This window comes from Bacteroidota bacterium (genome assembly GCA_041658205.1).
GTDB lineage: Bacteria > Bacteroidota > Ignavibacteria > UBA10030 > UBA8401 > UBA8401.
Genome location: JBBAAO010000003.1, coordinates 115,343 through 346,028 on the forward strand (window position 1 = coordinate 115,343; position 230,686 = coordinate 346,028).

Sequence of the window (230,686 nt, forward strand, 5' to 3'; positions counted from 1 at the left end):
GTTTGAATGAACGACCAATTGAATGGTTTATATTGGACTTTATTTTTTCCAAAACTCCCATCCTGCGCCAGAAGAAATGATGAACAAAGCGCGAGCACGATCAATAATTTTTTCATAACTACCCCGTTGTGTCTTCTACAAATAGAACAGTCCAACAAAATCTTTAATTCCTTCGTTGTTTCCCTTTTTTCTTTTTTCCCTCTTCTTTAATATCCGTTTCAACAAGGACAAAATCAATCTGTCGACGCTCTGGAGTGACTTTCGCCACCTTTACAGTTATAGAGTCGCCCAAACGAAGTCGTTTCCCTTTTCGTTCACCAATCAGGGCATATTGTTTTTCGTCAAAAACATAATAATCATCATCCAGATCCCGCACATGCAACAATCCTTCCACAAGAATGTTATTGATCTCAACAAAAACTCCATATTGAATTACACCGGAAATTATCCCCTCGAATTCTACGCCGATATGCTGACGCATATATTCTACCTGCATTACTTTTACGGAATCTCTTTCCGCTTCCGCAGCAGCTTTTTCCCGTTCCGAACAATGTTTGCACATTGCGGGAAGTTCCTTTTTCATGGACTGCTTTCGCTTCTCGTTCATTCCGTTTGTATAATCCCACAAGAGCCGGTGCACAAGCAAGTCAGGATAACGGCGAATCGGTGATGTAAAATGGGAATAATGCTCAAACGCCAAACCAAAGTGGCCAATGTTGTCCGTAGAATAAACTGCCTTTGCCATGCTTCTTAATGCAACTTCATTGATAAGATTCTCTTCCTTTGTCCCCTTGATCTCAAGAAGAAGCTGCTGCAAATCTTTCGTTGAAGAAGACTGCGACACGTTTAATTTGTGTCCAAACTTTCTGACAAATTCTTCCAACGTGCGAAGTTTTTCTTTATCCGGCAAATCGTGGATACGGTACACAAACGGAAGTATTTCACCATTTTTCTGTAATGTTTCGATATGTGCTGCTACCGTCTGGTTTGCCAGCAGCATACATTCTTCTACCAGTTGATGACTCTTCAATCTTTTTTTAATGTAGATGTCAACCGGTTTTCCTTTGTCGTCATAGGTAAATCGTGCTTCGGGCGAATCAAAATCAATGCTTCCATTATGCATCCGTTTTTTCCGGAGAATTTTTGCCGCAGACCACAGTTGGTTCAACTCTTCTGAATATTCCCCTTTTTTATTATCAAGAATAGTTTCCGCTTCTTCATAGGTGAATCTTCGTTTGGAATTAATGACACTTCGAGCAAACTCGTATTTTCGCACTCTTCCCTTATCCGTAACATTCATGAACACGGTATACGTTAGACGATCCTTGTGAGGAACAAGACTGCAAATGTTGTTGGAGAGTTTTTCCGGAAGCATTGGAATTACTTGATTGGCAAGATAAACGGATGTTCCTCTCGCAAATGCTTCCTGATCAAGGACGCTTCCTTCAGTCACATACGCACTGACATCGGCAATATGGACACCGATTCGATATGAACCACCTTCGAGCACTTCAATAGAAAGCGCGTCGTCAAAATCTTTCGCATCGTGAGGATCAATAGTGAGTATTGCTGTTTTACGAAGATCCAGCCGTTTATCTATCTCAGTTTGAGGTATCTCCGCAGGAATGCTTGCTGCTGCATGTTCTACCTCTTTAGGAAACGATGTTGGTAATCGATATGCTTGTATTACCGAGCGAAGCTCAACGAATGGATCGCCCGCAGCACCAAGGGTGGAAATAATCCGGCCTTCGGGATTCTTATACGGATCATCCCATTCCACAAGTTCTACGAGCACTTTATCGCCAGATTCCGCTCCATTTAAATCTTCGGGAGGGATATAAAAATCCCGTTTCACCGTCGGGTCATCGGGAAGGACAAAATAGAAGCTTTTGCTTTTCTGCAGTGTCCCGCCAAACTGTGTGTGAGCGCGTGAAACCACATTCAAGACTTCGCCCGTGTTTACCGAAGACTCATTTTTTTTATTTTTTTTCGAAACAAATACCGCAATATCAACAACATCTCCATTGAATGCCGTATGTAACGATTCTTTATCAATAAAAACTTCGCCGTGATTGGTGGTAACGACGCCGTTTCCTCGTTTATCAACTTTCACTGTACCTTGAATTTTGTTCGACGTGGCGGCAATGTGATATCCGCGCTGTTTCGTCCACTTCAATTCTCCTTTATCCACCATAGTATGTAAAATATGGCGAAGCTCTTGAAATTCACTTTCTTCGGAGATGCGAAACAATCTTTTAAGCTGACGCGATTTGAACCCTTCTTTGGTCCGTTTGGAAAGATATGCAATGACCTGGTCACGCAATTGATTGGTTTTCATGAGGTATGTTAAAAAGTGAAGCGATAGAAAAGACGCGCACCAAGAATTGTGCGTGCTTGAATTGAATAGTCATAGTTCTCAGTTTTTTTCTCAACTTCAAACATGAAATTACGGTTCTGCTTTCCCAGCACCGGCATCTGAACGCTGATGTTGGTATTGTTGACATCCTTAAAAACGCGGCCGCCGAAATTGATCACCGCATCCATAAATTCACCGGTGATGTTAATGTCTGTTTCCGACGTCACATTACGCACTTCTACTCGTTTTACAAAGGGAATATTATTTTCTTTGATGAAGTCCATAACCACACCGGAAAGTAAGCTGTTGATGAACGTTCCGCCGATTGCTTCGGTCAATTGATTTCCCAACCGATTACGATCATACAAAGACAACTCTTCGCGGAACCGACCGGATTCGCCGGAAGACGAGGTCAATAAAAATGCAATCGCGTCGTTCTCCACATCACCAAGTCTTGGAATTTCCCGATCATTCTGATCAACAGTTGCCAATCCAATCTTTAATTTAGGATTAAAACGGTTCCCTGTAATTTCCAATGATACAACTACTTTTTCAATATCAATAGCTTCAGCGCAATTTCCGGTTTCCGGATCGGGTTTTTTACAGTGTGTTCCTTCATATTTTGCAAGAATATTTAATTGAGGATTTTGTGCATCCCCGACAAATGTCAGAGTTCCTGTCGCTTTAAACTCCTTGTAAAACTTATAGTTTGAGCCCTCACCGACATTAATTGTTCCTGTCAGCTGTTGTCCGGATTCATCTTTTTTCAACACCATCTTTCCATTCAGTTCGGCAGATAACTCTTCGTAGGCTGTAGCTTCAGCATTAAACACCATTTTTACGCTGACGTTTCCTTGAGTCTGTATCGTCAATTCGTAACCGAACCCGTCTAGAAATGTTCGCTCACCATCTTTAGCTTTTAATGTGGGACTAATCATTTGAAGAATTTTTTTCACCAATGTTGTGTCAACGATACTTCGGGAAGTATCATCCACAAAAACCACGTCGTCAAAACGGGCAGAAGAGAATGAAGCTGATTGCTGTGTAGGAGGAAATGTGATAAACGCTTCTTGCACCAACACTTCTCCTATTACTCTGGAACGTTCAAATGTCCCTTCGAATTTCAATCCGTTCTGCCCTGTTCGCGTGATGAGACTTCCAAAAAATGATTGATTTGCTGCTCGTGAATTTTCCGTCAGCACCAATAATTCACCATTCATTGTTAAATGATACTCGGAGGGTGCAAATCCCTTTAACAAAATATAACCTCCTACAGAAACTACACCGTCGGAATAATCCTTTTTCATATTGCTAATCTTGAATTCAGGAAACTTCATTCGCTGACTGTCCAAAACGATCTTTCCCGCTACAGTATATTCAATCCCCGACATTTCTAAACGGAATGATCCATCACGCACACGCAAGGATCCCGCCATTAAAGGTTCGCTCAATGAACCGGTAATATCGATCATTCCATCCGCTTTCCCTTTCATTCGGTCAATCTCAGGAATAAAGATGTCGAACATTTCAACAGGCAGATTCCCCGCTGTCAATCGAATATCCATTCCTTGAAAACGTGTTCGATTATCAACATCGGTAAAGCTCAGATCGATGGGAACTACTCCTTCAAGATTAAAACTGGTCGCTGTGTCTATTTTTTGCTCATTGCTTAATTCTATCTTAATTCCTGCTTTTTTCTTCGCATAATTGAGAGCCACATCCAAATTGCCAAAATTGCTATTGCGGTAAGAGATATCCTTCCCCTCCATTTGTGAGAGTATGATAGGATTTTCAACCGTTCCGGTAATTTTTACTGCAGCATCTATCGTACCGCCAAGAGCAAACGCCTGCTGTCTGAATTCCGGTGATGTATTCACAAAAAAGATATCCGACAATGCAAAGTTCGTTATGGATGCATCAACCATAATGGCTCCACGGTAATCATACTTTCCTTTTATAAAAAACTCTTCATCCCCGCGAATAAATATTGAAGAGTCGATGATAAAACCGTCCCGTGTTTCGGTCGCAATAAATGGACCGGAATTTTGAATCGCCAAGCCTTGATATTTTGCATTCAATCGCGATATGGTGAACCGATTGAGTAAGTCCGATACTTCAATTTCACCTTCTACCGCAGCGGTAAGCATTGTATCAATATCTGTTGCAACAAAATATTTCCCTTTTTGATTGTTGAAGTCGAAATTCAATTGCATCAGCCGAAACGAGGTTTTATTCACCGTGAGTTCATCACCGTTAAAACGAACGGTCATGTTCAACGGATCGATCGGTGAGATCAATTCGGGCAAGGAAATATTTTTTAGTGCATAATCTAAACTGACATTTGTTGCACCAATATGTGCCGAAGTGTCTGCATAACTACCGTGAGCGAGTTGAATAATTCCGGATGACGATGAATGTACTGTATCGCTCTGAATTGATCCTTTCGCTGTTCCCACAAGATCTAATTCCGGAAACCTGAAAAATGTTGAAATCGGCTTCAAATTCTTCAGATTCAGATCATAGGAAAGAGAACTTTCTCTGAGTGGAATTGACGAATTGTCTGGCAGCGAATCCAACACTAGATGAATCGTTGAATCAATAATCCCCCGTTGATATGTATATATCTTATTTAATCCGGCAAGATGTGTCTGAACATTATTCACAATATCCTTGATAGTAAATTTTCCCTTTATCTGACCATCCACAAGCGGGGATTGGACGGTAAGGATATCGTTATTGGTTGAATCTTTCAGCCACTTTACAATAATCTGGGCGCTGTCAAACGGAATTCCATTGAAATTGGACTCGTGAATATCAATTTTGGTGTCAGAATAATTATCAAACAATGATAAACCTTTTCCGAACCGATCGATATCAAAGGATATATTTGACGTATAAAAATTGTCTTGTAATATTGGAGCCAGATTCAATCCGCGGATTATTCCGGAAAGAGCATATTCCGGCAAATTTTGATCGGTAAAATCTATCGAAGTTTTAAGAGTAATATTACCATCAGGCGAACGAAGCGCAATATCGCTGTTGAATTTCTTCTCATGTGCTTTTATTGAAACGGAGGTGGCGTTCAATGGAATATTTCTAAAGGAAGAAGAATCTATTTCAATAGTTGCTTCTGCATTTAACTTATCCAGTGAAACTCCTTCTCCTTCAATAAAAATTCTGGTATTCAAACGGGAAGTGAGCTCATTCGTTGCAAATATTTTTTCAAAATTTACGTCATTTCCGGCAAGAATCCCTTTGTAATGTATATTTTCTTCCGTTATGACCATTTGTCCGTCAACAGTTACAGTCCCTGCGGCAGATTTTATCTTGGAAATGGCAAGAAAATCAAGAGGCTTTCCGACAAATTGAAAATCCAGCGTTATCAATCCAAGGTTTTTATAATTCGGAATGTTAAAATACGGCATCAATGTCGGGACATCGTCAGGATTAATTGTGCTATTGGATGAGACAATATTTAACCGAAGATCTTCGGGTTTGTAGACGTTCGATACGGTACCAGAAAGCGAAATAGAAGAAGTACCAAACTTTGTATTGAGACGCTTCACTGAAACATTTTCAAAATTTCCTTCCATCTCACCCTCAAAAATTATATTCCCTTCTATAAAATCTAATGAAGGGAGAAAGACTTGAATATCACGTGAAAGAATATTGGATGGGAAAATGGTGAGTGATACCTGACTTCGGCGAAGATCAATTAAATCACTGATTGCAAAAGCATCAATATTATCTATCGATACAGATGTTTTGATTCGCGAATCCGGGGTAATAATAGTAAGATCTTTTACGGAAGTTTGTTGTTTGGTATGCCGAACATTGGCAGAAAGTTTTGCAAGCATGAAATTCTGCTGCAATGATAAAAACGAGAAATCAGTAACAGTAACATCAATCTCTTTTTCCGAATATTTTCCACGCAGGTCAATATTGACCTTTTCAAGAAGAATATTGTGGTAATTAATGCTTGGTTTTCCGTTCCGATCGACGATCGATTTGTCATATTCTCCCGTAGAATCCGTAAGGTGAAACCGTGCGTTGGATATCCGAACACGGCGGGCAGTGATTAACAACGTCGACTCCGTGGAATCTTTTAGTGATGGGTTTTTCGCTAAATGATTAACATTCCAATCGCCGTTCTTCCACCGAGTGAGATTAATTGAAGGATTTTCCAATGTTAACGTATCAATGGATATTTTATTTCTGAGAAGATCAAGCGCATTGTATTGAACGTTAAGTTTTCCCGCCTCTAAGAATGGAGCGCCGTCAATATACATCATGACTGTATCCACAGTAAATCCGCTGAAAAGATTTCCATTGATCTCGCCGATGTAAATATCGGCATTGAGTTCGCTAGCAAGGTACGTATAGAAGGTCGACCGAAGCGTTTTGCGAAACAATGGAGTCTGCGTGAACAGTGCGGTTCCGATCGCCACAAGTATCACGGCAAGAAAAGAATACAAAAATATTTTAGAGAGCTTTTTTATCATGAATTATTTCTTACCAAAGCGGCTCACGATTGTTTCCACAATATTGCTGGTAGATTTATCCGGGACAAATTCAATTGTTTGAACTTTTCCCCCGGCACGCTCAACAATATCTTTCCCAACGATGTCGTTGAGGGAATAATCCGCCCCTTTCACAAGAATGTCCGGTAAAAGCAGCGATATAATATTGTAGGGCGTATCTTCGTCAAAAAGACAGACCGCATCGACACACGCTAATTGAGATAAAACAAATGCTCTATCCTCTTCCTTCACTATTGGCCGAAGATCTCCTTTGATTCGTTTCACTGAAGCATCGGAATTCATTCCAACAATTAAACGATCACCAAGCGATTTCGCTTTGGTTAAATATTCGATATGTCCTCGATGAAGAATATCAAACACGCCATTGGTGAACACAATGGTAAGATGTTGTTTCTTCCATTGGGTTCTTGTTTCAGCCAATGTTGATTGCGTGTAAACGTTTCCCATTAGAATTGTTTTTCAAGAATTGTAGAACGTAAGATCGCCGGATCAATCGGAATAATACCAACTTCACCGCAGACAATACCGCCGGCAATATTGGACAACATGGCTGATTCTGCGATAGATGCTCCGGAGACAAGAGCAGCTGTTAACGTCGCAATGACCGTGTCACCCGCACCGGAGACATCAGCAACCTTGCGTGCATGTGTCGGTATATGGGACACTCTTCCGTTTTTTTCGAATAGGTTCATCCCGTTTTCACTTCTGGTTAGTAAAACATTCTCAGCGTTCAGACGTTCCAAAAGTGTTCTACCTGCAGTTATTACCTCTTCGTCCGTCGTAAGTTTTTTTCCCAGTGCTTCTTCCGTCTCTTTTTTGTTCGGTTTAAAGACCGTAACATTTTTGTATTCAAAAAAATTGTTGAATTTTGGATCGATGGTAATAATTTTTTTGTGTGTGTTTGCCAATTGTATGAGCCGGATAATCAATTCCTTTACAATCACACCTTTGTTGTAATCTTCTATGATAATTCCATCGATTGAATCAATATGTTTCTCAAGAATAGCGAATATTTTATCCTGCATGGATCGATCGATATCTTTCTTCTCTTCACTATCGATCCGAACAACATGTTGGTGATGTGCAATCACGCGGGTCTTGGTAGTTGTCGGTCTCGTCGGATCAGTCACAATCCCGTCGGAAGATGTCCGCTGTTGTTGCAAAACAGTGCGAAATTCTCTTCCGCCGGCATCATCGCCGACCACCCCGACCAAAAATGCTTCGGCGCCGAGCGACGTGATGTTATTGGCAACGTTAGCGGCACCGCCAAGGCGCGACGATTCACTTTCCACTTCAACAATAGGGACAGGTGCTTCCGGGGAGATGCGGTTTACATTACCCCACACATATCGGTCAATCATTACATCACCAATGATGGCGATGCGTTTTGTTTTAATAACGGAAAGGATTTCGTCTATTCGTTGCTGTGTAAAAGATACCATAGGTTTCAACAAACTTGCATTAATACTAAGAATATAGCCAATAAACCACCGACTATCAATTTAGGTAGTGGTGCATTTTGGAAGGGGGGTGTAGTATTATGACTCCTCAAGAATACAATGTTTGGCTTGCAAAAGGCATTTTATACTACTCTATAGCTCAATTTTGCGGTTTTATGTTAACATACTACCTTATGCGTCGTGAAATATGCAATGATGCAATATCGGACTTATGGGATTGGTGCAAAGATAAATTTAAGAAAAACAGAAGGGGGAGTAATTAATCCGGTTTTTTATTTTCCAACTTCTGAATTTCACTTTTGTTTGTCATATAATCCTTAATGGTTTTATTTGTTGCGTCGGCATTTTTTAATATTTCCAGTATTTCCTCCGCCGATTTATCTTTTCCATCTAAAATTTTTGAAATTTTTAACATCCGGACAATGAACAAATCAGAAGGATATATTATTGCACCGGCGTTTGCTTTGTCTGCACGCTTCAGAGTCATATCGCTAGTATATTTCCAACTATCAAGAGCAGATTTTATTATTATTTCTAATTTGTGTCTTTTAGATTCAGCATGAGAATTTATCAAAGCAATGATTACACCGCCAATAATCCCGACAAGCGCACCGAGTGTAGTGAAAAATCCAACTGTGTGTTCGGGTTTTAGAGAATTAAGCCATTCCATAACGAAAGTCCCTTTCCAAGGAGAACAAAAATGAGTAAGAAAAAAGAAGTAAAACCAAGAGAACCATATACGATAGCCACAATTGCACCATTGGCGAGAGTCCTTTATCCGTTGGTGAAAGATTTAACGCTTAAAGAAGTAAGTATGTTGGCGTTTCGGATTCATATTCTTAGCACAAAAGAGGCGGTTGGGTTATAGTAAATTTGGGTATATGTAGCTCTCTTTTTTGCCAAAATCAAGGTTTGACTATAAAAACCTTTATTTCTATACTCTCGCAGTATGGAAAATGAAGAACTACACAAAAAGGCAAAAAAATACATAGAGGAGTTTTTAGACTCAACCTATAGATGGACAGAAGATGCGGATAATACCACATTCTTTGAAGCATTAAAAGACGAGTTAGAAGACACTTTGGTGCGTTTATGGAAAACTAAAGTTGATTATGAGAAGTTTTTTAAGGAAATAATTGCGGACTATGCAAGACTCTACAGAAGGTTTGAGAAACGCAATTATACCATAAAAGAGATAAGAAGAGACAGCAAAAAATATAAAGATCATGCTGAAAAGTTTATGAAGCACAATGTGAAAAAGGAAACAAAAGAGATTTACGATGAAATAGATGCCACTGACGCGGATATGCAAAGCAAAAAAGCTAAAAGCGCACTTTCAGTAGCAATCCGACTTGTAGCTCATAAACACCAGATGGATGAAAAAAAGTTGGATTATCGGTATAGGAAATTCAAAGAACGAGAACGCAAGGAAATCGCAAAAGGCAAATTGAAATCTAAAAATCTTAGACATTCGATTGTCCAAAAATCTTAGCCGTTTCTAAAGAAGTTCTTTTTGTTTTAGACATTCAGCGAGTCCTAATTCTTATGTTTATTTTTGAAATAAACGCAAGGATGTGGGACTATGAAACACAAAGTTTTTTCTGGCACTACTCACAAACCAAGAGATTCGATATAAATAAAAGCGGGGCTTACAGGTGCTTGATACACCTATAAACCCCTTAAATCACTGCCCGCTTGAACGGACAATGACCTCAACGCAAATATACGTTCATGGTCGGGCAAAATCAATAACCTTACATAAAAGGAGATTTTCCCTATGAACGTTTTACCGGAACAAAAGAAAATTCTCGTGCTGAACGCTCTGATTGAGGGTAATTCAATCAATAGCACAGTACGAATGACTGGGGTGAATAAAAGAACCATCTTACGCCTACTCGTCTCTTGTGGGGAGATTGCAAGAGAGATTCAAGATTCTTATTTGGTAAATCTGAAAGCCCGATACATTCAGGTAGATGAGATTTGGACATTCGTAGCAAAGAAACAAAAGCAGGTTAGAACGCTTGATAGCGGAGAACTTGGCGATCAATACGTCTGGGTTGCAATGGATAGCGAGACAAAACTTGTTGCTTCCTACCTCATCGGAAAAAGAAGCTATAACAACGCTCAATCTTTAATGAGTGACCTCAAATACAGAATCCCCGCCAAGTTTCAACTCTCAACCGACTCGTTTACCGCTTATTTCAAAGCCGTTGATAATGTTTTCGGAAACGATGTGAACTACGGACAAGTCCATAAAGTTTATAATGATTCAACTGTTACAGAAAAGAGATATTCGCCCGCCAACATCAAGGAGGTAATAATACGCCCGTTAATCGGTGATCCTAAAAAAAGCCGGATTAGCACCTCTCATATTGAACGGCAGAACCTTACAATGAGGATGCAAATGAGAAGATTTACACGCCTTACCAATGCTTTTAGCAAGAAATTGAAGAACCTAGAATGTGCCGTGTCGTTACATTTCTTCCACTACAACTTCATGCGGATTCATTCAACGCTTAGAGTTACTCCCGCAATGGAGGCGAATATTACAAATAGGCTTTGGAATTGGAACGAACTCTTAAACTATAACTCTTTTGCACAAGCTATATGAAAAAATCAATGGAAAACCATAAAAGGAGGTTGTATGTTAAAAATTAAAATGCACCACTACCTCAATTTAGGTTGACGCCTTAAAAACACAAAATCCTGCATGTTTTGCAGGATTTTGTAACGCTAATATGAATGTTGGTAGAAGTGGTCTCAAAAATGAATTTTATTGTCATTCCGAACGAAGTGAGGAATCTCGTTTTTACAATTGAAGACAAAATCGAGATTTCTCGATGCTTCGCATCTCGAAATGACAATGATTAGGTATTTTTGAGACCACTTCTAATTATTTTTGCAGAATCATTTTCTTTGTCTCCACGAAATTTCGGCTGATAAGTCTATACAAATAGACACCACTCGAAAGATTTTCGCCCGAGAATTGATACTGATGATCCCCAGGCTCAAGTTCACCTTCAATCACAGTGGCAATTTCACGTCCCAAAACATCATAGATTTTTAAAATAGTATAATCAGTTTGTTGAAGGACAAAGTGAATGGTTGTAACCGGGTTAAAAGGATTCGGATAATTTTGGTGAAGGGTGAATGTATATGGTAAGGTGATCTCTTCAGCAACACCGGTAACGGTGATGGTGGTCTTTGCCGATGCATCGCTTTCGTTGTGCAATTTATCGAACGCGGTGACGACATAGGAATAGGACGATCCGTTTGCAACAGCATTATCGGTAAACTTGGTTGTGTCCTTGGTTGTAATTGCAATAATCTGCCGAATATCATTCACATTGATTGTATCGGGTGTTCGTGCGCGATAGACTGCAAAATACCGTGCTGTGTCGTTATCCGATGCGGTTCCCGATTTTTGCCATTGTAATTGTACTAAATTGTTTGATGTCAATGAGATCAGATTAACAGGGGCGAGAGGTGGAACATTGTCCAGCCATGACATCGTCGGGTGCAGTGCTGGATATCGGAATTGATTATTCCGAAGTGAATCCTGAATCCCTTTAAGATTGTTTGTAACAGATCGTGAACTAAAAGCAACAAATCCTTGCGAACGACTATTCACTCTATTTAAGTTTATTTGATTTTGAATCTCACTTGCAGGCCAATTACTTTCCGATACTGATAAACGATATACAGCATTTCCAGTATATAAATGACGCCCATTCGCGACAATTTTAATAGTATCACTCCACCATGGCATTAGTTTGGAATAATCTTGTCCACCTCCTATTGCCCAATAGGTTTGCGGATTAATATAATCTACTTTTTTATTTATTAACCAATTCAATGGATCACAATAAATCTGTGTATACGCATTCAAACCACTAACGCCAGCCGGATACCCCGGTTTCCAAATCCCAAATGGACTGACGCCAAATTTCACCCAAGGCTTTATCGCTTTGATACTGTCGTGAACCATCGCGATAAATTTGTTCACGTTATTCCTGCGCCAATCGCCGATGTTTGTATATGCTCCCTTATAATTTGCAAATGTCGCGCTGTCTTGATTCGTCATTCCTCCATAAGGATAAAAATAGTCATCAAAATGCACTCCATCAATATTATATCGCCGCACGACATCCATAATGACGCTTCCCGAATAATTCTGCACGGCTGGAATTCCCGGATCGAGAAGTTTGTACGGACTTGCACCATACGTAATATTCCATGAAGGATGAGTCTTGGAGATATGCGTACTATGTACGCTGCTGGTGTTTGCAACAACTGAGCGATACGGGTTGAACCACGCATGAAGCTCCATGCCCCGTTTATGCGCTTCATCGATCCAAAATTGAAGAGGATCATAATACAAACTCAAGTTTCCCCCCTGCGCTCCAACAAGATATTCAGAAAGCGGTTCAAGTCCCCCTTGATAAAATGCATCACACGAAGGACGGACTTGAAATAAGATCGCATTGATATTACTCTGTTTGTGATTGTCCAGAATCTTAATCACTTCAGCTTTTTGCTCTGAGCTGGAGAGAGTTTTACTCGAAGGCCAGTCGATATTGGAGACCGTTGCAACCCACGCGGCACGAAATTCTCGCTTCGGAGGAGTGGATGATTGTGCAACACCAAGCGGAGAAATGAAAATGATTGTAAGAAATATTTGTAATATTGGTTTCATTCGGTACCATGAAGTTAATATACGAGGTGTAAATCTTTAATGATAATGTACCGTTATAACAGGGAGGAATCAAGGCGGCATATCTAGGAGGATTTTACAACAATAAAATTTATCAAGATGTCAGATCTCATCGGAACGTCTGATAAAACGTTCCGTTTTTTTTTGTAGTATAAATGGCCAATCCTCCTGCTTGGAACGGACTTGTTCGCCAAAAACTGGCGGATAAACTGACCGTTCCGATATTACTTGATCAAAACCATTTTCTTCGTTTCGGTGAAGACTTTTTCGTTATTTGACACAACACTTACTTTATAAAAATAAACACCGGTTGCAACAGTGGTGCCGACTTCATCTTTTCCATCCCATTCAATATTGTATGTGCCAATTGTTTGAAATTCACTTTTTAAAGTTCTTACACGTTGACCGAGCATGTTATACAACTCAAGAGTAACATGTCCGCTATGGCCGAGCACATATCGAATTAGGGTTGATGGATTAAATGGATTCGGATAATTTTGCAGTAATGCATAATCGAGAGCGATCAAGGGAATACCCTGTGTATTCTTTTCAATAAATTCTGTTTTCCCAGCAACTAATCTAAAATTCCGGCGCGTTTCATTCTTCATCATCGTAAATTGATACTGATACGTATTGCTCAAAAGAACAGCTTTTTCTGTTGCTTTATCGATCAGATACAGTGAAAAACTATTCGGCAAATTCCCAAATTCGGTCAGTGCAAGTTCCACATTCGATTGTACTCTTGATGAGATCACTTCAAAATCCCAATACAGTCCCTCTTCGTTCGTTTCGCGAATATCCATTGCATATGATCCTGGCTGCTGTTTCCAATGTTTATTGGGGAAGCGTACAATTACATAATCGGTCGGCGTCGGTGGCGGTTCAGAAATATCGAAATTGTCAAATTCTTCTTTGGCACCGGAAGCCACACCGGCATAATTATCCAGATCGCTTGATTTCCCAGACTGCGCCGAGATGCCGATTCTCCATTCACCTTCCTTCAAGTATGAAGCAATAGTGGCATTTTTCCCCAGGTTTGGAGTTGGACTTGGAATATCGGTGATATCCTGAGGATTGATGTAGATAGTGAGGCTATCCTTCGTAAGGTTCTTGACAAAATATCCGGTAAATTTATCCAATGCGAGTGATTCCGCCTTAAATGAGGTACCATCAAATCCCCAAATTACATTCTGCACAGAATCATGGGTAGAGTGTTTCCAACTGACTTTAAATGGAAATGGATTACCAATAATTGAATAGCCAGGACCGATTTTGATTGGGAAGAAATTCTGCACCGGAACAATTGTGGCATTGCCGGGAGTCAAATCAAATTGTCCGCGTGTAATAAGCCAATAGGCTTCACCGCGACGGAACGAATTGAATTTATCACTTGGAAATTCCGCGTACTTCGCTGCCGCAGGATCATAACGTCCAAACAATCTCCAGATCAACGGATTTGGTTCTCCCAAACTTTTCAGGACGGATTTAATATCAGAATTTTCCAGATCGAACGGAATGCTAACCAACTGATATCGTTCGTTCGGAGTTTTTGCCGGCATTTTTACTTCGTAATCTTCTGTAATACTCAAAACATTCAGTACAAATGCCAGGTTATCTTTAATGGCAATATTCGGCGGAACTGAATCGCTCTTGGAATCAACTCTCCACGCATCTGCATCTCCCATCAGTACAATTTTTCCTTTTCCGATTTTATTCAATCCAATCACTGTGGGCTGAACAATCGAAGGAGTGCCAATTGTTTTTCCTTTTCCTGAAGTTGTCACAAACGGTATCGCACCATCAGATACGTTTACACTGCTGCTTGAGAAGAAAACTAACGTGTCTACATTCGCAAAGTAGGGATGTTTGGTATCGGCAAATGTCGTCAATAATGGAGCAAGAGGAGAAAGCATATTTGCCGTTGAATCAACAACAACATCGTTATTCAAAGAAAGACTTGTCGACCATAAAGAGTCTTTAAGAAGTGAATTTAATGCATCATTATTTCCTTCCTGCACAGAGTTCCCCAAAGCAATCAACAATCCTCCATTCTTCACAAAAGAACTTATCGAGTCGATTTCCGGTTTGGAGAAATTTTTCTGAGGAGTAACGAGTAGTAGGATATCATTTCCATGCGGCTGAAGAACCGGCGCACTGAACGTAACTTGTATACCGCTTTTTGATAAAAAGGCAAAAAGCAATCCCAATCCTTTAACAGAATCCGTAAGAGGAGCAGCAGAATTATGCTGAACATCCACCAACAGACGTTTTGTGACAACAAGTTTCGCAATAGCAGAACCGTTTGCCGTAAAGACGTACGATGGCTTTCGAAAATCATTTGTTGTAAAAATATATCCCGCAGAATGTCCGCCGACAGTTTTAGGAGAATACGTAATCGAAACAGTATCTTGTTTGCCCGGTAAAATAGTGGAAACACCAACAGTGTCTAAAATAAAATTTAGATCGGAGATCGGATTGGACTGCGGTAAGGCACGGAACGATAATGGAACAACACCGTTATTTTTTATAATGGACCTCATTGTTTTGGTGCCGCCAAACGTGATAGAACCAAAATCAAAAACTGTTTGTGTCACTTCAGCAAATGGAAATCCATTCACAGTAAGAACAGCAGTATCCGGGACAGAGCTTGTTCCATCATTAACGTTCACAACGATTGTGTCTTTTCCAAGATGGGTCGCTTCGGGTTTCCAGGAAAATGTTCCATCACTTTGCAGAGTTGCGTTGCTTGGTGATTTTACAAATGCGAATGTTAGATTTTCATTGTCAGGATCGGTCGCTGAATATTTGAAATTTACTAACGAATCAACAAATGTTTGTAGATCGGGAAGTTTCGCAACAAACTGCGGTAAACGATTTGTATTCAGAACAGTAATTTTTGCCGTATCCAACAAAATGAATTGATGCTCCTGTAACTTAACAACAATGGTATAGATTCCGGATTGTGTAAAATCAGGCGTCCAATTCAATTGTCCGCTTTGTGAAATAGCCAATCCTGCAGGACCTTGTGAGCCGAGCGAATAAAACAACGTATCATTTTGTACATCCGATGCTTTATATGTGAATGAAAGTGCCTGGGCTTCGCTGATAATTGTATCATTTAATGTTGCAGTAAAAACAGGCGACGTGTTTTTTATTTCCACCACAAAATAGGCTGTATCAAACACTCCAATATTTGCATCTCCCATTTTAACAACCAATCGATGTGTTCCAACTTGGGCAGTGGTCGGCGTCCACGAAAACTGACCTGCTGCCGATATTACCGCACCTGTAGGACTTTCGGCATTCGTAAAGGTGAGATTTTCATTATCGGGATCTTGTCCTGTAAACGTGAAATTCGTTGTTAACCCTGGTTCAGTGAATGTTGTTTCGGGTAAGACCTGTGTAAATACCGGCGGTCGATTTACATTGTTTATAGTGATATTTGTTATTTTTGTTGTGGCTCCATTATTAGCATCTCGTACACCGGTTGTGATACTCACATTTCCGGATTGATTGAAAGCTGGTTTCCAATTCATCACACCTGAAATTGAATCAAGAGTCATTCCAAGCGGAGCGTTTACCATGAAGAACTTAAGGAGATCATTGTCCGGGTCGACTGCGTTATAATCAAATGTCAACTGCTGATTCTCATTGATGGAGGTATCCCCCATAACACTGGTAAACAATGGAAGTTGATTATTGTTGGTAACAGTAATAGCAACCGGATCGTCTGCAAAACCTCCTTGTTGATCGAACACTCGAACTGTAAAATTAAACACATTGGCTTGATTAAGTGTAGGAGTCCACGAAAAAAGTCCCGTGATGGAATCAATTTGCATGCCCGCCGTTTGTCCTTGAAGATCAAATCGAACTGAATTTCCATCCGGATCAAAAGCATCAATATCGAATACAAGTGATTGTTGTTCCTGGATTGAGGTATCATTTAAGAATCGTGTAAAAAGGGGAAGTCTATTCGTATTATTTACATTGATGTTCGTTTGTTTTGATGCACTTCCTCCTTTTCCATCCGACACGGAAACAATAAAGCTATGAACACCGGATTGAGAAAATCCCGGTTTCCAATTGAACACGCCGGACACCGTATCGAGCGTCATTCCTATAGAAGGGTTTTGCAGCGCAAATTTCAGTTGATCATTATCTCCATCAACGGCATCATAATCAAACGTCAACTGCTGATCTTCACTGATTGTAGTATCGTTTAATGCTTTGGCAAGCAATGGAAATTGGTTGAGCGGTGGAGCAATGGTAATCTTTCCATTTTTGATGGTCGCTGTTGGTTGTAACGGTCCGGGCTCATTGCATTGAAATTCCAAAAATGTCAACGGCGAGAATTGCCCCTGTCCGGAAGGTGCTTTGTGATAAAACCGTAGAACCGCAAATGTTCCCACTCCTGCGAGTGATGTTGTTCCGGAAAACGCCATACGAATAACGGCAGCAGAATCATTTACGGCAGACTGCATTCCGCTAGAGAGTGTTCCGGCGGTGTTTAATCCTCCAAAACGGATTTTGGTTGTGTCATATCCAATTTTAATTTGTGTTGATAAAATACCAAGACCTGTCACATTACTGACGGAGAGCGTAACATCAACAGAATCACCAACGCGAACAATCGTATCAGGTAATAATGCCATAAAATCATTAACCGTGATGGAGATGCTTCCGTCAAATCCTTGCGCATCATATGCAGAGAGTGTAATAGATCCTCTCGATTTTGCTTTTACTTTTCCCGTGAGCGAATCAACAATTACTCGTGACGTATCTGATGAGTACCATTTAAATGGCGCTGTTCCTCCTACGGCACTGTATGTTATCGTATCCCCACGCGTTAACACCAGAACATTCGGATTAATATTAATGATTGGTCCGCCGATAGGATTAAAGATACCATTGTCAATTGTAGCTCCAATAGTTTCATTGAACAGGACATTTTGTAGAGTAAGGTTTGAACTTACCACGGCAAATCGTTTCACCTGAAAGCGCACATACGCAAGAACTCCTTTTCCTGTGAGCGTATCGGATCCTGCCATCGCAACATCTATGGTGCCGGTCCCAAAATTGACTGTCGGAATCCCCCACGATTGTGCAATTGTTCCCGTTGTTAAGACTCCCTTGGGAACAAGAGTGTTTGCGTTAAAATTAAGTTTCCACTGTGCCGAAATTATTCCCAATGAAGTCACATCAGAAATCCGGATCGGAAGATCGAATGTGAGATTCTGCATGATGGAAGTATCCGGAATGGAGAGCGTGAGACCGTTCAATGAGGCTGAATTGATCTGGAATGTGTTGGATTGATCCCAAAGTCCGAAAGAATCCGTTACTTTAGCGATCGTCTGGCCAACTTTTTTTCCGACAAGTCTGCCCGTTGCGTCAATTGAAGCAACCGATGTATCACCAACGGTCCAAACCAATGGAGGCGTCATATCGCCCGTTGCAGAAAAGAAGATGGTATCTCCCACAATTTTATTTTGTGGAGGATTCTTTGGATTGATAAAAATATCCATCGGACGGAATGAACCATTATCAATAATCACCGATGGTGCTCCTTCATTCAACATTGCCCCAGAAAGAGAGACAACTTCCGTCACATTTGCTGCCGCCGATGCATTTACCAATACTTTTAAATATATCAGAACGCCTTTTCCTGTAATTGGCTGAGCGTTTGCAAAAATAATCTTTTTCGAAACATTGTTATATAAAATACTTTGCGTTCCCCCGAGCATTGTCCCGGCTGTGTCGACGCCAGTTACGGTAAATACGTTATTCACTGCAACAGTAAATTCACCTGAAATAATTGAATCTGTTGTAGTTAATACATCATCACAATAGATGGGATAGGAATATGTAACGCCGCGTTTGCCAAGTGAATCCGGCATTCGAAAATGCACTGTGTCGATTTGTGCATAAATAATGCCGACACTGAAAAGAGTCAAAAGGACAATACCGTATGGATAAGATTTTTTCATCAAGACTATTTTTTGTCCACTATTTTAAAAGCATCATTTTTTTGGTATCGCTAAACACAATTTTACCCTGAGCCTGAGCGATGATTTTATAAAAATAGACTCCGCTGGAGACAGCAGAATTATTTTCATCTGTTCCATCCCATAACAAAGAGTGGTATCCGGCGTTCTGATCTGTCTCGATCAACGTCTTCACTTCTTGACCAATCATATTATAAATGGTGATCGTAACATTGCTTTCCTTCGGCAATTGAAAATTAATTGTCGTGGAAGGATTAAATGGGTTTGGATAATTTTGTTCCAGTGAATAGGATAACGGTAACGATGCCGTCCCCGCTACGCCAAGGGTAATTCCCGGAATTTCATTGGTAAAGTCCGTTTCGTTTAAGATAAACTTTTTCATCGTAAACAAAACGTCGTTTGGCGAAATAGTGTTGTCTTTTAAAGTAAATATAAACCGTGCAATATCACCCGCCGTGTTCAGCGGTTTGGTGCCGGCGAGCGCAAGATTGGCTCTTTCTTTCGGAAAATAGGAAGAAATCATCATGCTGTCTGTCAACGCAGTCTGCTTTATAGATTTGGCAACAACTTTTGACGAATCAAAGCCTAAACTCATAGTTATACCGAACACTTGAGACGGTTTATTCACCGAAACAAAAAGCTCATAATCACCTGCAACTTGAGTTGGCGCTATTCTAAACGTAAATGCCGAAAGTACGGCATTAGATTGTGCACGCTTTCCCATTCCACCCGGGAACGAATTGATAAGACCAACAACATACTGCAGGATCAGCGACGCATCCGCCGAAGAAATTGTTGAATCGCCACTGACATTGCCGACTAGCGTTTGCAGCGCAGTAAGCGTAATCGCCCCTACCTGACCACGTAATACCATTCCCGCATCGAAGGAAGTAATCGTACCGTTTCCGCTGACATCTCCAAACTTATTCACTCGGACAGTTATTGTGTCGTGAGTAAATGCTGTTCCATCACTGATTTGAACAACAAATGTATACGATCCATTAGCATTTGCCGAGGGACTCCAGACGAGGTAACCATCCGAAGTAATTGTCGCACCCACTGGCTGCATGAACAAAGAATAAGTGACCGATTGCGAATCCGGATCTACGCCTGCATATTGGAATCGCAGCGTATCAAATCGAGCAATAGCTGTATCATTAAGCACTTGTGTAAACATCGGAGGATTGTTGACATTAAGTATCGTGATATACGCCGTATCGAATACCGCAGAAAAAGAATCGCTTACCATCACAACAACTGTTTCTATTCCGGCTTGTGTATACGACGGAAGAAATTCCAATACGCCTGTGATGGAAATCGTCATCCCTGCAACAGGTTTCAGCAATGTAAATGACATTGAATCATTATCCCCGTCACTTGCAGAGTAATTGTATTGAAGGAATTGATTTTCTGAAATTGTTGTATCATTCAATACAGATGTAAATACCGGGAATTGATTCATATTCAAAACATTAATTACAACGTACCTGCTGTCGTATGCTCCCGACGTATCCCTTACTTTAAATGTAGGATTATAAAATCCTGCCTGTGTTAAATCGGGAGTCCAATTCACTTTACCGGTCACCGAATCAATCATCATCCCATTAGGAGAATCAATCACAGAATATTTGAGCGGCTCCCCATCATCGTCTGTTGCATCGATATTAAAAGAATACGGTTGATCTTCAATGAATAATAATGTGTCGGGAAAAATTGTCGAGATAACAGGATTTTGATTTACATTGTCAACGGTGATTGTAAATTGATCCAGAGTTGTTAGTCCGCGTCCATCATCTGCTGTCACTTCAAATACATACTGATTCGCACTAAAGAACGACGGCGAAAATGTAAACACACCGGTGATCGAATCAATTGCTGCTTCGCTAGTCAGTGCAGGATTCATCGTTAAAAAATAATGGACGGCATGACCGTTCGAATCTGTCGCAAAAAAGAGTGTCGTGTATATATCTCCCTCTTTTATCGTCGTATCATTAGGAGTATTTACGAAGACCGGAGCATAATTCGGTATTGGATTGACAATGAGAATCCCATCTGCATATGCTCCGTTCATCTCTTCATTCACCAAGAATTGTGTAAAATGAAGTGAGCGTGATTGCGAAACCTCCACCGCTGTCTTCGACACGAATCGAAGTTTTAATAATACGTCCTCCGTTGTAACCATTCCCAGTGGAAACGTTGTTGCAACTCCAATTTTTATCGTATCGAACACTTGATTAAACACTCCAGAAGGCTGTAGTGAATTGATAATTGTTCCTGAAAAATCAAATCCTATAAACTTAAAGACTGTTGTGTCATACGGAAGATGAATATCTGTCGATAGCAACTGCAACAATGCAGATCGGCATGTATAATAGACAGGAACTTCTACCGTATCACCGTCCGTAAACGATGCTGATCCAATCCTCGTCGCATATAAATATGTATTAATCACTTGACTTCCAGACATACCGATTGAATCGGTTGCGGTAATTGTAACATTAGCCACAGCTAAGTAGACAATAATATTTGCTTCAGTAGCACTAAACGGTGTCACCGTAACACCGGCATTGCTTGAACTCCATGAGTATGAACCGATCCCTCCTGAAGCTGTAACAAAGATCGTATCGCCAACAGCCATTGTTGTTGGCAACCCGTTAATACTGATAGTCGGCAAAGCAAATGCGGCGCTTATTCCACATAGTATCAAAGCCACAATTGCAGTAAGCGTATTTTTCAACGACGTAATTTCCCCTGTAGCAACAATTTATTTTAGCAAAATCATTTTTTTCACCTGAGTGAATTTACTTTTTCCCTCGCTTATTGCATCTATTCTATAAATATATATCCCGCTCGCCACAGCGGTGTTATGATCATCTCTTCCATTCCATTGCAATGAATAAAATCCTGGATGCTGTTCTGAATTGGTCAACATTTTTACCATTTGACCCAGCGTATTGTAAATCGCAATCCTTACAGTACTCGCCATCGGAATCTGATACTGTATGGTTGTTACCGGATTAAACGGATTTGGAAAGTTTTGCGACAATCCAAACGTAGTGGGAATTTCGACAAAGTCCTCCACTTTCAATATGATAGAGCCCACATCGGAGGTAACGTCCGTTTCATTTAATACGAACTTCTTCACGGTAAACAATACCTCCTGTTGTGCTTTTGCTGCACTGAGTATTTTAAAGGTCATTCGTGCAACATCACCCTCCGAATTCAATGGTTTTATACCTGACATTGCGATGTTGGCATTTCCTTTCGGGAAATGATGGAACATCACCATACTGTCTGACTCCATTGTTTTAACAATAGAAATAGGTTGAACAAGGGTAGTATCATACGATAAATTGAAATTCAATCCATAAACATTCGTTGGTTTATTCAGATGAATGATAAGCTCGAACTCATCCGGATTTTTCCCTTTGACAATGTTGAATGAAAAAGCGGTAACAATATCACTTTCCAATGATTGTTTTCCGAGACCGGGAAATCCTGAAATCAATCCAACAACATATCGTAAAATATAGGAGGCGTCAAATGCGCTAACGGTGGTATCGCCGCTTACGTTGGCAGCTTGACGTTGAATGGTCGAAAGGTTGAAATTGACAGGATCGACAAGAAATCGAAGAATCATTGAACCATCATAAGCAGAAATTTGTCCATTTCCGCTTACGTCGCCAGGCAGAATTCCCGAGCGACTGGTTAAGTATGGATCCCAATTTACGTCACCGGTTCCAGAAACAACAATTTTGTTCCCTGAACCAGTAAGATTGGAACGGTTCGGTCCAGTGGCAGGTCCAGTAGATTTCAACGGGCCATTTGCAGTTCCCCAAAAATTATTTGTAGCATTTGTTGTTACACCGGTAAAAGATGACTGCAATCCGGTTGATGTATTAAGATAAATGTTATTGTAATTCACTGCAGGAACAGATGAACCGCTTATATTAACACCGTTCCCATTATGATGAATTTCGTTCCCAAGTAATTGGGATGTGCAGTTGTTAAGCTGGATTCCCCAATATTTTGAATACGAAATAAAGCTGGATTCAACCGCTGCCGATGTAGAATTGAAATCGAGTGCACCATAACCCCAATAATCCCCATACCGAATAATGGTGTGAAAGAAGCGTGATCCGTTGGTTGCGCTACCGTTCAGATAAATTCGATCCCAATCGCCGGGGGAGGGGAGTGTAGCAGAAGTATCCTCATTCGTGTTTCCGCCGTATGTGGAATCTTTCCATGAGGTGAAAACAATTTTATCTCTCGTCGTTCCTTCCGAAAGAATTGTACCCGCAATGTCGATATATCCAGTGCCATCTTCTTTCGCAAATTTTATGATGCTGCCTGGTGCTATTTTAAGCGTAGTTCCGGATGGCACGGACAAATCAACGCGAACGGCAATCACCTTTGAAAAGTTTGCCGGCAAGGACATTCCCAGTTTTCCGAACACGATGCCTTGTGTTAGCAAAACGTTATTATGTTTGTTCCCCACAATAACATTATTTTGATAGACATTTCCATTAACTGTTCCGGTACTATCCATTGAAAGTTGTCCTGTTACACCGATAGGAAATTTATTACCGGTGATAGAATCATCCGTAACATATGCACGAGAAGAGAAAATTCCTGCAAGCCCGTTGTTCCGAATTTTATTCCCAGCGATCATGATCAACGTATCAACGGCATCGTTTCTTGCAAGAATATAAAGTCCATGATCTTTATTGTTGTTCACAACATTGCCAATCACTGATAATGGTATGGTATTGTTTTCCAGATAAATTCCCGTTTTTTTGTTTCCCGAAACTGTGCAGTTTGATATTACAGATACTTTCGCAGATCCCTGAGACCAAATTCCATACTCTGCATTGTTGAGAAACTTTGAATGACGAAGCACAACATTATTATTTGTATTGTTATAGAGTTGAATACCATATGTTCCACAACTGTCGACCGTTGTGCTATCAATAGTGAGTGCCGTTCCTTCTACTGTTATCCCTGATGTTAATGATCCAAAAATTTTATTATTAGAGAAAATCAAACCACCAAGATTAGCATCAAAATATGTTGCCCCCCAACCACTGCGACCACCATATCGAAATTGACAATTACGAACAATCGATGCGGCGCTTCCATTCCTAAACTCGATGTACTCCCAGTCCCCGGGGAGCGGAGCGACAAAATCGGTTAGCGAAGTTGTTTTTCCTCCTGCGGTACTGTCTCTCCACGATGTAAAAATAATTGGATTGGTATTAGTCCCTTGTGCAATAAGGGTTCCATAGACATTGAAATTTCTGTAACCCGATGTAAGGAGACTGTGAAATTTTACGACGACACCTGAATCAATAACAAGGGTTGTTCCTGCATCAACCGTTATATTATAAATTGCGGTGTACGTTTTTGATGATATCGCTTGAGGAAAGGCTGCGCGCAACGTATCCGACATTGCACCTTGCCAAATTGCAATAGTATTATTATAGAGATTACCGGTGATCACATTACCATCTACACCACTATTATCCTTATAAATATTCCCTTGTTTTCTCCACACCGATATGGGAAAACGATTCCGTCTGATTTTATTGTCAATAAACCGTGCACGACTGCTTAATATACCGTCGCCGCCGTTATCCTCAACAAAGTTACCAAAATACTGCAGATCGGTTGCGCTGACTATTGAATTATTATAAATACCACCGGCGCCGGTTACGAGTCCATTGAATGTAACTGTATTGCCAGATAACACTTGAGGGAATGTGCCGTTATCCGTTCCGATTCCCCAACCTCCGTTCAAAGTCACCACACAATTGGATATTTCCCGGAAACCAGAATTATTAGTTGCGCGTAAACCTTCACTTCCATTTTTGCTTATAGACGATGTTCGTATGGTAACGTCGGACGGTTTATTTCCTTCGATATATAAACCATAGGAAGCATTACTATCAATAGAACAATTTTCAAATGTTATAATGCAGTCGCCAATGTTAACTCCCATCCCTCTTGATCTTCGTGACGTAATATTTCGTATCGGTGTCACAAGATCGACGCTGCCATCTAGCCACAAATTACTATAGCTACCAGATGGGCCGCCGCCATATTTTAAGACGACATTATTCAATATGGATGCGTTGGCCGTTGCTGTACGAATTCGAATGTATTCCCAATCTCCCGGAGCAGCTTTTGCCGTATCGCTGGTTAAATTTGTTTTGCCTCCATAGGAATGATCACGGAACGATGTAAAGACAACGGGATTTTGAGCAGTTCCAAGAGTGATGATAGTTCCTTCTATACGCAAAAATTCGGTAGCTACAATTTTAATGATAACACCGGAATCAATAACGAACGTTTGGCCTGCCAAAACGCCCCAGCCGGGAGAGTTTTCATACAATACAAAAACCTTTGAGTTCATGCCGGCCGGCATTACCGCTTTGAGCGTATCTGAAAAACTTTCCTCTGTCCTATTAATTCTCAATGCAATGGCATTTTGGTATTGATTGCTATCAATGGTATTTCCGGAATACGAACTATTCAATCGTCCGATCAACGCAATTGGAAAACGATTCTTTCGGATAACATTGCCGGTAATAAATGCATTCGACGTTACGATACCTTCACCGACATTATTTACGATGGTATCGCCAATAATTGTGACCAGACTATCGAGATTATTGATCCAAATACCATTGGAGACGTTGCCATCAATTCGACTGTACGAAATGCGTTGAGATCCTTTGCTTTGAAAACTATAAATTCCATTCCCGCCGTTGTTCGATACTACTGAACTGTCCAGCATCACCAATGTCGTATAGTTCGTACCATAGTCTGCATGGATTCCGGTGTTTGCGTTACCAATAATTTTTGATGAGACCACGGAAAAACGTGATGTACCTTGTGCCCAAATTCCGAAATATCCATTTCCATTTACTGTTGAACCAACAATTGTTGCGTTTGAATTCCAAAGGTACATGCCGGCATTACTGTTTCCGCTCGTCGTAACGCGTGAAAGTGTCACGTTCGCATTGTTAAGATAGAGTCCATAATAAGAACTTTGTGTGCTGAAAGTATTATTCACAATTGTTGAACTATTGTCTATTCTCAGATTACCATTATTCGTTGAACCGCCATAACGGAAGAGACAATTGGAAAGAATGCTTCCTGCTCCAGTAATGTATACCATATCCCAATCTCCACGATTCGCTCCGATACCAGTTGTGTCTCCGTTGGTATTTCCGCCATAAGGATCATCCTTTTCCGACGTAAAGACAATCAAACTATCGGTTGTCCCCTGAGCGTTTATTGTTCCGGATACAGTTAACCGTTTACCAGTACCAAATTTTACAATCACTCCCGGTTTTATGGTTAACGTAATACCTACATTGATGGAAATATTTGCAGTAATCCAATACACACTGTCCGACCATACGGTATTGGATGCGATGCTTGCAGAGACGATACGATATGGACGGGTGAGGGAACTTGAGATCTTCCATGGTTGAAAATCAACATTACCGGAAACGTTGTCACCAAGTCCGGTGGGATTGAGGGAAGGATGAAACGGCCCCATGTCACTACCCCAATAATTTTGTTTTGCAACAACCGAAGCCGTACCGGTATTCCGAAAACCCCAAACAATATTTCCGGTGATCGTATTATTATTGATAATTGGCTGCGTCGTTCCAACGCCGGTAAATTGAATGCCGGTGGAATTTTTCCGAATCATGTTGTTTCGAATCGAAGGCATCGCGCTGTTGTCCACGAAAATTCCGATTCCGTTTGTATCGATCACCGAATTCGTTATAGAATTTGTTGAATTGATCGATGTTCGTATACCACCGATTGTATTATTGACAATAGAGCAGGAATCAACAACAAAATTTGAGAGCAAATCGCTATAGATAGCATAGCCGCCGTTCTTTTCTAAACGGGAACTGGTAATCATCGGTGAGGAAGATCGAGCGTTAATACCTTGAGTTGAACTGTATCGGATTGTGCATCGTTCAATGGGAACGCCATAGGCGCTTGTTTTATAAAATATTGCAGCCGCAGTTACGCCACCGCCTGCGTATTCTACTGTATTATTTTTAAAGAGAGAACCAACGTTGACGGAATTTTCAAATTCAATTCCGCTCCAGTCACCCGAAGCGGGCGTTACCGAATTTGAAGTGAATAGTACATTATCGGCAATAATTTTTCCCGTAACAATAAGTGATGTGGCCGTTGAAAATTTCACCACCACTCCGGATTGAATAGTTAACGTTACTCCGCTGGGTACAGTAACTGTACCTGTTACAATCCATGGACTTAGTGCAAGGGTCCAAATCGTATCCGATGGAATAGATCCAGAAACGTTGGTTTGAGTGAGAGAAGTGTTAGAGAAAAGAATAAATAATATCGATAACCCTAGTATCAAACGATACATACCAATCGCCCTTTCAGATTTCCCCCCCAATGTTAACAATGCAATTACAACTATGTTTAATCGTAAAAAATAAGAGAATACAGCTCGGTACACTGTTAGTGTTATCACATCGTGTGATGTGCATTACACGTTCTCCTCAACTTGTAGAGAATCCTAGGTAGGTACTAAGTAAAACTGGTGATTTTACGGGAATAATGCAATTACGAAATGGTAAAATCTTTTTCGATTCCTTGCAAAAACGGAGCATCAAGATCCTTGGCCGAAACAAGCGGATTTTTTGTCTCCCATTCTATATTAAGGGAAGGATCATCATATCGAATGGCTCGTTCGTGGGCCTTGGAATAGTAATTGGTACATTTATAATGAAACACTGCTTTTTCGGAAAGAACAGAAAAACCATGAGCAAATCCGGGTGGAATCCATAACTGAGCGTTATTTTCCTCCGAAAGTTCAACGGAAAAATATTTTCCAAATGTAGGCGATCCGAAACGGATATCGACTGCAACGTCAATCACTTTTCCGGAAAGAACCTTACATAATTTTCCCTGAGCAAATTCCCCAATTTGATAATGTAATCCGCGAATGGTGTTTTTCACGGATTCGGAGACATTATCCTGGACAAAATCAACATCTCCGCAAATTTCACTGTATCGTTTTTTACTGAACGCTTCGAAAAAATATCCGCGATCATCACGTATGACATTTGGGGAAATAACGACAACACCATCTAATGGACTTTTTTGGAATTTCATAATTATTCTTCGTGTAAAATTCTTTCAAGATATGTGCGATACCCGGAACGGGGAATGCTATTAATAACTGATTCAAACTGTTCTTGGCTAATAAACTTCATTAAATATGCTATCTCTTCAATACACGCAACCTTCAATCCTTGTCGGTCTTCAACAACTCCAAAAAAGTTCGCTGCTTGCAGCAACGCTTCCGGTGTTCCGGTATCCAGCCATGCAACGCCTCGTCCGATTTTTTCTACCTGGAGTTTTCCCGATTTCATATACGTATTATTCACATCGGTAATTTCCAGTTCGCCGCGCGGAGAAGGTTTTATATTTTTCGAAATCTCTACGACAGTATTGTCATAGACATAAAGACCCGGCACTGCAAAATTCGATTTCGGTTGTTTTGGCTTTTCTTCAATAGAAATTACTTTACCGCTTTTGTTGAATTCTACCACTCCATATCGTTCAGGATCATTCACACGGTAACCGAATATTGTTGCTCCTTCTTTTCGTTTCAAGGCATTGTAAAAGAAGTCCAATTGACCGTAAAAAATATTGTCACCGAGAATCAGAGTGACATTATCATTACCAATAAACTGTTCTCCAAGAATGAACGATTCTGCGATTCCATTCGGTGCCTGTTGCAATACATAACTGATGGACAATCCAAGATGAGAACCATCTCCAAACAATTGTTGATACATTGGGATCGTTTCTTTATTGGACACAATGAGAATATCTTTGATTCCTCCAAGCATGAGAATAGAAACAGGGTAATAGATCAACGGTTTATCGTAGATATTCGTGAGCTGCTTGCTGTAGACTCTTGTAATTGGATACAAACGCGTTCCTGAACCTCCGGCGAGGACAATACCTTTCATGAAAATTCCTTTTTATTAAAAACAATGGATAAATATACAGAAAATTTGATAAGAAGAAAAACGAAGCTGTTAGTTTGTGAGGTATGTCGAAATTATATACTGTTTAACAGTGCTAAAATTGTCTTTTAATTCGCTCAACAATAACGCCGCGGCAGAGACGTCGTTGTTTTTTGCAAACTGTTCTATCTGTGCGCAGATGGAATAGATTGTATTAATACCAAGATTAGCGGAACTTCCTTTTAATTTATGAGAACTTTCGCGAAGTATTTTCGAATCGTTCAGTGTAATAGCGGATTCAATCTCGCTCAAAGCAGCTTCAGAATCCTGAAGATAAATCGTCATCAATTCAACGACCAATTCACGTTCACCTAACTCCAGAATTTCCTGAATGCGAGTATTATCAATAAGTGAAGTCTCTGGCGCCGCTGGTTGTTCAACGGCATTCTCCTTTGATTTTCCAACCTGCAACAACCATTTTTCAATCATTGATTGAAGATCGTTTTGTTTAATTGGTTTAGAAAGATAATCATTCATTCCGGCCTGCAGGCATCGCTCTCGATCACCCTGAAGCGCATTTGCCGTCATTGCAATAATACAGGTACGCATATCACTCACTTCTGTTTCTCGAATAGTTTTTGTCGCTTCAAAACCATCCATCTCCGGCATTTGAACATCCATAAAAACAAGATCATATTTTTTTAGTTTCACTGCATTGACTGCTTCCCGTCCATTGATGACTACGTCCGGTTGAATATTCAATCGTTCGAGCATTTTTACTGCGACTTTTTGATTGACCGGATTATCCTCGGCAACTAATACGTTGACTTTCTTCCAATCCTTTTTAACCGTTTGTACATCATCCTTGATTTTTTGAGGTGAAACTTCAAATGATGTAGCAAACAACGAGACTAACATGCTATGAAGTTCATTCTTTCTGACCGGCTTCAGTAAGAACATGGTAATTCCGGCAGACTGCCATTGTTCAACAGTTACTTTCATTGAAGAAACCATTACGATTTTTTGTGATGCCGACGAATGTTCTCTAATTTTTCGGGACAGTTCGAGTCCATCCATACCTGGCATTTGCATATCCACAATGATCAACGGATATTCTTTTGATTGTGATCTTGACCGATCAATCATTTCCAAAGCGTCGGCACCATTATCCGCTTCGTCTGTTTTCATACCCCAAGCGTTGAAATACTGCATCAGAGAAATCCGATTGGTTTTATTGTCATCAACAACAAGAATATTTAACTGTGGAAGACGTGTTTCAACGGTCACCGTTTTTTGTGATTGTTTTTCCAATTTCAAGGAGAACCAAAATGTGCTCCCTTTCCCTTGTATACTTTCTAAACCAACAGTTCCACCCATGATTTCCACAAGCTGTTTGGAGATCGTCAATCCTAATCCGGTGCCGCCGTATTTTCGCGTGGTAGAGCCATCCGCCTGAATAAACGGCTGAAATAATTTTTTCTGTGCTTCTGGAGCAATACCGATTCCTGTATCGGAAATGCTGAATTTTAGCTCGGCGGAGTATTCGTTTTCATGTTCAAGCGTAACCCGCGCAATCACTTCCCCTTTTTCTGTAAACTTTATTGCATTCCCCAGAAAATTGGTCATGATCTGTCGTATCCGTATTGGATCGCCGCGCAGGGCAGTGGGAACATTATTATAGATGTGAGAGAGGAGTTCAATATTTTTTGAGTTAGCGTGATGGGCAAGAAGCGTGACTGTCTCTTCTACTACAGCTTCAAGATCAAATTCAATGATCTCGACGGATAATTTTCCCGCTTCGATTTTAGAAAAATCAAGAATATCGTTGATAATTTTCAAAAGGGATTCGCCGGAGTTTATGATGATGTGAACATACTCGTTTTGTTCGGACGTAAGTTTTGTTTCCAGCAATAGCTCAGCAATACTCAACACACCGTTCATCGGGGTGCGTATTTCATGACTCATGTTGGCGACAAATTCGGATTTTAATTTTGATGCCTGGAGTGCCGTTTCGCGAGCTTTAATCAATTCTCGGGATTGCTCTTCCAACGAGTAGTTTTGTTGTTCGGTTTGTTGATTTGCCCTATATAGATCTTCAGCATATTTGGAAAGGATATCCTGTGCATGCCTGCTTTCCGTAACATCGTGAAATTGCCATAAATGGCCTTTGTAATCCCCTTCAACAAAAATTGGAACATAATCTCTTTCCAGAATTCGATTATCCTTCATCGCAATTTCATAACGAACTACCGGTTCGCGCCAAAGGAGCGTTTCCTTGATCCGTTCATGAAAGCTTTCCGGATCGACGAGACGTTCAGAAAGAATCACATGCAGCTGTTCAGAATCGAGCGAAACCAATTCCGGAAGCGATTCCGTTATCTTAAAGATGGAGCGCAATTGTTCATTTGCAAGCAATACTTTTCCTTCTTCATTGATCACCAGAATTCCTGAATGAAGATTTTGTATCAGCATTGAAAGCCGCGATGTTGTTTCCCGTATGCTGTTTTCCGCTTTTACCCGCTCTGTTAAATTTCGCAGCGATCCTTCAACTCCAATCGGATTTCCTTCCTTATTGTACATAAGGTGCGCATTAATAGATGTTGGAACGATTGCCCCATTCTTTGTTCGCAACGTAATTTGAATATCTATTACCTCTTTTTTATCAATCAACATCCGCATTAACGTTCTTCGATCGCTGGGATTCAAATAGACCGTTTCAACCGGCTTTCCAATCAATTCTTCCCGGGTATATTGTGAATAGCGTTCAATGGAAGGACTGATATCGGTGATGATACCGGATAGATCTGTTTGATAGAATACATCCTGAACATTTTCGAAAATCGTCCGGTATTTTTCTTCGCTCTTGCGTAATTCTTCCCTAAACTTTGCCATTGCCGTAACTTCACGATTAATGCCGACCAGACCGACCGTCCTTCCCTGCGGATCCTTTAAAGGAGTTTTACTGATCAGGATCGATCGAATAATCTCACCGGTTGACGAATCGCGAAGAGTCTGTTCACGATCAATCACCGGTTGACCCGTTTGCAGCATCTTCTGCTCCATGTCAAATTCTGAATGAGCAATTTTATGAGTGAGAATATCGATGTCAGTTTTTCCAATGAGATCTTCTGTAGAGGTGATTCCTGCGCCCTTTAAGGCATTTGCACAAGCAGAATTTGCCAGTAAGAATCTTCCCTGCCGATCCTTTACATAAACTTCATCCGGAATAGATTCAAGTATTGATCGAAGCAAATTTCTTTCACGATGAAGATTGATCTCAGCCGTTCTTCGTTCGGTGATATCCTGCGATACACCAATAAAACCGACCGGCTTTCCGTGATCATCCGTAATGACTGCTGTATTTAAAGAGACGGGAAAGTCAGTTCCATCTTTCCGTTTATTGAACAACTCTCCTTTCCACCCTCCCCGCAATGTTGCTGGCAGAATCTCCTTTACGACATCGGAAGGATTATCCGGTGAACGGACAATGTCAATATTTTTACCAATCAGCTCATCTTTCGATTCATATCCATATGTTTCTACGAATGCATCATTAATAAAAATAATTTTATTTTCAAGATCGGTAATATTAATACAATCTTGCGTACATTTTAAGGCCAACGCAAGCCGGGCAATTTCATCGCTCTTGTTTTTGCGTTCTATAGCAAATGCGATTTGTTCTGCCACCGATTCAAGTGTTGTGAGATCCTGTTCAGAATAGATATTAGGATTGTGGTAACTTTGCAGCGCAATAATTCCAAACGGTTTTCCGTGCAACACCAGCGGTGCACCAAGCCATACTGCCGGTTTCGTCCCTATTTTTTTTGAACCTTGTTTTTTCGCTTCTTCAAGGAAATCCTTTTCTTTCATGAGTAATGATTTTCCGCTGTAGATCACTTGTTCTGCCAATGAGTGGGATCCTTTAACAATCAGCGGACGATATTCATCCCGTTCGTCAACAACGTACGGAAGGGTCAGCATATCAGTTTTTTCATCATACAAACCGATAAAGATATTTGTGACATCAATAATGTGCTTTAATGCATCATGGATTATTTTAAAAAGATCGTGGAGATTATCGCTGGTATTGATCGCTCGCGAAATAACATTCAATGTTTGACTGATCAATAATTCGCGTTCAAGGCGGTTTGAAGAGGAAAAATTATCTATTGTTTCTTTTTTTGGCTTTTCGTTTGCCATATTAATAGAATTCGAAACGAACTCTTTTAATTGTTTTTATTAATGGATTCATAGTACCGACGGATAAGCTCAATGTAATCTTTGCTGTAACCTGCTTCTTGAGCGCGTTGGAGATCTTTTTGTAATTGAGATTCGTTCTCTGTGGTGGAAAGCTGTGCCGGATTTCTACCGGAGGAATTTGCGCCGGTGGTTGCTTTTCGTTTTTGTTCGTAATCACGTTCGCGCATTGAACGCTGCGCTTGAAGTAGCCGGGAGAGAATCCGTTCCTGCTGCTGCATTGTATTTGGGTTAATCTGGCTTTGCTGTAATTGTTCAACTACCTCTTTCATTTCATCGGTAATTTTTTCCAGATCGCCCATTACTTTATTCTTTTCCGGAGTCCCTTGGGATTCCTTCTGTAACTGTTCCAATGATTTTCGCACAGCCTCTTGCTGACGAGCTAACCTTCCCATTTCCTGCATACGCTGCTGCGACATTCCTTCTTGTTCACCGATCTGCTGCGTTTGAGCATTGATCTGTTGTTGCTGCATTGCCATACCGCGCAATTGCTGCATTAATGATCCGCTTCCTTTTCCACCTTGTTGCTGCATCTGCTGCATTGCACCCTGCATTTGTGTTGCGGCTTTGTTCAACGATGCCATTGCTTCATTTTGCACTGCACTTGATGCTTGTCCGTTCCGTTGCTCAATTCCGTTCATCGCTTGCTGCATTTGTCCCATCGCACGTCCAATTTGTTTTCCCATCTCTGGTGTTACCACAAATGATTGTTGCGAAAGTTCGGTCAAAGCATTGGCTACATTGTTCAGATCATTTTGAAGATTTTGTTGTTGCTGTGCAATTTCGCGGAACTGCTGTGAATTCGGATCCAATGCGCGGGATTGGTTTTTCAATTGCTCTTGCTTTTGGGATATCTGCAAAAGATCCTGCATTGCTTTTCGCAACCCGTTCATAGTCTGTTGCATCTGGTTGTTCAGAAGAGACTCCTGCAGTTCGGAAAGTTGCTCCTGCATTTCATTAATTCCGCTGCTCGCTTGTTGCTGTGCCGTCATAGCCTTTTCTGTTTGCAGAGAGCGTAATTGCTGTGAACTTTGTTTCATTGCATTCTGCATTTCGCGATTGTTCGCTGCCTGCTGTGCATCTTCCATTTTATTTGCCGGCATGTCCTTTGGAAATTCCTCCATCTTCTTTTGAAGATCGTTCATTTCTTTTTGAACTTGAGACAATTGCTTTGCAATTTCATCTTGTTTCTGCGCTAACTCCGTTGCCTTTTGAGAATCATTGTGCGTTAGATCTTCGGTTTGTTTCTTTACTTCGTTTTGCGCCTGTTTCATTTGGTCGGCGCGTTTCAACAATTCATCCACCTTTTGTTCAATTTGAATTCGCTTTAATAGATTCATCGTCCGCTCGATACTCTGGCGGAATTGTTCTTCGTTGAACTGAGCCTGCTGCATCGCTTCGCGCATCTGTTCCGGAGAGACATTTTGCATCGCTTCCTGCATTCGTTTCATTGCTTTCTGAAATTCGGGAGAGTTCAACTCGCTTAATGTCTTTTGCAGTTCAAGGTATTTCTCTAATGTCTCTTTGGACAGCGTGTTATTCCGCTGAAGGTTTTGCGTCATATCATCGATCGATTTGTTCACATCATCGATTTTCTTTTGAATTTCTTCGTATTTTTTTACAACCTCTTCCGCTTTTTTCTGTTTCTGCCAATCCATCTGCTGGTTGCGTTTCATATCATCCGAAAGTTCCCGCAGATCTTTTTTTAATTCCTGTGATTCTTTCATTGATTCTTCGAGCGTTTTACCGACTTCATCATGTGTTTTATCAGCGTCGGCAAAGACCTCCTCTAATGAAGGGAGTCGAATTAAATATGTTTGTGTTTTTGTAGATTTGGGACCGTTAATAGCATCATTGTCGAGTACTACACCATAATATTCTACCACATCTTCCGGCACAAGACCAAGTAACGAAAGATCCCAAACATACTCCAATACACCTTCCTTAATCGTCAGAGTATCAAACGGAATGATTGTTCCAACTTCTTTTTCGCTGCTAGCATATTTCGATTCTATTAAGCGAAACTCCAGGTGCAACTGGCTGACACCAAAATCATCCGACACTTTGAATTCCATCGGCAACATCATAGCATCGGTCACATCGATATTTTTTCCCGGGGTAAGAATAGATATCGCGGGAAATTCATCTGTTAACATTTCAATTTTGTATTCTATGATGTTTTGGTTTGTGTTTCCTTTTTCATCTTCCAATTCAATAAAGTAGGAAGTAGGGTTCAACAGAGAAAATTCGCCAGTATAATATTCTCCATTTTTCATCAATGGAATATCGGAACCATCTTTGAAGACTACAGAAGCGGATGCAATATCTTTACTGGACGAAACATTCCAAATGATTTTTGTACCGGGCAATGCAAGAATATCACCGATATTTTCTTCAAGCGTTTCCCGTTTTAACTTTGTATAAGGAGGTGGAATAAGAGAAACCGTCAGCGAACGGACAAACGGTCGATCAACAACGAAAATATTATAGCGATCGCTTTTGATCTCGCCGGATGCAAGGCTGTATTCTGTTGTTTGTTTTAGGGAAAAAAATAGATACCGAAATTGTCCTGATGAATCAGGACGCAAAATGGTATTTTCAATAATATTTGTTCCCTCTTCAGTATATGACAATGTAACTTCACTCGGCAACGGATCGAGACTTTCTCCAGCAACTAATGTGGCTTGAACCATTACAGATTCGCCTTTTACAATATCAACATTCCCAGGGGTAACGGTAATATAAAATGGAGCCACCGGACGAAATTCTTCGCTGTAATTCAACATTCTATTAGTAGCATCGTGAAATGGTGTTCCGGGAATGACAGCAAGCGCGGCAACCGTTGTTCCAATTGCTCCGACTTTTCGGGCCATACTTTTAAGTTGTGTAAATGAAACCGTGCTTGTAAAATTTATACCGGTGGTAGATTTTCCAAAATGTTCCAATGCTACTTCGATCAATTCGGGCGAACCGCTGAAATCACCATTTTTGATCATATCGGAAAGGTCAAGCACATTTTCTAATCGATCGGAAATTTTTTCAAACTTCGCGCCAATCATTCTTGCTACTTCTCTATCCGAATGAGGTTTCAGAATACCAAAAAACCGGAGCAATGGTTTCCACATTAACCATGCACCAATAATGCTTGAGAGTATGATATGTGTATAAAAAAGAATAGTGCGTGTTTCAGAGTCAAATTGTGCGATGGATTCAATGAATACGACGAGGGTTCCCAGCAAACCAATTACAGAAAACGTTTTCAATCCTGCCATAAGCAGTTCCTGTCGATATAATGCCCGACGGGTATTATTGATCCGTTCTTTTATCTGCTTGACGATATTTTGAGTTTGTTGAGTCAAAAAAATTAGCGCATGTATAAATTATAAGACAAACAAGAATGTTTGTGCTACGGTAAAAATATTTATTGGGTAAGACTCCAAATTACAATGTTTGTTCCAAATTTCAACGCTTCTTCCCTTTTTTCGGGAGGATCTTTGTGTACTTCTGGATCAGCCCACGCATCGCTGGGATTTGATTCATATGTATAATAGACGATGAGTCTTCCTTTGTGGATTATGCCAAATCCCTGCGGCGGTTTGTTATCATGCTCGTGCGATTTGGGAACTCCATTCGTAAATCGGTAATAACAGGAATATAATCCGTAATTGTATGGCAATTCGACAAAATCATACTCTGGAAAAACTTTTTTCATTTCACGGCGAATTGCTTTGTCCATCCCATAATCATCATCAATATAGAGAAAACCGCCGCTTTCTAAATAGGCGCGAAGTCGTTTTACCTCATAGTCTGAAAAGGTTACATTACCATGTCCCGTCATAAAGATAAAAGGATATGAGGTGAAATTGTCATTAGAAATCTCTACAAATTCATATTTCGGATCGGTGTCAATTTCTGCATTTTGTTTAGCAAATTTGAGCAAATTCACTTCAGACGAGGGGTCATTATACCAATCCCCACCGCCGGAGTATTTAAGCCGAGCAATACGGAATTGCGATTCAATACGCTTCGTTTGCGCATTGATTTCGCACATGACAACGATTATAGCGCAGATGATAATGCTTATTCTATACGTTGAACTCATACAAAAATAAAATAGAAAATAAGAGGAATAATGACAATTTGTGTAATTATAGCAACACTTTAAACCTGCACAAAAGGATATTTCTCTACCGTGAAAGATATTTCGAATATTTCAGAACGAAAATATCTTTTCCGAAAGGAATGTCTTTCCCTTGATACAACACAAATCCTTTCTCCCCTTTTCGCAGCAGTTGGCGTATAGAGTTCGCCATCTCTGGACGAAATGTCTTCGTGCTTTTGACTTCAACATATTCCAAAGTATTTCTTCTGTCAATAATCAGATCAACTTCAACACCATGATTCGTGCGAAAATAATACAGCTCAGAATGTGATTTGGTATGAAGTTCCTTTTTTGCTATTTCGGAAATGATGTAATTTTCGAAGAGGTTTCCATAGTGATGATTCCGTTGCATTGCTTCCGCATCATCAATTCCAAGAAGGTAGGAAATCAACCCCGTGTCATAAAAATAAACTTTAGGGCTTTTGATAATTCTTTTGCCAAAATTTTTAAAGTATGGCCTTACAAGGAAAATAACATATGAAGCTTCAAGTATGGAAATCCATTGTTTGATTGTCGGAACACTGACACCAATGTCTCGCGAAAGATCCGAATAGTTAACAATCTGTCCGACACGAGCTGCAAGCAAACCAATGCATTGTCTGAATTCACGGATATCGCCAATATTACTGAGTGAGCGCACATCTCTGGAAAGATATGTTTCCAGATACGATGAATACCATCCTTTGCTTTCCCTGTAATTCCTCATCACCAACTCGGGGTAACTGCCGAAGACAATCGATGATGTTCTTCGACGTGCTGGCAACTCACTATATTGGAAGGGTAACAATGTTAATAAACCGATCCGTCCGGCTAAACTTTCCGAAACATACTTCATAAATGCAAACTGGCTTGATCCGGTCAGAACAAACTTTCCATATCGTTGACGATCTCGATCAACCGCCAATTTTATATGACTGAAAATATCAGGTACGATCTGCACTTCATCAAACACAACAGCATCATTAAATTTGTCCATAAACGCTGCTGGGTCTTTGTGATATTCTTCCGCAACGCGATAGTCGTCAAACGTCACATAACGGTATTTCTTCGAAAGAAGATGTTGCAGCATTGTCGATTTACCGGATTGACGGGGTCCGGTAATGCCTACCACGGGAAACGAGGAAAGGTATTGTTTAATGATCGGTTCGGCAATACGATGAATATACGGCATAGGCTTAATTGTGTAAATTTAAGATGACACTTTAAATTTACACAAAGAGATCTTAATGCGCAAGAACGGTGCATGATACGCTGCCAGCGTCATCTTATACCATGATGGTGGAATGCGGCAACTGCGAGAGTTTGATCGTGTCGCTCTTTGTCCGTCTCTGACAAGCCAAACCATTGACCGGAATAGCTGAGAAGATCCATCTGGAGAATACTGCAAGATTGAATATAACCGTCCTTGACAAACCGTCAAATATTTTTATATTTAATACTAATGAAATCGTTCAATTCATATACTTTTTTACGTTTTGCGCATCTCTATCAGCGATTGTCGGATCGACCCATCCGCACACTCAATATCGCCGATATATCGATCACCACTGCTCCGTCCCCGCGTCCGTAAGCGGACACTATAATTACATACACTCGCCTGTTGGAACGACAGTCTAAAACGTTCCGCAAATAGACCTGAGACGGTTTTTTTCATTTATTTATCCTTAGCGCAATGCGGAGAACGTTATGAACACTCAAGATTATATTGTATTAGAAGAACAATTTGGCGCACACAATTATCACCCTTTGGATGTTGTCGTCACGAAGGCAGAGGGAGTTTGGGTGACCGATGTCGACGGAAATCGTTATCTAGATTGCCTTGCTGCATATTCAGCAGTTAATCAAGGACATTGTCATCCGAAAATTTATCAAGCGTTTATTGAACAAGCAAAGAATGTAACGCTGACCAGCCGGGCGTTTCGCAACGATAAGCTTTCACTTCTCTACAAAAAACTGCATGAGGTCACCGGTTATGATCTTTCGTTGCCGATGAATTCCGGAGCCGAAGCGGTAGAAACCGCCGTAAAAGCTGCACGAAAATGGGGATATGCGGTCAAAGGAATTCCTGATGGAAAAGCTGAGATCATCTGCGCATCAAACAATTTTCATGGACGAACAACGACGATTATTTCATTCTCAACGGAAGAAGCATACCGAAATAATTTTGGCCCATTCACTCCCGGATTTCGAATTGTGGAATTTGGAAACATCGACTCACTAAAACAGGCACTCAATAAAAACAGTGCAGCATTTCTTGTGGAACCTATCCAGGGAGAAGCGGGAATCATTATTCCTCCCGAAGGATATTTACGCGAAGCAGCTCGTTTATGCAAGGAACATAATGTTCTCTTGATTGTTGATGAAATTCAATCAGGACTGGGACGAAGCGGTAAGTTATTTGCGTATGAATATGAAGGAATTCAACCTGACGCAGTCATCATCGGCAAAGCATTGAGCGGTGGATTCTATCCTGTCTCTGCTGTTCTCTCTAAGAAAGAAGTGCTGGGAGTATTCAATCCGGGTGAACATGGCTCAACATTCGGTGGAAATCCACTCGCAGCGGCGACGGCCATTGCTGCGATTGATGTACTCATAGATGAACATCTGATTGAACGGTCGTTTGAATTAGGAAAATATTTTCTTGAAAAGTTACGAGAAATTAAATGCACTCATATAAAAACGATCCGAGGCCGAGGATTATGGATCGGCCTTGAACTCGACACCAATGCGCGTCCCTATTGTGAAGCGTTGATGAAGCATGGAATTCTCTGCAAAGAAACGCATGATACCGTGATCCGTTTTGCTCCACCACTCGTTATTACAAAAGAAGAGATTGATTGGGCGTTGGAGAGGATTGCAAAGGTGTTGATTGATTAAAATAAAAATCCCGAAGCAAAAATCGCTTCGGGATTTTGTTGCAAATAATCTGATATTATTTCATCAGCATCATCTTTTTCACCTGAACAAACCGTTTACCAGGATCACCTGTGCTGGTTGCTTCAATACGATAAAAATATATCCCTGACGACACGGAAGCAGTCCATGTTGCATCATGCCATCCAGCCGTTTGTTCTCCGTTTACCAGTTCTGTTACCACCTGTCCAAGCACATTAAAAATCTGAATTTTCACTCTGCTATTTTCCGTTAATCCGTAACGCAGCGTAGTAGCAGGATTGAATGGATTCGGAAAATTTTGTTCGATTACCATATTGTTCGGTATATTCACAGGATTTTCCGTAAGAACAGAGACGGGAATGGAATTGAGTCCATAATAAAAGACTCTTGCCTGATAATTTGTCAGCGTAACAGAAACTGCTTTCCTGTCTGCCGGCACAATGGTATAGACTACACCGGTAAACATGTCTGTAAGGTAGTACGTGCTTTTCCCATCGTACGGCATTGACGTGACATCGAGAGTCACTGTCGGAGAAGTATTTTTAAAATTAGCGACCGTTAAAAGTGTTTTATTACCGCTGACGGATGAATATGAATATACTGCCGCCGTATCCGAGTTTATGATGCGGTTAATAACTGGATTGTAGATATAGTCTTTCCTGATCTTAACCAGCCGTGCAAAATACGGCTGAAGAATATTTGGATCAGTCCAATTGATGATATTTCGCTGGGTTGCTTCGCCTACTTCACCGCCGGAATAAATGAGAGGAATACCGTTCAGGGTAAACACTATCGTGTGCATCAGTAAAGAGCGTTTACTATCAAACATCGATACGGCTCTTGTCTCATCATGATTCTCAACAAAACGGAACGGCCTTCCAAAGTTCGGATACGATCTCATTACTTGTTTATGCACATTGCCCAGCGTATTGGAGCCATTTAAGACACTGATCATTAATGATCGCAGATCCCAATCGTAAGCGGAATCGAATTTTTTCTGATAAAAAGAGGAGTCGGATGAGGAAGCTTCAGCAAGAAGATAGACATTAGGATTAACACTTTTTATCCCTTTTCTCCACTCATTCCAGAACACATTGTTTCGTTGTTCCACTCCCCACGCAACATCGCATCGGTATCCGTCAATACCATACTGTTGAACCCAGTATTTTGACACATCAATAAAATATTTTTTGACGTCGGGATTTTTATAATTCAAGTTTGGCAATGAAGACCAATCAAAGAAATATTGATAACTCGATGCACCCGGTTCGCCCGACCATAAATAAAAATCTGCCCATGGAGAATATCCTTTATGCTTGAAGACATTTTGCATGAACGGATGAGTAACGCCAGTATGATTGATGACAAGATCCAAAATAATTCTGATCCCATTTTGTTTTAAGGCCGAAATCATATTGACAAAATCGATGCTGGTTCCATAGTCGCTTTCGAACGCATAATAATTGCTGGTCTCATATCCGTGCACAGTCGGCCCATCAAACACCGGCATGAACCACACTGTATTAACTCCAAGAGATTTTAACCTGCCGATATTCGCTGTGATGCCTTGAAATCCTCCCTGTTGGGAAAATGAGCGGGGAAATATTTCATAGATGACCGCTGAATCGATCCACGCTGCATGATAATTGTCATCTGCCGAAGCGAGATAGATCGAATCGCCAACAGCCTTTACCGTAATTTTTGCAAATGCTGAATTACTTTTAGTATCGCTTGCGTGTGCTGAAAAGATATATTCTCCATCCGTACTCGGGAGTGTGATATCAGCGCTGTTTGTTGTCGATGGAATCGACACCGCTGCAGGATTGTTTGCGTCGCTTTCCCAAGTATAACTAAGTTGTTCACCAATTGGTGACGTTGCAGTTGCATTCAGCGATATTTTTCTCCCATCCACTGTTCCCGTGAGTTGAATGATCGGTTTCTTGTCCGGTGTGTAAGTCAACACCAGTTCTTTGGATGTTGTGGTAACATTGTTTGTATCAACAATCTTTACAAAAATACTATTTTTGCCTTCCTTCAATACCACAGAAATATCAAATTTACCATTGGTGATATTGTAATCTGTTGCCGTACCATTAAAAACAAAGGAGATTTTTTTGAGCAACGTATCAGTAACTGAACCGCGCACCGTAACATTGGAATACCAATATTCAACACCGGGAGTATAAAATGACACGTATGTTTCTTTACTGGCGAGACTATCCGAAATCTGATCAGCGGTGACAGGGAGCAATCCTCTTCCGGTACCGTCAAGCAAAACCAATCGTGAATTGGAAGGTGAATAGTTTTTTAAAATTCTGTTTTGCCAGAAACTGCTTCGGATAAACGCTGCATCATAGATATCGGGGTCTTCTACAGCGGCGTTTCCTCCTTCTGCAACTGTTACTTCATATCCGTTTCCGCTTTTATCGGTAGAAGCAAGATACGAAAAGAGAGAAAATTGTCTTTCCTGCGTCCACCCTCCCATAAACCTGCCAAGAAAAGCAAGACTCACCGTAAATTCGAATTTCTTTGTTGTGATAGCATCACCATTCACAGCGATGGAATCCGTATGATACGTTACGGGATTATTGGCAGTCATAAATCTGTTCTCAACCAGTGAGTTTTGAACGCTATTTCCCGGAACACCAATCGAGGCAAACACACCTTGACCGTTCCAATCCGGAAGTTTAATATCAAGTTGCCGCGGATCATTCACAAAACCGACAACAGAATTGCTAATCAGCAATCCGATCCTTGTCCGTTCATCAATCGTTTTCATTTGGATGATAAATTTCAGTGAATCATGAAGAGTGGTTTCTTGTACCACAACGGAGAGAATGTCGGCCGAACCTGCTGTCACGCCTGTCGGATAAGAATATTGTTCATCTCCAATACCGTCAACAGTATACACTCCTTTTGATGCAGTCGTTATTCCAAAAGAAAAAATTTGATGTGCAGAAATACCTTCTTTATTCTTAAATGTACATTCAACGGTGTGTCTTCCTGCTCCTGAAAATGCTATTTCCGCATTGACAGTACCATCAGATTGATATGCATGGACCGAAGGACTTCCATCATACAGCATGACGATACTCCCTGAATCGATGCCTTTCGATGTTGCCCCGGGACGAAGGAGAATTTTAAACTTAACTGTCGTATCCTTTCGAAATGTCTGATTCTCCATTGGATAAAGGAGTTTCAGCGACGAAATTGTATCAGCGACGACAACAAAACGATTGTTTCCGCTGACAGAATTAATTGTCGAGTAATCAGGATCGTTCTCCCATGATATTTTATTTAATTTAATTTTGTATTCAATGGTATCCGGCTCCAGCATAACAGTTGTTTCCCACACTCCGTTTCCGGAGATGTTGTTCATCGGATTAAATGAATCATTCCAATTGTTAAAACTCCCCACAACGGCAACATCCGTTAATGTTTGTGCGAAGACAACAGATTTATTATTCTGGTCATAATAAAAATCCACCGGTACTTTATATACTTTCTGATTTGGATCTCTTGAGAACGTTGCTGTTTTTGTATCAGTGCCTGCTGGTGAAGAGATTGACACATTCACTGTATGGTCACCAACAGATAACGGAGGGTTGGGTAAGTAAATAAATTCTTTCGAAGTGCTATTGTAATATTGCGCGGGGTTGTTTAACGCCGTGCCATCAATCTTCACAATCAATGCTGACGGATCAATCGGTTTATCGGTAGAATATGCAATAATCACACGAATTGGATTTCCGTATTTTGACGTATCAACATACACTTTATTTTTTGAGTCTTTATCCCGAGGAAGAAGGTACGAGATCATTGGATCGTTAACGAGCAGCATTGAATTATCATTATCCGAAGTGTTGATTCTTGGATTATCGGGATCTCCATACGCAAGACCCCAATCGGCATTCATACAAAACTTATAGGCATAATCCGTACCGGCCGTGAGGGGAATGGTAATAGTATATTCACCGTCATTGTCCGCGTCTGACATTTTCATTGCATCATCAGCGTTATTCCAACCGTTCATCGTGCCGACTAATCGAAGAGCGGTAAAATTTTTATTCGCGGGTCGAAAGTGAAATGTAACGGGGACGGATTGAGCCAATAGTGTAGAACAGTAGCAGAAAAACAGTAAAAGAAATAATTTTTTCATTATGCACCCAAATGGTTGTTTATTAAAAGTGAGCGGGAAGACTGTATTATTCGGAAAGGAATCTTGAATCAATCAAGATGTACTATCATTTGGCATTACCGTGATCTGCGGGTAAGTATAAACGATTTCCGAAATAATGTCCTTCTTTATTATTATAGAGGAAATATATTTTGTAAAAGTGAAGCGGTGTTCAAGATAGGATATTACATCAACAATTAAGACTGTTTTTCAGCTATCTTAAATAGGTATGTTTTTCACTCCCCTTCGAACGTCTAAAAAATTCTCATTGGGACACCAAAGGCGTGGAAGGGCTTCCGCATAGTAAGCGATAAAGAGAGAATAGTCAAGAAAAATAATCTCATGAAAAAGCCCAAGCGGTGGTTTGCTTGGGCTTTTTTTGAGGTGCCATTTGGCACTATTTAACCAATAACATTTTTTTCAATTGAACATGTCCGCCACTTTGCAGTTTGGCGAAATACATTCCGCTTGCTAGTTGTCCGGCATGAAATGTTCGTTGATGTTGAACACTGGCTTCAAGATATTCATCGGCGAGCGTTGCCACTTCTCTACCGATCGCATCATAGATCTTTAATGATGTGAATCCTGAAACCTGAAGCGTAAATCCAATGGTTGTTGTTGGATTAAACGGATTGGGATAATTCTGATGAAGCATAAAATCATGTGGAACATGATCGTTCAATGCAACACCCAAAGAATTTTTCGTAGGCGCATACGTCACTGAAAATATTCCATCAACATTTGCCGGGAGCGTTACGGTAAGATTCGATGAATCATAATTTGCATACGTGTTTCCGTTTCGTGTTACCGACGCAATCTTCAGATATCCTTCAGGCACTCCGATCGGACGCATGCGTAATTGACGCGACTGTGGCTGTGCACTGAAGCTGTAATAAAGTCTCGCAGGCTCTTTCTTCACCAATAATGCTCCGTACAAGTAGGTATAATAACCAGTCTCGATGGAATGGTATGCCGCCTTCCCGCCGCTCCCTTTGTTCGTACCCCATTGTGCAATCAAGCCGCCGTATTTGTTCGTATTCTCAAAGACGTCGCCATACACATGGTCCACAAAATATTTCATGAAGAAATCCAGCGTCTGGTCCGCCATCTTCAGATATTTTTCTTTCCCCGTCAGTTGATACAGCATCATTCCGGAGGTGATCGCCTGTTCCATCTGCCAATATGCTTTTGCGGTATCCGAAATTCCGTTCATTAACATCGCACCGGTGATGCGGTTATAATCTTTATACGGTCCGCCGTTCTGATGATCGTATCCTTTATCCAGAACATTTTGCACAAGCGCTTCCGCCGTGGAGAGATAGAGCGGTTTTTTTTCCAACTGGTAGATCCGGGCAAGACACCATGCCGTCTTCAGTACGTGCCCCATAATTGTTCTAGTTTCGTTATTATTGCTGCTGCTTCGTATTTGCCACGATGATGTATATAATTCGGCGATCCCGATCTGCTGAGAACTAGAGCTCGCGGCGATATACGTTAACATATTATCCGCCAATTCCAGCAGACGCGTTTTGTATTTTTCTTCACCCGTCATAAGATACAGATGAAGCACATGAGTAGTGATGGCATCAACCGTAGCGTTGAAGCTTTTGTCCATCGGATTGGTTCCGTTTGCCGCAACATAATCATAATAGCCGTAGGTAGACGGCGTGGAATCCCACAGTTTTGATTCGTTATACGCATATCCTTTCAACAACCAATTTCGGTCAATGGTATCATTCGTCGCTTCATAGGATGCTGCAATCCCAAGCACTGCATAATGTTGGTAGAATGCTGTTTTGTTTGCGGAAGGATTGGTGGGCGTTCCCGCACTATTCAGATCATTATACCAGCCGGTATTTGTTTTATCCCATGAATACTTATACATAAAATCGAGAGCATATCGTGCATAGCGGAGATATGATGTATCACCCGTCATCTGAAATGCACGGATAAATCCGTACGCGTTACGCGTCTGGTTCAGCGTATTTTTAATCGTCGAGCCGAATTGTTTCCCCTCACGGTTGATGTTCACATAGAATCCGCCGCCGATCGGATCGTACGCTCCCTTCCATAACTTTGCGCAACTGTCCACATACCCGAATGTCATCTCCGGGTTTTGGAGATATTGCGATTGATAAATAGTTTGCGAAGCAAGTATTTGAATGAAACCGAGCAGAATAACCAGATGTTTCATAATTGTCTTTAGAGGAATGATTCAGTTAGTGGAATGACTCGTAGAATTTACAAAAAGAAAGTGGAAGAAATGAACGGAAAATCGAAAAAATTATTGCACTGCTGAATGGCGAAGACAGTTTCATTACTATTCTGGCGATGCTCACTACATCCTTTGTCCTGTTCAAGCAAAAAAACCGTAACTTATTCATGTTTGCCCAGAAATAGGCTCTTCCGGTTATACTTGCTGCGAAGGCAACTTTCATTGTGAAATTTACTGGAATTGTAAAAGACTGCTTCGCGTTTCATTGATAGCCATTGTACGAAGCTGTGCTTCGGTAGGATATCGTTTCCAAACAGAGTTGGGAACAATAAGAAGAGAAAGTAGTCAAGGAAAATAATTGATCAAAAAAGCCCAAGCGGTGGTTTGCTTGTGCTTTAAGACTATAACCTTGCGAAGGTTAAGAATCAATTCCATGAATCATTACAAAGTTTAGTATTCTCATTTTAAAAGCAGCATCTTTTTCACCTGCACAAAGCGATTATTTGGATTATTGACATCAACAGCTTCAAGCCGATAAAAATACAATCCGGTTGAAACATTTGCATTCCAAGTAATTCTCTGCCAACCTGCGCTTTGTTCGCTATGGACAAGATTTGCTACTTGCTGACCTAGAACATTATATATTTTTAATGAAACAGAACTATTATTTGGTAGACCATAACGTAATATTGTTGTAGGATTAAAAGGGTTTGGGAAATTTTGATTTAGACTATATTGTTTTGGAATAATGTCATCGCTTAAAATAAATGATGTAGTCGAATTGCCAACCCCTCTTAATGATATTGGGATGATTGCGTTTTGTTGATTAGAATATATGAACACCGTGTCGCTGAACATGCGAATCGTATCTGGTTTGAAGATGATTGCAAACATTGATGAATCATTTTTTGAAACAAACACAGGAGCTGTAAAAGATTTAACAGTAAACACCGCACCTGTTTGTTTTCTTAATGTTTTAAGAGAATCTATTCTTAATTTATTAATAGAATTATTTTTAACCAAAATAGTTTTGATGGCTGTTGAATCTTTATAAACATTTCCAAAATCAAGAGTAGAAACTGACGCAGTCATAGATGGGAACGGGGAAAATCCCGTCAGTGGGTATGTCTTCTGAACACTCATTGAAGTAATCATTAGGGTATCATTATATTCAAGAAATGTTAACGGCTTGAATATGATAAAGAAAGAAATACTATCCTGGCTTTTTACGGTGCCACTATTATTACCGCTAATAGTAAACGCGATTGATTTATTTCTGATGTCTTGATAGATCAGATCATTCACCGAAGTATTCTTAATAACAAACTTTTGTACGGTTGAATCACCTACGGCAATAGTATCTTTGCGATAGATCGTTGGTATTAAAGTCAATACTGGCAATGGCGACTCCCCTTTGAGTTGAATTTTTACCAACCTGTTAACAGATGTATTTCGCAAATATAGCGTATCCGTGTAAATATCAAATGTATCTGCTGTAAAAGATATTATCACACGGAGTGTTTCGTTCATTAAGACTGTTCCCTTTGATTTATTTACCATATAATATTTAGTCATTGTATAGATCGAATCTATATCAAGAGTGTTTATCGACCCGTTCATTATGCGAAGTTCTTTAGTCTGGACTTTTCCTTTGTTAACAAGCTGCCAATCAAAGTTGGTTTGATTCAGGGTCAGTATTGGTTGCGGTGAATTTCCGCTCAGACTGATCGTATCGGGTGTTGTTGCATCATTGCTGGCAATTAGTATCTTTGCACTAGATGACGCAACGGTTGTCGGAATGAACTTTATCGTATCAACAAGCGAACCGTTGGGTGGGATATTCCTCAACGTCGGCACAGCACTGTATTGAGTATTGTTCGATGTTATATTACTGATTTTCAATGTATCAATTCCCTTGTTCCATATCGTCACAGTATCCCACTTTAGAGCGTTAAGAGACACATTTCCCAGATCAATACTTGATCGGCTCAATACTAAAACAGGTATTCCCACTCCATTTCCATTCACACTGATCGTATCAGGCCCAAAAGGATCATTACTGCTGAAGATTATCTTCCCACTTCGTATTCCTAACGAATCTGCCGTCATACGAATTGTGTCACTCTTACCTTGTCCCGGTGGTATCGTTAAAATCGTAGGATGAACTGTGAAGCAACTCTTTGTGCTTAATATAGAAGTGATCTTAAGTGTGTCTGTTCCAACATTACTTATTGTTATAATAGTATCCCTTTTGTCTGTCAGTTTTACTGTTCCATAATCCAGCACAGTTGAACTAAATGTTAACACAGGGCCGGTTGTACTCACTCCCGAGCCGATAACAGTTAATGTATCAGGACTCGTCTGGCAGTTACTCGTAATCACCACTTTCCCTGTTATTATACCAATGACACTCGGTGTAAATATTATCGTATCCATCACAGATAGGTTCGGTGGAACTATTAACACATTTTTCGATATTTTCCATATAATACTCGACGCCGTTATACTACTTACCTTTAAGGTGTCTGTTCCAATATTTCGAATCACTATTGTATCTCGTCCAGTTTGACCTACCTTAATTTTTCCTTGGTCAACACTTCTTCGACTCAATATAAGGATTGGTACCCCACCGCAAAATCCACTCACACTGATCGTATCGGGTGTGGTTGAATCATTGCTAGTGATCAGTATCTTCGCGCTCGATGTGCCAATGGCAGTCGGAATGAACTTCAACGTATCGATCAGTGATCCGTTCGGTGGGATATTCCTTACTGTCGGCACTGCTGTGTATTGCATATTGGTTGACGCAATATTGGTAATCTTCAGTGTATCAGTTCCATTGTTATAGATTGTCATTGTATCATTCTTCAATGTGTTAAGAGCTACTATCCCCACATTGATACTTGCTCTGCTCAATGCAAGAATAGGCACTCCGCTACAGAATCCGCTCACACTGATCGTATCAGGAGTGGTCGTATCGTTACTTGCGATAAGTATTCTCGCACTCGATGATCCAATGGCTGTCGGGATGAACTTCAGTGTATCTATCAGCGATCCGTTAGGTGGAATACTCCTTACGGTCGGTACAGCACTGTATTGAGTATTGGTCGATATTATATTACTGATTTTCAATGTATCACTTCCCTTGTTCCAGATCGTGATTGTATCCTTCTTGAAAGTATTGAGAACCACATTTCCCAGGCCAATACTTGATCGGCTCAATACCAAAACAGGTATTCCCACTCCATTTCCACTTACACTGATCGTATCAGGCGTTGTCGCATCATTGCTCGTAATAAAGATTTTCCCACCTCTTACTCCAATAGAATCTGATGTAAATCGAATTGTGTCTATTTTGGTCAACCCAGGAGGGATAGTCAATATTGTCGGACGAATACTAAAACAGCTTTTTGAACTTGTAATCGATGTAATTTTTAATGTATCAGTTCCTATATTACTTAATGTTATAGTACTATCAACAAATTGACCCAATTTAATATTCCCAAACATGAAAGAGACGGATGAAAGTGAGATTACCGCTTTCCTATTCGGCGGAATAATTGTGAGAGTAACTATTGTGCTATCACTATTTATTCCATCGGTAACAATAAATGTAATGTTCTTAAAAATACCAGTATCTAAAATTGTAGTTGACCACTTAAATTGATGCGATTCAGCATTGAATGTTGATCCATATGGTAAATTTTTTGCGATGTAAAATAGAATATCTCCGTCAAGGTCTATTGCATTTATGGTGATTCTAATATTATTACCAGAATATATTGTTGTGTCTTGCATCTGTGTGATTACCGGTGGATTATTAGCACTGCGTAATACGGTTATAGCAAAAATCGTACTGTCACTGGCTGAACCATCGCTGACAATAAACGTGACATCCTTATACCGCCCTGTGTCTGTACTCTGAGGAGTCCACTTTAATTGATGTGTCTCCGGATCGAAGGTAGATCCATACGGTAGGTTCTTTGCGCTAAATACCAGAACGTCACCATCTGTGTCAGTTGCATTGATTGTTAACTGGAATACTGTCCCTGCGCTGATTGTCGTATCCTGTAACTGCGTAATCACTGGTGGATTATTAGCACTTCGTATCACGGTTATGACGATCATCGTACTGTCACTGGCTGAGCCGTCGCTAACAATAAATGTAACATCCTTATACCGCCCTGTGTCTGTACTCTGAGGAGTCCACTTTAATTGATGTGTCTCCGGATCGAAGGTAGATCCATACGGTAGGTTCTTTGCGCTAAAAACGAGCATGTCCCCGTCTGCATCGCTTGCTTTGACCGTTATCTGAAATACTGTTCCTGCGTTTATTGTCGTATCTCGCATCTGGGTGATTACCGGTTGAGCAGCTGTTAAAATAGAGATGCTTATAACAGGTAATAGTAGAATTATATGCAGAATAGCATTATTCTTTTTCATGAAATCTTACCTCCAATAATAGATCCAATCGTAATTGTGATATTACAAACATTAAATAGATATGAACGTAATCATTCAATCTCCCCTCTTCGTATCGCCTCCGCAACCACTGCTGTTGTATTATGAACATCAAACTTATCAAAGACACTTCGCAAATATTTATCGATCGTAAAAACACTTTTATTCATTCGGTGCGCAACTTCCTTCTCCGTAAGTCCATGCGACAATAACTGGAGCAGTTGTTTTTCGTTTGGCGTAAGTTGGTGAGCAATTTCTTTCCCCATGATAAATATGATTTTGTTTTCTAAAACACAGTACGTGATTTCGTACTTAAATGAATACGCATATATATCGTTTCATTGGTAGGCCTATGCTGAAAATAAAATTGCCTCTTGAAATTTAATTTTCAAAAGGCTATGAAAGATCAATTTGTGATGCTATTAAATACAAGGCAATACCTCAATCATGTTTTCATAATCCTGAGAGTAGCACTCGCAGGTAGCTGCAATTTAACCGCTATGATTAGAAAACATCATTATTAATGGGTGTGATGTAACCATTATTATTCCATTAGTCAACTACGTAAGTTCGTAGTTGAAATGATCAAGGACAAAGTTATCTGATATATTTTGAGCGACTTTTTCTCCGTAAAACCTTGCGACAGCAATCGAATGAGTTGTTGTTATATGGCGTGAGCTGGTGAGAGATTTCTTTCATCATAAAACTATGGTTTGTTTTCTTAAATACAGTGCGAAATGTCGTGCTTGTATAAATACATATATCGTTCCATTGGCAGACCTATAAAGAAATAAAAATGCCTTTTGAAAAATATTTTTCAAAAGGCATTGAACGGTGTAACTTTGAAGATTTTTATTTAAGACTCAATTGTCCTCTAATTTTTGTAGGTGTATTGACCCAAGCAACACCATTCCAATACTGCAATGAGTCTTTGAGAGAATTCACATATTGGTCATTAATGGGATATTTCAGTTTCCCTTCCTTAAACAGTTGATTATGCTTCATCAACATTCCGGAATCAAATTTTACATCTTTTACGGTAAAGGTAGAATCAAAAAAATACTCAAACGCTACCGCTAATCCACCATCATATGCTGTATTGAGTACACGAAGAAGTTTGTCACCTTTATTGGAGCTATTTGATGCTCCAAAATTGGTTGTAACATGGTTACTTACTTCAGGGTTTGGGTATCGTACATAATAGAGTTCAGCATTCGATGAAGGAAGATTAAATCCTTTTGTCGAAGAGCACTCATAATTTCCAAGAATTTTATCTGGATCAAGGACGATGGTAACAGCAAAAGATCGATTGGCTTCATCTTCTGTGTCATTAATACCATTGAGAAGTAATTCTTCTTTTCCATCATGATCTATATCAAAAAATGTCATTGCACATTGTCCATAGTGCCAAAATGTTCCAATAATTTTCCCTTGTTCATCAAAACGAACTAAAGCGGACGGTGACCGGCCGTTACCAAACATAGCAAAAAGTGTCTTTTTACTATTCCCCCCAAAAACGATGCTAGAAGGATAAAACTTGGTATTGTACTGTTTTGATTTATACTGAATATGTTGAAATGGAACAGAATATGTACTTGTCTTATTCCCCTTCCCATCAAATATCCTGATGTTGGTAGATATATTTTCATCGGCGGCAAAATTCAAAATAGTGACGACTTCTTTTTTTCCATCACTATTAACATCATCAATCAATGTCCGATAAATGACCGAGGATGTGCTAAATTCTTTTATTGAAGCAACATCTTCCTTGATTCTTTTCTCCCACAATATATGATCCTCCTTATCAAAAATAACAACGGTATTTTTACTGCGGTTATAATCGTAATAATAAGGAGATGAGAGCATTGTAGTCTGACTCTCTACTATTGATCCATCAAGTTTAACAAATTTTTCTTGCCATTGCTTCCCGTTCCAATACTGAATTTTGGTTTTCAATCCTTCCAGATATGTATTGTCCAGATTCTCTTTAATAGTTCCCTCTTTTTTTCTTCGTTCAAATACCCTGCGAGACCAATCTGTAACACGAACGTCATGAATCCGCATCTCTTTTGTGAATGTATATTCAATATACTTATACGGAATACCATTACTGTCTGGAATGGCGTTCGCAACACCAAAGGTAAGACTGTTCTTTGTTTCAATAATCTTTGACGTTACTCTTGGTTTTGGGTTTTCACCAATGTCAAAAAGAGAACGCGGCATTGCAATTTGAAAGACTTCTGCCGTTGTTGTTGGCAATCCAAATTCCGGTTGCGTGGTAGAAGAAGTTTTCCCGATTATTTTTTGTGGATTTAAGCCAACAACCACTGGCTTGTCATACTTGTCATCAATACCACATGCAACAATTGTTTTTTTACCGTCAAGTATAACATTGTAAATTCCCCAAAAATGGCCATAGTGCAGATATTCACCAAGTATGTTTCCCTGTGAATCGAGTCGATAGAGAATATAGGGTGAATGACGGTGAGGAGCTCCCACAATAATCTCTTTTTTTCCATCTCCATCAAAATCATCAACAATAACTCCCCTCTCCGAAAACTGTGGAAAATACTCCTCTTGGTCATAATGAATATTGTCTCCAAGTTCTTTTGTAAAAAGAATTTTTTTATCAGCTGTAATAACTTGAAGAAGAACTTTCCCTTCCGGGGTTTCAATTCCGTTTAATGTTGGAATCAGCGAAATAATTTCGTTCTTGCCATCATTATTAATATCCGAAACAACGCTGCTGGTAATGCTGAATTGTTCCTCCATAAATGAGTCATATACACCTTCTCTCCAAGATTGTGACCACATCAATTTTGATTCATGATTATAAATCTCCACTTGGGAACGAGAAGTGTTTATTCGAAGATATTCGGGGTTCCCTCCTTCGGATGGAATAAACATTTTGACGAAGAATATCATTGAAGTAACCAAACCAAACATTGAAACGGATCCTACGATGGGGCGCTTTCGAACAAATTGCCAGAGACGTGCAGGAATTGAATTTGGCATTTGGATTTTAGTTAACGGTCGCGAACGAACATAGGCCGGTTGTACAATTAGCGCATCTTCCTCTTCCGAATGTGCGGACAATTGTTTCTTGCCGTTTTCTGCCAACAGATAAAATTCGCGAAGATCTTCTGCAACAGCACGGCATCCTGCACATTGTGAAAGGTGCTGTTCAATATCAGTTCGATCATTGGCAATTTGTTCGCTGTTGCGAACGTAAAGATCTAATATATGTTCGGTATAATGGTTCATGAATTACCGTATTACCTTCTTACGTTGTTTAAATATCCTGTCATACGTTGAGCATGGCAGAAAGAGTTTCTAAAGTAATTCTCTTAAGCGTTCACGCACCGCTTTTTTTGAAAGTTTCACCATATATTCAAACTGTTTTCTGTGATACTCTCGATACTCGGTGTATGATATTTCCGGCAAATGATGCTGTAAATACTCACCGTAATTCTTTTCACTTCCGTCGCTATGTAAGAATGTATCACGTATCATATGATCAATAGCATTCATATATCCTGTGAATTCTTCTTCGTTCAGTTTTTTCTTTGCAACATAGCGTTGATAGAGATCCTTCCGTATATGCTTTAGTGCACTCTCAACAAGAGTAACAGCATCCTGATCAAATAAAAGCCCTTCCATGGAAAGCGCATCATTCAACGGAATTTGGTGATTCATAATATGACGTTTGATGCAAACACAAAGATCGATCAGTGAGAACATATTTCGACTATCTAACGATGTTGAAATCAAGTGCTCGAATGCGGCCAGATATTGTGTTATATGTTTCACGCCGCGCAGAGATTTCGCAAAGCATTGCTCAACTGTTTCAATAGAATGTGCCGGTAAGTGCATACGATCTTCATCCGAAGCATATACCACCATGGCCATTCCCAGATATTGTTCAACTCGCAATGTTGTGCTTTGTCGAAGAGCAATCTTCATGTTGCGGAGAATCTTACTTAACACGGGATCATTTTCCCGATATAAAGTAAAAATGCCATCGTGAAGCTTAGTGAAAACAAGCGAGCGGAAAAGTGCCGTAACATCATCATCTGTCAAAAGATCCAGATCATGCTCGACAGAAAAGAAATGTTCCAATTCAATAAACACTCCGTCGCTATCCCGTTCAAATAATTCGGCAATACAATCGATAGCAGTCGACTCAATCGTAAGAGGAAATGATTGTAAGTGAAGCCTGCCGGATGCAATCAACTGTTTCAACCGCATGAGCGCAAAATGGTGAGCATGACGAACAAGCACGTTCGTTTCTGATAACGATGCCGATCCGTCAAGGACTTTTCGTAACAACGGAGGAATATGTGATGAGTGAAATTCCAATTCTTTCCCCAAAGTTCATCGGGAAGATATAAAGTGATTACGGCAGAAGCAACATTGTAATCCCTACCGCGCTAGGTGTCAGACACCTATTGATTATGCATAGAGATGTCTGACATCGTCCTCTGAAACAACAAACCCGCGCTCATCACGCGGGCTTGTTGTCTGATATCCGATGTCTAAAAATCTGATCTCTGTTTTTAATCCATAATGCGTCGGAGAAACGCCGGCTTATCAAGATCCTGCTGATTCTGTTCGATGGAATGCACTTTCGGCTCATCCTGCGATGTTAACGGATTTACCGTTACACCCCGGCGAAGATACGTTGGTGTATCGAACTTTTGCAGATCGCGAACTCCGGTCGGAATATGATCGACCTGAATGCCTCGTGTGCGTGCTGCTGCAAAACGATCCTGCTGCTGTGGTTTTATCAAAGTTTTGTTGAAACCAGTAGCAATCACAGTGACCATGATCTCGTCTGTAAGATTGTTGTCCACCACCACACCCGCAAGCACTTCAGCATCATTGCCCGCCGCTTCAGAGATGATCGCAATTGCTTCGTCGTATTCCTGAATGGAAAGATTCTGACCACCCGTGATGTTGACGAGCAATTTCTGTGCACCTTTAATATCGACCCCTTCAAGCAGCGGACTGGAAATAGCAATGTTGGCTGCTTCTGTTGCACGATTTTCGCCGGTGGCAATTCCTGTTCCCATTAATGCATCACCCATATCACGCATCACCCGTTTCACATCAGCAAAGTCACGATTGACCAAGCCGGGAACGGTGATAATATCCGAGATTCCGCGTGTCGCATTATAGAGCACGCTGTTTGCGACTTCAAATGCTTGCGTGATTGGCGTTGCTTTGTCTACGATGGTCAACAAACGCTGGTTTGGAATAACGATAAGCGTGTCGACATGTTTACGCAATTCTTCGATACCATATTCCGCTTGGGCCATTCTCTTTTTTCCTTCGTGCGTAAATGGCTTTGTAACAATTCCAACCACCAATGCACCCAGACTCTTGGCAACATTTGCAATGACAGGAGCAGCGCCTGTTCCCGTTCCGCCACCCATACCGGCAGTAACAAATACCATATCGCTGTTCGCAAGAACACGTGCGATCTCTTCTTTATCTTCTTCCGCTGCTCGTTGTCCAACGGATGGATCAGCGCCCGCGCCCAAACCGCGTGTGAGGTTTTTTCCAATCCTGATTTTGGATGTTGACGAATTTCGTTCCAATGCCTGCACATCGGTATTGATTGCAACAAAATCTACGCCGCTTAAACCGCGTGTGATCATGCTGTGAACGGCATTTGTTCCGCCTCCGCCGACACCAACGATGCGAATCTTTGCGCCGTTTTCTGCTGGGCTGTCAAATTCAATTGCCATGGTTGCTCCTTTTTGTTATGTGGATGTTAGTTAAAAAAATTATTTGTTTACTTTTTTCATTTAGATTATCAGTCGTCAGATATCAGATGACAGATGAATGTTATTCCTGAATTTTCTTTTGAAGTCCGATGAGCATAGCAATTACTTCATCAGTTTGCGTGAACATGGTAGCATGCTGAGTTGTAGTGATGAATTCATTCTTCATTGAAATATCCAAACAACAGATACACTCATATGCAGAACGAATTGAATAATCCAAAAATCTTGAAAATTCTTTGTTGGAACTGTTGCCAGATCCTTCAGCAATGTTTAGAGCGATTGAGTCCACTGCCCTTCTGAATTGTTGAGATAATGCAAACATTTCGTCTCTTGGATACTTCTTTAACATTTTTCTTACTTCACAGCCGAGATCAATTGCTTTATCATAAACTTTCAATTTCTTGAAATTGTGCATCTTACTTTCCCTAAAAAATCTGATGTCTGATACCTGTCATCTGCTATCTGTTATCTGATTACTGACATCTGCTTCTTTACAACTCGTCAAACCAACTTTTCATTCTGTCCAAAATATTTCGTTTATCACCTTTCACTTTTGTCTCCGAAACGTTAGACGCTGTTCCTTTTGCACGATTTTTAATAGCGTGCAGCACTAAACCAACACCTGTTGCATAAATTGGATTTTCAATCTCCCGGACGAAACCGCCGCGAAATCCTTTAGGAATTCCGATCTTCACCGGCATTCCTAATACTTCCCGCGCAAGATCAGCAGTCCCTTTTACCAATGCGCCACCACCGGTCAATACCACTCCGGCAGATAAATGTTTCTGATATCCTGATCGTTTAATCTCCAATGCTGCAATCTCTAGAATCTCTTCCATACGAGGCTGAATAATCTGACAGAGCATTTGCGTATCAATCGTCATCGGCTCGCGTCCTCCGATTCCGGGAATCGTAAACGGATTGTTCTCTGCTATAGATGTAATATGTGTATGACCGTATTTTAATTTAATCTCTTCCGCCTGCGTGGTGAGGATGCCGAGTCCGCGTCGAATATCATCGGTCACTTTGCTTCCAGCTATTCCGATCACAGCGGTGTGACGGATAGTTCTGTCCGCAAATACTGCCAGATCGGTTGTACCGCCGCCAATATCGATCAAAACAACGCCGACTTCTTTTTCTTCACCTTCCAGTACTGCATCACTCGAAGCAAACGGTTCCAGAACAATATCACTGACACTAACTCCCGCGCGTTGGACGCAACGAATAATATTTTGTGTTGCTGTCACAAGTCCAGTAATGATGTGAACTGTCGCTTCCATTCTCACGCCAGACATACCGACCGGCTCGTACACACCATCTTGTCCATCAACAATAAATTCCTGCGGAATGACATGAAGAATCTTTCGGTCCGAAGGCAACGCAATCTTTTTTGTATCCTCAATCAAACGATTAACATCGGATTGAGTAATCTCTTGTTCCGCTCCACTGATAGCAACCACTCCGCGGCTCTGGAAGCTTTGAATATGATCTCCCGCAATTCCTGCAACAACGGATTGGATTTTCACACCCGATTGAGCTTCAGCATCATGGATTGCTGCTTTGATTGAATCGACTGTCCGCTCGATATGCGTGATGACTCCGCGAGTTAATCCTTCCGATTTACTTCTACCAATGCCTAGAACATTAATTTCATTGTTTGCATTGACTGAGGCGACAATCGCACAGATCTTTGTTGTTCCAATATCTAATCCAACGTAAATATGTTCGTTCATTATGTTCGTTTGTTTATGGCAGGACAGCATTCATGTCGATCTGCCGATGATAGATTATGATTTTCTCGACACCACTACTTGGTCATCAAACCGAATGTCAATGTATTGAATATCATTTGTTTCATTGCTCTGAATAAATTTTTGCCAAAAGGCATCCAACTTCACTATTTTTTTGGCAGCATCACCTTTTCCAAAAATGATCGGAATGCCTGATTCGAATGAATAGAGGACAAGATCATGTCCTTTACGAAGTCGTATCTCCGAGATGGAATGGAAAATATTATCACTCGTCATTTTTGAAGCGTTGATGATCTCCAATGCTTCCACCACATCGGCATTAAATAATCGCTGACCAGTTTTGATTGCGCTGAGCGAATCGACACCGCTGATCACGGGAATATCATATGTCTCGGATGATGCGATGTACGGAAGCACAGTTCCATCCGACGCGATATAATAGAGATCGTTTGCCAGAAGAATCGCCGCTGGGGTTCGTTCTTCCACGATCACCCGCAATGTAGAAGGGGCATCCCGTTGAATCACTACTCGCTTAACAAAACTATTTGCCATGATGTTGTGTTGAAGCGCCGACAAATCAAGTTCATACATCGGAACATTCAGGGGAAGCTTCATCAATCGCACAATCTCATCTTTGGAGATTACGCTAATTCCTTCCACTGTCACTTGTTTTACCGGGACATGTTTTTGCCATTTTGCTTTTATGCCAAAAATTGTCAGTATCACTAGTGTTAATACTGCAAAATAGACATATACACGTTTTCCATGTGTTGGCTCTTCTTCTTCCCGTTCAATATGTATTTGTTCATTTTCCATCGTTCAATGTTACTTACCAGTTCAAACAGAATTTTCTCTGGATGATGAGCTCTATTGTAGATCCTTCAGAAATTGTTCGCCGAATTTCCAGATATCTCCAGCACCCATTGTAATCACGATATCTCCGCTTTTTGTTATATTTTTTAAATATGCTGGGACTGCTTTCTTCTCCTGAACATAATGCGCTTCTTTGTGTCCGTATTGCTTTGCAGCATTGACGATCAATTCACCCGTAACACCTTGTATCGGTTCTTCACGTGCGGGATAAACATCTGTTACAATCAGCACATCAGCTAATAAAAATGCTTTGCCAAACTCTTCGTAAAAATCTCGCGTGCGGGAGTACAAATGCGGCTGAAACACACAGACAACTCGATTTCTCCAGCCAGATTTTACGCCGCTCAGTGTTGCTTTACATTCTGTGGGATGGTGCGCATAATCGTCATAGACAACAATGCCTCGAACTTCACCTTTCTTTTCCCAGCGTCGATATACCCCGGTGAACTTTTCGATTCCTGCTTTTGCTTTTTCGAACGGAACATTTAAATTCAATCCAACGGCAATTGCGGCAAGAGCATTCTGAACATTATGTTTTCCTGGAATCTGCAAAGTTACTTGACCAAGTTCCGTGTATCCCTGCACAACGGTGAATATCGTCTTGTTTTCCTTGTGCTGAATATCTACTCCCTGCACATCAGCTTGAGGTGATTGAAGTCCGTACGTAATAATCTTCTTCTTACTAAGTTGCGGCAGAATATCCTGCAACGCAGGTTCATCAAGGTTCAACACGATAAATCCATAGAATGGAACTTTGTTTGCAAATTGAATAAATGCTCCCTTGATATCCTCTAGATCGCGGTAACAATCAAGATGATCTGTCTCTAATGTTGTCATGACTGCAACGGTCGGTGTCAACGACAAAAATGAACGATCAAATTCATCGGCTTCTACTACAATGAATTCACCTTTACCAAGCCGCGCATTCGTTCCACCAAGACCGCTCAATTTTCCGCCAACAATCACGGTGGGATCAAGGCCTCCTTCCATCAGCACCAAACTAGTCATCGATGTGGTGGTTGTTTTTCCGTGCGTGCCGGCAATGCCGATGCCGTATTTCAATCGCATTACTTCTGCCAGCATTTCCGCTCGTCGAACAATCGGGATTTTTCTTCGGATTGCTTCCTGCACTTCGGGATTATCGTTGATGACTGCCGATGAATAAACGAGTGTATCAACATCAGAAGCAATATTTTCTGCTTTATGTCCTTCGTAAATCGATGCACCGAGAGACTGCAAACGCTCAGTCACATCGCTCATTGCGCGGTCCGATCCGCTGATGTTGAATCCTTGATCAAGCAGAATTTCGGCAATCCCGCTCATTCCTATTCCGCCGATGCCGACGAAGTGTAATTTCTTTATGGAAGAAAACATATCAGTATTTAAGTAGTTGAGTCATTGAGTAGTTAAGATTTTGCATCAAAATTTTATTTAAACCGTTTAATGTTTCGATTATTTTTTAGTGATAAGAATTCATACTTTTGTAGTGAAAGTTTGGATCTCAACTACTCAATGACTCATCTGCTCACCTACTTCTTTCTAAACTGAAACCCTTTTTGCTTTTTGGGAGTCCGTTCTGAAATCTGTTCTATCAGTTTCAATAATTCCCTCTCCCGCTCATATCGTCCCAGCCGGATCCTAAATGCACGGCGACGATGTTTTGTTTTAATAACGATGATCTGAAATCGCCCCGCAGTTTGTACCAACCGTTCTTTCCCAATATGCGTCCATTCGATATCGTGAATGGCAATGGAATGACGATTAAATCGATGTTGAAAAATAATTTCATCGTCAGTAATGATTACTTTTCGGTCACGAATTCGGTTGAGCAGTAACGTGATAATTGCAACGCCCACAAAAAATGCGATGATATATATGATTGGATCATCAAACACGACGGTGAAATTGTTCTGGATGATTGTTCCTCTCACACCCGCATAGAGAATCAGCGTTACTAAATAGATGAGCGCCTGCTGATAATAAAAGTCCAATTTATATTTGAATTCGTGTCGCATTACCGAGTCTTCATACCATGAAAAAAATTGTTTTCTTCCTTTTGGAGATAACAGTGAGTACCGTCAACCATATCATTTTTTTAACGCTACGATCTTTTCTGCAATTTCTTTTCCAGCGTCAGGTTTTCCTAGCTGAAGACTCAATTTCCCCATTGTCACCCGCTGTTGATCGTCAAACAATAAACCACGCACTGTTGAGAAAAGTGATTCTTTCAGTTTGGAATCTTTTATCATTATTGCTGCACCCGCTTCCACCATGGTTTGAGCATTCATTTCTTGATGATTTGCAGCAGCAAAGGGATACGGAACAAGTACTGCTGGTTTTCCAAGCCGTGTTAATTCCGCTAAGGTTGTTGCTCCGGAACGGCTAACAACAACATCCGACGCCGCATATCCGCAATCCATTCGATCCACATATTTCATAATCTTAATGCTCGGATGCTGTTGAATATTGCGCGCTGATTCCCAGTCGGTTTCTCCTGTCTGCCAGATGACCTGATAATCATTAGCGATTGCATCGTTCACCAATTCAGGCATCGTTTTGTTGATTGATGCCGCACCCAGACTTCCACCGAAAGCAAAGACTGTCTTTTTTTTCGAGTCGAGATTAAAATATTTACATCCCTCGATTCGTGAAACCTGAGATAATTCTTCGCGCGTTGGATTACCAACACGTTCAATGTTTGCTGACGGCGATAACCAATTTTTTGTTACCTCGAATGTGATAAATACTTTTGTGACTCTCGAAGCAAGCAATCGTGTCGTGACGCCCGGAAAACTGTTGCTTTCATGAACCACTGTCGGTATTCCAATCAACGAAGCTACAAAAAGGATCGGTCCGCAGACATATCCGCCGGTGCCGACAACAATATCCGGCCTGATTTTTTTTATAACAAAGAACGATTGAACCAGCGACACGATTACCTTCAACGGAAAAAGAATATTTGTCAATCTCACTCTTCTGCTGAATCCGCTGATCCATATTGTATAGAACGCAAATCCTTTTTCTGGAACGACTCGTGCTTCTATTTTCTCTTTTGTTCCTACGAATGCAATCTTCGCATCCGGTTGTATCTTCAAAATCTCTTCTGCCATTGCAATGGCTGGATATAAATGGCCACCTGTTCCGCCTCCGGCAAAAAGAATTGTCGTCATTAATAGATTTTCCCGACAGCCGGTTCTATACTCATAGGAACCGATTCTATAAATTGTCGTTCCCGAGGATGAAGATCCGTCTGGGAAGAGATATTGAGCAACACGCCCACCGCAAATGATGAAAAGATGATCGCCGTTCCGCCATAACTGACGAACGGCATCGGCACGCCTGTTGTCGGCGCCAATCCAAGTGTGACAAGGGCATTGGCAATTGCATACAAAACAATTGTCGACGTAATACCAATTGCCAAATATTTCCCAAAATCATCCGGTGCATATTTTGCTATTTTCAATCCGCGAAGCAAAATTGTTAAAAATAACCCGATAAAGATGATCGTGCCGATCAATCCATATTCTTCGCCAACAATTGAAAAAATGAAATCGCCGTATGATTCGGGAAGAAACAAATCGCGTTGCTTACTTTGTCCCATTCCAACGCCAAAAATTCCTCCGTTACCAAAACCGATAATCCCTTGATGCAATTGATAATTCGCGGTTGATGTTATGGACTCATCACTTCCAAATCCAACGTAAGAAAGGATACGTTTCATTCTATACGGCGCACTGACCATGTAAATGAGCAATGCGGGAATCAGTCCGCACAACGACAACAATACATGTTTGATTCTTGCGCCGCCAACAAAGACCAAAATCATTCCGAGCGCAAAGATCATAGAACCGGTACTAAAGTTCGGCTGAACCATCACCAATAAAACGACAAGCCCGATCCAGATCATCAACGGCATAAATCCCGTTTTGAAATCTGCAAGCTTTTCTCGTTTATTAGAGAGCAGATATGCCAGATGAAACAACAGAGCAAACTTTGCAATCTCCGATGGTTGCAATGAAAATCCGCCGACAGAAAGCCAGCGTGCTGCTCCTTTCACTTCTCCACCAAGTACTCGTGTTGCAAACAACAATCCGATGGAAGCGATCAGTACCCATTTGGTCAATGGTTTATATTTTTTGTAATCCAAATTGATGGCGAAGAACATAACAACCAAACCAACAAGAATTTTGGCGATATGTTTGTTTACCAAACCACTCGCCGATTGCATCTTTTGCATCGCCCATGTCGATGATGCGCTGTAGACCACAACGGTACTCGCGACCATCAACATCAACACGACAAATAATGTAATTCGATCAATATGATTTTTTTCTGATGCCATGAATTATTATAATTGATTTACTAACTGTTTGAATACTCTTCCGCGTTCTTCGTAATCCTTAAACCAATCGAACGACGTGCAGGCAGGTGAAAGAAGAATGACATCTCCTTTTATTGATAACGATGTTGCGGTTTCAATTACCTTTTTCATTGATTCAATATTTGGTTTTGTATCACCAATTGTTGCAACTTTGGTGACGGGAACTATCTCGCTGAAATTTTTCACAATCGTATCGGCAGAATAACCTGTCGCCACAATTGCTTTCACTTTTTTCTTCACAAGATCAAAGATCGTGGAATAGTCATTTCCTTTATCTTTTCCACCTAAGATCAATACAATCGGATCCTTATAACTTTTCAACGCCATTTCCACTGCTTCAACCGTTGTTGCTTTGGAATTGTTGATATACTTAATTCCATTCACTTCACGCACAAATTCTTGTCGGTGCTCAACTCCCTTAAAATTTCGCAGAGTTGATTTGATATGCGCCGGTTTTATTCCCATCAATTGCGCCGCAAGTGCCGCCGCCATTGCATTCTGCAGATTGTGCTCACCCTTAATCGAAATATCGTCGATGGCGATAATTGGATGTTCCTCACGATCAATCACCGTCATTAACATTCTATTTTCTTCAAATGCACCTTCATCAATTGTTCGTTTCGTACTAAACTGGATAACTTTTGATTTTTGACTTTTAACTTGTTTCTTAGTCCACTCATCATCCGCATTGCTGATCAAAAAATCTTCTGCTGTTTGGTTCATCACCATTCGTGCTTTTGACGCAGCATATTGTTCCATTGAATTGTTATACCGGTCAAGATGATTCTGTGTGATATTCAAAATGACCGCTATCTTCGGACGAAATGTATTGATAAAGTCCAACTGAAAACTGCTCACTTCCAAAATGACAACAGTCTCCGGATCAACGTCCAAAACGAGTGATGAGAATGCCGTTCCAATGTTACCCGCAACAACGTGTTTTTTCTTTGCATCGCTGAATATCCTCCCGAGTAATGTTGTGGTGGTTGTTTTTCCGTTACTGCCTGTAATCGCAATAATTGGACCTTGACAAAACCAGCTTGCAACTTCAATCTCTGCAACGACGTTTATTCCACGTTTTTGTGCTTCCAAAACTACCGGTGCATTTGTTGGGACACCGGGACTTATCACCATGACCGAACAATCATAAACCGCATCGCTGTGTCCGCCGAATTCACCGGCAATGTTTCCCAACCGAAGTTCTGCGATATGCTGCTGCGTGCTTTCGCTGCTTCCAAAATCACTGACGAACACTTTTACATTGTGCGAATGAAGCAATTGTGCAACAGCTACACCGCTCCGCTCTGCTCCAATGACACTTACTTTTTTTCCGGATACCGCTTGAATACTCACGTTATTACTACCGTACCTTAAATGTTGTCAAACTCAGGATCATCATCAGTATTGCCAGAATATAGAATCGTGTAACAATTTTCGGCTCAGCCCAACCTAACAATTCAAAATGATGATGAATTGGCGCCATTTTGAAGACGCGGCGTCCTTCGCCATATTTTTTCTTTGTGTATTTGAAATACAATCTCTGCACAATTACTGAGACGGTCTCCATAAAAAATATTCCGCCAAGAATCGGAAGAATTAGTTCTTTTTTAGCCATGACTGTCAACGCTCCGATTGCTCCCCCGAGCGCAAGCGAACCGGTATCACCCATAAAAATTTGAGCAGGATATGAGTTGTACCATAAGAATCCGAGCGAGGCGCCGACAAGAGCGATACAAAACACAACGAGCTCGCCATTTCCACGCAGATAAATTATGTTTAAGTAACTGCTGAATTCAATATTTCCGGAGATGTAAACGATGATTCCAAGCGTCATCGCAACAATTCCGGATGTGCCAATAGCAAGACCGTCAAGTCCATCGGTCAGGTTCACTGCATTTGATGTTGCAGTAATGATGAAAATGACAAGCGGTATATATAAAATTCCAAAATCAAATTCTAAATTCTTAAAAAACGGTACTGTGGTTACAGTGTTCGCGTTGATCGCTTTCAATTCCGGCATCGAATAAAGAACATATCCAAGGATCAATCCAATCGACACCTGACCGATAATCTTATACCAGCCGATGAGTCCTTCTTTTTTCTTTTTGACGATCTTCAGATAATCATCCATAAACCCGACGATACCAAGTCCGCCCGTAACAAGAATGATCATCTGCACATATGTGTTGGTCAGATCTCCCCAAAGAATTGTTGGAATCAGAATTGCGGCAATGACGATGATGCCTCCCATCATCGGTGTTCCCGCTTTCAATTTATGTTTCTCAGGAGAACCTTCGCGGTACGTTGTGACGATTCCTTTTGCTTTCAACATCTTTATTACTTTTCCGCCAATGATGAAGCTGATGAACAATGCGGTGATGGCAGCCATAGCGGCGCGGAACGTAAGATATTTCACCACACCAAATCCCGGCGGGTGATATACTTGTTCGATCCAATATAACAGATGATACAGCATCAGTGAATGTCCTTTGCTTCAAGTTGTCCGTTTGTATTCGTCAAACGATGTACAACATCTTCCATTTTCATTCCGCGTGAACCTTTTATCAGCACAACATCACCATTGCTCAATTGTTTTTTCAAATCATTCGAGAGTTCTTCCTTCAGTTCATAATGCTTTGCCGCAGCGCCAAATGCTTCGCTGGTATATTTTGAGAACGGCCCAATGGTGAACAATTGATCGAATCCCATTTCTGAAACAATCACTCCGATATTCGTATGCTCCCGCTTTGAGGCATCCCCAAGTTCCCGCATATCGCCAAGAACAATCACTTTTTTTCCTGTCGCACTGAACGATTGCAGAGTTTTTAATGCAACAATCACAGAATCCGGATTGGAATTATAGGTATCATTCAGGATTGTGATGCCGCTATAGTTCATCACTTCCATTCGCTTGGACGCTGGCGAAAATTGTTCAAGCGCACCGACAATTTTTTTTGCTTTCACTTTCAATTTCAAACCGATAGCGCTTGCGGCCAGTGCGTTAGTAACATTATGTGGTCCCGGAACCGAAAGCTGTACAACAAACGAGATATTCTTTTTTGTCCATTCAATACTAAACTCTGGTTGTCCCAATTCATCTATATGGATTTTTTTTGCACGCACATCTGCTTTTGTTGCTGATCCATAGCCGATTGTATGTTTCAATGATTTACAATCACTGGCAAGATATGTATCGTCACAATTGACAAATGCAATTCCCGAATGCTGGCTGAGATACCTGAACAATGCTTTCTCTTCTTTTGCGACACCCTCTTCGTCCCCAAAAAATTCCAGGTGCTCTTTGCCGATATTCGTAATCAATCCGTGGGTCGGTTCTGCAATCTCGCAGAGATAGTTCAATTCACCAAAATGATTTGTGCCGATTTCTATCACAGCTGCATCATGTTTATTTCTCAATCGAAAAAGTGTTTGCGGAACGCCGATATGATTGTTTAAATTTCCTTCCGTACTCAGCACATCATATTTCGTACGAAGCACTGCCGATACCATCTCTTTCGTTGTTGTTTTACCATTACTTCCCGCGATGGCAATCACCGGTATGTCAAATTTTCTGCGATAAATCCGTGCCAATTCTCCATAGGCAATTGTTGTATCGTCAACAATCACAAACACGCAGGGAAACGTCCGAAAATATGATTCATGTTTTTTTGCCCACTCACGATGGATAACAATGACGGATGCTTCTGATTTCACAGCGGTATCAATAAAATCATGACCGTCAAATTTTTCCCCCTTCAGAGCAAAGAACAGATCATCCTTCTTCACGGAACGGGAATCTGTAGAAACATTGAAGATGACTCTTCGCTTCAATAGTTCAGCATTGATGAGTTCCGCACCGGTGATATTCTTCAAGTCTTTTGTTGAAATCTTTTTCATGAAATCAATGAATACTTTTTAAAATCTCTTCTTTATCGCTGAAGTGAATCTTTTCTTTGCCGATTACCTGGTAATCCTCGTGCCCTTTTCCCGCAACCAGAATCACATCACCGGACTGTGCTATCGATATTCCCTTCGCAATTGCTTTTCCTCTGTCTGATTCCACTATTGGCTTTGCCTTTGCCGATATTCCTTCAAGGATATCGCTAATAATCTCCATTGGATCCTCCGTACGAGGATTGTCAGATGTAACAATCATGACATCACTCAACCGTTCTGCAATTGCTCCCATTTTCGGACGTTTGGTGATGTCACGGTTTCCGCCTGCGCCAAAAATGGTGATGATCTTGTTTTTTCGTCGTTGCGGCAACACATCATGGATTGTTTGAAGACAATTCTCCAACGCATCCGGAGTATGTGCATAATCAACAATCGCAGTCCAACCTTTTGGAGATTGGATTTGATCGAATCTTCCCGGAGCCGGAATCAGCGTTGAGTACACGTGAACTTCCGGCGTTATTCCTAATCCTTTCATTATGCCAAACGCACCGAGAAAATTATAGACATTGAATCTTCCCACAAGCGTTGTTGCAATAGGTTTATTATCAATTATTGCAGTAAAACCATTCACGCTGACGGAAACATTTTCTGCTTTTATATCTGCAGCATTCGTTACGCCATATGTGATTACCTTCGCTTTGCAACCTTCTACAATTCGTGTTCCGTATTCAGAATCGACATTTGTTATTGCAACAGCTTTAGAACTTAATCCGTCGAACAAAATTTTCTTTGCCTGAAAATACTGATCCATCGTTCCATGATAATCAAGATGGTCCTGTGTCAGATTTGTAAAAACGGCAGCTTTGAAATCGATTCCATGTACGCGATACTGCTGCAGTGCATGCGATGATACTTCCATCACACAATGCGTACATCCTTTTTGCACCATTTGTTCGAACAATTGCTGCATCTCCAGCGATTCCGGTGTGGTATGCGTTGCCGGAAGTTTTTCATTGCCAATCGCATATTCTACCGTTCCGATCAAACCGACTTTATTCTTCGGATCCGATTCTAGCATTTGTTTGATCAAAAATGTTGTGGTCGTTTTACCGTTTGTTCCTGTCACTCCAATCATCGACATCTTTGCCGAAGGATTGCCATAATAATTAGCCGCAATTTGTGCTAATGCTTTTCTTGTATTGCTGACGACAATTTTTACTGTTCCTGTGTGCATGCACATTGCATCTGGAATGGCATGATCATCTTCCATCACGATCACTTTTGCTCCGTTTGCAATCGCTGCCGATAAGAATGTATGTCCGTCAACACCTGCACCTTTTAACGCCACAAAAAGATTCTCTCGTTGTACTTTACGGGAATCATATTGTATTCCGCTTACTTTCACATCGTGCGTTGTCACCATTTTTCCATACGTTGTCTGGAACATCTTGGAGACAGGTACACCTTGTAATAATACAGAGAGGGTCATTTTTAAATATTAATTTTCAAGATTACAAAATTTCATGACGGCAAAAATAACGAACTGCCAATAATCCGTTCCGGATCTAACATCCCGTTGATATTCTGAAACAATCTGAGATCTTTTTTCTGCAATCTGGTTACTGATTTAATAAAGCTGAGCTGTCGCAATCGTTTTTGGCTCACACATGATCGTCACTTTTGTTCCTTGCTTCATCGAAGTACCTGGGCTTGGAAATTGATTGATCACAATTCCTGAGCCAACGATGGAAACTTCATACTGTTCTGCTGCCAGCTTATTTACTGCACGGCGAACACTTAGTCCTCGCACATCCGGCACACGTAAAGCACTGGCCGCAATGGTCTGTTCCGTTTCATTCATCATCAATTGAACAATGGAACCACGTTCAACTTTTTTTCCTGCTTGAGGATATTGCCGCACCACTTCTTCTCCTGTCCCGATTACTTTTGCTGCAAGACCAGATTGTTTTAAAGATGCAACCGCATCATCCATCTCCTTATTTGCTACATCAGGAATCGAGACGGTTGCATCAACTTTTGGATTCACCGTCTGCACACTTTGTTCTGCAATCATTGTCTTTGCGATTAATCCATTATTGTTGATGATCCGATCTGAAATTGCTTTGAAGATCGGTGCGCTGGCAGTCGCCCCATAATATCCCCCTGCTTTCGGTTTTTCGATCATTACCAAACAGACAACTTCCGGTTTTTCCACTGGAAAAAACCCTATAAAAGATGCGTTATAACTTCCCTCTTCATATTTTCCATCGACATGTTTTCGTGAAGTTCCTGTTTTTCCGGCGATCCGCACACCGGGTGTTTTAACAGAAACACCGGTTCCATATTCTACAACCGCTTCCAGCATCTGCTTTACTTGGTCGTTTACCTGTTTTGAAATGACACGACGGATCATCTGTGGTTGTCCCACATATACTTCCTGATCATTCTCATCCTTCTCCCTCTGCACGATGTACGGTTTCATTAACATTCCATCATTGGCAATCACTGAATACGCTGAAACAATCTGAAGCGGTGTCACTCCGACTTCATATCCGTACGCAATTGAGTTCAACGATGCCTTCGACCATTCGGAAGTCTTTTTTAATTGACCGTTAATTTCTGCGGGAAGTTCGATTCCCGTTGCCATTCCAAATCCAAAATCACGCGCTTTTTTATACAATTTTTCCTGGCCGATCAGATCGCTCGCTTTTGCCATGACGATGTTGGACGAGTATGCCATCGATTCCAAAAACGTTACATCGCGCAATGGATGAGAATCGTTAATCAAACGGATCTTCTTACCGGGATATTCAATTCTATATTTTCCATTTTCAGCATAAAAGTGTTTCTCTAGCGTGAATCCTTCTTGTTCCAACGCTGCAGAAGCTGTGACAATTTTAAATACTGATCCCGGCTCGTACATGTCCGCCACAACGCGATTTTTCAGTGCGTCGGCATTCTGCACTTTGTTTAGATTCACTTGCGGATAATTCGCCATCGCAAGAATTTCTCCCGTTTGGGGGCGCATCATTACCACTAAACCTGCATCGGCCTGCGTCCGTGCAATCCCTTTTTTTAATTCTTCATCGGCAATGGATTGATACTGTAGATCGATTGTCAGTTCGATGGAATGTCCGTTTACCGCTTCTTCACGCGGATAATCAACAGAGGGACGTTTTCTTCCCAAACCATCCTTTTGCATGATCACATATCCGTCTCGTCCGCGAAGCACATCGTTGAATTGCTGCTCGATCCCGCTCACCCCGACATTGTCAATGTTTGTTGCTCCCAACACCTGACCGGCAATTTCATCGTAATGATACAGACGCATTGCTTCATTCATTTTTACGATTCCGCCTAATTTCTTCATCGGTATCATTTCTGCAACGTCGGGACGAAGATGCCGTTCCATCCAGACAAACCGTTTGCTGCTCTGGAGTTTCGCATTGTATTCCCGTTCCGATTTTCCCGTCATAGCAGAAAATTCTTTTGCGATAAGTTTTGCATCGTCTCCTGCAATCTTCGGATCGGCAGCAAACGAAACAAATTCGGAATTTGCTACGAGAACATTTCCGTTCCGGTCATAGATATTCCCCCGTTGTGCCACGAGCGGCACTCTCGCTTCATACTGTTTCTTTGCGATATCCTGATATTTTCCAGAATCAAGCAATTGAATCTGCACCAAACGCATTGCCGCAGCACAAAATGCCAGCAGAAAACAAATCTTCACAGTCAACAGACGATAGTGATAATCTTTCTGTTGAGGTGTCTCTGTTTGTTCGTTATTATTTTTCTTAAAGGGATTCCACATAGTATGATTATGTTTACTGGTGCAGATTTTTCTGTATTTCAATTACTTTTTCACCATCTACTTCAAACCACGTTGGTGCTTCTTTTGGGTTTGTCATTCCCAGTTTTTCCTGCGCCATCAAACTGATTCGTTCTAAACTCGCTTTGCGATTAATTTCTGCTTTGATCACTTCATTGGTACTGATAATTTGATTATGCTTTACATTCAGATCATTGACTTCTTTTGCCAGATTATTAACCGCGATAACATTTCCTACATATAATAGAGCGGCGGTCGCAACGAGAAACAGAATTCCAACGATATTTGATGTTTTTGCTCTTTTTTTTGTATTAACCCTTCGAACATTCTGTTTAGGAAGTGCGTAACCAGGCACGTTTTCCTGCGGATCAAGCGGTAAAGAGATGGCGTTATTATAGAACTGCCTGTCATTAAACTTCGGCATATCTACAACATCTATTGGGTTACGAGAATAATTTTTTGCCATACATCCTTATGTACCTACGATCATTCAATTCAGATTCTTTCTGCCACTCTCATTTTTGCACTTCGCGAACGTGGATTGGTCTTTTGTTCCTCATCGGATGCTTCCAACGGTTTTTTGGTAATCACTCTCAATTCCGGAATGCGCGGTGTGTCGGGTTGAAACTTGTTGCCCGATGGAATTGTTGTCGCAGCACATTCATGAAAAAAAGTTTTTACGATTCGGTCTTCTAGAGAATGGTACGAAATAACAACGATCCTGCCGCCAACAGCCATATAATCGAGAGAATCATGTAATATGGATTGCAGCCGGTGTAATTCATTGTTCACTTCAATTCTGATCGCTTGGAATACTCTTGCCAGAGATTTTACGGCAAATTTTCCACCGACAACACTCTCAATCACGGAAGCAAGCTGCCCGGTCGTTTCAATTGGTATTTCTTCCCTTCGCTGTACAATTCTTCGAGCAATACGCCGAGACAACCGCTCTTCCCCGTAATGATAAATTACATCAGCAAGCTCTTCTTCTTCGTAGGAATTCACCACCGCATACGCATCAAGCGATTGACGGCGATCCATTCGCATATCTAACCGTTGATCGCCTCGAAAGGAAAATCCTTTGCTTGCTTCATCAAGTTGATAAGAAGAGACACCGAGGTCTAACAACAATCCGTGAACCGTTGAAATATTACAAGAGTGTAGTATGGCTGCGATGTGTGCGGTGTTATCGTTCACTAGTTGAATATTATGTTGAAAACGCTGCAGACGTTTTTCCGCTTCGTGAATCGCGTCTGCATCGGCATCAATACCGATAAGCGTACCTTGATCATTGAGGTGTTCACAAATTTTCTCTGCATGTCCCCCTCCCCCCAAGGTTCCATCCACATAAACTCCATTATTCACGGTAAAAAGATGCTCCATGACTTCATTGAGCATTACCGGAATATGATACGACGATGATGTTACCATTCTGTGTACCGTTGCATTTGCAGAGATTGTTTATATGCCGACATAATTATTTTCTCCGCATGCCCTGCGAACGTAACAGTGAATCATCACACTTTCTTTTCAAAAACCTTTGAGGCTACTGTCAGGTAATCTTCCTGCTGGCCTTCCAAATATTTTTTAAACTCTGCCGGATTCCACACTTCAATACGATCGTATGCGCCAAGAATAAAAACTTCGTTTTCTATTTTTGCGTACTCTATCAATTCTTTTGAGAGAACAATTCTATATTGTCCATCCAATTCAACATCCGTAGCATATTGTAAAAGCATTCGTGTAAAGTGACGATGCTTCGGATCAGTCTGCTGCAATGTTCCTATTTCCGATTCTCGTTTTGCCCACTCATCATTTGGGTAGACAAAAATACAAGGCTCAAATCCGCGCGTGATCACGAACGAATTATTCGCTTCGGGTGCAAGATTTTTCCTCATCTTTGCAGGAATATTAATGCGACCTTTATTGTCAACCGTATAATGAAATGAACCTTTAAATGATGACACGACTACTAAATGCCCTATTTTGTTGATGATTTTTTACCCACTTTAACCCACCACTGGACACAAAGTTACAGAATTTCAATCTAAAGTCAAGTGATTTCTCCAATAAACAATGAGTTTTTTGAACTTTTTTGGAATTTTTGTCCGAAAGGGCTGACAAGAAGTCGGTATTGCAGAATGTTATGGCAAAGAGTTAAGAAATTACTTTAAGTCTATTTTTCTAGTTAAACTTTTCAAAATCAGACTCAAGTTGTCTTGTATTCGTAAAAATAATTCCCTTCATCCCAGCGACAATTGCTCCGTCGACATTTTCTTTCAGATCATCGATGAAGAGCACTTCCTGTGGCTGCACATTAAGCGAAGCGCAAACTTTTTCATACACAATGCTATCCGGTTTCATGGCACCAAGGTGAAATGAAGTGAACGTATCGGGAAATGTTTTTATTAATGCTGAAACGTGCATTACTTTTTCCCAATGACTCGCGCAGGTATTACTCAGTACCGCAATTCGGTACTTCTGTTTTACTTTTTCTACAAATAGAATGATCTCTTGATTATCTTCAACAATGATTCCATTGAACGCTTCGAGAATTTTTTTTCGGGAAAATTTGCGTTGAAAAATCTCAAAGAGAGCTTCGACAAATTCATCCGTTGTCATCTTTCCCGTTTCATACGCACGAACGTTTTCTTGAATTAATCGTTGATCGAATTTCAAACGGGTTTCCGTCGTGGTCAATCCAAGTGCGTTGGGAAATGCATCGAAATCGATATCCATTAATACACGACCGAGATCAAAAAGAATTACTTTAATAGCATTATTCATAGTGCCTATAGGATACGATTACTGTTTTAATTTTTCAATAATAATCATTGCATCGTTTACTCGCTCTACCCCTTCAGCATGTTTTAAATATGTTTGTAGAAATAAATTTTTCCCTTCCTGTTTCAGTTGTATTTGCGGTTCCTTTATGCTTGAAACAGAGGCCATCATATTGGTAAAGATGCCGTTCTCATAAAAATGTTTATCCTCTTCTAACGGAAGAAACAAACGAAGCGTTCGTTTATTTAATTCAACTTTTCGGATATTAGATTGTGATCCGAGCACGCGAACGGCAGCAAGAGAAAATAAACTATCGACTTCCTCCATTGGTGCACCAAACCTATCTGTCAGTTCAGCTTTCAATTCATCAACTTCTTTTTGATTTGCCGTTTTGTAGAGCCTGCGATAAATATCCAGCCGTTCTGTATCGCTTTCAACGTAAAATTCAGGAATGTATGCTTCAATATCTGCATCCACCTGTGTTTCTATCAGTCGTTGCTTTACCTCAAGTGATGTCGTGGCAAAGACCTCCGCAAATTCCTGCTCTTTCAATTCTGCAACCGCATCTTCAAGAATCTTCGTATACATCTCAAATCCCATCTCCATAATAAATCCACTCTGTTCTCCTCCGAGCATATTACCTGCTCCGCGAATCTCCAAATCACGCATTGCCAAATTCAATCCCGATCCGAGCTCCGTAAATTCCTCAATTGCCTGCAAACGGCGAAGCGTTTGTTTTGGCAGCAAGCTGATAGGCGGAACAAGCAGATAGGCATACGCTTGAAGGTTAGCACGTCCTACACGGCCGCGCAGTTGATATAATTCCGCCAATCCAAATTTATCAGCGCGGTTAATGATGATTGTGTTAACGCTAGGAATATCGACTCCTGATTCAACAATCTTGGTCGTTACAAGAACATCGAATTTACGCTCAAGAAAATCGATCATCACTTTCTCAAGTTCATGCCCTTCCATCTGCCCATGCGCAAAACGGAACCGAGCCTCCGGGATTGTTTCAGTGAGTGTTGCTGTAAGGATGTCAATATTACTCACTTTATCTGTTACAATAAAAACCTGACCGCCCCTATGAATTTCATGAACAACCGCTTCACGAATAATCTTTTTATCAAATGTTGCAATCTCAGTGTGGATTGGCAAGCGGTTGCGCGGAGGCGTATTGATCACCGAAAGATCGCGGGCACCCATCAGCGAAAAATGGAGCGTACGAGGAATGGGAGTTGCTGTTAATGTCAGAGTATCAACGGAGACTTTCATTGCGCGAAGTTTCTCTTTTGCAGATACTCCAAAACGTTGTTCTTCATCAATCACAAGTAAACCGAGTTCTTTGAATTTCACATCTTTTGATAATAGTCGATGTGTTCCGATAACAATATCAATCTCTCCATCAGAAAGTTTTTGTAACGACTCTTTAATCTCTTTCGGCGATTTGAATCGGGACAGCAACGCAATCCTCACCGGGTAGCGACCCAAACGATCCGAAAATGTATTAAAATGCTGCTGCGCAAGGATCGTCGTTGGCACAAGTACACCTACTTGTTTTCCGTTCATCACCGTTTTAAATGCTGCCCGAACAGCAATTTCTGTCTTCCCAAAACCCACATCACCACAAACCAAACGGTCCATAGGATGCGGGGACTCCATATCTGCTTTTACTTCAATGGTTGTCCGTGCTTGATCCGGTGTATCTTCGTACATGAAGGAAGCTTCCATCTCCTTTTGCCAATGCGTATCAGACTGAAAGGCAAATCCCGGTTCCATTTTTCGTTTCGCATAGAGTTTAATCAGATCGCGGGCAATGTCCTTAATCTTTTTCTTTGTCCGCGCCTTTAGTTTTTCCCAATCCAGACTGCCGAGCTTATTCAGTTTCGGTTCGTGTCCTTCAGCGGAGGAATATTTTTGAATTCGGGTAATGTAATTGAGATTGACGAAGAGCGTTCCTTTTTCGGCATATTCCAATTTTGCAACTTCTTGTTCATTACCACCGACACTGATTTTTTCTAAACCGAGAAATTTTCCGATACCATGATCGATATGTGTTACATAATCACCCTTTCGCAGTGCATGAAGTTCTTTTGCAGAGAGCCCTTTAAATCGTCTACGTTTTCGCTCCGCGCGTGCTTTTACACGGTTGAAAATTTCATGTTCAGTAAAGATGGCGATCTTTGCGGATTCAAAAACGAAGCCGGAATGGAACGATTCCGTAGAATAGATAACTTGGTGAAATGCAGAATCCTTAAAATCTTCAGTTCCTATCTCTGTCTCAATTGGAATAGGTAATTCACGATCTTCCGACATCTGTTCACTAAAATCTACTTTCTGATCTCTGACATCTGATATCTGATCTCTCTCTTCTTCAATCAGGTCTTGAATTCGTTCCAGCTCTTCTTTCCTATCCGATGTGATGATAACACTAAATCCTTTTTCAGAGAATTCACTGATCTTTTCCCGAAGGATTTTGATACTGCCATTCACGCTCGGCTGGGATTGGGATTGAAAATCAATCTGTGCTTGCGAAACCTGAAAGGCAGCGTGCGTAAACCGTGAAAAACTTTCACTGCTTTTTAACACATCTTCAAAAGAAAAATCAACCGGTACTCCTTCCAGTTCCAGTTCATCGAATTCCTTCTGGAGCAGAGATGGATCTTCGGAGAGAATGGTCGCATCCGGAGAGAAATATGAAAACAGAGAGACGTTATTTTTATTTTTTTCGTTGCTTTCTTCGCTGCGGTTTTTTTTCAATACGTCGGGAATGATACTGACTGATTGTAATTCACGGATTGATCTTTGCGATAACACTTCAAATTCACGGATTGATTCAATCGTATCTCCCCAAAACTCAATCCGCACCGGATGTTCACCAATAAACGGGAAGATGTCAAGAATACCGCCGCGTAATGCAAAATCTCCGTACGATTCAACAAATTGTTTTCGTTCAAACCCGAAATCGGAAAGTGCCGCAAGCAGTTGTTCAAAATTATGATCTGTTTTTGCAGAAAGTTCAATGACCGCTTTGGAAAACGCTTGACGATCCGGAACGCCGAATCCCAATGCGGTTGCGTGGGTAATATAAATAGCGGGGATATTCGCCTGTAACGCTTTCATCGTCTCAATCTGTGAAAGCGTTGCGGACATATCCATTGCTTGCGATGCGTGCTGCGATTCAACGATGCATAATTTTACATTCGCATCGCCGATGATTGTTGCGCAATCGTCCCGAAGTTTTTCTGCCCGTTCCGGTTCATCCAACACCACCAGCACTTGTCCGTTCGCTTGGCGATATAATGCGACAGCAACGAATGCCCATAAGGATCCAAATATCCCATGCAGAACGGCAGGATTCTTCGCGGAGACATTGAGAGCATTCAATCTCTGAAAATGCTCCGAATCAAAAATGTTACTGTAGATATCGTTAGTCACAGACTCGGTATTGGTTCTTTTAAAACGCACTATCCCCTGCCGACAAATCGATAATAATTTATCAGCACGGGTGTATTAAGGTAAAAAGGAATTAGTGAAAGGTAAAGGAATTTTAGTTCCGTTTGCCTGATTCCGATGTTAACTGCTGAACCATTCCTTCTATCCTTTGCGCGTCGTCATTCCGAAGCGGTAATGTCTGCCGCAGCTCCATCGAAGGAGAAAATGTATAGATACAGCCAATAAAATCCAAAAATGGAAGAAGTGAATATTGTTGAATGATCTTTCGGTGGTTTGGATTAATATCAAAAAGAATGGTAGGAATAAATCGATCCTTGATAATTTGTTTCACAACCGGTGTTTGGAATGACCTCTGTAATTCAAAGACTTTTAACGAATCGTGGAGCACCAATACAAATAACGATTTATTTACTCTTTTTGCATTCGCTAACGCAGTGGCAAAATCATCCCATACCATAAATTCTGAAACTGTTGTATCGACAATCCAATCGATAAATTTTTCAACGTCCATATATCCAACTTTGCGTCTTACTTCCAATTGCTCTGAAGTCAACAGCAACGATGTCGGCATCGCGACGATATTAAATTTCTTTTTCACTTCAGCTCCAGCACGCTCATCATCGATATTCACTCGTGTTGCAATAAAATTGTTTTGCAATGATGAAGTCACTACATGGTTGGTATACGTTGTTTTATCCATCATCTTGCACGGTCCGCACCATTCGGCATACACATCTAAATACACTAATTTATTTTCCGTCTTTGCTCGTTGAAATGCCGATTCGTACGGTACCCATTGCATTGATGTTGTTGTGGGATAGTATTCAATAATAGCAGCAGCAATTGCACAGACTATACCGATGACTGCAAAGATTTTTATTTCCTGATTGCGGCGTTGGTTCATGCCTTACTCCGATCCTACATCAACAACAACTCTATTCATAGCAAACAGCGTTGCTGCAAAAAAAATTGTCAGCGCAGCACAACCCCATAACAGTTCGGCGTACGGAAATGCCATATCGGACAATAATGATTGTTGTGCATCTTCAAATCCATTAGGGAATAAATAATCTTTCAAAACAACAGCCCACTTTAAGTCCCAATATTTCCGCATGACGAGAAAATTTATTAACTGTCCAACCACCATCCAGCCATAGACAAAAAACGAATTGAACGAACCTTGAACAAGGCACGAAACCAATGTAGAAAGAATGATCAGTAATAACGCCTGGCAGCACTTCAATAACATTATCATCGCTGACAACGAAAGATCGATTGTAAATGTCAATTTCGGATCAGACATTAATACTATTGCAGCAATCAAAATCCCTACCGCGTACACAATAAGTGTTGATGCAAAGACGACAAGGATCTTCGTTATCACATACTGCTCTCTTGTGATCGAACGAATAAGAAGCGTGCGCAGCCATCCACTAGTGACATCGGCGCCGACAATGCCGGCGGAAAAAATAAGAAATGTAAAAAAAGAAAGAAACGAATCAGCAGAGACGATCAGTTTTGAGAGTGTTGTTACCATGCCGCTTTGCACCATAACGACTGAAGGAATTAATCCTACTGCGATAATAGCGATGCTAAAAACGATCATTCCTATCGTCCAAAATCGTTTAAACTCTGCTGTAAAGAGAATGGGAAAAGTTCTCATGACATGGTTCCCTTCATGCCAAGATTCTTTCGGAAGAGCTGTTCGAGATGCCCCGGACCAATATTCTTCATTGGAGAATCGTCAACAACAGTTCCGTCGCTGATAAAGATAATACGATCGCAGATCGATTCGACTTCGGTTAAATGATGTGAGCTGAACAAAACGGTAATTCCGGTTTTCTTTTTCTCTGCAAGGAAGTCTCTTAAAACAAAAACGGAAGGAGGATCAAGCGCCGCAGTTGGTTCATCAAGAAACACTAGTTTCGGGGAACCAAGAAATGCCAACACTAATTCCAATTTTTGTCTCATTCCTTTGGAGAGTGATGCAAGCGGACGTTTGTATGCATCAAAAAGTTCAAATGTTTTCAACAATTGTTCGATGTGTTCTTCGGGACGTTCAATGCCAATTAACCGGGCGTGAAGCAGCAGGAATGATTTGACCGTGACATTCTTTGCGCGGAATTGCGTATCTGCCTGATATCCAATCTGCGACCGAGCATGAAGAGATTCCGGATGTTCATTAAACAACGTCACTTCACCGGAATCAGACGGAAGGAATCCAAGTAGCAATCTCATCAGCGTTGATTTCCCGGCACCATTTGGTCCGATCAACCCGACCATCTCTCCTTCGTTGATCGAAAACGAGACATTATGTAACGCTTCAACCGGCGGTTTAAATAATTGTTTATACGTTTTCGAAAGATTGATCGCTGCAATAGCAGACATTATTGTTCTTCCTCAAAATAATACTTCTGCCAAAGTATAAAAGAAAAGTTGAAATGACAATGGTTTTCATTTACATTACTTCAATAAAAAGCATATCTGATTTCATCTCTTATTGCCCTTTCTGAAAATGAAGTCCTACGATATTACTCTTCTCACTGCCGAACGATACCTTCGTCCAACGAATCCCGATTGGTATGTGCAGCAAATTCTACAGGAAGATCAATTGGTAAGCGATGCTTTGGAGCGAAAAGGATTACGCGTTCATAGACTTGATTGGTCAAACAAAGAGTTTGATTGGTCTTCAACGCAATTCGCTCTTATGCGTGCGGCATGGGATTACACGGAACGGTATAGCGAGTTTCTGAATTTTATTCGGAATGTTTCGGAAAAGAGTGTGTTGATCAACCCGCCGAAGACAATTCTTTGGAATATTGATAAGCATTACTTGCGCGACCTGGAAAAATTTGGGATCGCAATTCCTGAAACCATTTATATAGAGAAAAATGAATCGACATCCCTCCGTCATCTTCACCATCAATATGGATTAAAAGATTCTATTCTCAAACCTGTCATGTCCGGCGGAGCGCGGCACACCTATCGTTTGAACAATCATAATCTTGATCAGCATGAAACGATCTTTCAACAACTGATTTCGCAGGAAGCGATGATGCTTCAACCGTTTCTCGATTCCGTCATAACCTACGGAGAAATCACGCTTATCGTTATTGGAGGCACATACACACACGCGGTGCTTAAAAAAGCAAAGCCCGGAGATTTTCGTGTGCAGGATGACTTTGGCGGAACTGTTCACCACTACACTCCAACAAAGGAGGAAATTAGTTTTGCGGAAAGAACAGTCTCTGTATGCGAACCTGTTCCCGTTTATGCAAGAGTTGATCTATTGAGAGATAACAATGGTAATTTGGCTGTTTCTGAATTGGAATTGATTGAACCAGAGCTCTGGTTCCGGTTTCATCCTCCGGCTGCTGAAATGCTCGCTATTGAGATAGCAAAAATGCAGTAACTCTTTTACAGCTTTCTTCAATTCTTCCACCTATATTCTGCAAGAATTTTAGGAGGAGACGAAATGAGTGAAATACGAAATTCATCTGTCCTCATTACCGGAGGCGCTTCGGGCATTGGTAAATTAATGGGAAAACATCTGCTGGATAAAGGATGCGGAACATTAGTGATTTGGGATATTAATCGACAACTGCTTGATGAAACGGTAAAAGAATTTTCTTCCCATCATCAAAATGTCAAAGGATATATCGTTGATGTTTCCATTATTGAGCAGATCTGTTCAACGGCAAAACAAGTGTTGAATGATTCAGGACCCATTGACATTCTCATCAACAATGCGGGAATTATCGTCGGAAAATATTTTCACGAACACACACATGAAGATATTGATAGAACAATGTCCATTAATGCCGATGCAATGATGCATGTAACACGTGAATTTCTTCCGGAGATGATCAAACAACATAAAGGACACATCGTCAGCATCGCCTCGGCTGGCGGAATGGTTGGTAATCCCAGAATGTCCATCTATGCAGCAAGCAAATGGGCCGTGATCGGATGGTCCGATTCATTACGATTGGAAATGGAAAGGCTCAGAACAAACGTCCATGTCACTTGTGTTACTCCCTATTATATCAGCACCGGAATGTTTGACGGTGTAAAAACTTCCATCGTTGTTCCGATCAATAGACCGGAACCGACGGTTCGAAAAATCATCCGCAGTATAGAAAAGAATAGTTTGCATGTTCGTATGCCGTTGATTGTTTACACGTTGCAATTCTTCAAGGGTATTCTACCGACACGAGTGTTCGATCTGATTGTCGGTGAATTTTTAAAAATCTATCACACGATGGATGAATTCACTGGAAGAAAATAAACCTGAAATGTAGAACGAGCGTTCCTGCTTGTCCGCTCGGATAAATTATTGGATTGGCATTGTTATGAATGTAGCTAATATCGTTACCGCGCAACGTACACTTTTTCGATCCGGCATTACACGCAATGTCGATTTCCGAATAATGCAGCTGCAGAAATTTGAACAGGCGTTGAAGGAGAACGAACAACAACTCTTCGATGCAATTTACGCCGACTTAAAAAAATCGCGGTACGATACATTCACATCGGAACTCTCTCTTGTCTACCGCGAGATATCATTCATGCGGAAGAATATGAGAAAATGGAGCAGAAAAAAACGTGTGCGAACCAATCTTGTTAATTTTCCTGCCCGCAGTTACCTTCTTCCGGAGCCATTTGGAGTGACATATATTGCCGGTGCGTGGAATTATCCCTATCAATTAACACTCATCCCGCTTGTTGATTCTCTTGCAGCGGGAAATACAGCTGTTGTGAAACCGAGTGAAGTAGCACCGCAAACATCGGCAATCATGGCATCGATCATCAACAAGACGTTTACCCCAGAATATTGTTATGCCGCTGAAGGAGGAGCCGAAACAGCAAAAGAAATTCTTGAGCAAAAGTTTGATTACATCTTCTTCACCGGAGGGACGAAGATTGGAAAGATCGTTTATGAAGCAGCAGCAAAACACCTCACTCCGGTCACACTGGAGATGGGAGGAAAAAATCCTGCGTTCGTCCTGCCGGATTGCGACATTGTCACTTCAGCAAAACGAATTGTCTGGGGAAAATTATTGAATGCCGGCCAAACGTGCGTTGCCATTGATTACCTTTTGGTCCACTCCTCCATTGAACAACAATTGCTAGCGGAGATGAAAAAAGTGTTGGAACGTCATTATCCGCAACATGCCGTTTCGGAAAATTATATGGCCATCGTTAATGAACGGCATGTCGATCGAATTCAGCAATTGATTGATCCAAAAAAAGTATACTATGGCGGAACCGTTGACAAAAAAAATTTATTCATTGCACCTACCATCATGAATAACGTAACGTTCGACGATGAGATTATGAAGGAGGAGATTTTCGGGCCGGTGCTGCCTGTTGTTCGATACGACGATCTTAACGAAGCAATCAGCAGAGTAAAAGATTACCCAAAACCGTTATCCTTATATGTTTTCGGGTCAAACAATGGTGAGAAAGAAAAGTTATTCAACGAACTTTCGTTTGGCGGAGGATCCGGGAACGATGCCGTTATGTATTTTGCGAACGATCATCTGCCATTGGGAGGAGTCGGTTCCAGCGGCATCGGTGCGTATCATGGATTTGAAGGATTTAAGACGTTTTCCCATTACAAAGCAATTATGGAAAAACCGACCTGGCTTGAATTTTGGTTTTTGAAAGTACCGCCGTATAGCGAATGGAAATTAAAGATATTGCGGTTCTTGATAGAGAAATTGTAACTAACACAAATTGTTCTTCTGAACAGTGTACGGTGTCAATACATTTTGCGTTGTAAAAATATTTTTTGCACTATTTTTGAAACATTCTTTTCAACCATCGTTTCACCCACCCCTCCTATTTGAAGAAGCGGAATGTTGAATATTCCCTTCGTCACATCAATTTTATCGTTGAGATATAACGCACCCGCTATAGCCGAATATCCTTTGCCGGAAAATGTCCCCTGTATGTTTGTGGAAGTGACTGATTCTACCGAAGCAGTTGCTGAAGAGGCAAGAATAAATCCTGAATGTAAATAAGTAGAATCGTTAGGGTTATTATTCGGGAAGTAAGAAATATACGCCAGTTTACCCATACCGGGATAGACAAATGTTCCGGAATAGTTGGACGTATTGCTTTCAAATTCTATCATCGTCACATCAATATTGGTGGAAGAGTTCACTTTGTATGCAAATAGTGTAATGGATTGAAAATCCTGAATGGCAATGGCACCGGAACCTGATGCCGGTGGGTTGATGCCATATTGTGCAATTCCGTTGACAGAAAAATTTCCGCGATTCGATTCGAACGAAAGAATTCCTGCTGTATTGGTTGTATACGTAGACTTGACAGAAACCGTAACAGTGACCGTTTTAGACGGCGAGGAAGAATCTTTTACTTTTATAGAAGATATTCCTTCGACAAGTGCATTCACTTGTAGCTGGCGGCCGGATATTTGAGCCGATACTGACGAGCCATTGATTATCTCCATAATAGAATATGGTTCAATCCCGCCGGTAATAACAGAGGAACCTCCGTTCCCTTTCAAGATGACAAGATTGGTTGAACTCGCAAATAAAAGATTATCGGAATTAATTCCAAACTCAACACTATTGTTTTCTTTGATACAGCCGTTCAATACAGCTGCTAATCCGAACAAACAGGTAAAAATTAGTATGTTTTTCATAGATTATAATAAACTACATTCATGAAGGGTTCTGTCTAAAGTATAAAATTGCGGAAATACTATCAATGATGTTCTTATCGTACGACAAAAACCTTTTGCGAATGAAATACATTCCTCTTAGATTATTACCGAAGTAGGCGTCGGCAATAATCAATAAACATTATGATTACATTTTCATTCGATATCGAAACCAATATTCGGACCGCCACCTATAGCGGTTCCATTTCGGACGGTGAACTTATTGCTTCATATCAGGCATTGCTTACCAGACCTGATTACAATCCTACCGCGAAGGATCTTGTCGATCTTCGATTAGTCGATCGGTTCAATGTATCATCTGAAGCTCTCCGTAATTTGATATCAATGTATAATCCAAAAGATCGTCTTGGACATCGCCCACGGCTGGCAATTATTTCGGCATCCGATTTTACGTATGGGATGTCCCGCATCTATGAAATGCTTCGAGGAGATGAAGTTTCTGAAGAAATCCATATTTTTCGAAACTATGATGATGCCGTTCTCTGGCTGCAATCGTAACAACCACTTCTGATAGTGTCTCACTTTAAATTGTGCTCATGGTGAGCGAGTCCCGAAGGGACGAGTCGAACCAGGAATCCTTTGGCGCAAAAAAAAACACGTCGCTTGCTCAGGATGGGTATACTCGTTAATGTTTAGTAACCAAACTAAGACACTACCCCACCTCTTTTTCCCATCGATATTTTTTCGCATATTGCATTCACCCCGCTTATTTTGACAGAAGAAAGTTAGGAGCGGTTTTTCATTCACTAATTACTATCATGCTTCGACTCGTCCGCCAACGACGGACTCGCTCAGCAGGACTGGTTTTTTCTCGCTGCATAACAATTTCCAATAAAATTTGCATCCCATGACAACTGATATACCGTTTTTCACCGGCATTACTACAACAGAAGATTTTTCAAACAAACTTGAATCGCATCTTGCTCATGCTCGATCTTCAATGGAAAAACTTTTATCCATTACCGGTACACGCACTGTTGAAAATTCGTTGACACTCTATGACGCGATTCTTACCAATCTTGACGCTGCGGGTTCACAGGCAAATTTGATGGAGAATGTTCACCCTGAAGAAATAATGCGAACAACTTCAGAACAGTTCAGTCAAAAAATTTCTGCTTTCGGATCCGAACTCTCCCTTCATCGGGCGGTGTATGACGCGCTTGTGGCAATCGATATTTCCAGCGCGGACGATTCCACAAAATTTTTTCTCGAAAAAACTCTTCGCGATTTCCGTTTAGCCGGTGTAGACAAAGATGAAGCAACACGAAACAAGATCAAAGCTATTCGTGAAGAATTGGTTCTGATCAGCCAAGAATTTTCCCGTAATATCCGCGAAGACAAACGCAGTGTAAAAGTGACCGAAGTAAAAGAACTTGAAGGGCTTCCGCAAGATTACATCGACCGTCACAAACCGAATGAAAACGCCGAGATCATTCTCACGACAGATTATCCCGATGCTGTTCCGGTGTTGACATATGCTAAGAACGAAAGTTTGCGAAAACGAATGTACATGGAATTTAACAATCGCGCATACCCGAAGAATATGGAAGTACTCGATCGATTGATTACGAAACGTCACGAACTTGCACAAGTATTAGGATTTGAAAATTTCGCTGCTTGCGTTACGGCAGATAAGATGGTGAAAAACGAGAAAAACGCATCTGAATTTATAGAACATATCGCCTCTGTTTCGCTGCAAAAATCAATAGGAGACTACAAACAGCTTCTTGCGCGGAAACAACAAGATGTTCCGAATACCACTGAGATCAATCCGTGGGAAGCAGGCTATTATTCTGAGCTGTTGAAACGAACCGAATATAGTTTTGACGCACAAAAAGTCCGCCCTTACCTGCAATACAAAAAAGTGAAGCAAGGGATTTTAAATACAATGAGCAAATTGTTCGATGTCGAGTTTAAGGTAAACGGAACAATTCCCGTGTGGCATCATTCAGTAGAATGCTACGAAATGTTTGAAAACGATCTGCTTGTTGGTCGTTTGTATCTTGATATGCATCCTCGAGAGAATAAATACAACCACGCAGCACAATTCGGAATCTGCAACGGTGTTGCGGGAAAACAGATTCCTGAAGCAGCACTCATCTGCAATTTTCCCGGTGGTATAGAGGGTGATCCGGGTTTGATGGAGCATAACGACGTGGAAACATTTTTCCACGAATTTGGCCATCTGCTTCATCATCTTTTTGCCGGACGTCAACCATGGATGGGGCTTTCAGGAATTTCATGTGAGTGGGATTTTGTTGAAGTTCCTTCCCAGTTACTTGAAGAGTGGGCGTGGGACACTTCAATATTGCAGACGTTTGCTCTGCATTATCAAACGGACGAACCGATCCCGGCATCGCTGGTTGAGCAAATGAAACGCGCTGATGAATTTGGAAAAGGATTGTTCATCCGCCAGCAGATGTTCTATGCAAAACTTTCGCTTTCATGTTACGACAGAGTTCCAAGTGCTGTTAATACGGATCAATTGTCGAAAGAACTTCGCGAGCGATATACACCGTACAAATATGTGGAAGGAACGCATTTTCAAACATCCTTTGGCCATCTTGATGGATATTCCGCCATCTATTATACCTACATGTGGTCACTGGTGATCGCAAAAGATTTTTTCAGTCTGTTTGACAAATCAAACATGATGAAATCTGATATTGCTAAAAAATACCGCGATCTTGTTCTCGCACGAGGCGGATCAAAACCGGCAGATTCAATGGTAAAAGAATTTCTTGGAAGAGATTTTAACTACGATGGATGGAAGAAGTGGTTGGAGAATTAAAGAGCAATTGATAGTGGAGAATGGGTAATTGATATTTTAATTTAAAAACCTGAAAAGTGTTACCCATATTTCCTTTCAATATCAGTTTCAATTTTTCACTACTTCTCTGTATTTTATTTTATTCTTTAACTCTCGAAGTATTGAACATCTGACTAACTTTTTGACTTCTATAAACTATATCCTAACACCTAAGACCTAATTACTGCCTTTATGAACGAACTTATTCTCGCCAGTATCTCCGGAATCGATAAACCTGGACTGACAAGTAAAATTACCAATCTTCTTTCCCGTTATGATATTCGAATTCTTGATATCGGACAGGCGGTTATTCATAATCAACTTTCGCTTGGATTACTGCTCGACGTACCGTCAAAATCCGCATCCTATGAAATGATCAAAGAGGTGTTTTTAAAAGCACAGCATCTTGGTCTTACGATCCGCTTTACGCCGATTACCGAAGAGGAATACGGCACCTGGGTGAATGAACAGGCAAAAAGCCGATATATCGTTACGCTTCTCGGCCGGACAATCACGGCCCAGCATATTGCAAAAGTTTCCGGCGTGATTGAACATCACCGTTTGAATATCGACATCATCGAACGGCTCTCAGGCCGCGCATCATTAAATCAAAAAAGTGAAGAACAGCGAGCATGCGTGGAATTTCTTGTCAGCGGCGAATTGGAAGATTCGCTTGGACTGAGGGCTGCATTTATGAATATCACTCATGAATTTGATATCGACATCGCGTTTCAGGCCGATTCGATGTACCGAAGGAATAGACGACTGGTGGTGTTCGACATGGATTCCACGCTCATTCAAATTGAAGTGATCGATGAACTTGCAAAAGCGCACGGCGTCGGCGAAGCTGTCGTCAACATCACCGAATCCGCAATGCGAGGCGAATTAGATTTCACTCAAAGTTTCACGAAACGATTATCGTTGTTGCAAGGATTGACGGAAGCAAAAGTAAAAACAATTGGCGACGCTCTCCCGTTAACCGACGGCGCTGAACGGTTAATTTCCACACTAAAAAAATTAGGATATAAAACAGCAATCGTTTCGGGCGGATTTACCTATTTCGGAAATATTCTTAAACAACAACTCGGCATCGATTATGTCTTCGCGAATGAATTGGAGATGATCAACGGCTCAGTAACAGGAAACGTAAAAGGAACAATCGTCGACGGAAAGCGGAAAGCGGAAATCATCAAAGAGATTACTGTGAAAGAACAGATATCGCTCGAACAAGTTATTGCTGTTGGCGACGGCGCAAACGATCTTCCCATGCTCAATCTGGCCGGCCTTGGAATTGCATTTAACGCTAAACCGATCGTACGGCAAACTGCAAAACAAGCAATTTCTACTCTGGGATTGGACGGGATTTTGTACCTGATTGGAGTACGGGATAGAGATATAGATTAAAAGATCAATTCAATTGATTGTTGGTAACGTTTTACCTATTCGATAGGGTGTTTTTGATGAAACGTATTTTCCTTACGACTCTATTTTTTTACACAATTTCTCTTACCGCATTTTCACAAAATATTTCCATTGAAGATTTTCGAATCCCCCAATCCGAATTTCTTCGAGTGACGGGAAATTTATCAGGATTTTATTGGAACCGTAACAGATCCAATGTATCGCCAAAAGAATATACTGAGCAACGATATGAATTTCGCACGGATGGACGTTATGGATATTTTAATGAAGAATATGCGCTATCCATTTCAACATTACTAAAAGGGAACCATCAGTCAACGAATGATGAATATCGCATTCCCAACCTTTCGAATCGCATCACCGAAAAAAAAGATCGTTTCATCACCTCCTTATCCGCACAGTATTCCCGCTATATAATTCCCGATCAGTGGTATCTCTTTATTCTTGAAGACATTTTTGCTAATTATTCATATACATACTCCTATTCTTCGGACAGACAATCAAATAACTATTCTCAAAAATATAATTTCGCTGCAAACGACATCAACGCAGGTATTGGTTATGGAAAAATGCGGGACGCAAGTGCTGTATTCACCGTTGTGAATATCATCGAAAAATTGAACAACGACGGGTACTTCATCCGCACTCTGACAAGAGACGAAATTATTGACATTGTAAATATTATTGCAAAAAAAGAACAATACAATGTGTTACATGAGCGGTTTTCAAAATATTTGCTGGATGACGTTTTTAGTGTATTCCTTGAAAAAGGATTGGTAAAGAACGTCACGGCGTATGAAGTGTTGCGGGTTCATGAAGTTGTTGAACAATCGATATTTCCCCGTTTGTACGGATTTTCGATACAGGCAGGATATGGCGTTTACGGTTCATTGCATTATCCCAATCCCAATACGATCGGTGCCTCAACCTATTTCTTTGTAGAAGAAAACACCATTGCAAAAAAAGATGATGGAGTAATTGTTCAAGCAGAATTTGGTTACCCCTTTTCTCTTTATCTTCATGCATATTTAAAGACCGAAGTAAACATTGAACGTGTCTATCCTAAAAAAAGGGACGCAGCAAATGTTGTTATGAGAATGTTTTATCAATTTAGCGACAAAATAGGAAGTGATCTTCAAATCGGTATTAAAAAAGATAAAGCAGACTGGGAAAATACCGTTATTGAACACCATTTTTCTTCGGCCAGTCTCGACACATATTATTATATCGAGAATGCTGTTTCATTATTTGCAAGAATTGAACATACTGACGAAATTGAAAAGATTAATCCTTCGTTGCCATATGTAGAATCCAATACGAAGATGAGTTTTGGAATTACCTATAGATTTTATTAGCATGGGTTTATTATGAATATTGTTGTCCTCGATGGTTTTACTCTCAATCCGGGTGATTTACAATGGAACGATCTTCTATCACTCGGAAACTGCACAATCTATGATCGAACCTCGATTGACGATATAGTTTCCCACGCAAAAAATGCAGAGATCATTCTTACAAACAAAGTTTCCCTTTCCCGCAACATTCTTGCACAGCTTCCAAAACTTCAATACATCGGTGTTCTGGCAACTGGATACAATATTGTTGATATCGCAGCAGCAAAAGAAAAAAATATCGTCGTCACGAATGTTCCAGCATATAGCACGCCATCCGTTGCTCAAACAGTTTTTGCACTGCTGTTGGAACTTACGCATCACACAGGTCATCATTCGAATGAAGTGCGCAAGGGACGCTGGAGTCAATCCCCCGATTTTTCATTTTGGGATTTTCCGCTGGTTGAACTTCAGGGAAAAACATTCGGCGTTATTGGTTTTGGAAATATCGGTCAAGCAGTAGCGCGGATTGCTTCTGCCTTCGGTATGACTGTCATTATTTCTTCACGATCTGCTCCAACTTCCCAAGTCTCAAAGGCTCGGGAGATTTTTCCGAATTACGTATTTACCGACATGGAAACTCTTCTGAAATCTTCCGATGTTGTTTCACTTCACTGTTCATTACATGAACAGACGCACTTATTGATGAATGCGAACCGTCTTCGTTTAATGAAATCTTCTGCATATCTCATCAATACTGGGCGCGGCTTACTTGTTGATGAGCAAGCTCTTGCTGATGCACTTAATACTGATCGACTTGCCGGTGCAGCACTTGATGTCTTGTCGATCGAACCGCCGACAAAAGAAAATCCATTGCTCACAGCAAAAAATTGCATTATCACACCGCATATCGCATGGGCTTCCATATCGGCTCGGCAACGGTTAATGAATACGGCTGTCGATAATATCCGGCAGTATCTCAACGGCTCGCCAATCAATACTGTTTCATAAATTGGAGAATTGTATGAAAATGATTTCGTTGTTCCTTGTGGCATCGTCCATCCTCTTTGCACAAAACCCGGATGGAAAAAATGCATCATTGCATCTGACCCCTTCCTGGCAATGGGGAAATACTGCAATCGATCGCAACACAACGGTATGGCTTCCCGCTTCCATGTCGTACGAATCCCAATATACAACGAATCAATATTCCGGTACAATTCACTATCCGTATGCCTTTGGTATTCATGCGTTGTTGAAAATGCCGACAACATCGTTTCTGACAATGAGTCTCTCCTATTCATTGAATCAGCGATTTGAAGAAGATACAGATTACCGTCATTATTGGAGATTGAATGGGAATATTCACAAAATTGATTTTACTGTAAGCATGTATAATATATTTTCCGTTTATCAAGGCGATTGAACAATGCATCGAAATAATCTTCTTCAAAAACTCCGAACATATCATCCTGCAGACACTCATGAAATGTCGATGCATCAACGTATCATTGAATTTGTAGAAACCCAGCCCGAATGTTTTGAACGGACATTGTTGATTGGACATATCACTGCATCAGCATTGATCGTCAACAGACAACGGACCCACACGTTAATGACCCATCATCACAAATTGGAAAAATGGCTGCAGCTCGGCGGCCATTCGGACGGAGATCCGGATCCGTTGAATGTTGCACTGCGTGAAGCAGAAGAAGAATCCGGGATAAAAGGTATCATTCCGGTATCAAAAGATATTTTTGATGTGGATGTACACCCTATCCCCGCCCGTAAAAATGAACCTGAACATTTTCATTATGATATTCGATTTCTCTTTGAAGCAAACGATTCACACGAATTAACAATAACAGCCGAATCAAAAGATCTTGCCTGGATTCCACTATACACAATAGAAAATTACACAACCGAAGAATCTATTTTGCGAATGGTGCGTAAACTTCAAGCATCAAAATGAATAACAGCACAAAAATATTTCTGATTCTTTTCTGCATTGTTCTTCTGCCGGCAATCTTTTATTCCGTGTATGAAATCTCATCTCTGGATGATACTGAAGAGATGGTGTCACAAATGTATCAGCGCCAATTGGATGCCGTTCTCTTTTCCGTCAATCAATATACGCTGGACGTTGCCTCCGGCTGGGCAACGCAGATAGAGAATGGGTTGACGAAAAATCGCTTCGATCAACTTCTTCAATCTAATCCATCGATTGAATCGATTATTATTTCTGACACACAATTTGTTTCCTGGTCATCATTCCCCGTTCGGCGGCCAGAATATTTCAACCGATTTCATTTATTCACAGAAAAAATTGATCGGTTACTCCGTTATCGTTCTGCATCGTACCGTAAACTTGAACCGGTGATCGATTCAGATTCAACCTTCATGATTCTCTTTGCATCCTCAACATCATCGCAGATTATCGGAATCATGATTAATAACGAACGGTTCATTAATGACATTATCGGAAAAAAATTGAGCGATATTGCCGAAAATGATTTTATCTTCACAGTGAACAGAGTATCAACTGCAAAGAGAGTGTTTTCCACAATACCATTGGTTGATGAATCATTCTCTCATCAACGACCGTTGTGGATATTTCCGGATCATGTTGTGAAGATTCGCTTGCGCGGCATTACCATCCAGGAAGCTGCAAGCGAACGGTTTTACAGAAATTTGATTTTGATTATTTTGCTCGATGTAATTTTACTCGCCGGCGCTTTCTTTGTCTATCGTCTTATTAAGCGTGAGATGGAACTTGTTGCCATGAAATCCGATTTCGTTTCCAATGTCTCCCACGAATTGCGGACTCCTCTTTCCCTCATTCGAATGTTTGCCGAAACATTAGAGATGAAGCGCGTTAAGACCGAAAAAAAGAAACGGGAATATTACGGCATTATTTTACATGAAACCGAGCGACTTACCCGTTTAATCAACAACATCTTGAATTTTTCACGGATGGAATCGAAAACTAGGAAATATAATCTTAGACCCACTGATATTAATGAAGTCATTTCATCCGTTCTGATGATTTATTCTTACCAGTTGGAGAAATTGGATTTTACGGTTGAAACATCTCTTTCAAAAAATCTTCCTCGTGTTGCGGTTGATGAAGAAGCTTTTGCCGAAGCTCTGCACAATCTTATTGATAACGCGATAAAATACAGCGGAGAAAATGAATATCTTCGCATTGCTACTTCTCGAATGAATAAGTCTGTCATTGTTGAGATAGAAGATCATGGAATTGGCATTGCCCCGGAACATCACTCCAAAATCTTCGAAAAATTTTACCGGGTAACTCAAGGCCTAGTCCATACCGCCAAAGGTAGCGGACTTGGACTAGCAATTGTTCAACATATTATTCAATCGCACAATGGAGCAATTTCCATCAACAGCCAGGTCGGAAAAGGGAGCCGGTTTACGATAACTTTACCTTTCACATAATTGATGTTACGCTATGCAAAAAAAACGGTCATTCTGAATCCCGATGTTACCCTGAGCGGCCTGTCCGCCGTCTTTTTGGCGGATTGACGGAAGCGAAGGGTATCGGGATGAAGAATCTGAGATTACGAACAGATTCTTCGCTGCGCTTTAAAAAGAAAAACTCTCCGGCTTGCTCAGAATGGCGATATATTTTAAAATGGCTGCTGTCATTTAAAAATATATCGATGCAAAAATTACCATTAACATAAAAAAATATGGCACGCATACTTGTTATTGAAGACGAACCCGAAATGCAGCGCGGTCTCCGCGATAATCTAGAGTTTGAAGGATACAATGTTACCGTCGTCGGCGATGGAAAAAAAGGATTAGAGACGATTCGTGATAAAAAATTCGATCTTATCCTGCTGGATGTGATGCTTCCCGGAATGTCCGGATTCGATATCTGCAAAAAAGCACGGACCGATGGAATAACAACTCCCATCATTATGCTTACCGCAAAAGGTGAAGAAGTTGACAAAGTGCTCGGACTTGAATTCGGCGCCGACGACTACATTACCAAACCATTCAGTTTGCGCGAACTGCTTGCACGCGTCAAAGCTGTTTTACGAAGAACTCCCTCAGAAAAAATTTCAAAAGCATTGAAAGTAACTCTTGGACTTTTGGAAATTGATTTTGAAACCTACACAGCGGTTAAAAAAGGGAAATCAGTCGCAATGACATCCAAAGATTTCGAGATCCTCCGCTATCTGTGGCAGCATCAGCAGCAGGTGATCACCCGTGACGATCTGTTGAAGCATGTCTGGGGATACGATGAATCGATCTCTTCCCGCACTGTCGATAATTTCATCGTTAAACTTAGAAAAAATATCGAAAAAGATCCTTCTCGCCCTAAGCACATTATAACCATGCATGGGACCGGGTATAAATTAATACCTTAAGAAGATTTCTCAAAAATATTTTCTATCGTTCTCCAATTAGGGCTTCATTTCGAGTATAATATAAATATAGTATTAACTGAAAAATTAAAAAACCAAGCCTGCTCTCAGCCGGCAGGCTTTTTTGTTTTCCTCCCTCTTCCCTTCGTGACATCTTTTTACATCTTCTGACTTGCGGAAGACACGCTTAATATCAATCCGTGGTATATTAAATCAAAAAAAGGCAACAACTATGAAACAATTGATGGCAATTCTTGTTATCACTACAACGCTGTTTGGCATCCAACGAGATGATCCCCGTCAGGTGATCGATCTGCGCGGCAAGTGGAAATTCGAAATCGGCGACAGCAAAAAATATTCCGATCCCAATTTTGACGATAAAAAATGGGACGAGATCTTTGTTCCTGCAGACTGGGAAAACGAAGGATTTGCCGGATATGACGGATATGCCTGGTATCGAAAAACGTTCACGCTGTCAGCCGATATGAAGGGGAAAAAGCTTTTTTTACATCTCGGGTATGTGGATGATGCCTGCGCAGTGTATGTCAATGGAAAACTTATCGGTGAAGGGGGAAGATTCGAACCCGATTTTTTAACGGCATACAATCAAGAACAGAAAATGTTCATTCCATCAGATATTCTCCTGTACGGAAAAGAGAATATCATTGCCGTCCGTGTGTTTGATACAATGCAGAACGGCGGCATTGTGCGGGGCAAAATCGGCATCTTCGAACATGTCGATGAAATCCCTCTTGTTGTGGAATTTCCCGAACGATGGAAATTTAAAACCGGTGATCATGACGATTGGAAAAATCCGGAGTTCAATGATAGTGGTTGGGATAAGCTTCTTGTCCCTGCGAAATGGGATTTTCAAGGATATCGAGATTATAACGGCTACGCATGGTACCGTGTAACCTTCGATATGCCGAAAAATTATTCCGATGGTCGATTGGTATTGATGCTCGGGATGATCGATGACGTAGACGAAACATATTTGAACGGAGAACAGATAGGTAAAACCGGACGCCTCCGAAGAAATGGAGACATTTCCACCAATAACGATTACATCAAAATCAGAGGATACGAAATTCCGAGATCGCTGTTAAAAGAAAAGAATAATGTTGTTGCTGTGCGCGTTTATGATGGATTAATGGATGGTGGCATTTATAGCGGTCCAATTGGGATTGTCAGTGAAAAAGATTTTTCACGATGGGAACGGAAAGCAAATCGATGGAACAATTACGACGATAATCCAATTGATCGGTTTCTTCGGAAATTGTTTAGTAATTAGGGAAAACAAATGAAAACAATAGCTCAACAATACACTGTTTTTCTTTTCCTCTTCACGATACTAACAGCAGCACAACCGGTAACGCTAAAATTCGGGACCATGGAAGCGCGAATTGAATTTGCCAAAAAAAATATTGCGTTTGGATTGCACTCGGAAAACAGTGGTGTAGTGGAATCGCTCTTGATGCTAACGGCAAAATTAGCGGTAACCCACCCAACGGAAAATATGACAAAGATTGTATCCATCGTCGATAGTCTTGCTGTATCAAGCACTTCTGCACCATTGCGGTACAAAGCATACATTGTTTCGAATATTTGTTCCGATCCTGCATGGTTTGATCAAAACGATCTCAAAACGTCGACGATACCGGATCATTTTTTTATGATCGCGGCAAGACGATTGGAACGTAAAATGCTCGGAATAAGTTCTCGATAATTACTCTTCCGGCCCCCACCGCCACAACCCGAAGTCTGTACGATTCCGGTTGATTATTTTGTAAACACGCTTAACCGCTGCCACGAAAGCACAAAAACACTAAATTTCTTTAAAATATTTTTTTTGTTATTCTGAGTAAGCCTAAGATTTTTTGAAACTAAGCGCAGCGAAGCTCCGTTGTTCGGGGTGCCGTGCGTTAAAAAACATATCGGCAAATCTGATACTTATTTCAAATTCTTTTTCCCATCTCAATAGATTTTCCATAAAATCAATGAATGAATGTCCTCGCGGCAAGCCGCGAGGTATCTTGTCATGCCAGCGTACGCTGGCATCCAGGTCCTGGATTCCGGCTTTCGCCGGAATGACGCCGCAAGCCGCGGGGAATTAGACCCTTAAGAGATTAAAGTATATCTGATTTTACGCCAATGATGTTTTTGACGCATTATTTAGCTTTTTCATAACACTCTTACGCATCTTTCCTGAATATTTTTTTTGTATCTTTTGCCATGGCAAAATCAAAAACTCAAAAAGCGTGGGTTGTTTCGGCAGATATGGGATATGGACACCAGCGCGCAGTCTTTCCGTTAAAGGATATTGCAGAAGAAGGACTCATTACCGTTGGTAAAAATGATAACTCAACTGAAAAAGAGAAAAAACAGTGGACGCGCCTGTTGAATGTCTATGAATCATTTTCCCGTGCACGCGGAATACCGGTGATCGGTAAACCGATTTTTGCCATGCTCGATACACTCATGCATATTCCCTCCTTCTATCCGATTCGAAATCTCTCACACAGCACCTATCAAGTGGATCTTTTGGAAAAAAATATCAACAACGGAATATGCACAGGGATGTTGGAAAAGATTTCCACAAAACAGCTTCCGCTGATTACATCCTTTTACGCTCCTGCTATCGCGGCAGATATGAAAGGATATGACCCGACCTATTGTATTGTCTGCGATGCGGATATTAATCGCGTGTGGGTAGCGAAACAGCCGTGGGACAGCCGGATCAATTATTTTGCTCCGTGTGGAAAAGCAGCCCAGCGGTTAAAATCGTATGGCGTACCGGAAGAGAGAATCTTTTTAACAGGATTTCCTCTTCCACAAGATCTGGTCGGAAAAGGGCTTTCAGTTCTAAAGCATGATCTGGGGCAGCGATTGTTCCACCTCGATCCGCAAAATCGGTTTTGGACAATGCATAAAAAAAATGTGGAACATTTTCTCGGAAAGAAAAATTGTGTATTTAAGTATGGTAGAAAACTGACGATCACCTATGCGGTGGGTGGCGCAGGCGCGCAAAAAGAGATCGGCGCAAGTATTGTTAACAGCTTGAGACACAAAATTATTGGAAATGAAGTGAAGATCAATCTTGTTGCCGGAATCCGCCCGGAAGTGCGCTCATATTTTGAAGATGTAAAAAAGGAATACCGGTCGGAAAATATTTCCATTTTATATGGCGAAACACTGCATGATTATTTTCAGAAATTCAATAATGCAATGCGAACAACCGATATCTTGTGGACAAAACCAAGTGAGCTTTCCTTCTATGCAGGTCTCGGCATTCCTATCATTATGACACCGACCATCGGTTCGCAAGAACGATTTAATCGTCAGTGGTTGTTTGAAATCCACGCAGGAATGAAACAGGAAGATCCGAACTTTACTGAGCAATGGCTTTATGATCTATTGGACAACGGCACCATTGCTGATATGGCGTGGTCCGGATTTTTAAAAGCACGAAAACTCGGCACAGAAAAAATTATGGAAGTCTTGCGCTCAGGTTCGATGACACGCAGTAGTTCACCCTTGGAACGGTAAAGTGGAAAGTCGGTATTCATGCCGACCGATCAGGCTTTTATGCAAAACCAAAAACAAAAATATCTCTTCCTCTATCTCAGAACCGGCGGCGGACATCTTGCCCCTGCTCGTTCCGTTGCCAAGTATGTCGCTGAACGTCACAGTGACCGCATTGAACCGATTTTAATCGATGGATTAGCGGAAGCGGTACATATTGCGAAGTATATCATCGAAGATGGTTACAGGATGCTGCAAGCAAAAGCAAAATGGTATTACGAATTTCTGTATGCAACAAATAAATTCCCTCCTATTGGATATTTTAATGTTGCGGTGGCAAATTTTTTCGTGAAACAGTATATCAAAAAAAGAATTCGTGAAGAACAACCTGTAAAGATTGTTATTTTCCATTTTTTCTTGATTACACCGGTGTATCAAGTATTAAAAGAGCTGGGATTGAAGATTCCTGTCATGACGGTAATTACCGATCCATTCACCGCGCATCCGTTATGGTTTCAACGAAAAGAACAGCAATTTATTGTCTTCAGCGAACGATTGAAACAACATTGCCTTAAACGAAGAATTCCGGAACGGTCGATTAACGTATTTCCTTTTATTATCGACGAAAAGTTCGCTCAATCACTTTCTGTGGAAAAAATATCCGAAGTACAAACTCGTTTTGGATTAGATCCCAAGAAAAAATTGGTACTGATTATTGGCGGCGGTGACGGAATACCGCATGGAAAATCGATTTTGCAGAATCTTCTTTCAACTCCTCTTCCAGTCCAAATTGCAATTGTGTGCGGAAAAAATAAAGAATTGTATGATGATGCAATGGTATTGAAGCAGCAGTTTCCGGAATTAATTGTTTTTGGTTTTGTTGATTTTGTTTACGAGCTGTTGAATGCTTGCGATATCGTCATCACCAAATGCGGCGCATCGACAATTATGGAAATATTAATGATGAAAAAAATTCCGATTATCATCGATTATCTTTGGGAACAAGAACTTGGGAATATGGAATATGTCCGCGATAATCGATTAGGGATTTTTGAAAGAGATATTTCAAAACTTCCTTCGATTCTTCGCGATCTGATTTCCGATGATGGAACATACAAGACATTTCAACATAATATTGAACAGAAACAATTGCGAAACGGAACTCGTGACGTGGGTGAATATTTAATTTCCCAATAAAACTATGAACATACCTGAAAAAAATCTCTATCAACAGATCCATCCCGTGCGTTTATTAACAGATTGGGCAACCGGTCTCTATGCCTGCTTTTTGTTGTGGCAGCAGGAGCTTGTTTCGGCGATGGTTATCGCCTTTATCCCTTCATTGATCGTTTCTTTAATCATAGTCCGTTTTGTCGATCTGGAAAGAACAAAGAATTCTCCTTTCGGCAGATACTACAAACGGACATATACTAAAACAATCGATCTGATACGTTTTGGAGGATTTGTTGTCATGGCCGGAGGATCATGGGGTCAATCATTACCTGCGGTTGGGATTGGACTGGTGATTATTATTGGAACGTGGACATACGGATTGTTCAGCATAAAAAGATAGTCTTGCAATACATTAGGTGCACAAACCATTCTTGTATGGAGAATGTATGAAAAACTTCATTTCATTTACATTTTTGTCCCTCATGATACCCTCTTTTTTACCTTCTCAGTGGATTCAACAAACTTTTCCAACAACTGAAACGTTATGGAAAGTACGTTTTGCAAACGAACAAACCGGATGGATAGCTGCATACAATTATATCTATAAGACAACCAATGGTGGTGACGGTTGGGTGAAACAAGATACATCAATTGGAGGATGTGATGCGATGTATGTTTTGAATGATCAAATTGGCATGTTTGCTAATTGGACCGGTGTGGGAGAATTAAGCAGAGGAATTCGACGCACAACTAACGGGGGTACAACATGGACGACCGCAAATGCTGAAAAAAATTATTATGCCGATATTGATTTTGGATCGACTGCGGTCGGATATGCTTGCGGAGGGAGCGGAACCGCAGGAAATAAACCAATCGTGAAAAAGACCACCGATGCTGGTGCCACATGGACAACTGTATCGCAAAATTTTCCAAAACCCAAATTTGAGTTGACGGGAATTGCTTTTGTCGATGAAAATATTGGATGGACAGTTTCATATGACGGATTTGTTTTTAAAACTACCAATGGCGGAGTTGATTGGTCTACGCCTGACTCTCTTGGATCTGAAAGTTTCCGGGATATTGAATTCTTTAACAAAGATACTGGGTGGGTATTTGGTGGAATCGCAGGAGATATGGTTATTGCTCGAACAACCAATGGTGGATCAAGTTGGACAAAAATAAAAAAAGGGGGCGGAAGCTTACGTGAAGCAGAGTCTCTTACCTCGACCAATGTTTGGTGTGCGGGATGGAATGACAGTATTATCTATTCAACAAATGCCGGTGCAGATTGGATTGCACAAAAGAGTGATCGATATGGCTTTGAATCGCTTGATATGGTAAACATCAACATTGGCTATACGGTTGGTTCATCAGGAAAAGTCTATAAAACCACAAACGGTGGTGTAACATCTGTCTCAGCACAAAGATTGAATGATTCTCCAACGTCTTACTTAGTAAAACAAAACTTCCCCAACCCATTCAATCCTTCAACATTCATACAATTCTCAATTCCAGAACAGGGATACACTTCGTTGAAAATACATTCGATCAACGGAGAATTGATCGAGGAGCTTTTGCATCAGACAATTGATGCGGGTACATATTCAGTTCAATGGAACGCACAACATTATTCAAGCGGCGTATATTTTTACACATTATCTTCCGGGACTTTTTCTACAACGAAAAAATTAGTGCTCTTAAAGTGAATGAATGTCCTCGCGGCAAGCCGCGAGGTATCTTGTCATGTCCCGCCTTTCGGATTCCGCATAGCGGGATTCAAAAAAGCGGAACCAGCGTACGCTGCATCCAGGTCCTGGATTCCGGTGCCGAAGGCATCACTTTGTAGACTTTCGCCGGAATAACGCCTCAAGCGGCAGGTCTACGACCTCGTAGAGGGAATTAGACCCTTAAGATATTAAAGTTTGTTGCAGGCTCATTCTTTTATCCTTACATTTTTCCAATGTCAGCCTTCAGTGAAATCACCGAAAATATCAAAGTGTCTGTGCGGCCACTCTATCTTGAGGGAGAGTCGAATATCCTCTCCCGCAAATTTGTGTTCGCCTATTTTATTACCATCGAAAATCTAAGCAACGATACTGTGCAATTGCTGCGCCGTCACTGGTTTATTACTCACGACACAGGAAAAGTGGAAGAGGTGGAAGGAGAAGGCGTTATTGGAAAACAACCGATTATCGCTCCCGGAAAAAAACATAACTATAACAGTTTTTGCATCCTAGAATCGTTGGAAGGTTTTATGGAAGGGACATATTTAATGAAACGTTCCAACCATGAGACATTTTCGATCAATATTCCTCGTTTTGTTCTTCGTGCAATGGCGAATTAAGAACAATGAATAATTATAGAATGGATAATTCATAATGAAACGGTTTGTAATTCTCTTCGCGATAGGTTTTTTGGTAGGACTCACATCATGTAGTTCCACCGCTTCCTTAACCACCGAAAAGAGTATCGATGCAATCATGTCGGAATTCAATTCTCCCTTTGCGCCCGGCGCTTCGGTGCTGGTGATGAATCATGACACCGTGGTCTTTCAAAAAGCATATGGATTAGCATCCATCAACAATCATACACCGATCACAACAACAACGAACTTTCGATTGGCTTCTATTACAAAACAGTTCACGGCAATGTGCATTCTGTTATTGCAGGAACAAGGAAAACTTTTATTTGATGACAAAATTCTAAAATTCTTTCCAGACTTTCCACTCTACGGCAAAGATATCACAGTACGTCACCTGTTGAATCACACATCGGGATTGGTCGATTATGAATCCCTTATTCCGGACTCGCAAACAGTGCAGGTACACGATGCTGATTGCTTGCAATTGATGTTTAAAGTGGATTCGCTCTACTTTCCTTGTGGTACAAAATATCAATACAGTAATACCGGTTATGCTCTGCTTGCGTTGATTGTTGAAAAAACTTCAGGAAAACGGTTTGCTGATTTTTTAAAAGAAAATATTTTTGACAAGGAAGGAATGGCAACAACTGTTGCGTTTGAAAATGGAATTTCAACCGTTCCCAATCGTGCATATGGTCATTCATTGGATAGTGGAAAATGGATGGAAACTGATCAAAGTAACACAAGCGCGGTGTTAGGTGATGGCGGCATCTATTCTAACGTTGAAGAAATGGCACAATGGATTTCCTCGTTGTGGAATTACAAACTCATTACCAAACAGATGCAGCAATTGGCCTGGACGGATGCAACCTTGAATGACGGAACAACAATCGATTACGGAATGGGTTGGCACACAGAAACGTATCACGATGTTCGTCATCCGCACCACGGCGGAAGTACGCGCGGGTTTAGAAATCATATTCTTCTCTTTCCCGACAATAAGCTTATGATCATTATCTTGACCAATCGTAATCAAGGTAATCCTATCACGGAAGCGAAGAAAATTGCAGATCTTTTTCTTCCACCCCATCAATAATGGGAAAAAACTATATCCTCCTGTATGACGGCGTCTGTGGCTTCTGTAATTCCACCATTCAACTAATTATAAAGCACGATAAAAAGAAGACGATGCGTTTTGCCGCCATACAAAGCGCATTTGCACAACAAGTGTTTGAACGTCATCCAATCCTCAAAGAGATCGATTCGCTTATTCTTATTGACCAGACAGATTCATTGAATGAACAGATACATATTCGGTCAACGGGAGCATTATTCGTGGCCGAATATCTCGGAAGTGGGTGGAATATGTTCCGGATTGCGTGGATTATCCCACCTCCATTGAGAGATTATGCGTATGATCTTTTTGCAAAATACCGGTATTCCTTATTTGGGAAATACGATTCATGTCTGCTCCCTCCTGCCGAAGTTCGTTCCCGGTTTATTGATTGAGCGGTTAAAATTTCGACATCTTTCTTCTTCTCAAGAATTTTCCCATTTTCACTGAACAATTCGACAAAGTTTTCCTTATCTTGGCGTGTAATGAAAACAATATTCATCTTTATTTTATCGTGTATGCTCCAGAGCTCGGTGTATACACAATCCGTTCGCAGTAACAGTGAAGAGCAAAAAATTCTTGCTCTTCTCCATCATCAGGTTCACGGTTGGAACAGCGGAAGCATCGAATCGTTTATGCAGGGATATGCGAAGATTGATTCGCTTCGCTTTGCATCCGGCGGCACGGTAACCTATGGCTGGAATACAATGCTTGCCCGGTATAAAAAAAGTTATCCCACAAAAGAAAAGATGGGAACACTGGAATTTACTGATATCACCATTGATCTCATTTCAGAACATGCAGCTATTGTCTTTGGCACATGGAAATTAAAGAGAGAAAAAGATACACCGTGGGGATTATTCACATTGCTTTGTAAGAATATCAACGGTGAGTGGCGTATAGTTCACGACCACACATCATCAGGAAATTGAACGCATCAATGGACGTAATTATTTATTCATTTTTTATTGTATCCGGCATTGCTGCCTTGTCGTATTACACAATACGAAGCCGATACAATCGATTATTGGAAGAAGAACGAGAAAAGACATTTGCATTGCGAAACAATGAATTGCAGCTCGCATCAGAAAAACAGCGTTTGGAATCTGCTTTAAAAGAGAAAGAACATCAGATCTCCGAGATTAAATCCCATATCACTTCTGTAGAAGTAACAACAACTTCCCTTGGCGGTGAGGTTATGGCAAAGGATAAGCAGATCCAATCACTTTCTGCACAGTTGCAGCATGAATCCACACAACGCACCTCGCTTGAACAAGAACTCGCAACAATTGAACGCCAGCTCTCCGAATATACATCAAAGATTTCATCGGAAGAAAAAAAAGCATCCATGCTAACAAGTGATCTCTCATCAAAAGAGCAGCAGATCCAATCGCTTACATCGGAACTCCATCAACAGTTGGAACAACAGACAAAAGTTGAAAAAACTCTTACGGAAAAAGAACGCGATGCAGCTTTGCTAGCAGAACAAATTCAGCAGGAAGAAGAGATGCGTTCAACCCTTACCAGTGAAATGATCGCAAAAGAACAGCAGTTTCAGTCAACGCTAAACCAACAGACTATGGAACTTCAACAAGTGAACAGCACTCTGCAGCAGGAAAAAGCATTGCGGACGACGCTCGAAACAGAATCTCGGGAGAATCTTCAGAGACTGCAGCAACAGATTGAACAACTTCAGAGTGAATTAACAACCGCTCGCAATTCAAATGAATCGCTTCATCAATCTGGTGGTGTATTGATCGAAGAATTCCGCACCAAAGAAACCGAATACCAACGAAAACTGTCTGAAGCCGAATTGATTCATTCTGCGATTAAACAAGAGCTTGAAATTACGGCAGAAATGCTTCAGGAACAGACCAGTATTCGCCAGGCAACGGAGCATGCTCTTCAAGAAAGTAAACAAAAACTTTATACGCATATTGGCGAACTTGAACAAAAAATTGCCGAGCAATCAAATGCAATCTCAGTATTGCAAACTGAACTCACGCAAAAATCAAATGACCTTGTTTCTACCCAGCAAAGTATCCACAATATTCTTCGGCTGGTTCCTATTCCCATCTTCGTCGTGAATGAAAACGGAATCTGTGAATACTGCAATCCACCGCTACAAGAACTTGTCGGCTACGGGATGAATGAACTTGGAGGAAAACATTTTGCACGGCTCTTCCCGGAAGAAGAACGGGCATTTTACGAAGAACAGTGGAAGAATACCGAGAATCGGGCAGAACAATTTCAAGGTGAGACGAAGATTATTGCAGCAACCGGCGATACCATTTCCGCTTCTGTCAGTTTCGTTGATATTCAACCAAATGGTGACTCGATAAAATACGTCGGCTGTATTCTCGACCGCACAACTGAAAAAGATTCGCAACATAATTTTACTGTGGCCAAGGAACGGGAGCAGGAGTTGGTCGACCTGAAATCACGCTTTATTGGAATGGTGAGCAATCAACTCCGAACGTCACTTGTTACTATTGCGACAAATACGGAATTGCTTGAGCGATTTCTTGACAAATGGAGCGATGAACGACGATATCATTCCTTCCTTCGTATTAACGAATCGATTCGACAAATGATCGATTTGGTGCGCGATGTAACATTCACAACCAAAGCATCAACAGAACCATATGCACTAAATATCACCAACGTCAATCTTGAAACACTTTTTCAGTCTACGTCAAAAGAATTGATGACGGATCTTGAATCCCGACATCACTTTATTCTTTCTGAACAGGGAAATTTTTCATCCGTAGCACTTGATGCAAAATTATTACAGACGATCGTTTCTCAATTGCTCTCCAACGCATTTAAATATTCCCGTGATAATACAGAAGTACGGGCACATATCGAGTTAAACAATTCTTCCTGCATTATTACCATCACGGATCAAGGAATTGGCATTCCAGCATCGGAACAAAAACATTTATTCTCCTCGTTTTTCCGAGCGTCGAATGTCAGCAATATTTATGGAACCGGCCTCGGATTGACCATCGCACAGCAATGCGTTCAAATGCACGGCGGAACTATTTCGATCGAAAGCGAATTACTTAAAGGAACAACCGTAACCGTCTCAATACCGACCCGTTGAACAGAAAGGATCAGCAATGCTCAGAGAGTTCGATGAACAGCAATTTCCGCCATTCGAGGGTTTTCCTAAAGAGAGTATCGCATTTCTAAAAAAGCTGAAAAAGAATAATAATCGAGATTGGTTTAACGCTCACAAAAATGATTACGAAGAGCAGATCAAATTTCCAATGCAAAGTTTTATTGCATCACTGCAGCCCCTCTTTGCCGATTTTGCATCTCAATTTGACGTTCATCCAAAGCGATCGATGTTCAGGATCTACCGCGACACACGATTCAGCAAAGATAAAACTCCTTATAAAACACACATGGCAGCTCACTTTGTGCTGCGAGGAAAACCAAAAGGATTTGAGGGATCGGGCTATTATCTTCACATTGCCCCGGGAGAAGTGTTCATTGGCGGTGGGATTTATCTGCCGGACAATGATCAGTTAAAAAAAATCCGTAAGTATCTTGCTGAGCATTCAAAAGAATTTCTGGCCATCATCAACAAACCCTCATTCAAAAAAATGTTCCCGGCAATCACCGGCCAAAAGCTTTCCCGCCCACCCAAAGGGTACGATCCAAACCATCCGATGATCGAATGGCTGAAAATGAAACAATTCTTCACTGGTTTGGAGATGAAGGAAGAGATCTGTCATAAAAAAGATTTTGTGAAACTCATAGCAAAACATTGTAAAGAACTTATGCCCTTGGTTGATTTTATGAACAAAGCAATGGGTTTCTAAAACAAATTACATGATTATCAAGATTACATAATTACAATATTGTTAAAGCAAAATCATGCGCGCTTGATAATTTTGAAATAAAATTTTTGAATGAGATATTTTCTTTTTTATAAACCGTATGCAGTGCTTTCACAGTTCTCTCCTGAACCTAGAAAACAAACGCTTAAAGATTTCCTCACTCTTCCAAAAGATATTTACCCCGTCGGACGATTAGATTACGACAGTGAAGGATTACTATTACTCACCAACGACAATGTAATTAAAAATAAACTCACCGATCCAACCGTTGGATATCCCAAAACATATTGTGCTCAAGTTGAACGCGTTCCCGACAATGCCGCATTGGAAAAACTCCGTAAAGGAATAATTATTGAAGGAATAAAAACTAAACCGGCAGAGATCGAATTACTTTCACACGATCCTCTTTTTCCTCAACGTTCAACACCAATTCGATTCCGCAAAAATGTTCCCACAGCGTGGATCACGTTAGTCTTGCGTGAGGGACGAAATCGACAAGTGCGCAAAATGACCGCTGCCGTCGGACATCCGACGTTACGACTTGTGCGTATTAAGATAGGAAATATCGACATTGGAGATTTATCTCCGGGCCAATGGAAAGAAATATCTCTTCAGCAGATACTGCTTTAGTATTACAATTGTAGACGCCTAACACAAACGTTACACCTTCTTCACTATTTATTTCTCATCCCGTCACGTTGAAATGGTATGTTAACACCGTAATTCAACCGTTGAACATTATTTATTCATTTCACAGAAACTTTTTCTCGTTGAATCCGTTTGTATATGCACCCACCGAGAAAATACTTACCATACAATATCCATAGGAGGCGTTATGAAAAAGCTATATGTGCTGTTTGTTGTATTCCTCGGTGTTTCTTTCCTGTTTGCATCCACACCGAAACACCCCTCAAACGACTCAGTTGATTGGACAAAAGCTGAACAAAATTACAAAGCTAATCTCAAATCGGACAATAATGGAGTAAAAATAAGTGCTGTCAGTTACATTCGAAAGTACAAACTGACAGGAGCTGTAGAAGAACTAAAGAAATTACTCCTAACGGATAATGCGGAAAATGTCAAAATGTCTGCAGCACTTGCACTGGTGAATATCGGCGGTACTATTGGCAGAACGGCTGTAGAAGAAGCTTTAGAAAAAGAAGAAAGTGAAATTGTGGTGGAGTTTTACCGATCCGTGCTGAATACAACGTTGGCTTTGGAGTAATTTTCGATAAAGCGGACTGCTGTTTGATACAGCGGTCCGCTTTATTTTTTTTCCATTGTCTTAACGATATCTATTTCTCCAGCTCTCAATCGATACTCTATTGTTCCGGAAGGAATATTTTTTGTGTCGATCGCAACAATATGCGTTCCGACTTCTTTCAATTGTCTCACTATAATTGTTTCCCGTAAAGCAGACGCATATTTTAAGGAAAGTGTCACCAACATTTTTTGTGGAAGTTTGATAGTAACGTATGTTCTTCCGTTCACGGGATTCGGAATATTTTGCGATAACGTTAATTCTGTTTCGGGTTTACCATACCGAGAAAATAACGATTGTATTTCCGAAACTGTCTTTCCCAATGCACCACTTTCATTTCCTGCCCGATCAACAGCTGTAACAGTGTAAAAATATTCTTTTGCGTTCGATGTCTCATCACGATACAATAATTGCGATGCGGGAAGAACGGCAAGGATGTTTTCTGCTCGTCGTGTATCAATACTCTTCTCTGACGATCGATAGAGAACATATCGGCATGGTTTCTCTTTATCACTCGCTTCATCGGGTTCGTTCCATCGAATTGAAGCAACACCTTGAGACAGTGACACGGCGATGTTTTTTGGATTAAGAGGTGGAATTGAATCTTTCCAGATCATTGAAGGCACAAGTGCTTGGAATCTATAAACATTCCCCATTTTTGGGAGAATGGTTTGAACATTTTCGTATCGAAAAAAAGCTTGGCCATGTGCCCCTTCAGCCCGGGTCATGAGTATCTGTTCTCGAATTTCATGTTGAATATTTTCACGATATGCGCCGATACCAATATAGACATGACGTTGAGAATGTTCCTGCATCCAATTATTACTCAAGACAAAAAAATCCGGATCGTTTGGATTTTTTTGCTCGCCGATGGACCAATAGAGTTGTGGTGCTACGTAATCATGAATTCCTTCCCGCAGCCACCGTCGCGCATCCTGAAAGACCCCCGAATAACCATTGAACGAAGATTGAGCGCCATTGATCGATTGATAAATTCCCAATGGGGCTGATCCAACTTTAATCCATGGTTTTTCTTTTTGAATAAACGTGTAACAGTCCTTAACGAACGTAGTAATATTATTTCTTCTCCACTCCGCACGCTCAACGCCATCGCTCCATTGTGTAAACGAATCCCAGTCTTCAAACTTATCCGACGGATATCGGATATAATCAAAATGAAGGCCATCGATATCATATGTCGACACCAATTCTTTCACAAGATTTTCGGTATAATCACGGGCCTCCGGAATTCCCATATCAACCCACCACTCATTCTCAAACAATTTTACCCAGGCATGATGTGATCGCGTGATGTGCTGTTGATGCTGTGGAAGCTTATCGCTTCCCCACACCTTTGCAACATTAAACCAAGCATGCAGTTCCAAACCACGTTTGTGCGCTTCCTCAATGGCAAAGGCGAGCGGATCATATCCCGGATCTTTGCCGAGTACACCGGTCAGTTGTGATACCCAGGGTTCAAGAACAGAGCGGTATAACACATTACCGCGCGGTCGGACTTGAAAGAATACCGTATTGAAATTATTGTTTTTAAGAACATCGAAAATTTCGATCAACGAGCGCTGTTGTTCAGCCACATCCGTCGATTTAGGCCAGTCTCCGCTTGCAGACGATATCCAAACAGCTCGGAGTTCATACTTAGGCGATTGTGCAACTAGGATAGAAATAAAAAGAAGGGGAATAATGTTACGATACCGAATCATCCATTACTTTCGCGCCATTGCTTCAAAAATTTGAATGAATGCCTCTTTCCCCTTCACTTTGATCGGTTCGCGTTTATGTAATTCAATGAATGGTTCATCTTGAATATATTTTGCGGAGTACTCGGAAACAATAATTTCTCCTCTACCAGCAGCACTGCATAATCGTGCACCAAGATTCACGGCATCGCCGATAACGGTAAAATCCATACGGTCTTCGCTTCCCATTGCCCCCATCACCATTTCACCGGTGTTAATCCCAATGCCGATGGCAATATCATCGCCAATTAATTCCGGGATCGATTTCATCATTTCCTGAATCTCGATAGAGCATTGCACAGCGTTCTTCACCATCAGATTGCCTTGAAACACTGCTACAAGTTCGTCCCCAACATATTTGTCAATATCACCGCCAAATTTTTTAACAATGGCTGCTTGTCTGCTTAAGATTGAATTCAGCATGGCAACAACCCTTTCCGGTTCAACTTTTTCAGAAAATGCTGTAAACCCGCGCACATCGGAAAAGAATACCGTAGCAACTTTTCGCTCACCACCGAGTTTCACCCCCATCTCTGATGCACGCTGAACATAATCGACGGTTTGCTTAGAAACAAATTTTTCCAAATGAAATCGTTCACGCAAACCTATAATCATTTCATTGATCCGCTTGCCAAGCTGGCCTATTTCGTCATTCGATTTCAAGTTCGAAGAAACAGAAAAATTTCCATTACCCACTTCTCGAACAACATTTCCCAATGAACCAATTGGTCTCACCACAACTGCTTTCATAAAGATGCGAAGTACGAGCCATACTAAAAAGATTGTCGTTCCGCCGGCGATTAATGAGTAGAGTTGATTATCCGCAATTGTTGCATTCACCGCCGCCATTGATGTTGTCACACCAACAACACCCCGAATCGTGTGGTCATCCCCATGGCAAACCTGACACCGTTTTTCATTTCGAAGAGTGGAATAACGGACAAGAAATTCCTCTCCATCAATCATTTGCATTGCTTCGATGAGGGTATCTTTCATCAACGCACTGCGCACAAAATCCAGACCGTAATCCTTTTTTTGACTGTTCACGAACCGTTCATTCGAGTTTTTATCGAAAACGCGAAGATCCTTAACAGCATCGATCTTTCGTACTTCATTAATAAAGGAGCGTGCGTAACTCCCTTTTCCCACGAGCATAATGCTGCGAAAACCGACGCCGACTGTTGCCTGAAGCATTTGAGTCAATTGCTGCTCAAGCTCAAGCGACTTCATTTTAAGTTGTCCAACTCTTAACGAAACTTCCATCACGCCGCGCCACTGACTTTTTGAACCATGGCACACCTGACATCGATCCTCATTTCGGAATGGAATCATCCGTGTCATCACTGTTTTATTTTTTTCAGAAAACATGATGGGCAATTCATTTTCTATTGCCCGCAGAATGGAATCTTCAGAGGCCAAATTTTCTTCTTCGCCAAAATGCACGGCGCCAAACCGATCATAAATTTTAATTTTTTCGATGAACGGAAGCCGCGCTGTGCGTCGAACAAGAGTATCCATCAGTTCGCCCTGACCTGCGAGCATTATGTTTTTAAAGCTGGCAGCGAGAGTATTACTGATGATTTCTGTGACTTCTTGTTGTGTGTTTGTAAAGTTGTTAGACGCCATATCCTTTGCATGGGCGACCATTAAATTGGGATTGAGCGTTAGGCGTGTTACCCCTCTTACGGTGTGATTGCCGCTGTGACATTGTTGGCATTCACGTTCGTTCAGCAATGGTTCAATACGGATAAACTGCTCGCCGAGCGTGTCGTGTTTTGCAAACATTACTTCCATTTCCGTTTCGATTGCTTTGCGCACCTGTTCATCACCTGCTCCAGAAATAATCCCTCGTCCTTCATCCGGGAATACTTCTTTCGATTGGTTGTTGTATACTCGCAAAGTTCCGAACAATAAATTCTCTCGAGCGTCTCCGACCAATTCAGTAGCATATGGCGCCTTACCGGAAAGCATCACATTGCGGATCCCCACCATCACCGTTTCACTGAACAATCGCGCTTTTTCACGCTGCTGTTCAAGCAACACTTTTGATTCACGGTTGATGGAAATGATAACATACGTGCCAAAGCCTGCAACCAGCACGAGGATGATGAGCAATAGTATTTTTACTTCGAGGCGATTTTTCATTGAAGATATCTTAAGGCAGGCCGCATAATACAAGCCTGCCACAATCTATTAATGTACGTCCCGTTCTTGTTTCCACCAACGGTCAACAACATCACTCACGTCGGTCGGACTTTCCGTAGCTACCCACTTATCATAGAATAGAATATCCGAACTGTTCGGCGGTGGTTGCGGATAATCCAGCTGAACTCGCGACGGCAATGCGGTGGCATCACCAACAAACAATGCTTCACCTTGACGCATCGAAGGAAGCATATCGAACATTCCCGCGAATGAATCTGGCACAAGTTTTTTTACAAATGCTTGATCGGTCGGATTTGTTAAACGGAGAATAACAAAATTATTACATTGCGAAAGTATTGTTTCTGAAAGTTCCGACGGACGCTGACTGACAATCATACATCCAACGCCGTACTTTCTACCTTCTTTTGCTATACGTTCCACAATTTTTCGAGCAGCTCGATTGTATGGTGTTGGAATTTGAGGAAGATAGTTATGCGCCTCTTCGAACAGCATCAGAATTGGAAAATCAGCTTTGTTTTTATTCCAGAAATTGAAATCGAACACCGTCCGCGCAAGAAGCGCAACAATGGTATTGACAATATCGAACGGCACACCGCTTAAATCGATAACAGTGATCTGTTTTTTATTTTCGATTCCGAGCAGTTTGTTCAAAATATCTTTTAGCGCATTCGAATCTTTGAACTTTTTCGGTTTGAACATAAATCCGTACCGCAGGTCAGTCATTTTGCTGTCTAAACGCACCAAAAAACGGGTGAACTGACCAAAGAATGGTCCTTCACGTACTCCGGTGCTAGTCGTTACCCGTTCAGTATCAAAAAACTGAAACTTCGCGCGAACTTCATTCAGATCATAAAATACGGGAGAATCGACCGTAATGATCGCTTGCAGTTCCGGATTTCGCGCCTTCTTTGCATTCAAGACAAGATCTTTCAACATCATAATCTGACTTTGCGAGGAAGGTTCATTTTCATCCACAAACATTTCGCGCATTTCTTCAAAGTTCATGAACCAGTACGGCATTTCTAATTCTGTAATGTTAATCAGATTCCCATAATCACGAAATGCAGCAGAGTATTCGTTATGAATGTCCAAAATGATCACATGTGTGTTCTCAAACATCTGAACTTTTTGAAGAATCGAAGCAACCGTGGTGGACTTTCCGGAACCCGACGAGCCAAGGACGGCAATGTGCTTTCCGAAGAATCTGTTCGGGTCAATGTACTGCCGCTCGCCCGGAAATCCGGAAATATCTCCGATCGCAAATCCGTATTGCGCAAACGATGCAAAAATTGTCGCGACACCTTCTTCATCTGTCATATACACATCGCAGCTGAGCGTGGGGAATGATGCAATTCCTTTTTGGAATTTACCGTTGTTTACTGAACCGATCACTTGTGCTTCCATTTCTCGGTTTAATTCTGTTGCTTGATATACGCGGTTAATCACCCCGACCACTTCCACATCGCCGACAGGCATAACAATAAACGATCCGATTTGTCCAACGCGATACACTTTTCCATTGACGGTCCGCTCCATTGTAAATAAATCGTCATCCAGCGAAACGACGAAAGCGGAACTGGTCATACTTTTTACTCTGCCGATGTGGCGTTCTTTTGATACTTGAGCCATAATTTTTTTATACCGTTAATGAGGGAATGGTTAAGTGTAGCAAAAATTGAGTGGAGTGTCAATGAATGAAATTTTCGGAGGCATATCAAACAATGATTTTTCTTTTTGTTCTTCACCAATTCTCTTATATCTTTCATTCAGCGCCGCAGAAATGACGGGTTATTTTCTGCGGTGTTTTATTTGTACCTTGGTTATAAAAAAAATCATTAATCTTCTTTCATCATAATCAAATTTCTGTCTTATGCTTGATATACCGAAACTGCTTTCGCAAGAACTCACATTAAAACCTCAACAAGTAGCAAGCGCTTTGGAACTCCGTGCGGACGGCGGGACTATTCCTTTCATCGCCCGTTATCGAAAAGAACGGACGGGAGAGATGGACGAAACCCAGCTCCGCAATCTTTTCGACCGATTCGACTATCTTTTGGAACTGGAAGAACGAAAAGAAACGATTCTAAAATCCATCGATGAGCAGAAAAAGCTTACGCCAAAATTAAAGAAAACAATTCAAGAGTGTCTTTCTAAGACGGAACTCGAAGATTTGTATCTTCCCTTCAAACCCAAGAAAAGAACCAGAGCGATAATTGCCAAAGAAAAAGGACTAGAACCGTTTGCGGAATGGATCAAATCCAAAAACAGTGCCGAAACAAAACGAGTGAATTTGGAAAAGGAAGCAGAAAAATATTTATCAAAAAAAATGGACGTAAAATCGATTCAAGAAGCACTTTCCGGAGCATCGGACATTCTTGCGGAAGAAGTGTCTGAAATAGCGGAGTATCGTCAGCATATTCGCGAACATCTTTTAACGGAGGGGGTTTTTGTCTCTACCATCAACGAGAAAAAATTTCCGGTGGGATCAACAAAATATGAAATGTACCGGGATTATAAATTCCGTGTTAAGGATATTCAATCCCACAATATGCTCGCAATGCGCCGAGGTGAAGCGGAAGATGTTATTTCATTCTCAATTCAATTCAGCGAAGAATTTGTTCAGGGATATTTAGAGTCCAAAGAAAACAGATCGCAAATCGAATCTGTGCGGACATTTTATCGAGCAATGTTAAACGATGCCTTTGAACGCCTGATGCGCACCACCATTATCAGCGAAGTACGGCTTTCGAAGAAAGAACTTGCCGACCTTGAATCGATCAAAACATTCGAAGCAAACATCCGCGAGCTTCTACTTGCTTCTCCCGCCGGAATGAAACCGACACTCGGCGTTGACCCGGGATTTCGAACTGGTTGTAAGATTGCTGTGATGGATAAAACAGGAAAATTCTCCGAATACATTGCGGTATTCCCCCATACATCCGGTGAAACGGAACGGGAAAAAGCAAAAAAAATCGTTCAAAAGATGATTGAAAAATATTCCATCGAACTGATTGCCATTGGCAACGGAACGGCAAGCCGCGAAACAGATGAGTTCATTGCTGAAGCGTTAAAAGGTATTAAAAAGAAACCGATAAAAGTAGTTGTCAATGAATCCGGCGCATCAATCTATTCTGCAAGTGAAGTAGCTATCGATGAATTTCCCGATCTTGATGTTACTGTTCGTGGCGCCATTTCTATCGGCCGCCGATTGCAGGATCCGTTGGCAGAATTAGTCAAGATCGATCCAAAATCAATTGGTGTCGGTCAATATCAGCACGATGTGGATCAGAAATTATTGAAAAAAAAATTGGAAGAAACTGTTCAAAGCTGCGTGAATTTTGTCGGTGTTGATCTGAATATGGCATCGAAAGAGTTGTTGAGTTATGTGGCCGGTATTAATATTCCTTTAGCTAAAAGCATTGTTGAATATCGTAATGAGAATGGCGCATTCAAAAGCAGAAAAGAATTACAAAAAGTCCCGAAGTTTGGCCCAAAGGCATTTGAACAGTCGGCGGGATTCCTGCGCATCCGTAATGCGAAAAATCCCTTAGATAGTTCCGGAGTACATCCGGAAAGTTACACCATTGTAGAAAAGATTCTCGCGGATGTTACATTGACGTTTGATGAAGTAATGAAAAATCCATCAACGCTTGATAAACTCGATATCAAAAAATATGTAACAAAAACGGTTGGTGAACCGACATTGCGTGACATTATTTCTGAATTGAAAAAACCGGGACGCGATCCCAGAGCAGAATTCAAGTATGCAACATTTAAGGATGGAATTAAGGAAATATCCGATTTGAAAACTGGAATGGAGTTGGAAGGAATTGTTACCAATGTTGCAAATTTTGGGGCGTTTGTAGATATCGGTGTCCATCAGGATGGCCTTGTTCATATTTCTCAACTTGCCGATCGATATGTTGAAGATGCAAAGACAGTTGTGAAGGTAGGACAAATTGTAAAAGTGCGTGTAATGGAAGTGAATGAGCAATTAAAACGTATCGCTCTTTCCATGAGATCGCAGCAAAGCATAGCCTCGCCTGCTAAGAAAAAGACGGAAGCCGAACCGTTCAAGGAACGATCATATTCTCTTGAAGATCTGCGCACAAAATTTGGTAGAAAGACAGAAGACGATAAAGACGTGAAGAAAACTCAATAGTCTGCAATTTGCCTGCGAGATGGATAACAGGAAACTCTTCTTCTTTGCTTGAGTGTGAGATATAAAAACTATAACACGCTTTGTTTTAGGAGGGAGACTTGGTTAAGTGGTTGGCTCCACTATTGCAAAAATTATCAATCGTTTTATCCGGGAGAAGGAAAAAACAACATTTGTTTTTTCCTTCTCCCTTTTGTATTTTTATTAAACCACAGGTCACCAATCCGCATCCTTCACTGTCGGTTTACTCATGTTTCAAAAACTAGTTTTGCGATTCCGATGTTTATCGGAATATCGCTTCTTTTTTGTGTATGACAAAAACCGGACACACTGTAAAACGCTATAACAGGACAAAGCTCATCGTGTCTCTTGTCAGCGGGATTGTCTCCTTTGCACTAACCGTGTTTCTTCTGCTTAAAGAATATACCGTTTCAATTGAGCAGTTTGCCCTTTCCTACTCAACAAACCCATATATATCTTTATTAATTTTTTCAGCTGCATTTGCGATAATCTCCGGTGTAGTCTCTTTACCATTTAGCATATATTCTGGTTTCATTCTTGAACATCAATACAATCTCTCAAATCAAAATTTCGGACAATGGATCTGGGAATCGGCAAAAGGTGTATTGGTTTCAATTCCTATTCTCACTCCATTGGCACTGCTTGTCTATTTTTTTCTTTTAACATTTAATACACTTTGGTGGCTCCCGGTTGCCGGAACATTATTTATTATTTCAATCGGCCTTTCACGTATTGCACCGATCGTTATACTCCCCCTCTTTTATAAATTGACTCCTCTGGATGATACTCCGCTCAAAGAAAAAATAGAGGCGTTAACCGCATCGACAAAAATGATTGTTGAGGGGATTTATTCGTTTAATTTGAGCAAGACAACGAAAAAAGCAAATGCAGCATTTACTGGAATAGGAAAATCAAAAAGAATACTGCTTGGTGATACATTAATGAACAATTTTTCAGAAGAAGAGATTGAATCCGTTTTTGCACACGAACTCGGACATTATTCCTATGGACATATCTGGAAGGGAATTACTGTTGGGACTCTCAGCATTTTTTTAGGTTTGTATCTGACATCGGTTGCATATTCCATCTCGCTTTCCTGGTTTGGTTTTTCATCGATCACACAACTTGCAGCGCTTCCGTTGCTTACGTTATGGCTTGGAATATATTCGCTTGTCACATCTCCTCTTGGAAACATTCTCTCCCGTAAACATGAGTATGAAGCAGATCGATATGCCGTTGATCGAACAAAAAATATATCGGCATTCATATCAACAATGAATAAACTTGCTGAAATGAACCTTGCAGATAGAACACCGCACCCTTTGATAGAATTTTTGTTCTACAGTCATCCCTCCATCGAAAAAAGAATACGTGCTGTGGAGAATCCAAGATGAGATGGTTGATTACGATAGTGCGACTACTATTAATTATTGCGACTTGTATTCCCTTTTCAATTGTCGCTATTATTTCAATTCCGTTAGATCGTTCCGGCAAAATGTTTTTTTGGTGCGGAAGAACATGGACAAATCTTTCACTTATTTTTTGCAGGATCGCAGTAACAGTAAAAGGACTTGAAAAAATTGACCCCTATGGGAATTACATTTTGGTAAGTAATCATGCAAGCATGTTTGATATACCGGTGATGATGAATACATTTCCCCACATCAGAATTATGTTCAAAAAGGAATTATCCTATGTTCCTATCTGGGGTTGGGCATTACGATGGGGATATCACATTATGGTAGATAGAAGTAAAGGAACCGAAGCGATGAAAAGTCTTGACCGCGCGGCAAATGATATTCGCTCTGGCGGTCAGGTGCTTTTGTTTGCGGAAGGAACTCGAACGCGAGATGGAAAATTACTTCCGTTTAAACGTGGCGCATTTTCATTGGCGGCAAAATCAGGTGTACCTCTTATTCCAGTAACAATTAATGGCAGTTTTAAGATTCTCCCCAAAGGATCGTTTGACATTCGGCCATCACATATTGAAGTAATCATTGATACACCAATTGAAACAAAAAATATCACTGCGCGAGAAGATGAAGTCCGATTGATGAATACCGTTAAAGACATTATCACCAGAAATTACAAGGAAGAGTAATCATTATGTCTGTCACTTTAAAAGAGGTTGAACATATCGCTAAACTTTCAAAATTGGAGTTTTCCGATGTTGAAATGGAAAAATTCATGCATCAATTCAACGATATTTTGAAATATATGGAGCAGTTGAATTCTGTCGACACAACACACGTGAAACCGCTTGAACAGGTGATTGAATTGCAGAATGTCTTTCGAGATGATGTTGTGAAACCTTCAACACTTACTGAAGATGCATTAAGAAATGCTCCCGCATCAACGGATAAACATTTCAAGGTTCCGAAAGTAATAGGATGATAAGATTTTCTCTATCCTCATGGATGAGAAGATTTTTGAACAAATGAATATTATCGGCATAATACCCTCGCGATATGCATCCACCCGGCTTCCTGCGAAACCGTTAATGGAAATTTGCGGAAAATCGATGATCCAGCGTGTATACGAACAGGCAAAGCAATCCCGTTTATTGACCAATATCGTTGTCGCAACGGATGATGCTCGAATCGAAGAGGAAGTATTATCGTTCGGAGGTAGCGTGCAGATGACACCAATTGATATTCAAAGCGGCAGCGATCGAATAGCTTTTGTTACAAAAAACATGCGTGCCGATATTGTCGTCAACATACAAGGTGACGAACCATTGATCGATCCGAAAATGATTGATCAAACGATACAGCTGTTATTGGACGACAAAAACGCAGTTGTTGGAACAGCAGTAAAACGAACTACATCGCATCAGGATGTTTTTAATGCCAATATTGTAAAAGTTGTGTTAGATAAAAATAATTATGCGTTGTATTTTAGCCGCTCTCCGATTCCGTGCATTCGCGATGCAAAAAAAGATGAAGAGTGGTTCGACGGTACAATATTCTATAAACATTTTGGCATTTATGTATATCGGGCAGATTTTTTGCAACAGTATACTACATTCAAACAATCCGCACTTGAATCTGCTGAAAAACTGGAGCAACTGCGGATTCTTGAGAACGGTTACAAAATAAAATGCGCCATAACGGATTACGAATCACTTCCCGTCGATACACAGGAAGATTTGCAAAAAGTAATTGAATATTTAACAAAAAAATAAAATGTGTTTCTTTGTCCATTACAATGTAAAAAATGAAAGACTGAAATTTCTGTTATACTAACAACAGTATGTCAAATACAGACTTCCTTAAGGAATATAAAATCTGGAACGTTATCGGCGCATCATCTGCCGGAACAATGATTGAGTGGTACGACTTCTACATCTTCGGAAGTCTAGCACCAATCATGTCAGGATTATTTTTTCCAAAAGAAAATCCAACGGCGGGTTTACTTTCAACACTTGCTATTTTTGCAACTGGATTTGCTGTTCGACCGTTCGGGGCTGTTTTTTTTGGGAGGATCGGTGATGTTGTTGGAAGGAAATATGCATTTCTCGTTACGCTGTTGATTATGGGTGGTGCGACAACAGCGATTGGTCTTCTTCCTACATACGAATCTATCGGAATTTTTGCTCCCGCGGCCCTTGTTATACTTCGCCTAACACAAGGTCTGGCGCTTGGCGGAGAGTATGGAGGTGCGGCAACCTATATCGCCGAACATTGTCCTGACGAAAAACGGGGATTTTATACGAGTTTTATCCAAACAACGGCAACACTTGGACTTTTTGTTTCTCTCGGTGTTATTCTCTCTGTCCGTTCAACACTCGGTGAAGAAGCATTCAAAGCATGGGGTTGGAGAATACCTTTTATTCTTTCAATTGTGTTAGTTATTTTTTCATATATCATCAGAATGAGATTGCAGGAGTCTCCACTCTTTTCAAGGATGAAAGCAGCAGGAAAAACATCAACTCAGCCATTGAAAGATGCCTTTGCCAATAAAGAAAACTGGATAATTATGGCAAAAGCATTATTTGGAGCTACCGCAGGCCAAGGCGTTGTGTGGTACACTGGGCAATTTTATGCTCTCTATTATTTACAGACGGTTTTAAAGATCCATTTTATGACTGCTAATTTTATTGTTGCTGTTGCATTGCTACTGGCAACACCATTTTTTATTGTATTCGGCGCAATGTCTGATACGTATGGACGAAAAAAAATTATCATGAGTGGTTGCTTAATAGCAGCACTTAGTTATTATCCAATCTATATGGGTATGGGTTATTTCGCAGTAGACCCAAACAATCCAAATGCTGTTATGCTAAGCCTATTGGTATTCATTCAAGTAATTTTTGTGACAATGGTTTACGGTCCCATCGCTGCGTATCTTGTTGAATTATTTCCAACAAAGATTCGCTATACATCAATGTCCCTTCCTTACCATATCGGTAATGGGGTGTTCGGCGGACTTGTTCCCTTGATTGGAGTTGCATTTGTTGCATACACCGGCAATATCTATTCAGGATTGATATATCCCATCACCATTGCATTAATGACATTTGTTGTTGGAATGGTATTTACAAAGGATACAAGCAAAGTAAAAATTTGGGACGAGTTGATCGACAAAAAAATATCATAGCAATACAATATCATTTTCCATACAACATCCATGAACATTACATATAAGGAAGAACGATATTTTTAAATCAGACATCTTTCAATTTTTCATCTAATCATCTGCTCCTATGGCACATCCACACGTAAAATATATCTTTATCACTGGCGGAGTTGTTTCTTCTCTTGGCAAAGGAATCGCTGCCGCTTCGCTTGGTCTTCTTTTAAAATCCCGCGGACTGCGAGTTACCATCCAAAAAATGGATCCTTACCTCAATGTTGATCCCGGAACGATGTCTCCGTATCAGCACGGTGAAGTGTATGTAACTGATGACGGTGCAGAAACTGATCTCGATCTAGGGCATTACGAACGTTTTCTTGAGGTAAACACATCGAAGATGAACAATGCAACCACTGGGCAAATTTATTATGAAGTTATCAATAAAGAACGACGCGGAGATTATCTTGGTGCTACGGTTCAGGTCATTCCGCACATCACTGATGAGATCAAAAAAAGGATGGGGCAGCTTGGTGCAACAGGAAAATATGATGTCATTATCACGGAAGTCGGCGGTACGGTGGGTGATATTGAATCACTTCCCTTTCTTGAAGCCATTCGTCAATTTACGCTCGCTATTGGCAAACGAAATGCTCTGAGTATCCACGTGACATTAATTCCTTATATCAAATCAGCAGGCGAAATCAAAACAAAACCAACGCAGCACAGTGTAAAAACGTTGCTGGAAATAGGAATGCAGCCGGATATTTTGATTTGTCGAACCGAAAAGAGATTGTCACGAGAAGTTCGGGAAAAAATAGGCCTTTTCTGTAACGTTGAAACTGATGCAGTGATTGAAGGACGAGACGTAGAAACAATTTATGAGATTCCGTTGTATTTTGAGAAAGAAGGACTCGATAAAATTGTTCTTGAAAAACTAAACATCAAAGCAAATAAGCCCGATCTTCGAAAATGGACTCGTTTTGTGCATCGCGTGAAGGATCCAAGCGATAGAGTAACGATTGGATTTGTCGGTAAATACACGGAATTGAAAGATGCTTACAAAAGTATCTGTGAATCATTTATACATGCTGGCGCTGAAAATGATGTTGCCGTTGATCTTAAATGGATTAGGGCCGAAGAATTAGCGGGACATAATGTCAAAGAAATTCTTTCAGATGTTCATGGTTTATTGGTTGCACCGGGATTTGGAATTCGCGGAATTGAAGGAAAGATAAAAGCCATTCAATATGTGCGCGAGAACAAAATTCCCTTTTTTGGAATTTGTTTAGGAATGCAATGTGCCATCATAGAATTTGCACGTAATGTTTGCGGAATGCATGGGGCAAACAGCACCGAATTCAAAAAATCAAAATATAATGTTATTGATATGATGGCAGATCAGCGGACGATTAAAAATATGGGGGGCACCATGAGATTAGGTGCATATCCATGTACGTTACAAAAAGGAACGAAAGCATATGCTGCCTATAAAAAAGAACTAATCTACGAACGTCATCGTCATCGGTATGAAGTAAATAATAAATTTCGTAAGATTCTTTCTGAACATGGGATGGTATTTAGCGGTACTTCTCCCGATAATAATCTCGTAGAAATTGCAGAGTTAAAAGATCATCCGTGGTTTGTGGGAGGACAATTCCATCCAGAATTGAAATCTCGCGCATTAAATCCGCATCCGTTGTTCAGAGATTTTGTGAAGGCGGCGTTTCACTATAGCAAAACAAAGTAAGGTTTAGAGTAATTGTTCCTTAATTACTTTTGCGGCTGCTTCGGTGCGGGTGTGCACATGTAATTTTTCATAAATTTTTCTCAGGTGTGCGTCAATGGTGTGGGCGCTTAAATGCAATTGTTCAGCGATGACATTATTACTATAACCATGAACTATGAGTTCTAGAATATCTTTTTCACGCGGCGAAAGAAAGTAATCATGGACCGGCTTACGATTTTTGGAAAATGTGTCAATTACCATTCTCGCAATACTTGAATTCATTGGTGACCCACCACCCACAACATCGCGTATACCATTAATGATATTCTCTTCTGGTGAAGTCTTTACCAAGTAACCGGTTGCCCCCGCACAAAGCGCCTCGAAAACGTGTTCCCCGTCGTCAAAAATTGTAACCATGATGATTTGAATGCTTGGGTGATCCTTTTTAATTGTTTTAACAGAGGTAATACCGCTCATTCCATCAAACCCAATATCGTGCAAAATTACATCGGGCAGGGGAGCAAATCGTAGCGTATCCAAAGCGTCTTCGCACCTCGAAAATATTCGTTCGCAAATCATGTCGTTTTGATCCTTAATCAGCGCAAGAAGACTTTTTTGATACAACTCATTATCTTCAATAATCCAAATTGAAATAGTATGTTCTTGTTTCAATGGTAATTCCTATCAATCAAGTGAGTATTCAATATTACGTTCTATTTTATTACACATTGGATGCGTATTTAAATTTAATTGTAATTGCCGTTCCTTCGCCGGGTTTTGTCTTAATATTAAGATCAGCATCATTGTTTTCTGCACGAGTCCTTAAGCTCCGCATACCATTTCCATCATAATCTTCTCTTTGTTCAAATCCTACCCCATTGTCTCGAACGAATAATTGTATACAATCTGGTTTACGTTCAAAGAGTATCGAAACACTCGTCGCTTTAGAATGTTTAATAATATTATGTATCATTTCTTTAAACATTAGCACAATATCTCTTCTTATTTCACTGAGATTAGTTTCACTTTGCACCTCATCATTTACTTGAAATTGAACTTCAAAGCTTTTCAACATTCTTCGGGCAATCTCTCTAAGTCTTGTTTCTAAGCTTCTAAAATTATCGTTTCGAGGAGTAATGTACCATACAATATCACGTAAATATTCTCCTGATTGAATCGCTGTCTCTGATATGATGGTAATATCTTCTTTTACTTCTTTTGAAATAGTTTTATTTCGTTTAATTCGCTGACTAATCAGTGCAATGCTTCCCAGGTTACTGCCAACGTCATCATGCAAATCATTCGCAAACCGTATTCGCTGATTTCGAACTTTTAATACATTGGTGGTTTTTTGTTGTATATTTTTGTAGGACAAAAATATAATTCCCCCGACAAGAAACATCAACGGTATAAAATATGTTGGGTTTTTGTAGAATGGTGGGGGTACCTTAAAAGTAGTGGCTTCCCTTTTCACCTGAATGTTTCCATAAATGTCCTTCGCTTGAAGAATAAAAGAATGATTACCCTCCTGCAAACCTTCAAAAACAACCTCTCGTGATTTTATCCAATCAGACCATTCTTTGTTGTCTAACTGATATCTTACTTCAATATTTTCGAAAGGTATTGCCCCCCAATATGCATCTACATTCCAACGTATTCGAACTTTCTCATATTCAATAATTGGTTCTAGAAATTCAGCTTTTATGGCATAACCAATATCGTTTCGATCTAATATGCCAACTCCAATGCCATGTCCCCCGACATATATTTTATTGTCAAGGGGTAAGACAACGCGTAATTCTTTAAGTTTATAATCAGCTTCAAAATCATAATTATTCCAGGAACCGTTAAAATAACTAAACAACCCCTGAGTAGTAGCCACCCAAATAATCCCTTTGTTATCTATTTTAATATCCCAAACTTTTTGACGATAATCGGTACCGGAAAGCCAAGACCACTCACGATGAATCGAATCATTCTGATCTACATAGCATAATTGTGATGTAAAATTTGAAAACCATAAATTGTTCTTTTTATCTAATGCCATTGCATAAACCGAGAGCATATTTTTAATCCGATCTCCGTCAAAATGTTTCCAACCATTTTTATCTTTCCTACTCAAACCCTTTTTAGTGCCAAACCATAATGCACCGGTTTCTGATTCAATAAATGAATAGACTCTATTGTGAAGTAATCCATTTTCTGTATTAATTTGATGAAATATTTTACCATCATACATAAATGCACCAGGATCCTTTTTCACACCTCCTTCAATTGAACCATTTTCACCTAATCCTAAAAACCATAAATGACCTTTGATATCTTTTTTTATTTTATGAATCCTAGGACATTTTAATCCCTCGTTAAAACCAAAATGAGTCCACCTTTTCCCGTCCCATCTATAAGCACCTTCAATAGTTAATCCACTTGAAATCCAGACATGACCTTTTTCGTCGGAATTAATCCCCGTTATCAGTCCTAAATCTTTATTTTGAATATGAGATATGTATTCAGTTTTACCATTTGTTTTATGGATTTCAATTCCATTACCATTGCCTATCCAAACATCACCATTTTTATCTTTAAATATCTCCATAACAATATTCCGAGGATCGTGGATATCATGTGTCCACCAATTCCATTTATTTTTTGTATTTCGGAAATAATAAAGCCCACCTTCTGTGCCCACCCATAAATTATCATGTGAGTCGTATTTTAGAAATTTTAGGCCTACCATTTGTTTGGGAACCGGATTAAATGATTTCCAATGACCATTTTTTTTAATTCGAACATCTCCGGTTTCATAAGCAACAATAACTTCCCCTGTTGATGATATATCTAACGAACGAATCGGGAGCAATCGTTCGCTCTTTGACCATTTTAGTGAACCATTTTTTTGCCACTCCCATAGTCCTATCATTCTATAGGGAGCATCAACAGCCATAATTGTTTCATCGTTTTTATTATCAACAATAGATCTAATATAACAATGCTCTAAAATTTTTTCGCTTCTATTTTCTGTAACTGCAAACAATCCATATGCGGTAACAATATAAATTTTTTTGTTTTTCGTGCAGTAAGTCGTTCCACCATCTGTTAAATTCCATCTTTTAACAACTCCATCGCGATATATAATAAACGGGTATTCAAGATTATCAGTAGAAATAAAAATGCCATCACTATCGATTGCACAGACTGAAATAACAATATTTTTCAATATTTCTTTTATTTCAATTTTATTGAACCCATTACTATTCCCAATGTACAATTTAGAATCAATTACAACCAAAACTGTATTATGGTGCCCCTTATTTAATCTTGTCGGATGTTTTTCAGGTAGTCCATCTTTTTCTAAAATTTTATTCCATCGAAAACCATCATACCACGCTAAGCCTTCAAAGGTTGATGCCCAAACAATACCATCATCAGTTTCAATAATATCATCTACAATATCTGAAGGCAATCCGGTGGAAGTTGTAAAGTGAGCCCACCGCCAGCTTTCGTAAAATTGTTCGAATTGAGCAGACATAATCTGGATATTCACAATAGTACATACGATTAAGATTAGCCTGCTATTTATTTTCATATGAAATTACCGGATATAGCTTTGGATAAATCTACAGTTCTATCTTTAAAACATACTAAACAATACTACTATTGTAAAATAAATTTCTGTGAACGAATCAATAATAATATTTCTTTCTTTATTGGTATTCCTATTATTAGGCTGAAATAACATTGACTTTCAAGGCATACAATTTAGGATTCTTGTATTTTTGGTGAGATTATTTATTCAATAAATAATACAGCGTGAAGTGCTGAAAAGAAAGGATCAAATGTAAACCTTTACTATTGATCAAGATTTGAGATAATATTTAAGAGGATTTGGAACGATGTGACATTCTTCTGCTAAAGACATTCGGGCAATCTTTCCTTCATTACGTAACTGATATAATTGAGGAACAATCTTATCGCGAAGATCGACTGGAGTCATTGGGTTGATATAAATACCCGTCCCACCTTCAAAACCAGCTGGTACATTCACCCTTAGTCTTAACAGAATATGCCAAGGCATTTTATACACCGCATCAACTGGCGTATAATACCATTCTTCGTTGCAGGACAAGTGAGAACCTAATGCGGCATGACATGCATGCACCATATTACTTACACCGCGAATCTCTTCCTCCGAATGTTCGTGCGGACGGGCAAAAAAGGATTTGGAATAAATTTTAATCGTTGGATGGCGATGGCCGATACCAATACAAGCGACGGCGGTGTCGTTCTCCGCAAACAGAAGATTATATTGCGCCGAAAGGTTCACACCTAACTCGTTGAAGACATTCGGTTCCTGCTGAACCAATTGTATTTGCCCGCTGATGGATGCACCCCATTCATCCAATCCACAAATCTGTTTATGCAAATGATCGAATGATGCGCCAGCCGGCTTAAGCCAATTTTGGAAGATGGAGATATACCGTATATATCTATTATAACTCAACATATTTTTCATTGCATCAATTGTAAACTTGAAGTATTGAAAATGTTCTTCAATGTTCATCTCTCCCGAAGATCGTAATTGATTATCGTTTGTCGCATTGTCAATAAAATGATTTTTCGCAATAATCAATTCATGACATCCGCCAAAGAATGCATCCAGCATCCGTAACTTATCGAACGCCTCTTTCTTCAGAATCTCGTCAGGCGTCTTTCCCGATTGAACGAGTTTATAATGAATAATATTATCAATATGCATGGCGCCATGTGGGTGGCTGACATAATAGTCACGCCAGGAGGTTAGATCGGCATTCAGTTTGTAACCATAATTTTTTTTCCAATAATCGATTGTAACTATTTCAAATAGATTTCCCGTCCGTCGAAATTCTGCAACCGTGGTGTCATATTGATCTGGGGAAAGATGGAACAGTGTTTCGTATCGACCGTTAATTTTTACAAGACGCGCTTTTTCCGGCGGGACATCAAAATACCGTGCTTTGCAGAAACTGCAATAATCTTCATTTTCTTTTTTTTGGATAGGATTAGATGCTACTTGGTGTTGATTTGTGAGGGGTTTGTTTCCACGGCCAGGCACAGCCCATACTTCAGTACCGGTAAATGGATTGATCTGCTTTACAGTCCCATCCGGCATTACATTGTAATATGTATTGTAATTGCGAGGGAACATAAGGGTTTCCTTTCTTCCGTGTTTGAATCACGATTTCAAACACGAATGATAAACCAGCACCCTTGGAAATACGACAGCATCATACAAACATGGTTTATACAAGGCTGGATTAACTCTATAGCTTTGTTACTACCTTCAGCATTTGTTGGACCCTCTTGGGCGTGCTTGCTTCAGCATAGAACCGAATAATCGGTTCCGTACCAGATGCACGGACAAGAATCCAGCCATCTTTGGTCACTAACTTTATTCCATCTGTCAAATCGTATTTAATAATATCAAACGATCCGACTCTCTTTGGTTTACTTTGGAAATACTTCATTACTTTTTCTTTTTGCACATCTGTCAAATGTGCATCGATCCGACCGAAGTGATGTTCACCAAATTCATCAAATAATTCTTTTACTAACTGGCTCAGTTTCATTCGGCGCACAGCCATTACCTCTGCTAACAAAAATCCGATGAAAATTCCATCTCGTTCAGGTAAATGACCTTTCACAGCGATTCCACCGCTTTCTTCACCGGCAATAATGATATCCTTTTCAGTCATCAATCGGCAAAGATGTTTAAAACCAACAGCTGTCTCATACAAACGGACGTTATAATGTTCGCACATTTTTGTAATAAGATCTGTCACCGATAACGATTTGGCCACAGCACCGCGATAATGTTTCCGTTCCATAAGATACTTCAACAAAATCGCAAAGATACGATGTGAATCGACAAAATTTCCTTTTTCATCCACAGCACCAATTCTATCGGCATCACCGTCCGTTGCAAAACCGAAATGATATTTTCCGGCCCGAACTTCCATACTTAGCTCTTCGGTATTTTGAGGAAGCGGTTCAGGGTTTGTTGTCCCGAATGAAGGATTATAATCGCTGCGGATCGTCCCGATTTTTGGCAGCAATAATTCAGGAATCCCCATTCCGGCGCCATGCATTGCATCGTGCATAATTTTCAGTTTTACTGATTTGATGAGATCAAACTCAATTTTCGTTTGAAGGTCGGCAACATATATTTTTGTGAGATCGATAAATTGAATCATTTTTGCTTTTACTAACTCATCAAATGATTTTATCTCGATCGGCAATACTGTCAGTTCCTGCAAAGGCGCAAGTTCCTTCTCAACTTCCGTAATCATTTCAGGGTGCGCAGGTCCGCCATAATCTCCTTTGATCTTAAATCCATTATACTTCGCGGGATTGTGGCTTGCCGTAATAACAATTCCACCAGCCGCTTTTTTCTTAACAACGCCTAATGACACCATTTGTGTAGCAGAAATTTTATCTGCCAACAATACTTTTACACCGGCAGAAGCAATGACTTGTGCCGCACAATGGGCGAATTCTTTTGATAAGAACCGCGCATCATATCCGATGACAACACCATTTTTAGCATTCTTGTGTTTTGAAAAATAAAGCCCTGTTGCAAGAGAAACTTTTTGAACACCTGCAAATGTAAAATCATCTGCAATCACTCCGCGCCAACCGTCCGTTCCGAATTTGATGTGAGCCATAGTTATAGTAAGATTGTGAGATTAATGATAAGTAAATAGATTGATTAATTTCGTGAAATTATTTCAAGACATTCGTACAGTAGTTCTTTCTTTCAAAACAAAATTGAAACAATGTTCATTCGCTTTCAATTTTTCTCATTTATTTGAGAACGCCAAATAAAAATTCTTTGTTCTTAAGCAAAATATACTAAATTTTGAATGTGGAAAAAAGAACGAAAATCACCCATCAATACAATCTAATCTTTCTACTTTTTCTTTCGGTATCCCTTTTTGGGCAAAATTCTGAAGAAAAACGATTCTATTTTTATCACCCTGAAAATGCATTCGGCTCGGAATCTCAGATTCATCCTGTTAATATTTTCCTAAATGGTGGATTTGATATGCTGCGCAATGGGGGCCATAATAAGAATATTTTCAAATGGGATTACGAAGGAGACGTCGCCCATGTATGGAGAAATCTTAAAGACCCGATCGGGAATATTAGAAAATTTGGCGTAAATGAATTCGTTCAACAAGAGATTTTCAATTTTACCATAGGTGTAAAACATGCAGAATTTCTTCCAAACATCGGCGGTCATACCATTGGCAACGGAATGCATTATGCGAAATTTGGTGAATACCTTGAATATCATAACGTCTCGTATCCCTATCTCTGGTCAGGATTGATGACGACAGCGTATCAAGTAATGAATGAAGTGATTGAAGCAGAAGGATATCGAGGTATAAATGTTGATCTTGTCGCAGATATCTACATGTTCAATATTGCCGGTATTGCTATCTTCAGTACTGAATGGGGAAAACGTTTTTTTTCTGAAACACTTCCAATCAACGAATGGTCCCCCCAACCAATTCTCGAACCGGTAACGGGATATCTTCAAAATGCGGGTCAGCAATATTACGTTCGGAAAAATTATTCGATACTTGGGAACTGGTCTCCTTTCTTTTATTACGGTGTCTATACCATGTTCGGTGCAAGCTACGCGTATGATTCGCAAAATTCTTTCACTGTCGGGAGCGGAAGGGTTATCAATAAATTACGTGAAGGCCGCTTACGGGGATTTCGCAAGATTGATCCGCAGATGGATGGAACGGTAGGTTTCTTTTGGGATAAGAATAGTTCATTAATGACATCGGTGCTGTTCACTGGACCAGGATTGTACAACATGCAGATCAATATTTATCCCGGCGTAATTTCTATCGGAGGATTTTCTCCGGGGATTTATCTTGCTGTTGGTGAGTGGGATGGTTTTATCCTTGGGGTGACTTTTTCAGAATTCCCTATCGGTTTTGGCTTCAGTAAAAAATAACAATGCCGCGCTTCAATATTTTAAAGCGCGGCATTGCTTTGCTTACTGCAACAGTTCGGATTATCGTTTCACGTTAAAGGCACTTAACCCTGCATAAATGCTGTTTGTGTCCAACTCCTCTTCGATCCGCAATAATTGATTGTATTTTGCAATGCGATCTGTTCTGCTTGCACTACCTGTTTTAATCTGTCCGGCATTTGTTGCTACGGCAATATCCGCAATTGTTGCATCTTCCGTTTCGCCGGAACGATGGCTGATAACAGCTGTGTAGTGCGCACGCTTTGCCATTTCAATAGCATCGAGTGTTTCGGTTAATGTCCCGATCTGATTTACTTTTACCAAGATTGAATTTGCAACACCTTGAGCGATTCCCTTCGCAAGAAATTCGGTGTTCGTGACAAACAAATCATCTCCGACAAGTTGTACTTTACTGCCAATAGTATCGGTAAGCAATTTCCACCCCTTCCAATCATTTTCAGCCATACCGTCTTCCAATGAAATGATCGGATAATTGTCTACCCATTTTTTCCAGTATGCAACCATTTGTTCAGCAGAAATTTTTTCCTGTGTCGATTTGTAGAAAAGATATGATCCATCACTTTGATACATTTCACTTGCAGCAGGATCGAGTGCAATAAAAATATCTTCCCCAGCCTTGTACCCTGCTTTTGCGATGGCTTCCATAATTACTTCTAACGCTTCTTCGTTTGATTTTAGGCTCGGAGCAAATCCGCCTTCGTCACCAACAGCGGTATTATATCCTTTTTTCTTTAAGACACCTTTTAGAGAGTGGAATACTTCCGTTCCCATTCTGAGTGCTTCAGCAAAGGTTGGTGCATTGGCGGGAACGACCATGAACTCTTGAAAATCTACATTGTTGTCTGCATGCCTGCCACCATTGATGATATTCATCATCGGCGTCGGAAGGATTTTCGCATTTGTTCCGCCGATATATCGATAGAGAGGAACATTAAAATAATTTGCGGCTGCCTTTGCCGTTGCCAACGAAACGGCCAACAGTGCGTTTGCACCAAGTTTGGATTTATTCGGCGTGCCGTCTAATTCCAACATCATCTTATCAATACCAACCTGATCTTGTGCATCAAATCCGGTTAATTCTTCCGCAATGATATTGTTAACATTTTCGACAGCTTTCAGCACTCCTCTTCCAAGGTATCGATTTTTATCGTCGTCCCGCAATTCAACAGCTTCGTGTTCACCGGTGGACGCACCGCTCGGCACTGCCGCGCGACCGATTGTACCATCTTCAAGTTCTACTTCTGCTTCTACTGTTGGGTTGCCGCGAGAATCAAGAATTTCGCGCGCCCAAACATCCGTAATTATAGACATATATACTCCAATTCCATTTTTTGAGTGATTTTGTTAGTAATGATGAATGAATTTCGGCAAAAATCAGAAGAAAGGAAAGTGAATTATTCCTTGAATGTCATTTGAAGAAAGTGTAGGTTTGCACAATATATCGGAAGGAATTTTTATGCTAAAATTTTTACTCTGCATCATTACGCTCTGCTGTTTCACAATTACATCTGCACAAACACCGTCATTATCAAAAATAATTCATTTCAAAGAGTTGCAAAAAATACTTCCGGTTAAAGCACCCGAAGGATTTAAACGAGAAAAACCAAAAGGGCAAACTGTTTCTAGTTCCGGAATTTCAACCTCAAATGCATCGGTTGATTTTACCACTTTAAAAAAAGAAAAGCAGTTACAAACAACAGATGATGGAAAACAAGACTCGGTTGACGTTGATGTTACATGGACCGCAACAATAGAGATTATAGATTATATAGGAATGGGCGAAGGAATGTTTGCATCGTTACGCATGTTGGCAGAAACAACGTTCGAAAATGAAACCGACGATGGCTATGAAAAGAGCACAACATTTAACGGATACAAAGGGATAGAAAAATCTCACTCAGAGGAATATTCCAAATCATGCGGATTACAATTGGTGGTTGGTGACCGGTTTCTTGTGAATGCCAATGGCAATGGTTTTTCTGATGCTGGCATTTTACAGATGATTCTGAACTCAATGGAGCTGAAGAAACTTGAACAGATGAAATGACATACAAAGAACGTTGCGTTAAGGTTTGAACGTGAAGAGCTTCGCCACTGCAAACCAAACGATTTTATTCACTCTCCAAGGAGGATTCATGGAAGTAAAAATCAATTACGTTGCTGTTGGTGCAGCAGCTATTGCCATGTGGATTATCGGTGCAGTATGGTATGGAATATTTTCAACTCAATGGATGGCATATACAGGAATAACACAAGAAATGGCACAAACGATGACAGGAAAAGATATGGCAATCTTATATGGTGGATCTGTAATTGCCTATTTCATTATGTTCTACGTTCAGTGTCATGTGCATCATGCGTTCCAAGTAAAGGATATAAAAGGTGCAGCCCAGGCAGCATTTTGGAACTGGTTGGGTTTTGTTGCAATGTCCATGTATGTCAGCAATTCATTCCAATCAAAATCGATTGGGTTGACACTTATTGATTCCGGTTACTGGCTGATTGGGATGATTGTTGGAGGCATTATTCTTGTGAAAATGCAAAAGAAAGAAACAGCCGCAAATTAATTTTTGAAACGCCAATCCGATTATTTGCCATAACACCTTTCTAGAAACCATCTCTAAAACACAAAGGCACAATCATTCTGAATCCTGATGCAATCCTGAGCGAAGGATATCGGGATTAAGAATCTGAATTTACATTCAGGTTTTTCGTTGCACATTTTTTTGAAAAAAATTCTGTGGCTTACTCAGATCCTTCGCTTCGCTCAGGATGGCAATAGTTTCACTTTTGAGATACTTCAAGATAATATACAATTTGGGAAGGTTTTTTATTTTCAATCCCTTGCAAGTATTCTCAATTTTTCTACCTTACTGGTAATGATGTCAATTGAATACATACTTATTGCGGGATGTTCGCTCATCTTGCTCAGCATTGCAATAGCAAAATTTTCGGACAATCTCGGAGTCCCAACATTATTATTATTTCTTGGCATTGGAATGCTTGCAGGCTCCGATGGTCCTGGTGGACTTTACTTTGATGATGCCCGTTTAGCACAATCAATCGGCATCATAGCACTCATCTTAATCTTGTTTGCCGGCGGACTTGAAACGAAATGGAATGATATCAAACCGATTCTCCGCGATGCATCGATACTATCAACATTCGGAGTACTGGTAACGGCAATAATCATTGCTATTGCAGCAATGATTATTCTCCATTTCTCTTTTTTACAAGGAATGTTGTTGGGTGCAATCGTTTCTTCCACGGACGCAGCGGCGGTGTTTTCTGTTCTTCGTTCAAAGAATGTATCTTTAAAAGGAAATCTTAAACCAATGCTGGAGCTTGAGTCCGGCAGCAATGATCCCATGGCTGTCTTTTTGACCATAGGAACATTACAGTTACTCACCAACGCCGAAACGACAGTAGTCGATATTGTAATGCTGTTCTTCTACCAAATGATTATCGGAGCAGCGTTTGGGTACGGATTCGCCAAAGCAATGACACTGATATTGAATCGATTACGGTTTTCATACGAGGGAATATATCCGGTTTTTGCCCTCGCTTTTGTAGGATTTGTCTATTCAGCAACAACAATAGTGAACGGAAGCGGATTTCTTGCCGTTTATCTTGCAGGATTATTTGTCGGGAACAGTGACTTTGTTCAGAAAAAAAGCTTGTTACGATTTTTTGATGGATTAAGTTGGCTAGGACAAATTGCAATGTTTCTCACCCTTGGACTATTGGTCTTTCCAAGCCATATGATCCCTATCATTCCTTCCGGAATTATCATTTCACTTGTTTTAATTGTTATTGCACGGCCAATAGGTGTGTTTTCTTCTCTTATGTTTTCTTCTTATTCACTGAAAGAAAAGATTTTCCTTTCGTGGGTTGGATTGCGCGGAGCTGTACCTGTCATTTTAGCAACATTTCCACTCTTGGCAGGAATTGAAGGGGCAGTGCTATATTTTAATATTGTCTTTTTTATTGTTTTCTCGTCGGCGATTATACAAGGCTGGTCCCTTTCTGTTGTGGCAAGATGGCTGAATTTGATTGCACCACCAGAGAAAAATAGTCACTATCCTATTGAATTTGCAGGGAACGAAAATTCTGAAACACAATTGGTTGATCTCATCGTCCCTTATGATGCAGAAATTGCCGGAAAATCAATTGTGGAGTTAGGATTGCCGCACGACAGCCTTGTTGTATTGATCGGCAGAAACGACGAATTTGTTGTTCCGAGCGGAGGGACTCGCATTGAAGCAGGAGATACTTTATTAGTATTGATCAACAAGCAGAATTTATCATTGATCCGTTCTATTATTTCCAAAATTCATCACCACCAACAAAAATAGTAATCCCTTTATTTCTTCGGTAAGCCGGTTTCTGGATCAAACTCTTTCTTCTGTTCTTCAACTGGCAACCCGGTCATGGGATCGATTTTTAACAACGGCTTTGCTTGAAACTGTTGGAGAATATCATATCTGATAATGTCCCCTTCAACCGTATACGATTTCAGATCGTAGAAGAACGGCTCATAGATAAAAATAGACATGGGTGGGAACACAAAAGCACCTGCGGTGCCAATAACAATCGGAAGCAAAAAATCTCCGACCTCAGTATCTCCGTGAATACGAACATTGATTATTGCATCGCCGGGAGTTAATCGCAATTGATTTTCAATCATTGCATTAATATCCGGTTTTGCTCCCCCAAATAATCTCGGCAGAAACAGGAACTGAACATCCTGGTGAAGAGAAAAATGTGTGACTAGTTTGTATGACGATACATTTTTTGCATTCATCATCACCGGAACAGATGCATTGATTGCGTCAAAATGTACAGCGCACCCTTGTAAAAGAAAACAGAGTGCGACAACTAAAATACTTCTATATGCAATGGACGTAAACATCTTTATAACTCTAATATTCTCCAAAAGAAGACGAAATACGCTTCCTTAAAATGGACTCCAAACCGGAAACTGTCATTGACTGCATACAGGAATCCAAAGTCAAAATCGACTATTCGATATTCTCCTTCTTTTGCATCCAGTGTGAATGGAGTTGAATCCGAAAGATAATCGCGCCGCACTTCAGTCAATGTTCGATAACGATATCCATTATCCACCCATACCGTTGCAGCAAATTTTAGATTCTTCGTCAAATCATATTCGAATGCACCCCAAATTCTGAATGGAACGTCGTTAAGATTTTCCGTTGTCCATCGATACGCTGTATCAAGCAGACTTTCTTTTACAAACGGAAGCGTATTCGTTTTAATTCCAACATGGTATCCCATTTCTCCTCTGCCGCTTTCAAGTGACCAGAGTTTTGAATACACCAGATATGCTTCGGCATAAAATGCTGTTTTGTAATCTGGTTTGATCACCTGATCAACGGAAACGAACGCAAGAGACGGATCAGTCAATAATTTATTTGATGATTTTTTTTGTACATACCGAGTGTAATTTGCAAGCACAGTTGCCATTTCGTGGCGGCTATAAAGATCCAAACCAACCGCCATTCCGGTCCGCTGCGTAGCGGAATGATCATGATAAAATTGCCACATTGGTTTTAAATTCAAATCGCCGTTAAAATTATTTCCAAATGATGTGCGTACCATAAACTGTTCCGTAAAACCAAATCCGATGGAAAGCCCGCTGATATACATTGCATTGGCTTCAAGAGGAAAAGCTGTTGCATCAAGAAAAATATCGGTCAACGAAACCTGACTGCGATAGAACCGTTTCTTTTCTTCCGCCCACGGAACCATTTTCCCGCCATGATAACGGTTCATATCTCGAATCTCTTTTTTATTGATCACAACATCGCCGTATTTTGAACGGATCGAAATTGATTCTATCGTCTCCTTAATCACCGGACCGACATATTTACTTTCATCCCGTTTATAAATTTCCGCTGTCTCTTCTAAAATATCTACCGTCGGGATTTTCAATATTCCTTCCTGTGTTTCCAAATGACAGATTCCTTCTTCAATTTTCAGAATCGTGCCCTGCATGATATTTCCGTCCACAAGATGAAAACGTTTTGACATTCCTGCTTCTAAAAATTGAGCAAGAATCGGAGTTTGATCATTTTCTTTTAAAAGCGAAGTTTTTTGCGGTGTCGATATTATCGGCGACGATTGTGGCGGCAAGAGTGCGTTGCTTGGTGATGGTGGATTGTCGGATTGAAATAAGCGTATGACTTCAGCAGCTTCTCTTCGTAAAAGATCCGGTAATAATTTTCCGAATTTTTGCCTCAGATATTCATTGAGCACATTGGGAGAGAATCCTTTCGACGAAGAAAGAGTAACAATTGCATCCTTTTGTGCTTCGAGAATATTTTCTTCAACTTGGGAAAATGCTAATACGGAGAGAATGAATATTAGTGTAAATACGTAAGAATATTTCATAAATCCTCCGATAGGATAGAAACGTAATGTCTGAGGAAATGAGCGTATGGAAATATACAGATTCTTCAAAAAGAAAACTGATATATAAATTTTAGAATTTCCCTTAACAAAGAGCTGCGACTCCTTTTTACAATAGACTTGATCGCTACTACTAAATCAAAAAAATTACCCTTGCGTATTTCGTGTTTTGAATCTTTTTATTTTGTTTCCATATTACATCATGAAAATTTTGCTTGCACCAAATGCAATGAAGGGGGCGCTTTCTGCACAAAAGATTGCTACTATCCTTTCCAAAACTATTCGAAGAAAATATCCTGATGCCGAAGTCGAATCATCTCCTATTGCTGACGGGGGGAATGGGACGCTGGATTGTATCATGAATGCGTTGGGAGGTACGATCTACGAACAAGAAGTGACCGGACCAATTCATCCAATAAGAGTGAAAGTGCGGTATGGAATTACAAAAGACAATATTGCTGTTATTGAGTCTGCCGAGGCAATCGGACTCCATCTTCTTACACCATCGCCAGAAACAATTGCTCAATCAACCACGCGGGGAATTGGGGAATTGATACTTGCTTCACGTTCACGATTGTGTAAAGAAATTTGGATAGGTCTTGGAGGATCAGCAACAAACGATGGTGGTGGAGGGATGGCAAGAGCGCTTGGATTAGATTTCTTGGATCAGCATGGTGAACAATTGAAGGAAGGGAGTATCGCGCTGCTTCAATTACATCAGATTGAAACGAAAGATACAACGAAACAACACTGCCCAATCACAATATTATCCGATGTACAAAACACATTGCTTGGAAATACCGGAGCAACTCACACGTTTGCTAGACAAAAAGGAGCTTCCGAAGAGCAGCTTCCATATATGGAATCTGCATTAAAAAACTTTTCGGATGTTGTTCAACGAGACTTACATAAAGATTATTCCAATATTCCCGGCAGTGGTGCTGCGGGAGGTCTTGGTTACGGATTAATGACATTTTGTGACGCCCAGAGTGTTTCCGGAATTGAGCATGTTATGAATACTATCGGTTTTGACGAAAAACTTTCAATGTGTGAACATGTTATTACTACGGAAGGAACACTCGATAGTCAAACTCTGTTTGGGAAAGGGATTTCTGGAATCGTTCGGAGAGCAAAATTAATGAACAAACCGGTTCATGCGTTTGTCGGCAGGGTGAACGGAAATATCGAAGAGCTGCAATCTTTGCTTGGCTTAGCTTCTCTCACAGAAATCTCTCCTGCTGAACTATCCACACAAGAAGCGATGCGCGACGCAAGCTGGCTTCTTGCTGATGCCGTCTATCATCATAATTTTCATCAATAAGAAGTTAGGATGCATACTCTATGAAAAATATTTTTCTTTTGTCTTTAACTTTCCTCTCTGCATCTACTCTCTTGCATTCTCAATCAATCGACGATCTGGGAATATCCATTACGACAATTGACCGACAATATGTTTTCACCAATAAAGAAGCAGGAACATATCATGGTGAAGTGAATGGATTAAATTCCGGCGGATGGCAGGGATGGTTTATCAATGCAGAAAAAATATTCCACGATTATTCTCTTTCTATAAAAAATACTTCGCTCGATCGGACAACAGCGCGATCGGTCGTATTTCCTCATCAATTGATACGTACATATTCCGATGGGACAAACGAGACAATTACTTTTCTTGATAGTATTAATGTTTTATTGATTGAAGTGAGTAATCCATTTGCACAGATTACCGTTCAACCGACTGATAATTTCGTTATCGATTCATTATCGACTTCACCATTTCAGCATTGGAAAAGGTCTAATTCCGCTTCTGAAATCGTTCCGACAGATATTGTTGTAGCACGACAATTAAAGCGTAATATTGTTGTGTTTGCCATCGCTGCCGGGAGAAATGCCGCTCAATTACAAACAGTTGCGCAAACCGCCGCAAACCAATCTGAACAATTCAAAACCCAGAGAAAAACGCGAATGCAAAGACTCCTTTCTCTTTCCCCTGTAAAAACCAATGATAAAGATCTGACAACAGCCATAGCGTGGGCAAAACTTCAGATTGATGCACTCATCATGAATCAGTCAACCGGCGGAGAACGGACAAAAGGTATCTTTGCAGGATTGCCGTGGTTCAATAATTATTGGGGGCGTGATTCGTTTATTTCTCTTCCGGGTGCAACGTATGTGATTGGAAATTTTGCTGATGCGCGCGATGTTCTTCGATCGTATGCTGCGTTTCAAGAACGTGATACAACGAGTACTTATTATGGACGCATTCCGAATTTGGCCACTCCGCAATCGGTTATCTATAACACTGCTGACGGTGCACCATGGTTTGTAAAATCACTTTACGAATACGTCAAATATTCAGGCGACGTAGAATTCATCAAAGAAATGTATCCCATCATTGTCCGATCTATTGAAGGCACACAGAAATTTCACTGCGATTCACTCGGATTTCTCACACATGCCGACGCCGAAAGCTGGATGGATGCAGTCGGCCCTAACGGACCATGGTCTCCCCGCGGCAATCGTGCATGTGATATTCAGGCACTGTGGCATCAGCAACTAATGATCGGTGTATTTTGCGCAGAATATTTTAATGATTTTCAGAATGCAGCACGCTGGAAAAATCTTGCAGACAAATTGGAACATAATTTTGGAAGATATTTCGTCGATGCAAAAAATAATTTGATGTATGATCACTTAAATTCCAACAATTCCCCTTCAACAGAACTTCGTCCCAATCAGCTTTTTGCTGTGGATATGATGATCCCGGAAGATGTCCGACAAAATACTGTCCGAACGGTGATCAACAAATTGGTGTACGAACATGGCACCGCAACGCTTGCACAATCAGATTCAAACTTTCATCCGTTTCATGAATACCCACCCTATTATGTAAAAGATGCCGCATATCATAATGGAATTATTTGGACATGGCTTAATGGTATTACAACGTATGCTGCAACACGATATGATCTTCAAGATATTATTTTCCCAATCACAAAAAATTCCGTACGCCAGATGCTCAACCGCGGAACAGTCGGCGCTCTTTCGGAATTGCTGGATGCACATCCACGACGAATTGACGACAAAGGTGAGCTCAACGGTGCAGCCGAACAACCAGTTCAATTCGCTGAACCAAAACTTTCCGGGACATATTCACAGGCGTGGAGTTTGGCGGAATTTATTCGGTCAATCTATCAAGATTACTTTGGCGTGAGTGTCGACATCCCCTCAAACGTCATCCGTATTCAACCCAAACTGCCGAAAGAGATTGATGCTGTTGAGTTTGAACAACGCATTGGTTCAGGATCGATCCTTATTACATATCGACGTGTTAAAGAACAAATTACGGTGAAGATTGTTCCAAAAAATCTTAAAAATCAATTTGGAATCAATTATATATGGGTATATGAAAATGGCGACGCGGTGATTGCACCGGTCGATCTCCTGCCCGATCAGGCGTTAACCATAGAACATTCACCATTACTCCTAAAAGTATTTCATGGAAAGAAGAAACTTCTTGAAGAAAAAAATAACCCTAAGATTTTTTTGAGAAATTTTTCCGACAAAAAATATTTCAAAGATATTACCCTTGCACAACCCGAGTTTGATCGATCATTCCCGGTGCTCCGGGGTCCTTCGCATCCCTTATTAACACATGAACAGATAAAACAGACAAATCCATCAGCTCACCTACTCTTTGAACAATCTGATTCTGTTGAAGATGATGCCGGTTCAACCGGAACATATCAATATCCGACAAGCCAGCATTTTAAAAAAGGCATTTTGGATATTACGAATGCTACATTTCGGTATGACGAAAAAAATCTCTACTGCACACTTATCTTTTCTAATCTTTACGACCCGGGTTGGCATCCGGAATATGGATATCAATTGACATTTGCTGCTATCACAATTAATTCCGGAACTGGAAAGCAAAAAATGGTCGGTGTGAATTCAGATTATCTGCTGGATTCTTCGCGAGTATTTGATAAAAAGATCCTTGTCGGTGGCGGGGTGAGAGTAATTGATGAAAATAGCAAGATATTGTGCGAATATATCCCAAAAAGAGAGGATGCAAAAAATCCACTAGGTAATATTCGTAATAGATCGATTGAGTTTGCTCTCCCCCTTGAGTATCTTGGTGTGCCAAACACGGGATGGAACATCACCATTCTTGTCGGCGCGCAAGATGATCACGGAGGAGCAGGAATCGGAGAGTTTCGCACTGTTAAACAACAGGTAAGCGAATGGCAGGGTGGCGGCAAAAATAATACGAACGATTCAAACGTTTATGATGTTATGATCGTACACTAATTTCAAATATTGGAGGCTCTATGTTTTTTTTAATTTTTACCTTGGTTGCTGTTGCAGCGTTTGTCTCTTGGCGTAATATGCGTATCAATCCGAATACCAAAGGATCGGCAAATATTTCCATGATGGTGGCATTAGGTGCTACACTTGCGGCATTGTCCAATTGCTTTACTGTTATTCCGGCCGGTCATGTCGGTGTAATTGATTTTTTTGGTACCGTATCTGACAATACGATCAAATCCGGAATTAATTTTGTTAACCCGCTTGCCCGAATTGTTAAAATGTCCATTAAAACTCAGGAGATCAAAGAAGTAATGGAGGTACCGTCAAAAGAAGGTCTTACGGTGCAATTAGAAGTAAGCGTACTGTATCATTTGAATCCCGAAAAGGCGGCTGATGTCTATAAAACGGTCGGTGAAGATTATGAAAGCATTATTATCGAACCGCAATTTCGTTCTGTTACGCGTGGTGTCACGGCCAGCTTTGAAGCAAAAGCATTATATACTTCGGAACGGGAACATCTTTCTCAATTATTGCTAAACGAAATTATGAAGGCGATAAGTGAACGAGGAATCACTGTTGAATCTGCCCCGCTGAGACGAGTAACTCTTCCCGCCGGACTTTCTTCTTCCATCGAACAAAAATTGCAATCCGAACAGGAAAGTCAACGGATGCAGTTTGTGTTAACAAAAGAAAAACAAGAAGCTGATCGAAAAAGAATTGAAGCGCAAGGCATTTCTGATTTCCAAAAAATCGTCAACCAAGGATTAAATTCACAGTTATTGACCTGGAAAGGAATTGAAGCAACAGAAAAACTCGCGATGTCTCCTAACACAAAAGTGATTATTGTTGGAGGAAAAGACGGACTTCCGCTTATTTTGGATACGAAATAACCAATAATCAATTTTTGCAGCACAATAAAAGCAGGGGCCATCCTCTGCTTTTTTATTTTGGTAAAAATCTTTATACTGCATTAATGGATAACGATAAACATCTTTCTTCAGCCCGAACTGATGTCCTTACAATGGGTCTTATCACAGTCGCAGTACTCGGGCTTTCCATTCAATTCCATCTGTTCGAAAAACTTTCCCAATTCATCGAAACACATCACGGGTACTATTTAGAAGAAATCGTATTCACGCTTACGACTCTGTCGTTGTTATTTGCTCTCTTTTCCTATCGACGGTGGCGGGAACTCAAAGGTGAAATTGAAGAGCATACAAAATCCAAATCCGCACGAGTAAAAAGTGAACAACGAAGCGAGGCCTTGCTCAGTTCCATTCCTAATTTAACGTTTCGCCTTCGTCGAGATGGAACATATCTGGATTTTCGTGCCGGAAACCCGAACGATGTCGTAGGGGATCCAAACAATGTTATTGGAAAAAATATCAATGACCGTCTTCCCAAAAATGTTGCCGATCTTGTGATGCATCATTTAGTTCTTGCTCTCTCCGCTAATGAAGTCCAGACGTACGATTATACTCTTGATATTAACGGCAAAGAAAATCGATTTCATGCACGAATGATTACCAGCGGTTCGGATGAGGTGTTTGTACTTGTGCGTCATATTGAAGATTCCGATATCATGTCCCTTGCGCTGGCACAATCAGAAACGCGATTCCGCGAAGTGGTTGAAAGTCTCAGCGAAGGATTGATTATCACTGATCTGGATGATAGAGTAATTTATATGAATCAACGCCTGGTTGAATTGACAGGGTGGTCATTCGAAGATATTAAAGGGAATCCGGCGTACGCTTTTCTGCTCCCAAAGGAACAGTGGCCCAGCATCAATGCGCGAAACCTTGAGCGTCGCAAAGGAATCTCCGAACGGTATGAACTGGAGATGACCCGAAAAGACGGAAAAAAATTCTGGGCAGAGATATACGGCTCACCGCTTCGCGATGCCAACAAAAAAGTGGTCGGAACCATCGGTACGATCACAGACATTACGGAGCGGAATTGGAATGAACGATTACAATCGGCTCTGTATCGCATTACGACGGTAACCCGAAAATCGCACGACATGCAGCAGCTATTTGCCAGTCTTCATACCATCATTGGTGAATTGATGTATGCAAAAAATTTCTACATCGCACTCTATGATCCGGTGAAAAACATTATTAGTTTTCCGTACTTCGTGGATGAAGTAGATTCCCCTCCGGAACCGCGGTCGTTCTCCCATGGATCAACAGAATATATCCTTGAAACAGGAAATATTCTCCACGCACCGGCTCCGGTGTTCGACGAAATGTCCGAACAGGGCGATCTATCCCTGATCGGTGCTCCGGCAGTCGATTGGCTTGGGGTGCCGTTGACGTCAAGCGGAAAAACATTCGGTGTGATGACAATTCAAAGTTACGATCCAAAAATTATCTTTACCAACCGCGAAAAAGAAATTCTCATCTTTGTATCACAGCATATTGCCGCGGCAATTCAGCAAAAATCCGAAGAAGAACGCTTCCGCGTCATATGGGAACACTCCGCCGACGGAATGCGTGTCACCGATAAAGACGGAACCATTGTGATGGTGAATGAGGCGTACTGCTCATTGGTCAATAAATCGAAAGAGAAATTGGTCGGAGAATTATTTTCCATTACGTATGATGAAGAACGAATTACGCTGCAGCATGGCATTAATGAGTATCGCACACGTTTCCGGGAAGGGTCAATCCTTCCCCGTTCCGATGCACAAATATTTCTGTGGGATGGAAGAGTTTTAAATGTGGAAATCGCTGCTTCGTTCATTACGTTCGGTATTAATGAAGGAATGATCTTGAGTATTTTTCGGGACATCACGGAACGAAAACGGCTTGAGGATCAGTTGCTTCATGCACAAAAAATGGATTCCATCGGTGTTCTGGCAGGCGGTATTGCGCACGATTTTAACAATGTTCTTGCCATGATAATGGGTTCGGCTGAATTGGTAAAACATAAAGCCAAAAATTATCCTGACATATTAAAATTCGCACAGATGATTGCCGGCGCAGCAGAGCGGGGTTCCGGCATCGCCAAACAATTGTTGATGTTTGCCCGGACAGAAAAAGGTGTGATGAAACCGCTCTCTCTTTCAGCCGTGACACTGGATGTTTGTAAATTATTGGAACATTCCATTACCAAAACTGTTTCCATTCGGACAGAATTTTTGACTGATAATGATGTGATTATGGGGGATGAAGATCAACTCCATCAAGTCATCATCAATCTCGGAGTGAATGCACGGGATGCGATGGAACTTTCAAAATCGAACGGTATCCTCACCTTCACCATTGGGAATGCTGAAGGAAAAATATTGAAAAAAAATCACCCTGCGGCAGAGGAAAAATTATATGTATCGCTGACGGTTACCGACACCGGATGCGGAATGGACGATGCAACTGTTCAACGAATTTATGAGCCGTTCTTCTCCACAAAAGAACGAGGTAAAGGAACCGGGCTTGGTCTGGCCATTGTTCACGGCATTGTCAAAACACATTTCGGATTAATCGAAGTGAAAAGTTCTGTGGGCAAAGGAACATCGTTTACATTGTATTTCCCGGCAACACTCGTCGTTGATGATATGCAAAACACATTGTCCGATGTAAAAACAATCGTTTCCAGACCGAATAATGTTAGTGGAAAAAAGGTGCTTATCGTTGATGATGAACGAGAACTCGGTGCTATGTTAAAAGAAATCATCGAAACGGAAGGGTATCAGACCATTAATGCGTATGATGGACAAGAAGCCTTGGAAATATACCTGAAGGAAAAAGATAACATCGACATCATCGTTTCTGATTTGGGTATGCCGAATATGGATGGACGTGAATTGATCCGTGAGTTAACAGCGATGAATGCTAATGTGAAGTTTATTTTTATCACCGGCTACTTGGATAAAGAATCCAAAAAGGAATTGTTTAGTTTAGGAGCGAAGGATGTTTTGTTGAAACCGTTCACATCGGAAGATGTGCTCGCAACACTGAGTGAAGTTTCAAAATCGATTCACGTCGGCTGAACAATCAGTGATTTTTTCCATTCCTTGTAACCGAGTATTGCCAATCCGAAATAGACCGCGAACAAGAACATGGTGAAGTACAACCCCTTGTAACCATACATGGCAATGGATCCGATGTTAACGATGATCCAGAGAATCCAATTCTCAATATATTTTTTTGCCATCAGCCATTGAGCGGCCATGCTCAACACTGCCAGGAATGAATCGACATACGGTAATGATGCATCGGTAAGTTCATGAAGTGTATATCCAAGAGTCGCCGTACCGATTACGACAAACAACACAATCATCATATAGACTCTGTTTGTTCCCCAGGAAACAGACAGCGCAGAATGTTCTTTCCCTCCGTACAGCCATTCATACCAGCCATACGCCTGCAGAATAATAAAGAAAACCTGCAGTCCCATATCGGCATAGAGTTTTACTTCATAAAAGATAAAAATATAGACGAAGACCGAAATAATCCCGAGAGGATAACACCAAACTTGTTGACGAGTCACAAGATAGACAGAAATTAATCCAAGAATAACAGCAATGATCTCTGCGATTTCCATTCTTTAGTGTCTGATGAGTGGGTGAATTCTAAAAAGAAGCAGCGAGCCGCTTTTTACTGTAATATCAATTATTGATGCTGATGCTTCATTGCTTGTCCCTTCGCGCACTCCCAATTCTAACGATTCTTTCTTCAAGGAATATTTTAGTCCTTTCGTTACAATTCCTGAACATTTTCCCATCGGCACTAATGATATTTGTTGACCGATAAATGCTTTGAACCGAATGTGCTTTTGAACGATCTCTATTGTGCAGTGCTCATCAAAAAATTGCAGCGATAATTTTTTATGATATTTCAGAAGAATGCTGAAGTTTGCCATCGTATGGTCGGGCCTATCCCCTGTTGCCCCAACAATTGTCGCCGATCTGAATTTGTTTGCTAAGAGATATGTCAGCACCTTTTCAAGATCCGTACTTTCCTGATCTGCAATGTGAATAACCGGAACAAACGAAAAATAATGACGAGTTTTTTGTGTAATTGAATCCAAATCCCCAAGGATATAATCAGGCACTATCCCAAACGCACGCACTTTATTTGCACCTCCGTCCGCACAGATAATGTACGGTTTGGTTTTCAACAACGGTGCCAGAAGTTTTGACGATGGCATCTCTCCGTTGCAAATGATAAGTGCATGCGTGCGTTTTTTTTGTTTCATTTGTTTATAATTGAACTGACAATCCGATCAAATAATTTCGTTCTGCGGCTGGAAAGAATGCATTTCCCTCGCCGTTTTGCATATACAAAACATTCAATAGATTACGAATTTCTCCGCGCAGTGAAATTTGAGCGTCGCCCATCTTCGGCAATGCATAGACAGATTCAATATTGAATACTGTATAGGCATCGTTTTTATTTGCCGAGTTTTTGAAATTATCTGTGTAGAATGAGCCAACGTGTTTTGCAATCAGTGATGTTGATAATCCTTCCTGCTGATACGTCAATCGCAGATTTGCTGTGATATCCGGAAATCCTGCAATAGGATTATTATCCAGTTTTGTTTTATATACTACGTTGTTTGAAACACTATCAACCGAAGAAAACGTAACTATATAATTGGTCGAAAGCGAGACATTTCCACTCACAATGAAGTATTCGAATGGTTGAATTGTTCCATCAACTTCGAATCCCAGATGTCGAGTGCGGGGTGCATTACCGTACACAGGGTTGCCAAAAATATCGACTTGCCCGGATTTAATCAACTCGTCGGTGAATTCCATCCAATACAAATTTCCGTTCAATTGAATTTCGTTGGTCTTATATCCCGCTCCGTACTCAAGATTTAATAATTGTTCCGGTTTAGCAATCGGTTTATCAAAATCATATTTTGTCTTTCCGCCAGCGGTATCTGCGGAAAATGCTGGAAGAGCTCCGAAGTACGCATCCTCGGCAGCGTAAAGATTTCGTAATCGCGGTTCGCGGGATGTATACCCAAACGAAACATACATGTTCCATTCTTCAGACATATTATAGTTCAATCCCAATCGTGGATTCACAAAATAGTACGGAACCGTGAAGGAGTTTCTCAGGAATTTTTCATTCTCCACCCGATATTGATTGAATGCGAACTGAATGTTTGCCATCAATGTCATATCTTCTTGCACTTTATAGTTCTCCGTCATATAGACTGAAGCCATATGTTTTACGGCGTCGTATTGATAGAAGCGATAATCTGGATCAAAATTCGCCGGCAATCCTTCCGCATATTGAATTTTTCCCCAATGCGATCCATGATGGTACCGATATTCTCCGCCATACGTCAACTCCCCTCGTTCGTGAGTCAATTCATACCGCGGCAACCATCCCCATTGGATAAGATCGACACCACCGCGAATGATAGCATTCTGAATCAACGGTGTTGGAGCAAATCCATGCAGACTGTCAACTCGCAACAACGATGCATCTGCCCATGAACCATCGTAATCAAAATATCCGTGACTGTCGTAATAGAACAGGGTATTATGTAATTTTTGTGTTTCAGATATTTTCCATTCGTTCAAGACTTCGTAATGCGGTTGATTGAATCCTTCGTTCTCCTGAGGACGACGAACAGTTGTATATCCAAAATTTTTCCCGGTAGAATCAACATCCCAGTATGACAGATTCAACCGCCGTAATTTTTTATCGTTGTTCGTCCATTTTGGAAGTCCGCTATACACCAATTGATCGGTCAACGGACCGCCAAATAGATGAACACGTGTTGTTATGTTCTGATCAAAACGAAGCATGCCGAGAAAATATGATCCGGCTTCAAAGGAGGAGTGATTTCGATAACCGTTGGACTGCATTTTTCCAAGGCGGCCGTAAAACATGTATGTATTTTCAATCAAACCTGAATTATAGGAAGCAGAAAATTTCTTCATCGTTAACGGAAGTGTTTGCGGACCTTCACCATATTCCTGAAAACCAAACATTGTTTCAAATTTTGCGTACGGTTTGTATTCGAACGGATTTGTTGTGATGTTCACCGAACCGCCGATAGCGGGAGGTCCATAAAATGCACTTCCGGCCCCGCGCTGCACTTGAACATTGGATGAACTGGCAAGCAGATCGGGAAAATCAATCCAATAGACATTGTGGTCTTCCGGATCGTTCTGCGGAACTCCGTTCACCATAATAGAAAGACGGCGTTGATCGAATCCGCGAAGAAATATATAATTATATCCGATGCCGTTTCCGCCGTCCGAATAGGAAATCATAGAAGGAAGCTCTGCCAGCATTACCGGAACATCCTGCATAGAATATCGCTGTTCAATCAATCCTTTGTGCAGATTGGTGAAGGTAACGGGAGTTTCACGCTCCTTTGCGGTTGTTCCGGTCACCAAAACCGGATCGAAACTATATTTGACCGAATCGGATTCTTGTTGAGAATAAAGTTGAACATTCAAAACCATGAAAATGAAAAAAAAAGGTTTTGTGATTTGGGTTTTGCGGTTGCGGTTTTTCATTGTTCCTCTGTGTCTTAGTGACTCTGTGGTAATGTGTTTAAAAATAAAATCGCCGTCCTGAATACAACAGCATCAGAAACGGCGAATAAAAAGCGGAGCAATAATTTTTATTGTCGTTTCCCTACGCTGGTATTATCCAGATCAGGTGGTTCCGGCGCTCAAGGCGCCTTCAAGGGTATGTTCTCAGTTTCCCGACTTCATCATCCTGACCGGATGATGGAAGCGAAATAACACCCCTAACGAATTGTTAGTTATCTTAAAGAACAAATTACGGCATTAATATACTGCGAAATATTTCAGGACACAAGAAGTTGATTAATCATTCGATCCATCTTTATTATTATCCTTGTAAATTTTTATGGATGCTTTCAGGTTTTCATCAATAACACCCTCATTATTCGTATCCTTCGGATTTACCAGTGCTCCCGTCTGGTTTTTAAACCATTTGGCTGAACTAATCACAAGTGTAGCGTTTACAGAAGGAGAAGCCTCCGTTACATCAATAGCCGGAATAAAATCTACTTTTTGTTTTGCATCCACTTTTGAACGGTACGTGAATGTATCCGGCGCTGCACCGGAATTATAAATAATACCTGAAATAATAATGCTGTATTTTTCCCCTGCTAGAAAATCGGCAAATTGCGACTGTTCCGAAGCAGGAAGTGATGAAATTTCCGGCTGCTCAACTCTATGAACATCATATTCTACTCTGCTGTACGATCTGAGCGGAACTGTCATCGATCCGATGGTATTTAATGAACTATTCAACTTTAACTCCAACACCATTGGCTGAGTACGGAAATTTGAACTGTCTTCTTTTGGTGATTTAAATTTAATATCACGGAGGACAAACCGTGCTCTGGTAATCTTGATGGAATCAAGCGCCGTCGGGGAACTGGATTTTAGAAGACTCGCTGTCGTGTATTTTGCCGACATGGATAACGTACCTTCTGTCACCTTTGTATCCGTCGAAGATTCGCATCCCCATGCAATCATTCCAAGAATAAACACCCCTATAAATAATTTTACTTGTTTCATTACCACTCCTTCTTTATTTGTTGTTGATGACATAAAAAGAATAGCGAAGTCGTAATGAAAGAGATGTGCGCGAAGACACAGCTAACGCTCTGTTTATTTTAATGTAGAAAATTTCAACAGAAGGAAGTGAAACCAATTATTTTTCGAATTCTTTTGAGAGAATTGATTCACACTACATCAGAAACAGATTTTTCGGTTTAGATATCAGTCGTTGTGGGGAGAGGGATTCATGGTTTCAGCACCAGGTAATTTTCCAATCAGCTGTTGCGGATTGTGAATCAACACCGGAAGATGCTGCGGACAAATCCACAGATCGTGTTGCTTATATTTTAAATTGATGAGAGGAATTTGTTCGTGCGTTTGTTCGCAGACAAGACATTGTTGAATGGTTTGACTCATAGCAGTAAAGTTCCTTCATTTTCAACGTGAATTAAAAATCCAGCAACACACCGTTCTTTACAACTTTCCAAACATGGTTCGTGCCGTAGTGATATGGAATAAAACGATAATCGTGAACGTTATACAACACAACGTCTGCTTGTTTTCCTATTTCGATGCTTCCAATTTCGTTTGAGAGTCCAAGCGCTGCAGCGCCATTGAGTGTTGCTGCTGTAATTGCCTCTTCGGGTGTCAATTGCATTTGAGTGCAAGCGAGCATCAGCATCATCTGCATGGAATAACACATCTGCGAACCGGGATTGAAATCAGTCGCAATCGCCACGGGTATTCCCTCGTCAATCATCTTTCGAGCGGGAGCATATGGATGATTCAAAAATAATGAGCATCCCGGAAGGACGGTCGCGATGGTTTGCGAATTCTTCAGCGCTGCAATACCGGTCTCGTTCGTTTTTTCCAAATGATCGACGGAGATCGCATTGTGCTGCACTCCCAGTTCCGTTGCACCAATCGTATTCAACTGATCGGCGTGGAGTTTGGGAATCAATCCGTGACGTTTTGCTTCAAGAATAATTTGCTCTGTCATCTTCAGATCGAAATATCCCAATTCGCAAAACACATCCACAAACGAAGCCAATTTTTTTTCAGCAACATAGGGAAGCATATAATCACAGATACGGTTTACATATCCTTGTTTGTCATCTTTATATTCTGGCGGGAAAGCGTGCGCTCCGAGAAATGTTGCAACGATAGTCGCATAGTGGTCTCGTTTTAGCTCAGAGATCACTTCAAGCATTTTCATTTCTCCCTCCGGCGAGAGTCCATAACCGCTTTTAATCTCAACGGTTGTAGTTCCGTTTCTCAGCATATCGTTCAATCGGCGCTCGGCGAACCGATACAGATCTCTCTTTGTTGCTTCGCGTGTTGCATGCATCGTTGAAAGTATGCCTCCTCCCGCTTCCGCTATCTCCTGATATGTTTTTCCCTCGGCACGCATGGCAAATTCATTCTCTCTACTTCCGGCATAGACTGTATGCGTGTGAGAATCGACAAAACCGGGAAGGACTACTTTCCCTTCGGCATCGATCACATCAATGTCATCATCATGAGACAGTTCCGGTCCGCCAATATTGACAATGATACCGTTTTGTATCAGTATTGATGCATTATTATGAATATGCAACTCGCGCATACCGGAACCAGATTTTATCCGATTACCATGCGCTGCAACAGTAACTAATTGGCCTATATTTTTAATGAATAAGTTCATAGTCGTTCATGTTTAAATTACTTACCGACGTTACGCAAACGCTAGAAAGAAATAAAGTCATGCCAGCGTACGCTGGTATCCAGATCTGGATTCCCCAAAGGAGTCCTTTGAACCGGCTTCCCGCCTGAATGCATGGTGGGCAATCGTCGGGGTATTATACCCAATCTTGAATAAAGTTTTTTACAAAGAACTGATGTTTTCAAAAAAATCGATGACATATTTCAAAGTTTATTTTTTTTAGAAGGGAGGAATGCATCGCAAACAAGTACGGGAATTCTTGGATATTTTGGAAAAGTTGAATCATGTTTGACGTACTCGCACAGATGAAATTCGCTCCCTCTTTTATTGCGAATAAGCACATGATAAAAGCAGTCCTTGCACAATCCTATCTGCCGCTGATTCACACAATTCCCAATTTTGAAAGGGTGGCTGAGAGCAAATCGTACGATCGATGGAGCGATTGTTCAATGTCTTTTATTGACTGATCTGATATTGCGTTCGGATTCTTGTCACCATTTGTCTCCACAATTTTACAGAGATCGGCTAGTTCTTCCGCGCCAAAACTGAGAGAAAGACCGCGTAGTTTGTGTGCTGCAAATACAACTTCTACCAGATCCTTTTTTTCCCACGCAGACAATAATTGGTGCATAGTATCTTCGGATTGTGATGGATAGGATTGTACAAATTCGGTCATAAAGGGAACATCGGTCTGCTCTAATAATTCTTTCAATCGAAGATACATAATATGAGCGGCAACGGCTTGGCCGTTAGAAGTTTTTTGCTCCATAATCATTTCGCCGTAATGAATCAGCATGTCGCGCAATCCATCTAATCGGACCGGTTTGCTGATATAATCATCCATGCCGGCATCAATACATTTCTCTCTATCGCCGCTCATCGCATCAGCAGTCATGGCAATTATTTTTGGACGTGTCACAATATCTGAAGCGTTCATGATTGTTTTGGTCGCCTCTAATCCATCCATTTCCGGCATATGCAGATCCATAAAAACAATATCATATCTGTTCTGCTTAATCAGACTCACTGCTTCTTTGCCATTCGAAGCAATATCCGTGGAATAACCAAGCTGCTGCAATAATCGTATGGCTAATTTTTGATTGATGAGATTATCTTCTGCAACGAGAATTTTCAACGGCAGATCGTTTGACAATAACTCGACCTTTTTGATCTCAATATTTTTGCGCACACTCTCCGAATGAACATGTTTTGCCAACACATCAATCATAGTAGAATACAAATGTGCCTGCTTCATCGGTTTGAGAATGACTGCTGCGAAAAGAGCATTCTCTGTTTCTGAAAACTCGCTTCTGCCTGATGAAGAAAAAAGCACTATCGGCAACGATTGTTCACTTCGTACGCCTCTGATCGCTCTCGCTAAATCCACACCATTCATTCCCGGCATGTGAAAATCGATGACGGCTACATCAAACGGATCATTCTCTTTAAGCCATTGCAGCGCATCCTGCTGCGATGTAGTTGCACGCGGATGCATTCCCCAATTGTCACACTGAATACTTAAAATGTTCAGGTTTGTGACGTTGTCATCAACCAGTAAGACACGTTTCCCCTGCAACTCGGGAATTTTTCCGCGAACATATTTTTTCGGCAGTGCATCCGTTGAGGCCGATGTAGGGACTTTTATCGTAAAATGGAACGTTGCTCCTTTTCCGACATTGCTTTCCACCCATACGTTCCCTTCCATTAATTCCACCAATCGTTTCGAAATTGCTAAACCAAGTCCCGTTCCCCCAAATTTTCTTGTCGTTGAGGCATCCACTTGTGAAAATGCTTTGAATAATTTTTCTACTTTTTCAGGAGGAATACCGATTCCCGTATCTTTCACAGAAAATTGCAGAGTCGTAATATCATTTTCCCGCTGAATCTCTTTCACTGTGACAAATACTTCACCTTTTTCGGTAAACTTGATTGCATTATTCGTTAAATTCAACAAGATCTGCCGCAGCCGAATAGGATCACCAATGATGTACGCAGGGGTTGAAGGATCAATGAGATAGACGAGATCCAATCCTTTTTCCACTGCGCGGCGTGCAACAAGATCGAACGTCTCTTCAACAAGACTCTGCACTTCAATGGGACGTTTTTCCATATCGAGTTTACCGGATTCAATCTTGGAAAAATCAAGAATATCATTAATAAGTGTGAGCAGCGTTTCACCGCTGGTACGAATAACATCGGTGTATTCACGCTGTTCAGGAGTCAAATCTGTTTGCATTAAGAGATCGGTCATTCCAATGACTCCATTCATCGGTGTGCGAATCTCGTGACTCATGGTCGCAAGAAATTGCGATTTGGCAATTGTCGCCGACTCTGCTGAATCTTTTGCCTTTTTTAACTCTTCTTCAAATTGTTTTCGCAGGGTAATATCCCGATAAGCACTTAAATACATCACTGTATCTTTCACATGCACTATTCGAGTCGATATCAGTAATATTTTTTCCTGGCCTGATTTTGTTTTAATGGTTGTTTCAACATCATAAATGAAACCTTTCTCAACCACTTCCCCGAGGCGATTCAATCCTTTGCGCTGTTCTACCGGATCAGGATATAACAGTTTTGTGAATTCGCCGGTGTTCGCTTCATCTTTAGAATATCCGGTCAATTCTTCCATCTTTGTATTAAAGATTTCAAATCGCCCGCTTTCATCGCTCAGTGTTATTCCTTCGTCCACCGTGGTGATGACCGTATCCAACTGTTGCTGACGGCGGGCAATTTCTTCTTCGGCCTGTTTTTGCAATGTAACGTTTCGGGCAATAGCCAGAAAACCAACATCTTTGTTTTTTTCAAATAAAAGTCCGACGCTTTGTCCAAGAATCACAACATCGCCCCCCTTTGTTATTGCGGAAAATTCTAAATAACTGGAGGCTGTTTTGTTCTGCCGTTGTTTGTAATAGTACCGAAAAACTTTTTGCTTCTCTTCCTCTTTCACAAAGAGCGAAAAATGTTTCCCAATTACTTCGGAAGTATTATATCCCATCATTGTCAATCCGGTCGGATTCACATAGGTAAATTGTCCCAACTCGTCCGTCCGATAAATGATATCGGAAGCATTCTCAATAATCTGTCGGAATCGCGTTTCACTTTCCGCCAACTGCTGCTGCACCCGTTTCTGTTCTGAAATATCAATGAATGCCGCCATCGCATATTGAAGATGTCCTTCGCTATCATAGATGGGAGCGCCGGTGACAAATAAGGGAGTAATGGCATCGGGCTTCCAGATTTCGATATCAGAAATAGTGGACCGCTCTCCTTTCAATGCTCGAACAATAGGAATAAATTCTGATGAGTACGGAATATCAGTCCCCTGAAGATACGCATGATACACTTCTGCTAGATTTTGAGTCGACGTATCCGGCACTATTCCGGCACCAAGAATTTTCTTTGCCTCTTCGTTTGCGTAGAATGGTTTTCCATCCGCCGTGAGAATAAAAACGCCGGCAGGGACTGCTTCTAAAAAACTGATGAATCGTTTTTCACTGTCTCGAATTTCTTTTTCCACTTTTGTTCTTTGCCGAACCTCTTTAAAGAGAAACAGGAAAACAATCAACTGCAACGCAAAGCTGATGATGCCGCCAAAGGTAATCAGCAGAAGCGTGCGATTTGTTTGATTGGTTGTTTTTGTTTTCCGTTCAGCCAGTTCTTGTTTCTCGGTCGATTCCATTCTGTTGACAATACTGTCAATCCGTCGAATGAACTCCTGACTTTTTTGGACACTATATTCTTTATCAGCCTGTGTTTGACCGCCGCGACTAAACGCCTTAATTTTTCCTTCATTAAATTGCACACGATTTAAGACAGCAACTTCCAGCATCTTGAGCGTTTGATTCTGTACAGAATCGCTTGCAATCCATTTTTGAAGATTGGACAAATGGCGGTGGACGGTATCAATTTTTGCATAATAGGTCCGTAAATATGACGAATCTGCCGTGAGATAAAATGCACGAAGTTCGGTCTGTCCGGTGGATATCCCAACAACAGTTTTATCAAATTCCCTGATCACTTCGAACGTATGTTCAATATTTCCGTAGTCGTCCGTTAATTGCAGCACTGTTTGATATGCAAATGTCCCGACGACAAGAAGCGTCATGAGAGCAAAGATAAATGCGATAATCAACCGTGCATTAAAAAAACTGCCGGCCGGTGCATGTTGTTTTGCGGATGATGGGAAGTTGTTCATGATTGGTGTTCTTTAAGACCAACATACTCATTTTTAAAATAAAAAACCCCAAACAATACGTTCAGGATTTTCTAAATACATACACAATCTATTAGGTTTTCAACACAGTTTCCTATTTCATCATCGGTATGTTCACATTAAATTGACGAGCATTTTTTATTGCCCTGTCATAGCCTGCATCGACGTGTCGCATAATACCCATTCCCGGATCATAGGTAAGAACACGTTCCAGCCGTTCATCTGCTTCAACTGTTCCGTCACAGACAATCACCATTCCGTTGTGAATGGAATTACCAATCCCAACACCGCCTCCGTGATGCACACTCACCCAGCTTGCTCCGCCGATGGAGTTCAACATCGCACCGAGGATCGGCCAATCCGCGATTGCATCGCTGCCATCTTTCATTTTTTCTGTTTCGCGATTTGGTGAGGCGACACTTCCGCAATCGAGATGATCGCGACCGATAACAATGGGAGCTTTTACTTGTTTTGTTCGGACCAGATCGTTAAATATTTTTCCCATCTTCGCTCGTTCGCCGTACCCCAGCCAACAAATGCGCGCCGGCAGACCTTGAAACGCTACTTGCTTTTGCGCTTTCTCGATCCAATTTTTTAATAATTTGTTTTCGGGAAATGTTTCCAATACAGCGCGATCGGTTCGATAAATATCTTCCGGATCTCCCGAGAGTGCGACCCAACGAAATGGACCTTTTCCATCACAGAATAACGGACGGATATACTCGGGAACAAATCCCGGAATATCGAACGCGTTTTTTACTCCTCCCAATTGCGCTTCGCCGCGAATGTTATTACCGTAATCAAATACAATTTTCCCTTTTTTCTTCAGGGTGAGTAATCCTTTAACATGTGCAACAATTGATGCACGGGAAAGATCGACATATTTTTTGGGATTCTTCTTACGCAGATCAAGCGCTTTTTCATATGTCATGCCCGCTGGAACATAACCATTAAGCGGATCGTGCGCAGATGTTTGATCGGTGACGATATCAGGAAGAAATTTTCCCTTCGCAATTTTCGGGATAATCTCTGCGGCATTCCCGAGCAGTCCTACAGAGAGTGGAAGTTTTTTTTCTTTCGCATCATGGATCATTGCCATCGCTTCGTCATAATTGTCGGTCATCTTGTCGATATATTTTGTAGCAAGACGTTTTTCAATCCGCGTACGATCGACTTCAATAACAAGGCACGCTGCGCCGTTCATTGTGGCAGCAAGCGGTTGTGCCCCACCCATTCCACCAAGACCGGCACTAAGGAGAAATGTTCCGGCTAATGTTCCTCCGAAATGCTGCCGCGCTGCTTCCGCAAATGTCTCGTACGTTCCTTGCAAAATTCCTTGTGAACCAATGTAAATCCAGCTCCCCGCTGTCATCTGCCCGTACATTGTCAATCCGAGTGCTTCTAATCTGCGAAACTCATCCCACGTAGCCCATTTGGGAACCAGCATAGAATTTGAGATCAATACGCGCGGTGCGTTAGTGTGCGTTTGAAATATTCCGACCGGTTTTCCTGACTGCACAAGAAGTGTTTCATTGTTCTCTAATTTTTTTAGTGTATCTACTATCGAATCGAAGCATTTCCAATTGCGGGCCGCTTTTCCTGTCCCTCCGTAGACGATCAATTCCTGAGGATGTTCGGCAACATCAGGATCAAGATTGTTCATCAGCATGCGCATGGCAGCCTCCTGAACCCAACCTTTTGCGGATATTGTTGTTCCGCGCGGAGCGCGAATAATGCGGGTTTGTGGCATGAAGATCTCCAAAATTTTTATGAACAAATATAATCAAAAAAGGTGAAACAGATATATGTTTTCATTTTTGCATGACATTCACAAAATTTTGGCAGCTTATTTTTTACCACCAAATTAAATACGGTTGCACATCCGGAATGAAGGAATCTCAAAAGAAAACTGCCAAAAATGATCTGGTACAATATTATCCTATTATTAATGATACATAAAATTCGTATGATGATATATTTTTCACCATACTGTGTTTACGTGATTGCGCAATGGAGTATGTTTTCTTACTTTCAAATTACTTGAATACATTACCGTTTACATTGCATGACAATAAAAACAGTTGATATACTCTTTCGGAGATCAATTTTTGTTCTCTACTTTTTAATCTTTTCGCTGGCGTGGCTGGCTCCAGTGACACAACATGTGAACGGTTATCCTGCCGGTGAAAATCTCTATTCATTATTTTCACCTGTGTGTCATCAATATCCAACCAGATCATTTTGGATTTTTGACAGACCGTGGGCATTATGCGCGCGGTGTTCTTCTGCTTATTTAGGATTAGCGCTCGCGTCATTTATTCCCTTCGCTGCGTTTTCTTATGCGCGAAGAGCGCTCTTCGGCATTGGCTTGATTATACTTGTCGCCATTGATCCCCTTCTTCAACTTTTTGGTTTTTATGAAAGCACCAATCTTCTTCGATTCATTACCGGCTTGATTGGCGGTTTCGGCGCCTTCTTGCTTATCTACCCAATCCCATTTAAACAAAAGGAGCGTCATCTATGAGGTACCATCTTCCCGTTATTATACTTCTATTTTTTATTGTAACATTTGGCTTCAGTCAGGATACAATAAAACTTTCGACATCGACTGTTGTTGTCGTAAAATCGACCACATCATTATCAAGCAAAAAATTAAAGACGGGGCAAGAACTTGTATTGATCGTTGCCGCTGATGTCGTCGTCAAAGGTAAAACCGTCGTCAAAGCAGGGACTCCGGTAGTTTGTGTTGTTGAATCTGCAGAAAGTGCCGGAATGGTTGGACAGGCAGGGAAATTGACGATTTCCGTTCAAAGTACTACAGCCGTTGATGGAAGTACTATTGCACTGTCCGGAAATTTTTATACAAAAGGAGAATCAAAAACAGGAACATCGATTGCCGCAGGCGTTATTCTTTGTCCTCTTGCGCTTCTCTGTAAAGGCGAAGAAGGAGATATTGCTGCCGGTGCTCAATCACGCGCACTAACGTTGGGGGAACATGAGATTGTGATTCCCGAAAAATAAAAAGACTAAACAGCCCGTGAAATCATTCACGGGCTGCATGTTAATTCGACTCTATCTATCAATCCGCTATTTCAACAAATATTCTTCCCAGAATAAAGTCATTGCGTTGTTAAAATAATCACGGTTCAGTTTTTTCTGAAATCCATGCCCTTCGTCCAGCGCCATCATATACCAAACAGGCTTACCATTTTTCCGCACTGTTGAGACAATCTGTTCTGCTTCGGTATATGGTACACGCGGATCGTTCTTTCCTTGTGCGACAAACAACGGTTTGGTGATCTTATACGCATTTGTCGTTGGTGAGATGGCCATCAAATGTTTGCGCATTGTGGTATCTCTCTCATCGCCATATTCCACTCTGCGAAGATCGCGTCGATATTCCTGCGTACTTTCGAGAAACGTGACAAAGTTGCTGATGCCAACAACATCAATACCGCATTTCAATCGGTCATTGTAGTTGAACATGGATGACAACACCATATATCCACCGTACGATCCACCATACACTGCGATTCTATTCTTATCTAATTCCGGCTGCGTCTCGATCCAATCAAGCAACGCGCCAATATCTTTTACGGAATGTTCCCGCTGAAATCCATTATCCAGCGAGACATATGTTTTACCATATCCGGTAGATCCGCGGACATTCGGAAATATCACAGCAATACCTAATTCGTTCACCCAATATTGCGAGAGTGATGAAAAGTTCGGCTGGGATTGGCCTTCCGGTCCGCCATGAATAACAATAACTGTGGCAGTTGGTTTGTCCAATTTTTTGGGAGCATAATACAATGCAGGAATCATTTTTCCATCAAACGTTTTATACTCGATCAATTTAGGAATAACGAAATTATCCGTATTCAGTCCGCCAACTTCGCTATAGGTCCACCGTGTAAATTTTTTTGTTTTCAAATCCAGCACATACACATCTCCCGGCGTTTGAGAGGTATTGATGGTAAGCGCAAGGTGTGTATCAGTGTCGTTAAAATCCCAGCTTCCAAATATTCCAACCGGCGGTTTTTCGGTAACAATTTCTTTCCGTGTTTTTCCATCAAGAACTGTCAGCGTACTTATTCCTCCCTGATTCATTTCATAGGCCAGATATTTTCCTGTCTTGGACACTTCAAAATCTGAAACGTCCCACGAAACATTCCTGGAAATAACCAATTTTTTCCCCGATGCAAGATCGAGATAAATCAATTGTTGATACTCACCAAATTCATCCGAGGTGTAATAGATTCCTTTACCATCTTGAGAAAATTTTGCTCCGCCGTACGCAATTTTTTGTCCCGGATTGATCTGTGTCTTTGCTCCTGTTGCAGCATCAACAGAATAGAGATACGATTCCGTCACCGAAATATATTGTCCCACAAGCATCTTTGTATCATCAGCAGACCAATCCTGCACACCCCACGAGCCATTAACTTCCATCAGCAACGATGCATTTTTTGGATCATTCAGTCCGGCAATGTAAATGTCATTGTCTTTTCCGTTCCGTTTTGTGCTCGTAAAGACAAACTGTTTTCCGCTATTGTTCCACAAACCGCCGCCGTTGCGCGATTTTCCATCCGTTAACATTTCGTATGAGCCGGTGTTCATATCAAAAGAATACAATTGAAAGAATTCTCCCCCTCCAACATCTTTGGTGAAGAGAAACATTTTTTTATTTTTACCGGGATAAAACGCTCCATTTCCGACGGGCTCCCGAAAAAATGTAATCTGCTTTCTGGCGCCGCCGGGCATCTCCACAAAATGGTATTGATTCGTTTCACCAAACCGTGTCGAAATCAACATCCCTTTTCCGTCCGGAGACCAATCGGTAAACGAAGCGCCCCGGACACTTTGATACTGATTCATTTTTTCGACAATACGATCAGGAATCGTCGGAATATCTTCGGTGACGATATTCCCAAACTGTTTTCGCTCCTGCGAAAACAACAACAACGGCAACAGCAATAACAGACCCAGTTTTTTCATCGGATACTCCTATGGTTTTTCATGGGGAAAAATACGCAGTGTAAGTCTATTTCACAACAGACAGTCGTCATAATAAAAAAAGGAAGCCTGATAGCTTCCTTTAATACTTCCAGTACGATTATGATCCTATTGTGGAAGATATTTTTTTATCACGGCCATCAATTGTGCCGGATCGGCAGGTTTGGTGATATATTCCGTGATACCTATCCGTTTTGCGTGATCTTTGAACTCCTTTTGAATAAATGCGGACATGATGATGAACGGAACTTGAATATTCTTTGTGCGAATATTGGTAAAGACATCCAATCCTGTCGGTCGGCCAATACCGAAATTGACATCGCAGATGACAAGCGCAGGCAGTTTTTCGGAAATGATTCGCACGGCAATTTCGGGAGAATCAGCCGTCACACAGACATAGTTATTCTCTTCAATGATACTTTTTGTCAGAAACAATTGTGTCTCATTATCATCGGCTACCAATACAAGTGGTCTGGCACCGTCATCGTACTTCGGAGGTTCTGCTTTTTTGGGTGTCTCTTGCTTCTTTGGCGATTCCGATTTTTTTACCGGCTCTGCTGCCGGCGTTTGCTCACGCTGTTTTACAGACTCCGTTTTTTTTGTGACCTCAGGCTGCGAAGGAGGATTCTGTTTTGGCGGCGTTTGTTTTGCCAGCTCAGGTTGTTTGGATACTGGTGCTTTCTTTGCAACAGTTTTGAGTCGTTCTTGGACCAAGAGCTTATCATCTTCGGTGATCTTATATTGTTTTCGAAGATCTCCCATAAACGTGATCCCTTTTTTCTCGCGCTCCTTTATTTTTTTCACATAGGCATCTAAGCGGATTTGATCTTCAATTTGTTGATAGTCCGCATCGCTAAGATTCATGTTCTTTTTAATTGCATCGATCTGGGATTGCATCGTACTGGTAATGATGCCGGCTTCGAACGCTTCTTCTAATAATGATATTAATTCTTCACGCATAATAATTTTTTAGCTCTGTCTTTCGCAGGAAACTATTTTTTCAGATTAGTACTGGTGGTAACTTACCGTTGAACGGGTTAATGAATAATCGATTTGCGGTTGACAAGTTTTCGCAACGTCGCAATCATTTGCTCCGGATCGATCGGTTTGATGATGTATTCGGTGATGCCGATTTTTTCGGCTTTTTCTCTGCTCTCCTGCTGCAAAATAGCCGTGACAATAACGAACGGTACGTCGGCATTCTTGCTGCGGATTTCGCTAAACACATCCATAGCGTTCAACTTACCAATACCGAAGTTGATATCGCAAAGAATGACTGACGGATGTTTTTCCTCTGCGATTCGTACTGCAGTTGTTGGAGAATTGGTCGTGATACATTCGAATCCATTGGACTCAACAAGCCGTTTAATAAATTTCAGAATTGTTTCATTATCATCGGCTGCCAGCACCAATGGTTTGACTGCAATGCCGCTGAGAGAAATTATATCTTCTTCTGCTTCTTGCGTATGTTCGGATGGTGATAGTATTTTGTTTTGCATAGTGGTCAATTCTGTTGCCATATAAAATGATCGATGGCAACGGTGCAGTGTATGCTTAAATACCTTTTGCGTATTTACGGATAATGGATCGCATGATGCTGAGGTTTGCACCTTGTGAATCCGCGACGACATAGAACAATGCTTTTCCGTTTTTCGACATTGTTACAAAATGAACCTGCGTATCCATTGTAATAAAAAGATCTTTAATCGTCTCATTCAACTGTAGCGCTTTAATTGTTTGCTGTTGTGCCTTCACTACTTCAATTATATTGGCACACGCGACATCCGGATCGAATGTATCTCGGACGCTATATGTATCCATGGAAAGCTCTGCCGTGTTTTCAACAACACTAATCGCTATTGCTCCGTTTAATTCCGACAGAACACCTTCGATAAAATCTCCGGCCAGTGTCCCTTTGCTGTATCCCATATCGTTTTACTCGTATTCTGTATTGGTAAAATAACGCACTGTTGAAATGTACTATAATTTCATACGAGATACATGACCCTAAGAATTTTATAATGTACAAGAAAGGTAACTACTCAGCAGAATTATATAATAATTCAAAAACATGCCACCGAATCACAAAAACACGAAAGTACACAAAAAGAATTTTAACCATTACTCCAACAGGTTGGTGAAATTTTGTGTTTTCGTGGTTTAGTGACAAAAAATCATAAACGCTGAGTCGTTACCAAGAAAGATTATTGTATCCGCGATATCACTGTGGTAATGTCGTCGCTCAATTCTCTGCCGTCGGAGAATTGTTGTACGGATGCAATCATGGCTGAATTTATTGCCTCGGCTGATCGATCGGGGGTGTTTCGGATCAAAGATTTCACCCGATCCATGCCAAATTGTTGATTTTTTGCATTGGAAGTTTCCGTCAATCCATCGGTGATAAAGCAAAATATATCATTTGTCCTGAAGGGAATCGATTTGGATTCAAAGACGACGGCAGGACTGATACCGAGTGCAAGATTATGCATCCGGTATTCCTCAATGGTATCGTTTAAAAGATCATAGTGCAAAATGGGGGGATGGCCTGCGGTCACCATGGAGACCAGTTTTGTCTCATGGTCGAACAGCGCCAATGCGCAGGTAACAAACATATTCTTTTTCGTTACGCTGTGAATTGTTGTATTCACATTCTTTAACAGTTCCGCCGGTGAATGTGTGTGCCGTAGTTCTTGAATAATGCCGCTCTTAGTCATGGCGGAAAGAATTCCCGCTCCCGTTCCATGACCGGATGCATCGGCAATCACCACCAAAATTTTAGAGTCGGAGATTTTGATGATATCGTAAAAATCTCCGCCGATTTGCGTTGCGGGGACACTTGTTCCGGCAATATCACACCACGAAGTTGTCAATGGAGATTTTGGTAAGAGCGATTCATGAATTGTTTGTGCCAGTTTTACTTCCGCTTCAATCTCAGCGCGGCGTTTATGTTCTTTGGCTAACGCGCGGACAAACAACGCATAACCGATGGAGATGCAGAACACCGCCACAACACCAAAGAGCGTTCGCTTCGTTTCAATATCCGATAACTGTTCTTTTGATAATTGAAATGGTGTTCCGGCTTTTACGTCGACTGTATCCACATCAGGCTGCAAAAACACCGGATCGATAAAGGACATCGAAAGGATAATCGCGACATACACAATTACCGCCGATATTAATCGGAGTGGTTTATTGAACGACATGACGATGGACCAGGAAAATAATCCACAAAGAATTGTCATAACGATCAACCGGATCCATGACGCTTGGATGATTGTTGACTCCATCAATAATGTCAACGGACCGATTGCTGCAAAAAGAAAAAAGACCGCCACCGCAAATTGATGATGATCTTTTATATTCATTGTTTTCCAACCATTGTGCGGAAATTGTGCCATAGCAGTCCTTTAGGAAAGTTCGTTCATCACCTTACGGTAAAATACCGGCTAAGATGCAAAAAATTCCATTGATATTTCCTTCAAAACTCCTTACTCTTTTGTATGATTAAGCCACTCTATAAAAAAATCTTCCGTGCAACGGCAATCATTCTTGGCATTGTATTTATTGCCTTGCAATTCGTTCCTTCCTCGTTTTCCAGAGTGAATCCTCCGGTCACCGGTGAACCAACATGGGACTCACCTGAAACACGCGCAACATTCTTTAAAGCATGTGCGGACTGCCACAGCAATGAGACGCGATTTCCTTGGTACAGTCGCATCGCCCCAGTTTCATGGCTTTTAGAAAAAGATATTCAACAAGGAAGAAAGCATTTCAATATTTCTGAGTGGGACAAGTCCGAACGGGGAGGCGACGATGCAGTTGAAGAGGTGCAAAAAGGAGCAATGCCGATAGGACCGTATCTGTTGATGCATCCGGAAACTAATTTCAACGTGACCGAAAAAAGAGCGTTTGTAGAAGGACTCAAAAAAACATTCAACGGAGATTCAATTGATAACGAAAATGAAGAAAACGAGTGAGTGAAAAAAAAATTCACATCTTTAGATCCTTCGCTTCGCTCAGGATAACATTGGATTATACTTTTGTCAACATCCCCTGTCATTCTGAGTCCCGACTTTTTTTGTCGGGACGAAGAATCTAATACGCAAGAAACAAAATGACAACAGTGAAATTACTACCGCTCTATATAATATTGATGTTACTATTCGTTGGTTGTGATAAAGAGAGCACCGCAATCACACAAGATCAGCCGAACAGTAAAGACTCCGTCGTTACCAGTCCTTTACGATTTATTTCGATCGATTATATTGAATTAGATAAGATTGACCGAATCTCAAAATTTCGTTCCGGTTTTGGTCATGATTATCGTGACGATGCCGAATCATGCCGAAGTATGAAACACTATTATCAGCCGTTGAGCAATGTTTCTTGGTCTTCCGTGAAGATTTTTTCTCCGGTCAGCGGAACGATTGTGAGGACATTTGAGGAATGGGCCGGAACACAGCTCTGGATTCAACCATTTTCCCAACCATCGTTTACGATTATTATCTTCCATATTGCACTTCAGAAACCGCTTATTCTTGGTGATACAGTAATAGCAGGCGTTCAGTTGGGAAACCATATCGGATCACAGACAATGTCCGATATTGCCATCGGGTTTTCAAACCAAAACAAATGGCAATTGCTTTCCTATTTTGATGTGATGTCCGATTCATTATTCAAACGATATACCGCAAGAGGAGTCACTTCCCGCAGTGATCTCATTATCACGAAAGAAGCCCGTGATGCCGATCCGTTGAATTGCAAAGGAGATTCTTTTGGAACGGCGGGAACGCTGGAAAATTGGGTTTTCTTGAAATAATGATAATCCTTTCCATATTCTCTACTTCCTTCTGAACTGTACCTTCTCTATATTAATGCCACATTTTTTCCCACTAATCTTATCGCTCTATGAAAACTCTTCTTCTGTTTTTTGTTCTTCTCGCTCAAGTTACCACCGCTCAAGTCTTCACCAAACTAACCGAAACAAACGGAGAAGCGCGAAGTAAAACGTACGATGTAGTTCACTACAAAATCGAAATCGCGTTCGATGAATCGAAAAAGATGGTGATCGGTAAAACGACAACGACATTCGTTCCGTACGCCTCCAACTTTTCATCGGTGGAATTCGATGCCGAAGATATCACCGTGAAGAACGTGATGATGGGAAAGAAATCGTTGAAATACGATTCACTTGCGAAAAGCATAAAAATATCGTTGGAGAAGTCGTATTCCTATAAAGATACTCTTATCGTGTCAATCGAGTATACTGCTATTCCTAAACGAGGCACATACTTTATCCAACCGGACTCGGCTTATCCAAACAAACCGTGGCAGGTGTGGACGCAGGGTGAAGATATGGACAACCATCATTGGTTTCCTTGCTGGGATTTTCCGAACGACAAATCGACAAGCGAAGTGATTGCAACGGTAAGGAGCAATTACACATTTCTTTCCAACGGAAAATTGGTAAGCGAAAAAGAAAATAAAAAGGGAGGAACAAAAACATTCCATTGGGTGCAGTCAAAACCGCACGTTTCGTATTTGATTATGTTTGCTGCCGGAGAGTACGCTGTGTTGAAAGAAAAATCGGACGGTATTCCGCTGGAATATTACGTGTATAAACACCATGTAGATGATGCAAAAATAAATTACGCTCACACCGCGCTGATGATGAAATTCTTTAACGAAAAGATCAGATTCAAATATCCGTGGGACAAATATGCTCAGGTAATCGTTGCCGATTTTGTTGCGGGAGGAATGGAAAACACTTCTGCCACAACATTGATGGACAGAATCACCGTGTATAATGCCCGTGCGCGTGTTGATGAATCCGCGACAAGTCTTGTAGCACACGAAATGGCGCACCAATGGTGGGGAGATGTTGTCACGTGTAAGGATTGGCGGCACATTTGGCTAAACGAAAGTTTCGCCACTTATTTCGATCCGCTTTACTTTGAATATGCGTTCGGTAAAGATGAATTCATCAACATTATGTATTCTGCTCAACAGACCGGCATCAACAGCGACAAGAATGCCGGACGAAAGCCCATTGTCAGCGTCGGATCCTTTGGCGCAAATATTTATCCCCGCGGCGCATCGGTCTTGCATATGCTCCGATTTATTCTTGGAGACGAACTCTTCTGGAAAGCGATTAACCATTACATTACCAAAAACCAGTTCCGTCCCGTAGAAACGAACGATTTTAAAGTGGCAATTGAAGAGGCAACTGGGCAAAATCTTTATTGGTTTTTCGATCAATGGGTGTACAAAGCGGGATATCCAAAATTTGATGTATCCTATACCTATAACGATTCTGCCAAAACGATTGCGCTCACCGTAAAACAGACGCAGACAATGGATAGTTTAACGGGCGTTTTTATCACTCCCGTTGATGTAGAAATTGTGAGTGGAAATAAAAGCGCAATACATCGCATCAGCATCACTCAAAAAGAATCGACCTATACGATGGCGGTTTCCGATAAACCATCGTTGGTCCTTTTTGACAAAGACAATTGGATTTTAAAAGAAGTGACATACTCCAATCGAGCTTTAACGGAATGGGCTTATCAGGCGGAGTTTGGAAGCGACGTGGCTGCGCGAAAAACTGCTGCGGTTGAAATAGGAAAACTTGATACGGCAGGAACATATATTCCCCTTCTTTCAAAAATTTCGAAGAACGATCCGTTCTGGAGCGTGCGTCAATCTGCTGTTATTGGACTGGGAACAATAAAAATTGTAACGGATGAAAAGAAACAGGCATTAATCGCCGCGCTCAACGACAATAAATCGAAGGTTCGCGCAGCTGCCGCATACCAACTCGGAAGTATCAAATCCAGCGATGTTGCCGCTGCACTTCGCGCTGCTCTGAACGATTCCAGTTATTCCACCGAAGCAAATGCGGTGACGGCACTATCAAAAGTGGATTCCACTCTTGCCGTTCCATTGATTAAATCGAGATTAAATAATTGGTCGTACGGTAATCAGGTTTCCAATGCCGCGTTGAATGCTCTTGCGAGACTTGACTCGGTTGAAGGTGTTGCAACAGCATTACAAAAAGTGAAATACGGCGCTGAAGTGTTAGGAAGAAACAGTGCCATGAATATCCTGAAGAAATACGGCAAAACGAGTGGAGAAGTAATGGCAATGTGTATTTCGCTGCTGAATGACAAATCAACAAGCATCAGATTTAGCGCTGTGGATTTTCTCGGTGAGAATGGCAATGAGTCTTCCCTTGCACCGCTGCAGATTCTTGCCGACAAAAAAGATGACAGCGCAAGCGGAGCGGCAAAAAAAGCAATTGAAAAGATTAATGACCGAATGAAAAAATAATTGCAGGAGCACGAATGAAAATTTTACAAATACCACCAAAACTAACGTTTTTGTTTCTCGTAATCAGCATAATATTGTTTTCACCAAATCCATTATTTTCCCAATCGTTTCAACAATACTTTCTGGATAAGACGATGCGGGTGGATTATCACCATACCGGCACAAAGGGAACAGAGATTTTTGCCTTGGACAAAATTTATGACGAAGGAATCTGGTCCGGAAGCAAAACACAACTGTTGGACAATCTAAATTACGGCGAATACATGCTCCGCGTGTATGATGCGCAAAGCGGTGCAATGATCTATTCCCACGGATTCTCTTCGATGTTTAACGAATGGCATTCTACGGACGAAGCACTTTCCGGAATAATGAAAACATTCCATGAGACGCAACGAATTCCCTTTCCAAAAAATAAAATTCAACTGACCATCTCACGCCGCGATAAGCAAATGATCTTTCACGAACTCTTCTCCACGGTGATCGATCCGAATAATTCATCCGTAGTGAATATTCAAAAACGAACAGCCCAATTTAAGAATGCAAAGATAGTTGATAACGGACCATCGGATAAGAAAGTTGATCTGCTCATTCTCGGCGACGGCTATGCAAAAGTAGACATGCAGAAATTTCGCGACGATGCGAAACATTATTCCGATGTGCTGCTTGGGACTTCACCATTCAAAGAACGAAAAAAAGATTTTAACATCTGGATCATCGAAGTAGAATCCAAAGAGAGCGGCATCGACAAACCGGCAAAGAATGAATGGAAAGAGAATGCCCTCGGCTCCACGTACGATACATTCGGCAGCGCGCGGTACGTGTTAACGGAAGAAAACAGAACGCTTCGTGATATTGCCGGACAAGTTCCGTATGATGCAATCGCCATTCTTGTGAATGACAATCGTTACGGCGGCGGCGGAATCTATAATCTCTATACTACCTGTTATTCACAATCCGATGTGAAAGGAATGGAATGGCAGATGGATTATGTGTTCGTGCACGAATTAGGACATTCGTTTGCCGGACTTGGCGATGAATATTACACCTCGTCTGTTTCCTATAATGATTTTTATCAGGCAGGTGTTGAACCGTGGGAACCGAATTTGACTGCATCCACAAACAAGGAAGCGATCAAATGGAGATCGTTCGTCAATGCATCCACCGCTGTTCCGACATCGTGGAGAAAAGTGGAGTATGATTCCATTGAAGCGCTCCGTGGAAAACTTGATCGTCTTGCAGCTGATTATTATCAGAAAAGAGAACCGCTCTATAATGCAGAACAGCTGATCTTAAAAGATGCTGCCTTCAAAAATATTGTCGGCGGATTTGAAGGGGCTGGATATGTTTCCAAAGGGATCTACCGTCCATCGCTTGATTGCCGAATGTTTTCACTCAGCTTGATTGGTTTCGATCCGGTCTGTTCCGCTGCAATTGATAAGGTGATTGATTCGTACGTTAAATAATAGAACACAGAAAAAAATATTCATTGGCACATTGCGCGAAGCGAAGTGTCTGGGGCTTGATTTACCGTCACACTGAGCGAAGCGAAGTGTCTGAGGTACGATTTAAAATACGATCAGATTCTTCGGTCGTCCCCATAAACGGGACTCCCTCAGAATGACCGGTGCTTGTGAATCATCGCCACACTGAGTGAAGTGAAATGTCTGAGGTTTGGTTTTCCCGTTACACTGAGCGAAGCGAAGTGTCTGAGGCTTGGTTTACCGCCACACTGAGCGAAGCGAAGTGTCTGAGGTAATATTTCTCATAGTTGACTTTACATAATAGAACACGGATATCACCGAAAAAAACGGATTTGCACGGAAGACAGTTGAAAATAATAATGACACTAAATGTTTATAAGGATTCGATTATGAAAACAATATCACGCGCATTTTTTCTTATTCTTTGTCTTTCGGTATTTTCCTTTGCGCACGACCCGCACAAGCAGGGACGCAAGATTGAATTTCCCGACATTCCCGGATATAAAACAATGAAGGTCGATCTTCATCAGCACACGGTTTTTTCGGACGGCGACGTATGGCCCTCCATCCGTGTGGAAGAGGCAGAAAAAGATAATCTCGATGCTATCTCATTGACTGAACATCTGGAATACCAACCGCACAAAGAAGATATTCCACATGCAGACAGAAACCGAGCATATACTCTTGCCTTAAAAGCTGCAAAAAATTCAAAAGTTATTGTCATCAACGGTTCGGAGATTACCAGAAAAATGCCGCCGGGGCACAGCAACGCACTTTTTTTGAGCGATGCAAATAAAATGCTCACTCCTGATTCCATCGAAGTCTTTCGCGAAGCAAAACGTCAGGGGGCATTCACATTTTGGAATCATCCAAACTGGCTAGGACAGGTGAAAGACGGCGTCGCCCGGTTGACCGACATGCACAAATTTTTGTTGAAGGAAAAACTGTTGGACGGCATTGAAGTGGTAAACGACGTCACCTATTCGGATGAAGCATTGCAGATTGCGCTCGATTATAATTTGACCATGATGGGAGCATCGGATATTCACGGATTAATCGACTGGCAATATGACGTGCCAGATGGCGGTCATAGACCGATCACACTCGCATTTGCAAAAGAAAAAACCGAAGCGAGTTTAAAAGAAGCATTGTTCGATCATCGGACTGTGGTCTGGTTCAACAATACGCTGATCGGCAGAGAACAATTTCTTGTCCCTCTCATCCAGCAATCACTCATTGTAGAAAGTACATCCTATTACGGTAAGACTTCCGTTCTGACGGTGAAGATAAAAAATTCCAGCAGCACCGAATATATTTTGGAAAATACAAGCAACTACCTTTTTCATGACAACAGTCATATCATCACGCTCAAGGCAAACGGTGTCACTAAGATTGAAGTAAAGGTGATGGAGAATCTTACAACTCTCGATCTAAAATTTAAAGTCTTAAGTGCTGTAACAGCACCAAAAATACACCCGGTGATTACTATACCCATTACGGTAAAGTAACGTACAAGTATCTTCCCAAGCCTGCTTAATTCGTTGAGCAGGCTTTTTTCTGTGCAAAACCTTCCTGTTTCTCACAAAATCCTCATCTCTTCACATTTCGAAAAAATAAATCTCTTTTTACTCTCCAATTTCTCCTATGGTTGGAGTATATGTACTTATAGACTGCAATAAATTATAAAAGAGTCCCTCCACATCTGAACCTCCGCCCTGTTTCCTCCCCCTATGGCGGAAGATGTGGAACTCTTTTTAATTCAGACCAAATTGTTTCTTGAATCTCTCTTGAAAGTGATTTAGTTTTGTTAAAGAATTTTTACTTATAGTTGTGGCATCACATCACTTTGGTTAAACCGGAGATAATATGATTCTTGAAATTGGAAAGTATTATCATTTTTACAACCGCTCAGAAAATCAGGAAGTCGTTTTTAAGGAAAACGAAAATTATCAGTTCTTCCTGGAACATTATAAACAATACACTCAGCAACATCTCTCAACCATTGCATATTGTTTAATGCCCACGCATTTTCATTTTCTTGTGAAAGTGACAAGCAACGACGTTGCCACCTTAAAAACACACATCGCCGCATTGTTAAGCAGTTACACAAAATCTCTCAATCGATCGATTGAACGCCACGGAAGTTTATTTCAGACACATTCCAAAGCAAAAGAAATTGATGATGAGAATTATCTCCCCACACTTATGTCCTATATCCACCAGAATCCTTTTCGAGCAGGATTGGTGAAACATATTGAAGAGTGGCCATACTCCAGTTATCGTGATTATGCGGGATTACGGAATGATCCACTTGTGGATCAATCGTACTTCCGTCAATCCTTCCCTACTCCGGAGAGCTTCAAAAAATATTCCGAAGAGCTTGTAATGATTGTGAAGTATAAGTACTGGATTTAATTGACTCAGAGTCATGGCATCACTATTTAAATGAACTGTGACAATGCCATTCTGTCTGTTGACAATCGAACAATGACTTTCAACGGCGAAATAATGAATTGCAACAATGAAAAAATGAGCTTCGTCATTCACACTTTGTTGTTGTACACTCTCACAAAGAATATTTCATGACGCAGAATGAAGTGTGACAGCTCCACAATAACCGTTTACAATCGCTGAATGAGTTTCGACAGGAGCATAATGCACATTGCACCTTTCACAATGGAGTTCGGCGGATAAACAATGAAGCATTGCAATGACACAATGTCTGATGTTTGAATGTAGATGCGATATACATTTGAAACAATGAAGGATAAATGAAAAAATCTGTAACTACTCAGCAGAATTACTTAGAAGCCATCTCAAAAACACAAAATCACGGTCGTTCTGAATCCCGATGTCGTTTATCGGGATGAAGAATCTGAAAATAGTTTCAGATTCTTCGCTGCGCTTAATAAAAAACATCCAAGGCTTGCTCAGAATGGCATTAGTTTCATTTTTGAGATGGCTTCTAACAATTTAAAAACATACCACCAAATCCCACCAAACAACAAGTCGGGCAGACACGAAAACACGAAAGTGCACAAAAAGAATTTGAACCATTATCCCAAAAAGGTTGCTGAAATTTTGTGTTTCCGTGTTTTAGTGGCAAAAAATCATAACCGCTGAGTAGTTACAAAAATCTGCGATAATCAGTAATCACATTGTCGGTCAAACTCGGAGCAGAGCACCACGATACATCTTGAAACCTTTGCAAGGTTGAGTGAAATTCAGTGATGCATGACTATGAGTAATAGCATCACTAAACATTCATCTTTAGATGTTCAACGGTGTAACTATCAAACATCTATCAGCAACACAAAAATAAGATCAAATTCTCCGTTACATTACCTCGTTTTTAGGAAATACCCTCTTTTGGGTATTGCACTTGCCGTTCACTAACACTACACTTTAAACGGATTAATTAAAGTATTATTGATTACCTCCGTTGAAGGAGTTTTTGGTGTAATGACCCGTTATTTTATTATTCCGGGATTAGGTGATTCCGGTTCTGATCATTGGCAAACATATTTCGAAAAATCTGTAAAAAACATCCGCCGCATACATCAGCAAGAATGGGATTCTCCCGAATGTAACGATTGGATTCAAACAATCGACAACACACTGTCGCATTATAACTTGTCGAACGTTGTGCTGATCGGGCATAGTTTGGGATGTGCAACCATAGTGCACTGGGCAACAACATACAATAAGAGAATCAAAGGAGCGTTACTTGTTGCTCCGAGCGATTTGGAAGCTCCGCTCTATACGTTCCCCGCAAAAGGATTTTCTCCGATACCAAAACAAAAAATCGATTTTAAAACCATTGTAGTGGCAAGTGAGAATGATATTTGGGTAACGCCGGAGAGGGCAAAATATTTTGCCGATTGCTGGGGAAGCGAATTTATCAGTATTGGCAATGCGGGACACATCAATGTCGTGTCCGGTTATGGTACATGGTCAAAAGGTTTGGAAATATTAAAAACGTTCGGATAGAGATGTTGAATTTCAGTCCGTAAGATTGGGCTCATATAATTATGGATACAAAAATAAAACCCCTCCCCCTTTTCTATCTGCTTTTTGGAGTTGTATGCGGTTTTCTCCTTGGCACATCGCTGAATGAAGAAATATCCTCTCTCCTTACCAAACTGATTACCGCACTTTCGCTTATTATTCTTCTGCTTTTTGGGAAAAAAATTGAACTGGCGTTCCATATGGAGGATATTCGCAATTGGCCTGAACTTCAGGAAAAAGGGAAATGGTATTTTGTTATTACGCGGTATGTTCTCTTCCGGGGAATTATCCTTTTTACGCTCTTTATTCTCCCGGCGTTTTCATCGGTGACCGTTTCCGTGGTGATTCTTGCTGCATCAGTTGCAGGATTTCTTTTTCTTGCAGGCCTTCTCACCTATTTCGGTTTGGGTGAATGGGAAAACAGCGAACAGGAATACACAATTTATCTTTTGAAGAATGCGGGAGAGCAGACGCGAATTGCACAAAATTAAAAACAGCGGAGCGTGCTTTGCGATACAAAATAGTTTGAAACCTTGCGAAGGTTTTACTATTTATTTCTCATACCCTTCGCAAGGTTATGAGAAAATATCCCGATGTGTTTTTATTGAAATTGAATAAGATGTGGATGTAGTTATTATAATTAGAGTTAGAACACACGAATATCCAAAGGTGAATTTACAAAGGATAAAAGCTTTATGGAATATATAGGTGTATTTATTGCTTTTATCTCTACACTATTGTTAATTCTTCGAAAAGATCCTTATGAAGAACTAACAATCTTTAAGAAGAAATATATTCTGGCGAATATTGTAAAGTTATTTTTATGTATTGGACTAATTATTTCATTTATAACGATTTATGACTCTGATAAAAAATCAGATGATCAATATAATCTAACAAGCGAAATTAATACGCGAACAACAATAATTCTAAAGAATTTTGATAATGGTCTTGATTCAATTCTGAAAGATTATAAAACCAAATCTGATATTATAGTTGACTCATTAAGATTAAAAACAAACGACATTCTCAGATCGGTTAACCCAATACTTATTGAAATACAAAATCAACAAGAATTTGTAAGTCGTGACATTGAAAAACGCTTTACAACATATGTAATTCTTACCGACAGAAGGCTCCCACCTTTTTTTAATTATTCTAAAACGAATAATAATTGGAGAAAGTTTAATATTTATCATTCCCTGTCAACACCTAGACTTCAATTTAATGGGAAAGACACAATTCTTTTTTCCGAGCCCGAATATTATGACAGTACTTCCTCCTTTTATTGCGAAATGCTTCAGTACGCTATTTTCAAGGAAATGGTAGAAATAAATACACTAATTCAGCCATTAACTCCCGGCAATCCATTTCCAGTAACCAATAATCCTTACAATTTATCTCAAAGCGAAAAGATACCTTTAATTAATTTATTACAATCAATTGCAACAAATCGTTTTTCAAGAAATCCAAGCGAATCGATATATTATGAAGGTATGTCATTTCGGTTACCAAAAAAAACAAATGTATATTTTAAAAGCAATAAATTGATGCAAAGTGAAAAATCTGATGAATATAAAATTGTACTGCAAAAACCAAAATATTTTACGGTTGAAGTTATAATTATCCCTAAGTCTAACACTGGAACTTTTCGAACTAGCTTGTTCATAAAGAAACTAGATATATCATTGACAAATACTCAAGATGTTAGTGCGTTAAGCACATACTCCTATGAAATAGTGCTAAAAGCGCATTTTGATAGAAATAATTTAGGAAGTTATCAGACAAAAGAATCTATAAAATGGATTGATGATATGTTTGATAAACTCATTGCAAAATTTAATGACGATACTATGTAAATGAGTTAATAATTATCACGGTTATTACACTAGGCAAACTTTCGAGTGTGTTCTAACTAGAAGTGGTCTCAAAAATACCTAATCATTGTCATTTCGAGATGCGAAGCATCGAGAAATCTCGTTTTTGTCTTCAATTATAAAAACGAGATTCCTCACTTCGTTCGGAATGACAATAAAATTCATTTTTGAGACCACTTCTAGTCACTCAAGCTGAAGTTGCAATCGCTATGCGCTTGAGTTATAAGTGTTGAATTCTTAAATGACAACTTATGATAGAAATAGATATCGGTAATTTAAAAACGCTATCAGATGGCGCGTCCCGCCAAAAAAAGCATGATGCAAAAATCGCACTGCAACGCAGGTTTATCCGCCACATTGTTTGGCGTGTTCGTTCCGTTCTGTTGGGCACTTGAAGTGCAGTCTTTGTATCAATTGTTTATCTTATAGATATTTATTTGGAGAAATAGAACATGAGCAAGTATCGTGTAACGCTTTTCATACTGATAGCCGCAACCATGCTCTGTAGTTGTTTTACCATTACATTTCAGCAGACCGAACCGAAAACGGAAAATGAACGGAGCGTTCAGACGTTTTTGCGAAACGAGCAGATTGATACAACCTCTTCATTCATCGTTGATTCATCAACGTATCGGAAAGCATTAAAAAGCGGATTTTCGCTTCCAAAATTTAAAGTCTACGATGCATCTGGAAAACAAATATTCTATAAAGTGGGATACACATCGAGCTTCATTGAAAAATTGGAAGAAGCATTAACGCAAGCGGAAACAGTGTTTGAAGCAAACACGCTGGAAGACGAGTTAAAAAATATTCGTCGATATGATGGAAGTCCCGTAACAATGTCTGACGTTACGAAAAATGTTCAGTACACATTTGTAGAATACTGGGCTATTTGGTGCGGTCCGTGCAAAGATCAATTACTGGCAATTGATACATACATGAAAGAACACCCAGCCGTAACAATACATCATATCAAAGTAAATTGGGACAAACAGGAAGCATGGGAACTAAAAGAACATGCAGAGTAAATGCAAACAATCGTTATCATTATAATACATGCAACTGTCTAAACAATAAGGAGTTATCATGCTCAAATATCTCTCTTTCCTTTCTGTTCTCCTCTTATTCATCAGCTGTAACGATGATTCGACAACTCAAGGAAATGGAAATCCATCAGATTATACGAACGATTATTTCCCCTTTTCCCGATCGTATGTTTGGACGTATTCTTCCAACGCCTTGAGCGACAGCGGCAAATCCATAAGCACATTCGACACGCGCATTGATACGACAAGTTTTACCCGTGGAGTCTTTTATGCATTGCTCGGCCGGTTGTCGGGAACAACACAGTGGGGCTGGATATTTGCCATGAAGGATAGTGGAGGAATTGTGTATTCTCTCGGCGACAATCCGCCGGAAACGCCCTATCCATTATTCAAGCATCAATATTCTGCATCTGAAGGAGTGCGAGACACGCTTGTAGTCTTAGGATCAAAAATGGAAACTGTCAGGATTGACATCAATACGGGAAATGGAACTATTTCATTATGGCTTGCGAAAGGTATTGGTCTCGTAAAAGAATCAAGCGATAAAGGTCATTCGATATTTAACGATAATAATTCCGGGAAAAACATTTTTATTCAAACCACGTTACAAAGTGTCACCAAATAGATTTACAACATAGCGCCTAATCGGTCGCTCAAGCTGTCGTTGCGACGCAGGTTTATCCGCCACGTTGGTTGGCGGGTTCATTCAAGTCCGTTCGGCAGAGTAATAAACACACAAAGGATAAATGCAATGAAAGATTCGATCGGTAGTATAGTTTTGTGTATTGTTGTGGTAAGTTCATTCTACGGCTGTGCAACAATATTCAAAGGGTATGAAGACAAGGTGTCGGTAACTCATCTTCCGTCCAATACAAAAATATACACTCAAGAAAATATTGAGTTACCAATATTGAATACAACGAAATCAAAAAGATATGTTAAGCCTAGCGGAGGGGTCTTTGATTCATTAGTGATTGTTGACCACTATATTCTTTTACGTTCCAACACCGATCACATACTGACATTGAAGAATCAAGATGAAGAAAAGAGGTTTCATCTCTATCCCCGATTAAGTGCCGGTTGGTTTATTCTGGATGTGATTACCGGAACATTCTTTATTGATCTCTATACCGGAAATTGGAATCATTTTAATGATATCGATTACAAATTTAGCAAGTAAACTGTCGTGTCAACTGTTGTAACTTCCGGATAATAAATTTTTTTGTCTCGCTCACAATCTATCGTTCTCTCGTTGGGAGTGTTTGTTTTTTTAAAAACTCCGTTTTTGTTGCATCATTTCTCCTGTCATTCGTTTCCTTCACCGTTGCATCTGTGCACGAATGCGTTTATCTTTGCGGAAATGTCATCCGTTTGCTCATCACGCTGCAAACGGTAATTCATCCATCTTGCAAGGAGTGCAGTTATGACAACACTCGATCTGCTCTGGCTTCCTATTCTTCTCTCATCGGTACTCGTCTTTTTTGTTAGTGCGGTTATTAACATGGCGCCGCTGTGGCATAAGAATGATTTTCCCCGCCTACAAGATCAGGAGGGCATCATGAATGCTCTTCGTCCGTTTAATCTTCCGCCGGGCGAATATCTTCTCCCCCGCGCAACGGACAGAAAAGAACGGGAATCTCCAGAGTTCCAGGCGAAATTGAAGGATAGTCCGGTTATGATCCTCACCGTCTGGAAATATGGATCAACACCGATGGGAGTCACATTTGTCTCTTGGTTTCTCTACACAACGGCTATGGGAATATTTGCTGCATATGTTGCAGGACGCGCTCTGCCGGTCGGTGCGGAATATCTACAGGTGTTTCGATTTACCGGAGTGACGGCTTTTCTTGGTTACGCCGCCGCATTATGGCAAATGTCCATCTGGTTCAATAAACCATGGCTCTCCGTCTTTAAAATGACATGCGATGGAATTATTTACGCACTGCTCACCGCAGGAATATTCGGGTGGCTGTGGCCGATATAAAAGAACCATTCACCGCAGAGGCGCAGAAATAAAAATTGTATCGGCCAATCGTACAAACACGTGTGCCGGCTGTCAAGAACATCCGGAAGCATATTGCAACAGGTGTGAAATAGAAATACATTGACACGGGGGAGAAAATAAGGAGCGTATGAAGAATGTATTTGTACTAATAGCCATCGGCATGCTGATTGCCGGATGCAAAGAAGAAACAACAACTCAACCTGAGGTGGTGGTTCCGCCGTGGGTGAACGGACAAAGTGCGGAAGCGGTCTTCGGACGTTCCACCTTTACCGCCAGCGGAACGGACTCCGTCGGGCAAAATACCATTCCCGGTCCATGGGGATTGGCACTGAGCGGCAGCGGTGCTCTCTTTGTCGTAGATCAGCGCGCACATCGCGTCCTCCGGTTTAACGATGCGGCCACCAAAGCATCCGGAACCAATGCAGACGGTGTTCTGGGCCAACATAATTTTACGAATCGAATTTGGAATGACTCTGCCGGCGGAAGCACCCCTTCTGCCACCGGATTTGAAACTCCAGTCTCGATTGCTGTGGATCAGTTAGGAAATCTCTTTGTGCTCGATCAGGGAAATACGCGCGTACTTCGTTTTAACAATGCCGCTTCCAAAACCAACGGTGCCGCTGCGGACGGCGTGCTTGGCCAGCCTGATTTTGTCACCAGAAGATTTAACACCACGCAAAGTGGATTTTTTTCCGCACAAGGTATCGCGTGCGATGCGTCCGGAAATCTGTACGTTGCGGACGGATCGAACCATCGCGTGCTTCGCTTTAACAACGCAGCCTCCAAAGCAAACGGCGCCGCTGCGGACGGTGTGCTCGGACAGTCTGATTATACCACCAGTTCCAACGGCACTTCCGCAAACAAAATGTCCAATCCTACTTCTCTCGCTGTTGATAACGCCGGCAATTTGTATGTAGGTGAGCGTGGGAACAGCCGCATTCTTATCTTTTTAAATGCATCCTCAAAAGCGAACGGCGCCTCAGCTGATATTGTGCTCGGCAAACCGGACTTTACAAACGGCTCAACGCCTGGTCCGGCAAACCGTGGCAATGTGTATTTTCCGTATGGACTAGCGGTCGATGCCAAGAAGAATCTTTACGTTGCGGATGGTGCGTTCAACCGAGTGCTCATCTATTATAGTGCACCATCTAAAAAGAACGGTGACTCCGCCGATGTGGTGATCGGGAAAAAAGATTTCATCAGTTCCAGCGTCACCGGCGCCGCTGCGGATAATGTCGGTCAGCCGTACGGCATTGCGGTGCAAAGTTCCACCGGAAAATTGTTTGTAACCTGTTATTCCAATTCTCGCGTGCTGCGGTTTCAAGCAAAGAGCAGTTTAATGCCGTAGAAAAAAAATACCTTGTCATTTTGAATCTCGATGTTACCCTGAGCGAAGCGAAGGGTCTCAGGGTGAAGAACGTCAGTATTTTTTCGCGTAGTGATGTCATGACTTGTAGTCATGACATCACTATAAAACACATTTGAAAAGAGAGAAGAATTATTTATTTTCTCACAGGAAGAATGAAAATATTTTTTCCAATATTATTCCTCTTCGTTTTCATCCCTGCTGCTTCTCAGGAAACCATTGACAGAACACCGCAGGATACCACGCTCGGTCTGCTCCGAATGGCCGATCCTTCAACATTGTTAACGAAACCGGTATTTGTTCTTCCTCTCTCTTATGCACTCGTCCATGCAGGGGAAGCCCCTCTTCCATCATTGTATTATTCGTTTGCCGGCACACCGCAATCATTCTCCTGGGATCGAAACGAGAAGATTGATCTCACTGCGCCGTTAATGCTGCAATTACACGATGCGGAGAAGGATCGTCCCTGGAAGATTTCCATTGCTACCGCGGGTACGGCCGGCGCTCTCTATATTGCATATAAGCACATTAAAAAGTACGGATTTAAATAGACCGTAACACCTTCCACATTTTATAAATAAAACTACCTGAATTTGAGATTGCTCACCTCAGGATATTTATCTACATTTCCTCGTATAAACATATCTGCCTTTTTTCTTCTCATCTATTGGGGATGTTATGAAACGTTATACTGCACTTGTTCTACTCGCAACATTCATTGTTTCCGGATGTTTTCGAATGCAATTGGATACAATCTCGTTAGATCGTTCAGTGTATTTGTCATCAAGTTCACCGAAAGCATACACTCGCTTAAAAGAATTCACCGTCAACACAAAGGGAAGCTGGGCAATCTTTGGTCTAGTGACGCTATCGAAACCGGATCTTTCCGAATTGATCAAAGAAGAAATTTCCCGTCAAAATGGAGATGCGATAATTAATCTGACAATCAAAACTCAGACAACATTCGGCGACGGATTCTTCACCGTTATTGCGCTCTTGGGATTGATCTATCATCCTCGCACCGTTATCATTTCGGGAACGGTCGTCTCGTTCAACAAAGAGAGCTCTCTCCGATCCGTGGAAAGCATCAACCTTGTCTGTATACAGAACGCTTTTGAAACGGAATACCGTGCCCATGGTTTTGTGGATGAAAATACCGAATTGAATTTCTAATTTTTTCCTAAGGATAATTTTATGGAACGGATATCAAAATTTGTATTACCGATACTCATGCTTCTGTTTGCCGGATGCCAAACCATTACGTATGATGCCCTGTTATTCGACGGAGTCGCATCGATGAACCGCGGAAGTCTTCCGGATGGGTACACCGTGGTGGGACAATTCAATTACACCACGCGCGCCAGCTTCACCGCATACGATTTGATTACTCTCCATGATCCGGATATGATTGCCGAAATGAACAAATCCTTGAAGGTGAACGGGGGCGATGCAGTCATCAACCTTTCCATTGAAGAAGTGAACAACGTTGTCGATGTTCTCATCGGAATGTTTGTTTCGACCGTTTCCACGGCGGCGTTTAAAACGAGTATCAACATCTTCTCAACCCGCACCGTGGAGATTAAAGGAGATGTGGTAAAATATAAAAACGCATCACTCCCCGACTCCTCCTCGTTGAAGATGGGTAATGTTCTCCAGAAAAAAATATTGCGCACAAATGCAGAGATTTCATATCTTCCAAAAAAGCATTGATCAAAATGGAAATACTTTTGCTAAATATTCGTGCCTCTGTATATTGCCGCATCACTACCCCTCCTTCTATAAGGAGGGAGCAAGGGTGGTTTCTACTACATTGAAAAGCAAGAGTAATAAATTTTTCAACCGTCCATCGCAAAAAATCAAACGGTAATTTCGGCTAAACGACACCACGCTCGAAAAACAAAAACTCTGAACGCATCTGCAATCACTGTCCGTTTCAAAAACAATGAAGTGAACCACAATATCGATACATTCCCGCACTCTATCGCTGAGTATTTGCATCATCCATGAACCGTTAAAATTCCTTAAAATCATACGCATTTCCCCTCTTGCTATTTCCGTCAAAGCAAAGTACTTTTGAACTGTAGTTTGTTCTTCCACACTCTGATCGGAGAAAGCGTATGAAGAAGCTTTCACGGTTTTTTCTTGGACCTCTCGAATTCCAAACAATGGAATGAAAGAGGTTTTTGTGTTTTTACGGAGGTGTGTCCCCTGTCTATAATTAATCACGAATGAGAAAGGAGACCATTATGATACTTCAACGATTGAAAGTTTTTCTGGACAGCCATAAGGTAAAATATGTTGTCATCACACATTCGCAGGCATACACGGCACTGGAAATTGCCGCGCTCGCCCGCATTCCGGGAAAAGAGGTGGCAAAATCGGTGATCGTTAAAATAGACGATAAGATGATGATGATTGTGGTGCCCGCATCGCATATGGTGGATTTTAACGCGCTGCAGACATTTACCGGCGCACAACATATTGAACTCGCAAGCGAACAACAATTTAAAGACAAATTCCCGGAATGCGAAGTGGGAGCAATGCCTCCGTTCGGCAATCTTTTTGAAATGGATGTTGTCGTTTCGTCCAGTCTCGAGGAAGATGAAATGATTGCCTTCAATGCAGGGACACATAAAGAACTGGTGAAGATGTCCTACAGGGAATTTGCGCAACTGGTACAGCCGAAGGTGGGAAAACTTTCCTTCCCGAAACGATATTCCTTTGCTCGGGAAATGTGGGATATACCGTAACTGATGATAAGAGTCTGTAAGTTGATTTGATACGGCCGATGCAATATTCAATTACTATTTGCTCAACATTGAAACCGTTGCCATTCTTCGTCCCGATAAACAGTGCCGCTGGAAACGAAACAACAAAGCGACACATCGGGACCGAGAATAACGGTGCCGCAGAATTTTAGAACTCGTCTAGATTTTCACTCTGACTGATATACGCCAAAGAGATCAATTGGGCAAATGTCTCTTCTCAACATTTTCTGCAGGCATCCATACAAAAAATTCTGCATATTTTCTTCCGTCCACCTTCGCCAACATCATGAGCAATAGAGGAAAAAATATTATTGTCGGCACAATTGCCTTAGCGGTAATTGGTTTTATCACCTTCCTCATTCGGGAATGGGATCGAGAAGTGCTTGCTACCATCCATCGCGGAGGATACGAATACGATACGTCCGCATTCCGTCCGACAGTGGACGAAATTCGGATTGCTAAACAATTTTCAGATACTATTCTTCCACAATTGAAACTGCTTGGACTGATCACACAATATCGTCGCAGTGATATGGAAACGATCATCACTGTTTCCGGGACATTGTGGAATGACCGGTCGGCGTTCTTTAAAAAAAGTCTCCTGGAACAAATATTTATCTATAATCACACCAATAGATATCCCGTAAACACAAAAATTATTGAAGAAAAAACTTCCCGCCTTGTAGCGGAGATTATTCCACCGGATAAAAGAACAGTCTACTAAATGGTGTTCTATGCCCAAGCAATTATTGCATCCTGTTGTTTCTCGTATCCTTGTTGCACCCTGCGGAATGAATTGTGCTCTCTGTATGGCTCATCAACGCGATGTTCATCATTGCGTCGGATGTAATGGTCCCAACACTCACAAATCTCAATCTTGCATTCACTGCATCATAAAAAACTGTGCGGAGTTGAAAGCTGCCGGAAAAAAATTCTGTTTTTCCTTCTGCGGTCATTTCCCCTGTAAAAGACTTCGCCAGCTCGATAAGCGATATAGAACGAAATACCGCATGAGCATGATCGACAATCTTCGCGCTATTGAAGAGCACGGGATCAACAAATTTCTGGCGAAAGAACGACAACGTTGGAAATGTTCGCACTGCGGTAATCTCATGTCAGTCCATCGACCGAATTGCTTGTTTTGTGGAACATAGTGATTCCATCACTAATAGGCATATTACGGTGTAATTTCCCCTCTAAAAAAGAAGTTCAATAAGTACCTTGCTATTGCCACAACGAAGGGTGAAATTGATACCATACCTAAGAGACCATCTATCACCCCTGGGTCTTTTTCTCACTCAGCGTTGCTTCTTTGAAATTGTTCGGTCCGATCGAAAAGCAATGTTCCGTCATTACCGCACAACACAAGGAGAATCGCACTATGCAAACAACGCCATCTGCCAATATTAAAACTGTTCTCTCAAACGAAGGGGGACAGTGTATTGAACTTCTCCATTACAAGGATGACCCATCCGTCTGGATCATACGAAGTTCAAAAAAACTCTTGGGATATAAGACAAAGACTTCAACAGTATGGTTTGCCAGCGAACAACAGGCGTTAACATTTGCACATAAACAAGCGGATGAAAACCGGTTGAAACGGGCAAACGCGCAATAATTTTTTTTCGCTACGGCAACACAGAGATGTTTATAAAAGGAGATTGCCATGGAAACGAACATTGGATCGACTGATCAAATTATCCGTATTGTGGGACTCATTATGGCCGCACTCTATTATTTCACACATCCACAGGGAGGATTCGCCAGTACTGTTGCCGGTATTCTTGTGATTTATTTCATTATGACCGCATTGACGAAGTACAGCCCAGTGTGGGAAATCTTAGGCATATCAACAGAGAAAAAAGTTCTTCACAAATAGTATAACGGTAATGTATTGATACGGTTTTCCAATTGTGTGACAACTAAATTATTACACAACTTTTACACTTTTTTTCCTCTTGCCTTTTTGGCAATATTCGTTAAACTTTTTACCCTCCTTCAATAAATATTCTATAAAATTTTATGGACTCTATTTCCACCCTCGCTCATAATTTCCTTTCGATGAAATCCATCGCCGTCATCGGAATTTCATCATCAAAACAGACTGTTGCCAACGGCGTCTATAAAAAATTGAAAACGCCAACACGCACGGTGTACGCCGTAGGGAAAAATACAACGTCGTTTGAAAATGAACCGTGTTATCCAAATCTCGGTTCGCTTCCCACGTTGGTGCAGGGAGTGTTCGTCGCGGCAAAGCCGGAAAATACCGAACGTATCGTTGATGAATGTATCGCTCTTCATATCCCGTTCGTTTGGATTCACCATTTTGGAGGAACGACATTTTCTTCCGGTTCAAGCGCTCAGCCGCATGTTGTTAAAAAATGCCGCGATAATGGAATAACGGTAATCCCGGGTGCCTGCCCGATGATGTTTTGCGACGACGCCGATGTCGGGCACAAATGCATCAAATGGTTTTTATCGATCACCGGAAAATTAACATGAGTTGTTGAACATCGGTCTGCACCGTCATTTGTCAGATGTGTTGATGCTTTGACTCAATTCGCAGTCACACAAAATTTTTTTCTCTTGCCTTTCAGGTAATATTCCCCAAACTTATTTTATTCAAAATGATTTTCCAAATCTTCGAGATTTGGAAAATCTGTTCACTATAACTTCATCGTTTTATGGATTCATACAAATTCAACGATCAGAATCGACCTCTCGAACCAGAAAAATTCTACCATATTTATAATCGAGGAAATCAACAGAACGCCATTTTCTTTTCAGAGGAGAACTACCGTTACTTTTTGTCGAAATACACTCAGTATCTCTCCGGATATGTTGATACATATGCTTACTGCTTGATGGAAAATCATTTTCATTTTCTTCTCCGGGTAAAGAGTAAAAAAGACATTTTGGAGTATGCAAAACATGGCTTTCAAAATCTTACAAATTCGAACATTCTCTTGCCGAATAAAATCGTCAGCGAACAATTTCGACGATTCTTTTTGAGTTATGCAAAAGCGATCAACAAACAGAATCAATTAACGGGAAGTTTATTTCAAAAATACTTTCGTCGCAAGCTCATCGACAATGATCTGTATTATACGCGTCTCATATACTACATCCATGCGAATCCTTCGCATCATGGAATTGTCGATGATTTCAAAACGTATCCGTGGAGTTCATTTACACCATTATTAAACGGGCCCGCTTCAATGTTGCAACGACAAGATGTCCTTTCCTTCTTTAATGGTATGGATGGATACCGTGAATTTCACAATCGGAAACTCGATTTTAAAGAAATAGATTATTTACTAATTGAAGATTAAGTACATTATTATCACTACACACTCAGACATTCCAAATCTGAAAGATTTGGAATGTCTTCTTATAAAACATCAAGGAGATACACGATGAAAACGCTGTTGATGATCATCGCCGTACTGCTGGTGACGACGGTTTGGAACGGTCCTCTATTCGCACAGGATAAGATTCTTCCCTACCCGATCCACCAGAAACAATTGGCGAACGGATTGAACGTTGTTACAGTACAGTTTGATAGTCCCGGGTTAGCGTCATTTTTTATTGTTGTGCGAGTCGGTTCGCGCAATGAAGTAGAAGAAGGCGTGACCGGATTTGCACACTTTTTTGAACATATGATGTTCCGTGGAACGGATAAATTCCCCCGCGATAAATATAACGAAGTGCTGAAATCAGTCGGTGCAGGAGCAAACGCCAATACCTGGTTCGATCGCACCATCTATCATATGACCGGCGACGCGACCAAATTACAGACTATGTTCGAGATCGAAGCCGATCGCTTTATGAATCTGAATTACACTGAGCATGATTTTAAGACCGAGGCCGGCGCCGTAAAAGGTGAATACACAAAAAATAATGCCAGTCCATACGCTCAATTGGAAGAAAACCTTCTCAACACCGCGTTCGATAAGCACACCTATAAGCATACAACGATGGGTTTTTTGAAGGACATCATCGATATGCCGAATCAATATAAATATTCTCTCGAGTTTTTTAACCGTTACTATCGTCCTGAATTTGCGACAATTGTTGTTGTGGGCGACGCTAAGCCGGAACAAGTGAACGCTCTTGCTGAGCAATATTTTGGAATGTGGAAACATGGAACATACGTCTCCGTTGTTGCTCCGGAACCGCTACAAGACACCGCACGGTATACACATCTGCAGAACGGATCAATTCCTCCATATCTCAGCCTGAACTTCAAAACCCCGGCATACAGCGATGTCGATATCAGCGTTCCTGCAATCGATGTGTTGAATGCGATTCTTTTCGCCGAAACATCGCCATTGTATAAAAAATTAGTGTTGGAAGAACAGAAAGTCCGCAACCTGAGCGGCGATATGCTGTTCACTCGCGATCCATATCTTTCTTCCATCGAAGCATCCCTCATTAAAAAAGAGGATATGCAGTATGTGAAAGATGAAATTATGAAAGCGATCGAAGATTTTAAGAAAAACGGTACAAGCGAGAAAAATCTTGCCGACACGAAATCGCGAATGAAATATAACTTCGCAATGTCTATCGATAATCCTTCAACTATTGCCAATTCACTCAGCACATATATCACGCTCATTGGCGATCCGGAATCGCTAAACCGGCTCTATACACTATATGAAAAAGTGACGGTGGATGATTTGAAAGCTACCGCTGCAAAATATTATGTTCCATCGGGACTGACTGTTGCAACAATCTCAGCCGATACGCAAGGAGGTGTGAAATAATGAAAACACTTATTCTAACAATACTCTTTGCAGCATCGATCTTTGCACAACAACTGGTGGAGATTAAACAGCCAACTTCTAATAAAGTGGTTATTAAATTACGATTTGCCAATGGTTCCATTTCCGATCCGAAAGGGAAAGAAGGACTCACTGCTGCAACTGCAAATTTGATTACACAAGGCGGAACAAAAGAAATGACCTTCAGTGAAATCCAGGATAAAATTTATCCGTGGGCTGCAGGGTATTATGCACAAGTGGATAAAGAAGTAACAACATTCACGTTTGCCGTACATGTCGATTTTCTGGATCAGTTTTATCCTATCATTAAAGGATTAATACTAACGCCTTCATTTGCTGAGACAGATTTTCAACGCGTGATGAAAAATCAGCAAAACTATGTTGACCAGGTCATTCGCGCTTCGTCCGATGAAGAGTACAGCAAAAAAAGCACTGGAAGATCTTCTCTTCCGGGGAACGAATTATCAACACAAAGTGCAGGGAACATCAACAAGCGTAAAAGCAATCACACTTGACGATATCAAACAGCATTTTGCCAATGTCTTCACAAAAAATAATCTCACCATCGGCATTGTGGGAAATTATTCGGATGCATTCCTGAAACAATTAACATCCGATATGACGCTTCTTTCCGAGAAAAAATTTGCTGCGCCGAAATCAGCGAAAGCAAATATCCCGGAAGGTGTGCAGGTCGAAATTATCGCAAAGGATAATGCGTTTGGCTCGGCAATTTTCACCGGAACACCTCTTGCCATTACACGTTCCAGTAAAGATTTTGCCGCATTGATGGTGGCAAATTCGTATCTCGGCGAGCATCGTAAATCATACGGGCAATTGTATCAAAAACTCCGTGAAACCCGTTCCATGAACTATGGGGACTATTCCTACATTGAATGGTATAACAATGGAGGCGGCTACATGCTTCCTCCGTCCGGTGTACCGCGCAGCTCAAATTACTTCGCGCTTTGGATTCGTCCCGTGCAAATCGCAAAACAATTGAAGATGCAGTACAAAGAACTTGCCGATATAAAGGTCGGCCATGCTCATTTTGCCCTGCGATTAGCAGTCCGCGAAGTGGACAACATCATCCGCAATGGATTATCCAAAGAAGATTTTGAAGCAACGCGGACATTCCTTCGAAGTTATATCAAGTTGTATGTTCAGACACCGAACGAACAACTCGGATATTTGATGGATTCCAAATTCTACGGACGAAAGAATTTCATTTCCGAAGTGGATAAGGAACTGGCAAAACTCACCGCGAAAGATGTGAATGGCGCCGTCAAAAAATATTGGCGGACAAATAACATGTTTGTCACCATCGTTACCGATAAGAGTGAAGCGGAAGCATTGGCGAAAAGTTTAAAGGAGAACACTCCGTCACCGATGACATATTCCGAAGCGGTGAAAGCCGGACTTCCCAAAGAAGTTCTTGCCGAAGACGATGCTGTCGCAACATATAAGCTCAATGTAAAGAATGTGACAATCGTTGATTCGAAAGATACATTCAAATAGTTCTCTCTGTTGACCGTCACCTTAACGGTGACGGTCAACGTTATATAGTAAGCGCTTCAAAACCAAAAAGGGGTTCGGATGTTCAATCCGGATCCCTTTTTTTTTCATTTCAATTGAGAATCAACTGATGAACAACTCTATTAACCCAATCATTTCATAGCTGTATATATAGTTAGAGAAATCATATCAACAATATCATAAAGGAGTGTAATGTTCCCAAAAAAGTATATTTTGTGTAACTCCTATAAAAAGTGTATTTTATATAAGTATAACTACAAGAGGTACAATGAACACGCAACAATCCTTACATACATTCCATGTTCCTGTCATGGGAATCGGATTTACCATTGACACACCGATTAAAGTGGCACACTACGGAATATCATCTGTCATGTCTCTTGTGGATGATATCCTCGTTGAAAAAATGAGGGAATTTTATTGCAAGAAATTGGAACTTCCGTTCTCTCCGATCACCGAAAAGAACAGCACCGATCATCGTGCCGAACGCATCACCGCGTATTTAAACATGGTGGATCAAGTCGTTCAAACCAAGTTTGCCGAAGTCAAACGTTCCATCTATGAAACCGGCGAAGAAGTGCAAAAGTACATCGATATGCTCCCCGATTTTTCCGCGGTGAAGAAACAGTTCCAGGAAATGATTGCAAACAATACCGTGCGCGAGGATATTGCAGCCTGGATCGACAAACAACTTCATCCCGGAAGCATCGATGTGAATATCATGACGAAGCTGGATAAAGATAATTACCGTGATGATGTAAAATTATCGCATGAATATAATGATGCTCATGCTGCCCTTCGCGGTTACGCTCAAAGCACCTTGCGTTCCTGTATCGTTTTTTCCGCCGGTATGAATCCACGATTGTACAGTTACATTGAAAAATTCGAAGACTTTTATCCCGATGAAAATGGTGAAATCAAAAAGAAAATCATTCTGAAAGTAAGCGACTACCGCTCTGCCATCATCCAGGGAAAATTCCTTGCGAAAAAAGGATTGTGGGTTTCGGAATATCGTATTGAATCCGGCTTAAACTGCGGCGGCCATGCTTTTGCAACCGACGGATATCTGATGGGACCGATTTTGGAAGAGTTCAAAAAAAATCGTCAGGAATTGATCCAAACGACACATGGCATTGTGACGGAAGCGTTAAAGAACAAAAATCGTCCCGTTCCCCTTTCTCCTCTGCCAATCAAGATCACTGCGCAAGGTGGAGTTGGAACAGCGGCAGAACATAATTTTTTACTCGAATATTACGGACTTGATTCCATCGGATGGGGCTCACCGTTCTTATTATGCTCCGAAGTGACAAACGTTGATGATCATACGCGCGAACTTCTTTGCAAAGCAAAAGAAGAGGATTTGTACCTTAGCAATATTTCTCCGCTCGGAGTTCCGTTTAATAGTCTACGCGGCAACACCAAGGATATGGAAAAACAGGAGTTGATTGACAAAGGACGTCCGGGAAGTTCCTGCCCGAAGAAATATATTCAGCTGAATACAGAGTTCGGTGAACGTGCTATCTGCCGCGCATCAAGACAGTATCAAAATCTTCGAATCAACCTTCTTGATGAAAAGGGATTGAGTGAAGAAGATCGGCTGAAGGAATTCGATGCGATTACCGATAAATCGTGCATCTGTGTCGGACTAGGCACGTCGGCATTGATTGTCAACAATTTAAGCACGCGGACAGAAGGTCCGGGTGTTTCCGTCTGTCCGGGACCGAACATTGCGTACTTTGAAAAAGTGGTTTCGCTGCGAACAATGATTGATCACATCTATGGAAGAACATCCATCGTCAACGAAGCGAACCGTCCGAATCTATTTGTGAAAGAATTGCAGTTGTATGTGGATTATTTGAAGAATATGATGGATGAAACACCGAAACCATTCACTGAAAAACAAATGAAGTATTATCAACTCTTCCAGCAAAATCTTGATGAGGGGATCATATACTACAAACAACTCTATGCCGATTTTGAATCGAAAGTAGCAGTTTTAAAGAATGATGTGATGTCAGAGCTTGAACAGATTCGTCACGAACTGCATGAGCCGGTAATGGCAAATGTGTAAATACCATTCTCAAGAGTAAAACAAAAAGCCGCGATCATTTCGCGGCTTTTCTATTTTTATCTCTGTAGCGTCCTAAAACAGGTAGACACAAAAGGAGCGCTTCGTTAATTCGGTTTCATTGTGTTATAATCCAGTTCTGTTCCCCATAAGCTGTGTGGTATCAAAAAAACTATCAGCGTTATTATTGCAGCACCCAGCACCCATCGTTTTGGATTTGTTGACTTCTGTACAGCAATGGAAGCACCCAGCCACGCAAGGAATGCGATCAATGTTTTATTATCGGTAATATCAGTTCCAAACGGAAAACCTGTCCACCATTCGTTAAATGCGTATTTCAATACCAATGGACCGAGAATCATTCCGCCGATCGTTAGCACGATAAATGTTGCGTACGTGATTGTTTTAAATGAAGGCTCTTTTGCAAAGAATTCCAATCCTGCCCTCGCTGAAAGAAGCATTCCAATAAACATTGCAGCAATATGAAGAATCAATACCGGCGCAGGAACGTCTCCACGAAAACGGATCACTGTTGAAGCAGAAAATGTTTGCTTACCGTCCGTCAGAAAGACGGTATACTGAAGTTTTCCTGCTGGCGGTTGTTGAGGAAGAGCGGCAGAAAGAATGCCTTCCTTCATAACCATCGGGATGGATGCAGGCGCGTCATTCGTATTATATCGTTTCCACTCCACTTTTCCGGTGATGTTGGCATTATTTGATCGGACGGTAACAGGATGGTCGCTCTCACCGCCATGGGTTCGCTCTAAAACAACTTCAATCGCTTTTCCATCCAGCAAGGTAACGTATTGTTTTGGGTATGAGGGACCGGTCATTCGTTGATAAACAGCTGATCCCAGCGTAATCATTAAGGCAAGTATCCAAAGATGGTATGTTCGTTTCATAAAGATAATAGTAATGTTGTGAAATATGACTCTTGATGAATGGTAATTGTGCAAAGTGTATGCCGAAAGAATATGCAAAATCCTATAGGAAAAGCAGATAACAAATTCTTATTTGTGAAATTTTCAGCCGAAGATTTTCAATTGTGAAAGAATTTCGTACTGAGAAAGGCGGGGATACTTAACAGTAAACCACAAAAGCACATAGATCACGTAGCATACTATTTTTTATTACCGACAACCACATTCCATGGACGGATCTCATATTTTTTTACTATACCGTTTTTGTAATATGGATCGTTCTTGACGAATGCTTCGATCGTATCCGGACTCTTCACGGTAAACACGAGAACGGATCGATCAGCAGGATCGGTAAATACACCGCCAAATGCAAGATCTCCTCTTGCAGATGCTTCATTCGCAAGACGAAGATGTTCTTCACGCAACGGTGTTCTTCGCACAACATAATCATCCACAACATAGTAGATCAAGACGTAATAGTTCATCGGCTCTTCTCCAATGCTTGTTCAATGTCTGCGATAACATCATCAATATGTTCCAATCCAACGGAGACGCGGATCAGTCCCGGCAATATTCCGACTGCCGCTCGTTCTGCGTCGGACAGTTTCGAGTGCGTGGTGGATGCAGGATGTGTTGCGATGGATCTTGAATCACCAAGATTTGCTGTGTGAGAAATCATTTGTAATGAATTCAAAAATTTTCTGCCCCTATCTATTCCGCCTTTTACAACAAAAGTAACGAGTCCGCCGCCGAGTTTCATTTGTTTCTTCGCAAGTTGAAATTGCGGATGAGAAGGAAGGAAAGGGTATTTTACTTTTTCTATTTCCGGATGCTGCTCCAGTCGCTGTGCAAGTGCCATTGCATTTTCACAATGACGATCCATTCGTACGGATAATGTTTCCAAACTTTTTGAAAGGATCCACGCGTTAAACGGGGATAATGACGGTCCGCTATGCCGTGCAAAGAAACGGACATCTTTAATCAATTCTTTTTTTCCCACAATAATTCCACCGATTGTTCTTCCTTGACCGTCAAGAAACTTTGTTCCGGAGTGAATGACAATATCCGCACCAAATGCTATCGGTTGTTGCAGATATGGCGTGCAGAAACAGTTATCGACATTTAGCAGTATGTTATGTTTTTTCGCAAGTGTTCCAATCCAAGCAAGATCAATAATATCAAGCGCAGGGTTGGATGGTGTTTCGATAAAGATCATTTTTGTATTTTTTTGAATGAGTCCTTCCCATGTTTCCGGCTTATCAACATCCGCATAGGAGTGGGTGATTCCCCATTTCGGCAGGATCATTGTTAGAATCTGATGTGTTGAACCGAACACAGAACGTGAGACAAGAAGATGATCTCCAGATTTCAACAACGCTGCTAAGCTGGTAAAAACAGCGGACATCCCGGACGCCGTGGCGATACCATCTTCCGCCCCTTCCAGCAAGCACATCTTTTCAATAAACTCGGTGTTGTTGGGATTGGAGAATCGGGTGTAAATATTTCCCGGGATTTCATCGGCAAACAGTGCGCGTGCCTGTTCAGCATCGTCGAAGACAAAACTGGATGTCATATAGAGCGGAACAGAATGTTCACGCATTTGGCTTCGCGGCGCTTGTGTGCGGATCGCATTGGTTTCAAATTTTTTCGATTTTGCCATGACTTTTTCCTACGAAATTATAAACGCAACTGTCTCTATAATAGAAGGTTTTTAACGATGTCTAAGTATTGTACTATAAAAATAATATACCAAATTTGGGAATTTGTTTTCGATAAAATCTTTGTTACTTTCTTCATACTTATATGAACAATAACTCAAACAAATATTTTATTGCTGTAGCCGGAAACATCGGTGCAGGTAAATCGTCGCTGACACGAATGCTCGGCGAACGATTCAACTGGAAACCATATTTCGAATCGGTGGAAGACAATCCATATCTTTCTGATTTCTACGGGGATATGAACCGCTGGTCATTTCACCTGCAAATGTATTTTTTAGCGAACAGGTTTAAAAGCCACAAAGAGATCGTCGAATCACACAAATCGGTGATTCAGGACCGGTCAATTTACGAGGATGCAGAAATCTTTGCCAAAAACCTTCATATGATTGGAAAAATGGATAAGCGGGATTACGAAAACTATGTTTCCCTTTTCCATGTGATGATGGAATATCTGAGACCGCCAGATCTGCTCATCTATCTTCGCTCCACAGTGGATACACTTGTTTCGCAGATTAAAATGCGCGGACGTGAATATGAACAGAGCATTCCAAGAGAATATCTGGAACAGTTGAACAGTCATTACGAGGAATGGATTGGATATTACAAGATCGGTCCGCTGCTCGTTATCGAAAGTGATCCGCTTGATTTCGTCCATCGCCCTTCAGATTTCGAGTTCATCGTGAATGAAGTGAAGAATGCGTTACCACAATTGCAGCTATTCGAAAATTAAGTATAGCACATCGTCGAAATCTTAAAGATTTCAGCGATATGATTTTAAAACTAAAAACCCGAAGAGCATCATTCTTCGGGTTTTTTATTTCTCCATACTCAACTACTTCTTAGGCTTCAACATCCCTTCATACACTTTTTTATTTAAGAGAAGTAATGCAGCGGTCTGTGCCTGCGTATCATGCTCTAACGATATACGTTCCCGTCCTTTTTCTCCGCTATACCGTGAAGCTAGCTCTTCAGAAAGCTCATTCTTTAGCTCTTCGCTGTATCGAGCAAATGTGTTCACTTTCTCACTGTGGATTTGTGTGATTAAGAGATCGATGGATGAAAGCGATGTTGAACTATACTTTTCTTTTTTCATTTGCTCTTTAAGATCGGACAATTTCTTTTCCGCTGGTTCCACAAACTCAAACTTTTGATCGCTCAGATATTGTTCAAACTCTTTCATCACATTGTTGTTCACAGCAAACTCACCGGTTACTTCCGGATGTTTCACGACATATGTCGTGGCAAATTTGAAAAACATCGCCTTTCGCATCAGTTCACCGTAATAGGAGCTGTATGGAATTTCGTCAACCGTTGAGTCGGGTGAAATACCTCCAAGCTCTTTTACGATTCGCCCTTTTGCTGTTTTGAATTCACGCTTTAAACTATCAGGTGTTGTAGCAAAAACACCATCTTTATTTTTATGAAGGTAATCAATCTCCTGAATGCTTCGGCCACTCGGAATATAATAGCGCGCTGTAGTGATTTTCATGGATGCATTATAATTGAGCGGAATAACTGTTTGAACCAATCCTTTGCCGAATGAACGTGTGCCGACAATAATTCCTCGATCAAGATCCTGAATGGCACCCGCAACAATCTCACTGGCGCTGGCACTATTTTTATTCATCAACACAGCCATTGGAACATCCGCAGCGATTGGTTCTTCATCAACAGTATAGGTTCGTTCTTCGGAACCTTTTCTTCCTCGCGTTGTGACGATTGTGCTTCCTTTCGCTGCAAACTTGCTGACTGTTTCCACTGCCGCCTCCAACAATCCTCCTGGATTATCGCGAAGATCAAGAATAATACCTTTGACTTCTCCTTTCACTTTCATTTCTTTTATCGCTTGTCTCACTTCTTCACCTGCGCGGCGGGAGAAGCGTTCAAGCCTGATATAACCGACTCCCTCTTTAATGAATCCTGAATAGGAAACATTGTTCACTTGTATCTCTTCACGAACAAGTGTAAACTCAATCGGATTTTTTTCTCCCTCACGTTCAACTTTCATCCGCACTGTTGTACCCGGTTCACCGCGTACTTTGAAGCGCACGCTATCCGGATTTGTTCCGGTAATCTTTATACCATCTACTTCGATGATGATATCGCCGGCTTTCACGCCTTGTTTAAATGCAGAATATCCTTCTGTCGGAGCGAGCACCGTCAGCACTCCGTCACGGACACCAATAGAGATCCCGACTCCACCGTATTGTCCATGAGTTAAGAGATCGATATCATCTTCATCTTTTCCTGCAAGATAAACAGTGTAAGGATCGAGCGTTTCCAGCATCCCATCAATTCCCGACCGCATAAATTTTTCGGGATCAACCTCGTCAACATAATTGCTGACGATCTCCTTATACACACGACCGAATACGTCTATATTCTGATTGATCTTCAGATAGACGTTGTCGATTGCCGTAAACCCTGCAACACTTATGGCAAAAAGTGCCAATGAAATAACGATTGTTTTTCTCTTCATACTTCTTCCCGATATAATTGTCTTCTTTGTGTTAGATGAAATATAGAAAAGTTTGGTCAATATTGCTGTGTTGCTTTTCACAAGCCGTAGCATTACGTTTAAAAGTGGAACAATTGTTAACATCTTTCCCCGAAACGAAGAAAAAAACCATCTATTTTTTCTTTGCTCTAGCACTCTGTTCGGTTGCATATTCTCAGACGGCAACAGATTCCCTGTTTTATCCATATCAAAAAGGGAATGTCCTTCGATATTACTATCCTCACACAAATTATAAATACATAACACAATCCATTATTAAAGATACATTGTTCGGGAAAGTGGTTTTCACACGAACGATTTTAAAAGGTGTTGTTGATCCCAAAAAACATATTATGGATTCACTTTCAATGTATCATCCTCTTCATAAGATGAACGTTTGGATCTATAAACGAAATAGTCACCCCTCTCCATCATATTACGATAATATGTTCATTTCCCGGGAAATTGTCGGAGATACACTCTTCGAAAACAAACAGTATCAAAAGATTTTAGAAAAGAATTCCAAAGATGGTTCGTCGAAGCTAACGGTTGAACGGTTCGACAGCAGCAACGGCAACTTTTATCAAGGCTTCCCCCATACCGCTCCCGGAATGAATGTAGAATTTAGTCTGGCGGATTCAACAGCCGCAGACATACTTAATACATCGTTTCGGTCTGGAAAACTCATCAAGCTTTCCCCTGACACCGTTTTTCATCAACAGTCGCTAACGCGAAGTATAGTAACTCTTCTGACAATCGATGTGACCATCGTTAAAAGGTATTCCTATGGCTTTGGAATGGTGCGCGAAGAGCATTCTGTAATGGAGTCATATTATGATTCCCTTGTATATGCCCGAATTAATGGAAAAGAATATGGATCAAAACCCCTCTCTGTCGATATGTATCACAATGTAATTCCTTCTTCGTATTCACTTTCACAGAATTTTCCCAATCCGTTCAATCCTGTTACAACAATCTCTTATCAAATACCTGTAGAGGGAATGGTTTCTCTAAAGGTCTATTCAATTCTCGGAAGGGAGATTGCAACATTGGTGCACCAACAACAAAAAACAGGTTCATACTCTTTATTTTTTAACGGTTCTTCCCTTGCTAGTGGTGTTTATTTCTATCGATTTCATGCGGGAAATTATCATAATATCAGAAAAATGATATTGACTAAATAGAAACACATTTGTCTAAAAGTTTGTTATCTTACCATCAATCACACACTACCAATAAAGGAATATTGTATGAAGCTCGAAAAGAATGTGCTCAAAGCAATGAACGAGCAGGTCAACAAGGAGCTCTTTTCATCCTACCTGTACCTCTCCATGTCTGCATATTGTGTATCGGAAAATTATCCCGGTTGCGCAAAATGGCTCAGCGTACAGAGCGAAGAAGAACGCGAGCATGCAATGAAAATCTATCATTACATTCATGAACGTGGCGGACGTGTAGAGTTGGAAACAATTGATAAACCAAAAGGTGATTTCAAGAATCTTTCTCAACTGTTTACACAAGTTCTGGAGCACGAACAAAAAGTGAGTGCCTCAATTACGGCGTTGTATGAAACGGCAATGAAAACAAATGATTATCCAACACAGATCATGCTGCAGTGGTTTATCACTGAACAGGTGGAAGAAGAAAAGAATGCAACCGAGATTGTCGATTTGTTGAAAAAGGTCGGTGATTCTCCGGTCAGTCTAATGATGTTCGACCGCCAATTAGGAGCTCGAACGGGAAAATAATCCTGAGTGAAGGACGATTGTCGTTCTGCACAAACAGTTCTTCTGTACTAATCTGAAAAAAACGCCATCCTTCCGACGGCGTTTTTTATTTTTATCCAGAAACTTGCCTCTTCACCGCTTTTCTTGCATATTCGCATCATCTTATCTATCCATTATTAAGGAGATTGTTATGAACAAATACATTGTTGAATTCATCGGCACATTTTTTCTTGTGATGGTTGTCGGACTTACTGTTATTGAACCGGGAGCAGGAATGTTTGCACCTCTTGCGATTGGATGTACGTTAATGATTATGGTTTATGCAGGAGGACCGATTTCGGGAGGTCATTATAATCCTGCCGTTACACTCGGTGTGTGGATGCGCGGCAAATGTGATACGAAAGATCTTCTTCCATACATTGCTGTGCAAGTACTGGGCGGAATTGCCGCATCGCTTGTTGTCGGATTCCAAAAAGGAAGTCCCACGCTTACACCACTGGTTCCAGATATTGCAAAATCGTTGTTGAATGAATTTCTCTTCACTTTTGCACTGGTGTATGTTGTCCTAAATGTAGCAACATCAAAAAAATCTTCCGGGAATTCCTATTTTGGTATGGCGATAGGATTCACTGTGGTTGTTGGCGCATTTGCAGGAGGGAATATTTCTGGAGGTGCATATAATCCGGCTGTTGCCACCGGCATTACAATGATGGGTCTTACCTCTATGAGCAATATTTGGATATACCTTGTAGGAAATTTTGCAGGAGGAGCAGCAGCGGCAATGATTTACAAAATTGCAAATCCGGATGAATGATTGATGATGTGATATTTTTTAAAACACAAACGCCCGTTTTCATGACGGGCGTTTTATTTATGTTGCTATAATTCTTTCTTAGAATGAATCCTGATATTCTCGCTCCGTAAACGTTCGCAGCATTTTCCAGCGTCCGTTGTGGAATTGAAATACCGATGTCTGTGATACCATCCTCGTAACCTTCACTTCGTTGTCCACCACTGTTGTATGAGACGCTACCGATGTTACTTGAGTTTGTGATAGCGGGAAACCTACAGGTCGTTCTGCAGAATAACTAACCGTGTCATTACCACTAACAAAAGTCCGAGGTTCAAATGTATATCGGCTGGAATAATCTGCCATATACGTTCTCGCCAACGACAATCCCGTATTTGCTAACTGTTCGGACTGTACTAATGTTGCTGTTTTCATAGATGACTTATACATCAACTCATCTGCATTGTTGTACGCAACAATGTAGAACCCGAATATAAGATATACTCCCGAGAGCATGATAATCTTTGATGAGCCCATTATTGTGCTCCTCTAAGATTTGATGCTGTTATATGTTTGCTGACCTTCCTCATCTCACTTGCAATAAACAAATTAACTTGCAACGAAGCAAATAAAAAAGCGTTAGAAACCTCTAATAATCTTCATTTTAAAGGGTTTTTTGATAAGAGATTAAATTCTCTATTATTCATTCTCAGAGAGGTGACAAAATTTGAAAAATGACAAAAAAATAAAAAATTTGGCAGAATTGAGTTTTATTAAAGAGCAAAATAGAAACGCATTGTGATGGGTGACAAAAATTTTCTAAAATATTTTTTCTGTAATGCACAAATTAGACTTGACAAAAAATGTCGTGGAGTTGTTTTGAGTGATAGTTCACCGTTCTGATTTTGTTTTCACTCTTTGTGATTATTGAATGAAGGAGAATGGTGCTATAATCAATAATTATTAATGTGTTTATGAGTGCACAATTAACTTATTAACGAATATAGATCCGGTGAATTACATGTACTCATTTAGCATTTCATTGTTCGCCTTTGTTTCTATTATCAACAACATTTTTTTTAATTACATATTGCATCACTTCTCGAATGCTCTATGACTAAATGACTTCTTGAAAATATCATAGATCATTTATTGAACAACATGAATATCATAGTGCGTTACAGTCAATACCTATTGAAGACTAAGTTCTCTTTAATGTTACTTATGTCATCAAAAGTATCTGATATAAAGGCATATTAGAGTATTCTAATTACAGATAATTAACGAAAACACTTAAAAAACGACAATTCGTTACCCATCGCTATGCATTAATAGGATAAATTCTTGACAATACTGTATCACTGTGGTATTTTTCTATTGTTAAAAAATTAAGGGGAGTGTTGTAATGAAAAAAACGTATTCAATAATTTCGTTCTTCATCGTTCTATTGGTTCTCGCGGGGTGCGAAAATCTTAATGAACCAATTGTAGGACAATCAGACCAAACAGGATCAATTTCTACTACTTCATTATCCAAAGGGAACGGATCTAAAAAAGATAGTGACCGTGATCGCGACGATGATGATAACGACCATGATGGTGACAACGACCATGATGGTGATGGAGATAATGATCATGACGGTGACAACGACCATGATGGTGATGGAGATGATTGTGATGATACCGATAATGGCGGATCGATTTGCGATGCTGATGGTATCGTAACGCTGTGGGCTGGGAAAAGTACAAACGTCGGCACTGTAACAGTCACAGAAGATCTTACGAATCTGTATGTGGAATACAAGACTATTAATTCGTGGAAGATTAAGGAAACTCATCTTGATATTTCAACTTCAAAATATTCCCAACGTGGTTCTCCCGGACAATATGATTATCAATCGGTGAATTCTACCGGCGTTACCACTTATAAATACACAATTCTAAAAGCATGGCCGGCGGGAACAAAATTATTCTTCTTGGCTCACGCTGTGGTCGGCAAATATTCCGGCAATAATTGCGGATCGACACAAACAGCATACGGCGGCACAGTTGTGATACCACGAAACGGATCCTGGTACGCATCGTTCTGCCACTCACTGGACGTAACAACACCCTCCCCGACATACTCCATCAATGGATTTACTTTTGTCGATGCAAATTCAAATGGCACGAAAGATATCGGTGAAGCCGTCCTCGGAAATGTCGTCGTCTCATTGAATGGTGGAACAACCACAACATCCGATGCGAACGGGGCATATTCATTTTCCGGTTTGTCTGCAGGTTCATACACGATCAATGCCGCTACAGTTGCAGGATATACTCAATCAACTTCATCAGCAGTAATTCTCATAACATCATCGAACGGTACCGCAGATTTCAGTTATGCAGAAATTCCTCCCCCCCCTACCACATATTCAATATCGGGGCGAGTTTATATTGATCTTGATCAAAACGGTGTAATGGATATTTCTGAAGTCGGAATTGCCGGAGTGATTATCACGTTGAATGGAACAACACAAGCAACCACTGATGTCAATGGTAACTATTCATTCACGAATTTATTACCGGGAACATATACGATCGAATCACCATTAAGCATCGTTGACTATAACCCAACAACAGCAATATCACTCCCCATTGTCATCAATAATGCTGACGTTGCGGGAAATTTTGGATATGCAATATTCACAATACCGGATGGGGCTATAATACCAGTAAAAGTTCAATAGCAACAACTGTCTAGGATTATTGAAAGGCTGTGCAGAAATCTGTGCAGCCTTTTTTATTTTCCTGAAAAATGGATTAGGGATGTTTTTTTTTGTAAAATTTCGATTAATCTAGGCTCAACCCTATAACGAATATTTCCGGATAGTTTTCCCTTTCCATTATTACTTCGTATAGTCCCGCTATTAAGTGGTGCCTCGTAAATCAACGATATTCGCTTGATTCTCTTTTCAGTCGTGCGCATTCTTCTTCATATCTATTACAATATCTATGAAGAATATTTACATGCTGGTATTGTTGGTGCTGCAAGTCTTGGTGGCTTCAGCGCAAGTATCAATTTTTCCGTACAAAGAATCTTTCGACACAGTTTCTCCTCCAACGCTTCCGTTTGGATGGACGACAACAACAAATAAAAATAACACCGGTGACTTTGTCGTTACACAGACATCCGTACGCACTACTCCAAATGCTGTCAGTTCAACCGATGCAACAAAATCACAATCTCTTACCTCTCCATTGATTGATTTCAGCAATGCGTCTGTTGATTCGTTGGAATTTTATGAACGGAGAACATCAACGCATCGTGCTCGGGTTATTGTGGAGGCGTCCATCAATAGTGATCCAACTTTTGGAATATTGATCTCTTTGGACAGTTTACGTTTTATTTCAAGCACGTCGTATGCCCGCAGAGCATTCCGGCTTCCTGATACGCTCTCCGGAAGAATAGGCGTTCGTTTTCGTATTCGTATCATTGCCGATAGCTCCGGGAGTTCCGGTGTGTATCGAATTGACGATGTTCGACTGACAGTACAGAAAAGAATCGATCTGTCAGTCTCTTCTTATACCGTCTCCCCAATCAAAATACTACACGGAGACCAATTGAATGTCTTGATCGGGATCAAAAATCTAGCACTTAGTGGCAATATATCTGGAACGATTCAGTTAAAGGATTCTGTATCAATTGTTTCATCACAAATTTTTTCAAAAATATTCGCGAAGACCGAGTCGTTAACAATACAGATGATGTATGAACATATCACTGCAGGGAGACATCCGATGAGCATTGTTTTGACGCTGGATGGAGATGAGGATACAACAAACAATTCTCTCTTTTTTAGTGTCAACGCCGGATATCGTCAAGGAATAATGCTGATCAATGAATTCATGTATACACCATCCTCGGGAACTCCGGAATGGATTGAGGTCGTGAATAATAGTAGAGATACAATTCCAACATCGGGATGGAAAATTTCCGATGCCGGGGCCACTAAATCGCCTTTGACGTCCTCGGGGAGAACGATTCCCCCTTTTTCATATGCTATTGTTACCACTGATACGAATACGTTTAAAGACTATTATTCCACCTCAGCACCTCTCTTTCAATCGTCCTTCTCCTCGTTGAATAATAATGGCGATGCCGTTGTTCTCTATGATCACAATAATAATGTGATTGATAGCCTCTTCTTTCTTTCTTCGTGGGGTGGAGTATCCGGCATCTCATTGGAAAGGATCGATACGGCTGCATCTTCCAATATGCAGACAAATTGGAAAACATCTCGGCACCGGTCGGGTGCTACTCCCGGAACGATCAACTCCGTCACTCAAAAATCTTACGACATAAGTTTGTCGCGAATTTCTCCTTCGGTGCAATTTCCTGTTTCGGGAAATGTAATTTCGGTTTTTTTGACTGTGAAGAACATTGGAAAACAGAATATCTCATCAGCAACTATAGAGCTCTACATTGATGCAAATAGAGATTCACTCTTATCAATAAACGAACTGCATCACCAACAACGTATCGGTTCCGTTACTACAAATGATTCCACAACAGTTCAAATTACACTTCCGAGTCTGCCTCAGGGAATACATTGGCTTTTTGCAAATATTTTTACATCGCAAGATGACGATACTACGAATAATTCAATATTTTTTCCCCTTACAATAGGAATACAGCCCCATAGTATTGTAATTAATGAGGTGATGTATTCACCAACAGGCGATCTGCCTGAATGGATTGAAGGATACAATACGACCAATGTTCCCATCAACACCAGTGGTTGGAAAATTTCCGACAACGGATCTACAAAAGCGCTGATTCAAGGGAGAGAGTTTCTTATCCCTGCCAATTCGTATTTTATTATTTCACCTGATACGATTCAGTTTAAAACTGCTTTCCCCTTTGCTTCTGTACTGCTGCAAGCCGCTTTTCCGGCACTCAATAATACTACATCGGATGCTGTTGTGTTGTTCGACGAGCGCGGAACAACGATGGATAGTATCAATTATAGTCCACGATGGGGTGGCACAAACGGTTATTCATTACAGCGTTTCGACGTTCAAGGAAATTCCTGTGATTCAATAAACTGGCGATCTGCAACACCAAGCGCGGGAAGGGAAAATAATATTGCGCGAAAAGATTATGATGTTGAGCTGCAACGGATTGAAGTTAAAAATCAATCAAACTATATTTCCATTCGAATAATACTATTCAATTCCGGAAGATTCGAAGCACAGCCTTCGATGCTAAAATTCTATTACGATATCAATAAAGATAGTAGCGCACAGAATAATGAATTGATCTCTTCCATCTCGGTTCCAAGTATCCTTTCATTAGATTCTACTGTTTCACAATACGATTGGAAGATTGCTGAACCCGGGAAACAACAAATAATTGCTCGCATAGAATATCCCCACGATGAAAGAATAGAAAACAACAGCAAAATTACTATCGTCGAAAAAAGCTTTTCGTCACAATCAGTGGTCATCAACGAGATTATGTATGATCCTCAAACCGGAAATGCAGAGTTTGTAGAATTATTAAACCTCAGCGGTGATACGGTTGATGTTGCCGATTGGAAATTGATGGATCAACCAAGTTCTTCGGGGAGTAGATCAATGATGGTATTATCCACAACATCCCGAAGAATTCCTTCGGGCGATTTTATGATTATGGCTTCGGATTCATCCTTATTCACGCAATTTCCCTCCCTCCACGGTAAGAATGTTTCTATCCATTCTTCGTTGAGCCTCAGTAATAGTGGAGAAGATCTTATTCTTGTCGATCTAACTGGAAACGCGATCGATAGTGTGCATTATGCTCCATGGTGGCATTTGAAGAATCTCTCATCCTCAGGACATTCACTGGAACGGATCAATCCTGCCATTCAGGCAAACGACGATCGCAACTGGAGTTCTTCGGTCGATAGAAACGGTTCAACTCCTGGGAAGCATAACAGTATTTATACTGCTTCAGTCTCGTTCGGTTCATCACTTGCTCTTTCCCCCAATCCATTTTCACCGGATCAAGACGGATTTGAGGATTTCCTCTCTATCAACTACTCACTCCCAACAAATAGCGCAACGATCAGGATCAGGATTTATGATGTTACCGGCCGATTGATACGACGCTTGGCTAACAATGAATCGTTCCCCTCATCCGGATCCATTATTTGGAACGGGCTTGATGACGAAGGACATCGAGTGCGGATCGGAATGTACATTATCCTAATGGAAGCACTAGACAATTTTGGCGGCGTGGCAAAAACCATGAAGGATGTTGCCGTGGTCGCAAGAAAATTGTGATATTGGCACCCCGTTTCTTGCACTTCTCCTCTTTTCTGTTATCTATATATATCATGGCAATCAAAGAATTCTTTACTCAGGAATACGAAAATATTTTTCGTTTTCACCGGAGCGGTGCAAGCGGACTGGAAGTTGCTTCCGAACTATCCCAACTGGTCGATGCAACAATCCAAAAATTATGGCTGGAATTACCGGAGCTATCACGAGATTCATTTTCTGTGGTGGCGCTGGGCGGATACGGCCGGTTTGAAATGGCGCCTCATTCGGATGTGGATGTGATGGTGTTATTTGATAACGAGCAGACAAAGACTGCAAACGCTGATACAGCGCAAAAATTTTTGCACTCGTTGTGGAACCTTGGATTCGACGTGGGACACAGTGTTCGAACAATTAAAGATTGTTTGAATCTTTACCAAACCGATGTTGATGTTTGGGCTTCTGTTTTGGAAAGCCGATATGTGTGCGGCAATCAAGAGGTGATGAAAAAATACACCGAAGCATTTCTTGCCACAATACAAAAAAAACAAGATCTGAAATTTATTTCTTCGGTGATCGCCGGAGTTGATGAACGCCACAAAAAATATGAGCATTCCGTAAAATTACTTGAACCAAATCTCAAAAACAGCGCCGGAGGAGTCCGCGATCTCCATTCCCTTGTTTGGATTTACCGTTCTTCCAACATTCACTACTTTACGCAACATCCGTTCCACACCAATAAGTCCGGTTGCATCTTGTTGTTTGCGCAACTGGAGGCCGATGGCATTATTTCTTCCGATGAACAGAAAGAGTGCAAAACTGCATTCAATGGCATTCTTCGTATCCGCAATGAGCTTCATTATCATTCCAATACGCAACAAGATATCCTGGAGTTTTCCAAACAACTAGAGATTGCGCGATCGCTTGGATACCGTCTATCCACTCCGGTAGAATCGGTTGAACAGTGCATGCACGAGTACTATCTGTATGCGCGTGTGGTGTATGGTCTCAACAGAAGATTAATCAATCACTTCCGCAGCAATACGTCTACATCGTTGTGGTCTAAAACGCGAGAGCAAATTGTTGATAATATATTCGTTGTTAAAAACGGACAGTTATTTCTTCGCAATGATTCACCAAGCGCCCTTACGCACGCGCTGATTATAAAAGCGTGTTACCTTTGCTGTGAGTACGACATTGTAAAGAGTCCGTCATTACAATCAGCATTTGTTTCCTTTCTTCGAACGCAGCAATTATCCGAAGCGAATATACCGGCAATTGCCGCAGAGCTTTTGAATGTTCTTCGCTCGCCTAAAAATGTCGCTTCAACTCTGCAGCTGATGAACGATACCGATGTGCTTGGAAAGATCATTTCGGAATGGGATGACCTTGTTGCATTCTTTCAGCACAGCATGTATCACTACTATACGACCGACGCGCATACGTTAATCGCTCTGGAGCATGCGGAAAAACTGTACGAAAGCAAAAGCATTCTTGGAGAGACATTTCAAAAACTTGAACATAAAGAGATTTTCTATCTTGCAATTTTATTCCATGACATCGCGAAACCGTTGGGAATTTCTGAGCATGAGATTCGCGGCGTGGAAGTGTGGAAAAAAATCCAACACCGGTTTGGGTTCGCCGATATCCACGATGATGTTGCATTTCTGATCCGAAATCATTTGGAGATGGAACAAATTGCATTTCGCCGTAACACCAATGACGCAGCAACCATTGAAGGTTTTGCAAAATTATTTTCCCGTCCCGAACAACTTGATATGCTCTTTGTGTTAACCTATTGCGACCTCTCTGCCGTGAACAAAAACGTATGGTCCAGTTGGAAGGAAACATTGCTTCAGGAATTGTATGTGCGGACCCGCCGAAGATTGACTGAACGAGAAGCCGCAAAACCGGAAGAAGAATTCTCGTCGCCGTACGTCAACGGCGAGCTTGCACTTTTCCAACAGGCAATAAAAACTCTCGATATTGTTTCAACTGTCTTTGCGAATGAAACATCGAACAATAAGATCACGGTCATTACGCGCGATGCACCGTATCTTCTTTCAACCCTCTGCGGAGTACTCTCGGCAAATGATGTCAGCATCATTGATGCGACAATCTACACTCAACAAGATGGAATTGTGATCGACACATTTCGCGTAGTGAATGCCGCAACAAAACTCCCCTTAACGAAAGAACAAGAATCAGCACTTCAAACCGATCTCTATAATGTATTAAACAAGAGCGAAACACTGGAACGGTTGTTCGAGCGTCATCATCGCCGTTGGAAACGCCGTGCAAAACCGCTTATGCATCCTTCCATCCGCGTTGACGCTGTTTTCCACAATACGGCAAAACATTCCATCATTGATGTGTACGCGCCGGATATGACAGGTTTTCTTTTCAAGATTACGCAGGTCCTTTCTGCGGCAGGACTGCAAATAGACTTTGCAAAACTGGCCACCCGCGGAGACGGAATAGTTGATTCGTTCTATGTAAAGGATGGTCTGGGAAAACCAATTTCTTCTGAGGAACAGAAACAGTATCTTCGTAATGAAATCTTGCATACCATAACACAATTGATGAACGTTCAATTAGAGATGTAGCCACAGAAGACACAGAAGAATTGTTCTATAAGAAAAATGAATTATGGCTGGTAAAAATCAAAAACCAATCGGCGTATTCGATTCCGGTATTGGCGGACTCACCGTCGTGCGTTCATTGCTGGAAAAACTTCCACATGAAAATATTGTCTACTTCGGTGATACTGCGCGCGTTCCGTACGGATCAAAATCCGCACAGGTAGTGCGCGAATATACGCAGGACGATACCGATTTTCTTCTCTCAAAAGATGTGAAAATGATTGTTGTTGCCTGCAATACCGTCTCCGCTGTCGCGCTGGATGTGGTGCAAAAAAAGGCAAATCTTCCGGTCACGGGAGTGATTATACCGGGCGCAGAAGCGGCAATCCATTCCACAAAAAGTAAGCGGATCGGTGTTATCGGAACAATTGGTACAATAAACAGCAATGCATACAAGAATGAATTGAAACGGTTGAACCATTCAACAAATGTTTTCAGCAAAGCATGTCCGTTGTTCGTTCCGTTAGTGGAAGAAGGATGGCTTGATCTGAAAGCAACAGAACTGATCGCAAGCGAATATCTTTTTCCACTGACAACAGAAAAAATAGATACGCTTATTCTCGGCTGCACACATTATCCTCTCTTAAAGAACGTGATCACCAAAGTCACCAAAGGATTAGTGACACTGATCGATTCGGGAGAAGCAACAGCGACAACTGTTGAAAAAATGCTCGATGAACATGGTCTGCGAAACGATAGTAAAGAAACGCCCAATGTGCAGTTCTTTGTCAGTGATTCTCCGGAAAAATTCACTTCGGTGGGAGAAATTTTTCTGGGTAAAAAATTAGGCGTTGTTCGTCGTGTGAGTATTGGAAAACAATGAAACAGTCTAAGATAAAAATTCTTCCTCTTCTTTTGATTGGTATAATCTTCTTTTCATGTGAAGAGGATAAAACCATCAACACTGCGGGAAGAGTCGCTTATATTTCTCTTGAGGGCGGATTCTACGGAATTTACGGGGACGATGGAGTCAGTTATGACCCGATCAATCTTCCGACAGATTTTCAAAAGGATAGTCTGCGGGTGTTATTTGAGGGAAAGATTCTTACTGAACAATCCTCCACCCATATGTGGGGAAAACTGATTGAGTTGAAGCGAATAGAAAATTTGAAATAAACAACATATGCCGCAGTAGATATTACCTTACAAACTCATCCAGTAACTCACCTTTACAACATACACATTATCCGGTGATGTTCGAAGAAATGTGTTGTCAAGATTCTTCATCAGATCGGTATTATATCCACCATTTTGGAAGAACGATCGTCCGTGCGACCAAACAAAATAGAACGTGCTTCCTTCGCGATACTCCCAACGCAGAACGACGTTCGTCTGCAATGATGTTTGATTAAAATCATGATTGGCAGTGTATGCGTACGGTGTTAATCCTCTGTTTGGATTCAACAATGCATATGTCGATGGATCAAAATTTCCTTTCGCCCAAAAGAATTGATTATAGATTTGCAGCGAAAGGTCGTGTGTAAAAAGAACAGAACTGCGAAGTGTAATATCCAATCCGTCCACATCTCGTTTTCCGTAGAGCGCTACCGGATCGACTGCTGCAAATGTAATCACTGTATCGACGATTGGAGTAACAAATCTGTCTAGATCCCGTTCGATTCCGTAACCGAGAGAGAGTTGATATTCCATGGAAGAGGTTGGCCGGATAATAACGGATGCTTCCGTATTCGATGCAAAACTACCATCAGAAAATGTACGATAGTTTTCTTCCGCATTTACAATCACTGTTTTTCTACTATCGCTTTCGATTTCGCCGCGGATAAAGAAACTGGATGGAATATGGTAAACACCATACCCGCGCGGTTCGTACGGATCCTCTCCGCCGAATGAGTACGATGCGTTTCCTTCAACAGCCCAGTAATTCAGAAATTGACCGAACGCATTGGCACTGAGCTCACGGAATAGTGTCATCTTATCATAGTTCCATCGCCAGTGGATGTTGGCACCAAAATTATACGTGCGAAACAGATCTCCCGGAATAAAATTGCGGTAGCCACCGTTCACTCCAACACCGTAATCGTTCGGCGATCGAAAAAAACCGATATCGTTGATAAAATATTTTTTTGACGTAAAATCAAATCCGCCGCCGTACGTCCACGCACCGCTTACTTTTCCAAAATTCAATTTGCCTGCAGATCCCTGTTGCATAAACGGCTGCGAACGAACCCGATGAAACTTATCAATATATTTTGTCCCGTGCGATACCGCTAGAAAACCATTTACACGATATTTGCTGCTGTCGAACTTCACATCCCAATCCGTCCCGGCGGTATATGCTGGAACACTTCCTATGCGTGACGTTCCGGTAACAATTGCACCAATATTAGAGTTGCCCCAAAAATCCTGTTTCACTCTGAACAGATTATAGGAAGCACTTGGTTCAACCTGTTTTGTCCTGATCGATCCAAGAGTATCGCGATAAGAAAACTCTTCTTCATCTGTCACTCCGGTAAGTATTCCGATCGAAGTCCCTCCGTCGGTCTTCCCCGAAAATTTTGCCGCGCCCAGAATTGTTGAGGTTTGTGGTTCTTCGGTGATGATTTTTCCGTCTCCCGGCAACCGTGCACTAATTGGTCTACCGATCCTTCGAGAATAAAATAATCCCGGACCGAAATCCCCGCCAAACGTTACGAAACGAAGTATTTGCGTTCCTTCGATGAAGAAGGGTCTTTTCTCTGGATAAAATGTCTCGAACGTTGTAAGATTCAACACAGCGGGATCCGCCTCCACTTGGGCAAAGTCCGGATTGATTGTCGCATCGAGTGTGAAGTTTGAGGACACTCCATATTTAAGATCGACCCCAGCATCAGGACGTATCTTTTCAATTTTCACTCTATCCGATGTTTGAGGATAATGTTCCGATGAACCGACAGCGTAGGGAAGCACCTCAAGTAATTTTGGAAGTCTTACATCCGCCATTCCCGCCATCGTCCCGAATTGAGAAACAACTCCATCGATGTTTTTACTCATCAAATTCCAATTGGTCTCTTCCTGTTTGCGGGAAATTCTTCTGGCAACATTCATACCCCACATGTCGATTCCTTCGGTAAAACGGATTTGTGACAATGGGATTTTAAATTCTGCACTCCAGCCATTCGAAAGAATTTTTGTTTCAGACTGCCAAACAGGATCCCACGAATAGTCCTCGTCACGTCCGTCATTATACGTCAGATTATCGGCTTTCGAACCCGACGCAAGAACGATAAAGATAAATGCTGTTTGTCGATCATAGTAGCTGTCAAAACCAATGCCGAACCAATCAGACTCGGGAATGTCATCGCGCCGTGCTAGCCGCGTAACAATACTGTCCGAATGAGAATCGTACATCATCGCATAGACGTAAATATTATTATCGTCATAAAGAATTTTGAACTCTGTCCGTTCCGATTCCGGTGATCCTTCCAACGGCTCACGTTGAACAAATCCTGAAGCAATTGTCGCTTGCTTCCATACCTCATCATCTCCGAATCCATCAATGACAGGAGGAGTTGATGTACGTATCGCTTTCATCGATTTTGGTTGCGCGGTGCTGAAGGCACAAAAAATTAGTGCGGCAATAATAATGCAGAATGTTTTCATAGATGATCTGGCTGGTGATTAATGCGTTCTAATTACGCCAATAAGATGTGGAAACGCAAGTCAGGCGGGAATGATTCAGAACAATTGTAAAATGCATATTCCGAAAAATAACCATCACCATAGGGATATGTTCTGGCGGGTCAATATTCCTTAAACAGTATTACCGCAGAGCTTACAAAAAAAGATCATCGTAGTAAGTTCTGCGGCACACCAAAAAACCGTTATCTCCACGCTCCAAGAATCGCACCCATAATGATGAATGCCACAACCCAATAGGCTCCATTTATAAACCAGTGAAGCGTCGGTCGCTGTTCAAAAAGGTACACAACGCCGAATGCTGGAGCAACCCAACCAATACCTGTTGCCGCTCCGGCTGCTATTCCAAAGGCAATATCAACTTTTGGATCTGCAAGGAATAATCCTAGATTAATCGAAGCGATTAATGCGAGGATGAACGCTCCCCCGTAAATTTTTCCGGGATTCCCTTGTTTCACAGATTCTTCCGTCATCCCTGCGACCTTCATCCAGGCGTTTCCGAACATCAAGGGCGAATACCATACTCCGCCGAGAATGAACGATGAAAGTGCTGCGCAAAACACCGCGAGCCAATTCAAATTGCTAAATGCTATTCCCATATCCATATCGTTACTCCTATTTGTTTGTATAATTATGGTCGACTGAACTTGTCGATCCGTTAGTGATTGATCCAAAAATCTGTGGCAATCTATTGTTCCTCAACGCAACAGTCAAGCGTCGTTTTACCGAAACGGGAAAAATGATGACTGAAGCCGGAAAATAATCGATTGATCAACATGGATAGCAATAACTTGTAATTGAGTATGAAATTTTATGCAATTAACATTCTCCTGCAATTGGCGCAAATTTTCACGGATAATTTTTAATATCTTATGACAGAGAATGAAATTTCATAGATTGTGAACGGAGCAATATTTACTATCTACAATGAAGTGAGCAGTGCCTTTAGTTAATGTTCGTCATAAACAATTACAGATGTCTCTTCGGTTATCAGGAAAAAATGAGACATTCTCGTAAATTTTAATAGTGCAGATATTTCAAAGTCCATTTATCGAAAAGTAAATGGTCTCAAAATTCATTTAGGAATAGTAGCGTCATTAGCGGGAAGCATAGGATGTACGACGAAAATATCAATATCGAATTAAACGATACCACAATCCGCATTGTCCTTATTCCTTTTTTTGGTTTCGTTATTCCAAACGTAACGGGAATGATCGACAATTCACATTATGGAATTGTGCAATTACTCTTCGCGTATCTCTATTTTACTTTTATTGCATTTGCAATTTGGCAGGGTAACAGATACTTGCTCTTCCGCCTCCGCCTCCGATTTTCATGGCTAAGCCAGCCGATGTATAAAGTGATTGCTCTCGTCGTATCGAATATCTTTTATACGATCCCAATTTCTGTCGGATTAATGACAATGTGGTACGTCTTCGCACAACACGCATCGGCGGACTGGAATGTAATTTATAAAGCGACCGCGTTATGCGTTGTCTGTGTTGTTTTTATCACGCATACGTATGAAACGGTTTTTTTGATTAAATCATGGGGGACAGACAAAACAAAGGGAGAGCAACTGAAAAAAGCTAAAGTGCAAGCAGAACTGGAGGCATTGAAAAGTCAGATTGACCCTCATTTCATGTTCAATTCACTGAATACACTTTCCTATTTGATTGAAAATGACTCTTCGAAGGCAAAATTGTATAATGATAATTTGGCAGAAGTGTACCGATATATACTCTACAATAAAGATCGGAATCTCGTATTATTAAGCGAGGAACTTACCTTTGCAGAAAAATATTTCTCGTTAATCAAAATCCGTTTTGACAATTCTGTTTCCTTCACTGTGGCGTCAACGGTGGATCATGATGCTTTTCTTATCCCACCAATCTCATTGCAGATTTTGCTAGAGAATGCGATTAAGCATAACGAATTCTCCGAACGAAAACCGATGATCATTACCCTTGATATTCAGAATGAGAAAGCCGTAATTACCAACGACATTCGGCCAAAAAAAATAAAAAAACAATCATCGCATATCGGATTAAATAATTTGGGAGAACGATATAAACTCATCACAGAGAAAGAGATTGCGATACGGCAAGAAGCAAAAAAATTTATCGTTGAACTGCCTTTGTTAAAAACATCATGAAGATCCTTATCATAGAAGATGAACGGCCTGCCAGCGAACGTCTGATAGCCATGATCCTGGAATTTGATCACTCAATCCACATTCTTGCCACGTTACGGAGTGTACAGGAATCAATCGAATGGTTATCAATTCATGCTGCCCCCGATCTTATTCTTGCTGATATTCAATTGAATGATGGGCTTTCCTTAGAGATATTTAAGCAACAACCAGTCCCTTCTCCTCTCATCTTTACCACCGCATTTGATGAGTATCTGATGAAGGCATTCGAGTTCAACAGCATCGATTATCTTCTGAAACCACTAGACAAAATAAAACTGTTTCACGCCCTCAAGAAATATCAATCCCTGAAACAACATTTTAGTGGAAGTTTCGTTTCGCTGTTCGAACAAGTGCGAAACAATACGCCGATCAAGAATCGCATTGTTGTAAAAAAGGGAAGCGATTATATTACACTCAAAACAGAACAAATTGCGTATTTCTACACAGAACACAAGATTTCTTTTTTGATTGATATAGAAGGAAAGAGATATATTGTCGATAAATCCCTTTCCGATATTGAGCATGACCTCGATGATAGAGAGTTTTTCCGGATCAATAGAAAATATATTGCAAATGTTGATGCCATCGCAAAATTCAAATCGCAGGAAAAGGGAAAAATTGTGATTGAATTCTCCCCTCCTGTTTCAGAAGAAGTGATAGTCAGTCAGGAAAATGCCGCGGCATTCAAGAAATGGATCGGAAAATGAATAAAAAAAGTTATTCAGAAGGGTGAGCGTATGGTTAACGCGTAAGTACAGAATGATTGGGAGACGCCTGAGAGATTTAATGTGTGTTACACTATAAAAGATTCCTCTCTAAGAGTTGTGAAATGACCTCAATCGTAGTACATTCTCTCTTATGAAAAACAGTTCTTTTGTCGTCGCGCTCGCGTTCATCACCTTCACAATCGGATCCGGACAATCGTTAAAGTTCAAAGGACCCGATCCGAAAAAAACAATCTCACAATACACACACGAAGTGTGGCAAATCGAAAACGGCCTTCCTCAAAATTCTATCAATACTATCCGACAAACCAAAGATGGTTTTTTATGGATGGGGACGCAGGAAGGTTTGGTTCGATTTGATGGTGTACAATTCACCGTGTTTGATAAGAACAATACACCTCAGATCAAAAATAATCACATTGTTTCATTGACGATCGACAAAAAAGGGAAACTATGGATTGCAACACTCAGTGAAGGACTTGTTACTTTCGCCAATGGAAAGTTTGACACTGTCCCGAACACTCCGCAATTAAACGGTACGCAGCTCCGGCAAATTTATACAGATTTAAAAGGTGCAATCTGGGTTTCCACAAGAGACAGCGGTGTTATTAAGATCGACTCCCTCGGTGTAACACACTATTCCACGACAAACGGACTCGTTAGCAACAATGCGTGGGAAATAATTCAAGATACCAAAGATAGATTCTGGATTGCAACAGAAGGAGGTATTTCGATACTCGACGGAAAAACAATACGTTCGTTTACGGTGAAAGATGGTTTAGCTGCAAAAGAGTGCTACGGACTTCTTGGCGCACATTCCGGTGAAATGTGGATTGGAGGAACAAAAGGAATTCAAAAATTTTTGTTAGAAAATAATCAATTGAAACTTATAGAAAGCCTTACAAGAGACAATGGATTACCCGGAAACGGTATTTATGAAATGATTACCGATCAGCAGGGTAATATGTGGATTGCATGCAATCGAGGATTAGCCCGGTACCATGCAGGGGTTCTTTCCTCTTTCACGGAAGCGGACGGCCTATCCGAACGCGTGGTGAATACTGTGTTTGTGGATAGAGAAGGAAATTTGTGGGTCGGAACGGATGGCGGGGGATTAAATGTGTTGAAGGATGGTATCTTCACTTCCTATTCCATGAAAGAAGGACTCCCTCACAATAATACGTGGACAATTTTTGAAGACCGTCAACAACACCTGTGGATTGGAACAGATGAAGGACTCGTGCTATTTGAACAAGGGAAAGGAGTTAAACGAGTTTACAATAAAAAAGATGGTCTCTCTCATGGAGTCATATGGTCGATCACGCAGGACAAAAAAGATGCTGTTTGGATTGGTGCGATTAATGGATTGAATAAGATTGTGAATGAAAAAATTGTTCCTCTTCCAACAGATCTCAAATTTGAAAACGACGCCATCAATAGCATCTTCACATCCATGAACGGCACACTATGGATTGCCACTGCGGGTAATGGGTTATACAAACTCGAAAACGAAAAGAAATATCATTTCACTCCGGGAAATGGTATTACCAATCATTTTATCAATGTTGTCAGTGAAGATCGCAATGGCAATATTATTATCGGTACGGATGGCGACGGACTTCTAATCATGAAGAATGATACCGTTGTTCACCGATATACGATGAAAGATGGTCTTGCATCCAACTTCATCCATTCATTGTATGTTGATTCCTCCAACAATATTTGGATCGGCACACTGGGAAATGGGTTAAGTATTTTTAACGGAAAATCATTTGTTAATTTTTCAGTGAAAAACGGAATGTTCGATGATGTCATTTTCCAAATCCTCGAAGATAATTTTGGACGAATGTGGTTTTCCTGCAACAAAGGAATCTTTCAGGTCGATCGTCAGCAGTTTGCAAAAGTCATCAATGGATCATCCGAACACATTGCGTATACAGCATACGGTAAAGAAAATGGGATGAGTTCTTCCGAATGTAACGGCGGTACATCTCCCGCAGGATGGAAAACGTCCAACGGCAATCTCTGGTTTCCTACTTCCCGGGGAGTCGCTATGGTCGATCCAAAAAACATTGCGATCAACACACAGCCGCCGCTCGTTGTTATTGAAGATCTTCTGATCGACAATGAAATGATCGATAAAAACAGTATTGCCATTATTCCTCCGGGTAAACAGCGTTACGAATTCCGATTTACCGGATTGAGTTTTGACGGACCAAAAAAAGTCCGCTTCAAAGTAATGTTACAAGGATACGATAAGGAATGGGATGATGTAAAATATCGGCGTGCAGCGTATTACTCCTATCTTCCTCCCGGCGAATATACATTTAAAGTTATTGCGGCAAATAGTGACGGTGTTTGGAATATGGAAGGAGCATCAATTCCGTTTGTTGTGCAGGCTCATTATTATGAAACAAAGATTTTTTATATTTCTGTTGTTATCATTCTGGTTGTATCTACGTACGGGGCTTATCGATTTAGAATCCGCACCATTCAAGCACGACAGGAACAATTGGAGCGCCTGGTGGAGGAACGAACCAAAAATCTTACAGAAGCAAACAATGCAAAATCGCAGTTGTTAAGTTTTGTAGCACACGATCTCAAAACACCGCTGATCACGATCAACAGCATTGCTCAAGAAATTAAAAAATTCGAAGTAGACAAACATTTCCGTGGATATCTGGATCTTGTTGAACAGAATTCAAAACGGATCGTGACACTTATCTCGGAGATTCTCAATATCACTGCAATTGAGAGCGGCAAATTTCAGTTTAAATTTGAACCGATTAACATGGCAGACATTGCAGGATTAGTGGTTGATGGATATCAGATTCAGGCACAACGAAAAGAACAGTTGTTACATTACAGCGTTGATGGCCATGATCTGTGCATTGTTCTTGCCGATTCCGGAAAACTTCAGGAGGCGATGGAGAATCTTGTGAACAACGCCATTAAATATTCACCGCGCGGTGCTGAAATTCAGGTGAACGTCATTCGAAAAAACGGTAGCGTCAGTTTTTCGGTGAACGATCAAGGCCCGGGTATTTCGGAACAGGACAAACTTCAATTATTTAAAAAATTCACCGTGTTAACAGCAAAACCAACCGGAGGTGAGATTGCTACGGGACTTGGACTGGCAATCGTAAAGGAAATTGTTGAAGCACATAAAGGGAAAATTTTTGTGGAAAGCACACCCCCAAAAGGAAGCACATTTGTTATTGAATTACAACGATATGAAAATTAGGTCGACACTCTCATTTGTGTCTTTAGTTTTTATTTTTTCTTCGCTTCTTTTTCCATGTGAATATTGTTTTGTGACTCAGCACGGATATGTGTACGATCTTAACCGGACAAGTCTTCGCATCGATTCTCGTTATCAATTCTTCAGCGGATTGGAAACGCCCACCATCGACCGTGTTCGTTCTGTTCACTCCTCAACATTTTTTACCGTCAGTTATTCTGCCGATGTGTGGGGGATAACTCTCGCTGTTCCTTTCATCTATCGTACGCAAGAGAATACATTTGACGGCAGTTCAACACTGCATTACAACCATTCCAATCGGCCGCAAATAACCGGTGTTGCGCCAAGTATCGTTGAACGGAACATCGCACGCGGCATCGGGGACATGACGATTTTGGCACGATACGCTGCATATCAAGGGGGAGATGAAAGCGAGGGGACGTTTTACAATCTTTTTATTCAGGGCGGATTAAAATCGGCAACCGGAACGATTGATTCGCGCGATCAATACGGCTATCTGCTTCACCCTCATCTGCAGAATGGAACAGGAACAGCCAATATACTTTTCGGTGCAAACGGTATGATAGGAAATTTTAGCACTTCGGTTGCTTTAAATCTTCTTGCCGGCATTCCATTGTCATCTGCAAATCTGTTTCAAGAATCGTCTGCGCTTAATTACGACATCACGCTTCGCCATAGAATATACCCCGATGATCCCGAAGAAGGATTAATGGTGATTGCGAATGGCGGATTGATTGGCCGCTTATGGGGAAAAGAGAAATATCGAGGAAGTACGTTGTTGGATTCGGGCGGCAACTATCTTTTTACAAACACCGGAATATCAATCTATCCCCTCCCATCCATCAGCATCGATATTCAATATCAACTCCCGATCATTAAAAATCTTTTGGGAAATCAATTGAATGAACGATACCGTATTGCCAGCGGTGTTGGAATCATGTTATAAACACTAAACCGCAACATCCGCTCTCTTACGCCGAAGAATTGAAATCACAAATCCTGTCAGTACGAACAACGTTCCGACCCATACAAGACTGATAAACGGTTTTACGCTCGCCTCCACCACCAACGCTTCTTTACTTCCTGTCAACGGAATCTCTCCCTCATTTTTTATGGCAATTTGGATTGCTGAACGTCCTTCTCCCATTCCACCGATGCTCATCGATAAAAATTCAATCTTCCCGCCAAGCAGTTTCGATTCCACCCCAAAATATTTTGGATCCTGTCCGTTATAAATGACGTAAGGAACAACCGTCTCTTTTTCGTGTCCTTTCGTTATTTCTAACGTAGCACCGACTTTCGTTCCACCGTCGGTACTCTGTGCATTATGTCCCCCCATATCGAATGCCGCAAATTTTACCATCGACGATCCCACCTTCGTACTCTCTCCTTTGAATAAGGTGATATGACCATGCTCATCAACAGCATTTTCTTCAACACCGGTTGGCGAAATATACATATCCTGAGTAAAATACGATTTGATATCGGGATTGCGCATCATACCCGAACTTTCTGTTTCAAACATCATTGGAATCAGGACTGAAGAACTTCCCCCTTGTTCCACGTGAACGGTAAACGCTGTTTTATTCCCTTCCACAATATATTTTCCATTGTACGTTACGGTATACCCGAAGATTTCCTGCGAAGTTCCCAGTTCTAATGTTGCTGTCTTTTTCTGATCGAATAATCCTGAGATGATTGCGCCAACCAGGAATACTGCTAATCCCATATGAGCTATTTTTCCACCCAGCAATCGAAAATCTCCCTGAATAGTGAGAAATGCTATTTCTAGATTAACAAAGAGTGCGAATAAAGCAGCAAATATAAAGAGCAGATACATTACATCCCATTCACTCAAGAAACCAATAATCACTGTTCCTATGAAGGATGCCAAGAGAGATTTCCAAGATTTTTCTCTCAAGAACATTCCATCTTCCTGTTCCCACCGTACCAACAGACTGTATCCAATCAGTAATGTCATGATGATAGCGATCGGAATATGCATCTTGTTATAGAAAGATGGATCCACCTGTGTTGTTGAGAAAATTGGAAGACTTGTACCAAAAAAAACAATAATTGCACTGGCAAGAAGCACAAAGGAACCGAGTGCTAATGCGAATTCGCGTGTTAGCCAATGCATCGGTTTTGCAATAGCTTTTAATTCCTTCCTTCGAAGAAAAAGAAAAGCTGCGCCAAGAACAATTGAACCAAGAAGAAAAATTAGGAGTAACCCGTAAACAATTGTGCCGGGGTCGGTGAAAGAGTGAACGGAAGAATCGCCGAGAATGCCGCTTCGTGTTAAAAATGTAGAATAGATGACAAGAACAAATGAAAGAATTGCAAAAATAAAATTCGTCCGCACTAAGTTTCCCGTGCGCGTTTGTGCAAGCATTGTGTGCAGCAGCGCCATTGATAGGATCCATGGAATCAACGATGAATTTTCAACAGGATCCCAGCCCCAATAACCACCCCAGCCTAACACACCGTACGCCCAATAGGCGCCAAGCATTAATCCCGCACCAAGAGCAAGCCCTGAAAATAACACCCACGGAAACGCACTGCTGAGCCACGAATGATATTCCTTTCTCCATAATGCAGCAATGGCAAAACTAAATGGAATTGCAGCGGCGGCAAATCCAATAAACAATACCGGCGGATGAATTACCATCCAAAAATTTTGAAGAAGCGGATTTAATCCCCGACCGTCGTTAGGCAATTGTCCCGGTGAAAGTTCCCCGGGAAATTGTTCATAGATGGATTTGAAAGGAGATTTTGCGATTAACAAAATCACGAGAAATGTTTGAATAGCAAGAAATATTGGAAGAACATGTGCTTCCAGTTTTCGTTTTTGTGTATAGGATAAAAGAATGAGACTCAATACCGCGGAACAAAACGTCCAAAAGAGAAAACTCCCTTCTTGTCCTGCCCAGAATGTTGACATGAGCAAACCAAGAGAAAGACTTCGTGAACTGTAACTCCAGACATACCCATTTTCAAAATTGTGTTGAAGAATATCTGTCATCAGCATTACACAGGCAAGAAAGATTCCCGCCGCACTGAAATAAAGACCTATCCTCCCTTTCGAAAGGTTTTTCTTTTCTCCGTTTGCCGTTTTGATATAGCTGAGAATCGAGAGAATTCCTGCAAATAATGATAGATAAAGCGCAAATGTTCCAATCATAGAGATAACCCTTCAACGTGTAGAAATGCGAATATTTTGTTACTATGTTTACATGTAATTACTCAACAATCGTACCGAGAAATTTATGACAACAATGTCTGATATTTACTCCTTTATTCATTCAGCAGAAAAGCTAAAAAATGAACTTCGGCATAGTTTTACCTCGTCTGGCAGGCAAGAAAGCGTTGCCGAACATACCTGGCGCATGTCTTTATTAGCTTTTTTACTATTGCCAAAACTGGACAAACAAGTCAACTTTGAGAAACTGATGAAAATGATTGTCATTCATGATATAGTAGAAATTGAAGCAGGTGATACACCGGTTCCCTTCATGGTCGGAAACGATGGACTGAAAAAACAAAAAGAAGTGCGTGAACAGGCTGCAATTGTGAATGTCCGAACACAATTGGGTGATGTCATTGGAGAAGAGATCTATCAATTATGGCATGAGTTTGAAAATCAGGAAACGTACGAAGCGAAAGTAGCCAATGCGTTGGATAAACTTGAAGTGCAGATACAGCATAATGAAGCTGATATTAAAACGTGGATTCCTGTTGAATATGATTTGATCTACTCACGCCGGAAGTATACGATGTTTGATTCCGCGTTGGATGAACTCCGAAAAATTATCGAATCGGAATCAGAAAAAAAATTGACCAGCGCAGGGATTGCATTCCACCGACCAGACAAATGATTGTCTGCGCGCAAAACATGATGCTCTGGAAAAAATCCTGTTTTGCTTATCGACTGTTGTATCCGTACCTTGATGCCATAACGAAGCACATTCGGGGAATACCGTGCGAAAACAATTCATATATTTTTTACTTGTTCCCCTTTTTTTTATACTCCAGCAATCACTCTTTTCACAAACGTATCAGTTTCTTGGTCAGGCATCCGGCTGGATGTCGTATGCTACTAAGAATATCCATTTCGGCGTACGCTATATTCCAGAGTTTTCTATTACACAACCTCTTCAGGACGATATCATAGGCGACGTCAATATTGCGCTCAATACATTTTCCACATCGCTATTTTCCGAACATCGCACGCCGTTATACACAGGCAGGGTCAAACCATATCGAGTATTGGGACGACTATCATCAGATAAATTTGAAGCACGGCTTGGTCTGCAAAAAATAAATTTCGGTTCGGCTACGCTGCTTCGGCCATTAATGTGGTTCGATGCAATTGATCCGCGCGATCCGTTGCAGTTAACCGACGGAGTGTATGCGTTCTTGGCGCGCTCCTATTTTTCCGACAACTCCAATCTCTGGTTGTGGGGTTTGTTCGGCAATAACGAATTAAAAGGGATGGATATTGTGCCATCACAAAAAAACAGTTTCGAGTTTGGAGGGAGGTTTCAAACTCCGTTATGGAATGGCGAAATTGCGGCAACCTATCATCATCGGACCGCCGATATGAATAGAATACTTTCTTCCCCCAAAGTTTCCGATGAAGATCGTTATGCCCTTGATGGAAAATGGGATATCGATATTGGTGTTTGGTTTGAAGCTGTGCTTGTTCACCGCAGCACATCTGTTACATCCCTTCAGTTTCAACGATTGTGGACGGTGGGAGCCGATTACACATTCTCGGTCGGTAATGGTTTAAATGTTCTTACGGAATATTTCCGATCAGAAAACTCATCCTCAATCTTGGGATCAGCAAATGGTTCCGGATTTTCTGCCTTATCTGTCAACTATCCATTAAGTATTGTAGACAGGGTTTCTGGTATGGTCTACCGGGATTGGGCAAGTCTCCAATGGTACAGACTTGTTTCATTACAGAGAACGTACGACAATTGGATTATGTATCTACTCGGATATTGGAATCCGTCAACCAATCAACGGATTCAACATCCCACCGGAGAGGCAGGTAGAATTACATATTCAGGTACAGGAATGCAACTCATGATCGTCTTCAATCATTAATAAGTAATGGACAACAGAAAAACATGATAAACTCAACGCTCATTCGAACGGAACATCTGGAAAAAATATATCCTCTTGGTTCTACTACATTTAAAGCGTTGGACGATATCAACCTTTCTGTTGCAAAAGGAGAATTTCTCGGTTTGGTCGGACCCAGCGGCTCGGGAAAGACAACACTCTTGAACATCATCGGTTCGCTTGATGCACCGAGTAATGGAAGTGCAGAGGTGCTTGACAAACAGATTGAGCGATTATCACACAAAGAGTCGTCGAAACTTCGGAATGATCATATCGGTTTTATTTTTCAAACGTTCAATCTGCTTCCGGTGTACACAGTGTACGAAAATGTGGAATTTCCTCTGTTATTATTGGGTACGACGTCACCTCGACGAAAAGAAATGGTGATGCAAGCACTTGAATGGGTCGGCCTTGCCAACCGCGCTGCGTCTAAACCGTCGCAGTTGTCTGGTGGACAAAGCCAACGTGTTGCCATCGCCCGTGCAATTGTGAAACAACCGGCAATTGTATTGGCAGATGAGCCGACAGCAAATCTCGATGCAGGAAATTCGCACCACATTATGAAAACAATGGTGGAATTGAACCGCCAATTGCTAACAACATTTATCTTTGCAACGCATGATGATAAAGTGATTTCCTATCTCAATCGTAAAATTACGCTGAGCGACGGACGAATTGAAAAAGATGAGCTCATGAAACCTGTGAGGTAACCCATGTTGATAATAAAACTTGCTTATCGAAACATAATTGGAGCCGGATTACGGACATGGCTTAATGTGGCAGCTCTGTCGTTTGCATTCATTGCGATTATTTTTCTTCAAGGTGTGTACACCGGAATGAACGACCAGGTTGAACAAGCAACCATTGATGCGTTTTATGGAGGAGGACAATATTGGCAAGAGCGTTACGATCCATACGATCCGTTGTCGATCGTTGATGCGCATGGGATAATTCCCAAAGAACTTCAACAACATATTGAACAGGGAACATCAACTCCCATTCTCATCCGACAAGGTACGATCTATCCCGGCGGAAGATTTAGAAATATTATTTTGAAAGGGATCGATCCGCAACAGACAATTCTTGCGCTCCCCTCTGCAAAACTGATTGCCGAAGCAGGGACGATACCTGCTATGATCGGCACACGAATGGCAAAACATACCGGATTGAAAAGGGATGATCTTGTTACTGTGCAATGGAGAACCGCTCACGGTACATTTGACGCGCGTGATGTAACTATCATAGACATTTTCAAAACAACCGTACAGGAAATCGACAACGACCAAATATGGATTCCGCTCAACGTGATGCAACAAATCACCGAAATGCCGAACGAAGCGACAATGATTGTTATACGAAAAGGGATCACTTTCATTCCATCATTAGATGGTTGGAGTTTTAAAAATTTGGATTTCCTTTTACAGGATCTTCATTCATTGGTGAGAACAAAGTCCATTGGAGGGAGCATTTTTTATACCATCCTAATGTTCCTTGCCATGCTGGCCATCTTCGACACACAAGTGCTTTCCATCTGGCATCGACGCAAAGAGATGGGAACATTAATGGCGCTTGGCATGACTCGTACTCAACTGATTCGTCTCTTTACAATGGAAGGAGCATTTCATGGAATTCTCGCAGCGCTGGTCGGTGCCTTGTACGGAATTCCGCTCCTTTCTTTCATCGCTCAAAACGGATGGGCGCTTCCACAATCGACGGATGATTTTGGATTTGCGTTTGGCGACAAGATCTTTCCTGTATATTCTTTTGGGTTGATCGTCGGAACAACAATTCTTGTCCTTGTCGTAACCACTATCGTCAGTTTTCTTCCGACACGAAAGATCGCATCGCTGAAACCGACTGATGCTCTGAGAGGAAAGATGACATGATTGCATTTCTTTGGAAAGGAATTATTCGGGATCGTTCACGGTCGCTCTTTCCGGTGCTGATTGTAGCCGCAGGAGTAATGCTGACAGTATTCATCCACGCGTACCTCCACGGCGTAATTACCATCATGATCCAAACTACCGCACATTACAATACAGGACATGTGCGTGTAATGACCAAAGCATATGCAAGCGAAGCAGATCAGATCCCGAACGATCTTGCATTGCTAGGTACTGACACACTTATAACAACATTACAAAAACAATTCCCTGAATTATATTGGACACCACGCATCCGATTTGGCGGATTGTTGGATGTTCCGGATGCTCAGATGGAAACTCGCGCTCAATCCCCTGTGTTTGGTTTCGCCGCGGATTTTCTTACACAGAATAGTCCGGAATGGAATGTTCTGAACATTAAAAATTCTATTGTTCGAGGGACTGTTCCAACCAAGCCGTCGGAGATTTTAATTGCCGATGATCTGGCAGTACAATTAAAGACCGCTCCCGGAGAGACTGTTACACTCATCGGTTCCACTATGAACGGCAGTATGGCAATCACCAATTTTACAATCGCCGGAACAGTGCGATTCGGCGTTGCCGCTATGGATCGCGGTACAATCATCGCCGATCTTTCAGATGTTCAACGTGCTATGGATATGCAGAACGGTGCCGGTGAGATTTTGGGATTCTTCCGGGATGATGTTTATCATGCTGAACGCGCTGACGAGATGACAAAGGAATTCAATTCATTCTATAAAAATTCATCCGATGAATTTGCCCCGGTCATGGGAACGCTGCGCACGCAAAGCGGCATGTCGGATTATCTTGATCTTATGGATGCATACTCCGGTATTATCATCGGAGTCTTTGTCTTTGCTATGTCCATTGTTTTATGGAACACGGGATTAACGGGGAGTCTCCGCCGGTACGGAGAAATTGGCGTACGGATTGCAATTGGAGAAGAGAAAGGACATGTCTATCGTTCGATGCTTGTGGAATCGATTTTTATCGGCATCATCGGTTCCTCGGTTGGCACTGTATTCGGGTTGATGATTGCGTATTATTTACAAGAATATGGTATTAACATCGAGGGGATGATGAAAAACAGTTCGCTGATGATCTCCAATGTGATCCGCGCACAAATTACTCCGGTCACATATGTTATTGGTTTTTTTCCCGGACTTCTTGCTACAATATTTGGTACAGCTATTTCCGGTATTGGAATTTATAAACGGCAAACCGCACAATTATTTAAGGAGTTGGAAACGTGAAACAGCTTTTCTATACACTTGTTTCAATACAAAAGATAATTTTTTTCATGTTGTCTATTCCCGGTTTAGCGGTATTTTCACAAACCATCACCGGTGATGAGATCTTAAAAAAAGTTGACCGCAACATGGCCTCCGAAACGAAGATTGTTACATCCACAATGATTATCCATGGCAGACGGGAAAGTCGTACGGTGGAGGCAAAATCATGGCAGCGCGGTACATACGATGCGTTCACGGAATATCTTGCCCCTGCGCGGGAAAAAGGGACTAAGATGTTGAAATTGAAAGATATGTTGTGGACCTATTCTCCCTCTTCGGATAGGACCATTATGATTTCTCAGCATATGTTACGACAATCGGTAATGGGTTCTGACCTTTCGTACGAGGATATGATGGAAGACCCACGGTTGCCGAATCTGTATAACGCCGGAATCGCTACAGACGATACAGTAATGGGAAGGCAATGTTGGGTTCTGGATCTCTCCGCGAAGAAAGAAGATATTGCGTATGATAAACGAAAAGTATGGGTTGATAAAGCACGCTTTGTAATCTTGAAAGAACATCTGTTTGCAAAAAGCGGGAAATTATTAAAAACGGTTGAAGTTATAGAAATGGGGAATGTTGCGAACCGTTGGATGGTTCAATCAGCAGTATATAAAGATGTTTTAAAAGAAGGAAAAGGAACAGAATTTCATATCAATTCCATTGAATTTGATGCGACAATTCCTGATCACATCTTTACGAAAGCCTCGCTACGACGATAACTTTTTGTATATTTAAATAATTGGTAACTAAGGAATACATGCTCAACTCACTTTTACTACAACGTCCGCTCATTTTTTTTGATCTTGAAACCACCGGTGTTAGTCTTACGAAAGACAAGATTATCGAACTCTGTGCCATTAAGATCATGCCGGATAAATCCCGAACAATATTGTTGCAGAGATTCTATCCGGAGATGCCGATTCCACCTTCTGCTACAGAAATCCACGGTATTACCGATGAAATGGTAAGGAACGAGCCGACGTTCCGAGAAAAAAGGAATGAGATTGTATCATTCTTTTCTGACTGTGATCTTGCAGGGTACAACATTGCAAAGTTTGATATTCCGTTGTTGGTGGAAGAACTTTTGCGCGCCGGACTGGAAGAAAATCCTTTTGAAAAAGTAAAAGTGATTGATTCACTCTCTATCTATTTCAAGAAAGAGCCGCGCAATCTCGCCGCCGCGTTGAAATTCTATGCTAATGAAGAAATCGTCAATGCCCACTCCGCCGAAGCAGATGTGGAGGCAACGATCAAAGTCCTGAACGGACAATTAGAAAAATATTCTGATCTTATACCAACAATCGATTCCTTACATAAAAACTTCTTTCAAGAGAGCGAGTATCTCGATTACGACAGAAAATTTTCCCGCGATAAAAAAGGAGAAATCATCTTCATGTTCGGCAAGAACAAAGGACTCCCTGTTGCTGACAATCTCGGCATGGTGAAATGGATGCTGGATAAGGATTTTTCTGAACATACTAAATTTATCGCCCGGAAGATTCTAAGCGGTGAGATTATTTAAAAGCATTCACCACAGAGGGCACGGAGAACACAGAGAACCTAACGGAAAAAAACACAGCCGGATAATGTCTGACACCTTGCGAGGGCTACCATAATTTTACAACAGAGAACGCGTAGAATCATTGTCAGGACGGTCGCCAGACCATCATTTTTTTTTATAGATTTTACCACAGAGACACGGAGGCACAGAGTATAAAATATTAAAGCGTGCCCGATGATGTCTGCATCTCCTACGCATTTTCAAAAAGTGTCCGCAATCTTGCGAGGGCTACCATAATTTTACCACAGAGAACGCGTAGTAGATTTTCCACAGAGGGCACGGAGAACACAGAGAATCTAACGGAAAAAAACACAGCCGGATAATGTCCGACATCTTGCAAGTGCTACCATAATTTCACCGCAGAGAACGCATAGAATTATTGTCGAGACGGTCACAAGATCGTCCTTTTTTTATAGATTTTACCACGAAGACACAGAGAATAGAAAGGAAGGATTGAATTTCTCAACAGCAAAAAAATTATTTTTGCTATTCGTGGTAAGTACAATGCCATGACTGTGAGTCACGGTATGAATCACTTATATTCTCAGTGTTCTTTTCCTCCTCCGCTGTGAATTTTTTTCGATTTTCCCTTTCTTACAAATAAGAGTCCGATATCCACTCTTTCTTACAACTGACAATCATTTCCCTCTAAACCATTCAAATCATTGACATTTCTGGTGGTTTTCTTTGGCAACCTTTTTGCAAAAGTACCCCATGTCTTTAATAAAACAGAATCCGGAGTCCTATATTATGTCAACAGTAAAAAGAGAACTTGTCATCATCGACGGCAACGAAGCTGCCGCGTATGTAGCACACAAAACAAACGAAGTCATCGCGATTTATCCAATCACCCCTTCTTCCAACATGGGCGAATGGTGCGATCAATGGTCATCCGAAGGAAAGAAAAATATTTGGGGCACCGTTCCCAGTGTCACCGAAATGCAGAGCGAAGGAGGGGCATCTGGAGCAGTCCACGGCGCATTACAGACTGGCTCGCTCACCACAACATTTACCGCATCGCAGGGATTGCTTCTGATGATCCCAAACATGTTTAAGATCGCTGGCGAATTAACTTCAACAGTATTTCACGTCTCCGCTCGATCGATTGCTGCGCAAGGACTTTCCATTTTTGGCGATCACAGCGATGTTATGGCGGCACGTTCCACCGGCTGGGGAATGTTGTGCTCGCATAATGTTCAAGAAGTAATGGATTTTGCGCTTATCTCACAAGCAGCAACGCTTGAAGCGCGGGTTCCCTTCATTCATTTTTTTGACGGGTTCCGCACATCGCACGAAGTAATGAAGATCGAACAATTAACAATCGACGACATCAAAGCGATGATGAACGAAGATTTTATTTCCCACCATCGCAAGCGCGGACTTACACCAAACAATCCTGTGATGCGCGGTACTGCTCAAAATCCGGATGTGTATTTCCAGGCTCGCGAAACCGTCAATCCATTCTACGAACGATGCCCCGACATTATGCAAAAGACGATGGATCAATTTGCAAAGATCGTTGGCAGACAGTATCACCTGTTCGATTATTATGGTGCGCCGGATGCAGAACGTGTTATCGTGATTATGGGCTCCGGCTCTGAAGCAGTCCATGAAACAGTTGAAGCATTGTTGGCTAAAGGAGAAAAGATCGGCGTGGTAAAAGTCCGATTATTCCGTCCATTCTCTGTAAAACATTTTATTGATGCATTCCCTTCAACAACAAAATCGATTGCGGTATTGGACAGAACAAAAGAACCGGGTGGCGCAGGTGAACCGATGTATCAAGATATCGTCACGGCATTGCATGAATATTTTGCAGCGGACGATGTTAAATTCAAAAAATATCCAAAAGTAGTCGGCGGACGGTATGGATTATCATCAAAAGAATTTACACCGGCAATGGTAAAAGCAGTGTATGACGAACTGGGAAAAGAAAAACCAAAAAATCATTTTACGATCGGTATTAACGACGATGTGAGCCATTCCAGTTTGGATTTCGATCCGAACTACACCACGGAAAAATCGGATGTTATTCGCTCCTTATTCTATGGACTCGGTGCAGACGGAACAGTTGGCGCAAATAAAAATTCCATTAAGATTATTGGTGAAGAGACAAAATTCTATGGACAAGGATATTTCGTTTATGATTCAAAAAAATCCGGATCGACGACGGTGTCACATTTACGGTTTGGTCCGCGGGAAATCCGCTCCACCTATTTGATTTCGCAAGCAAACTTCGTTGCATGCCATCAATGGCAGTTTCTGGAAAAGTTTGATATGCTCACCTCCATCGTTTCCGGAGGAACATTTCTTCTGAACTCTCCTTTCCCGAAAGATCGGGTCTGGGCGAATCTTCCGATGAGTGTACAGGAACAAATCATCAATAAAAAACTGAACTTTTATGTGATCGATGGAAATGCAGTCGCAATAAAAACCGGCATGGGAACACGTGTCAATACGATAATGCAGACGTGCTTCTTCGCCATCTCTGGCGTTTTGCCAAAAGACCAGGCGATTGAAGCGATTAAACATTCCATTAAAAAAACCTACGGTAAAAAAGGCGAAGAAATTGTGAAAATGAACTATGCCGCTGTGGATGGAACAATTGAGAATTTGTTCAAAGTCGATTATCCCAATGAATTAACAAGTACAATTCAACTTCCACCCGTTGTGCCTGACCATGCCCCGGATTTTATTAAGAATGTCACGGCAAAAATGATTGCCGGTCAGGGAGATTCAATTCCTGTCAGCCGACTGCCAATTGATGGTACGTACCCTGTCGGCACAACGATGTGGGAGAAACGCAATATTGCATCGGAAATTCCGGTGTGGGATTCCGAATGGTGCATCCAATGTGGAAAATGTGCACTTGTTTGCCCGCACGCCTCAATCCGCATTAAAGTGTATGATAATGCGTTGACGGAAAAAACTCCCGGAACATTCAAACATATGCAGTATAAAGGAAATGATTACAAAGGTCAGGCATATACAATACAGGTTGCGCCGGAAGATTGCACCGGATGCGGAATCTGCGTGGAAATTTGCCCGGCAAAGAATAAGAAAGAAACAAAATATAAAGCGCTAAACATGCAGCCGCAACCGGCGCTGCGAGATTCTGAACGGGCAAATTGGGATTACTTCCTCACCATTCCGGAAGCGGATCGACGTACCGTTGATACGAAAACAATTAAGGGCTCGCAATTTCTTCAACCGCTGTTTGAATTCTCCGGCGCCTGCACAGGATGCGGTGAAACACCGTATGTAAAATTGGTCAGTCAATTATTCGGTGACAGAACGGTGGTCGCAAACGCAACGGGATGTTCATCCATCTACGGCGGAAATCTTCCGACGACGCCTTGGACGAAAAACAAAGAGGGACGCGGACCGGCATGGGCAAACTCATTGTTCGAAGACAACGCAGAGTTCGGTCTTGGTTTCCGTCTTTCGTTTGACAAGCAAACAGAGTATGCGCGTGAATTATTGATTAAACTTCTTCCTCAATTGAATGAAG

The 230,686-nt window shown here is 41.1% G+C and carries 173 protein-coding genes and 1 riboswitch (2 of these 174 cut by a window edge); of the genes, 95 read left to right on the forward strand and 78 right to left on the reverse strand.

The genetic code is table 11. The annotated features are described in order from the left end of the window. The 6 genes from WDA22_15685 to WDA22_15710 all read right to left on the reverse strand — a co-directional run. On the reverse strand, positions 1-116 hold the 5' portion of the coding sequence (locus WDA22_15685) for a biopolymer transporter Tol (GenBank protein ID MFA5834917.1). It extends 2,989 nt beyond the left edge of the window; 116 of the gene's 3,105 nt are visible here — the first part of the coding sequence; the start codon lies at positions 114-116; its stop codon lies beyond the left edge, outside the window. A gap of 47 nt (positions 117-163) precedes the next feature. Beyond that, positions 164-2,338 (reverse strand): ribonuclease R, encoded by a 2,175-nt coding sequence (rnr, locus tag WDA22_15690; protein MFA5834918.1) that lies wholly within the window; start codon positions 2,336-2,338, stop codon positions 164-166. Positions 2,339-2,346: 8 nt separating this feature from the next. Beyond that, on the reverse strand, positions 2,347-6,858 hold the full coding sequence (locus tag WDA22_15695) for a hypothetical protein (protein MFA5834919.1): 4,512 nt from the start codon (positions 6,856-6,858) through the stop codon (positions 2,347-2,349). 3 nt (positions 6,859-6,861) lie between these two features. Beyond that, complete coding sequence (gene rfaE2, locus WDA22_15700; protein ID MFA5834920.1) at positions 6,862-7,344, reverse strand: D-glycero-beta-D-manno-heptose 1-phosphate adenylyltransferase; 483 nt, start codon at positions 7,342-7,344, stop codon at positions 6,862-6,864. Continuing rightward, a complete protein-coding gene (gene rfaE1, locus WDA22_15705; GenBank protein ID MFA5834921.1) occupies positions 7,344-8,339 on the reverse strand; it encodes a D-glycero-beta-D-manno-heptose-7-phosphate kinase in 996 nt (331 codons plus the stop codon). The genes rfaE2 and rfaE1 overlap by 1 nt, the downstream gene beginning before the upstream one ends. Before the next feature lie 277 nt (positions 8,340-8,616). Beyond that, entirely contained in the window at positions 8,617-9,027 is a 411-nt protein-coding gene (locus WDA22_15710) for a hypothetical protein (protein ID MFA5834922.1), read from the reverse strand. A 30-nt stretch (positions 9,028-9,057) separates the two neighbouring features. On the opposite strand from WDA22_15710, the gene WDA22_15715 reads away from it, so the two are divergent. The 3 genes from WDA22_15715 to WDA22_15725 all read left to right on the forward strand — a co-directional run bounded on the left by WDA22_15715 (position 9,058) and on the right by WDA22_15725 (position 10,968). Then, positions 9,058-9,225 (forward strand): hypothetical protein, encoded by a 168-nt coding sequence (locus WDA22_15715; GenBank protein MFA5834923.1) that lies wholly within the window; start codon positions 9,058-9,060, stop codon positions 9,223-9,225. 81 nt (positions 9,226-9,306) lie between these two features. Next, the gene (locus tag WDA22_15720) at positions 9,307-9,849 is read left to right on the forward strand and encodes a hypothetical protein (protein ID MFA5834924.1); all 543 of its coding nucleotides are present in this window, start codon (positions 9,307-9,309) and stop codon (positions 9,847-9,849) included. A gap of 285 nt (positions 9,850-10,134) precedes the next feature. Then, positions 10,135-10,968, forward strand: coding sequence for an IS1 family transposase (locus tag WDA22_15725; GenBank protein ID MFA5834925.1), 834 nt, complete (start codon positions 10,135-10,137; stop codon positions 10,966-10,968). A 282-nt stretch (positions 10,969-11,250) separates the two neighbouring features. Here the strand turns inward: WDA22_15725 and WDA22_15730 are convergent, their stop codons facing one another. The 11 genes from WDA22_15730 to WDA22_15780 all read right to left on the reverse strand — a co-directional run bounded on the left by WDA22_15730 (position 11,251) and on the right by WDA22_15780 (position 39,183). After that, the gene (locus WDA22_15730) at positions 11,251-13,053 is read right to left on the reverse strand and encodes a family 10 glycosylhydrolase (protein MFA5834926.1); all 1,803 of its coding nucleotides are present in this window, start codon (positions 13,051-13,053) and stop codon (positions 11,251-11,253) included. Positions 13,054-13,295: 242 nt separating this feature from the next. Next, a complete protein-coding gene (locus tag WDA22_15735) occupies positions 13,296-19,055 on the reverse strand; it encodes a DUF4350 domain-containing protein (GenBank protein ID MFA5834927.1) in 5,760 nt (1,919 codons plus the stop codon). Between the two features lie 19 nt (positions 19,056-19,074). After that, entirely contained in the window at positions 19,075-21,810 is a 2,736-nt protein-coding gene (locus WDA22_15740; protein ID MFA5834928.1) for an Ig-like domain-containing protein, read from the reverse strand. A gap of 27 nt (positions 21,811-21,837) precedes the next feature. Beyond that, a complete protein-coding gene (locus WDA22_15745) occupies positions 21,838-27,495 on the reverse strand; it encodes a right-handed parallel beta-helix repeat-containing protein (protein ID MFA5834929.1) in 5,658 nt (1,885 codons plus the stop codon). 200 nt (positions 27,496-27,695) lie between these two features. After that, positions 27,696-28,247 (reverse strand): dTDP-4-dehydrorhamnose 3,5-epimerase, encoded by a 552-nt coding sequence (gene rfbC, locus WDA22_15750; GenBank protein ID MFA5834930.1) that lies wholly within the window; start codon positions 28,245-28,247, stop codon positions 27,696-27,698. A gap of 2 nt (positions 28,248-28,249) precedes the next feature. Then, positions 28,250-29,113, reverse strand: coding sequence for a glucose-1-phosphate thymidylyltransferase RfbA (gene rfbA, locus WDA22_15755; GenBank protein MFA5834931.1), 864 nt, complete (start codon positions 29,111-29,113; stop codon positions 28,250-28,252). A gap of 69 nt (positions 29,114-29,182) precedes the next feature. Further along, positions 29,183-33,310, reverse strand: coding sequence for a PAS domain S-box protein (locus tag WDA22_15760; GenBank protein MFA5834932.1), 4,128 nt, complete (start codon positions 33,308-33,310; stop codon positions 29,183-29,185). Positions 33,311-33,336: 26 nt separating this feature from the next. Continuing rightward, positions 33,337-36,639, reverse strand: a complete 3,303-nt coding sequence (locus WDA22_15765; GenBank protein ID MFA5834933.1) for a DUF4175 family protein — start codon at positions 36,637-36,639, stop codon at positions 33,337-33,339. A 149-nt stretch (positions 36,640-36,788) separates the two neighbouring features. After that, positions 36,789-37,469: a DUF4159 domain-containing protein gene (locus WDA22_15770; protein MFA5834934.1), complete on the reverse strand. Its 681-nt coding sequence runs from the start codon at positions 37,467-37,469 to the stop codon at positions 36,789-36,791. An 85-nt stretch (positions 37,470-37,554) separates the two neighbouring features. Then, complete coding sequence (locus tag WDA22_15775) at positions 37,555-38,700, reverse strand: ATP-binding protein (protein MFA5834935.1); 1,146 nt, start codon at positions 38,698-38,700, stop codon at positions 37,555-37,557. Positions 38,701-38,997: 297 nt separating this feature from the next. Continuing rightward, positions 38,998-39,183 carry a hypothetical protein gene (locus WDA22_15780; protein ID MFA5834936.1) on the reverse strand — a complete coding sequence of 62 codons (186 nt, stop codon included), beginning with the start codon at positions 39,181-39,183 and terminating at the stop codon, positions 38,998-39,000. Positions 39,184-39,215: 32 nt separating this feature from the next. On the opposite strand from WDA22_15780, the gene rocD reads away from it, so the two are divergent. Continuing rightward, positions 39,216-40,406, forward strand: coding sequence for an ornithine--oxo-acid transaminase (gene rocD / locus WDA22_15785; GenBank protein MFA5834937.1), 1,191 nt, complete (start codon positions 39,216-39,218; stop codon positions 40,404-40,406). A gap of 55 nt (positions 40,407-40,461) precedes the next feature. On the opposite strand, the gene WDA22_15790 is transcribed toward rocD, so the two are convergent. The 27 genes from WDA22_15790 to WDA22_15920 form a co-directional block, all read right to left on the reverse strand. Beyond that, entirely contained in the window at positions 40,462-44,583 is a 4,122-nt protein-coding gene (locus WDA22_15790) for an alpha-amylase family glycosyl hydrolase (protein MFA5834938.1), read from the reverse strand. Between the two features lie 415 nt (positions 44,584-44,998). Continuing rightward, positions 44,999-46,795, reverse strand: coding sequence for an AGE family epimerase/isomerase (locus WDA22_15795; protein ID MFA5834939.1), 1,797 nt, complete (start codon positions 46,793-46,795; stop codon positions 44,999-45,001). A gap of 480 nt (positions 46,796-47,275) precedes the next feature. Further along, a complete protein-coding gene (locus WDA22_15800; GenBank protein MFA5834940.1) occupies positions 47,276-51,259 on the reverse strand; it encodes a choice-of-anchor D domain-containing protein in 3,984 nt (1,327 codons plus the stop codon). A 71-nt stretch (positions 51,260-51,330) separates the two neighbouring features. Further along, entirely contained in the window at positions 51,331-51,543 is a 213-nt protein-coding gene (locus tag WDA22_15805) for a LuxR C-terminal-related transcriptional regulator (protein ID MFA5834941.1), read from the reverse strand. Between the two features lie 586 nt (positions 51,544-52,129). Further along, a complete protein-coding gene (locus WDA22_15810; GenBank protein ID MFA5834942.1) occupies positions 52,130-54,541 on the reverse strand; it encodes a hypothetical protein in 2,412 nt (803 codons plus the stop codon). 69 nt (positions 54,542-54,610) lie between these two features. Further along, a complete protein-coding gene (locus WDA22_15815; GenBank protein ID MFA5834943.1) occupies positions 54,611-55,636 on the reverse strand; it encodes a hypothetical protein in 1,026 nt (341 codons plus the stop codon). A gap of 197 nt (positions 55,637-55,833) precedes the next feature. After that, positions 55,834-57,027 (reverse strand): cell division protein FtsZ, encoded by a 1,194-nt coding sequence (ftsZ, locus tag WDA22_15820; GenBank protein MFA5834944.1) that lies wholly within the window; start codon positions 57,025-57,027, stop codon positions 55,834-55,836. A 100-nt stretch (positions 57,028-57,127) separates the two neighbouring features. After that, positions 57,128-57,481, reverse strand: coding sequence for a four helix bundle protein (locus tag WDA22_15825; protein MFA5834945.1), 354 nt, complete (start codon positions 57,479-57,481; stop codon positions 57,128-57,130). Between the two features lie 76 nt (positions 57,482-57,557). After that, on the reverse strand, positions 57,558-58,799 hold the full coding sequence (gene ftsA / locus WDA22_15830) for a cell division protein FtsA (protein MFA5834946.1): 1,242 nt from the start codon (positions 58,797-58,799) through the stop codon (positions 57,558-57,560). A gap of 54 nt (positions 58,800-58,853) precedes the next feature. Further along, positions 58,854-59,633, reverse strand: coding sequence for an FtsQ-type POTRA domain-containing protein (locus tag WDA22_15835; GenBank protein MFA5834947.1), 780 nt, complete (start codon positions 59,631-59,633; stop codon positions 58,854-58,856). Between the two features lie 51 nt (positions 59,634-59,684). Next, positions 59,685-61,064 carry a UDP-N-acetylmuramate--L-alanine ligase gene (gene murC, locus WDA22_15840; GenBank protein ID MFA5834948.1) on the reverse strand — a complete coding sequence of 460 codons (1,380 nt, stop codon included), beginning with the start codon at positions 61,062-61,064 and terminating at the stop codon, positions 59,685-59,687. Between the two features lie 155 nt (positions 61,065-61,219). Then, positions 61,220-61,705, reverse strand: coding sequence for a hypothetical protein (locus tag WDA22_15845; GenBank protein MFA5834949.1), 486 nt, complete (start codon positions 61,703-61,705; stop codon positions 61,220-61,222). Between the two features lie 72 nt (positions 61,706-61,777). Continuing rightward, positions 61,778-62,860, reverse strand: coding sequence for an undecaprenyldiphospho-muramoylpentapeptide beta-N-acetylglucosaminyltransferase (gene murG / locus WDA22_15850; protein ID MFA5834950.1), 1,083 nt, complete (start codon positions 62,858-62,860; stop codon positions 61,778-61,780). Continuing rightward, positions 62,860-64,032 (reverse strand): putative peptidoglycan glycosyltransferase FtsW, encoded by a 1,173-nt coding sequence (locus WDA22_15855; protein MFA5834951.1) that lies wholly within the window; start codon positions 64,030-64,032, stop codon positions 62,860-62,862. Before WDA22_15855 ends, murG begins: the two co-directional genes overlap by 1 nt. 6 nt (positions 64,033-64,038) lie before the next feature. Beyond that, on the reverse strand, positions 64,039-65,424 hold the full coding sequence (murD, locus tag WDA22_15860; protein ID MFA5834952.1) for a UDP-N-acetylmuramoyl-L-alanine--D-glutamate ligase: 1,386 nt from the start codon (positions 65,422-65,424) through the stop codon (positions 64,039-64,041). A gap of 7 nt (positions 65,425-65,431) precedes the next feature. Further along, positions 65,432-66,547, reverse strand: a complete 1,116-nt coding sequence (gene mraY / locus WDA22_15865; GenBank protein MFA5834953.1) for a phospho-N-acetylmuramoyl-pentapeptide-transferase — start codon at positions 66,545-66,547, stop codon at positions 65,432-65,434. Then, positions 66,547-67,968, reverse strand: a complete 1,422-nt coding sequence (gene murF, locus WDA22_15870) for a UDP-N-acetylmuramoyl-tripeptide--D-alanyl-D-alanine ligase (protein MFA5834954.1) — start codon at positions 67,966-67,968, stop codon at positions 66,547-66,549. Before murF ends, mraY begins: the two co-directional genes overlap by 1 nt. Before the next feature lie 4 nt (positions 67,969-67,972). Continuing rightward, positions 67,973-69,457, reverse strand: coding sequence for a UDP-N-acetylmuramoyl-L-alanyl-D-glutamate--2,6-diaminopimelate ligase (locus tag WDA22_15875; GenBank protein ID MFA5834955.1), 1,485 nt, complete (start codon positions 69,455-69,457; stop codon positions 67,973-67,975). Positions 69,458-69,595: 138 nt separating this feature from the next. Continuing rightward, positions 69,596-71,779, reverse strand: a complete 2,184-nt coding sequence (locus WDA22_15880) for a penicillin-binding transpeptidase domain-containing protein (protein MFA5834956.1) — start codon at positions 71,777-71,779, stop codon at positions 69,596-69,598. A 13-nt stretch (positions 71,780-71,792) separates the two neighbouring features. Further along, positions 71,793-72,263, reverse strand: coding sequence for a hypothetical protein (locus WDA22_15885; protein ID MFA5834957.1), 471 nt, complete (start codon positions 72,261-72,263; stop codon positions 71,793-71,795). Positions 72,264-72,292: 29 nt separating this feature from the next. Then, the gene (gene rsmH / locus WDA22_15890; GenBank protein MFA5834958.1) at positions 72,293-73,228 is read right to left on the reverse strand and encodes a 16S rRNA (cytosine(1402)-N(4))-methyltransferase RsmH; all 936 of its coding nucleotides are present in this window, start codon (positions 73,226-73,228) and stop codon (positions 72,293-72,295) included. Between the two features lie 86 nt (positions 73,229-73,314). Continuing rightward, positions 73,315-73,764, reverse strand: a complete 450-nt coding sequence (gene mraZ, locus WDA22_15895; GenBank protein ID MFA5834959.1) for a division/cell wall cluster transcriptional repressor MraZ — start codon at positions 73,762-73,764, stop codon at positions 73,315-73,317. 217 nt (positions 73,765-73,981) lie between these two features. Beyond that, positions 73,982-74,584 carry an HAD family phosphatase gene (locus WDA22_15900; GenBank protein ID MFA5834960.1) on the reverse strand — a complete coding sequence of 201 codons (603 nt, stop codon included), beginning with the start codon at positions 74,582-74,584 and terminating at the stop codon, positions 73,982-73,984. Between the two features lie 18 nt (positions 74,585-74,602). Then, complete coding sequence (gene mfd / locus WDA22_15905; GenBank protein MFA5834961.1) at positions 74,603-78,019, reverse strand: transcription-repair coupling factor; 3,417 nt, start codon at positions 78,017-78,019, stop codon at positions 74,603-74,605. A gap of 112 nt (positions 78,020-78,131) precedes the next feature. Further along, positions 78,132-78,941: a thioredoxin family protein gene (locus tag WDA22_15910; GenBank protein ID MFA5834962.1), complete on the reverse strand. Its 810-nt coding sequence runs from the start codon at positions 78,939-78,941 to the stop codon at positions 78,132-78,134. A gap of 3 nt (positions 78,942-78,944) precedes the next feature. Beyond that, a complete protein-coding gene (locus tag WDA22_15915; protein MFA5834963.1) occupies positions 78,945-79,700 on the reverse strand; it encodes a hypothetical protein in 756 nt (251 codons plus the stop codon). Next, entirely contained in the window at positions 79,697-80,425 is a 729-nt protein-coding gene (locus WDA22_15920; protein MFA5834964.1) for an ABC transporter ATP-binding protein, read from the reverse strand. Before WDA22_15920 ends, WDA22_15915 begins: the two co-directional genes overlap by 4 nt. A 127-nt stretch (positions 80,426-80,552) precedes the next feature. Between WDA22_15920 and WDA22_15925 the strand changes: the two genes are divergently transcribed. The 3 genes from WDA22_15925 to WDA22_15935 all read left to right on the forward strand — a co-directional run bounded on the left by WDA22_15925 (position 80,553) and on the right by WDA22_15935 (position 83,766). Further along, positions 80,553-81,449 (forward strand): hypothetical protein, encoded by an 897-nt coding sequence (locus WDA22_15925; protein ID MFA5834965.1) that lies wholly within the window; start codon positions 80,553-80,555, stop codon positions 81,447-81,449. Positions 81,450-81,512: 63 nt separating this feature from the next. Further along, complete coding sequence (locus WDA22_15930; protein MFA5834966.1) at positions 81,513-82,325, forward strand: SDR family oxidoreductase; 813 nt, start codon at positions 81,513-81,515, stop codon at positions 82,323-82,325. A 64-nt stretch (positions 82,326-82,389) separates the two neighbouring features. After that, positions 82,390-83,766: an aldehyde dehydrogenase gene (locus WDA22_15935; GenBank protein ID MFA5834967.1), complete on the forward strand. Its 1,377-nt coding sequence runs from the start codon at positions 82,390-82,392 to the stop codon at positions 83,764-83,766. 35 nt (positions 83,767-83,801) lie between these two features. On the opposite strand, the gene WDA22_15940 is transcribed toward WDA22_15935, so the two are convergent. After that, a complete protein-coding gene (locus WDA22_15940) occupies positions 83,802-84,710 on the reverse strand; it encodes a hypothetical protein (protein MFA5834968.1) in 909 nt (302 codons plus the stop codon). Between the two features lie 162 nt (positions 84,711-84,872). Here WDA22_15940 and WDA22_15945 point away from each other — a divergent pair, with 162 nt between their 5' ends. The 23 genes from WDA22_15945 to WDA22_16055 all read left to right on the forward strand — a co-directional run bounded on the left by WDA22_15945 (position 84,873) and on the right by WDA22_16055 (position 107,949). Then, positions 84,873-85,247 carry a hypothetical protein gene (locus WDA22_15945; protein ID MFA5834969.1) on the forward strand — a complete coding sequence of 125 codons (375 nt, stop codon included), beginning with the start codon at positions 84,873-84,875 and terminating at the stop codon, positions 85,245-85,247. A gap of 349 nt (positions 85,248-85,596) precedes the next feature. After that, positions 85,597-87,540: a M3 family metallopeptidase gene (locus WDA22_15950; GenBank protein ID MFA5834970.1), complete on the forward strand. Its 1,944-nt coding sequence runs from the start codon at positions 85,597-85,599 to the stop codon at positions 87,538-87,540. A gap of 210 nt (positions 87,541-87,750) precedes the next feature. After that, the gene (serB, locus tag WDA22_15955) at positions 87,751-88,962 is read left to right on the forward strand and encodes a phosphoserine phosphatase SerB (GenBank protein MFA5834971.1); all 1,212 of its coding nucleotides are present in this window, start codon (positions 87,751-87,753) and stop codon (positions 88,960-88,962) included. Between the two features lie 56 nt (positions 88,963-89,018). Next, the gene (locus WDA22_15960; protein ID MFA5834972.1) at positions 89,019-90,335 is read left to right on the forward strand and encodes a hypothetical protein; all 1,317 of its coding nucleotides are present in this window, start codon (positions 89,019-89,021) and stop codon (positions 90,333-90,335) included. A 12-nt stretch (positions 90,336-90,347) separates the two neighbouring features. After that, entirely contained in the window at positions 90,348-91,322 is a 975-nt protein-coding gene (locus tag WDA22_15965; GenBank protein MFA5834973.1) for a D-2-hydroxyacid dehydrogenase, read from the forward strand. 13 nt (positions 91,323-91,335) lie between these two features. Further along, on the forward strand, positions 91,336-91,737 hold the full coding sequence (locus tag WDA22_15970; GenBank protein MFA5834974.1) for a hypothetical protein: 402 nt from the start codon (positions 91,336-91,338) through the stop codon (positions 91,735-91,737). A gap of 3 nt (positions 91,738-91,740) precedes the next feature. Further along, the gene (locus WDA22_15975) at positions 91,741-92,283 is read left to right on the forward strand and encodes an NUDIX hydrolase (GenBank protein ID MFA5834975.1); all 543 of its coding nucleotides are present in this window, start codon (positions 91,741-91,743) and stop codon (positions 92,281-92,283) included. Beyond that, on the forward strand, positions 92,280-93,770 hold the full coding sequence (locus WDA22_15980) for an ATP-binding protein (protein MFA5834976.1): 1,491 nt from the start codon (positions 92,280-92,282) through the stop codon (positions 93,768-93,770). The genes WDA22_15975 and WDA22_15980 overlap by 4 nt, the downstream gene beginning before the upstream one ends. Positions 93,771-94,024: 254 nt before the next feature. Next, complete coding sequence (locus WDA22_15985) at positions 94,025-94,708, forward strand: response regulator transcription factor (GenBank protein ID MFA5834977.1); 684 nt, start codon at positions 94,025-94,027, stop codon at positions 94,706-94,708. 229 nt (positions 94,709-94,937) lie between these two features. Further along, positions 94,938-95,996, forward strand: coding sequence for a beta galactosidase jelly roll domain-containing protein (locus WDA22_15990; GenBank protein MFA5834978.1), 1,059 nt, complete (start codon positions 94,938-94,940; stop codon positions 95,994-95,996). A 9-nt stretch (positions 95,997-96,005) separates the two neighbouring features. After that, entirely contained in the window at positions 96,006-96,431 is a 426-nt protein-coding gene (locus tag WDA22_15995) for a hypothetical protein (GenBank protein MFA5834979.1), read from the forward strand. A gap of 506 nt (positions 96,432-96,937) precedes the next feature. Then, positions 96,938-98,251 carry a hypothetical protein gene (locus tag WDA22_16000; GenBank protein ID MFA5834980.1) on the forward strand — a complete coding sequence of 438 codons (1,314 nt, stop codon included), beginning with the start codon at positions 96,938-96,940 and terminating at the stop codon, positions 98,249-98,251. Between the two features lie 18 nt (positions 98,252-98,269). Next, positions 98,270-99,424, forward strand: coding sequence for a glycosyltransferase (locus WDA22_16005; GenBank protein ID MFA5834981.1), 1,155 nt, complete (start codon positions 98,270-98,272; stop codon positions 99,422-99,424). 4 nt (positions 99,425-99,428) lie between these two features. Beyond that, positions 99,429-99,800 (forward strand): hypothetical protein, encoded by a 372-nt coding sequence (locus WDA22_16010; protein ID MFA5834982.1) that lies wholly within the window; start codon positions 99,429-99,431, stop codon positions 99,798-99,800. Between the two features lie 46 nt (positions 99,801-99,846). Then, positions 99,847-101,106: a YCF48-related protein gene (locus WDA22_16015; protein MFA5834983.1), complete on the forward strand. Its 1,260-nt coding sequence runs from the start codon at positions 99,847-99,849 to the stop codon at positions 101,104-101,106. Between the two features lie 254 nt (positions 101,107-101,360). After that, a complete protein-coding gene (gene apaG, locus WDA22_16020) occupies positions 101,361-101,744 on the forward strand; it encodes a Co2+/Mg2+ efflux protein ApaG (GenBank protein MFA5834984.1) in 384 nt (127 codons plus the stop codon). Positions 101,745-101,778: 34 nt separating this feature from the next. Continuing rightward, positions 101,779-102,858 (forward strand): serine hydrolase domain-containing protein, encoded by a 1,080-nt coding sequence (locus tag WDA22_16025; protein ID MFA5834985.1) that lies wholly within the window; start codon positions 101,779-101,781, stop codon positions 102,856-102,858. Further along, the gene (locus tag WDA22_16030; GenBank protein ID MFA5834986.1) at positions 102,858-103,271 is read left to right on the forward strand and encodes a DCC1-like thiol-disulfide oxidoreductase family protein; all 414 of its coding nucleotides are present in this window, start codon (positions 102,858-102,860) and stop codon (positions 103,269-103,271) included. The genes WDA22_16025 and WDA22_16030 overlap by 1 nt, the downstream gene beginning before the upstream one ends. Before the next feature lie 90 nt (positions 103,272-103,361). Next, entirely contained in the window at positions 103,362-103,808 is a 447-nt protein-coding gene (locus WDA22_16035; protein MFA5834987.1) for a DUF4440 domain-containing protein, read from the forward strand. A gap of 8 nt (positions 103,809-103,816) precedes the next feature. Beyond that, the gene (locus WDA22_16040; protein ID MFA5834988.1) at positions 103,817-105,982 is read left to right on the forward strand and encodes an ATP-binding protein; all 2,166 of its coding nucleotides are present in this window, start codon (positions 103,817-103,819) and stop codon (positions 105,980-105,982) included. A gap of 16 nt (positions 105,983-105,998) precedes the next feature. Beyond that, on the forward strand, positions 105,999-106,706 hold the full coding sequence (locus WDA22_16045; GenBank protein MFA5834989.1) for a DUF2461 domain-containing protein: 708 nt from the start codon (positions 105,999-106,001) through the stop codon (positions 106,704-106,706). A gap of 90 nt (positions 106,707-106,796) precedes the next feature. Further along, positions 106,797-107,354 (forward strand): pseudouridine synthase, encoded by a 558-nt coding sequence (locus WDA22_16050; GenBank protein ID MFA5834990.1) that lies wholly within the window; start codon positions 106,797-106,799, stop codon positions 107,352-107,354. Positions 107,355-107,559: 205 nt separating this feature from the next. Then, positions 107,560-107,949: a hypothetical protein gene (locus WDA22_16055; GenBank protein MFA5834991.1), complete on the forward strand. Its 390-nt coding sequence runs from the start codon at positions 107,560-107,562 to the stop codon at positions 107,947-107,949. A 41-nt stretch (positions 107,950-107,990) separates the two neighbouring features. Here WDA22_16055 and WDA22_16060 read toward each other — a convergent pair whose 3' ends face one another. From WDA22_16060 to WDA22_16070, 3 genes are read right to left on the reverse strand one after another with little or no spacing between them, the layout of a single operon-like run. Further along, on the reverse strand, positions 107,991-109,706 hold the full coding sequence (locus WDA22_16060; protein ID MFA5834992.1) for a family 10 glycosylhydrolase: 1,716 nt from the start codon (positions 109,704-109,706) through the stop codon (positions 107,991-107,993). A gap of 3 nt (positions 109,707-109,709) precedes the next feature. After that, positions 109,710-111,887, reverse strand: a complete 2,178-nt coding sequence (locus WDA22_16065) for an adenylate/guanylate cyclase domain-containing protein (protein ID MFA5834993.1) — start codon at positions 111,885-111,887, stop codon at positions 109,710-109,712. 48 nt (positions 111,888-111,935) lie between these two features. Beyond that, positions 111,936-113,537 (reverse strand): ATP-binding protein, encoded by a 1,602-nt coding sequence (locus tag WDA22_16070; GenBank protein MFA5834994.1) that lies wholly within the window; start codon positions 113,535-113,537, stop codon positions 111,936-111,938. 241 nt (positions 113,538-113,778) lie between these two features. On the opposite strand from WDA22_16070, the gene WDA22_16075 reads away from it, so the two are divergent. The 7 genes from WDA22_16075 (at position 113,779) to WDA22_16105 (ending at position 122,410) form a co-directional block, all read left to right on the forward strand. Next, positions 113,779-116,070, forward strand: coding sequence for a Tex family protein (locus WDA22_16075; protein ID MFA5834995.1), 2,292 nt, complete (start codon positions 113,779-113,781; stop codon positions 116,068-116,070). 308 nt (positions 116,071-116,378) lie between these two features. Next, positions 116,379-117,482 (forward strand): M48 family metallopeptidase, encoded by a 1,104-nt coding sequence (locus tag WDA22_16080; GenBank protein MFA5834996.1) that lies wholly within the window; start codon positions 116,379-116,381, stop codon positions 117,480-117,482. Beyond that, positions 117,479-118,189: a lysophospholipid acyltransferase family protein gene (locus WDA22_16085; protein MFA5834997.1), complete on the forward strand. Its 711-nt coding sequence runs from the start codon at positions 117,479-117,481 to the stop codon at positions 118,187-118,189. Before WDA22_16080 ends, WDA22_16085 begins: the two co-directional genes overlap by 4 nt. Positions 118,190-118,194: 5 nt before the next feature. Continuing rightward, entirely contained in the window at positions 118,195-118,482 is a 288-nt protein-coding gene (gene gatC, locus WDA22_16090) for an Asp-tRNA(Asn)/Glu-tRNA(Gln) amidotransferase subunit GatC (GenBank protein MFA5834998.1), read from the forward strand. 43 nt (positions 118,483-118,525) lie between these two features. Then, positions 118,526-119,272 (forward strand): 3-deoxy-manno-octulosonate cytidylyltransferase, encoded by a 747-nt coding sequence (gene kdsB / locus WDA22_16095; GenBank protein MFA5834999.1) that lies wholly within the window; start codon positions 118,526-118,528, stop codon positions 119,270-119,272. 68 nt (positions 119,273-119,340) lie between these two features. Continuing rightward, positions 119,341-120,687: an MFS transporter gene (locus WDA22_16100; GenBank protein MFA5835000.1), complete on the forward strand. Its 1,347-nt coding sequence runs from the start codon at positions 119,341-119,343 to the stop codon at positions 120,685-120,687. Positions 120,688-120,793: 106 nt separating this feature from the next. Then, positions 120,794-122,410, forward strand: coding sequence for a CTP synthase (locus WDA22_16105; protein MFA5835001.1), 1,617 nt, complete (start codon positions 120,794-120,796; stop codon positions 122,408-122,410). A gap of 3 nt (positions 122,411-122,413) precedes the next feature. Here WDA22_16105 and WDA22_16110 read toward each other — a convergent pair whose 3' ends face one another. From WDA22_16110 to WDA22_16125, 4 genes are all read right to left on the reverse strand, one after another. Next, entirely contained in the window at positions 122,414-123,061 is a 648-nt protein-coding gene (locus tag WDA22_16110) for a response regulator transcription factor (protein ID MFA5835002.1), read from the reverse strand. 49 nt (positions 123,062-123,110) lie between these two features. Next, positions 123,111-125,918, reverse strand: coding sequence for an ATP-binding protein (locus WDA22_16115; GenBank protein MFA5835003.1), 2,808 nt, complete (start codon positions 125,916-125,918; stop codon positions 123,111-123,113). Between the two features lie 327 nt (positions 125,919-126,245). Further along, positions 126,246-127,574 (reverse strand): DUF4921 family protein, encoded by a 1,329-nt coding sequence (locus WDA22_16120; protein MFA5835004.1) that lies wholly within the window; start codon positions 127,572-127,574, stop codon positions 126,246-126,248. A 115-nt stretch (positions 127,575-127,689) separates the two neighbouring features. Beyond that, the gene (locus WDA22_16125; protein ID MFA5835005.1) at positions 127,690-129,090 is read right to left on the reverse strand and encodes a phosphoglucomutase/phosphomannomutase family protein; all 1,401 of its coding nucleotides are present in this window, start codon (positions 129,088-129,090) and stop codon (positions 127,690-127,692) included. A gap of 200 nt (positions 129,091-129,290) precedes the next feature. Between WDA22_16125 and WDA22_16130 the strand changes: the two genes are divergently transcribed. Next, complete coding sequence (locus tag WDA22_16130; GenBank protein MFA5835006.1) at positions 129,291-130,397, forward strand: hypothetical protein; 1,107 nt, start codon at positions 129,291-129,293, stop codon at positions 130,395-130,397. Between the two features lie 60 nt (positions 130,398-130,457). On the opposite strand, the gene eno is transcribed toward WDA22_16130, so the two are convergent. Continuing rightward, complete coding sequence (gene eno, locus WDA22_16135; GenBank protein ID MFA5835007.1) at positions 130,458-131,747, reverse strand: phosphopyruvate hydratase; 1,290 nt, start codon at positions 131,745-131,747, stop codon at positions 130,458-130,460. Between the two features lie 145 nt (positions 131,748-131,892). Here eno and WDA22_16140 point away from each other — a divergent pair, with 145 nt between their 5' ends. From WDA22_16140 to WDA22_16150, 3 genes are all read left to right on the forward strand, one after another. Beyond that, on the forward strand, positions 131,893-132,483 hold the full coding sequence (locus tag WDA22_16140) for a hypothetical protein (protein MFA5835008.1): 591 nt from the start codon (positions 131,893-131,895) through the stop codon (positions 132,481-132,483). Positions 132,484-132,571: 88 nt separating this feature from the next. Then, positions 132,572-133,003, forward strand: coding sequence for a DUF1761 domain-containing protein (locus WDA22_16145; GenBank protein ID MFA5835009.1), 432 nt, complete (start codon positions 132,572-132,574; stop codon positions 133,001-133,003). Between the two features lie 159 nt (positions 133,004-133,162). Continuing rightward, entirely contained in the window at positions 133,163-134,791 is a 1,629-nt protein-coding gene (locus WDA22_16150; protein MFA5835010.1) for a potassium/proton antiporter, read from the forward strand. An 8-nt stretch (positions 134,792-134,799) separates the two neighbouring features. Here WDA22_16150 and WDA22_16155 read toward each other — a convergent pair whose 3' ends face one another. Continuing rightward, on the reverse strand, positions 134,800-135,348 hold the full coding sequence (locus tag WDA22_16155; protein MFA5835011.1) for a hypothetical protein: 549 nt from the start codon (positions 135,346-135,348) through the stop codon (positions 134,800-134,802). 2 nt (positions 135,349-135,350) lie between these two features. Then, positions 135,351-136,850: a hypothetical protein gene (locus tag WDA22_16160; GenBank protein ID MFA5835012.1), complete on the reverse strand. Its 1,500-nt coding sequence runs from the start codon at positions 136,848-136,850 to the stop codon at positions 135,351-135,353. A gap of 220 nt (positions 136,851-137,070) precedes the next feature. Between WDA22_16160 and WDA22_16165 the strand changes: the two genes are divergently transcribed. Genes WDA22_16165 through WDA22_16180 form a run of 4 tightly spaced genes read left to right on the forward strand, consistent with a single transcriptional unit; the run spans position 137,071 to position 145,170 of the window. Further along, entirely contained in the window at positions 137,071-138,189 is a 1,119-nt protein-coding gene (locus tag WDA22_16165; protein ID MFA5835013.1) for a glycerate kinase, read from the forward strand. A gap of 20 nt (positions 138,190-138,209) precedes the next feature. Beyond that, positions 138,210-141,182, forward strand: a complete 2,973-nt coding sequence (locus WDA22_16170) for an amylo-alpha-1,6-glucosidase (GenBank protein ID MFA5835014.1) — start codon at positions 138,210-138,212, stop codon at positions 141,180-141,182. Between the two features lie 20 nt (positions 141,183-141,202). Further along, entirely contained in the window at positions 141,203-142,072 is an 870-nt protein-coding gene (locus tag WDA22_16175; GenBank protein MFA5835015.1) for a prohibitin family protein, read from the forward strand. A gap of 14 nt (positions 142,073-142,086) precedes the next feature. Further along, the gene (locus WDA22_16180) at positions 142,087-145,170 is read left to right on the forward strand and encodes a PAS domain S-box protein (protein MFA5835016.1); all 3,084 of its coding nucleotides are present in this window, start codon (positions 142,087-142,089) and stop codon (positions 145,168-145,170) included. On the opposite strand, the gene pnuC is transcribed toward WDA22_16180, so the two are convergent. The 8 genes from pnuC to hutU form a co-directional block, all read right to left on the reverse strand. Then, positions 145,158-145,724: a nicotinamide riboside transporter PnuC gene (gene pnuC, locus WDA22_16185; protein ID MFA5835017.1), complete on the reverse strand. Its 567-nt coding sequence runs from the start codon at positions 145,722-145,724 to the stop codon at positions 145,158-145,160. The genes WDA22_16180 and pnuC overlap by 13 nt on opposite strands. Before the next feature lie 3 nt (positions 145,725-145,727). Beyond that, positions 145,728-146,378: a thiamine diphosphokinase gene (locus WDA22_16190; protein MFA5835018.1), complete on the reverse strand. Its 651-nt coding sequence runs from the start codon at positions 146,376-146,378 to the stop codon at positions 145,728-145,730. A 4-nt stretch (positions 146,379-146,382) separates the two neighbouring features. Beyond that, positions 146,383-148,668, reverse strand: a complete 2,286-nt coding sequence (locus WDA22_16195) for a TonB-dependent receptor (GenBank protein ID MFA5835019.1) — start codon at positions 148,666-148,668, stop codon at positions 146,383-146,385. A gap of 101 nt (positions 148,669-148,769) precedes the next feature. Then, positions 148,770-148,916, reverse strand: a riboswitch (TPP riboswitch). Positions 148,917-148,983: 67 nt separating this feature from the next. Further along, positions 148,984-149,706 (reverse strand): hypothetical protein, encoded by a 723-nt coding sequence (locus WDA22_16200; GenBank protein MFA5835020.1) that lies wholly within the window; start codon positions 149,704-149,706, stop codon positions 148,984-148,986. A 204-nt stretch (positions 149,707-149,910) separates the two neighbouring features. Next, positions 149,911-150,105: a hypothetical protein gene (locus WDA22_16205; protein MFA5835021.1), complete on the reverse strand. Its 195-nt coding sequence runs from the start codon at positions 150,103-150,105 to the stop codon at positions 149,911-149,913. 31 nt (positions 150,106-150,136) lie between these two features. After that, positions 150,137-151,372, reverse strand: coding sequence for an imidazolonepropionase (gene hutI, locus WDA22_16210; protein ID MFA5835022.1), 1,236 nt, complete (start codon positions 151,370-151,372; stop codon positions 150,137-150,139). Between the two features lie 400 nt (positions 151,373-151,772). Then, positions 151,773-155,588 (reverse strand): PAS domain S-box protein, encoded by a 3,816-nt coding sequence (locus WDA22_16215; GenBank protein MFA5835023.1) that lies wholly within the window; start codon positions 155,586-155,588, stop codon positions 151,773-151,775. Positions 155,589-155,700: 112 nt separating this feature from the next. Then, on the reverse strand, positions 155,701-157,356 hold the full coding sequence (hutU, locus tag WDA22_16220) for a urocanate hydratase (GenBank protein ID MFA5835024.1): 1,656 nt from the start codon (positions 157,354-157,356) through the stop codon (positions 155,701-155,703). Between the two features lie 315 nt (positions 157,357-157,671). On the opposite strand from hutU, the gene WDA22_16225 reads away from it, so the two are divergent. Next, on the forward strand, positions 157,672-158,130 hold the full coding sequence (locus tag WDA22_16225; protein ID MFA5835025.1) for a DUF2085 domain-containing protein: 459 nt from the start codon (positions 157,672-157,674) through the stop codon (positions 158,128-158,130). Then, entirely contained in the window at positions 158,127-158,627 is a 501-nt protein-coding gene (locus WDA22_16230) for a hypothetical protein (GenBank protein ID MFA5835026.1), read from the forward strand. The genes WDA22_16225 and WDA22_16230 overlap by 4 nt, the downstream gene beginning before the upstream one ends. 66 nt (positions 158,628-158,693) lie before the next feature. Here WDA22_16230 and WDA22_16235 read toward each other — a convergent pair whose 3' ends face one another. The 5 genes from WDA22_16235 to WDA22_16255 all read right to left on the reverse strand — a co-directional run bounded on the left by WDA22_16235 (position 158,694) and on the right by WDA22_16255 (position 164,020). Next, positions 158,694-160,604: a prolyl oligopeptidase family serine peptidase gene (locus WDA22_16235; protein ID MFA5835027.1), complete on the reverse strand. Its 1,911-nt coding sequence runs from the start codon at positions 160,602-160,604 to the stop codon at positions 158,694-158,696. A gap of 126 nt (positions 160,605-160,730) precedes the next feature. Beyond that, a complete protein-coding gene (locus tag WDA22_16240) occupies positions 160,731-161,582 on the reverse strand; it encodes a response regulator (GenBank protein MFA5835028.1) in 852 nt (283 codons plus the stop codon). Between the two features lie 77 nt (positions 161,583-161,659). After that, the gene (locus WDA22_16245) at positions 161,660-162,121 is read right to left on the reverse strand and encodes a response regulator (protein ID MFA5835029.1); all 462 of its coding nucleotides are present in this window, start codon (positions 162,119-162,121) and stop codon (positions 161,660-161,662) included. A gap of 55 nt (positions 162,122-162,176) precedes the next feature. Then, positions 162,177-162,551 (reverse strand): hypothetical protein, encoded by a 375-nt coding sequence (locus WDA22_16250; GenBank protein ID MFA5835030.1) that lies wholly within the window; start codon positions 162,549-162,551, stop codon positions 162,177-162,179. A gap of 275 nt (positions 162,552-162,826) precedes the next feature. Further along, on the reverse strand, positions 162,827-164,020 hold the full coding sequence (locus WDA22_16255) for a PP2C family protein-serine/threonine phosphatase (GenBank protein ID MFA5835031.1): 1,194 nt from the start codon (positions 164,018-164,020) through the stop codon (positions 162,827-162,829). 102 nt (positions 164,021-164,122) lie between these two features. Between WDA22_16255 and WDA22_16260 the strand changes: the two genes are divergently transcribed. From WDA22_16260 to WDA22_16340, 17 genes are all read left to right on the forward strand, one after another. After that, the gene (locus tag WDA22_16260; protein MFA5835032.1) at positions 164,123-164,599 is read left to right on the forward strand and encodes a heme-binding domain-containing protein; all 477 of its coding nucleotides are present in this window, start codon (positions 164,123-164,125) and stop codon (positions 164,597-164,599) included. A 137-nt stretch (positions 164,600-164,736) separates the two neighbouring features. Continuing rightward, entirely contained in the window at positions 164,737-165,441 is a 705-nt protein-coding gene (locus WDA22_16265; protein ID MFA5835033.1) for a hypothetical protein, read from the forward strand. Positions 165,442-165,530: 89 nt separating this feature from the next. Next, on the forward strand, positions 165,531-167,951 hold the full coding sequence (locus WDA22_16270) for a M1 family aminopeptidase (protein MFA5835034.1): 2,421 nt from the start codon (positions 165,531-165,533) through the stop codon (positions 167,949-167,951). Between the two features lie 14 nt (positions 167,952-167,965). After that, complete coding sequence (locus tag WDA22_16275) at positions 167,966-169,414, forward strand: M64 family metallopeptidase (GenBank protein MFA5835035.1); 1,449 nt, start codon at positions 167,966-167,968, stop codon at positions 169,412-169,414. Positions 169,415-169,821: 407 nt separating this feature from the next. Further along, entirely contained in the window at positions 169,822-170,940 is a 1,119-nt protein-coding gene (locus tag WDA22_16280; GenBank protein MFA5835036.1) for an Sb-PDE family phosphodiesterase, read from the forward strand. A gap of 358 nt (positions 170,941-171,298) precedes the next feature. Further along, a complete protein-coding gene (locus tag WDA22_16285) occupies positions 171,299-171,847 on the forward strand; it encodes a transposase (GenBank protein MFA5835037.1) in 549 nt (182 codons plus the stop codon). A 1,047-nt stretch (positions 171,848-172,894) separates the two neighbouring features. After that, positions 172,895-173,422: an alpha/beta hydrolase gene (locus WDA22_16290; GenBank protein ID MFA5835038.1), complete on the forward strand. Its 528-nt coding sequence runs from the start codon at positions 172,895-172,897 to the stop codon at positions 173,420-173,422. Between the two features lie 41 nt (positions 173,423-173,463). Then, on the forward strand, positions 173,464-173,931 hold the full coding sequence (locus WDA22_16295) for a hypothetical protein (GenBank protein MFA5835039.1): 468 nt from the start codon (positions 173,464-173,466) through the stop codon (positions 173,929-173,931). A gap of 204 nt (positions 173,932-174,135) precedes the next feature. Then, the gene (locus WDA22_16300) at positions 174,136-175,299 is read left to right on the forward strand and encodes a hypothetical protein (GenBank protein MFA5835040.1); all 1,164 of its coding nucleotides are present in this window, start codon (positions 174,136-174,138) and stop codon (positions 175,297-175,299) included. Between the two features lie 470 nt (positions 175,300-175,769). Next, positions 175,770-176,345, forward strand: coding sequence for a thioredoxin family protein (locus tag WDA22_16305; protein MFA5835041.1), 576 nt, complete (start codon positions 175,770-175,772; stop codon positions 176,343-176,345). Positions 176,346-176,403: 58 nt separating this feature from the next. Continuing rightward, the gene (locus WDA22_16310; protein MFA5835042.1) at positions 176,404-176,988 is read left to right on the forward strand and encodes a hypothetical protein; all 585 of its coding nucleotides are present in this window, start codon (positions 176,404-176,406) and stop codon (positions 176,986-176,988) included. Positions 176,989-177,114: 126 nt separating this feature from the next. Next, the gene (locus WDA22_16315; GenBank protein MFA5835043.1) at positions 177,115-177,543 is read left to right on the forward strand and encodes a hypothetical protein; all 429 of its coding nucleotides are present in this window, start codon (positions 177,115-177,117) and stop codon (positions 177,541-177,543) included. Positions 177,544-177,786: 243 nt separating this feature from the next. After that, positions 177,787-178,347 (forward strand): hypothetical protein, encoded by a 561-nt coding sequence (locus WDA22_16320; protein MFA5835044.1) that lies wholly within the window; start codon positions 177,787-177,789, stop codon positions 178,345-178,347. A 148-nt stretch (positions 178,348-178,495) separates the two neighbouring features. Then, complete coding sequence (locus tag WDA22_16325; protein MFA5835045.1) at positions 178,496-179,716, forward strand: NHL repeat-containing protein; 1,221 nt, start codon at positions 178,496-178,498, stop codon at positions 179,714-179,716. 173 nt (positions 179,717-179,889) lie between these two features. Next, positions 179,890-180,285: a hypothetical protein gene (locus WDA22_16330; protein MFA5835046.1), complete on the forward strand. Its 396-nt coding sequence runs from the start codon at positions 179,890-179,892 to the stop codon at positions 180,283-180,285. Between the two features lie 127 nt (positions 180,286-180,412). Next, positions 180,413-180,907 carry a hypothetical protein gene (locus WDA22_16335; protein MFA5835047.1) on the forward strand — a complete coding sequence of 165 codons (495 nt, stop codon included), beginning with the start codon at positions 180,413-180,415 and terminating at the stop codon, positions 180,905-180,907. Between the two features lie 21 nt (positions 180,908-180,928). Then, the gene (locus WDA22_16340) at positions 180,929-181,444 is read left to right on the forward strand and encodes a hypothetical protein (protein ID MFA5835048.1); all 516 of its coding nucleotides are present in this window, start codon (positions 180,929-180,931) and stop codon (positions 181,442-181,444) included. Between the two features lie 66 nt (positions 181,445-181,510). Here the strand turns inward: WDA22_16340 and WDA22_16345 are convergent, their stop codons facing one another. Next, positions 181,511-181,867, reverse strand: coding sequence for a hypothetical protein (locus WDA22_16345; GenBank protein ID MFA5835049.1), 357 nt, complete (start codon positions 181,865-181,867; stop codon positions 181,511-181,513). A 113-nt stretch (positions 181,868-181,980) separates the two neighbouring features. On the opposite strand from WDA22_16345, the gene WDA22_16350 reads away from it, so the two are divergent. Continuing rightward, positions 181,981-182,484, forward strand: coding sequence for a YbaK/EbsC family protein (locus WDA22_16350; GenBank protein ID MFA5835050.1), 504 nt, complete (start codon positions 181,981-181,983; stop codon positions 182,482-182,484). 217 nt (positions 182,485-182,701) lie between these two features. Beyond that, positions 182,702-183,226: a hypothetical protein gene (locus WDA22_16355; protein ID MFA5835051.1), complete on the forward strand. Its 525-nt coding sequence runs from the start codon at positions 182,702-182,704 to the stop codon at positions 183,224-183,226. Positions 183,227-183,248: 22 nt separating this feature from the next. Here WDA22_16355 and WDA22_16360 read toward each other — a convergent pair whose 3' ends face one another. Beyond that, positions 183,249-183,602, reverse strand: coding sequence for a hypothetical protein (locus WDA22_16360; GenBank protein ID MFA5835052.1), 354 nt, complete (start codon positions 183,600-183,602; stop codon positions 183,249-183,251). Between the two features lie 281 nt (positions 183,603-183,883). On the opposite strand from WDA22_16360, the gene WDA22_16365 reads away from it, so the two are divergent. From WDA22_16365 to WDA22_16400, 8 genes are all read left to right on the forward strand, one after another. Further along, the gene (locus WDA22_16365; GenBank protein ID MFA5835053.1) at positions 183,884-184,120 is read left to right on the forward strand and encodes a hypothetical protein; all 237 of its coding nucleotides are present in this window, start codon (positions 183,884-183,886) and stop codon (positions 184,118-184,120) included. A 48-nt stretch (positions 184,121-184,168) separates the two neighbouring features. Then, positions 184,169-184,381: a DUF2892 domain-containing protein gene (locus WDA22_16370; protein ID MFA5835054.1), complete on the forward strand. Its 213-nt coding sequence runs from the start codon at positions 184,169-184,171 to the stop codon at positions 184,379-184,381. 143 nt (positions 184,382-184,524) lie between these two features. Then, the gene (locus WDA22_16375; GenBank protein ID MFA5835055.1) at positions 184,525-185,004 is read left to right on the forward strand and encodes a CoA-binding protein; all 480 of its coding nucleotides are present in this window, start codon (positions 184,525-184,527) and stop codon (positions 185,002-185,004) included. A 182-nt stretch (positions 185,005-185,186) separates the two neighbouring features. Further along, positions 185,187-185,834 carry a hypothetical protein gene (locus WDA22_16380; GenBank protein MFA5835056.1) on the forward strand — a complete coding sequence of 216 codons (648 nt, stop codon included), beginning with the start codon at positions 185,187-185,189 and terminating at the stop codon, positions 185,832-185,834. Positions 185,835-185,918: 84 nt separating this feature from the next. Then, positions 185,919-187,268: a pitrilysin family protein gene (locus WDA22_16385; GenBank protein ID MFA5835057.1), complete on the forward strand. Its 1,350-nt coding sequence runs from the start codon at positions 185,919-185,921 to the stop codon at positions 187,266-187,268. After that, entirely contained in the window at positions 187,268-187,801 is a 534-nt protein-coding gene (locus tag WDA22_16390; GenBank protein MFA5835058.1) for an insulinase family protein, read from the forward strand. Before WDA22_16385 ends, WDA22_16390 begins: the two co-directional genes overlap by 1 nt. Beyond that, positions 187,695-188,801, forward strand: coding sequence for an insulinase family protein (locus tag WDA22_16395; GenBank protein ID MFA5835059.1), 1,107 nt, complete (start codon positions 187,695-187,697; stop codon positions 188,799-188,801). Before WDA22_16390 ends, WDA22_16395 begins: the two co-directional genes overlap by 107 nt. Before the next feature lie 286 nt (positions 188,802-189,087). Beyond that, a complete protein-coding gene (locus tag WDA22_16400) occupies positions 189,088-190,890 on the forward strand; it encodes a hypothetical protein (protein MFA5835060.1) in 1,803 nt (600 codons plus the stop codon). 104 nt (positions 190,891-190,994) lie between these two features. On the opposite strand, the gene WDA22_16405 is transcribed toward WDA22_16400, so the two are convergent. The 3 genes from WDA22_16405 to WDA22_16415 form a co-directional block, all read right to left on the reverse strand. After that, positions 190,995-191,789: a hypothetical protein gene (locus WDA22_16405; GenBank protein ID MFA5835061.1), complete on the reverse strand. Its 795-nt coding sequence runs from the start codon at positions 191,787-191,789 to the stop codon at positions 190,995-190,997. A gap of 218 nt (positions 191,790-192,007) precedes the next feature. After that, complete coding sequence (locus WDA22_16410) at positions 192,008-192,292, reverse strand: YciI-like protein (protein ID MFA5835062.1); 285 nt, start codon at positions 192,290-192,292, stop codon at positions 192,008-192,010. Then, a complete protein-coding gene (locus WDA22_16415) occupies positions 192,289-193,467 on the reverse strand; it encodes an aminotransferase class I/II-fold pyridoxal phosphate-dependent enzyme (GenBank protein MFA5835063.1) in 1,179 nt (392 codons plus the stop codon). Before WDA22_16415 ends, WDA22_16410 begins: the two co-directional genes overlap by 4 nt. A 143-nt stretch (positions 193,468-193,610) precedes the next feature. Here WDA22_16415 and WDA22_16420 point away from each other — a divergent pair, with 143 nt between their 5' ends. Next, entirely contained in the window at positions 193,611-194,258 is a 648-nt protein-coding gene (locus tag WDA22_16420) for a deoxynucleoside kinase (GenBank protein MFA5835064.1), read from the forward strand. A gap of 102 nt (positions 194,259-194,360) precedes the next feature. On the opposite strand, the gene WDA22_16425 is transcribed toward WDA22_16420, so the two are convergent. Beyond that, positions 194,361-196,007: a S41 family peptidase gene (locus tag WDA22_16425; protein ID MFA5835065.1), complete on the reverse strand. Its 1,647-nt coding sequence runs from the start codon at positions 196,005-196,007 to the stop codon at positions 194,361-194,363. Positions 196,008-196,042: 35 nt separating this feature from the next. Here WDA22_16425 and WDA22_16430 point away from each other — a divergent pair, with 35 nt between their 5' ends. The 3 genes from WDA22_16430 (at position 196,043) to WDA22_16440 (ending at position 198,566) form a co-directional block, all read left to right on the forward strand. Beyond that, entirely contained in the window at positions 196,043-197,209 is a 1,167-nt protein-coding gene (locus tag WDA22_16430; protein ID MFA5835066.1) for a T9SS type A sorting domain-containing protein, read from the forward strand. 66 nt (positions 197,210-197,275) lie between these two features. Further along, on the forward strand, positions 197,276-197,773 hold the full coding sequence (locus WDA22_16435; GenBank protein ID MFA5835067.1) for a ferritin: 498 nt from the start codon (positions 197,276-197,278) through the stop codon (positions 197,771-197,773). Positions 197,774-197,942: 169 nt separating this feature from the next. Beyond that, positions 197,943-198,566, forward strand: coding sequence for an aquaporin (locus WDA22_16440; GenBank protein MFA5835068.1), 624 nt, complete (start codon positions 197,943-197,945; stop codon positions 198,564-198,566). A gap of 78 nt (positions 198,567-198,644) precedes the next feature. On the opposite strand, the gene WDA22_16445 is transcribed toward WDA22_16440, so the two are convergent. Continuing rightward, complete coding sequence (locus WDA22_16445; GenBank protein ID MFA5835069.1) at positions 198,645-199,079, reverse strand: hypothetical protein; 435 nt, start codon at positions 199,077-199,079, stop codon at positions 198,645-198,647. Positions 199,080-199,947: 868 nt separating this feature from the next. Between WDA22_16445 and WDA22_16450 the strand changes: the two genes are divergently transcribed. The 5 genes from WDA22_16450 to WDA22_16470 all read left to right on the forward strand — a co-directional run bounded on the left by WDA22_16450 (position 199,948) and on the right by WDA22_16470 (position 208,581). Next, a complete protein-coding gene (locus tag WDA22_16450; protein MFA5835070.1) occupies positions 199,948-201,270 on the forward strand; it encodes an SdrD B-like domain-containing protein in 1,323 nt (440 codons plus the stop codon). A 265-nt stretch (positions 201,271-201,535) separates the two neighbouring features. Then, positions 201,536-204,847: a lamin tail domain-containing protein gene (locus tag WDA22_16455; GenBank protein MFA5835071.1), complete on the forward strand. Its 3,312-nt coding sequence runs from the start codon at positions 201,536-201,538 to the stop codon at positions 204,845-204,847. A 53-nt stretch (positions 204,848-204,900) separates the two neighbouring features. Further along, complete coding sequence (locus WDA22_16460; protein MFA5835072.1) at positions 204,901-207,429, forward strand: HD domain-containing protein; 2,529 nt, start codon at positions 204,901-204,903, stop codon at positions 207,427-207,429. A 43-nt stretch (positions 207,430-207,472) separates the two neighbouring features. Beyond that, a complete protein-coding gene (murI, locus tag WDA22_16465; GenBank protein MFA5835073.1) occupies positions 207,473-208,288 on the forward strand; it encodes a glutamate racemase in 816 nt (271 codons plus the stop codon). Further along, positions 208,285-208,581, forward strand: coding sequence for a hypothetical protein (locus tag WDA22_16470; GenBank protein ID MFA5835074.1), 297 nt, complete (start codon positions 208,285-208,287; stop codon positions 208,579-208,581). Before murI ends, WDA22_16470 begins: the two co-directional genes overlap by 4 nt. A gap of 27 nt (positions 208,582-208,608) precedes the next feature. Here WDA22_16470 and WDA22_16475 read toward each other — a convergent pair whose 3' ends face one another. Together WDA22_16475 and WDA22_16480 are read right to left on the reverse strand one after the other, a co-directional pair. Next, positions 208,609-211,065: a DUF5916 domain-containing protein gene (locus tag WDA22_16475; protein MFA5835075.1), complete on the reverse strand. Its 2,457-nt coding sequence runs from the start codon at positions 211,063-211,065 to the stop codon at positions 208,609-208,611. 221 nt (positions 211,066-211,286) lie between these two features. Then, entirely contained in the window at positions 211,287-211,706 is a 420-nt protein-coding gene (locus tag WDA22_16480) for a DUF1761 domain-containing protein (protein ID MFA5835076.1), read from the reverse strand. A 509-nt stretch (positions 211,707-212,215) separates the two neighbouring features. Between WDA22_16480 and WDA22_16485 the strand changes: the two genes are divergently transcribed. From WDA22_16485 to WDA22_16500, 4 genes are all read left to right on the forward strand, one after another. Beyond that, entirely contained in the window at positions 212,216-213,256 is a 1,041-nt protein-coding gene (locus tag WDA22_16485; protein ID MFA5835077.1) for a sensor histidine kinase, read from the forward strand. Next, positions 213,253-214,002, forward strand: a complete 750-nt coding sequence (locus tag WDA22_16490; protein MFA5835078.1) for a LytTR family DNA-binding domain-containing protein — start codon at positions 213,253-213,255, stop codon at positions 214,000-214,002. Before WDA22_16485 ends, WDA22_16490 begins: the two co-directional genes overlap by 4 nt. 151 nt (positions 214,003-214,153) lie before the next feature. Further along, positions 214,154-217,264: a two-component regulator propeller domain-containing protein gene (locus WDA22_16495; protein ID MFA5835079.1), complete on the forward strand. Its 3,111-nt coding sequence runs from the start codon at positions 214,154-214,156 to the stop codon at positions 217,262-217,264. Positions 217,265-217,334: 70 nt separating this feature from the next. Then, positions 217,335-218,228, forward strand: a complete 894-nt coding sequence (locus tag WDA22_16500) for a hypothetical protein (protein MFA5835080.1) — start codon at positions 217,335-217,337, stop codon at positions 218,226-218,228. Positions 218,229-218,231: 3 nt separating this feature from the next. On the opposite strand, the gene ccsA is transcribed toward WDA22_16500, so the two are convergent. Continuing rightward, positions 218,232-220,463, reverse strand: a complete 2,232-nt coding sequence (gene ccsA, locus WDA22_16505; GenBank protein ID MFA5835081.1) for a cytochrome c biogenesis protein CcsA — start codon at positions 220,461-220,463, stop codon at positions 218,232-218,234. Between the two features lie 94 nt (positions 220,464-220,557). Here ccsA and WDA22_16510 point away from each other — a divergent pair, with 94 nt between their 5' ends. From WDA22_16510 to nifJ, 8 genes are all read left to right on the forward strand, one after another. After that, on the forward strand, positions 220,558-221,157 hold the full coding sequence (locus WDA22_16510; GenBank protein ID MFA5835082.1) for an HD domain-containing protein: 600 nt from the start codon (positions 220,558-220,560) through the stop codon (positions 221,155-221,157). 103 nt (positions 221,158-221,260) lie between these two features. Further along, positions 221,261-222,394, forward strand: a complete 1,134-nt coding sequence (locus WDA22_16515; GenBank protein MFA5835083.1) for a hypothetical protein — start codon at positions 221,261-221,263, stop codon at positions 222,392-222,394. A gap of 23 nt (positions 222,395-222,417) precedes the next feature. Then, entirely contained in the window at positions 222,418-223,122 is a 705-nt protein-coding gene (locus WDA22_16520; GenBank protein MFA5835084.1) for an ABC transporter ATP-binding protein, read from the forward strand. 3 nt (positions 223,123-223,125) lie between these two features. Further along, positions 223,126-224,298: an FtsX-like permease family protein gene (locus WDA22_16525; GenBank protein MFA5835085.1), complete on the forward strand. Its 1,173-nt coding sequence runs from the start codon at positions 223,126-223,128 to the stop codon at positions 224,296-224,298. After that, a complete protein-coding gene (locus WDA22_16530; GenBank protein ID MFA5835086.1) occupies positions 224,295-225,569 on the forward strand; it encodes an FtsX-like permease family protein in 1,275 nt (424 codons plus the stop codon). Before WDA22_16525 ends, WDA22_16530 begins: the two co-directional genes overlap by 4 nt. Then, the gene (locus WDA22_16535; protein MFA5835087.1) at positions 225,566-226,333 is read left to right on the forward strand and encodes an outer membrane lipoprotein-sorting protein; all 768 of its coding nucleotides are present in this window, start codon (positions 225,566-225,568) and stop codon (positions 226,331-226,333) included. Before WDA22_16530 ends, WDA22_16535 begins: the two co-directional genes overlap by 4 nt. A 38-nt stretch (positions 226,334-226,371) precedes the next feature. Then, positions 226,372-227,136, forward strand: a complete 765-nt coding sequence (locus tag WDA22_16540) for a 3'-5' exonuclease (GenBank protein ID MFA5835088.1) — start codon at positions 226,372-226,374, stop codon at positions 227,134-227,136. A gap of 789 nt (positions 227,137-227,925) precedes the next feature. Next, positions 227,926-230,686: the 5' portion of a pyruvate:ferredoxin (flavodoxin) oxidoreductase gene (gene nifJ / locus WDA22_16545; protein MFA5835089.1), read on the forward strand. It continues 830 nt past the right edge of the window; only the first 2,761 of its 3,591 coding nucleotides appear in the window; its start codon is at positions 227,926-227,928; its stop codon lies off the right edge, out of view.

What these genes read in the sequence shown, in the direction of transcription:
- WDA22_16195 (MFA5835019.1), bottom strand. Translation starts at nt 148,668, where the DNA reads ATGAAAAACCGCAACCGCAAAACCCAAATCACAAAACCTTTTTTTTTC.
- WDA22_16300 (MFA5835040.1), top strand. Translation starts at nt 174,136, where the DNA reads ATGGAATATATAGGTGTATTTATTGCTTTTATCTCTACACTATTGTTA.
- WDA22_16080 (MFA5834996.1), top strand. Translation starts at nt 116,379, where the DNA reads ATGACAAAAACCGGACACACTGTAAAACGCTATAACAGGACAAAGCTC.
- WDA22_16075 (MFA5834995.1), top strand. Translation starts at nt 113,779, where the DNA reads ATGCTTGATATACCGAAACTGCTTTCGCAAGAACTCACATTAAAACCT.
- WDA22_16380 (MFA5835056.1), top strand. Translation starts at nt 185,187, where the DNA reads ATGGATTCATACAAATTCAACGATCAGAATCGACCTCTCGAACCAGAA.
- WDA22_16265 (MFA5835033.1), top strand. Translation starts at nt 164,737, where the DNA reads ATGACAACAGTGAAATTACTACCGCTCTATATAATATTGATGTTACTA.
- WDA22_16420 (MFA5835064.1), top strand. Translation starts at nt 193,611, where the DNA reads ATGAACAATAACTCAAACAAATATTTTATTGCTGTAGCCGGAAACATC.
- WDA22_15810 (MFA5834942.1), bottom strand. Translation starts at nt 54,541, where the DNA reads ATGAACCATTATACCGAACATATATTAGATCTTTACGTTCGCAACAGC.
- WDA22_16055 (MFA5834991.1), top strand. Translation starts at nt 107,560, where the DNA reads ATGAAAAAGCTATATGTGCTGTTTGTTGTATTCCTCGGTGTTTCTTTC.
- WDA22_16140 (MFA5835008.1), top strand. Translation starts at nt 131,893, where the DNA reads ATGCTAAAATTTTTACTCTGCATCATTACGCTCTGCTGTTTCACAATT.
- rfaE2 (MFA5834920.1), bottom strand. Translation starts at nt 7,344, where the DNA reads ATGGGAAACGTTTACACGCAATCAACATTGGCTGAAACAAGAACCCAA.
- WDA22_15990 (MFA5834978.1), top strand. Translation starts at nt 94,938, where the DNA reads ATGAAACAATTGATGGCAATTCTTGTTATCACTACAACGCTGTTTGGC.
- rsmH (MFA5834958.1), bottom strand. Translation starts at nt 73,228, where the DNA reads ATGGTAACATCATCGTCGTATCATATTCCGGTAATGCTCAATGAAGTC.
- rfbA (MFA5834931.1), bottom strand. Translation starts at nt 29,113, where the DNA reads ATGAAAGGTATTGTCCTCGCCGGAGGTTCAGGAACGCGTTTGTATCCA.
- WDA22_16230 (MFA5835026.1), top strand. Translation starts at nt 158,127, where the DNA reads ATGAGGTACCATCTTCCCGTTATTATACTTCTATTTTTTATTGTAACA.
- WDA22_15695 (MFA5834919.1), bottom strand. Translation starts at nt 6,858, where the DNA reads ATGATAAAAAAGCTCTCTAAAATATTTTTGTATTCTTTTCTTGCCGTG.
- WDA22_15735 (MFA5834927.1), bottom strand. Translation starts at nt 19,055, where the DNA reads ATGAAAAAATCTTATCCATACGGTATTGTCCTTTTGACTCTTTTCAGT.
- WDA22_16240 (MFA5835028.1), bottom strand. Translation starts at nt 161,582, where the DNA reads ATGCGTGAAGAATTAATATCATTATTAGAAGAAGCGTTCGAAGCCGGC.
- pnuC (MFA5835017.1), bottom strand. Translation starts at nt 145,724, where the DNA reads ATGGAAATCGCAGAGATCATTGCTGTTATTCTTGGATTAATTTCTGTC.
- WDA22_16145 (MFA5835009.1), top strand. Translation starts at nt 132,572, where the DNA reads ATGGAAGTAAAAATCAATTACGTTGCTGTTGGTGCAGCAGCTATTGCC.
- WDA22_16005 (MFA5834981.1), top strand. Translation starts at nt 98,270, where the DNA reads ATGCCGACCGATCAGGCTTTTATGCAAAACCAAAAACAAAAATATCTC.
- WDA22_16430 (MFA5835066.1), top strand. Translation starts at nt 196,043, where the DNA reads ATGAAATATAGAAAAGTTTGGTCAATATTGCTGTGTTGCTTTTCACAA.
- rocD (MFA5834937.1), top strand. Translation starts at nt 39,216, where the DNA reads ATGAACACTCAAGATTATATTGTATTAGAAGAACAATTTGGCGCACAC.
- WDA22_16320 (MFA5835044.1), top strand. Translation starts at nt 177,787, where the DNA reads ATGACAACACTCGATCTGCTCTGGCTTCCTATTCTTCTCTCATCGGTA.
- murG (MFA5834950.1), bottom strand. Translation starts at nt 62,860, where the DNA reads ATGACGACAATTCTTTTTGCCGGAGGCGGAACAGGTGGCCATTTATAT.
- WDA22_16045 (MFA5834989.1), top strand. Translation starts at nt 105,999, where the DNA reads ATGCTCAGAGAGTTCGATGAACAGCAATTTCCGCCATTCGAGGGTTTT.
- WDA22_16215 (MFA5835023.1), bottom strand. Translation starts at nt 155,588, where the DNA reads ATGAACAACTTCCCATCATCCGCAAAACAACATGCACCGGCCGGCAGT.
- WDA22_16285 (MFA5835037.1), top strand. Translation starts at nt 171,299, where the DNA reads ATGATTCTTGAAATTGGAAAGTATTATCATTTTTACAACCGCTCAGAA.
- WDA22_15795 (MFA5834939.1), bottom strand. Translation starts at nt 46,795, where the DNA reads ATGAAACATCTGGTTATTCTGCTCGGTTTCATTCAAATACTTGCTTCG.
- WDA22_16050 (MFA5834990.1), top strand. Translation starts at nt 106,797, where the DNA reads ATGAGATATTTTCTTTTTTATAAACCGTATGCAGTGCTTTCACAGTTC.
- WDA22_16410 (MFA5835062.1), bottom strand. Translation starts at nt 192,292, where the DNA reads ATGAACTATTACGTCTTGATCTACTATGTTGTGGATGATTATGTTGTG.
- WDA22_15915 (MFA5834963.1), bottom strand. Translation starts at nt 79,700, where the DNA reads ATGAGAACTTTTCCCATTCTCTTTACAGCAGAGTTTAAACGATTTTGG.
- WDA22_16540 (MFA5835088.1), top strand. Translation starts at nt 226,372, where the DNA reads ATGCTCAACTCACTTTTACTACAACGTCCGCTCATTTTTTTTGATCTT.
- WDA22_16530 (MFA5835086.1), top strand. Translation starts at nt 224,295, where the DNA reads ATGATTGCATTTCTTTGGAAAGGAATTATTCGGGATCGTTCACGGTCG.
- WDA22_16315 (MFA5835043.1), top strand. Translation starts at nt 177,115, where the DNA reads ATGAAAGATTCGATCGGTAGTATAGTTTTGTGTATTGTTGTGGTAAGT.
- WDA22_15800 (MFA5834940.1), bottom strand. Translation starts at nt 51,259, where the DNA reads ATGAAAAAGAATAATGCTATTCTGCATATAATTCTACTATTACCTGTT.
- murC (MFA5834948.1), bottom strand. Translation starts at nt 61,064, where the DNA reads ATGTTTTCTTCCATAAAGAAATTACACTTCGTCGGCATCGGCGGAATA.
- WDA22_16460 (MFA5835072.1), top strand. Translation starts at nt 204,901, where the DNA reads ATGGCAATCAAAGAATTCTTTACTCAGGAATACGAAAATATTTTTCGT.
- WDA22_15715 (MFA5834923.1), top strand. Translation starts at nt 9,058, where the DNA reads ATGAGTAAGAAAAAAGAAGTAAAACCAAGAGAACCATATACGATAGCC.
- WDA22_15930 (MFA5834966.1), top strand. Translation starts at nt 81,513, where the DNA reads ATGAGTGAAATACGAAATTCATCTGTCCTCATTACCGGAGGCGCTTCG.
- WDA22_16190 (MFA5835018.1), bottom strand. Translation starts at nt 146,378, where the DNA reads ATGAAACAAAAAAAACGCACGCATGCACTTATCATTTGCAACGGAGAG.
- WDA22_15945 (MFA5834969.1), top strand. Translation starts at nt 84,873, where the DNA reads ATGATTACATTTTCATTCGATATCGAAACCAATATTCGGACCGCCACC.
- WDA22_16035 (MFA5834987.1), top strand. Translation starts at nt 103,362, where the DNA reads ATGAAAACAATATTCATCTTTATTTTATCGTGTATGCTCCAGAGCTCG.
- apaG (MFA5834984.1), top strand. Translation starts at nt 101,361, where the DNA reads ATGTCAGCCTTCAGTGAAATCACCGAAAATATCAAAGTGTCTGTGCGG.
- WDA22_16060 (MFA5834992.1), bottom strand. Translation starts at nt 109,706, where the DNA reads ATGATTCGGTATCGTAACATTATTCCCCTTCTTTTTATTTCTATCCTA.
- WDA22_16105 (MFA5835001.1), top strand. Translation starts at nt 120,794, where the DNA reads ATGGCACATCCACACGTAAAATATATCTTTATCACTGGCGGAGTTGTT.
- WDA22_15975 (MFA5834975.1), top strand. Translation starts at nt 91,741, where the DNA reads ATGCATCGAAATAATCTTCTTCAAAAACTCCGAACATATCATCCTGCA.
- WDA22_16115 (MFA5835003.1), bottom strand. Translation starts at nt 125,918, where the DNA reads ATGTCTGCTCAATTCGAACAATTTTACGAAAGCTGGCGGTGGGCTCAC.
- WDA22_15940 (MFA5834968.1), bottom strand. Translation starts at nt 84,710, where the DNA reads ATGAAAAACATACTAATTTTTACCTGTTTGTTCGGATTAGCAGCTGTA.
- WDA22_16390 (MFA5835058.1), top strand. Translation starts at nt 187,268, where the DNA reads ATGAAAACACTTATTCTAACAATACTCTTTGCAGCATCGATCTTTGCA.
- WDA22_16495 (MFA5835079.1), top strand. Translation starts at nt 214,154, where the DNA reads ATGAAAAACAGTTCTTTTGTCGTCGCGCTCGCGTTCATCACCTTCACA.
- gatC (MFA5834998.1), top strand. Translation starts at nt 118,195, where the DNA reads ATGTCTGTCACTTTAAAAGAGGTTGAACATATCGCTAAACTTTCAAAA.
- ccsA (MFA5835081.1), bottom strand. Translation starts at nt 220,463, where the DNA reads ATGATTGGAACATTTGCGCTTTATCTATCATTATTTGCAGGAATTCTC.
- WDA22_15880 (MFA5834956.1), bottom strand. Translation starts at nt 71,779, where the DNA reads ATGTGGAATCCCTTTAAGAAAAATAATAACGAACAAACAGAGACACCT.
- rfbC (MFA5834930.1), bottom strand. Translation starts at nt 28,247, where the DNA reads ATGAAATTCCAAAAAAGTCCATTAGATGGTGTTGTCGTTATTTCCCCA.
- WDA22_15935 (MFA5834967.1), top strand. Translation starts at nt 82,390, where the DNA reads ATGAATGTAGCTAATATCGTTACCGCGCAACGTACACTTTTTCGATCC.
- WDA22_15900 (MFA5834960.1), bottom strand. Translation starts at nt 74,584, where the DNA reads ATGAATAATGCTATTAAAGTAATTCTTTTTGATCTCGGTCGTGTATTA.
- rnr (MFA5834918.1), bottom strand. Translation starts at nt 2,338, where the DNA reads ATGAAAACCAATCAATTGCGTGACCAGGTCATTGCATATCTTTCCAAA.
- WDA22_15960 (MFA5834972.1), top strand. Translation starts at nt 89,019, where the DNA reads ATGAAACGTATTTTCCTTACGACTCTATTTTTTTACACAATTTCTCTT.
- WDA22_16245 (MFA5835029.1), bottom strand. Translation starts at nt 162,121, where the DNA reads ATGCAAAACAAAATACTATCACCATCCGAACATACGCAAGAAGCAGAA.
- WDA22_15825 (MFA5834945.1), bottom strand. Translation starts at nt 57,481, where the DNA reads ATGCACAATTTCAAGAAATTGAAAGTTTATGATAAAGCAATTGATCTC.
- WDA22_15980 (MFA5834976.1), top strand. Translation starts at nt 92,280, where the DNA reads ATGAATAACAGCACAAAAATATTTCTGATTCTTTTCTGCATTGTTCTT.
- WDA22_15970 (MFA5834974.1), top strand. Translation starts at nt 91,336, where the DNA reads ATGAAAATGATTTCGTTGTTCCTTGTGGCATCGTCCATCCTCTTTGCA.
- WDA22_16295 (MFA5835039.1), top strand. Translation starts at nt 173,464, where the DNA reads ATGGATACAAAAATAAAACCCCTCCCCCTTTTCTATCTGCTTTTTGGA.
- WDA22_16125 (MFA5835005.1), bottom strand. Translation starts at nt 129,090, where the DNA reads ATGGCTCACATCAAATTCGGAACGGACGGTTGGCGCGGAGTGATTGCA.
- WDA22_16160 (MFA5835012.1), bottom strand. Translation starts at nt 136,850, where the DNA reads ATGAAATATTCTTACGTATTTACACTAATATTCATTCTCTCCGTATTA.
- WDA22_16490 (MFA5835078.1), top strand. Translation starts at nt 213,253, where the DNA reads ATGAAGATCCTTATCATAGAAGATGAACGGCCTGCCAGCGAACGTCTG.
- WDA22_16440 (MFA5835068.1), top strand. Translation starts at nt 197,943, where the DNA reads ATGAACAAATACATTGTTGAATTCATCGGCACATTTTTTCTTGTGATG.
- WDA22_16330 (MFA5835046.1), top strand. Translation starts at nt 179,890, where the DNA reads ATGAAAATATTTTTTCCAATATTATTCCTCTTCGTTTTCATCCCTGCT.
- hutI (MFA5835022.1), bottom strand. Translation starts at nt 151,372, where the DNA reads ATGAACTTATTCATTAAAAATATAGGCCAATTAGTTACTGTTGCAGCG.
- WDA22_16205 (MFA5835021.1), bottom strand. Translation starts at nt 150,105, where the DNA reads ATGAGTCAAACCATTCAACAATGTCTTGTCTGCGAACAAACGCACGAA.
- WDA22_15730 (MFA5834926.1), bottom strand. Translation starts at nt 13,053, where the DNA reads ATGAAACCAATATTACAAATATTTCTTACAATCATTTTCATTTCTCCG.
- WDA22_15985 (MFA5834977.1), top strand. Translation starts at nt 94,025, where the DNA reads ATGGCACGCATACTTGTTATTGAAGACGAACCCGAAATGCAGCGCGGT.
- WDA22_15875 (MFA5834955.1), bottom strand. Translation starts at nt 69,457, where the DNA reads ATGACCCTCTCTGTATTATTACAAGGTGTACCTGTCTCCAAGATGTTC.
- WDA22_16400 (MFA5835060.1), top strand. Translation starts at nt 189,088, where the DNA reads ATGAACACGCAACAATCCTTACATACATTCCATGTTCCTGTCATGGGA.
- WDA22_15925 (MFA5834965.1), top strand. Translation starts at nt 80,553, where the DNA reads ATGAAGTCCTACGATATTACTCTTCTCACTGCCGAACGATACCTTCGT.
- WDA22_15995 (MFA5834979.1), top strand. Translation starts at nt 96,006, where the DNA reads ATGAAAACAATAGCTCAACAATACACTGTTTTTCTTTTCCTCTTCACG.
- eno (MFA5835007.1), bottom strand. Translation starts at nt 131,747, where the DNA reads ATGTCTATAATTACGGATGTTTGGGCGCGCGAAATTCTTGATTCTCGC.
- WDA22_16370 (MFA5835054.1), top strand. Translation starts at nt 184,169, where the DNA reads ATGGAAACGAACATTGGATCGACTGATCAAATTATCCGTATTGTGGGA.
- WDA22_16275 (MFA5835035.1), top strand. Translation starts at nt 167,966, where the DNA reads ATGAAAATTTTACAAATACCACCAAAACTAACGTTTTTGTTTCTCGTA.
- WDA22_15845 (MFA5834949.1), bottom strand. Translation starts at nt 61,705, where the DNA reads ATGCGACACGAATTCAAATATAAATTGGACTTTTATTATCAGCAGGCG.
- rfaE1 (MFA5834921.1), bottom strand. Translation starts at nt 8,339, where the DNA reads ATGGTATCTTTTACACAGCAACGAATAGACGAAATCCTTTCCGTTATT.
- WDA22_16270 (MFA5835034.1), top strand. Translation starts at nt 165,531, where the DNA reads ATGAAAACTCTTCTTCTGTTTTTTGTTCTTCTCGCTCAAGTTACCACC.
- WDA22_16480 (MFA5835076.1), bottom strand. Translation starts at nt 211,706, where the DNA reads ATGGATATGGGAATAGCATTTAGCAATTTGAATTGGCTCGCGGTGTTT.
- WDA22_15885 (MFA5834957.1), bottom strand. Translation starts at nt 72,263, where the DNA reads ATGGCAAAAAATTATTCTCGTAACCCAATAGATGTTGTAGATATGCCG.
- WDA22_16385 (MFA5835057.1), top strand. Translation starts at nt 185,919, where the DNA reads ATGAAAACGCTGTTGATGATCATCGCCGTACTGCTGGTGACGACGGTT.
- WDA22_16455 (MFA5835071.1), top strand. Translation starts at nt 201,536, where the DNA reads ATGAAGAATATTTACATGCTGGTATTGTTGGTGCTGCAAGTCTTGGTG.
- WDA22_16000 (MFA5834980.1), top strand. Translation starts at nt 96,938, where the DNA reads ATGGCAAAATCAAAAACTCAAAAAGCGTGGGTTGTTTCGGCAGATATG.
- WDA22_16415 (MFA5835063.1), bottom strand. Translation starts at nt 193,467, where the DNA reads ATGGCAAAATCGAAAAAATTTGAAACCAATGCGATCCGCACACAAGCG.
- WDA22_16375 (MFA5835055.1), top strand. Translation starts at nt 184,525, where the DNA reads ATGGACTCTATTTCCACCCTCGCTCATAATTTCCTTTCGATGAAATCC.
- WDA22_15805 (MFA5834941.1), bottom strand. Translation starts at nt 51,543, where the DNA reads ATGGGGAAAGAAATTGCTCACCAACTTACGCCAAACGAAAAACAACTG.
- kdsB (MFA5834999.1), top strand. Translation starts at nt 118,526, where the DNA reads ATGAATATTATCGGCATAATACCCTCGCGATATGCATCCACCCGGCTT.
- WDA22_16235 (MFA5835027.1), bottom strand. Translation starts at nt 160,604, where the DNA reads ATGAAAAAACTGGGTCTGTTATTGCTGTTGCCGTTGTTGTTGTTTTCG.
- WDA22_16280 (MFA5835036.1), top strand. Translation starts at nt 169,822, where the DNA reads ATGAAAACAATATCACGCGCATTTTTTCTTATTCTTTGTCTTTCGGTA.
- WDA22_16250 (MFA5835030.1), bottom strand. Translation starts at nt 162,551, where the DNA reads ATGGGATACAGCAAAGGGACACTGGCCGGAGATTTTATCGAAGGTGTT.
- WDA22_16225 (MFA5835025.1), top strand. Translation starts at nt 157,672, where the DNA reads ATGACAATAAAAACAGTTGATATACTCTTTCGGAGATCAATTTTTGTT.
- WDA22_15780 (MFA5834936.1), bottom strand. Translation starts at nt 39,183, where the DNA reads ATGAAAAAAACCGTCTCAGGTCTATTTGCGGAACGTTTTAGACTGTCG.
- WDA22_15965 (MFA5834973.1), top strand. Translation starts at nt 90,348, where the DNA reads ATGAATATTGTTGTCCTCGATGGTTTTACTCTCAATCCGGGTGATTTA.
- WDA22_16175 (MFA5835015.1), top strand. Translation starts at nt 141,203, where the DNA reads ATGTTTTTTTTAATTTTTACCTTGGTTGCTGTTGCAGCGTTTGTCTCT.
- WDA22_16445 (MFA5835069.1), bottom strand. Translation starts at nt 199,079, where the DNA reads ATGGGCTCATCAAAGATTATCATGCTCTCGGGAGTATATCTTATATTC.
- WDA22_16310 (MFA5835042.1), top strand. Translation starts at nt 176,404, where the DNA reads ATGCTCAAATATCTCTCTTTCCTTTCTGTTCTCCTCTTATTCATCAGC.
- WDA22_16425 (MFA5835065.1), bottom strand. Translation starts at nt 196,007, where the DNA reads ATGAAGAGAAAAACAATCGTTATTTCATTGGCACTTTTTGCCATAAGT.
- WDA22_15855 (MFA5834951.1), bottom strand. Translation starts at nt 64,032, where the DNA reads ATGGCATCAGAAAAAAATCATATTGATCGAATTACATTATTTGTCGTG.
- WDA22_16470 (MFA5835074.1), top strand. Translation starts at nt 208,285, where the DNA reads ATGAAACAGTCTAAGATAAAAATTCTTCCTCTTCTTTTGATTGGTATA.
- ftsZ (MFA5834944.1), bottom strand. Translation starts at nt 57,027, where the DNA reads ATGGCAATTGAATTTGACAGCCCAGCAGAAAACGGCGCAAAGATTCGC.
- WDA22_16335 (MFA5835047.1), top strand. Translation starts at nt 180,413, where the DNA reads ATGAAACGTTATACTGCACTTGTTCTACTCGCAACATTCATTGTTTCC.
- murF (MFA5834954.1), bottom strand. Translation starts at nt 67,968, where the DNA reads ATGAAAAAGATTTCAACAAAAGACTTGAAGAATATCACCGGTGCGGAA.
- hutU (MFA5835024.1), bottom strand. Translation starts at nt 157,356, where the DNA reads ATGCCACAAACCCGCATTATTCGCGCTCCGCGCGGAACAACAATATCC.
- WDA22_16085 (MFA5834997.1), top strand. Translation starts at nt 117,479, where the DNA reads ATGAGATGGTTGATTACGATAGTGCGACTACTATTAATTATTGCGACT.
- WDA22_16200 (MFA5835020.1), bottom strand. Translation starts at nt 149,706, where the DNA reads ATGAAACAAGTAAAATTATTTATAGGGGTGTTTATTCTTGGAATGATT.
- WDA22_16155 (MFA5835011.1), bottom strand. Translation starts at nt 135,348, where the DNA reads ATGTTTACGTCCATTGCATATAGAAGTATTTTAGTTGTCGCACTCTGT.
- WDA22_16040 (MFA5834988.1), top strand. Translation starts at nt 103,817, where the DNA reads ATGGACGTAATTATTTATTCATTTTTTATTGTATCCGGCATTGCTGCC.
- WDA22_15775 (MFA5834935.1), bottom strand. Translation starts at nt 38,700, where the DNA reads ATGCCGTATATTCATCGTATTGCCGAACCGATCATTAAACAATACCTT.
- WDA22_16365 (MFA5835053.1), top strand. Translation starts at nt 183,884, where the DNA reads ATGCAAACAACGCCATCTGCCAATATTAAAACTGTTCTCTCAAACGAA.
- WDA22_16475 (MFA5835075.1), bottom strand. Translation starts at nt 211,065, where the DNA reads ATGAAAACATTCTGCATTATTATTGCCGCACTAATTTTTTGTGCCTTC.
- WDA22_15745 (MFA5834929.1), bottom strand. Translation starts at nt 27,495, where the DNA reads ATGTATCGTTTGATACTAGGGTTATCGATATTATTTATTCTTTTCTCT.
- WDA22_15920 (MFA5834964.1), bottom strand. Translation starts at nt 80,425, where the DNA reads ATGTCTGCTATTGCAGCGATCAATCTTTCGAAAACGTATAAACAATTA.
- WDA22_16170 (MFA5835014.1), top strand. Translation starts at nt 138,210, where the DNA reads ATGAAAAATATTTTTCTTTTGTCTTTAACTTTCCTCTCTGCATCTACT.
- WDA22_16525 (MFA5835085.1), top strand. Translation starts at nt 223,126, where the DNA reads ATGTTGATAATAAAACTTGCTTATCGAAACATAATTGGAGCCGGATTA.
- WDA22_16065 (MFA5834993.1), bottom strand. Translation starts at nt 111,887, where the DNA reads ATGAAAAATCGCCTCGAAGTAAAAATACTATTGCTCATCATCCTCGTG.
- WDA22_15725 (MFA5834925.1), top strand. Translation starts at nt 10,135, where the DNA reads ATGAACGTTTTACCGGAACAAAAGAAAATTCTCGTGCTGAACGCTCTG.
- WDA22_16350 (MFA5835050.1), top strand. Translation starts at nt 181,981, where the DNA reads ATGATACTTCAACGATTGAAAGTTTTTCTGGACAGCCATAAGGTAAAA.
- WDA22_16025 (MFA5834985.1), top strand. Translation starts at nt 101,779, where the DNA reads ATGAAACGGTTTGTAATTCTCTTCGCGATAGGTTTTTTGGTAGGACTC.
- WDA22_16485 (MFA5835077.1), top strand. Translation starts at nt 212,216, where the DNA reads ATGTACGACGAAAATATCAATATCGAATTAAACGATACCACAATCCGC.
- WDA22_16260 (MFA5835032.1), top strand. Translation starts at nt 164,123, where the DNA reads ATGATTAAGCCACTCTATAAAAAAATCTTCCGTGCAACGGCAATCATT.
- WDA22_15770 (MFA5834934.1), bottom strand. Translation starts at nt 37,469, where the DNA reads ATGAGTTCAACGTATAGAATAAGCATTATCATCTGCGCTATAATCGTT.
- WDA22_16030 (MFA5834986.1), top strand. Translation starts at nt 102,858, where the DNA reads ATGGGAAAAAACTATATCCTCCTGTATGACGGCGTCTGTGGCTTCTGT.
- WDA22_15720 (MFA5834924.1), top strand. Translation starts at nt 9,307, where the DNA reads ATGGAAAATGAAGAACTACACAAAAAGGCAAAAAAATACATAGAGGAG.
- WDA22_16305 (MFA5835041.1), top strand. Translation starts at nt 175,770, where the DNA reads ATGAGCAAGTATCGTGTAACGCTTTTCATACTGATAGCCGCAACCATG.
- WDA22_15765 (MFA5834933.1), bottom strand. Translation starts at nt 36,639, where the DNA reads ATGGCAGGATTGAAAACGTTTTCTGTAATTGGTTTGCTGGGAACCCTC.
- WDA22_16450 (MFA5835070.1), top strand. Translation starts at nt 199,948, where the DNA reads ATGAAAAAAACGTATTCAATAATTTCGTTCTTCATCGTTCTATTGGTT.
- WDA22_16405 (MFA5835061.1), bottom strand. Translation starts at nt 191,789, where the DNA reads ATGAAACGAACATACCATCTTTGGATACTTGCCTTAATGATTACGCTG.
- murI (MFA5835073.1), top strand. Translation starts at nt 207,473, where the DNA reads ATGGCTGGTAAAAATCAAAAACCAATCGGCGTATTCGATTCCGGTATT.
- WDA22_16520 (MFA5835084.1), top strand. Translation starts at nt 222,418, where the DNA reads ATGATAAACTCAACGCTCATTCGAACGGAACATCTGGAAAAAATATAT.
- WDA22_16100 (MFA5835000.1), top strand. Translation starts at nt 119,341, where the DNA reads ATGTCAAATACAGACTTCCTTAAGGAATATAAAATCTGGAACGTTATC.
- ftsA (MFA5834946.1), bottom strand. Translation starts at nt 58,799, where the DNA reads ATGAACGAACATATTTACGTTGGATTAGATATTGGAACAACAAAGATC.
- WDA22_15760 (MFA5834932.1), bottom strand. Translation starts at nt 33,310, where the DNA reads ATGGCAAACGAAAAGCCAAAAAAAGAAACAATAGATAATTTTTCCTCT.
- WDA22_16290 (MFA5835038.1), top strand. Translation starts at nt 172,895, where the DNA reads ATGACCCGTTATTTTATTATTCCGGGATTAGGTGATTCCGGTTCTGAT.
- WDA22_16070 (MFA5834994.1), bottom strand. Translation starts at nt 113,537, where the DNA reads ATGGCTCAAGTATCAAAAGAACGCCACATCGGCAGAGTAAAAAGTATG.
- WDA22_16325 (MFA5835045.1), top strand. Translation starts at nt 178,496, where the DNA reads ATGAAGAATGTATTTGTACTAATAGCCATCGGCATGCTGATTGCCGGA.
- WDA22_15710 (MFA5834922.1), bottom strand. Translation starts at nt 9,027, where the DNA reads ATGGAATGGCTTAATTCTCTAAAACCCGAACACACAGTTGGATTTTTC.
- WDA22_16510 (MFA5835082.1), top strand. Translation starts at nt 220,558, where the DNA reads ATGTCTGATATTTACTCCTTTATTCATTCAGCAGAAAAGCTAAAAAAT.
- WDA22_16340 (MFA5835048.1), top strand. Translation starts at nt 180,929, where the DNA reads ATGGAACGGATATCAAAATTTGTATTACCGATACTCATGCTTCTGTTT.
- WDA22_15835 (MFA5834947.1), bottom strand. Translation starts at nt 59,633, where the DNA reads ATGGAAAATGAACAAATACATATTGAACGGGAAGAAGAAGAGCCAACA.
- WDA22_16395 (MFA5835059.1), top strand. Translation starts at nt 187,695, where the DNA reads ATGAAGAGTACAGCAAAAAAAGCACTGGAAGATCTTCTCTTCCGGGGA.
- WDA22_16015 (MFA5834983.1), top strand. Translation starts at nt 99,847, where the DNA reads ATGAAAAACTTCATTTCATTTACATTTTTGTCCCTCATGATACCCTCT.
- serB (MFA5834971.1), top strand. Translation starts at nt 87,751, where the DNA reads ATGAACGAACTTATTCTCGCCAGTATCTCCGGAATCGATAAACCTGGA.
- WDA22_16010 (MFA5834982.1), top strand. Translation starts at nt 99,429, where the DNA reads ATGAACATACCTGAAAAAAATCTCTATCAACAGATCCATCCCGTGCGT.
- WDA22_16435 (MFA5835067.1), top strand. Translation starts at nt 197,276, where the DNA reads ATGAAGCTCGAAAAGAATGTGCTCAAAGCAATGAACGAGCAGGTCAAC.
- WDA22_15950 (MFA5834970.1), top strand. Translation starts at nt 85,597, where the DNA reads ATGACAACTGATATACCGTTTTTCACCGGCATTACTACAACAGAAGAT.
- WDA22_15910 (MFA5834962.1), bottom strand. Translation starts at nt 78,941, where the DNA reads ATGAACCAACGCCGCAATCAGGAAATAAAAATCTTTGCAGTCATCGGT.
- mraY (MFA5834953.1), bottom strand. Translation starts at nt 66,547, where the DNA reads ATGCTGTATCATCTGTTATATTGGATCGAACAAGTATATCACCCGCCG.
- WDA22_15790 (MFA5834938.1), bottom strand. Translation starts at nt 44,583, where the DNA reads ATGAAAAAATTATTTCTTTTACTGTTTTTCTGCTACTGTTCTACACTA.
- WDA22_16120 (MFA5835004.1), bottom strand. Translation starts at nt 127,574, where the DNA reads ATGTTCCCTCGCAATTACAATACATATTACAATGTAATGCCGGATGGG.
- WDA22_16165 (MFA5835013.1), top strand. Translation starts at nt 137,071, where the DNA reads ATGAAAATTTTGCTTGCACCAAATGCAATGAAGGGGGCGCTTTCTGCA.
- WDA22_16255 (MFA5835031.1), bottom strand. Translation starts at nt 164,020, where the DNA reads ATGGCACAATTTCCGCACAATGGTTGGAAAACAATGAATATAAAAGAT.